This window comes from Caballeronia sp. RCC_10, assembly GCF_041360715.1.
GTDB lineage: Bacteria > Pseudomonadota > Gammaproteobacteria > Burkholderiales > Burkholderiaceae > Caballeronia > Caballeronia grimmiae.
Window position 1 is genome coordinate 814,003 of record NZ_JBFUPT010000001.1, and the last position, 168,478, is coordinate 982,480.

The following is a 168,478-nucleotide window of genomic DNA, read 5'->3' on the forward strand; positions in this document are numbered from 1 at the left end:
TGCCGTATTCGGACGCGATCATCACGCCGGCGAGCGCGGCGAGCGCGGAACCGATCATGAAGGTCGCGGAAATCACGAAGTTCGGATTCACGCCCATCAGCGATGCGACGCCGGGGTTCTCGGCGATCGCGCGCATGGCACGGCCGAGCTTGGTCTTGTGCACGAGCAGCAGCAGACCGGCCATCACGAGGAACGCGACCACGATGATGACGATTTCCGTCATCGAGATCACGGCGCCCGGGTTGTTCTCACCGGCGGTGATCACGTTGATCGGATCGGTCGGCAGAAGCTGCGGGAACGCGAGCGGATTGCGGCCCCAGATCATCATCGCGACGGTCTGCAACAGAATCGACACGCCGATGGCGGTGATCAGCGGCGCGAGACGCGGCGCCTTGCGCAGCGGCCGGTACGCGACTTTTTCGATCGTATAACCCACGACCGCGCAAACGACCGCGGCAATCACCAGCGCGATCGTCAGCATGATCGGCCCGGGCATCGATGGAAAGTGGTTCTGCATGACGCCTATCGCTGACAGGGCGACCATCGCGCCCACCATCAGCACGTCGCCGTGCGCGAAGTTGATGATGCCGAGAATCCCGTACACCATCGTATAGCCCAGAGCGATGATGGCGTAGACGCTGCCAAGCACCAGACCGTTGATGATCTGCTGGATGAAAATATCCATTAAAAGCTCCTTAGCCCCGTGCGACCAGATCACGCCTTTATCACCGGCCGATAAACCGGTGTGAAGCGAAATCTGGAGCAGCACTGCGCGTACTTTTGAAAAAAACCGGTAAGGGTTAATCGCCTGCCGTTCCGCCCGCCGCCGGATAGGTGCGGGCTTCCGGCAGACGGATACGAAACGGCGCTGTCGATAAGGCGCCGCAAGACTGCAAACGCCTGCTGCTACTGCTTGACGACGTCGAGCACTTCCTTCTTTTTGTCCTTGAAGTCGTAAAGCGTGATGGTGCCCGCCTTCAGATCGCCTTTATCGTCAAACGCGATATGCCCCGTCAGACCGTTGAAATCCGTCGTGGCCATCGCCGCGAGCACCTTGCCCGCTTCGATGGAATTGGCGCGCTTCATTGCATCGACGATCACGTACATCGCGTCATACGTGAACGGCGCGTAAATCTGCACCGGCGTGTGAAAACGTGCTTCGTACTTCTGCGCGAAGTCCGCCCCCTTGTCCATCTTCGAGAGCGCGGGCCCGGCTTCCGTGCAGACGACGTTTTGCACCGCATCGCCCGCCAGCTCCGGCAACTGCTGCGTGCAGACGCCGTCGCCCGCCAGAATCTTCGCCTTCACGCCGAGCGCCGCGGCTTCCTTCGCGAACGGGCCGCCCGTCACGTCCATGCCGCCGTACATCACCACGTCGGGCTGCACGCGCTTGATCTTCGTGATGATCGCCTTGAAATTGCGCGCCTTCTCGGTTGTCGACTCGCGCGCCGCAATCTTTATCCCGCCTGCCTGAACCGTCTTTGCGAACTCGTCTGCGAGGCCGCGGCCGTAGGCGCTGGCGTCATCGACGATCACGACTTTCTTCGCATGCAGCGTCTTCATCGCGTAGCCGGCCAGCACGGGGCCCTGCTGCGCGTCGGTGGCCACGACGCGGAACGTCGTCTTGTAGCCTTGCTTCGTGTACTGCGGGTTCGTCGTCGAGGGCGAGATCTGCGCGATGCCCGCATCGCTATAAATCTTCGACGCCGGAATCGACACGCCGGAATTCAAATGTCCGATCACGGCGACTACATGGTCATCGACGAGGCGCTGCGCGGCTTCCTCGCCGGTGCGCGGATCGGCGGCATCGTCCTGGCTGTCGAACTGGAGGCGGATGGCGCGGCCGTCGATCGTCAGACCCTGACTGCTGATTTCTTCCAGCGCGAGCCGCGCGCCGTTTTCATTGTCCTTGCCGAGATGCGCCTGAGTGCCGGTGAGCGGCGCGACATGACCAATCCTGACGACCGTCGCCTCGCTCGCGGGCGCCACGGCTGCCGCCGGCGCGACAGCGGCGCTGGCCGCCGACGCTGCTCCGCCCGCTCCGCCTTCGTCCTTCTTGCCGCATGCAGTTGCCATTGCAACCGCAGCCGCGATGGACACGGCGTGAGCAAACTTGAATCGCATCAAATAGGTCTCCTGCGGCTTTCAAATCGGTTACCAAAGCCCCTTGGGACTCAAGACGCGCGAATTGTAACGCCAAATATGAGACGAGCAATATTCTTGCGTGGCGGGGTTTTCCAGCATTGCAACCCGCATTTTCGGGCTATTTCGCAGCAATAGCGCAACCGGGTTGCGATCCGCGCTTGTGCAGCAGTTGCACCACTTCAGGAGTGGGCCTACAGCGAGCCTCAAAAACTTGAGTCGGATCGTGTTCCAGATTGGTGCATTCAGTCAGATGACGCCAGTCGCGGTACGAAGTTCAGGACGAAAAAAAAGCGCCCGGAGGCGCTTTTCGAGGAATTCGTCTAATTACTGCGGCAGGGACAAACCGCGCGGCAGCGGGAAAGAAATCGTTTCTTCGATGCCTTGGAGCGACCGCACGCTGCGCACGCCAAGCTCCCGCAGCCTTTCGATGACCGCCTGAGCCAGCACTTCCGGCGCGGATGCTCCCGCCGTCACGCCGATGCGCTTCTTCCCTTCCAGCCACGCCGGATCGATCTGCGCAGGCGAGTCCACCATATAGGCGGGAATACCGCTGCGCTCCGCCACTTCCCGCAGGCGGCTCGAATTCGAGCTGTTCGGGCTGCCGACGACGATCACCACATCGCACTGCGGCGCAAGAAACTTCACCGCGTCCTGCCGATTCTGCGTTGCGTAGCAGATGTCCTGCTTCTTCGGTTCCTTGACGCTCGGATACTTGCGCTTCAACGCATCGATGATGGCGGAGGCATCGTCGACGGAAAGCGTCGTCTGCGTGACATAAGCGATGCGGTTCGGATCGCGCAAGTCGAGCTTCTGCACGTCGTCGATATCTTCGACGAGATGCATGCCTTCGCCCGACTGCCCCATCGTGCCTTCGACTTCGGGATGGCCCTTGTGTCCGATCATCACGATATCGAAGCCTTCCTGGCGCATCTTCGCGACTTCCATGTGCACCTTGGTCACGAGCGGACACGTGGCGTCGAACACGCGCAGACCGCGCGCTTCGGCCTCGGCGCGCACTGCCTTCGATACCCCGTGCGCGCTGAAAATCAGCGTGCTGCCCTCGGGCACGTCCGTCAGTTCCTCGATGAAGATCGCGCCCTTCTTGCGCAAATCCGCGACGACATAGGCGTTATGGACGATTTCGTGCCGCACGTAGATCGGCGCGCCGAACAGCTTGATGGCCCGCTCGACGATCTCGATGGCGCGATCGACGCCCGCACAGAACCCGCGCGGCTGGGCGAGCAGGATTTCGAGGTCGGTCTCGATGTCGTTGAGGCTTTCGGTCAGGCTCATGGCTACAGAATTCCGATGATTTTCACTTCGAAGGCCAGCGCCTGGCCGGCGAGCGGGTGATTGAAGTCGAACAGCGCCGACGTCTCGCCCACTTCCTTGAGCACGCCGGCGTAGCGCCCGCCGTTGGGCGCGTTGAATTCGACGAGATCGCCCGGAGAAAAATCCTCGCCGATCATGCTGTTTTCGCGCAGCGTCGCAAGCGACACACGCTGCACCAGCTCCGGATTGCGCGGCCCGAACGCCTGCTCGGGCGTTAGCTGAAAGGTCGAATGGTGGCCGACCTTCAATCCCAGCAGAATTTCTTCGAGCGGCGGCGCGAGCTGGCCCGCGCCCAGGAGAAGCGTCGCGGGCTTTTCGGTGAAGGTATTCACGATGTCGGCACCATCGGCCAGTGCGAGCCGGTAATGAAGCGTGACGTGGGAACCGGGTTTCACCTCGGAGATATCGATGATGCTCATGAGTATTGGATGTGGCGGTTCAGTGAGAAGCGCGGCGTGCGCCGGGCGAGCGGCGGCTCTTCGGCACGAAGCTGCGAACCGCGGGGCGCATCGTCGGAACGAGCGCCAGAACCGCTATTGTAAGACAGAGTTGCGTAACGTCGTGACGGGCGCACGCGGCGTTCGTGCGGCGCACCTCGCAAGTTCGCTTGCACGGAGCGTGCGATGACAGCCGCCCTTCCGCTGCCCGCGCCCGTCGAAGCAATCGTGCAGGAGCGGTTGCGCTCACTGTCGATTCCCGAATGGGACGAGGCCGACCGGCCGCGCGAGCGTCTGCTCAAGGCCGGACCGGCCACGCTCTCCGATGCCGAACTGCTCGCGCTTTTCCTGCGGACGGGCGTGCCGGGCCTGACCGCCGTCGACGTGGCGCGCGCGCTGCTGCGACGATTTGGCTCACTGCGCGCAGTGCTGGATGCGTCCGCGTCCGATTTGCAGGGCGAGCGCGGCGTCGGCGAAGCGCGCGCCGCGACGCTGCTCGCCGTGTCCGAAATGTGCCGCCGGGCGCTGGCGGAGAAGGCGCGCGACCGCATGCTCCTCATTCTCCCGGCGCGGTGGAGGACTTCCTGCGCCTGAAAATCGGCACGCGGACGAACGAAGTGTTCATCTGCGTCTATCTGGACGCGCGTTATCAACTGCTGGATATCTGCGAGGAGGCGCAAGGGTCGCTGACGCGGGTGGCGGTTTATCCGCGCGAGATCGTCAAGCGCGCGCTTGCATTCAATGCGGCGGGGTTGATCGTCGCGCATAATCATCCGTCGGGCGGCGTCGAGCCGAGCGGCAGCGACCGCAAGCTCACGCGCACGCTGCAGGATGCGCTCGCACTCATCGACGTCAAGCTGCTCGATCATATGGTCGTCGCGTCCAATGACATTTTTTCGTTCGCGCGCGAGGGCTGGCTGTGACGCCCCACACACAGGCGCGCCCGGACCAGAAAATCTTGATAACGCACTGTTTTTCCTGCTAGAATCCTCGTTTGCTTTTTTCAACCCGCCTGTTCTGATCCACGCAGTCCTCATTGGCATAACCGTGCTGCCAAGTCCCCGATCGGCAAATTGGGCGATTAGAGGCATCGACGAAGGAATCCTCCTTCATTCGAGCGTTCGATTCAGACTCAACGTGTATTAGGAGTGTCACCATGGCACGCGTATGCCAAGTAACTGGGAAAGGCCCGATGTCGGGCAACAACGTTTCCCACGCAAACAACCGGACCAAGCGTCGTTTCCTGCCGAACCTGCAGAACCGCCGTTTCTTCGTTGAAAGCGAAAACCGCTGGGTGCGTCTGCGCGTCTCGAACGCCGGCCTGCGCCTGATCGACAAGAACGGTATTGACGCCGTGCTCGCAGACTTGCGCGCACGCGGTGAAATCTAAGGAGCACGCACATGGCCAAAGGCGCACGCGACAAGATCAAGCTGGAGTCGACCGCAGGCACGGGTCACTTCTACACGACGACCAAGAACAAGCGCAACATGCCGGAAAAGATGCTGATCAAGAAGTTCGATCCCGTCGCCCGCAAGCATGTTGACTACAAGGAAACCAAGATCAAGTAAATCTTGATCTCGAGTCCTTGACGAAGACACCGGAAAGCCCCGCCAATGCGGGGCTTTCTGCGTTTCGGCTCGATATTTCGCGTTTTCACACGCTTTTCACACGCCCGTGCGCGGGTTTTCGTTGTTCGCGCCGCGCGCCGCGCGTTATGCTTGCCGGCTAGGCAAGCACGGGAACGGAGACGCGGCAGCATGAATTTCGATGTAGCGATCGTAGGAAGCGGCCTCGCGGGACTGAGCGTCGCGCTGAACCTGGCCGAGACGCGGCGCGTCGCGATCGTCGCGAAACGGCCGGTGAGCGAGGGCGCAAGCGACTGGGCCCAGGGCGGCATCGCGGCGGTGCTGGATTCGGCCGACAGTATCGACAATCATGTCGCCGATACGCTCATCGCGGGCGGCGGCCTGTGCGACGAAGCCGCGACGCGCTTCATCGTCGAGAACGGGCGGGCGGCGATCGAATGGCTGATCAATGCGGGTGTCCCGTTCACCCGCGATAGCTCCGCCGAACTCGGGTTCCATCTGACGCGCGAAGGCGGTCACAGTCATCGCCGCATCATTCACGCCGCCGACGCGACGGGTCACGCCGTTGTCACGACGCTCAACGAGCGAGTGCGCAATCATCCGAACATCACCGTTCTCGAAGATCACTACGCGATCGACCTCATCACGTCCGACCGGCTCGGAATGCCCGGCCATCGTTGCCACGGTCTCTATGCGCTCGACCTGAAAAGCGGCCGGACCGTGACGATTCAGGCGCCGCATACGGTGCTGGCGACGGGCGGCGCGGGCAAGGTCTACCTCTACACGACCAATCCCGACACCGCCACCGGCGACGGCATCGCGATGGCGTGGCGCGCGGGCTGCCGTGTCGCGAACATGGAGTTCATCCAGTTCCATCCGACGTGCCTGTTCCATCCGTACGCGAAGTCGTTTCTCATCTCCGAAGCGGTGCGCGGCGAAGGCGGCATCCTGCGTCTGCCGGACGGCGCGCGCTTCATGCTCGAACACGACGAACGCGCCGAACTCGCGCCCCGCGATATCGTCGCGCGGGCAATCGACTTCGAGATCAAGAAGCGCGGGATCGACTGCGTGTATCTAGATATCAGCCACCAGCCGCGTGCGTTCCTCGAAGAACATTTCCCGACGATCCTCGCGCGCTGCCGTGAATTCGGCATCGATATCGCCAAGGAGCCGATTCCGGTCGTACCCGCCGCGCATTACACGTGCGGCGGCGTCGTCACCGATCTGGCCGGACGCACGGACCGGCCGGGGCTGTATGCGGTCGGTGAAACCGCCTGCACCGGCTTGCATGGCGCGAACCGGCTCGCGAGCAATTCGCTGCTCGAATGCATCGTGATCGGGCGCGCGGCGGCGAACGCCATCGAAGCCGACGGCTTTTCCTCCGGCTGCCACGCCGAGCTGCCCGACTGGGACGAGAGCCGCGTGTCGGATCCCGACGAGGAAGTCGTCGTCGCGCACAACTGGGACGAATTGCGGCGGCTGATGTGGAACTACGTCGGCATCGTGCGCACGGACAAGCGGCTCGCGCGCGCGCAGCACCGGATTGCGCTCCTGCGCGACGAGATCCACGAGTACTACGCGAACTTCAAAGTGAGCCGCGATCTGCTCGAACTGCGCAATCTGGTCGACGTGGCGTCGCTGATCGTCGAGAGCGCCTGCACGCGGCGTGAAAGCCGCGGCCTGCACTTCAGCCGCGACTGGCCCGGCACCTTGCCGAAGGCGCTGCCGACCGTGCTGATGCCGCCACCGAAGCGGCGGCGCGGCGTCTGACCGACGCTAGAGAATGCGCATCGAAAAGTCGGTGGCGCGCACGTCTTTCGTGAGCGCTCCGATCGAGATGCGGTCGACACCCGTTTCCGCGATCGCGCGCACGGTGTCGAAGTTCACGCCGCCCGACACTTCCAGCAACGCGCGGCCTGCCGTGATGCGCACGGCATCGCGCATGGCGTCGAGCGCGAAGTTATCGAGCAGAATGGATTCCGCGCGATGCGCCAGCGCCGTTTCGAGCTGCGCAAGCGTTTCGACTTCGATCTGAATCGGCACGCCGGCGTTCAGGGCGAGCGCCGCATCCATTGCCTCGCCGACGCCGCCCGCCGCCGCGATGTGATTTTCCTTGATGAGAATGCCGTCATACAGCGCGAGCCGCTGATTTGCTCCGCCGCCGACGCGCACGGCGTATTTCTGAGCGAGCCGCAAGCCCGGCAGCGTCTTGCGCGTATCGAGGATGCGTGCGCGCGTGCCTTCGATCGCATCGACATAACGGCGCGTCGCGCTCGCCACGCCCGAAAGCAGCTGCAGAAAGTTGAGGCCATTGCGCTCGGCGGTCAAGAGCGCACGCGCCGGACCGTGCAGAAGGACGACGGGCGTATCGGCCGCCATGCGCTGCCCTTCCTTGTAATGCCATTCCATCTCGATCGACGGATCGACCCGCCGCATCACTTCGATGAACCACGGCACGCCGCACAGCACCGCGTCTTCTCGCACGAGGATGCGCGCCGTGCGCCGCGCGTCGGCGGGCACGAGACGGCCGGTGACGTCGCCGCTGCCGATGTCTTCCGCGAGCGCGTCGGCGACATTGCGCGAAAGCGCCGCGTCGAATGCTTCGCCGTACTGGGCCCGGACTTCTTCGAATATCGACATCACGCGGCTCCGACGTTCGTGAACAGCGCGGCGTCCTTCGCCAGATCGCCGCTCGTCTGCACGCGCTTCTTGTGGCGTGCGGCGAAATCGAGCATCCGGTCGATCGGCACGCGCGCCCGTTCGCCGATGGCCGCATCGACGTGAATCTCGTTGTGGCCGCGTTCGAGCACGTCGGCAAGATTGGCGAGGCCGTTCATCGCCATCCACGGACAATGCGCGCAGCTCTTGCACGTCGCGCTGTTGCCGGCCGTGGGGGCCTCGATAAACGTCTTGCCGGGCGCGGCGAGCCGCATCTTGTGCAGGATGCCCAGGTCCGTCGCGACGATGAAGCGTTTTGCATCGAGCCGTACGGCCGCGTCGATCAGTTGCGTGGTCGAGCCGACGACATCCGCCAGCCGCACGACCGCTTCCGGCGATTCCGGATGCACGAGAATCTTCGCGTCCGGATACTCGGCGCGCAGCAAATCCAGTTCGACGCCCTTGAACTCGTCATGCACGAGGCACGAGCCCTGCCACAGCAGCATGTCCGCGCCGGTCTTCTTCTGAATGTAGCCGCCGAGATGCCGGTCCGGCGCCCAAAGAATCTTCTCCCCGCGCGCGTGCAAATCCGCGACGATTTCCAGCCCGATCGACGACGTCACCATCCAGTCGGCCCGCGCCTTCACCGCCGCGCTCGTGTTCGCGTAGACGACGACGGTGCGGTCCGGGTGGGCATCGCAGAAAGCGGAGAATTCATCGGCGGGGCAGCCGAGATCGAGCGAGCAAGTCGCGTCGAGGTCGGGCATCAGCACACGCTTGGCGGGGCTCAGAATCTTGGCCGTCTCGCCCATGAAGCGCACGCCCGCGACGACCAGCGTCTTCGCGGCATGGTCGCGGCCGAAGCGCGCCATTTCGAGCGAATCGGCGACGCAGCCGCCAGTTTCGTCGGCGAGCTCCTGAAGCTCGGCATCGACGTAATAGTGCGCCACCAGCACCGCCTCTTCGCGCTTCAGAAGCGCACGGATGCGCTCCTTCAAAGCCCGTTTCTCTTCCGGCGACGGCGCGTTCGGCACTCTCGCCCACGCCTCGCCCACTCCGCACGTCAGGCCTTGCGGCCGGTCGTACTCGACGCTCCTGATCGCTTCCATGTCCCCTGTCCCGCCCTTCGAGCAAAAAACAGCGCGAAATCCGCCGCACAAAAACAAAGACCCCGCCAGAGCGGGGTCTTGTGACGTCTTTAAATCTTAGCGGATATTGCTCACAAAGCGTAGCGACGCAGACGCAGCGCGAAATCCTGCAGCGCCTTGATGCCGCTCTGTTCCGCGCGGTGGCACCAGTCCTGCAACTGAGCCAGCAGTTGCTCGCGCGAGGCGTTGGAGCGGTCCCACATCGCCGCCAGGTCCTTGCGCAGTTCGATGTACGTGCGCAGCTTCTGATTGTCCGAGAACAGTTCCGGCAGTTGCTGGCGCTGCGGTTCGTTCAGGCCGTCTTCTTCCTTGTGGAACCACTTCCGCGCGCCGCGCATCAGCTGGTACTTCTCGCGTGCGCCGGCTTCCTTCAGCTTCGCCAGTTCCTGCGCGTAGGCGTGCTTGAGGGCCTTGCCGTAACGCGCCATCACTTCGTAGCGGTTCGCCAGCACGGCCTGCAGCGTGTCGTGATCCACCACTGCCTTGCTTTCCGACAGACGCGGCGTGGGCGCAAGCTTCTTCACCTTGGCGAGGCCGATCGCCGACAGAATGCGGATGTACATCCAGCCGATATCGAACTCGTACCACTTGCTCGACAGCTTCGCCGACGTCGCGTACGTGTGGTGGTTGTTATGCAGCTCTTCGCCGCCGATCAGGATGCCGAGCGGGAAAATGTTCGTGCTCGCGTCGGCCGAATTGAAGTTGCGATAGCCCCAGAAGTGCGCGAGACCGTTGACGACGCCCGCCGCCCAGAACGGAATCCAGATCATCTGCACGGCCCACACCGACAGCCCGACGATGCCGAACAGCGCGACGTCGATGACCATCATGATGCTGATGCCGAGAATCGGATAGCGCGTGTACACGTTGCGCTCCAGCCAGTCGTTCGGCGTGCCGTGACTAAAGCGGCGCAGCGTTTCTTCGTTTTTCGCTTCCGCGCGATACAGTTCCGCGCCTTCGAGCAGCACCTTCCAGATGCCGCGCGTCTGCGGGCTGTGCGGATCTTCTTCGGTCTCGCACTTCGCGTGGTGTTTACGGTGGATCGCCGCCCATTGGCCGGTCAGCATGCCCGTGGTCATCCACAGCCAGAACCGGAAAAAATGGCTTGCGACGGGATGCAGGTCCAGCGCGCGGTGCGCCTGGCAGCGATGCAAATAGATGGTGACGCCGGCGATGGTGACGTGCGTCATCGCGAGCGTGAACAGCAGAATCTGCCACCAAGAAAAGTCGAGCAATCCGTTGGCGAGAAATTCGAGGGAAGAATTCAGCAAGGCAGTTTACCTGTGTAGCTGTGAAATTCGGGAAAAATGGCCGGTTGAAACCGTTTCGAAGTGAATCCGAAACGCGAGGCGGCCGGCTTGTCGGGCACGTGAAAGGTGTGCGCGCGAGTTCGATCGCATTCTACTGCAGTCGTTCCAAGTCTTTGTCGTAAAGGTGAATTTTTTTGAATCCACGGCAAACGAGAAAAATCTCACGCCCACCTTCTCCGTTCGATTCCTTACGAAACCGGAAGGAATGACGCCCATGCATCGATCAGAGGGCGCTTCGCGGCGCTTGCGCGCCGTCAAGTTGCCGCGTATCGGTCATTCCGACCGATCGCCCGCCGCGCCTTGGACGATTCTGACTTCTCGCTGCGCATACGGAATCGAAATTCCGTTCTCCGAGAATAACCGCCAAACGCGCCGGTTGACTTGCGACTTAACGCCGCCGGTCCCTTTGGCTGCATCCTCGATCCAGAAACTCAGCTCCAGATTGATGCCGTCCGCGCCGAAGCTCGCGAGCAGCGCAGCGGGCGCCGGGTCCTGCAGCACGCGCTCGACGCCCTCCGTTGCTTCGACGAGCAGTTGCATCGCGCGTTCCACGTCGCACTGATAACTCACCTGCACGGCGATCTTCGCGTTCCCCCGCGTCAGATACGACGAGTGATTCTGTACGACATCGGTGATGAGCTTTTCGTTCGGAATCAATGTTTCGATGCCGTCCAGCCCGCGCACGACCGTGTACCGCGTGCGAATCTGCGTGACGGTGCCCTGCGAGCCGCTCACGCTGATCATGTCGCCGAGCCGCAACGACCGGTCGAGCAGAATGATGAATCCCGACACGTAATTGCTCGCGATCTTCTGCAAGCCGAAGCCGAGGCCCACGCCGAGCGCGCCGCCGAACACGCCCAGCACCGTCACGTCGATGCCGACGATCGACAGGCTCACGAGAACCGCCGCGAGAATCATCAGCGCCCGTGCGACGCGCGCCAGCACTACCTTGAGATTCGCATCGAGAGAGCGGGCGCGCATCAGGCGCTCGTCGATGAGCGCGCCGGCCCACATCGCCCCGATAAGCGTCACGCAGACCCACAGCACGCCCGAGGCGAGCGAGAGCAACGTCATGTGCGCGTTGGCGAAATTGAAGCGCACGCTCGCCATCCAGCGCACCACGTCGTCCTGAATGCCCATCACCGTGAGCAGCATGGCGAGCCAGACGAGCACCGTGACAAGCTTTTCGAACACGAAGAGCAACGCGTGCGCTTCGTGCCCGCTCTCGCCGCCGCTCGTTCGGAACACACGGCGCACGGCATAGAACATCATGTAGATGACGGTGATGCCGCACAGCGGCACCAGCGCGAGCCGCAACAGCGCCGTGTGGATGAACGGCGCCAGCGTCAGTTGCGCGATGGCCACGAAGACCATCCCGAGAAGCGGAAAGAGCGCCTTGTTGAGGCTTTCCGCGCCGAATCGCACCGCTTCGAAGCGCGACTGGCGGCGCGCGTCGAGCTTCTTGCGCAACACACGCGCGCACCACCACGCGATCACGAGCAAACCAAGCAGCGCCCCGACCTGCCAGAGCGCTTCCGGCTCGCCGAAATCGCGGAACAGGCGCTCGGACAGATGCGTCAGGAAGCGGCTCTGCATCGGCGCTTAAGCGCTTGGTTCCCCGACGTCGTCGCTCGTCGGCTTCTGCGCCTTCGCTTCGGGCACGCGCTCGAGCACGGCGGCGAAAAAGCCGTCCGTGCCGTGCTTGTGCGGCCACAGTGACAGATAATCGCCGGTGTCCAGATCGATGCGCTGCTCGGCGAGCACGTCGCGAGCGGGCACGACGCGGAAATTCGGATGCGTCGCAAGAAACTGCGCGACGACGCCTTCGTTTTCCGCTTCGAGCATGCTGCAGGTCGCATAGACGAGACGGCCGCCGGTCTTCACGAGGCGCGCGGCGCTCGTCAGAATCGACAACTGCTTCGGCGTCAGCTCGGCGACCGTGGCCGGCGACTGGCGCCACTTGAGGTCGGGATTGCGGCGCAGCGTACCGAGGCCGGAGCACGGCGCATCGACGAGCACGCGATCGATCTTGCCCGCGAGACGCTTGATCTTCGCGTCGTGCTCGCTGTCGATCAGCACCGGGTTCACGTTCGACAAGCCGCTGCGCGCAAGGCGCGGCTTCAGCTTCGCGAGCCGGCGGTCGGATACGTCGAACGCATACAGCCGCCCCGTGGAGCGCATCATCGCGCCGAGCGCCAGCGTCTTGCCGCCGGCGCCCGCGCAGAAATCGACGATCATCTCGCCGCGGCGCGGCGCCACTAGCGAGCAGAGCAACTGGCTGCCCTCGTCCTGCACTTCGATCCAGCCTTCCTGGAACGGCTGCAGCCGCGTGAGCGCCGGCTTGCCGTCCACGCGGATGCCGAACGGCGCGAACGGCATTTCGCCCGCGTCGATGCCCGCTTCGACGAGCGCCTTGATCGCGGCTTCACGCGTCGCCTTGATCGGGTTCGCGCGCAGATCGAGCGGTGCGGGATAGTTCAGCGCGGCGGCGAGTTGCGCGAGTTCTTCCGGCTCGAAGCGCTTCGCCATGGCGTCGTAAATCCACTGCGGCAAATTCGTGCGCACGCGCACCGGCAGGCTCGCCGGATCGATCTTCGATACCTGCGACAACCACTGGTACTCGTCAGCCGACACGTGCGGCTTCAGCGCGCTGAGACCGGCGGTCTGCATCAGCCCGAGCAGCGCAAGACGCCGCGCCTGGTTGCCGGCGCCGCTTTCCGCGAGATGCGAGAACTCCATTTTCCGGCGCAGCACCGCGAACACCGCCTCCGCGATCACGCCACGCTCGCCGTGACCCAGCTTCGGATGCGCGCGGAAAAAGCGGCTCGTCGCGGCATCGGCGGGACCGGCGAAGCGCAGCACGTCCGCCAGCAGCGTTTCAGTTTGACCAATCAGAAATCCATGCAGCCTCATACGCCCTCCCCGGCAATGTCGGCAAAGAGCCATTGCGGCTCAGACGGCGTGAGGGCGACACGTTCGCCCTCGATAGCAAGACGCCCTTCGATGAACCAGCGCACCGCGCGCGGGTAAATGATGTGTTCGACCGTGAGCACGCGTGCGGCGAGCGCGGCGGCATCGTCGCCGGCGATGACCGGCACCGCGGCCTGCGCGACGATCGGTCCGTGATCGAGCGTCGGCGTCACGAAATGGACGCTCGCGCCATGCACGCGCACGCCGGCGTCGAGCGCCTGCTGATGCGTGCGCAGACCCGGAAAACACGGCAGCAGCGACGGATGGACATTGAGCATGCGCCCGGCGTAGCGTTCGACGAAGGCATCGGTGAGCACGCGCATGAAGCCCGCCAGCACGACGAGATCCGGCTCGAAGCGGTCGATCTCGCGGGCGAGCGCGGCATCGAATGCGGCGCGGTCATCGAACTCGCGATGATCGACCACCGCCGTGTCGATGCCGTTCGCGGCTGCGAAGCCGAGTCCGGCGGCATCGGGCCGGTTGGAAATGACCGCCGCCACGCGAGCCGGCCAGCCTTCCCGCGCACACGCGCGCACGACGGCCTCCATGTTGCTCCCGCGTCCGGAAATCAGAATAACGATTTTTTTCATCCGCCGATTTTATCATTTGGCGACGGCGAAAATCGTGCCAAAGGACAGCGAACCGCCAGTGAACCCTTGCAAGCGCCGCCGCGCGGCCCGGGAACCGTCTCCGCGTGCGAGCGTTTATAATCGAATGCTTTGCGGCATCAGCCCTCCCACCGACCAAGCCTATCGTGAGAGTCTTCCGCGGCCTCCCCAACGCCGAGAGCCGGGCGCCCTGCGCACTGACCATCGGCAACTTCGACGGTGTCCATCGCGGCCACCAGGCGCTGCTTGCGCGCGTGCGTGCCGCCGCCGACGCGCGCGGGCTGCCGGTCTGCGTGATGACTTTCGAGCCGCATCCCCGCGAGTTCTTCAATCCGGCGGGCGCGCCGCCGCGCATCGCGATGTTGCGCGACAAGCTCGAAGCGCTGCGCACGAATGGCGTCGATCGCGTGGTGGTCGAGCATTTCAATCACACGTTCGCGAGCCAGTCGCCGGATACGTTCGTGAAGAACGTCATCGTCGATGGCCTTCACGCGCGCTGGGTCATGGTCGGCGACGACTTCTGCTATGGCGCGAAACGCGCCGGCAACTTCGCCTCGCTGAAGGCGGCCGGCGACCAGTACGGCTTCGAAGTCGAACAGATGGCCACCGTCGCGCATCCGAACGGCGCGCGCATTTCGTCGTCGTCGGTGCGGGCGTCGCTCGTCGCGGGCGATCTCGACGCCGCGCATCTCGCGCTCGGGCGTCCGTATGTCATCAGCGGTCACGTCGTGCATGGCGCGAAGCTCGGCCGCGATCTCGGGTTTCCCACGCTCAATCTGCCGATCGCGCACAAGCGCCCGGCCGCATCGGGCATCTTCGTCGTGCGCGTGCATGGCCTCGCCGACGAGCCGCTGCCAGCAGTGGCAAGTCTCGGCCTTCGCCCGACCGTCGACGATTCCGGCCGCGTTCTTCTCGAAGTCTTCGTGCTCGACTGGCACGGCGACGCGTACGGCAGGCTCGTGCGCGTCGAATTCCTCAAGAAGCTGCGCGACGAGGAAAAGTACATCGACCTCGAAACGCTGTCCGCCGCCATCGCGAAAGATGTCGACAACACGCGCGCCTATTTCGGCCTGCCGCCCGCGAGCAACGCCGGCAGCCGCGCCACGGGCTTCGCCATTTCGGCCACCGACCGAATTAGGTGAGCGCGCGATGCATGCCGCATCGCCCGCTGCCCCGTCTTCGAATCATCGCGCGCCGTTTGCAAGCGCCGTCTCACCGAATTCACTGAGTCACTCATGAGCGACAAGAAAGAGAAAGCCTCCTCGAAATATCCGGTCAACCTGCTCGATACGCCCTTCCCGATGCGCGGCGACCTGCCGAAGCGCGAGCCCGCGTGGGTGAAGGAATGGCAGGACAAGAAGATCTACGAGAAGATCCGCGCCGCCTCGAAGGGCCGCAAGAAGTTCATCCTGCACGACGGCCCGCCGTACGCGAACGGCGACATCCACCTCGGTCACGCCGTCAACAAGATCCTGAAAGACATGATCGTCAAGGCGCGCAATCTCGCGGGCTTCGACGCGGTCTACGTGCCGGGCTGGGACTGCCACGGCATGCCGATCGAAATCCAGATCGAAAAGCAGTTCGGCAAGTCGCTGCCCGCCGCCGAAGTGATGCAGAAGGCGCGCGCTTACGCAAGCGAGCAGATCGAGAAGCAGAAGATCGGCTTCCGTCGTCTCGGCGTGCTTGGCGACTGGGACAATCCGTACAAGACCATGAACTTCGTCAACGAGGCCGGTGAAATCCGCGCGCTCGCGAAGATCATGGAGAAGGGCTATGTGTTTCGCGGCCTGAAGCCGGTGAACTGGTGCTTCGATTGCGGCTCGGCGCTGGCCGAGGCGGAAGTCGAATACAAGGACAAGACCGATCCGACCATCGACGTGCTGTTCGCGTTCGCGGAGCCGGAAAAGACCGCGCGCGCGTTCGGCCTGCCGTCGCTGCCGAAGACCGAAGGCGGCATCGTCATCTGGACGACGACGCCCTGGACCATTCCCGCGAACCAGGCGTTGAACGTGCATCCGGAGATCGTGTATGCGCTCGTCGATACGCCGCGCGGCCTGCTGATCCTCGCGCAGGAACGCGTCGAGGCGTGCCTGCAGAACTACGGCCTGCCGGGCGACGTCATCGCGACGACGACCGGCGAGAAGCTCGCCAACCTGCGCTTCCATCATCCGCTCGCAGCGGCGCATCCGGGCTACAAGCGCACGTCGCCGGTCTATCTCGGCGACTACGTGACGACCGAAAGCGGCACGGGCATCGTGCACTCGTCGCCGGCGTATGGCGTGGAAGACTTCGTGTCGTGCAAGGCGCACGGCATGGCGGATTCGGACATCATCAATCCGGTGATGGGCGATGGCCGCTACATCGAATCGCTGCCGCTCTTCGGCGGGCTGTCGATCTGGAAGGCGAATCCGGAAATCGTCGGCGCGCTCGACAATGCCGGGTCCCTGCTCAAGACGGAAAAGTACACGCACAGCTATATGCATTGCTGGCGTCACAAGACGCCGATCATCTATCGCGCAACTTCGCAGTGGTTCGCCGGCATGGACGTGAAGCCGAAGGACGGCGGCCAGACGCTGCGCGAGACCGCGCTCGAAGGCGTCGAGAACACGGCGTTCTACCCGGCGTGGGGCAAGCAGCGTCTTTACAGCATGATCGCGAACCGCCCGGACTGGACGCTCTCGCGTCAGCGCCAATGGGGCGTGCCGATGGCGTTCTTCGTGCACAAGGAAACCGGCGAGCTGCATCCGCGCACGCTCGAATTGCTGGAAGAAGTAGCGAAGCGCGTGGAACAGGGCGGCATCGAGACGTGGCAATCGCTCGATCCGCGCGAGCTGATCGGCGACGACGCCAACATGTACGAGAAGAACCGCGATACGCTCGACGTGTGGTTCGACTCCGGCACGACGCACTGGCACGTGCTGCGCGGCTCGCACAAGGACGAACTGCAGTTCCCCGCCGATCTGTATTTGGAAGGCTCGGACCAGCATCGCGGCTGGTTCCATTCGTCGCTGCTCACCGCGTCGATGCTCGACGGCCGCCCGCCCTACGACGCGCTGCTGACGCACGGCTTCACCGTCGATGGCGAAGGCCGCAAGATGTCGAAGTCGCTCGGCAATGGCGTCGATCCGCATGAAGTGGCGAACCGCCTGGGCGCGGAAATCATCCGCCTGTGGATCGCATCGACGGACTATTCCGGCGAGCTCGCCATCTCCGAAGAAATTCTGAAACGCGTGACGGAGACGTATCGCCGTATCCGCAATACGTTGCGTTTCCTGCTCGCGAACCTGTCGGATTTCGACTTCGACCGTGATGCGGTGCCGGTGCAGGACTGGCTCGAGATCGACCGTTACGCGATCGCGCTCGCGCGCAATTTGCAGGACGACGCGCTCTCGCACTACGAAAAGTACGAATTCCACCCGGTCGTCGCGAAGCTCGCGACCTTCTGTTCCGAAGACCTGGGCGGCTTCTACCTCGACGTGCTGAAAGACCGTCTCTACACGATGAAGCCCGCCTCGCGCGAGCGCCGCAGCGCGCAGACCGCGCTGTATCACATCGCGCATGGCTTGCTGCGTCTCGTCGCGCCGTATCTGTCGTTCACGGCGGAAGAAGCGTACAAGGTGCTGAAGCCCGGTCAGGACACGATTTTCACCGAAGTCTTTCACGCGTATCCGGACATCGCGAATGCAGGCGAGCTGCTCGACAAGTGGACGCTGATCCGCTCCGCTCGCGGCGACGTGACGAAGGCGCTCGAAGAAGCGCGCACGGCGAACCTGATCGGCTCGTCGCTGCAGGCGGAAGTCGTCGTGCGGGCGAGCGGCGCGCGTTATGACGCGCTCGCCAGTCTCGGCGATGCGTTGCGCTTCGTGCTCATCACGTCCCAGGCGCAAGTCGCGCAAGTGGCGAGCGAAGCGGAAGAAGGCGTCGACGTGACGGCATCGAGCTACATGAAGTGCGAGCGCTGCTGGCACTACTGCGCGGACGTCGGCTCGCATGCGGAGCATCCGGGGCTGTGCGGCCGCTGCTTCTCGAACCTCTTCGGCGCTGGCGAAACGCGAGGCGCAGCATAATGGCAACGAGAACGATGGCGAAACAAACCTCTTCCAGCGGATCGCTCGCGCCGTGGCTCGGAATCGCGCTGATCGTGATCCTGTTCGACCAGTTGACGAAGATCGCAGTGCAGAAGGTGTTCGCCTACGGCGAGCCTCATGCGCTCGCGCCCTTCTTCAACCTGCTGCTCGTTTATAACCGCGGCGCGGCGTTCAGCTTCCTCGCGGCGGCGGGCGGCTGGCAACGCTGGGCGTTCACGGCGCTGGGCGTCGTGGCGGCGGCCGTAATCTGCTATCTGCTCAAGAAGAACGCCACACAACGGCTTTTCTGCACGGCGCTCGCGCTCATCATGGGCGGCGCGATCGGCAATGTGATCGATCGCCTCGCGTACGGTCACGTGATCGACTTTCTCGACTTCCACGTCAACGCGTGGCACTGGCCGGCGTTCAATCTCGCCGATACCGCGATCACCATCGGCGCCGTGCTGCTGATTTTCGACGAACTGCGGCGCGTGCGCGGATCGCGATGATGTTCCGGCGCGGCTTCATCCGTAAGCCGCGCCTCTTTGCGACGGAGGCAAGTTGGAACTCGCAGGCAAACATCTCGTATTGGGGCTGACGGGCGGCATCGCGTGCTACAAGATCGCCGAGCTCACGCGGCTGCTCGTCAAGGCTGGCGCGACGGTGCAGATCGTGATGACCGAAGCGGCGACGCAGTTCATCACGCCCGTCACGATGCAGGCGCTCTCGGGCCGTCCGGTGTACGTGTCGCAATGGGATGCGCGCATGCCGAACAACATGGCGCACATCGACCTGTCCCGCGAGGCCGATGCGATCGTCGTCGCGCCCGCTTCCACCGACTTCATCGCGAAGCTCGCGCACGGCATGTGCGACGACCTGCTTTCCACGCTGTGCGTCGCGCGTGATTGTCCGCTGCTCGTCGTCCCCGCGATGAATCGCCAGATGTGGCAGAACCCGGCAACGCAGCGCAACGTCGCGCAAGTGCGCGATGACGGCATCGAAGTGCTCGGTCCGGATTCCGGCTCGCAGGCGTGCGGCGAAGTGGGCGACGGACGCATGCTGGAACCGTCGGCGACGTTCGAAGCCATCTGCGCGTTTTTCCAGCCGAAAATTCTGCGCGGCCAGCGCGTGCTGATCACCGCCGGACCGACCTTCGAGCCGCTCGATCCGGTGCGCGGCATCACGAATCGTTCGTCGGGAAAGATGGGCTTCGCGCTGGCGCGCGCAGCGGCGCAGGCGGGCGCGGACGTGCATCTGGTCGCCGGTCCGGTGTCGCTGGCCACACCGTGGGGCGTGTATCGCGAGGACGTGCAGACCGCGCAGCAGATGTACGACGCCGTCATGGAAGCCACGGCCGACGCGGACATTTTCATCGCGGTGGCGGCCGTCGCGGACTGGCGCGTCGATCACGCGAGCGCGCACAAGATCAAGAAGGCGCCGGGGCAGCCGCTGCCGTCGTTCGACTTCGTCGAAAATCCGGACATTCTCGCGTCCGTGGCGAAGCTGCCAAACCCGCCCTTTTGCGTTGGATTTGCAGCGGAAAGCGCCGATCTCGACGTTCATGGCGAAGAGAAGCGCAAGCGCAAGAACGTGCCGCTTTTGATCGGCAATCTCGGCCCGCTCACCTTCGGCCGCGACGATAACGAAGTCGTGCTGTTCGAAGCATCGGGCGCCACGCCGCTGCCGCGCGCCGACAAGCAGCTTCTCGCGCGCACGCTGATCGGGGAAATCGCCAAACGTGCGCCGCGCGCCGGCACGCTCTTCTCCTGAGCCATGACGAAGCTATCGGTTCTCGATCAAACGCCGGTCATCCACGGCCACACGGCCGCGGATGCGATCGCGGCCACGCTAGATCTCGCGCAGCTCGCCGATGGTCTCGGCTACACGCGCTACTGGTGCGCGGAGCATCACGGTCTCTACGGCGTCTCGAACCCGTGCCCGGAAGTGATGCTCGCGCGCATCGGCAGTCTGACGAAGCGCATCCGCATCGGCTCGGGCGGCGTCATGCTGCCGTACTACAGCCCGTTCAAGGTGGCCGAGCAGTTTCTGATGCTCGAAGCGCTGTTCCCGAATCGCGTCGATCTGGGCGTCGGCCGCGCGCCGGGCGGCGACATGCGGACCGCGCAGGCCGTCGCTTCGGGTTCCTACAATCGCGGCGACATCTTCCCGCAGCAGGTCGCGGAACTGATTGCGCTTTTCAGCGGCAACATCCCCGACGATTCCCTCGCCAAAGGCGTGCTGCTGCAACCGCAGATCGACACGCGCCCCGAACTCTGGATGCTCGGCTCCAGCGACTTCGGCGGCCTGCTGGCCGCGCAACTCGGCATACGCTACGCGTTCGCGCATTTCATCAACGCGCAGTACGGGCATCGGGTGGCGCAGGCGTATCGCGAGCGTTTCACCGCCGGGCATGAGCAGACGCCGTATCTCGCGGCGGCCGTCTTCGTCATTTGCGCCGATACAGACAAGGAAGCCGAAGCGCTCGAACGCGCGGTCGATCTGCGCCGCGTGCAAATGGCTTACGGCCTGAATCAGCCGATACCGTCGATCGCGCAAGGCATCTCGCAGGTCTACGGCGAGCGCGAACTCGCCGTGATCGCGCAGGAGAAAGCACGCAGCATCATCGGCACGCCGGAGCGCGTGACCGACAAGCTGCATGCGCTGCAGGAACAATTCAACGCCGACGAGCTTATCGTCCTGACGGTCGCCGGCAGCTACGCCGCGCGCACCCGGTCCTATCAACTTCTAGCCGACGCGTTTGCGCTCGGCCGTTCAGCCTGACCATGAAACTCGACGTCAAAATTATCGACGCGCGCATGCGCGACTTCATGCCCGCCTACGCGACACCCGGCAGCGCGGGCCTCGACCTTCGCGCCTGTCTCGACGCGCCGCTCGTGATCGAACCGCATCAGACGGTGCTGGTTCCGACCGGTCTTGCCATCCATCTCGCCGATCCCGGCTATGCCGCGCTGATTCTTCCGCGCTCGGGCCTCGGTCACAAGCACGGCATCGTGCTGGGCAATCTCGTCGGTTTGATCGATTCGGATTACCAGGGCCAGTTGATGGTTTCGACGTGGAATCGCGGCGATACCGCGTTCACGCTGAATCCGATGGAGCGGCTTGCGCAACTCGTGATCGTGCCGGTGGTGCAGGCCGAGTTCAATATCGTCGACGATTTCGAAGCGAGCGAACGCGGCGCGGGCGGATTCGGGAGCACGGGCAAGCACTGAGCTTTACGTTGCTCAAGGCGAAAAAAAAACGGCGCGGTGGAAACCGCGCCGTTTTTGCTTCTGTCTGCCGCAATCAATCCACTTCGATCGCTTCAGGATTCGGATTACGCGGCGGCGCCGAGTTCTCGTCGAACGTGAGTTGCACCTTGTCTTCCGCGTCGACATCCACGGTCACGCGGCCGCCGTTGAGCAGCTTGCCGAACAGCAGTTCGTCGGCGAGTGCGCGGCGAATCGTGTCCTGGATCAGACGCTGCATCGGACGTGCTCCCATCAGCGGATCGAAACCGTGCTTCGCCAGATGCTTGCGCAACGCATCGGTGAAGACCGCATCAACCTTCTTCTCGTGCAACTGATCTTCCAGTTGCATGAGGAACTTGTCGACCACGCGCAGGATGATTTCCTCATCCAGCGAACGGAAGCTGATGATCGAGTCCAGACGGTTGCGGAACTCCGGCGTGAACATGCGCTTGATGTCGGCCATTTCATCGCCCGACTCGCGGCGCGACGTGAAGCCGATCACCGACTTGCCCATGGTCTCGGCGCCCGCGTTCGTCGTCATGATGATGATGACGTTGCGGAAATCCGCCTTGCGTCCGTTGTTGTCCGTCAGCGTGCCATGGTCCATCACCTGCAGCAGCACGTTGTAGATGTCCGGATGCGCCTTCTCGATTTCGTCCAGAAGCAGAACGCAATGCGGCTTCTTCGTGACGGCCTCGGTCAGCAACCCGCCCTGATCGAATCCGACATAGCCCGGCGGCGCGCCGATCAGGCGGCTCACCGCATGACGCTCCATGTACTCGGACATGTCGAAGCGCAGCAACTCGATGCCAAGCGTGAACGCCAGTTGCTTCGCCACTTCCGTCTTGCCGACGCCGGTCGGCCCTGAGAAGAGGAACGCGCCGATCGGCTTGTCCAGCTTGCCGAGACCCGCACGCGCCATCTTGATCGATGCCGACAGCGCATCGATTGCCGGGTCCTGGCCGAACACGACAGCCTTCAGATCGCGATCGAGCGTCTGCAGCTTGCTGCGGTCGTCCTGCGACACGCTCTGCGGCGGCACGCGCGCGATCTTCGAGATGATCTCTTCGATCTCGCTCTTGCCGATGGTCTTCTTCTGCTTCGACTTCGGCAGAATGCGCTGGGCCGCGCCCGCTTCGTCGATCACGTCGATTGCCTTGTCCGGCAAATGACGATCCGTGATGAAGCGCGCCGACAACTCAGCCGCCGCCGACAACGCACCCGACGAGTACTTCACGCCGTGATGCTCTTCGAAGCGCGACTTGAGACCGCGCAGGATAGCGACCGTCTGCTCCACCGACGGCTCGGTGACGTCCACCTTCTGGAAACGCCGCGACAAGGCCGCGTCTTTCTCGAAGATGCCGCGATATTCGGTGAACGTGGTCGCCCCGATGCACTTCAACTGACCCGACGACAGCGCCGGCTTCAGCAGGTTCGATGCGTCGAGCGTTCCGCCCGATGCCGCACCCGCGCCAATCAGCGTGTGAATCTCGTCGATGAACAGAATGGCGTGCGGACGCTCCTTCAGTTCCTTCAGCACCGTCTTCAGGCGCTGCTCGAAATCGCCGCGATACTTCGTGCCCGCGAGCAACGCGCCCATGTCGAGCGAGTAGACCTGCGCATCCGCGAGGATGTCCGGCACTTCGCCGCGCGTGATGCGCCAGGCGAGGCCTTCGGCGATCGCCGTCTTGCCGACGCCCGCTTCACCCACGAGCAGCGGATTGTTCTTGCGGCGGCGGCAGAGCACCTGCACGACGCGCTCGACTTCCAGCTCGCGGCCGATCAGCGGATCGATCTTGCCGTCCTTCGCCTGCTGATTCAGGTTTTGCGTGAACTGCGCGAGCGGCGTTTCCTTCTGAGCGGCGGCGTCTTCCGATTCCGGATTCGCTTCGCTGTTCGCCTTCGCGGCGTCGCCGCTGTTCGTCTTCGCGATGCCGTGCGAAATGAAATTCACGACATCGAGACGCGTCACGCCCTGCTGCTGCAGGTAGTAGACCGCGTGCGAGTCCTTCTCGCCGAAGATCGCGACGAGCACGTTCGCGCCGGTCACTTCCTTCTTGCCGTTCGAGGTCGATTGCACATGCATGATCGCGCGCTGAATCACGCGCTGGAAACCAAGCGTCGGCTGAGTATCGACGTCGTCCGTGCCGGGCACGGTCGGCGTGTTGTCATGAATGAAATTGCGCAGGTTCTGACGCAAATCTTCGATGTTTGCTGCGCAGGCGCGCAACACCTCAGCGGCGGTCGGATTGTCCAACAAGGCCAGTAAAAGATGCTCGACCGTAATGAACTCGTGCCGCGCCTGACGTGCTTCCATAAACGCCATGTGCAGACTGACTTCCAGTTCCTGGGCAATCATGCTTCCTCCATCACGCACTGCAGCGGATGCCCCGCCTGCCGTGCATGGCTAACGACTTGCTCAACTTTGGTCGACGCAATGTCCCGCGTGTAGACCCCACAAACTCCCCTGCCCTCGCGATGAACCTTCAGCATGATCTGCGTCGCAGTCTCACGATCTTTACTAAAGTATTCCTGCACGATCATCACGACGAATTCCATCGGCGTGAAGTCGTCATTCAGCAGCACCACTTTGTACATCGCCGGCTTCTTGAGCTTCTGCTCCTGCCGCTCGAGTACCGTGCCATCCTGCTTGTTGGGATTAATCGCCATACACCCATTCTAAACAACACGGGCGCTCTCGCAATTGCCGCTCCAGCACCGGCCTAAAACCGGAAAGGGTTACTGAAACGCGCCTTGCGCAGCTACCGTCCATCGAATCCCGCCGGCGCCCAGGAATCTCGGCGCGGCCCGCTTGCATCTCGTTGAAACCAGTATCGCACAGCTTCAAAAAAAACAATCGAAGACACCGTGGCGGGCCGCCGGGCGTATCACACAAGTGAGTCGATTATGCGACTTTTCAAGATGGCTTGCTTGGACGGAGGCCCACACGCGGAGCAGGAATTACCCTACGAATGCGTTCTCTGCAACGAGCATAAGCTCTATCCTAAAAAAATCTTGACACTCGATTTAAGAGATTCAACAATCAAACTGGCACTTTTTTCCGGGGGCCTCCGGGCAAAAAAGGCCGAGGTGAGCTAGTGAGGAGGGGCGGTTGGCTTGTGGGGTGGGCCGTCGAGCTTTTCAAACGTGCTCGGGTTGCGACGAGAGTTAGAGGGGAAGTACGAATGTCTACTGGTACGGTCAAGTGGTTCAACGACGCGAAAGGCTACGGATTCATCACGCCCGATGAAGGCGGCGAGGATCTGTTCGCACATTTCTCGGCGATTCAAATGAACGGTTTCAAGACGCTCAAGGAAGGCCAGAAGGTTTCTTTCGAGATCGTCCAGGGACCGAAGGGCAAACAGGCATCGAATATTCAGGACGCTGCCTGACCGTTCGGATGCATTTGCCTCGTGAAACCCGGCCTCCGTGCCGGGTTTTTTTCATCCGTTGCCAGATGCCGGCACTCGGGCAATGCGGGCCGACAAAAACCCCGAAAGGCCTTAACCGCTCGGGGTTATTCGGGAATTGAGCCGTGCCGCTTACATATTCTCGATCATCACCTCGCCGAACGCCGAACACGACACTTGCGTCGCGCCTTCCATCAGCCGCGCAAAGTCGTAGGTCACGCGTTTCGACAAAATCGACCGCTCCATCGACGCAATGATGCGATCCGCCGCCTCGGTCCAGCCCATATGGCGCAGCATCATTTCAGCGGAGAGAATTTCGGAACCGGGGTTCACGTAATCCTTGCCGGCATACTTCGGCGCGGTGCCGTGCGTCGCTTCGAACATCGCAACGGAATCCGACATGTTCGCGCCCGGCGCAATGCCGATGCCGCCCACTTGCGCAGCGAGCGCATCCGAGATGTAGTCGCCGTTCAGGTTGAGCGTGGCGATGACGTCGTATTCGGCGGGACGCAGCAGAATTTGCTGCAGGAAAGCGTCGGCGATGACGTCCTTCACCACCACTTCCGCGCCCGTCTTCGGATCTTTCACCTTCATCCACGGGCCGCCGTCGATCAGTTCCGCGCCGAACTCCTTCTGGGCGAGCGCGTAGCCGTAGTCGCGGAACGCGCCTTCGGTGTACTTCATGATGTTGCCCTTGTGCACGAGCGTCACCGAGCGCCGGTTGTTGTCGAGCGCGTACTGGATCGCCTTGCGCACGAGCCGCTCCGTGCCCTCGCGCGACACCGGCTTGATGCCGAGCCCCGACGACTCCGGAAAGCGAATTTTCGTCACGCCCATTTCGTCGCGCAGGAAGGCGATAACCTTTTTCGCCTCGGCGGACTCCGCCGGCCATTCGATCCCCGCATAGATGTCTTCCGAGTTCTCGCGGAAGATCACCATGTTCACCTTGTCCGGCTCGCGCAGCGGCGAAGGCACGCCCTTGAAGTACCGCACCGGGCGCAGGCAGACATATAAATCAAGTTGCTGACGAAGGGCAACATTCAGCGACCGGATGCCGCCGCCGACCGGCGTGGTCAGCGGTCCCTTGATCGACACGATGTATTCCTTCACGACATCGAGCGTTTCGTCGGGCAGCCAGACGTCCGGCCCGTAGACGCGCGTCGCCTTCTCGCCCGCGTAGATCTCCATCCAGTGAATCTTGCGCTTGCCGCCATAGGCTTTCTCGACTGCCGCATCGACCACCTTGATCATGACGGGCGTGATGTCGACGCCCGTGCCATCGCCTTCGATATAAGGGATGATCGGCTGATCCGGCACGTTGAGCGAGAAATCCGCGTTGACGGTGATCTTTTCACCGTCCGCCGGCACGTTGATGTGCTGATACGGCATGGTCGACTCCAGAGAAGGTCGGGCTCTAATGGGAAGCTGGCGGGATAGAGCGAAACGGCCGGGCGCCGTCCGCAGCGATGGCCAGAACATCATTCTAACCATGCCGTACATGCCGGCAATCACGCGCTACCGAAGCGAAGGCGGTTCGCGGATCATTATGCATTAAGATGCCGCTCCGACCGTCCTTGCGCCTGCCCTGCCCTCCGATGCCGCTCATCGCTCTCAACAAACCCTTCGGCACGATCTGCCAGTTCTCGGCGCATGAGACGCGGCCGTCGCTCGGCGACTGGGTGATGACGCCGGGCGTCTACCCCGCGGGCCGCCTCGACGCGGACAGCGAAGGGCTGCTCCTTCTTACCGACGACGGCGCTTTGCAGGCGCGTATCGCGGAGCCGCGTCACAAGCTCGTGAAGCGCTATTGGGCGCAAGTCGAAGGCGCGCCCGGCGACGACGCCCTCGCGCATCTCGCGAAAGGCGTCGATCTCGGCGATTACGTGACGCGCCCGTGCCGCACCGCATTCGTCGCCGACGCGCGCATCGAAGCGCTATGGCCGCGCAATCCGCCGATCCGGTATCGCGCCGCCATCCCGACGACATGGATCGAGCTTGCCATCACCGAAGGCAAGAACCGGCAGGTCAGGCGCATGACGGCCGCGGTCGGTTATCCGACGCTGCGGCTCGTGCGCGTCGCGATCGGCGCACTCGATGTCTTCGCACTCGGACTTGCGCCCGGCGAAACCGTCGAAGTGCAGGCACGATCGCCGTGGCAGCGCACCGGTTGAATCACTATCGCGAGCGCCGTTTCTATCGGCGTTTTTCACGGCGATGACATCGAACAATGACAAGCCGCTTGCAGTGCGAACTTTTTTTTCATTCTCCGCGCGATTCTCGTGAAAAAGACGTCAACCGACCTTTTGCACCACGCGTTAAGCGCCACAGATGCCGTGCAAAGCTATCCGGCATGAACGAATCAAGCTTTCGATTACCTGTGTGCTCCAGGCTATTTGAAAGAAAAGGCGTTCACAGCCGTATCGAGTTTCTTTTGTCGATACGACTGTCAACCGAAAGGTGGATGGCTCGTTTACCGACATGACTCAATGACCGGGTCGTTTGGTTAATCAAACTCAAGCTGAGGATTCACAAATGAACAAACTGATCGCTGCTCTCGTCGCTGGCCTGTTCGCAACGGCTGCATTCGCACAAGCTTCGGCTCCGGAAGCTGCTGCTCCGGCAGCTGCTTCGGCTGCTGCTCCGGCAAAGGCTCACAAGTCGACGAAGAAGCACGCACACAAGGCTTCGCACAAGAAGTCGCACAAGGCTGCCGCTTCGGCGCCGGAAGCTGCTTCCGCAGCACAGTAAGTTTGTTGTAAGAGGCGGTAAAGCGAAGTCAACAACGAGCATTACCGCCGCTTGCGGCGTTAAAGGGCAGATCGTCGAAAGGCATCTGCCCTTTTGTTTTGCGTTGGTTTTGTATCCTCGTCCTTGCTTCAAGTAACATGCGCGGGCCTGCTGGTTATCCGGCGCGACGACTGATTTCAAAGGAGCATCGTGAATTCGCTATTGCTTTTGCTGCGTGCCTTGCGCTTTTCATTCACATCGGCCAAGGCTGCGCGGCGCTTGACGATTGTCAACGCAACACGCGCCTTTCTCATCGCGATGCTGCTGCCGCTCGCATCGATCACGCTCGCTGAAGCGCAGACCCTGCCGCCCGGCGCGAAACAGCCGTCCGACTTTCCTCGCGCGAAGCTCACCGCCGGAATGTACGTGATCGACGCCGCGGTCGCCGCGAACGACGCCGACCGCGAGCAAGGACTCATGTACCGCACGAAGCTCGGCGCGAACGAAGGCATGCTCTTCGTGTTCAACGAGAACGCCGTGCACTGCTTCTGGATGAAGAACACGCTGATTCCGCTGTCGATCGCGTTTATCCGCGCGGACGGCACGATCACCGACATCGACGAGATGCAGGCGGAGACCGAGAACAATCATTGCCCGCGCAACAACGGCGTTTATGCGCTCGAAATGCCGAAGGGCTGGTTTGCGGCCAAGGGCATCAAGCCGGGCGTGAAGATCAAGGGATTGCCGGGCGCTCAGTGAGTCTGGCCTGAACGGTCGGCCAATGTCCCAAAGCGCGTCTCCCGACGCGCTTTTTTTTCGCCTGCACGCCCCGCCGCCCGAAGTGGGCCGCCCTTTGCGTCGAGCCGGCAAGATTCCTGCAAAGAGATTGTCGACGCGCTATCCTAAAAAGGTTAGCGCGATGCCGCCGCCACTGTTCGGCGGCCGCCGCGTGGCGCGGCGCACGACCTGCGCCGCGCCGCCATGACATCTTCCACAGGAGGTTCACGTGCCCCGCAAGACCCCCATCGAGCGCTATCGGAACATTGGAATTAGCGCTCACATCGATGCCGGCAAAACGACGACGACCGAGCGCATCCTTTTCTACACCGGCGTGACCCACAAGATCGGCGAGGTTCACGACGGCGCGGCCACGATGGACTGGATGGAGCAGGAGCAGGAGCGCGGCATCACGATCACGTCGGCCGCCACGACCGCCTTCTGGAAAGGCATGGCCGGCAATTACCCCGAGCATCGCATCAACATCATCGATACGCCGGGACACGTCGACTTCACCATCGAAGTCGAGCGCTCCATGCGCGTGCTCGACGGCGCGTGCATGGTCTACGACTCGGTCGGCGGCGTGCAGCCGCAGTCCGAAACCGTGTGGCGTCAGGCGAACAAGTACAAGGTGCCGCGCATTGCGTTCGTCAACAAGATGGACCGCGTCGGCGCGGATTTCTTCCGCGTCCAACGGCAGATCGGCGAGCGTCTGAAGGGCGTCGCCGTGCCGATCCAGATTCCGATCGGCGCGGAAGAGCATTTTCAGGGCGTCGTCGACCTGGTGAAGATGAAGGCCATCCTCTGGGACGATGAAAGCCAGGGCATCAAGTTCGCCTACGAGGAGATTCCCGACAATCTCAAGGAAATCGCTCACGAGTGGCGCGAAAAGATGGTCGAGGCCGCGGCCGAATCGAGCGAGGAGCTGCTCGAGAAGTATCTGACCGACCACGAAAGCCTGACCGAGGAAGAGATCAAGGGCGCCTTGCGCAAGCGCACGATCGCCAACGAAATCGTGCCGATGCTGTGCGGCAGCGCGTTCAAGAACAAGGGCGTGCAGGCGATGCTCGACGCGGTGATCGACTACCTGCCCTCGCCCGTCGACGTGCCCGCGATTCTCGGCCACACGGAGGACGATCAGCAAGCCGAGCGTCATCCGAGCGATGACGAGCCGTTCTCCGCGCTCGCGTTCAAGATCATGACCGACCCGTTCGTCGGCCAGCTCATCTTCTTCCGCGTGTATTCGGGGGTCGTGAATTCAGGCGATACCGTCTACAACCCGGTGAAGTCGAAGAAGGAACGCCTCGGGCGCATCCTGCAGATGCACGCTAACGAGCGCAAGGAAATCAAGGAAGTGCGCGCGGGCGACATCGCGGCGGCGGTCGGTCTGAAGGAAGCCACGACCGGCGACACGCTCTGCGATCCCGACAAGATCATCATTCTCGAACGGATGATCTTCCCGGAGCCGGTGATTTCGCAGGCCGTCGAGCCGAAGACGAAGGCCGACCAGGAAAAGATGGGCATCGCGCTGAACCGTCTCGCGCAGGAAGATCCGTCGTTCCGCGTGGCGACCGACGAAGAATCCGGCCAGACGATCATCTCCGGCATGGGCGAGCTGCACCTCGAAATTCTCGTCGACCGGATGAAGCGCGAGTTCGGCGTCGAGGCGACGGTCGGCAAGCCGCAGGTCGCGTATCGCGAGACGGTGCGCAACAAGGTGACCGATGTCGAAGGCAAGTTCGTCAAGCAGTCGGGCGGGCGCGGCCAGTACGGGCACGCGGTCATCACGCTCGAGCCGGATCCGGGCAAGGGCTACGAATTCGTCGACGCCATCAAGGGCGGCGTGATTCCGCGCGAGTTCATCCCGGCGGTCGACAAGGGCATCCAGGAAACGCTGAAGGCGGGCGTGCTCGCGGGCTATCCGGTCGTCGATACGAAAGTGACGCTGACGTTCGGCTCCTATCACGATGTCGATTCGAACGAAAACGCGTTCCGCATGGCCGGTTCGATCGCCTTCAAGGAAGCGATGCGCCGCGCGAAGCCGGTGCTGCTCGAACCGACGATGGCTGTCGAAGTGGAAACGCCCGAGGAATTCATGGGCAACGTGATGGGCGATCTGTCGAGCCGGCGTGGCATCGTGCAGGGCATGGAGGACATCGCGGGCGGCGGCGGGAAGCTCGTGCGCGCCGAGGTGCCGCTGGCCGAGATGTTCGGTTACTCCACGTCCCTGCGCTCGCTGACGCAAGGCCGCGCGACCTACACGATGGAGTTCAAGCATTACGCGGAGACGCCGAACAACGTGTCGGAGGCGATCATCAATTCCAAAGGGAAATGATCGCGGCTCGCCGTTGTGACATTCGCGTGTAATATCGGAAGTCCGTTGCTCGCTCGTGTTGGTGGCGGCAACGGACTTTTTTTGTCCACGGACGCAAAGACCATGAGCGACGCACATCACATCGATTGGCGCGAAAACGGCGTCAAGGTCATCAAGGGCGATCAGCTCGACACCAACACCGCGCAGACGCCGGGCATGCACCGCGCGGCGGCCATCAACGCGGCGCGCGTCGGCGCGCAGAAAATCTGGGCGGGAACGGTCACGATCCATCCGAACGCGAAGACCGGCGCGCACCATCACGGCGCGCTGGAAAGCGTGATCTACATCGTCCACGGACAGGCACGCATGCGCTGGGGCGAGCACCTCGAATTCACCGCCGAGGCCGGACCCGGCGATTTCATCTTCGTGCCGCCTTACGTGCCGCATCAGGAAATCAACGCGAGCACCGATGAGCCGCTGCAGTGCGTGCTCGTGCGCAGCGACAACGAAGCGGTCGTCGTCAATCTGAACATCGACGCTGTCGAGCAGCCCGAAGAAGTCTATTGGGTCGATCCTATTCACAAAGATCCGCACGCCCACTAAAGCCGCATCGCGCCTGGAAACGCATCGGCGCGTTCCTTGCTCCCGCGCCCTGACCCGCGACGCGGGTCCTTGCCTGACGAAAACGCCGGACAACAATCACACGGAACGACACGGATGAAGAAAAACCCGACCGACGCGCATCACATCGAACTCGCACGCGCGCAAGCCGGCGAACTCGGCAATCACGCGATCGACGAATTCAGGGCCGGCCGCCTTACGCGGCGCGAACTGCTGCGGCATGCGAGCGTTCTCGGCATCGCGCTGACGGCGGGCGGGCTGTTCGGCATGCCGATGGCGCGCGCCCAGGGCGCGGGCAAGCCCGGCGGCACGATCCGCGTCGCGCACATGACGCCGGCCGGCGCGGTCGATCCGCTGACGGTCACGGATGCAGCCGGTCTCGTGCTCATCAATCAGACAGGCGAATTCCTGATCGACGACGACAGCGAGACGCTCACGCTGCGCCCGGCGCTCGCGCTGTCATGGTCGTCGAACGCGACGGGCGATGTCTGGACCTTCAAGCTGCGCCCCAACGTGAAGTTCCACGACGGCCAGCCGATGACCGCGAAGGATGTCGCCGCGACCTTCAACCGCCTGGCCGATCCGGGCGCGGGGTCTGCGGCGCTGTCGGTGCTGAAGGGCGTGTTGTCGAAGAACTCGGCGAAAGCCATCGACGATCACACCGTCGAGTTCCATCTCGATGCGCCGAACGGCAATTTTCCGTACTACGTTTCGTCGGACAACTACAACGCGGTGATCCTCCCGGCGAACTTCAGCGGATCGTACGAGAAGTCGTTCGTCGGCACGGGCGCGTTCAAGCTGGAGAAGTACACGCCGAAGGTCGGCGCGTCCTTCGTGCGCAATCCCGACTACTGGGGCGACAAGGCGCTGCCCGATCGCGTCAATTTCTCGTTCTACGCGGACCATCAGGCGCAGCTTCTCGCAATGCAGGGCCGCCAGGCCGACGTGATGGGCGACTTCACCGTACAGGGCGGCGTCTCGCTGCTGACGAACCCGCAATACAAGGTGCTCGGCGCGAAGTCGAGTTCGCATCGGCAGATTCATATGCGATGCGACACCGGCGCGTTCAAGGACAAGCGCGTGCGTCAGGCGCTCGCGCTGGCGATCAATCGCGAAGTCATCGTGAAGGGGCTGTTTCGCGGACGCGCGGTCGTCGGCAACGACAGTCCGTTTGCGCCCGTCTTCCCGTCGAGCGATCTCACCGTGCCGCAGCGCAAGCTCGATATCGCCCAAGCGAAGAAGCTGATGAGCGAAGCCGGCGTCGCGAACGGCTTCGACATTACGCTCACGACCGAGAAGTACATGGAGATTCCCGATCTCGCGGTCGTCGTGCAGAACGCGGCGAAGGCGATCGGCATTCGCATCACGCTGAAGGTCGAGAGCCAGGACCTGTATTACGGCTCGGGCACGTTCGGCAAGTCGGACTGGCTCGATTCGCCGCTCGGCATCACCGATTACGGGCATCGCGGCGTGCCGAACGTATTTCTCAACGCGCCGCTCACGAGCGGCGGAACGTGGAATGCGGCGCACTTCAAGAACGCCGATTACGACAAGCTCGTCGCGCAGTTCGTCGCGGCGCTCGATGTCGCGTCGCAGAAGAAAGTGTCCGGGCAAATCCAGCGTCTGCTGCTCGATGAAACGCCTGTCATCATTCCGTATTTCTACGACCAGTTGATCGTCACGCGCGCCAGCGTGAGCGGCGTGCGCTTCAACGCGATCTCGCAGATGTGGTTCGACCGCGCGACGGTATCGGCATAAACGAGGCGTCCATGAGCACGATCACGCCAACGGCGCACGGTGCCGACTTCGCCAGAATGAAACGCATCGTGCGCTTCGTCGGCGTGCGCGTGCTGCTTGCGCTCGTCACGCTGTGGCTGTTGTCGATGATCGTCTTCGCGGGCGGCCAGCTCTTGCCCGGCGACGTGGGCCGCGCGATCCTCGGCCCGCTCGCCGACGCCCGCGCCGTCGCGGCGCTCAATCATCAACTAGGCGTCGACAGGCCGCTCGTCACGCAATACATCGACTGGATCACGCATTTCGTGCGCGGCGACATGGGCGAGTCGTATGCGTTTCGCGCGCCGGTTGCGCCGTTCATCGGCGCGGCGCTCGTGAAGTCGGCCAAGCTCGGCGCGCTTGCTTTCGTGGTCGTCGTGCCGCTGGGCATCGCGGGCGGCGTGTATGCGGCGCTCCACGCGGGGCGCTTCATCGATCGCGTGATCAGTATCGGCGGGCTGACGGCGACGGTCGTGCCGGAGTTCGTGTCGTCGATCGTGCTGATCCTGATCTTCGGCGTGTGGCTGCAATGGCTGCCGATCGAAGCGACCGCGCCCGCCGACGCGAGCGTTCTGCTGCAATTGAAGCATCTGATTCTGCCCGTGCTGCCGCTCGTCTTCGTGTTCTTCGGCTATATCGCGCGGATGGCGCGTGCGGGCACGGTCGAGGCGCTCGATGCGGACTACACGCGCACCGCGATTCTCAAGGGCCTGCCGCGCCGCATCGTGATCTTCCGGCACGTGCTGCGCAATGCGCTGCTGCCGACAGTGACGGTCGCTGCGACGCAGTTCGGCTACATGATCGGCGGGCTGGTCGTGGTGGAGACGCTGTTTCATTATCAGGGCATCGGTTCGCTGATCTACGGCGCCGCGAAGGCCAAGGACTTTCCGATGCTCGAAGCGGGCGTGCTCACCATCGGCGTGATTTATACGGCGGCGAATCTGATTGCCGACGCGCTTTACGTCGTGCTGAATCCGCGCCTGCGCACCGGAGGCGCGCGATGAGCACCGCCACCGCTTCCGCACCTGAACCGCGCCGCTTCGAAGCGCTTGGCGCGCTGCTGCGTTCCGGCACGTTCGACTTCGGCGCGCTCATCCTGCTGTTCTGGGTCACGTGCGCGTTGTTCGGTCACTGGCTCGTGCCGCTCGATCCCTACGCATCCGATCCGCTCAACTCACTCGCGCCGCCGTCGCCCGAGCACTGGTTCGGCACCGACCAGCTGGGCCGCGATGTCTTCGCGCGCGTGATCATCGGTTCGCGCGACATCCTCACCATCGCGCCGCTTGCGACGCTCATCGGCACGGCGGCGGGCACGGCCATCGGGCTGATCGTCGGCTATTTCGGCGGATGGGTCGATGCGCTCATCGGCCGTATCACCGATGCGCTGCTCGCGCTGCCGCTCGTGATCGTCGCGCTGCTCGCGCTCGCGGCGGTCGGCGCAAGCGACGCGACCGTGATTCTCGTGATCGGCCTGACCTTCGCGCCGATCACCGCGCGCACCGTACGCGCTGCCGTGCTCGGCGAGCGCCATCTGGACTACGTGCTCGCGGCGCAACTGCGCGGCGAGAACGCGTTTTACATCATGTTCGCGGAGATCCTGCCGAACGTGCTGCCGCCGATCGTCGTCGAGGCGACGGTCCGGCTCGGCTACGCGATCTTCGCGGTCGCGACGCTCTCGTTCCTCGGCTTCGGCATCCAGCCGCCTTCCGCCGACTGGGGCCTCGCGCTTTCCGAAAGTTACACGCTGATGGCGGGCGGCGCATGGTGGACCGTCGTCTTCGACGCCGCTGCGATCGCGTCACTGGTGGTCGCCGTCAATCTCGTCGCCGATGCCGTGCAAGGAGTGCTCGACCGATGAACGGACCGCCGCCATCGGCATTCCCCGCGTTCGGCGCGGCCAAGGGCGATCAGGCCGATGCGCTGACAGTCGTCGGACTGACCGTCGCGTATCGCGCGCGCGGGCACGAGCGCGAAGTGTTGCAGGACGTGACGCTGCGCGTGCGGCGCGGCGAAGCGTACGGGCTCGTCGGCGAATCGGGCTGCGGCAAATCGACGGCCGCCCTCGCGATACTGCGCTATCTGCCGCGCAACGGCCGCGTCAAGGCGGGACGCATCACCATCGGCAGCCGCGATGTCGCCACGCTTCATGCCGATGCGCTGCGCGGTCTGCGGGCGAACGCGGTATCGATGGTCTATCAGGACCCTGGCCGCGCGCTGAATCCGTCGCTGACGATCGCGCGGCAAGTGTCCGAAGCGTTCGAAGCGGCGGGCGCATCCGCCGACGAAGCGCGCTCCCGCACCGCCGACATGCTGCGTCGCGTGCGGATCGCATCGCCCGAGCGGGTGATGGAGAGTTATCCGCATCAGTTGTCGGGCGGCATGCAGCAGCGCGTGGTCATCGCGATGGCGCTCGCATGCAATCCCGAACTGCTGATCCTCGACGAACCGACGACCGGCCTCGACGCCACGGTCGAAGCCGAAGTGCTCGATCTCATCGCGCAATTGCGGGCGGAACTGGGCACGGCCGTGCTGTTCATCAGCCATAACCTTGCGGTGATCGGGCGCATGTGCGACCGCGTCGGCGTGCTGTATGCGGGCAAGCTCGTCGAAGAAGGCGTGACTGCCGATGTCTTCGCGAAGCCGCGTCACCCTTACACGGTCGGCCTGTTGCGATGCCTGCCGACGCGCGGCCGCAGCAAGGAAAGCGGCCGTCTCGATACGATCCCCGGTTCGCTGCCGCTGCCGGGCGCGATTGCGCAAGGCTGCGTGTTCGCGCCGCGCTGCAAGCTCGCCGATGACCGATGTGTGAGAGACGCGCCGCCGCCCTACCGCATGGCGGCGCTGCACGGCGATCAGATGGCGCGCTGTCATTATCATGAGCGCGCGCAGGACTTGCCGCGATCGACTGCGGAAGCGCCCGTGCCCGTCGCTGCCGCCGGCGATGAACCGGCGCTCGCGTTGTCCGCGCGCCATCTCTCGAAGACCTTCCGCGTCGGCGATGAGGACGTCCGCGCCGTGCAGGATGTCTCGCTCGATCTCGTGCAGGGCGAAACGCTCGGGCTCGTCGGCGAATCGGGCAGCGGCAAGACGACGCTCGCGAAACTGCTGCTCGGCCTCGTCGCTCCGGACAAGGGCGCAACCCTCGAACTCGATGGCGAACCGTTGCCCGAACGCGTCACGCGCCGCAGCGGCGAGCAGGTCAAGTCGCTGCAGATCGTGTTCCAGAACCCCGATTCGGCGCTGAATCGCGCACATTCGGTGCGGCGGCTCATTGCACGGTCGCTGTCGAAGCTCGCGGCGCTGCGCGGCGAAGCAAGAGAAACGCGCCTGCGCGCGCTGACCGAAGCGGTGCGTTTGCCGGAGCGTTATCTCGGCTCGCGCACGCGGCAGTTGTCGGGTGGATTGAAGCAGCGTGTGGCCATCGCGCGGGCGTTCGCGGGCGATCCGCGCGTCGTCGTCTGCGACGAACCGACTTCCGCGCTCGATGTCTCCGTGCAGGCCGCGATCCTCAATCTGCTTGCGGACTTGCAGCGCGAGCGGCGCGTGAGCTACGTGTTCATCTCGCACGATCTGAACGTCGTGCGCTATCTGTCGGATCGCATCGCGGTGCTCTATCTCGGACGCATCATGGAGATCGGCCGCGCCGCCGATGTCTTCGATGGTCCGCAGCATCCGTACACCGAAGCGTTGCTGTCGTCGGCGCCGTCGCTCGACGAAGCGGATGCGGGCAGTGGGCGCATCCGTTTGTCGGGCGACTTGCCGAGCGCGGCGAATCCGCCTTCCGGCTGCGTGTTTCATACGCGATGCCCGCGCAAGATCGGCGACATTTGCGAGCGCGAGACGCCGCCTTGCCGCGATGCGGGCAACGGCCACGCGATCGACTGCCACATTCCCGTCGACGCGTTGCGTGCGCTGCAATCGCAGGAAAAGGTCATCTGAAACGACGCACGCCGGAACCAAAGCGCGTTGCGGGCCTCTCATCGACATCACAACAACGAGGATGTCCATGAAAAAGTACGCTCTCTCGCTCGCAGCTTCCCTGGCGCTTGGCGCCGCCGTTTCGGCTCACGCACAGCCGGCGCCCGCGCCCGGCGCATCCGATCCGTCCTTCTCGGCGTGGTCGCTCGCGCAGCAATGCGGCCAGAAAGGCGACAACGCCGCGCAAGGCCAGTGCGTCGGCGCGGTGCGCGGCATCGTGCGGGGCTATCAGTACGGCGTGCTGTTCTTGTCGCAACGCGCATCGCTCGCGGATACCGATACGAAGCGCGTGTCGCTGTGTCTCACGAACACGTCGGTGTCGTCGATCGTCGATGACTTCATCGCCGACGCGAAGCAGGTCAGCGAAGCCGATTTGCGGCGCACGCCGGCTGAAGTCGCGGTGCTAGGGTCGGTGCACGCGCACCATGCTTGTTCCTGAGCGGTTGAAGGCTAAAGCATCTCCAGCCCCCGCTTGACCTTCGGCGGCTTGAACTGCTGATCGATATCCGCGAGTTCGTCGGTGGACAAGTGGATATCGAGTGCGGCGCGGTTCTCGCGGACATGCGCAACATCGGCGGCTTTCGGGATCGCGATTACGCCCGGCTGCTGCAACACCCACGCAAGCGCCACCTGAAACGCCGACACGCCACGCGACGCGGCGATCTTCTCCAGCACTCCGCCGCGCGGCAGCCGCGCATGATCGACGGGGCTATAGGCCATCGCCGGCAGCCGGTGTTCCCGCAGCCACGGCAGCAGATCGAACTCCGGCCCGCGTCGCGCGACGTTATACAGAATCTGATCCGTCGCGCACGCATCACCGCCATCGAGCGCGAAGAGCTCGTCCATATCGTCGGTGTCGAAGTTGCTCACGCCCCAATGGCGAATCTTGCCGTCGCGCTTCAGCTTCCCGAAGCCCGCGGCCACGCCCGGCAGATCCTCGCCGCCGCGCCAGTGCAGCAAGTACAGGTCGATGCGATCCGTCGCCAGCCGCTTCAGGCTCCGTTCGCACGCGGCCTGCACGCCGCGCTCCGTGCCGTTATGCGGATACACCTTGCTGACGATGAAAAGATCGTCGCGCCTGTCCGACAACGCCTCCGCGATGAGCCTCTCGCTTTCGCCGTCGCCATACATCTCGGCCGTATCGATGAGCGTCATGCCCAGTTCGACGCCCTCGCGCAATGCGGCGATCTCCGCCTTGCGCGCGTTCGGTCGCTCGCCCATTTCCCAGGTGCCCTGCCCGAGTTTCGGAATCGCTTCGCCGTCCGGCAGTTCGACGGCAGGAAATGCGTTCGCCATGAGGAGCCTCCTTGTGTCCCGCCGATTATGGCGCAAGGCGGCATCTCATGCCGTCACACGAGCCCGACGATCAGCGGCCCGAGCAGCGTCAGCAACACGTTCGCGAGCGCATAGGTGACGGCGAAGGCCGCCGTCGGCGCCGGGCTTTCCGCCTTGTCGAGCACGCCGCCAAACGCGGGATTCGCACTGCGCGCTCCGGACAGCGCACCCGCGAACACCGCCGCATTGTCATAGCGCAGCACGTAACGCCCGAAGAGCATCGTGAGCAGCAGGGGAAACAGCGTGACGAACACGCCGAGCAGAAAAATCGTGAGGCCGCTCTGCTTCACCGTGACGACCGCCTGCAAGCCCGAGTTCAGCCCGACGACCGCCACGAACGCGGCGAGCCCGAAGTCCTTCAGCAATTGCGATGCAGCCGGCGGCATCACGCCGTACATCGGATGCCTGCCACGCATCCAGCCGAATACGAGCCCCGCCAGCAGACAGCCGCCGCCCGAACCGAGCGTGATGGGTATGCCGCCCACGCGCACGACGATCAGCCCGATCAGCAGACCGACGACGATGCCCACGCCCATGTAGATGAAATCGGTCTTGTCGGAGTACGGCAGTTCGTAGCCCGCCACTTCGACCGCGCGCTTCGTGTCCTGCGGCGAGCCATAGAACGTGATGACATCGCCATGTTCCAGGCGCGTTTCGGGTAGCACGGGCAGCGGCATCCCGGCGCGCGTGACGGCCTGCACGTAGACGCCGTGGCGCATGTTGCGATCGACGGTGGCGCGCACGGCTCGCATCGTCCAGTGATTCACGCCGCGCATCGCGAAGACGCCCTGGCGCTTCTGCATGACGACGCTGACGCCGTCCGTGTCCGCGACTTCCTCGCCGAGTTGCGCCGCCGCGCCCGCCATCACCTCGCGCCGCCCGACGACGAGCACGATATCGCCCGGATCCAGCGTCATGTCGGGCTGCGGTTCGATCGCGTGGCCCGCGCGCCGGATGCGCTCGATGGTGATCGCGTCCTGTTCGTCCATCTCGATATCCGCGACCGTGCGCCCTGCCGCGCCCGCGCCGCCCGCACTGTCCAGCATCACGCGATACGTCCGCCCGACCAGGGGTGGCAGCGCCGAAATCTGCCCCGGCGCGGGACCGCCGAGGCCGCCCGCAAGCGACTTCTCCGCTTCGATCGACGCTTCCTTCAGGCTCTGTCCCATGAACTTCGGCAGGATGTTCACGCATACGATGATGGCGCCGAGCGAGCCGAACACGTAGGTGACCGCATAGGCGATGGCGACATCCGCCTGCAGCGCCTTCGTCTCCTGCGCCGGCAAGCCGAGCCGCGCGATGGCGTCGCCCGCGGTGCCGATGATCGCCGATTGCGTGAGCGCCCCGCCCGCCAGCCCCGCCGCGAGACCCTTGTTCAGGCCAAAGACCTTCGCGCACACGATCACCGTGACGAGCGCGGTGACGGCGAGAAAGACAGCCATCGCGATCTCGCGCAGCGTCCGGCGATTCAGCGAGTTGAAGAACTGCGGCCCCGAGTCGTAGCCGACCGCGTAGATGAACACGGCGAACATCACGGACTTCACGCCGTTGTCAATCTGCACGCCTGCCTGACTCACGACGACCGCCGCGAGCAGCGAACCGCCGACGCCGCCGAGCTGGAACTTGCCGAAGTTGATCTGGCCGATCAGATACCCGGCCGCCAGCGACAGGAACAGCGCGGTTTCCGGCGCCTTCTGGAAAACATGATGAAGCCAGTCCACTGCGCCCTCCGGGTAGCGGCCGAATCGTTCAGCCGAGCTTGCTCACGAGTCCGACGACGAGCGGGCCGAGCAACGGCAACAGCACGTTCGAGATCGCGTAGGTGATCGTGTAGCCGATCACCGGCGTCGAATTTCCCGTCACGCCGACGAGCGCGCTGATCGCCGGCGTGCTGCATTGCTGACCGGCGATCGCGCCGAGCAGCATCGGCACTTCGAGCTTGAGGAGCAGGCGGCCGATGAGAAGCGAGGCGATCGCCGGCCCGAGCGTGATGGCGATGCCCGCGATCGGCAGCGCAATGCCGAACTCGCGGATCAGCCGCAACGCATCAGCCCCCGCCGACAGCCCCACCGCCGCGATGAAGGTGCACAAACCGAAGTCTTTCAAAATCTGCGCCGCCGCCGACGGCAACGAGCCGATCAGCGGATACCGCGAGCGAATCCAGCCGAACACGAGCCCCGCGAGCAGACAGCCGCCGCCCGTGCCCAGAGACAGGTCGATGCCGCCCACATGCGCCGACAGCCGCCCGATAGCGATGCCGATCAGCACGCCGATACCGAGAAAGACGAAATCGGTCTTCTGCGTCGCGCGGATGATGTAGCCGAGCTTTGCCGCGCCGCGCGCGATATCCGCCTTTGCGCCGACGAGCGTCAGCACGTCGCCGCGCTGCACCTGGGTGCCCGGCAACGCCGGGATCGTGCTGTCGAGGCGCGTCACGGCGGCGACGTACACGCCGCGCCCTTCCGCCGGATTCGCGCGGGCGCGCGCCTGCGCGAGCGTCAGTCCGTGCATCGCGCGGTTCGTGAGCATCACGTCGACTTTCTCGACGAATACATCCGGTCCGCCGTTGGTGAACACTTCCTCGCCGATCAGCGGAATCGCGTCGAGAAGCGCGCCGCGCCGCCCCGCGATCACGATGCGATCGCCCGCTTTCAGCAAGACGGACGGCTGCGCCTTGACGACGGAACGCTCGCGCATCACGCGCTGCACGCTGATGTCGTGCCCGAAGCGCTTCTCCAGGTCGCCGATAGCAAGCCCCGCGGCCGTCGTCACCTTCAGCTCCCGCGCGGCGAGCGGCGACACGGCGGGCGTCTGCCCTTCGGCGAGCGCGCCGTCGCCGCCGAGTTGCCGCCACACGCGCTCCGCTTCATCGCGCAAATTCACACGGACGATGAGCGGCGCAATCTGGCTGACGAACAGCACGATGGCGACGAGCCCGAACAGATAGCTCACGCTGTACGCGGTCACGATGTTCGCCTGAAGCCGCGCGAGTTCCGCCGCAGGCAGGTTGAGCCGCGCCACGGCCTCGGATGCGGTGCCGATCACCGCGGATTCCGTCGCGCCGCCGGCGAGCAATCCGGCCGCTGTCCCGGCATCGAGCTTGAGCGCCGCCGCGATGCCGAGCACGAGCGCGACCACGGAAATGACCTCGACAAACGACAGCGCCCCGTAGCGCCATCCGCGCCCGATGTTCGCGAAAAATTGCGGACCGCCGGTAAAGCCGAGTGCGAAGATAAAAAGCGCAAACGCGATGTTTTTCAGATCCGGCGATATGCGCGCACCGCTTTGGCCGAGTATCAGCGCGACGATCAGCGTGCCGCAAACGCCGCCCAGCTGAATCGGCCCGAATTTCAACGACCCAATGAAAAAGCCTATCGCCAGGCTGGCGAACAGTGCGATTTCCGGTTGTCTCGCGAGTAGTTGCCAAAGCATGGCGCTTAATCCTTATCGGTCCCGACGTATCGCATTATTTTTAGATATGACTGAAATGCCAGTTGGCCGACGCAAAAACCTGGTGGTTTGACTATCGAGAAGCTGTTCTCGGTAAAAAAATATCATGCGCACTGCACAATAAGAGAGCACGGCATAAGCATTGATAAGGCACGAACCAATATCTCCGTCAATTAAGCACATTCACCATTTAATGAGCGAGCATATGCAGCAGAAAGCACCAAACAATAAAGCCTATTATTACGAACGCCTTTCGAAAAAGCAGGATAGTTATCTAATAGGGGGTCACTAATATGATTTTTAATTTCCTAAGGGCGCGGTTCTTCACAAAATAATTTCAAATGGCCAGGCGTTTCGAAGAACTGAAGAATTGTTATTCTGATATTGCAATATCTTGTTTTTGTCAATATTATGCGTACAAGCATCTTAAAAAGTGGGTGACTCGCGAGGCGTTTGCGTGACGCTCACATTCAACGCGGCACAACTGAGAGAGGGCCAAACGATGAATCAGATCCATGCTATGCGTGTGTTTGTTCGCGTGGCGGACACGGAAAGTTTTCGGCGTGCCGCGCAGCAGCTCGATGTATCGAATGCGTTAGTCACTCGCGCGATTGCAATGCTGGAAGCGCACCTCCGAACCCGCCTTATTAACCGCACCACTCGAAATCTTTCATTGACCGAGGCAGGCACACGTTATCTGGAAGGGTGCCGCGCATTACTGGAAGAACTCGATCATCTCGAATCCGCCGTCACGCATACCGAAGGCGAGCCGAGCGGCACGCTGCGCGTCGTCGCATCCAGTGCGCTTTCATTACTCACGTTGACGCCGCTCATCGACGGCTTCCGCAAGCTGTATCCGAAGGTGAATGTCCGCCTTACACTCGCCGAGCGGCACGTCGATCTTGTCGAAGACGGTTATGACGTCGGCATCGTCGCGGCGTTCATGGTCACGAGCACCGCGCTGGTCGAGCGGCCCATCGGCGTGAATGCGCTGGTGCCGGTCGCGACGCCCGAGTTCGTGGCCGAGCACGGCCTGCCCGCCGCGCCCTCCGACCTTCAAACGATGCCGTCGGTCGGTCTGCCTAACGACATGCGCAGTTCGTCATGGCACTTCCGGCATCGGCTGGGTACATCGGAACAGGTGACGCTCGCGCCGGTCTACTCGGTCAACAGCGCGCTGATGGTGCGGCTCGCGACGCTGCGCGGCATGGGCTTCTCGGTGCTGCCCGAAGGCATCGTGGCCGGCGACATCAGCGACGGATCGCTCGTGCGGCTCTTGCCCGACTATTCGGTCGAGGACCCCGAAATGAAGTTGTCGATCGTCTATCCGGGCCGTCAGTATTTGCCCGCCAAGACGCGCTTTTTCATCGACTATGCGCTGGAAAGGCTGACCAAGGAGATCAACTCCGGCAACACCCGGCCGGACGAGATGTTCCGTCAGCCGCCGGCTGGTTACCCGGCTTCCGTTGGGACCGGCGCCGCCGGCGTGACGACAACGCATTGACGCTCGCGTCCGCCTGAGTTCGGGCCGGCGCGAGTCCCATGACGAACCCGCTGCCGGCCGGAACGATGCCAGACACCTCTGCGAACACAGACACGAACCCGAAGCTCATTCTTTTCAGCGCCCGCCAATACGACGCCGATACCTTCCGCCAGGCGAACGAAGCCTTCGGCGTCGCGCTGGACTTTCAGGAAGCGCATCTCGATGCGCAAACCGCCATCCTCGCGCAGGGTTTCACGGCGGTTTGCCCCTTCGTCAACGACAGCCTCGACGAAACCGTCCTCGCAAAGCTGCATGCGGGCGGCACGCGGCTCATCGCGCTGCGCTCGGCGGGCTTCAATCACGTCGATCTGAACGCCGCGAAGCGGCTGGGCATCATCGTGACGCGCGTGCCTGCTTATTCACCGCACGCGGTCGCGGAACATGCCGTCGGGATGATCCTCACACTGAATCGCCGGTTTCATCGCGCGGTGGCCCGCACGCGCGAAGGCGACTTCTCGCTGAACGGCCTGCTCGGCTTCGACCTCTACGGCAAAACGGTCGGCGTGATCGGCACGGGCATCATCGGCCGCGTGTTCGGCAACATCATGGCGGGCTTCGGCATGCGCATCCTCGCCTACGATCCCGGCGCGCCCGCGCAAGACCTGCTCGATCGCGGCGCGCGTTACGTCGAACTCGACGAACTGCTCGCCAGTTCGAACATCGTGTCGCTGCACTGCCCGCTTTTGCCGTCGACGTATCACCTGATCGACGAACGCGCGCTCGCCCGCATGAAGCGCGGCGCGATGCTCATCAACACGGGGCGCGGCGGGCTAGTCGAAAGCAATGCGCTGATCGGCGCGCTCAAGAGCGGCCAGTTGGGACATCTCGGCCTCGACGTGTACGAGGAAGAAGGCGGCCTCTTCTTCGAGGACCATTCGGATCGCCTGCTCCAGGACGACGTCCTCGCGCGGCTGCTCACGTTTCCGAACGTGATCATCACCGCGCATCAGGCGTTTTTCACGCGCGAGGCGCTGATGGAGATTGCGCAGACGACGCTCGGCAACGTGAAGGCATGGGCCGAAGGCGCGCCGCGCAACGTGGTCGAAGCCTGACGCACGCAAATCAAGCCCGGCTCACACCTCGCCGTATTCCGCGCTCGTTTCGCCGGGCGCGGCGCACATCGCGCGCAGCAGATCGGCTTCGCGCTCGTGCACCTCCACCGGCATGCACAGCGCGCCCGCATGCGCGAGATAACGCGCGCGATGCTGCCCGTTGCGAAAGGCGACGACGCCCTCGCGATGCACGCCCAGCAGCCCGAGCAGCCCGCCCGTGCGCCGCGCGGTGATGGTCACGTAGGGCATCTCCGGCACGCGCGGGTTGTCGGGATCGAGGAACTCGCGAATGCCGCGCACCTTGCCCGCGTGCCAGTCATCGACGGCCTTGAGCACGTAGTCGGTGTCGTCCCGGTCGGCGCATTGCAGCAGTCTTCTCACGTCCACGAGCACGACCTGATGGCGCGAACCGGCATCGGCGAAGACCCGCTTCAGGCGCACGAAGTCGTACTGCGGGTGGCTTCTCAGCCTGACGATATACACCGCTTCCGCGGCGGTCGGCGCAACCATCGTGTCCATTTCGGCTTCACCAGAAAAATCGCAATGCGGCGCGAGCACTGTCGCGCGAAAACACCGCGCTTCGACGAGACAACAACTGAACAATACTTTTACACCGTAGCCGGTCTTCGTGAAAGCGGCATGACGGGCACGTGGCGTGCTTTGTTGCGTGAACTGAACACTCGAGGGCCAACGTGCAGGCAACGCAGCACACACGACGACCCGTGGACACCTCATCCGACCTCATCGTCGCGCGTCCCGAAGGCTTGTACTGTCCGCCAGGCGGTTTCTATATCGATCCGTGGCGGCCCGTCGAGCGCGCAATCATCACGCATGCCCACGCGGATCACGCCCGCTTCGGCCATGCGCGCTATCTCGCGGCCGAAGCCGGCGTGAGCGTGCTGCTGTCGCGGCTGCCGGGCATCGACGTGCAAGGGCTTCCCTATGGCGAACCTATCGACGTGAACGGCGTGCGCGTCTCGCTACATCCGGCGGGACATGTGCTCGGCTCGGCGCAAGTGCGGGTCGAGCACGGCGGGCGCGTATGGGTCGCGTCCGGCGATTACAAGGTCGAGCCCGATCCGACCTGCGCGCCATTCGAGCCGGTGCGTTGCGATACGTTCATCACCGAATCGACCTTCGGCCTGCCGATCTATCGCTGGGAGCCGTCGCAGGCCGTGTTCGACGGCATCGACTCATGGTGGCGCCACAACGCGAGCCAGGGCCGCGCGTCGGTGCTCTTCTGCTATTCGTTCGGCAAGGCGCAGCGGCTGCTCGCGGGGATCGACGCGGCCATCGGCCCGATCTTCTGTCACGGCGCAGTGGAACCTCTCAATCGCGCGTATCGCGAGGCGGGCGTCGCGCTGCCGGAAACGCGGCTCGTCAGCGAAATCGCCGCACGCGACAAGGCCGCGTTCAAGGGCGCGCTGATCGTCGCGCCGCCGTCCGCGCAAGGCAGCACGTGGATGCGCCGGTTCGGCGACTGCAGCGACGCCTTCGCCTCCGGCTGGATGCGCCTGCGCGGTACACGGCGGCGCAAGGGCGTGGATCGCGGCTTCGTGCTGTCGGATCACGCGGACTGGCCCGGCCTGCAATTGGCGATCGGCGCGACCGGCGCGGAACGCGTGATCGTCACGCACGGCCAGATCGATCCGATGGTGCGATGGCTTTGCGAGCAAGGCCTCGACGCCGGCGCATTCAGGACCGAATACGGCGACGATGCGATCGAGGCCGACACCGCAACGAGCGACGCCACTGCGGAGACGCCACCGCAATGAGACGCTTCGCGACGCTCTACGCCGCGCTCGACGCGACCACCTCGACCAACGAAAAGCTCGAGGCGCTGATCGCGTATTTTTCCGGCGCCGAGCCTGAAGATGCGGCGTGGGCGTCGTATTTTCTGGCGGGCGGCAAGCCGCGCCAGTCGGTGCCGACGCGCCTGATGATCGAATTCGCCCGCGAGCGCGCGGGGCTGCCCGAATGGCTCTTCGAAGAGTCGTATCAGTCGGTCGGCGATCTGGCCGAGACCATCGCGCATGTGCTGCCGCCGCCCGAACGCGAGTCCGAACTCGGGCTTGCGCAGTGGATCGAGGATCGCGTGCTGACGCTGCGCGGCGCGAATCCCGACGAACTGCGCGAGCGGCTCGTCGGCTACTGGAACGAGCTGAATTGGAGCGAGCGTTTTCTGCTGACGAAGCTGATCGGCGGCGGCTTTCGCGTGGGCGTCGCGCGGCAACTGGTGGTGCGGGCGCTCGCGGAAGTGGCGGGCGTCGATCACAAGCGCATCGCGCAACGCATGGTCGGCTGGACCGATTCACGGCAAGCGCCCAGCGCCGCGCGTTATCTGCGGCTGATTGCACCGGCCGCCGAGGGCGATGACGTCGATACCCCGCACGAAAGCGATCTCGGCCTGCCCTATCCGTTCTTTCTCGCGCATCAGTTGCAGGCCGAACCGGCGACGCTCGGTTCACCGGCCGACTGGATCGTCGAATGGAAGTGGGACGGGATTCGCGCGCAACTCGTCAAGCGCGGCGGCCGCGTGTGGATCTGGTCGCGCGGCGAAGACTTGCTGACCGAACGCTTTCCGGAGCTTGCCTCGCTCGGCGCGGCGCTGCCGGACGGCACCGTGATCGATGGCGAAATCCTCGCATGGGAGCCGGGAGCGACCATGCCGCTGCCCTTCGCACGGCTTCAGCCGCGCATCACGCGCAAGTCGCTGACGAAGAAGGTGCTCGCCGATTCCCCCGCCGCGCTGCTCGCCTACGACCTGCTCGAAGCCGATGGCCGCGATCTGCGCACGGAGCCGCTGCATGCGCGCCGCGCAAAGCTCGATGCGCTCGCGCGGGAACTGTCGGTCGATCTGCTGCGCGTGTCACCGGTCGTCGAGGAATCCGACTGGTCCGCGCTCGCGGCCTTGCGCGAGGAAAGCCGCGCGCGCGGCGTCGAGGGGCTGATGCTCAAGGAGCGTGCGTCGATGTACGGCGTCGGCCGCACGAAGGCGTCCGGCACGTGGTGGAAATGGAAAATCGACCCGTACACCGTCGATGCCGTCCTGCTCTACGCGCAACCCGGCCACGGACGGCGCGCGAGCCTGTACACCGATTTCACGTTCGCCGTCTGGGACGAAGCCGACGGCGTGCGCACCCTCGTCCCGTTCGCGAAAGCGTATTCCGGCCTGACCGACGAAGAGATGCGCCAGGTCGATGCGATCGTGCGCAAGACGACCGTCGAGAAGTTCGGCCCGGTGCGCAGCCTGACGCCGACGCTCGTGTTCGAGATCGGCTTCGAAGGCATACAGGCAAGCCCGCGCCACAAATCGGGCATCGCGGTGCGATTCCCGCGCATGCTGCGCTGGCGCACGGACAAGTCCATCGAAGATGCCGATACGCTCGATCTGCTGAAGGGCTTCCTCAACGAGGCGGCGGCATGAAGCGGCAGGCTTCATCGCAGCGAGACGAAGCTGACGCCATGACCACTCCCGACGAACACGACGACACCGCGCCGCCCGACGTCGCCAGCCGCGCTCGCCGCCGCGCGCCGCGTCCCCGGCGCGTGCCGCGCACGCAGGCTGCGCAGGCCAAACTCGATGCCGCCGTCGAAGCGTTCAGGCCCGCGCCTTTCGTCTTCGACCCGATCGAAGCCGCGAAACCGATGGACGAGCGCATCGCGCGATGGTTTGGCGAGCGCGGCTGGCAGCCGTTTCCGTTCCAGAGCGAAGTCTGGCGCGAAGTCCGGCGCGGCGCGAGCGGCCTGCTGCACGCGACGACCGGCGCAGGCAAGACCTGGGCGATCTGGCTCGGTGCGCTCGCTGCGTTCGCGAGCCCGCCGAAGACGCGGCGCAACGCGAAGCCAGTCAAGGACGCCGTCGACAAAGCCCCGCTTCCCGCGCCGCTCACCGTGCTCTGGATCACGCCGATGCGCGCGCTCGCCGCCGATACCGCCCGCGCGCTGCAAACCGCCGTCACGGCGCTCTCGGTGCCGTGGACCGTCGGCTTGCGCACGGGCGATACCGCGTCCACCGAACGCGCGAGGCAGAATCGCCGCATGCCGTCCGCGCTCGTGACGACGCCCGAAAGCCTCACGCTGATGCTCACGCGCGCCAACGCCCGCGACGAGCTATCGCATGTGCGGCTCGTCGTCATCGACGAATGGCACGAATTGCTCGGCAACAAGCGCGGCACGCAGACTCAGCTCGCGCTCGCACGCCTTGCGCGCTGGCGGCCGGATCTGCAAGTCTGGGGCTTGTCCGCGACGCTCGGCAATCTCGCGCTCGCGCACGATGCGCTGCTGCATGCCGTGACGACGCCGCGCGTCGTCGTGCGCGGCGCGCAGCCGAAAACGCTCGTCGTCGATACGCTGATTCCGGACACCATCGAACGCTTTCCGTGGGGCGGGCATCTGGGCGTGCGTCAGGTCGGCCCCGTCGCCGATGAAATCGAGCACGCGCAAAGCTCGCTCGTTTTCACCAACACGCGCTCGCAATCGGAAATCTGGTATCGCGCGCTGCTCGATCTGCGGCCGGAGTGGGCCGGGCTGATCGCGCTGCATCACGGCTCGCTCGACAAGGAAGTGCGCGACTGGGTCGAACTCGGGCTGAAGAACGGGCAACTGAAGGCGGTCGTGTGCACGTCGAGTCTCGATCTCGGCGTCGATTTTCTCCCGGTGGACCGCGTGTTCCAGATCGGTTCGCCAAAGGGCGTCGCGCGGCTGATGCAGCGCGCCGGACGATCCGGCCATGCGCCGGGCCGCGTATCGCGCGTGACGATCGTGCCGACGCACGCGCTCGAACTCGTCGAAGCGGCGGCGGCGCGCTGGGCGATCGAGGAACGTCGCATCGAAGGGCGCGACATGCCGATGAAACCGCTCGACGTGCTTGTGCAGCATCTCGTGACGGTGGCGATCGGCGGCGGCTTCCATCCCGCCGGGATGCTCGATGAAGTCCGCACCGCCTATGCGTACCGCGATCTGACGCAGGCGGAATTCGACTGGGCGCTCGCGTTCGTCGAGCGCGGCGGCGCGTCGCTGGCGGCGTATCCGGACTATCACCGCGTCGTCGCGGGCGATGACGGCGTGTATCGCGTGCCGCGCGAAGATCTCGTGCGGCGGCATCGGAACAACGTCGGGACGATCGTCGCCAATGCGACCATCAACGTCGCCTATATGACGGGCGGGCGCATCGGCGCGATGGAGGAATCGTTCATCTCGCGCTTGAAGCCCGGCGATGTCTTCACGTTCGGCGGCCGCGCGCTCGAACTGATCCGCGTGCGCGACATGACCGCCTATGTGAAGCGCGCAACATCTTCACGCGGCGCGATGCCGCAATGGGCGGGCAGCAAGATGCCGCTGTCGTCGGAGCTGGCCGAGGCGGCGCTCGTGATGCTCGCCCGCGCGAACGACGGCATCTACGACGAGCCTGAAATGCTGGCCGTCAAGCCGCTGCTCGATCTTCAGGCGAAGTGGTCGGCGCTGCCGGGGCCGGGCGTGCTGGTCGTCGAGGCGGTGCGATCGCGCGAGGGGCATCACTTTTTCTGCTATCCGTTCGCCGGGCGGATGGCGCATATCGGCCTCGGGTCGCTGATCGGCTGGCGCGTCGCGCGGGATCAGCCGAGCACGTTCTCCATTTCGATGAACGATTACGGCTTCGAGCTGCTGTCGGCCAAGCCGTTCGACTGGGAAACGCTGATCGCCGACGGCCTCTTCTCGCCCGACAATCTGGAGCACGATATCCTCGCGAGCCTGAACGCGTCGGAATTGTCGGCGCGGCGATTTCGCGAGATCGCCCGCGTGTCGGGGCTGATCTATCAGGGGCATCCGGGGCAGCAGAAAAGCGCGCGGCAGTTGCAGGCGTCGAGCGGCCTCTTCTACGAAGTGTTCCGCAAGCACGACCGCGGCAACCTGCTGCTCGCGCAGGCCGATCAGGAAGTGATGCTGCAGGAGCTGGAAATGCGCCGCCTTCGCGACGCCCTCGTCCGCATGAGCGAAAGCCGCCTCGCGTTCACGCATCCGAAGAAGCCGACGCCGTTCGCGTTTCCGCTGATCGTGGCGCGGCTGCGGGAAAAGGTGAGCACGGAGAAGCTGTCGGATCGCGTGGAGCGGATGCTCGCCGATCTGGAAAAAGCGGCGCAAGCTTGAGCAACTTATGGCAATAGAAGCACTGACAATCGACGTAAATGGCCGCGCGCTGCTGCTTTCGGCGGAGCGCGCGGCGTTCGATCCGCTGGAGAAGGCGCTCTTTATCGCCGATGCGCACTTCGGCAAGGACGCCGTGTTCCGCGCGCGCGGCATTCCGGTGCCGGCGGGCGCGACCGCCGAGAATCTCGCGCGGCTCGATGCGCTGATCGCGACGCATCGGCCGGAGTCGATCGTCTTTCTCGGCGACTTGCTGCATGCCCGCGAATCCCACGCCGATGAAACCCTCGCCGCTCTCGATGCCTGGCGCGCGAAGCATCGCGCGTTACGGCTCGTGCTTGTCGAAGGCAATCACGATCGTCACGCGGGCGAGTTGCCGTCGCGCTTCGGCGTCGAGCTGGTGAAGGAGCCGTATCGGCTGGGGCCGTGGGCGCTTTGCCATCATCCGCAGACCGTCGCCGATGCCTACTCGCTCGCCGGCCATGAGCATCCGGTGTATCGGCTGTCGACGCGCATCGAAAGCGTTCGGCTGGCGTGCTTTCGCTTCGGCGCGCGCGCGGGCGTGCTGCCCGCGTTCGGCGCATTCACCGGCGGCTTCGAAGTCAACGACAGCGTGCGCCGCGAGCGCGAAACCGTGTACGTGGTAGCGGGCGAGCGCGTGTTCGGCGTGCGCGTCTGATCAGTGATAGACCTTCGTCGATGCCTGCAGCTTCGACAGCGCGCCGCGTTCGAGCTTGTACCAGCCGAGCGACGTCTGCATCACCACTTCATCGCCTTGCCAGAACACGCGCTGCACCGTCATGCGCTTGCCCGAGCGTTGCACGAGCGGCGGATTGCGGCGGAAGTCGTAGAGGACCGGGCCGACATCGGTCTGCATCAGCGAGCGCGTGAGGGCGCCGCTGGCGTCGGTTTCATCGAAATGGGCGATGCGGCGGGCGTCGAAGCGATCGAACGCCTGCGTGCCGAGCATCGCGGCGAAGCCGGATTCATCGCGCAGGAAGTACACCGTGCCCGCCTTCGTCGCGATGGGGCCGGAAGTGTCGCTTTGCGCGTACGCATGAGTGGCGAGAAGCACGGCGCACGCGACGGCGGCGCGCAGACGGCTGGTAATCGATGACATAGGTTGTCTGCTGGTTGCTGTGTATTTCCAACACTTCACGATGCGCAATGATTCGCGCGCACGGAAGCTCGTTGCGAAACGTTCGCCGCATCGTGCGCCCGCCACGAACACTTTCATGCCCGGCGCCTGTCGATGCGGTAAAAGTCCGCTCATCATCCGGCATTGTCCGGACGCGTGCGCGTCAGGGTTTCTACCAGCATCAAAATTGACCTTTCGGTAGAATTCCTCCCTTCTCCGCGCCGATCGCGCCACTTCTGCCCGCCTCCGACATGCCCTTGCCTCTCCTAGCTCTTGCCATTGCTGCGTTCGGCATCGGCACGACCGAATTCGTCATCATGGGCCTGTTGCCCAACGTTGCCCGCGATCTCGCCGTGTCGATCCCCGCCGCCGGCATGCTCGTGTCGGGCTATGCGCTCGGCGTGACCATCGGTGCGCCGATTCTTGCCATCGTCACCGCGAAGATGCCGCGCAAGAAGGCGCTGATGGGGCTGATCGGCGTGTTCATCGTCGGCAATCTGTTGTGCGCGCTGGCGCCGAACTACTGGGTGCTGATGGGCGCGCGCATCGTCACGGCGTTCTGCCACGGTGCGTTCTTCGGCATCGGCTCGGTGGTCGCCGCCGACCTCGTCGCACCGAACCGCCGAGCGCAGGCCATTGCGCTGATGTTCACGGGGCTCACGCTCGCGAACGTGCTCGGCGTGCCGCTCGGCACGGCGCTCGGACAGGCGGCCGGATGGCGCGCGACGTTCTGGGTCGTCACGCTGATCGGCGTGGCGGCGGCGGGCGCGCTCGCCGTTTGCCTGCCGAGGCACATCGAGATGCGTGAGACCAGCATCCTCCGTGAATTCGACGTGCTCAAGAACCCGCAAGTGCTGATGGTGCTGGGCATCAGCGTGCTGGCATCGGCGAGTCTGTTTTCGGTGTTCACGTATATCACGCCGATCCTCGAAGACGTCACGGGCTTTTCGCCGCACGCGGTCACGTATGTGCTGTTGCTGTTCGGTCTTGGCCTGACGGTGGGAAGCACGCTCGGCGGCAAGCTCGCGGACTGGAAGCTGTTGCGGTCGCTGCTGTCGTTCCTGGCGTCCATCGTCGTCATTCTCGTCATCTTCGCCGGGACGATGCATGAATCCGTCTCCGCGATGATCACGATCTTTCTGTGGGGCGTGCTCGCGTTCGCGATCGTGCCGCCGCTGCAGATTCTCATCGTGAATCGCGCGAGCGATGCGCCCAATCTCGCTTCGACGCTCAATCAGGGCGCGTTCAATCTCGGCAACGCGACGGGTGCCTGGCTTGGCGGATGCGCGATCAGCGCGGGCGCGCCGCTGACGTCGTTGCCCTGGGTCGGGGTCGCGATGGCTTGCGGGGCCCTTGGGCTGACTTTGCTGTCGGCTACGCTGGATAAGCGGGCGCGGCGCGGGGCGGTGGGGCAGGCTGCTTGATGGAGGGTGCGGTCGCGCCCTGACGATGCTCGAAGAAGCGGCCGGCAAGCAGCCACTCCTTCCCGATTCACCGCGCCGGCAGAATGCTCCCGACGCACTCGCCAAATCCCACGCGATACCCTTCGCCCTGACACCAGCCGCGCAGCGTGATATCATCGCCGTCGAGCAGGAAAGCGCGTTCCCCGCCGTCTTCGAGCTTGAGGGGCCGCTGCCCGTTCCACGTGCTCTCGAGCAAGCTCCCGCACGAGTCCGCCGTCGGTCCGCTGATCGTCCCGGAGCCCATAAGATCGCCGACGCGGGTGTTGCATCCGGACACCGTATGATGCGCAAGCTGCTGCGCCATCGACCAGTACATCAGCTTGAAATTGGTCCGCGAGATGATGGTCGCCCTCGACGCGCCTTCCGCCCGCAACGCCACTTCCAGCTCGATATCGAATGCATGATTGCCTGCATGCCGCAGGTACGGCAGCGGCTCCGGCTGCTGCTCGGGCGTCGCGGTGCGGAAGAGTTCGAGCGCATCGAGCGTGACGATCCACGGTGAAATCGTCGTCGCGAAGCCTTTCGAATTGAACGGTCCGAGCGGCACATATTCCCATTGCTGGATATCCCGCGCGCTCCAGTCGTTCAGCAGCACCATGCCGAAGATATGCGCCTCCGCCTCGTCACACGCGATCGGCTCGCCGAGCGCATTGCCGCGCCCGACGATAAAGCCCGTCTCCAGTTCGATATCCAGCTTGCGGCACGCGCCGAAGATCGGCCGTTCCTCGTCCGGCAACTTGATCTGACCGTTCGGACGACGCACCGGCGTGCCGCTCACCACGACCGACGACGCGCGCCCGTTGTATCCCACCGGCAATTCCGACCAGTTGGGCAAAAGCGCATTCTTCGGATCGCGAAACATCGAGCCGACGTTCGTCGCATGCTCTTTCGACGAATAGAAATCCGTATAGCCGGGAATATCGACCGGCAAGTGCATCGTCGCGTCCTTGCGCGGCACGAGCACCCGGCGGCGCAACGCGGCATCGTCCCGCAGCGTCGGCGTGTCCTGCGCGAGCAGCCCGCTCAATGCGATCCGCACCGCGCGCCACGTATCGCGTCCGAGCGCGATGAACGGGTTCAGACGCGGCGCGGCGAAAGCGCCCTGCGCGTCGATCAGACGTTCGCCTTCCAGCGCGGCCAGATCGACGATCCATTCGCCGATCGCCACGCCCGCACGCGGCCGCTCGTCGACGGCATCGCTGAAAATGCCGAACGGCAGGTTCTGAATCGGAAAGTCGCTCGCCGGATCGTTCGCGGACTCGATCCAGCTTTTGAGCGTGGGCGCGAGTGTCGCCTTCAGCGCGTCGTTCATCGTTGCTCCGGATTGAAGTGTTTCGTGAGGCCTTGCCAGCATTCGTAGTAATTCGCCTGCAATTGCGCGGTTTCCAGCGCGAACTGCGTCGGCTTGATGAGCGTGCGCGTTTCGAACATGAACGCGAGCGTGTCGCCGACCTTCGCGGGCTTCGACGTATCGCTCTTCGATGCCTTCTCGAACGTTTCCGCGTCCGGCCCGTGGCCCGACATGCAGTTGTGCAGGCTCGCGCCGCCGGGCAGGAAGCCTTCGGCCTTCGCGTCATATACGCCGTGCACGAGGCCCATGAACTCGCTCGCGACATTGCGATGGAACCACGGCGGCCGGAACGTATCCTCGGCGGCGAGCCAGCGCGGCGGGAAGATCACGAAGTCGATGGAATCGACGCCGGGCGTATCGCTCGGAGACTGCAGCACGAGGAAAATCGACGGATCGGGGTGGTCGAAGCTGATCGAACCGATCGTGTTGAAGTGCCGGAGATCGTACTTGTACGGCGCATAGTTGCCGTGCCACGCGACGACATCGAGCGGCGAATGGCCGATGTCCGCGCGCCACAACGCGCCGTTCAGCTTCGTCACGAGTTCGAAATCGCCCTCGCGATCTTCATACGCGGCATGAGGCGTGAGGAAATCGCGCGGGTTCGCCAGGCCGTTAGAGCCGATCGGCCCGAGATCGGGCAATTGCAGCAGCGCGCCGAAGTTTTCGCAGACGTAACCGCGCGCCTCGCCGTCGGGCAGCGCCACGGAAAAGCGCACGCCGCGCGGAATCACCGCGATTTCGAACGGCGCGACATCGAGCGTGCCGAGTTCCGTCGCAATCGACAGCCGCCCTTGCTGCGGCACGATCAGCAATTCGCCGTCGGAATCGTAGAAGAAGCGGTCCTGCATCGACCGGTTCGCGGCATAGAGATGAATCGCGCAGCCCGACATGGATTCCGCCGCGCCGTTGCCGGCCATCGTCACCCAGCCGTCGATGAAATCGGTGGGTTCGGCGGGCATCGGCAGCGGGTCCCATCGCAACTGGTTCGGCGGCGTGGGCGGCACATCGGCGAAATTCGCGACGAGCTTCGCGCGCAGCCGGTCGCCCGTGACGCGCGTGAACGGCTTGTGCACCGCCCCCGGCCGGATGCGATACAGCCACGAGCGCCGGTTGTGCGCACGCGGCGCGGTGAACGCGGTGCCGGATAGCTGCTCGGCATACAGGCCGTATGCGGCGCGCTGCGGCGAGTTGCGGCCGAGCGGCAACGCACCGGGCAACGCTTCGGTGGCGAAATCGTTGGCGAAGCCGGATTGATACTGCCGGCTCGCGTCGGTGTGTGTTTCGAAAGCGGACATCGCGGAAGTCCTCAAGGGTTCGACATTCACCGATAGTAAACCGATTACGATTAGTGAAATAGCTGGTATACCCTGATTCGACGCCGCGCGCCGTGCATATCAATATGTCGATTTGGTGCAAGGCGATCGGTTGCGCGCTGGTAGCATCGATACGAGAACTTCAAAACGCCTCCACGACCCCTCATGATCGCCCCTTCCTTGCCAGAACTCGTCGCCCGGGCTGCGGAACATCGGTTCCTCGGCGCGCATATCGTTCTCGGCGAGGGCGAACATGCGCGGGAGGCGATCGCGCATTACGGTGAAATGACGGTGGCGAGCGCCTACGAGCCGATCTTCGATGTCGGCACGCACAGCTTTCCGCAGACGCTGTCCGCATCGCACGAAAGCGCGGAGCGGTTCGGCGATGAACTCGGCTTGCAGGCACTGACGCTGATCGAAGGCGACGTCCCGCGCGATCCCTTCGCCCGCTTCGACGATGACCGCGAGCTTGTCGCGCTCGACCGCCTGTCGCGGACGCTGCATGCGTTCAACTTTTTCGGGCGGCAGCGCACGGGCTTGCTCTTTCTGCGCGTGCACGAGCGCCTGCTAAAAAGCGTGAAGTACGATCACGGGCTGCACTTTTCGTCGGTGCTGCTGGAGTTCGGGATCAACCCGGCGCGCGTGGTGATCGAACTGCCGGCGGCGGCGGTCGCGCACAAGACCTTTCTCGGCTATCTGACCAAGAGCTATCAGCACTACGGCTTCAGGGTGGCGGGAAATCTGCCCAACGCGGGGCAGATCATGGCGGTGTCGGAAATGGCGCGGCTCGACTTCATCAAGATGGATGCCGGGGCCGCGCTGCGCGATTCCGTCGTGAAGCATCTCGTGGCTTACGCCCATCGGCTGAAGATTCCGCTGATCTTCTCGAATGTCTCCGACGAAGCGCAGTTCAACGCGCTTCAGCAGTTCGACGTGCACTTCGTGCAGGGGCCGGTGTTCGACGCGCACGCGGGCGCTGCCCGCTAGCCGTTGCGCTATTCGGCGCGCAGCCGGTGCATCGCGTCCTTGAGCGCCGGATAGAGATCGACGTACACGCCGAACCGCTCCTGATACACGCGCTGCCGCCCGGCGTCGGGCGTCGCGCGCTCGACGAGCGTGACCCATCCCCCTTCGGCGGTTTCGCGTGAGATGAGTCCCGCGCCGAGCGCCGCAAGCAGGGCCGCGCCCATCGCGGCTTCGACTTCCTGTTCGATCGACACGACCGGATAGCCGGTCACATCCGCGATGATCTGCATCCACAAGTCCGAATGCGCCGCGCCGCCGACGACGATCAGCCGGTCATCCAGCGATTGCGCTCCGCGCCGCCCCGCCTCCATGTTGTGCTTCAGTGCGAACGCGACGCCTTCGAGCACCGCGCGATACAGCGTCGCCCGCGTGTGAAAGAGATTGAGGCCGACGAACGTGCCGCTCGCATGGGCGTCCCAGACCGGGCTGCGCTCGCCCATCAGATACGGCAGAAACACGACGCCATCCGATCCCGCCGCGACCTTCGACGCCGCCTCTTCCAGCAGCCGATGCGCGTCGCCGCGCGGCGACTGCTTCGCGGCTTCGATCTCGGCCTGGCAGAACTGATCGCGATACCACGCGACGCACGCGCCCGCCGTGCTCGCGCCGCCGAACACGTAGAGATCGCGCTTGCCGTTGTAGACGTGCGGCATCGACACGAGGCCGTGCCGCGCATCGACGCTCTGGTTGATGTAGCCCCAGCACATGCTCGTGCCGATCATCGCGACGTGGTGCCCCGCCTGCGTCACGCCGGCGGCGAAGGTCGCGACGGCCGCATCGACGCCGCCCGCGACGACCGGCGTGCCGGCGGCGAGCCCGAGTTGGTCGGCCCATTGCGGCAGGAGTCCGCCCACCACGTCCGACGATTCGACGAGCCGCTCGGGCATCATCGACGCGGGAATGCCGAGCATGTCGAGCGCTTCGTGCGACCACGCGCGGGCGTTCACGTCGTACACGCCGCCGATGTTGCCGGCCGAGCTATGGTCCACCGCCAGTTCGCCGGTCAGCCGCTGGATCACGAACGCGTTCGGCGGCAACAGCCAGCGCGTCCTGCTCCAGACATCCGGCCGATGATTACGCAGCCACAGCATCTTCGTGAAACCGTAGTAACTGTCGACGCCATTGCCCGTGATCGCCGCGAGCCGCGTGACATCGACGTGCTCGCGCACCCAGTCCACTTCGGCCGTCGCGCGCCGGTCCATCCAGATGAGGCACGGATGGAGCGGCTCGATGTGTTCATCGACGGGAACGCCCGAGCCGCCATAAAGGCTGCTGACGCATAGCGATTTGATCTGCCGCGCGTCGACGCCCTGCTCCTTCGCCTTCGCGACGCACGCCGCGATGCACGCGGTCACGGCATCGAACCAGACTTGCGGCCATTGCTCGGCCCAGAGCGGCTTCGGCGTGTCGGGATGGTAGGCGCTCGAATGCTGCGCGACGATCGCGCCTTGCGTATCGACGAGCAGCGCCTTCGTGCTCTGCGTCCCGATGTCGATGCCGATCACATAGTCCATTCGCGTCTCCTATCTTTCTATCGTTATGGTGCGCCTGTCGTTTCGAACGGAAGCCGCATGCACCTTCCGCCAATCGAGGCCGCGTTGACTATCCGGGTAATTCCCGATCAGCGACGACGCGCGTTCTGGTGCGGTGCAGCGTCGAAGGCCAGACGCCAGTCCTAAGGCATCACGCCGGGCCGCATCGGCGAATCACGCCGCATCGCAACGACGATGCAGCCGCGCCGCGCCTTGACTTTCGGGATAGCGGATACGATCATTCGACCACCTATCGAGCAAATGTTCAGTCAGCCGTCCACGCAGAACGGGCGCATAGCCAAAGGGAAGAGAAGACATGAGTAGCGAAGCCAGCGTTGCAAAGGCGAGTGCGAACGTGATCCTGCACATCGGGGCGGGATCGTTTCATCGCGCGCATCAGGCGTGGTATCTGCACCGGCTGATCGAATCCGGCGATGCGAGCTGGTCGCTTGCCGTCGGCAACATTCGCGGCGACATGAACGCCGTGCTCGACGCACTCGCCGCGCAAAACGGCGAGTACACGCTCGAGACCGTGACGCCGCAGGGCGAGCGCGAATACGAAAGGGTGAAATCGATCAAACAGGTCGTACCGTGGTCCGCCGATCTCGCGCAACTGATCGCGACGGGCGCCGCGCCCGAATGCAGGATCGTGTCGTTCACCGTGACCGAGGGCGGCTATTACCTCGACGAGCACGACCGGCTCGACACGGCCAACGCCGACCTCGCTGCCGATCTGAAAGGCGCGAGAACGACGATCTATGGCGCGCTGGCCGCCATCCTCGATGCGCGCATGAAAAACGGCGCGGGCAAGGTATCGCTGCAGAACTGCGACAACCTGCGCAGCAACGGCGATCGCTTCAAGGCGGGCATGCTCGAGTTTCTGCAATTGCGCGGCGAAACCGCGCTGCGCGACTGGATGATCGCGAATACGTCGTGTCCGAACTCGATGGTCGATCGCATCACGCCGCGCCCGACGCCCGATGTCGCCGAGCGCGTGAAGGCCGCGACCGGATTCGACGATCGCGCGCCGGTGATGGGCGAGAAGTTCATCCAGTGGGTGATCGAGGACGAGTTCTGCGCGGGCCGTCCCGCGTGGGAAAAGGTCGGCGCGGAGATGGTCGAATCGGTGCTGCCGTATGAAGAGGCGAAAATCCGCATTCTCAACGCGAGCCATAGCTGCATTGCGTGGGCGGGTACGCTCGTCGGCCTGCAATATATCCACGAAGGCACGCAGGACCTGGAGATTCGCGCGCTGGCGGAAGCCTATGTCACCGAGGACGTGATTCCCTGCCTCACGCCAAGCCCCATCGACCTCGCGAAGTATCGCGACGTGGTGCTCGACCGCTTCAGCAATCCGTATATCAAGGACACGAACCAGCGCGTCGCGGCGGACGGGTTCTCGAAGCTGCCGGGCTTCATCGCGCCGACGCTGTCGGAATGCTTCGCGCGCAACGTCGATCCGGACGCGACGGCGGTTCTCCCCGCGCTCTTCTTCCGCTTCCTCGAACGGTGGCACGAGAACAAGCTGCCGTATGCGTATCAGGACGGCGTGATGGACCCGGCCGTCGCGCATGGCTACTTCACGGCGAGCGATCCGGTCAAGGCGTTCGTCGCCGACAAGCTCCTGTGGGGCAGCATGGCGCAGAGCGAGAATCTCGAGCGCGTGATGCGCAAGGCGATCGCACGGGTGGATGCGTGGCTCGCGAATCGTCCGTAGGCGTGCTGGCTATGCGCCGCTCCGGTATTGTGCTCATGGCGCGGCGTCGCGCACGGCGTTAAATTCCCTGTTTCTGCCGGATGAGTCCCGGCCTCGACCAAGGCATCGTTCATGTACTTAGGCATCGACCTCGGCACCTCCGAAGTGAAAGTGCTGCTGCTTGCGGGCGACGGCAGCGTCGTCGGCACGGCGGGCACGCCGTTCACCGTATCGCGCCCCAAGCCGCGCTGGTCGGAACAGAATCCGCTCGACTGGTGGGACGGCACGCGCGCCGCGCTTTTCCGGCTGCGCGAGAAGTATCCGGCGGAGTTCGCGCAGGTTCGCGGCATCGGGCTGTCCGGACAGATGCACGGCGCGGTGCTGCTCGATTCCACCGATCGCGTGCTGCGTCCCGCGATTCTCTGGAACGACATGCGCAGCGACAAGGAGTGCGCCGAGTTGTACGAGCGTGCGCCGCATCTGCACGAGATCGCCGGCAATCTGGCGATGCCGGGCTTTACTGCGCCGAAGCTGCTGTGGGTGAGGCACAACGAGCCGGACATCTTTGCGCAGACCGCGTGCGTGCTGCTGCCGAAGGATTATTTGCGCATGCATTTGACGGGCACGAAGGTGTCCGATCCATCGGATGCAGCGGGGACATTGTGGCTCGACGTGGCGCGCCGCGACTGGTCCGACGAACTGCTTGCCGCGTGCGGGATGTCGCGGCAGCAGATGCCGTCGCTGGCCGAGGGCAGCGAGCCTTCGGGCACCTTGCTGCCGGAGCTGGCGGCGGAGCTTGGCTTGCGTGATGACGTGATCGTGGCGGCTGGCGGCGGAGACAATGCGGCGAGCGCGGTGGGCATCGGTGCGACTGAACCGGGGGATGGTTTCCTGTCGCTGGGCACATCGGGCGTGCTGTGCGTGGTGGGCGACCGATTCCGGCCGAATCCGACGTCGGCGGTGCATGCGTTTTGCCATGCGATTCCGGATCGGTGGCATCAGATGAGCGTGGTGTTATCGGCGGCGAGCTGTCTGCGCTGGGTATGCAAGCTGACGTCCACGGACGAGCCCACTTTGCTCGCTGAAGTGGAGGCCTTGCCGGCGGAGGTTTTGACCACTGCGCCGTTGTTCCTGCCTTATCTGAGCGGCGAGCGGACGCCGCATAACGATCCTTATGCGCAAGGCGTGTTTTTCGGCATGACGCATGCGACGGATCGTGCTTTGCTCGGGTATTCGGTGCTCGAAGGCGTGACGCTCGCGTTGACCGATGGGCTGGATGCTTTGCAGTCCGCCGGAACGCAGACGCGGGCATTGTCGATGTTGGGCGGCGGCGCCCGCAGCGCGTACTGGGGGCAGATGTTCGCCGATGCGTTCAATACGCCTACGCGGACGCACGGCGGCGGGGAAACCGGGGCTGCGCTCGGGGCCGCACGGTTGGGGTGGCTTGCAGCCGGGGGCGATCCTGCAGTCGTGCTTGCGAAGCCTTCGGTTAAGCAGGAGTTCTCGCCGGATGGCGAACGGCATCTCGTCTTGCGGCAGCGGCTTAAAGGGTTTCGTGAGCTTTATCAGCATGTGCGGCCTTTGTTTGATGTTTCTCGGCCTCGGTTGATTTGATTTCTTTCTTTGCTCGTGGCACGGGGGTGGTCGGTCTTCGCTTTCGTGGAGCTTGTATTCGTGTCGGTCTATTGGCTCGCCCCTCCCCGGGGCGGGGGTCACTTTCTTGGCTGTCGACCGGAGTTGGCGCTTTAGCGCCTTACTCTGGTCCCATGCAAAGAAAGTAACCAAAGAAAGCAGCTTTTTCTCGAACCGCCCAATCCACTAACTTGCGTGGCCACTCCGTAGAACATCAGTGGCACTCAGCTTGATAGAGCCTTGAATCACCTTCCGCGCCCGCCGACTACTAACGTCCTCCGAGCCCCTTGGCTCGTTAACACCAACGCAGATCTGAACACAATGCGCCATCAAGCGCGAACGCTAGCCGCCAAGCGGCGACGACGCTACTCCATTCCCCTGCGAGACGTTAGGCAGTTACATTGAACGTCAATCAAGAAAGAAGCTCCTGTGCTTGCTGTCTTTGCTGTCTTTGCTGTCTTTGCTGTCTTTGCTGTCTTTGCTGTCTTTGCTGTCTTTGCTGTCTTTGCTGTCTTGCGCCGCATATGTCGCGCTTGCTGTGTTTGCTAGTTTTGCTGTGTTTGCGGTGCGTGCTGTCTTTGCTGTAGTGTTAGGAGTGGTTGGAGTTTGCGGTTGGTTGTGTGCGAGTGAGGTTTTGTCGAGCCAAGGGGCTCGGAGGACGTTAGTTGTCAGCGGGCGCGGAAGGTGATTCAAGGCTCTTTCAAGCTGAGTGCCACCGATGTTCTACGAAGTGAGCACACGAGTTAGTGCTTCGGGCGGTTCAGAAAAAAGCTGCTTTCTTTGGTTACTTTCTTTGCAGCAGCAAAGAAAGTGACCCCCGCCCCGGGGAGGGGCGCGCTAATAGACCGACACGAATAACCGAAGAAAAACCTCCGCCCCGCAAAGGGGCACCCCACCAGACCGACACGAATAAAAGCTCAACACCAAAAGAAAAGAACGGCGAACCCCAAAGTGCCAAAATCCAACGAAAAGCTCGACCTGGCAACCCGCGCAGCGTGGCTGTACTACGTCGCCGGCAACACGCAGAACGAGATCGCCGAGAAGCTACAAATCTCGCGCCCGGTCGCGCAACGCCTCGTGGCCTTCGCCGTCGAAAAAAACCTCATCCGCGTGCGCGTCGATCACCGGATCGCCGATTGCCTGTCGCTCGCGCAACAGCTCTGCGACCGCTACGGCCTCGCGCTGTGCGAAGTGGTGCCCATCGACGGCGACAACACCGAACAGGTCGACCGCAAGCTCGCCGTCGCCGGAGCGCAAGTCATGGAGCGCTATCTCACCGACGAAAAACCCATCGTCGTCTCCATCGGCAGCGGACGCACGCTCAAAGCAGTCGTCGCGCAAATCGGACAGATCGACCGGCCACAGCATCGCTTCGTGTCGATGGTCGGCGCCATCGCGCAAGACGGATCGTTCAATCGCTACGACGTCGCCCAGCAACTCTCGGAAAAAACCGGCGGCAAGCACTTCATGCTGCCCGCGCCGCTCATGGCCGACAGCGAAGCCGAACGCGCGCAGTGGGTCAATCACCGGCTATACCGCATCGTCGACGAACTCGCGCAACAGGCCGATGTGGCCTTCGTCGGCATCGGCAACATCGGCATCAACTGTCCGCTGCACGAAGACGGTTTCATCACGCGCGGCGAAGTCGAAGAAATGATGCAAGGCGGCGCGGTCGCCGAATGGCTCGGGCTGCCCATCGACGCCGAAGGCAAGCGCGTCACGTCGACGACAGGCGCACGCGTCACGAGCCTCAAGCTCGATTCGCCGCCCAGGCGTCCGACCATCGGCTTCGCAGGCGGCGAGCGCAAACGCAACGCGCTGATCGCCGCGCTCAAAGGTCAGTGGCTCTCCGGGCTCGTCACCGACGAACTGTGCGCCCGCGCCGCGTTGGACGCTTGACCCCTAGACTCTGAAGCTCAGAACGCGATCTCGGCTTCGACTGCCTGCCCCGCTTCGAGCGCGATGCCCTCGCCATCGACGACAATCGCGTTCTTCCCGAACGTCAGCTTGCCGCCATGTTGCGCGCTCGCGCGACACGTGCTCATCGTGTCGAGCGGCTCGTGCGGCCACGCGGGATTCGGCGCGCCGGTAAGCTGATCGATCGTCGGCACCGGGCAGCGCGTGCAGAGCTTGACGAGCCGCAGACGCACGTCGCCGCTCGCCGCACGAACCCGCATGTCGCCGACATAGTCTTCCTCGAACGCATCCAGCCCGCCGACGACCACGTTTGGCCGGAACCGATCCGCCGATATCGCCGGCGCGCCCTTCTGCATGAGACGCGCGTTGAGATCGTCGAGCGATGCCTGACCGAGCACGAGCAGCGGGAAACCATCGGCGAAGCGCGTTTGGGTGTCGATAGGCGCGGTCCATTTCTCATCGACCGCGCGGCGAGCGCCCGGCCCGAAGCGCGCGAGTTTCGCCGATACGCCAAGAAAATCACCGAGCCATTGCGACGTTTCAGAGCCCGTGTCGAGCGCATCGACCGTGTCGCCCCATACCGTCGCCTGCATGCGGTCCGTGCCGTTCAGCGCGCGGACATCGAGCGGCGTGCGCAAGGTCGGCATGCCGGCCGCGCTGAGCGTCAGATGATCGCCATCGAATGCGGTCCGGATCAGCGCCATGCGCGGGTGGGTGCGCTGCGTGATCATGCCGCCCGATGCGTCGGTGACCATCCAGTTGCGGTCGTATTCGAGGCCTGTTTCGAGCAGCGTCGCGCGTTGCAGGGTGATGCCCGCACAAGACTTGACCGGATAGACGAAGAGTTCGTTGATGACGGGCATGGTGGTCGATGGATGAGCGAATCCGAACCGGCATTATCGCCCGTCCATCGACGAAACAACGCGGCTTACGCCGATGCGCGCATCGGCCTCACTTCCGGATGCTCCTTCAGATAAGCCTCGACCACGTTGCGCCGGAACGCCTGCCCTTCCGCGTCGAACATATGGCAGTGATCCGGCTCGGCGCCGAGCCTCAGCTTCTCGCCGCGCGCATGCTTTTCCAGCGGCGGAATGCGCGAGATGAGGCCATCGGGCGCGACCTGCGTCTCGGCGTAGAGATACGCGGCGTCGCCGAGCGTTTCGACCGTCATCGTCGATGCGGACACGCCAAACTCGCTCGATGCCGTCACCGGCTGCAAATGCTCCGGCCGGATGCCGACCGTCACCGCATCGCCCGCCTTTGCATTGCCCGGCAGCACGCCGGCGAGTTGCGTTTCGCCGGTCGCGTACTTCACGAGCACGCCGCCGTCGCGCACCTGCACCACGGTGCCCGACAGAAAGTTCATCTTCGGGGAGCCGATGAAACCCGCCACGAACTTGTTCGCCGGCGCGTGATACAGCGTGTTCGGCGTGCCGACCTGTTCGACATTGCCCGCCGACAGCACGACGATCTTGTCCGCGAGCGTCATCGCTTCCACCTGATCGTGCGTCACGTAGATCATCGTCGTCTTGAGATCGTCGTGAAGGCGCGCGAACTCGAGGCGCATCTTCACGCGCAACGCGGCGTCGAGATTCGAGAGCGGCTCGTCGAACAGAAAGACTTTCGGCTTGCGCGTGATCGCGCGGCCGATCGCGACGCGCTGGCGCTGGCCGCCCGACAATTGTTTAGGCTTCCTGTCCAGCAGATGATCGATGTGCAGAATCTTCGCGGCCTGTTTCACCGCCGCGTCGATGGCCGGCTTCTTCTCGCCCGCGAGCTTGAGGCCGAAGGCCATGTTGTCGTAGAGCGTCATATGCGGATACAGCGCGTACGACTGAAACACCATCGCAATGCCGCGCTTCGCGGGCGGCAGGTCGTTCACGCGCGTGCCGTCGATCATCAGTTCGCCGCCGCTGATGTCTTCGAGACCCGCGATCATGCGCATCAGCGTGGACTTGCCGCAGCCCGATGGGCCGACGAACACGACGAACTCGCCGTCATCGATATCGAGGTTGACGCTCTTCATCACCTCGGTGTCTTCGTATCGCTTGTTGATATTGCGCAGGGTCAGGCTAGCCATGATGTTGTCTCTCCGTGCATTCTTGGGTCACGCGCGCTACTTCGCCTCGAACGTCGCGTGCTTGAGCCATTGATCGACCAGCGCGGGCAGGCGCGCCATATCGTCGAACACGATTTCAGCGCCCGCGCGCTCGAGCGCGCCGATCTGCCCTTCGGTCGCATGTCCGCCGCCGATGAAGCCGAGCACCGGCATGCCCGCCGCCTTCGCCGCCGTCACGCCCGTCACGCTGTCCTCGACGACGAGACAGCGCAGCGGATCGACGCCCATCGCGCGAGCCGCCGCGAGATACACGTCGGGCGCGGGCTTCGGATTCGCCACCATGTCCGCGCAGAAACGCCGCTCGCCGAAGAAGCGCACGAGGCCGGTGCGTTGCAGCACGGTATCGACATATGAAGAAAAGCTATTGCTTGCACAGGCCTTGTTGAGCGGCACCGCAGCGAGCGCCGCTTCGATGCCTTCCACGGGCGGCGCCTGCACCGCTGCCGCTTCGACGGACCGCCGGATCGCGACGACCTGCTCCGGCGTGAGCGTGCGATTCACCGTATCGGCCGCGCTCGCGAGCACCGCTTCGATGCGCAAGCCGAGCAGCGGCATCACCACCGGTTCGACATCGACGCCCGGCCATAACGCCTCCAGCTCGGTCACGAGCATGCGCGCCGCCACGGCTTCACTGTCGATCAACACGCCGTCGCAATCGCAGATCATCAGGCGATCTTCGAGGTTGGCCGCTTCGAATGAACTTGATGTCACGAGCCCGCCCTCACTTGACCGCGCCGAACGTCAGGCCGCGCACCAGCTGCTTCTGCGACAGCCAGCCGACAATCAGAATCGGCGCGACCGCGAGCAACGAAGCCGCCGAGAGCTTGGCCCAGAACAAGCCTTCCGGACTCGAGTACGACGCAATGAACACCGTCAGCGGCGCAGCGTTCGAACTCGACAAGTTGATGCTCCAGAATGCTTCGTTCCACGACAGGATAATGAGCAGCAGCCCCGTCGATGCGAGCCCCGGCAGCGCCATCGGCATGAGGAGATAGATGATCTCCTGCCACGTCGTCGCGCCGTCGATGCGCCCCGCTTCCAGGATGTCCTTCGGCACTTCGTTGAAGTACGTGAAGGCCATCCACACCGCGATCGGCAGATTGATCAGCGTGTACACGATGATGAGACCGCTGACCGTATCGAGCAGGCCCGCGTTCTTCCACATCAGATAGATCGGCACCAGCACGCCGACCGACGGCATCATCTTCGTGGAGAGCATCCACAACAGCAGCTTTTGCGTCTTTCTCGTGGGAAAGAACGCCATCGCGTACGCGCACGGCACCGCCAGAATCAGGCAGATGACCGTGACGCCCACGGAGATCATCACCGAGTTCAGCGCGAAGCCGAAGTAGTTGCTGCGCGCGAACACTTCGCGGAAGCTGTCGAGCGTCGGCGAGAAGATCAGCGACGACGCATACGCCTGCTGCTCGGTCTTGAACGCGGTGATCGTCATCCAGAAGATCGGGAAGAACAGCAGGATGGAGACGATCCACGCGACGACGCCGGGCACGATGCGCTTCACATGCTCCAGCACGGGCACGGAAGTCGTAGTGGTAACGGGATGCGTGCTCATGACTCGTACTCCCCTTTGAGGTTCTTCGCGAGCATGCGAACGAGGAAGAACGCAACGATGTTCGCCAGAATGACCGCCAGAATGCCGCCCGCCGATGCGAGACCCACGTCGAATTGCTGGAGACCCAGCGCGTAGATGAGATACGAAAGGTTCGTCGTTGCGGTGCCAGGGCCGCCGCCGGTCGTCGTATAGATTTCAGCGAAGATCGAGAGCAGGAAGATGGTTTCCATCATCACGACGACCGCGATCGCGCGCTTCAGATGCGGCAACGTGATGAAGAAGAACATCGAGAACGGGCCGGCGCCGTCGATGCGCGCCGCTTCCTTCTGCTCCTGATCGAGCGATTGAATCGCGGTGAAGAGGATAAGGAACGCGAACGGCAGCCACTGCCACGCGACGATCACGATCACCGCGAAGAGCGGATAGTCCGCGAACCAGTCGATCGGCTGAAGCCCGAGCGATCGCATCAGCGAGGCGACGAGGCCATACACCGGATGCAGGATCATGTTCTTCCAGATCAGCGCCGAGACCGTGGGCATCACGAAGAACGGCGCGATCACGAGCAGCCGCGCAATGCCCTGCCCCACGAACTTGCGGTCGAACAGCACGGCGAGCAGCACGCCGCCGATAACCGTGATCGCCAGCACTGAAATGATCAGCGTCAGCGTATGACCGATGGACGGCCCGAACGCCGGATCGGTGACGAGGAACTCGAAGTTGTCGAAGCCCGCGAATCCTTTGACATCGGGATTGAGCAGGTTGTAGCGCGAGAACGAAAACCAGATCGTCATCGCGAGCGGAATGGCCATCCACAGGAACAGCAATCCGGACGATGGCGTGATGAGCCAGCGGACCGACTTCGCGCGCTTCTTGTCGCGCTCGGCGGCGGACTCCTCGAAGTGATCGGTGATGGCGGGATTCAGTTGACGCATGATCGTGTCACCTCTCGATGATGCCAGCGGGCCGCGCCGCATCGTGCGGCCCGCACACTGCGTGGATTTACTTCTGATACCCGGCTTGCTTGACTGCGCGATCGGCTGCCGCGTTGGCCGCCTTCAGCGCATTGTCGACGCTCGTCTGCCCGGCGACGACGCCGGCAATCGACTGTCCGACGACGGTGCCGAACGACTGGAACTCGGGGATGCCGACGAACTGGATGCCGCTATACGGCACCTTCTTCAGCGACGAATCGTTCGGGTCCGCGGTTTCGATCGCCTTCAGCACGAAGTCGCCGAACGGCGCGGCCTGCTTGTACTCGGGCCGCGCATAGGTGGACTTGCGCGTGCCCGGCGGCACCGACGCCCAGCCTTCGTCCTTGCCGACCATCTCGATGTATTCCTTCGACGTGGCCCACGCGGCGAACTTCTTCGCGGCATCCTGCTGCTTCGACGTCTTCGGCACCGCGAGCGACCACGACCACAGCCAGTGCGAACCCTTCGGCGTGACCTGCGTCGGCGCGGCGGCGAATCCGATCTTGTCCGCGACTTGCGATTGCGACTTGTTGTAGAGCATGCCGGCCGCGACAGTGGCGTCGATCCACATCGCGCACTTGCCGGACGACATCAGCGTGAGGTTTTCGTTGAAGCCATTCGAGCTGGCTCCCGGGGGGCCGTCGTTCTTCAGCAGGTCGGCGTAGAAGGAAACTGCCTTGTGCCACTCTGGGGAATCGAGCTGCGCCTTCCATTGCTCGTCGAACCAGCGGCCGCCGAAGGTATTCACCACCGTCGAGACGAAAGCCATGTTCTCGCCCCAGCCCGCCTTGCCGCGCAGACAGATGCCGTACTGGCCCTTCGACTTGTCGGTGAGCTTGTCGGCGAACTGCTTGATCTGGTCGTACGTCGGCTGGTCCGGCATTTTCAGGCCGGCGGCCTGGAAAAGATCCTTGCGGTAATACGTCATCGAGCTTTCGACGTAGAACGGCAGCGCGTAAAGCTGGCCGTTGTACGAGAGGCCGTCGCGGGCGGTCTTCACGACATCGTCGAGATCGTAGTTGGCGGGCAGGCCCGTCATCGGCGAAAGCCAGCCGCGCTTGCCCCACTGCGGCGCTTCATACGTGCCGATGGTCAGTACGTCGAACTGGCCGCTGTTGGTGGTGATGTCGGTCGTTGCGCGCTGGCGCAGCACGTTTTCTTCGAGGATCACCCACTTGAGCTGAATGTCGGGATTCGCTTTCTCGAATGCCGGCGAGAGCTTCTTCAGCTCGATCATGTCCGGATTGTTGAGCGTCGCGATGGTGATGGTCGTCGCGGCTTGTGCGGAAAGCGGCACGAGAGCCGCGGTCGCGAGCGCGGCCGACATCGCCGACAGGGTCAGGAATGCGGTGGTGGCCCGCCGCGCGCGCGGCTGTGCTGGAACGATGCGTTGGGTGCGGTTCATTCGGTTCGTCTCCTTTTTCGTTAGCACGGGCGCAGGGACGGTCATCGAGGGCCGTCTGTCTGCCTTGTGTCGATGCGCGATGCACGCGTGAGTTGAGTGCTTTCGCGCGGTTTCATCGTCCGCGACGCCGTTTCAATATAGACGGTGCGCCCGATGCTGCAAGGCGCATGCGCGGATCAACTCATCCAGTTGCCGCCGTCCACGTTCAGGGTCTGGGCGGTGATGTAATCGGAATCGGCCGATGCAAGGAACAGCGCGGCGCCGGTCAGATCGGCGGGCACGCCCATGCGCCCGAGCGGCACTTCCTCGCCGACGATGCGTTTCTTCTCGCCGAGCGGCCGGTTTTCGTAGCGTGCGAAGAGCGCATCGACCTGTTCCCACATCGGGGTATCGACGACGCCCGGCGCGATGCCGTTCACGTTGATGCGTTCTTTCGCGAGCGCGAGCGCCGCTGATTGCGTGTAGCTGATGACCGCCGCCTTCGTGGCGCAATAGTGGGCGACGAGCGCCTCGCCGCGCCGCCCCGCCTGCGACGACATGTTGATGATCTTGCCGCCCCGTCCCTGCTCGACCATGCGTGCGGCGACGGCCTGCATCAGGAAGAACATGCCTTTCACGTTGACCGCGAACAGGCGGTCGTACACGTCCCAGGATTCGTCGAGGATCGGGCGCATGTCGAAGAGCGCCGCGTTATTGAACAGAATGTCGATGCCGCCGAAGCGCTCGACGGCGCTCGCCACGATGCGCTCGATGTCTTCCCGGCGCGTGACGTCCGCTCTGAGCGCAAGGACCCGGTCCGATGCGTCGGCGAAGCGCTGCGAAAGCGCCTGCTCGTCCTTGACGTCGACGATGACGAGCTTCGCGCCTTCGTTGAGATAACGCCGCGCGACCGCCTCACCGATTCCGCTCGCCGCGCCTGTGATGACCGCGATCTTGTCTTTCAGTCTCACCGATGTCTCCGGGTCTTCGTTCGGCGCAATGGTGAGCGAACGCTCTGCGGCCGAACAATTGCTCGTTGTGTGATCGAATGATCGGTGCTGGACGAGGCGATGTCAAGGTGGGAAAACGAGGCATCGATGGTGCAGTGCGCCAACTTGCGGGTTGCTGCCGCTGCGCTCGTCACGGTCTATCGGCCAATGCGCGGTTCTAGGATTGGTCTCGTTGACGAGCCGCGCGGCGCTCCGCAATGTTCCTCGTTTCCGCGAACGAGGTCATTAGCTCTGCGTGGCAGGCGACCACGGTATCGAAGACGTCAAGTTTGCGATGGGAACGCGATGCACGCCGGGCGGTGCGGACCTTTCGCGTTGACCGAAGCACTGCCGGCCCATTTGACAGCACACGTCAGACTTCCCGAAAGCCTGCCGCTCACGACCGAACGAACCGATACGAATGAACACCCGCTTCAAGACGTTACTGTGCGCGATTGCGATACTGCTCCCCACCTTCACAGCGAACGCTTCTGCGTCATCTCGGGACACGATTCCCGTTAGGACCGTGGAGTCGTCCCATCCGCCCTATGTCGCGAAACTCGCGGGCGGACGACTCATATCCATCGCATTGCAGCCTCGGCAACTGCCTCTGGACATGAGTGCGGCGAACTCCATCAAGTCGGAGACCGGAGACTTCAAGCCGGCGCGTTATTCGTTTCCCGACGCGGCCGTGCCGCAATCCGTGTTGTCCCATATGCCGGCGATCTATCGCTACGATCGCCGTCGCGACGTTCCGATCGTGTCCTCAGGCGGCGACTGGGTCATCGCAGAATACTTCCGGGCGGGCTCGCACGTGCCGGTGTCTCGATTCCAGTTGCTCGGCAAACAAGTGCAACGTCAGGAGCTTCTCGACGGAAGCGGCAAGGCGGCGGAAGTCATCGTGGTTGGATGGGCGCCGCGCACGGCGAACGACGACGAGGAAGCCACCGACCCGTCCGCGCTAGGCGACCATCCGGCATGGATACGCGTGTTCAAGATCGCGCCGTCCGGAAAGAAGACGCTCGTCGCGCTGGCTTCGCGAAAGACGCGCTTCTCGGTCGCGCCTGATACCTACGATGCGCCGAGGGACGATGAACTCGTGTTCGGTTCGCCGAACGGTCAGTCCAAATGGCGGACGAAAGCGGAGTTTTTCGAAGCCTGTCGTATCGATCTCGACGCCCGCAGCCTGGCTGGAGCTTCGCGTCCGGCGAAAGGGCTGCGCACGCCATGAATCGCTGGCGTGGCCATCTCGCGGTCTGTATTGCGTCGGCGGTCTTGCTCATCGGTCAAGAATCGATTGCCACGAGCCAAGCGACCGTTCCAGAGCGTGCGAATCCGAACGCGCCGACGACTGAGCCCGACCACTTCTATGTCGGAAGACGCGGCGATGCATTCGAGTACGCGAAGATTCCCATCAATGGTGTCGACGCGGAATCGCGAGTTCTCGTCTGGTTTCTGGGCGCCCGCAAGGGTGGGCCCGCCGTTCGTTACCAGGACGGTCTGAGCACCGGAACGCTGACGTGCTATGACGACTGCCAGTTCGTGCTGGGCGCGACTACAGTGCACGGAAAAGTCACGCATATCGGTCGAATCCGCGTGACGAACGACCCTCTCATCTACGCGATCATGCGAGACGCGCAGGCTGGCCGCCTGTCTCGCCGCTAATTACGCCTCCGCAGTACCGGTGCCGACGGTCGAACGCGTGCACATCCCGTTGATACGTTATATCATCGCGACAATTCAATCGAAACGCCGCAATCCACGGCGATCACGACATGACCGCGTCCATCGAAACCATGCTCGCCCGCGCCGAAGCGCTCGCCGATGAGCGCGGCCTCGCGCTGACGCCGCTGCGTCGCCACGTCTACGAACTCGTGCTGAAGGCGCACAAGCCGATCGGCGCCTACGACCTCATCGACGCGATGGAGCCCAAACGCGGCGCGCGCGTGCCGCCGACGACCGTCTATCGCGCGCTGGACTTTCTCGTCGAAAACGGCCTCGTGCATCGCATCGAGTCGAAGAACGCTTTCGTCGCGTGCTGCGATGCCGGCAAGCCCCACGAAAGCCAGTTCCTCATCTGCGACGAATGCGGCGCGACGCTCGAAATCCAGGGCCGGGAACTCGCTTCGTCGCTGTCCGCGAATCCGACCGCGCACGGCTTTCAGGTGCGTCATCAGGTCGTCGAACTGAGCGGCCTGTGCAGCGACTGTCAGTTCAAACACCGCGCGCAGCACGGCGCATGACATTCCGCATCCCCACAAGGAAAACGATGAAACTCGCGCATGTCCTGACCTGCATCGCCGTTGCGTTCAGCCTCTGCCACACCGCCGCCGCGCAAACGCCGGCGCAAAACGCACGCGTCGCGATCGTCGCGGCGGAGAATTTTTATGGCGATGTCATCCGCCAGTTGGGCGGCGACCGCGTGGACGTGACAAGCATCCTCAGCAACCCGGACCAGGACCCGCATCTGTTCGAAGCCAGCCCCAAAACTGCGCGCGCGCTTCAGCATGCCGCGCTCGTCGTCTATAACGGCGCGGACTACGACCCGTGGATGGACAAGCTGCTCGGCGCATCGAAGGGCAACGGCAAGCGCACGGTGATCGTCGCGGCGCAACTCACCGGCAAGAAGCCCGGCGACAATCCGCATCTCTGGTACGACCCGCCGACGATGCCCGCCGTCGCGAGAGCGGTGAGCGCGTATTTGTCGAGCGCGGACCCGGCGCACAAGAGCGATTACGACGCACGCCTCGCCGCTTTCCTCGATTCGCTGAAGCCCGTCGACGCGCGCATCGCGGTGATGAAGTCGCACTTCAAGGGCGTGCCCGTGACCGCGACCGAACCGGTATTCGGCTATATGGCCGATGCGATCGGCTTCGAGATGCGCAACCAGCGCTTCCAGGCCGCCGAGATGAACGAGACCGAGCCGAGCCCCGCCGACATCGCCGCGTTCGAGAAAGACCTGCGCGAGCGGCGCGTGCACGTGCTGATCTACAACAGCCAGGCGACGGGCGCGCTCACGCGGCGGCTGCTCGATGTCGCGAAGGACGCGCACGTGCCGAGCATCAGCGTGACGGAGACGCTGCCCGCCGGCAAGACCTATCAGCAATGGATGCAGACGCAACTCGACGCCCTCGCGGGCGCGCTGCAAGGATGGCAACGATGACCCACGAGCCACAGGCCGCGCTCGAAGTCGATCGCGTGACGCTCGAACTCGGCGGGCGCGCGATTCTCAACGACGCGAGCTTCACCGTGAACACCGGCGAATTCATCGGCGTGCTCGGGCCGAACGGCGCGGGCAAAACCACGCTGATGCGCGCCCTGCTCGGCCTCGTGCCGGTCGCCTCGGGCGCGATCCGCGTGAACGGCGAAGCGGTGATGCGCGGCAACGCATCCATCGGCTATATGCCGCAGATTCGCAGCGGACTCGCGGGCCGCCGCGTGCTGGGCCGCGATTTCGTCGCGATGGCGGCGGACGGGCATCGCTGGGGCTTGCCGCATCGCAATGCCCGCATTCGCGCCGATGTCGAGCGCGTGCTCGATCTCGTCGGCGCGCGGCAACTGGCGGCCCGGCCGCTGTCGGAGCTATCGGGCGGCGAGCGCCAGCGGCTGTTGCTCGCGCAATGTCTGCTCGGCAATCCGCGTCTGCTGCTGCTCGACGAGCCGCTCATCAGCCTCGATCCGCGTCATCAGACCGGCGTCGTCGAACTGGTGCGGCGCGTGCAGCGCGAGCTGAACATCACCGTGCTGTTTTCGGCGCATGAACTGAATCCGCTTCTAAATTCGCTGGATCGCGTGCTGTACCTCGGCAACGGGCGCGCGGCGCTCGGCACCGTCGAAGAGGTCATCACCAGGCCCGTGCTGTCGCGTCTTTACGGCTCGCCCATCGAGGTGATGCGCGTGAACGGCCGCATTTTCGTGATGTCCGGCGATGTCGAAATCGACAAGCTCGACCACGCGCACGAGGGAGGCGATGGGCACGAGCATGAACACGATCACGATCACGATCACGCGCACGGCTCCGCGCACGGTCACGGCAAGAAGGGAAAGCACACGCACAATGTTTGAATACGACTTCATGGTGAATGCATTCGCGGCGTCGGGGATCGTCGCGGTGCTGTCGGGGATCGTCGGCTACTTTCTGGTGATGCGCGGACAGACCTTCGCGGGTCACGCGCTATCGCACGTCGGCTTCACCGGCGCGACAGGCGCGGTGCTGCTCGGCATGCCGCCGATCTGGGGCATGGTCGGCTTCACGCTCGCGGCGGGCGTCGGCATGGGCGCGCTCGGCGAGAAACTGTCGGGCCGCGATGTGGCCATCGGCGTGATTCTTTCGTTATCGCTCGGCTTCGGCCTGCTGTTTCTGCATTTCTTCACCGCGTACGCGACGCAAGCGACCGCACTGCTGTTCGGCAACGTGCTCGGCGTGAATCACGCGACGCTCGTCTTGCTGGCGGGACTCGCGGCGGTGAGCCTGCTCGCGCTCGGCGTCATCATGCGGCCGCTGCTGTTTGCGTCGCTGCAGCCGGAGCTGGCGGAGGCGAAAGGCGTATCGCTGCGGCTCGTGTCGGTGCTGTTTCTCGCGATCACGGCGCTCGCGGTCGCGGCGTGCACGCAGATCGTCGGCGTGCTGCTCGTGTTCGCGCTGATGGTCGGGCCGGCCGCTGCCGCGCAGAACGTGACGACGCGCTTGTCGGCCGGACTGGCGCTCGCGGCGCTGTTTGCGCTGGGCCAGGCGTGGATCGGATTGACGCTCGCCTATTACACCGACTGGCCGACGAGCTTCTGGATCACGATGCTCGCGGCGGTGGTCTATGGAGGGAGCTTGCTGGGGCGGCGCGGTCATTGACCGCCGGGAAAACGGTCGTGCCGCGACGGACACGACCGGCGTTTCAGTGCTTCAGCGGCACAACACCCGCGCATGATGCGCGATATGCTCGCCGACGAACGTCGAGATGAAGAAGTACCCGTGGTCATAGCCTTCGTGCCGTCGCACGGTCACGCTATGTCCTGCCTCGCGCGCATTGCGCTCGAACACATCCGGATGAAGCTGCTCGGCGAGGAACTGATCCGCCAGTCCCTGATCGATCAGAATCCCGCCTTCGAAGCGCGAAGCGGCATCGCCTTTGACGAGCTCGCTCGCATCGTATTGCTTCCATGCTTCGCGGTCGTCGCCGAGATAGCCGGTGAACGCCTTCACGCCCCACGGACATTGCGACGGCGCCGCGATCGGCGCGAACGCCGACACGCTGCGATAGATGTCCGGATTGCGCAGCGCAAGCACGAGCGCGCCATGCCCGCCCATCGAATGCCCGAAGATGCCTAGCCGGTCCTCGCGAACGGGCAATTCAGCCAGCACCGCGCGGCGCAAATCCTGCGTCACGTACGAGTACATGCGATACCGCCTGCTCCACGGCTCTTGCGTCGCATCGACGTAGAAGCCCGCGCCCGCGCCGAAGTCCCACGCATCCTTCTCGCCGGGAATGTCCGCGCCGCGCGGACTCGTATCCGGCGCGATCAGCGCGATGCCATGTTCCGCCGCGTAACGCTGTGCGCCCGCCTTGATCGCAAACGTCTCCTCGGTGCACGTCAGGCCGGCGAGGTAGAACAGCGCCGGCACCTTCGCCGAAGCGGCCTGTGCAGGGAGAAAGACGGAAAAGCGCATCGGCAGGCCGATCGCTTCCGACTCATGGCGATAGATGCGCTGCACGCCATCGAAACAACGGTGCTCCTCGATGAGTTCGAGCATGGCGGTCTCCTTCGCTCAATAGATGACGACGGAACGGATCGACTCGCCCTTCTTCATCAGGTCGAAGCCGTCGTTGATCTGATCGAGCTTCAGATGATGCGTGATGAGGTCGTCGATATTGATCTTCCCTTCCATGTACCAGTCGACGATCTTCGGCACATCCGTGCGGCCGCGTGCGCCGCCGAACGCCGAACCCTTCCACTCACGGCCCGTGACGAGCTGGAATGGACGCGTGCTGATTTCTTCGCCCGCCGCCGCCACGCCGATGATGAACGACTGTCCCCAGCCCTTGTGCGTGCATTCGAGCGCCTGACGCATCAGCTTCACGTTGCCGACGCATTCGAACGAATAGTCCGCGCCGCCATCGGTCAGTTGCACGATGTGATCGACGACGTTCTCCACCTCGTTCGGATTGATGAAGTGCGTCATGCCGAACTTCTTCGCCAGTTCGACGCGGCCGGGATTGATATCGACGCCGATGATCTTGTCCGCGCCGACCATCTTCGCGCCCTGAATCACGTTCAGGCCGATGCCGCCCAGCCCGAACACGACGACGTTCGCGCCCGCTTCCACCTTCGCCGAATACACGACCGCGCCGACGCCCGTCGTCACGCCGCAGCCGATGTAGCAGATCTTGTCGAAAGGCGCATCTTCACGCACCTTCGCCACGGCGATTTCAGGCACCACGATGTAGTTCGAGAACGTCGATGTGCCCATGTAGTGAAAGAGCGGCTTGCCGTCGAGCGAGAAGCGCGAGGTCGCATCGGGCATGAGGCCCTTGCCTTGCGTCGCGCGAATCTTCTGGCAGAGATTCGTCTTGCGCGACAAGCAGAACTTGCACTCGCGGCATTCCGGCGTGTAGAGCGGAATCACGTGATCGCCCTTCTTCAGCGTGCCGACGCCCGGCCCGACGTCGACGATCACGCCCGCGCCTTCATGGCCGAGAATCGCCGGAAAAATGCCTTCCGGGTCCGCGCCCGACAGCGTGTAGTAGTCGGTGTGGCAGATGCCCGTCGCTTTCACTTCGATCAGCACTTCGCCCGCACGCGGGCCTTCAAGATCGACTTCCTCGATGGTGAGCGGCTGGCCTGCTTTCCATGCGATGGCGGCTTTTGTCTTCATCGTTCAGTTTCCTCGGTTGCTTGCGTTTGATTGATTCATCGGATGACGTTCAGGACTTCGTAGCACGCACCCATCGTGTGATAGTCGGTCTTGCCGGCGGGGCTTTTCTCGTCGCTGTACTGGCGATTGTCGCGGCTCAGGATGCGATACCACGCGCCGTACCGATGATCGACGAAATGCGTCCAGCTATAGGCCCACAGACGGTCGTACTCGCGCCAGTAATGCGCGGCGGCATCGGCGTCGCCTTCGCGCTGCATGCGGTCCGCGAGCAAGGCCGCCGCCGCGAGCGACTCCGCCTGCACCCAGAAGTACTTGTCCTCGTCGTAGAACCTGCCTTCGGTGTCGAAGCCGTAGACCATGCCGCCGTGCTCGGCGTCCCACGACGATGCCAGCGCGCGGTCGAACAGTTCGCGTGCGCGTTGCAGATGCCACGCTTCGGGCCGATGCCGGTCGAGAATCAGCAGCAGCTTCGCCCATTCGGTCTGATGCCCCGGCTGAAAGCCCCACGGCCTGAAGATATTGCTGCGATCACCCTTGTTGTAGTCCCAGTCGATCGACCAGTCCGGCTTGTAATGCTCCCACACGAGGCCGCCCGCGAGCGCCGCCTGGCGGTTCACCATGTTGTCCGCGAGCAGCGCGGCGCGATCGAGATAACGCGTCTCGCCGGTCGCCTCGAACGCGGCGAGAAACGCCTCGCACGCATGCATGTTCGCGTTCTGCCCGCGATACTCCGACACCTTCCACTCCGCGCTCGCCTCGTCCTTGTAGAGACCGTGGGCGGCGTCCCAGAAGCGCGTTTCCATCAGTTGCCAGGTTTCGTCGAGATAGGCGCGCGCCTCGTCGAAGCCCGCTTCGACCGCCTTTGCATACGCGAGCACGACGAACGCGAGGCCATAGCAATGATTGGTCGCATCGGTGACTTCGCGGCCGTTCAGCGTCCACGCATAGCCGCCCGTTTGCGGGTTGCGATGGAACTCGCGCAAATAGTCGATACCATGCCGCACGCCGCCGCGATACTCGTCGAGACCGTAATGCTTGTACGCCATCGCGTAGTTGAACACGAAGCGCGTGCTCGACACGAGATGACGCGTCTTGCGGTCATAGACCGTGCCGTCGTTCTTGTAGAAATGATAGAAGCCGCCTGCGGGATCCATGCAGTGCGGGTGATAGAAGATCATCGTGCGCAGCGCGTGATCGAGCAGGAACTGGCGCGAGCGGAAGTCGGGTTGCGACGGTGCGGATGCGGACATAGCGAAAGATCGATGTTGTCTTGATGCGCCGGATGGCGCTGCCGTGCTCGATGAGACTCGAGGGACGTGAAGCCGAGGCCAAAGTGTAAGGGCTAACGCGCGCGCCGTCAGAACCAGCTTTCGACGCGCCCGTACAGATCCATGAAACGCGCGTGCCTGTCCTGGAGCGCGGCGTCGGCTCGCGGGGAAGCGACGCGCGTCGCTGTGGGCGCAAGCGCTGCGAGTTCCGTCGCGCGCCAATGCCCCGCCGCGATGCCGCCAAGCATCGCCGCACCGCGCGCCGCCGCGTTCGGGCAATCGACGGCGTGCAGTTCGACGTCGAGCGCATCGGCGAGAAGCTGACGCCAGCGTGCATCGATGGAACCGCCGCCCGCAAGACGCATCGCCATCAACGGCGTGCCGCTGCGTCGAATCGCATCGAGGCCCGCGCGCAATGCGAATGCGACGCCTTCGAACGCGGCGCGCATCAGCGAGCCGCGGGTATCGTCGAGACCGAGGCCCAGCCAGCCGCCGCGCGCCGCCGGGTTCATCCACGGCGAGCGTTCTCCGCTCAAGTACGGCAGGAAGCTGACGGAAGCGCTGGCGTCGGCGGCGAAGGCCTCGTCGTAGGCGGCGGGCCAATTTGCGTAACCGAGCCAGGCGCGCACCGCTTCCAGCGCGACGCCGACGTTCTGCATCGCGGCCATGCGATACCACGTCCCGGTCGCCCCGCGATACGTATGCAAGCCGCGCATCGACGCCGGCGCTTCCTCGCACATCACGACGATCTGCCCGCCGCTGCCCGTGGTCAGCAGCGCATCGCCATCGCCGATGAGGCCACTGCCGAGCGCGGCGCAAGGCGTATCGCCCGCGCCGACCGCCATCGGAATACCGGCGCGCAAGCCCAGTTTCGCCGCCGCTTGCGCTGACAGCACGCCGCCCTGCGCATGCGATGCCGCCAGCGGCGCGAACCACTCGCGCGGCAAGCCGGCCCGGTCGATGAGCGCCTCGTCCCATTCGCCGGAAGGCGCGGCAAGGGCCGTCGCGCAGGCGTCGGAGGGATCGGTGACGAACGCGCCGCCGAGCCGCACGCGCAGCCAGTCCTTCGGCTGCAACGCCCATCGCATGCTGGCGGCGACTTCGCGTTCGTTGATCGCAAGCCAGCGCAGCAACGGTCCCGCCATGCCGGGCGCGACGGGATTGGGCTGCGGCTCGGGCCACGCGTCGAGCAGGCTGCGTGCGCGCGTGTCGGGCCAGAGCATCGCGGGGCGCAGCGCGCGGCCATCGGATGCCGTCGGGACGACGCCGTGCATCTGCCCGGAAAAGCCGATCGCGCTCACCGCATCGCGTTCGGTCGACGGCAAACGCGCGGCGGCATCGACGAGCGCGGCATGCCACGCATCGGCGGACGTTTCGGCCCAGCCGGGATGCGCGCTCGATACCGCATACGCCGCACTCGATGATGCGACCTCGCGCGCCGCCTCATCCACGATCGCGAGTTTGATCGAACCGGTGCCCAGATCAATGCCAAGAAAACGCATGGAATGACTTCTCCGGTGGTGCTCGAAAAGAGTTAGGGAAAACGAGTGAATCGCGGGTTAACCCCGCCGAAACGCGCCAAGCGCGAAAAATCCACTATACGAACGCCGTGATGAACATCATAACGACGCTCGCGAATTTGCAGCCTTTCGTCACACGACAGGAATCCCCGCGTGCGCGTCAATCCCCTTGCAGCAAGGGCTGCGACGTCATCTTGCCGTCTGCCGCGCGTGTTTTCCATATCGGCTTGCGAACGCGGCGTATAGAGGCGCGTGGTCTTGTTAGGGCTTTTTGACGCACTTACCTTGGAGGCCATTCAAGTGAAAAGGCAATCAAGGAGACGTCATGGCATCGAGTTTCAGCGACGCGAACGCGCAAGCGAAGGTCCATCCGTGCGACGAGCGGCTGCCGACGGGTCAGCTTCTGACACTGGGCATACAGCACGTCCTCGTGATGTACGCAGGCGCCGTCGCCGTGCCGCTGATCCTCGGCGCAGCGATGCATCTCACGAAGGACCAGGTGGCATTCCTGATCAGCGCCGACCTCTTCTCATGCGGCGTCGCGACGCTCATTCAGACGCTCGGCCTGTGGATCTTCGGCATCCGCCTGCCGGTCATCATGGGTTGCACGTTCGCCGCCGTCGGCCCGATGGTCGCGATCGGCACGAACCCGTCGCTCGGCATTCTCGATGTCTTCGGCGCAACGATCGCCGCGGGCGTCATCGGCATCTTTCTCGCGCCGATGATCGGCAAGCTTCTGCGCTTCTTCCCGCCGGTCGTGGTCGGCACGGTGATCGCGGTGATCGGGCTGTCGCTGATGGGCGTCGGCATCAACTGGGCGGCGGGCGGCGTCGGCAATCCGGACTACGGCAATCCGGTCTATCTGCTGCTGTCGTTCATCGTGTTGTCGCTGATCCTGCTCATCAACAAGTTCGCACGCGGGTTCATCGCGAATATCTCGGTGCTGCTCGGGATCGTCGCGGGCTTCGTGATCGCCGCGATGCTCGGCCGCGTCAGCATGGATGGCGTCGCGCATGCGCCGTGGGTCGGCATCGTGATGCCGTTCCACTTCGGCCTGCCGCACTTCGATGCGCTCTCCGTCGCGACGATGGTCATCGTCATGTTCGTGACCTTCATCGAATCGACCGGCATGTTCCTCGCGGTCGGCGATCTGGTCGAGCGTCCGGTCGATCAGAAGGCGCTCGTGCGCGGCCTGCGTGTCGACGGTCTCGGCACGCTGATCGGCGGCGTGTTCAACTCGTTCCCGCATACGTCGTTTTCGCAGAACGTCGGGCTGATCGGCGTGACCGGCGTGAAGAGCCGCTTCGTGTGCGCGACGGGCGGCGTCATTCTCGTGCTGCTCGGCCTCTTCCCGAAGATGGCGCAAGTGGTCGCATCGGTGCCGCCGTTCGTGCTCGGCGGCGCGGGCATCGTCATGTTCGGGATGGTGGCGGCGAACGGCATCAAGGTGCTGTCGAAAGTGGACTTCGCGAAGAATCACCACAACCTGTTCATCGTCGCGGTGAGCGTGGGGCTGGGACTCGTGCCGGTGGTCGCGCCGAAGTTCTTCTCGCAACTGCCGCACGCGCTGGAGCCGATCCTTCACAGCGGCATTCTGCTGGCTTCGGTGTCGGCGGTGGTGCTGAACATCGTGTTCAACGGCGTGCGCAAGGAGCGCGATGCGCGCTGCGAGATTCGTCACGCCGGGCATGAGTTCGATGGAACCGCGCGGGCACCGGAAGCGCAGTAAGGGGAAGTGCTGGCGGGTTGTGGTGTTGAGCGCCGCGGTGATGAGCCACGGCGCTTTTTTCTTTTATGCCGGTGCGTCGGCTGCGCGCGGCGCGTCGCCGGTGCGCTCGATCCACCCGCCGCCCAGCGCACGATATAACGCGACGAGATTCGCCAGCCGCTGCGTGCGCGCGACGATCAACGACTGCTGCGCCGAATACAAGTCCTGCTGCGCGGTCAGCACGCCGAGATAGCTGTCGACGCCCTGCCGGTAACGCATCGTCGACAAGTCCAGACGACGCTGTTGCGCAGCGGTGTCGCGCTCCAGCGCCTGGATTTGCTGATCGTAGGTGCCGCGTGCGGCGAGGCCATCGGCGACATCGCGGAAGGCGGACTGAATCGCCTTCTCGTACTGCGCAATCTGAATGTTCCTCTGGATGTTCGCCAGATCCAGATTCGCCTGATTCTCGCCGCCTTCGAAGATCGGAATCGTGATCGTCGGGGCGAAGCTCCATGCAGCCGAGCCCGCCTTGAACAGACCGCCGAGCGTCGGACTCAGCGTGCCGAAGCTGCCCGTCAGCGAGATGCGCGGGAAGAACGCCGCACGCGCCGCGCCGATGTTCGCGTTCGCCGCCAGCAGGTTCTGCTCCGCTTCCATGATGTCCGGACGATTCGCGAGCAGATCGGACGGTAAGCCTGCCGGGATATCGGTCAGCAGGTCTTGTTCGTTCAGCGGCATGCCGGGCGGAAGATCGTCCGGAAGGGGTTCGCCGAGCAACAGCACGAGCGCGTTCACCGCTTGCGCCCGCGCGCGTTGCTGCGCCTGATAGTTCGCGCTCGCCGTTTCGACGACCGTCTGCGACTGGCTCACGTCGAGCTCCGAAGCAGCGCCGTTATCGAACTGCAGCTTCACGATGCCGTAGGACTCGCGCGCCGTCTTCAGCGTCTGCTCGGTGACTCGCAGCAGATCATCGGCTTGCAGCACTTGCAGATATTGCGACGCGACTTGCGACACCAGCGAAATCTCGAACGCCTTGCGCGCATAGGCCGTCGCGAAGTACTGCGCGAGCGCCTGGTCCTTCAGGCTTTGCACGCGTCCGAACAGGTCCAGTTCCCACGACGCGTTCAAACCGACGGAATACGTGTTCGAGATGGTTTGATCGAGAAACGAGAGATTGCGCGGCGTGCGCTGCCTCGACTGATCCGCTTGCGCGTTGATCGCCGGGAACAGCTCCGAACGCACGATCCGATACTGCGCCTGTGCCGCCTGCACGTTCAGCACCGACGCGCGCAGGTCGCGATTGTTCTTCAGCGCGATATCGATGAGCCGCTGCAGGCGCGCATCGACGAAAAACGCGCGCCAGCCGATGTTCACCGCCGCGGCATCGTTCGCACTACGCGCGCCCTGAGCCGCGCCGGGCTGCGTCGCATACACGCCGCCGTTCGGAAAGGCCGGGGAAACCGGCGCGGTGGGACGCTCGTAGGTCGGCGCCAGCGTGCAACCCGTCGCCAGAATCGAGACGGCCGCTGCAATGAAAGTCACTCTACGCATGTCAATGCCCCTCCTTGCCCGGGACGCCCCGAGCATCCGAACGCTGCCGCTCGTAGTTCGCGATAGCCGCGTTCGTGTCTTCACGGTCGCCGCCGAAACGCGCGCGCACCACGACGAAGAACATCGGCACCATGAAGATGGCGAAGAACGTCGCGGTCAGCATGCCGCCGATCACGCCGGTGCCGATTGCGTGCTGGCTTGCCGAACCCGCGCCGTTGCTGATCGCGAGCGGCAGCGTGCCGAGAATGAACGCCAGCGATGTCATCAGGATCGGACGCAGGCGCAAGCGCGCCGCTTCGAGCGCGGCCGCGACCGGCCCCATGTTGTGATTGAGCTGCAGTTCGCGCGCGAACTCGACGATCAGAATCGCGTTCTTCGCCGACAAACCGACTGTGGTCAGCAATCCGACCTGGAAAAACACATCGTTCTCCAGGCCGCGCAACGTGACCGCGAGCAGTGCGCCGATCACGCCGAGCGGCACGACCATGATCACCGAGAACGGAATCGACCAGCTCTCGTACAACGCCGCAAGACAAAGGAACACGACGAGAATCGAAATTCCGTAGAGAACGGGCGCTTGCGAGCCGGATTGCATCTGCTGAAGCGACAAGCCCGTCCATTCATAACCGATGCCCGCCGGCAGCTTCGCGGCGAGCGCTTCCATCGCGGCCATCGCCTGGCCGGTCGATTTGCCGGGCGCCGCCGTGCCCTGAACTTCCACCGCAGACATGCCGTTGTAGCGCTCGAGCTTCGGCGAGCCGTTGCGCCACTCGCCGGTCGCGAACGCGGAGAACGGCACCATGCCGCCCGATGCGTTGCGCACGTACCAGCCGTCGATGTTGTCGGGCGACATGCGGAACGGCGCATCGCCTTGCAGATAGACCTTCTTGATGCGGTTGTCGGTATCGAGGAAGTTGTTCACATACATCGACGCCCACGCCGCCGAGAACGTCTGATCGATCGCGGATGCCGGCACGCCCAGCGCCAGCGCCTTTTCGCGGTCGATGTTCACCTTGAACTGCGGCGTGTCGTTGAGGCCGTTCGGACGCACGCCCGCGAGCGACGCTTCCTTCGCCGCCATGCCGAGCAGTTGATTGCGCGCGGCCATCAGCGCATCGTGGCCCACGCCCGCGCGATCCTGCAACTCGAAGTCGAAGCCCGCCGCCGTGCCGAGTTCGGGGATCGACGGCGGATTGACGGGGAACACCATTGCGTTGCGATAGCCCGCGAAGCGCCCGAACGTGCGGCCGACGAGCGCCTGCACCTTCGCGTCCGCGTGTTGCCGCTGCGCATAGTCCTTCAGCCTCACGAACACGAGACCGGAGTTCTGCCCGCGTCCCGCGAAGCTGAAGCCGTTCACCGTGAATACCGATTCGACGACCGCCTTTTCTTCCTTCAACAGATAAGCGGCGACGTCGTCGAGCGCGCGTTGCGTCGTTTCCTGCGTCGATCCGGCCGGACCGGCGACGAGGATGAACATCGTGCCCTGATCTTCGTCGGGCAGGAACGCCTTGGGCAGCTTCGTGAACAGCAGCCCGACCACCGCGATGATCGCCAGATAGATGACGAGCCAGCGCCCCGAGCGGCGAATCACGTGCGTCACGCCCGCGTGATACTTGTCGCGGCTCTTGTCGAAGACGCGATTGAACCAGCCGAAGAAGCCCGTCGATGCCTGCGCGTGGCCCTTAGGCAGCGGCTTCAGGATGGTCGCGCACAGCCCGGCGTGAGGATCATCGCGGTGAGCACGGACAACACCATCGCGGAGACGATGGTCAGCGAGAACTGGCGATAGATCGCACCGACCGAACCGCCCGAGAACGCCACCGGCACGAACACCGCCGACAGCACGAGCGCCACGCCGATCAGCGCGCCGGTGATCTGCCCCATCGCCTTGCGCGTGGCTTCGCGCGGCGGCAAGCCTTCCTCGCTCATCACGCGCTCGACGTTTTCGACGACGACGATCGCATCGTCCACCAGCAGGCCGATTGCGAGCACGATGCCGAACATCGACAGCGTGTTGATGGAGAAGCCGAGCGCGCCCATGATCGCGAACGTGCCGAGCAGAACGACCGGCACGGCGATGGTCGGAATTAGCGTCGCACGGATGTTCTGCAGGAACAGATACATCACCAGGAACACCAGCACGATGGCTTCGCACAGCGTCTTGATCACGTCCGAGATGGACTGCCGCACGAACGGAGTCGTGTCATACGGATACGTGACGACGAGCCCGTGCGGGAAGTACTTCGACAGTTGATCGACCTTCTTGCGCACGCGCTCCGCCGTGGCGAGCGCGTTCGCGCCGGTCGCGAGACTGATGCCGAAGCCCGCCGCCGGATGCCCGTTGTATTGCGTCTCGAAGTTGTAGTTCTCGCCGCCGAGTTCCACGCGCGCGACATCCTTCACGCGCACCTGCGATCCGTCCGCATTCGACTTCAGCAGCACGTTGCCGAACTGCTCGGGCGTGCGCAGCAGCGTCGCTTCGGTGATGGTGGCCTGCATCGCCTGGCCGGGCACCGCAGGCGTTCCGCCTAGCGAGCCGCCTGCAACCTGAACGTTCTGCGCCTGCAACGCCTGTTGAACGTCGGTCGGCATCAGGCTGTACTTCGTCAGCTTGTACGGATCGAGCCAGATACGCATCGCGTATTGCGTGCCGAAGAGATTCACCGTGCCGACGCCGTCGATACGGCTGATCTGTTCCTGAACGTGCGACGCGACGTAGTTCGCGAGGTCGTTGCGGTCCATGCTGCCGTCCTGGGACACGAACGCGAGCACGAGCAGGAAGCTGTTGCTCGCCTTCGACACGCTCAGGCCGAGTTGCTGCACCACTTGCGGCAGGCTCGGCGTGGCGAGTTGCAGCTTGTTCTGCACCTGAACCTGCGCGATGTCCGGGTTCGTGCCCGCCGCGAAGGTCAGCGTGATGGTCGCAGCGCCCGAATCGTCGGAAGTGGACGACAGATACAGCAAGTGGTCGAGCCCGTTCATCTGCTGCTCGATCACCTGCGTCACGGTGTTCTCGACCGTTTGCGCGGATGCGCCGGGGAACATCGCGTTGATCTGGATGGACGGCGGCGCGACCGTCGGATACTGCGCGACCGGCAGCGTCGATACCGACGCCAAGCCCGCGAGCATGAGAATGATGGCGATCACCCACGCGAAAATCGGGCGATCGATGAAGAATCTGGCCATGACGTGACTCCCCGTTCAGACCTTCGGCGTGGAAGAAGCCGGCGCGGCCTTCACTTCCATCCCCGGCTGAACCTTGTCGACGCCTTCGACGATCACGCGATCCCCCGCCACGACGCCGCTCTCGACGATCCAGTTCTGGCCATGCATGCCCGACGTCACGAGCGGACGCGGCGCGACCTTGTTGTCCTTGCCGACCACCATTGCGATAGGCGTGCCCTTCTGGTCATGCGTGACGCCGGCCACCGGCACCAGCAGCGCATTCGCATTCACGCCCTCTTCGATGCGCGCCCGCACGAACATCCCCGGCAACAGCACGCGGTCCTTGTTCGGAAACACCGCGCGCACGGTGACGGAGCCGGTCGAGCGATCGACGGTCACGTCGCTGAACTGGAGCCGCCCCTTCTCGGGAAAGACGCGGCCATCTTCGAGAATCAGCGTGACTTCGGCCGCATTCGGGCCCGCGTTCGTGAGCCGCCCTTCCTGCATCTGACGCCGCAGCTTCAGGCCGTCGAGGCTCGATTGCGTGAGATCGACATACATCGGATCGAGCTGCTGAACGGTTGCCATCAGCGTGGCCTGGCTCGCCTGCACGTAAGCGCCGGGCGTGACCTGCGAGATACCGGTCTGCCCGCTCGCGGGCGAGGTCACATCGGTATAGCCGACATTGATCTGCGCAGTCCGCACCGATGCCTTCGCCGCCGCGACTTCCGCTGCTGCCTGACCCAGCGCCGCGACGGCGTTGTCGTAGTCCTGCTTGCTGACGGCGTTCGCGGCGACGAGCACCTTGTATCGCTCGGCCTGAGCCGTCGTCGCGACGAGGTTGGCCTCCGCCTTCGCCAGCGACGCCTTCGCGCTGTCCAGTTGCGCGAGATAGGGCGCGGGATCGATCTTGTAGAGGCGCTGGCCCGCCTTGACGAAACTGCCTTCGGTGAACTCACGCCGCAGCACGATGCCATCGACACGCGCGCGCACCTGCGCATCGACGAAGGCGCTCGTGCGTCCCGGCAATTCGCTCGTCACCGGCACGGCGGCGGGCGCGAGGGTGACGACGCCGACTTCGGGCGTGGGCGGCGTCATCGGAGCGTGTTTGTCCCCGCATGCAGCGACGAGCATCACGGCCGCCATGACACAGATGAGGCGGTGGGGAATCGTTTCGAAGCGCATGAAGCGGCGACCTCTTTGGTGACGTGGAAGAAGGAAGTGCGTGCGCTCACCGTTGCGAGCGCAAATGACGCGAATGCCCGGCCTGTGCGGGGATCGATCGATGCACCTGTTGCGTGCTGAATGTGGACGGCGCGTGTTGCCGTCGGCCGGCTCGAGCGCCCCGTATGGCGTGCGAGCCGGATGCATTCGCTGTGACGGCTGCCTGCCGCGCCGGCAGGCGAAGAGGCGCGGCCTCTTATGACATCCTGATTACCTGAACCTTTCAGGCGACGCGATTATAGATAGCGGCTTTCATCAGGATCGCTAATGGATGGGCATATTCGATGAAATTTGACGACGGCAAACCAAATGTATCGAAGCGCAGGCGAGCGGCGGGGGACAGACGAAAAAAAAGCCCGGCGCGATGGCCGGGCTCCGACTTACTGATGAGGCGCAGGAATGTGGATCATCCCGCTGCCGCAGGCGACGATGCCGTCTGCGATGCGCTTGCCGATCCGACATCGGCGGGCGCGTCCGCGGGGCGCGGCTGATCGCCTGTATGCTCGATCCACCCGCCGCCGAGCGCCTGATACAGCGTCACCAGATTGGCGAGCCGTTCGGTGCGCGCGGTGATGAGCGTCTGCTGCACGGAGTACAAGTCCTGCTGCGCGGTCAGCACGCCGAGATAGCTGTCGACGCCTTGCCGGTAACGCATCGTCGACAAGTCCAGACGACGCTGTTGCGCGGCGGTATCGCGTTCCAGCGCCTGGATTTGTTGATCGTAGGTGCCCCGTGCGGCGAGGCCATCGGCGACATCGCGGAATGCGGACTGAATCGCCTTCTCGTACTGCGCGATCTGGATGTTCTTCTGGATGTTCGCCAGATCGAGATTCGCCTGATTCTGGCCGCCCTGGAAGATCGGCAGCGTGATCGTCGGCGCGAAGCTCCATGCAGCGGAACCCGGCTTGAAGAGACCGCCGAGCGTCGGGCTGAGCGTGCCGAAGCTGCCCGTCAGCGAAATGCTCGGGAAGAACGCCGCACGCGCCGCACCGATGTTCGCGTTCGCCGCCAGCAGGTTCTGCTCCGCCTCCATGATGTCCGGACGGCGCGTCAGCAGATCGGACGGCAAGCCGGCCGGAATATCGGTCAGCAAGTCCTGCTCGTTCAGCGGCATGCCGGCCGGCAGATCGTCCGGAAGCGGTTCGCCGAGCAACAGCACGAGCGCGTTCACCGCCTGCGCCCGCGCACGCTGCTGCGCCTGATAGTTCGCCGTTGCCGTTTCGACCACCGTCTGCGACTGGCTCAGGTCGAGTTCCGACGCCGTGCCGTTGTCGAACTGCAGCTTGACGATGCTGTACGACTCCTGCGCCGTCTTCAGCGTCTGCTCGGTGACCTGCAGCAGATCATCCGCTTGCAGCACTTGCAGATACTGCGCCGCAACTTGCGAGATCAGCGAAATCTCGAACGCCTTGCGGGCATACGCCGTCGAGAAATACTGCGCGAGCGCCTGATCCCGCAGGCTCTGCACGCGGCCGAACAGATCGATCTCCCACGACGCATTCAGGCCGACGGAATACGTGTTCGAGATGGTCCGGTCGAAGAACGAGAGATTGCGCGGCGTGCGCTGCTTCGACTGATCGGCCTGCGCGTTGATCGCCGGGAACAGCTCCGAACGCACGATCCGATACTGCGCCTGCGCCGCCTGAATATTCAGCACCGACGCGCGCAGGTCGCGGTTGTTCTTCAGCGCGATATCGATGAGCCGCTGCAGCCGCGCATCGACGAAAAAGTCGCGCCAGCCGATCTCCGCGCCCGCGACGCCCTGCGCAGTGCGCGCACCCTGGCCCGCGCCCGGCTGCGTCGCGTAGACGCCGCCGGTCGGAAACGTCGTCGACACGGGCGCGGCGGGGCGCTCGTACTTCGGCTCCATCGTGCAGCCGGTCGCCAGAATCGCGACGGCCGCCGCCATCAAAGAAAGTCTACGCATGTCAGTGTCCTTCGTTGCCATCGCGCGGATGCTGCTCGTCGGGATGGTGCTGCTGGTAATGCTCCAGCGCGACTTCCGGGTTTTCCTTGTCGCCGCTGAACTGCGCGCGGATCACGACGAAGAACATCGGCACCATGAAGATCGCGAGGAAGGTCGCCGTCAGCATCCCGCCGATCACGCCCGTACCAATCGCGTGCTGGCTTGCCGAGCCCGCGCCGTTGCTGATCGCAAGCGGCATCACGCCGAGAATGAACGCGAGCGACGTCATCAGAATCGGACGCAAGCGCAGGCGGGCTGCTTCCATCGCTGCTTCGATCGGACCCATCTTTTCCGATATCTGCAACTCCCGCGCAAACTCGACGATCAGAATCGCGTTCTTCGCCGACAAGCCGACGGTGGTCAGCAGGCCGACCTGGAAGAACACGTCGTTCTCCAGCCCGCGCAGCGTCACGGCAAGCAGCGCGCCGATCACGCCGAGCGGCACCACCATGATGACCGAGAACGGAATCGACCAGCTTTCATACAGCGCCGCGAGACACAGGAACACGACGAGGATCGAGATGCCGTACAGAATCGGCGCCTGCGAACCGGACTGGATTTCCTGATACGACAAGCCCGTCCATTCGAAGCCGATGCCTGCCGGCAGCTTCGCCGCGAGCGCTTCCATCGCCTGCATCGCCTGGCCGGTGGACTTGCCGGGAGCCGCCGCGCCCTGGATTTCGACCGACGAGATGCCGTTGTAGCGCTCGAGCTTCGGTGAGCCGTAAGTCCAGTTGCCGGTGGCGAACGCGGAGAACGGCACCATGCCGCCCGATCCGTTGCGTACGTACCAGTCGTTGAGATTTTCCGGCGTCATGCGGAATGGCGCGTCGCCCTGCAGATACACCTTCTTGATCCGGCTATCCGTATCGAGGAAGTTGTTCACGTACGCCGATGCCCACGCGATCGAGAACGTCTGGTCGATCGCTACAGCCGTCACGCCGAGCGCCAGCGCCTTCTCGCGATCGATGTTCACCTTGAACTGCGGCGTATCGTTCAGGCCGTTCGGACGCACCTGCGCGAGCGACGGATCCTTCGCGGCCATGCCCAGCAACTGGTTACGCGCGTTCATCAGCGCATCGTGGCCCACGCCCGCACGATCCTGCAGCTCGAAGTCGAAGCCCGCTGCCGTGCCGAGTTCGGGAATCGACGGCGGATTGACCGGGAACACCACCGCGTTCTTGTAGCCGGAGAAGCGCCCGAACAGCCGGCCGACCAGCGCCTGCACCTTCTGGTCGCCCTTCTGGCGCTGCGCGTAGTCCTTCATCCGCACGAACACGAGACCCGCGTTCTGGCCACGGCCCGCGAAACTGAAACCGTTGACCGTGAACGTCGATTCGACGATCGATTTTTCGTCGTTCAACAGGTAGTCCGACACGTCCTTCAACGCGCGCGCCGTAGTTTCCTGCGTCGAGCCGGCCGGCGTCTGCACGAGCACGAACATCGTGCCCTGGTCTTCATCCGGCAGGAACGACTTGGGCAGCTTCACGAACAGCAAGCCCACCGCGACGATCACGACCAGATAGATCAGCAGCCACCGTCCCGAACGCCTGATGACGTGATAGACGCCCGAATGGTATTTGTCGCGGCTCTTGTCGAAGGTGCGGTTGAACCAGCCGAAGAAGCCCTTCTTCTGTTCGTGATGGCCCTGCGGAATCGGCTTCAGGATCGTCGCACAAAGCGCCGGCGTCAGAATCAGCGCGGTCAGCACGGAGAGCACCATCGCGGAGACGATCGTCAGCGAGAACTGCCGATAGATCGCGCCGACCGAGCCGCCCGACAGCGCCACCGGCACGAACACCGCCGACAGCACGAGCGCCACGCCCACCAGCGCGCCGGTGATCTGCCCCATCGCCTTGCGAGTCGCCTCGCGTGGCGGCAGGCCCTCTTCCGCCATCACCCGCTCGACGTTCTCCACGACCACGATGGCATCGTCCACCAAGAGGCCGATCGCGAGCACGAGACCGAACATCGACAGCGTATTGATCGAGAAGCCCACCGCCCCCATGATCGCGAACGTGCCGAGCAGAACGACCGGCACCGCGATGGTCGGGATCAGCGTCGCGCGCAGGTTCTGCAGGAACAGATACATCACGAGGAACACCAGCACGATGCCTTCGATCAGCGTCTTGACCACGTCCTCGATCGACAGCCGCACGAACGGCGTGGTGTCATACGGGTACTTCACGACGAGCCCGTGCGGGAAGTACTTCGACAACTCGTCGATCTTCTGGCGCACGGCCTTCGCGGTCGCGAGCGCGTTCGCGCCGGTTGCGAGCTGAATGCCGAAGCCCGCCGCGGGCTGGCCGCTGTACTTCGTGTCGAAGTTGTAGTTTTCGCCGCCCAGCTCGATGCGCGCCACGTCCTTCAGACGCACTTGCGAGCCGTCCTGATTCACCTTCAGCAACACATTGCCGAATTGCTCGGGCGTGGAAAGCAGCGTCGCTTCGGTGATGGTGGCCTGCAGCATCTGCCCCGGCACCGACGGCGTGCCGCCCAGCGAACCGCCCGCGACCTGAACGTTCTGCGCCTGCAGCGCGGCCTGGACATCGACCGGCGTGAGGCCGTAATTGTTGAGCTTGTTGGCGTTGAGCCAGATTCGCATCGCGTATTGCGAGCCGAACAGCGTGACCGTGCCGACGCCGTCGAGACGGCTGACCGGATCCTGGATGTGCGACGCCACGTAGTTCGCGAGGTCGTACTTGGACATGCTGCCGTCTTCCGACACGAACGCGAGCACCAGCAGGAAGCTGTTGCTCGACTTCGTGACCTTGGTGCCGAGCTGCTGCACGACTTGCGGCAGAAGCGGCGTCGCGAGTTGCAGCTTGTTCTGCACCTGCACCTGCGCGATGTCCGGATTCGTGCCCGGCGCGAACGTCAGCGTGATGGTCGCGGTGCCGGAGTCATCCGAAGTCGACGACAGGTACAGCAAGTGGTCGAGACCGCTCATCTGCTGCTCGATCACCTGCGTCACGGTGTTTTCGACCGTTTTCGCCGATGCGCCCGGATAAGTCGCGCTGATCTGCACGCCCGGCGGCGCGATGGTCGGATACTGCGCGACCGGCAATGTGAAGATGGACGCGACACCCGCGAGCATCAGAACGATGGCGATCACCCACGCGAAAATCGGGCGATCGATGAAGAACTTTGCCATGAGGCGGGCTCCTGGTTGTTACGCGCCCGAGGCAGCAGATGCGGGTTGAGCGGACGACGCGGCTTGTGCGGCTTGCGCATCGCTCGCCTGCGAGGCTCCCCCGGCCGTTGCCGGCAGTTGCGCGGGCACTACCTTCACTTCCGCACCCGGACGGACCTTGTCGACGCCCTGCACGATCACGCGGTCACCCGCCTTGAGGCCGCTTTCGACGACCCAGTTCTGCCCATAGGTGCCGGACGTGACGAGCTGGCGCAGCGCGACCTTGTTGTCGTCGCCGACGACGAGCGCGGTCGGCGTGCCCTTCTGGTCATGCGTGATGCCAATCTGCGGCACGACGAGCGCGCTCGGGTTCACACCCTCTTCGATGCGCGCGCGTACGAACATGCCCGGCAACAGCACGCGGTCCTTGTTCTGAAAGATCGCGCGGACCGTGACGGAGCCGGTGGTCGGATCGACGGTGACATCGGTGAATTGCAGCTTGCCCTTCTCCGAATAGATGCGGCCGTCTTCCAGCACGAGCGACACCTTCGCCGCGTTCGGGCCGCTCGTCGTCAGACGCCCTTCCTGGATCTGGCGACGCAGCTTGAGGCCATCGAGACTCGACTGCGTGAGATCGACGTAAGTGGGATCGAGCTGCTGCACGGTCACCATCAGCGTCGCCTGGCTCGCCTGCACGTAAGCGCCCGGCGTGACCTGCGAGATACCGACCTGACCCGTCACCGGCGAGACGACATCGGTATAGCCGAGGTTGATCTGCGCGGTATCGACGGCGGCCTTGCCCGCTGCCACGTCCGCTGCGGCCTGGCCTTGTGAGGCGACGGCGTTGTCGTAGTCCTGCTTGCTGACGGCGTTCGCGGCGACGAGCACCTTGTAGCGATTCGCCTGCGCGGTCGTCGACGCGAGATTCGCCTGCGCCTTCGCAAGCGACGCCTTCGCGTTGTTCAACTGGGCGATGTACGGCGCCGGATCGATCTTGTAGAGCCGCTGACCCGCCTTGACGATGCTGCCTTCGGTGAATTCACGGCGCAGCACGACGCCGTCGACGCGCGCCCGCACCTGGGCGACGAGATACGCGCTCGTGCGGCCCGGCAGTTCGGCCGTGACCGGCACGGCGGTCGGCTGGACCGTCACGACGCCGACTTCGGGCGTCTGCGGCGGCGGGGCCGATTGTTTTTGCCCACATGCCGCCAGCAGCATGGCAGCCGTTGCGGCACTGACGAGGTGATAGGGAACCCTTTCGAAGCGCATGGAGCGACCTCTTTGTAACTGGTAGCGAAAAAAAACGCGTGCTTCTCAACAACAAGAAGCAACTCGTCGCCTCAATGCCGACGCGCGCATCTGTGAGCCCTCGGACCGCGACCTTGGCTGAAGCCGCTGGCGCCGCTGGCGGATCTGAACATCGGTGGTGACGAAAGTTGACCGGTAAGCAGTTGCATCGGTCCTGTCGTCGTGTGGGGTGGTATTATAAATACATTCACGAATGAATGTAAAAATCCGCTACTGGGCGGATTACTGCCGTAACAATCATCCGCTGCATCGGGCTTGACGAGCCCAAATGCTTCCTGTCAATCCTTTCGCACTATCCGCCGGCGCGCTGCCGCCAGCGGCTGCTGTCACTACGAACATGGTCAGACGAACCAAGGAAGAAGCGCAGGAGACGCGCAACCGCATTCTGGACGCCGCCGAACGCGTTTTTTATGAAAAAGGCGTATCGCGGACGTCGCTTGCGGACATTGCGCAGGCGGCGGGCGTGACGCGTGGCGCGATCTACTGGCACTTCGCGAACAAGGGCGACCTCTTCAACGCGATGTTCGACCGCAGCCTGCTGCCGCTCGACGAGCTGGTCGAAGCGACGCTCGACGGCAAGGAGCCGGACCCGCTCGCACACATCCGCGAGATTTTCGTCTGGTGCATGCGCAACATCACCGCCGACGAGCACCGCCGCCGCGTGTTCGACATCCTGTTTCTGAAATGCGAGTTCGTCGAAGAGATGGGGCCGGTCCGCGAGCGTCACCAGAACAACATGCGCGACGGACGGGAACGCATCGAGCGGGCGCTGCGCAACGCCATCGACAAACAGCAGTTGCCTGCCGCGCTCGACACGCGCCGCGCCACCACGCTGCTGCATGCGCTGTTCACCGGCATCCTGCACGACTCGCTGATGCTGCCGGAAAGCGTCGATCCCGCGCAGGATTCGGAAGCGCTGATCGACGCGTGCTTCGACGCGCTGCGTTCGAGTCCCGCTCTATTGATGCCCGCGAGCGCGTGACACTGCGAGCCTTCGATCAGCGCTCGCCAAAACGCGCGCGCTGGTTCGACGCATAGATGTTGTCGCGTGCGGGCGGCTCGCCGGTTTCGAGTGCGGCGATCCATTCGTCCGTGGTCAGCACAGCGGCGAATCGCGATTGCATCACCACCGTGAACACGCGATGAATCTCGTCTGCGCTCGCGCGGCCCGCCCGGTTCTCATACGGCACGGCGCCGGTCGCATCGACGAGAAATTCCACCGACAAACCCGCGTGGACGGCATGGCGGACGGTGGAATCGTCGCAATTGTGGGTCATGTAGCCGGCGATCACGATGGTGTCGATGTCGTGCGCAGCGAGCCATTCGGCGAGATCGGTGCCCGCAAATGCGCTCGGCAGCGACTTTTCGACGTAGTGCGCGCGCGGGCGTCCGGCCACCGATTCATGCAGCTCCGCCATCGCTGAACCGCGAGCGAAAATCGGCGCGGCGGCGGGCGCGAAATTCTGCACGACGACGATCGGCACGCCGTGGGCGTCGGCGGCATCCATCGCGCGGCCGATATTGGCGAGCGACACGTTCACATCGGGATATTCGATCGGCAGATTGCCGGTGACGTATTCGTTCTGCACGTCGATGACGATCAGGGCGCGGCGGGGCATGAGTGGTCCTTTAGCGGTGAAAGGGAGACTGTAGCGTCGATTCAAAATCAGCGCCGGTTCGACGGTGGAGTCCCGGTTGTGCCGGCGCAGCGCGCGTCGGTCGGGCGCAAGGGTGCTGCAGCAAGACCGTAATAAATGGCTGCGCGCCTCGACGATAAGTCATGCCGCGCGGTCTCATCTTGCCTCTTCCGCCGCTGGGGATTTCGGCCCTTCTCGAACTCAAATATGCCCTCTCGCTGGCCAGGCGGCTTCGCGCCACTTATGGCGACGGTTCTTCTCTTCGGCGCGCTCTTGGCCGAGCTTTGGTCCGAGTTGGCAAAGCAAAGGGACAGCGCGCGGCACATATCGACGTTCGCCAGAATCCTAGTCGGGCTTTTTCTGCTCCTGGCATCAACGAATAGTGCGTGGAAGCATTATGAGAAAGCCGAGCGCCGAAGGGAGAATGTATCGTTCATCTCCGGGACGTCTAAAGCCGACAGCGGTTTCTGCACAGCCAGATAAAGAATGCGGCTACGCCTTTACCGCACCTCCGATATGAAACTGCTCGCGGAACGCACTTATTTCGCTGCCGGAAAAGTAGCGCTTTACTGGACGCCCGACTTCCTGATCGATGATTCATCGCAAAACGACGGCATGATCGCGCTGCCGCCGACGCGACTCAATCCGCTCACGATGCTGTTTCAATAAGAACCGCAGCCGCTTCGAACGAACCGCGCGAACTCGAAGCTGATCGCGTTCCCTTATTGCAGCCCCGCCCGCGGCGCAAAGAACACCAGCGCGGCGATACAAACCAGCATCGCTGCCCACGCCCAGCCCGGCAATCCCAACGGATGCGAATCATGCCGATGCTCCCGCTCATGCGCCCCCAACGCATGCGCGCCCAGCCGATGCCGCAGCACACCGCTCGCGGCGGCATCGCCGGATGCGAGATGCATCGCGCGCGCCGTCGCTCCGGTGCGACGCGAGAACGCCGCCGACATCCCGCCCGGCCGCAAGAACACATGACGGCGCGTGCGCTCGCCTGCCGCGCGCATCGACGGCAAGCCATGCTTCGCGCGCACGACTTCGCAGAATTCCGCGAAGAAGTCGTCGGCGCATTCGCGCAGCGCATTTTCGATCTGGCGCGGCGGCAAGCCGGCGAGCGGCCCAGTGACCGTCGCCCAAACGGTGTACTCGATCCACGTGGCGCGGCCGTCGTCCTCTGCATTCAGCGCGACGGCAATCTGCCCGCGCAACGAACCGACGCCCTCGCTGCGCGCCTTGAAGCTGAGCGTGCGGGCGCAGCCTTCTTCCTCCGCGCGGTCGTGCGAGTGCGAGTGCGGCTCGACGCTGCCGCCCTGCCGCGTGCGCCCCGCCGGATGCGCCCGCACCTCGTACCGCGCCCGCAGCGCGCCGAGCGGTACGACGAGCGTCAGCGCGTATTCGCCGGCCGGCGTGCGTGCAAAGGACTCACAGTTTTCGAGGCTCGCCCGCAGTAATGCGAGGTCGCAGAGCGCCTCCCGGACGTGCGCCGGGTCGAGCGGCACGCGCAACGCTTCCGTGACTTCCATCCGACCCTCCGGGGACGAAAAACGCCTGACGCTGGCTTTCGTTCGCTTTCAATTTCTTTCGCTTGTTTTGGCACGCCGGCGAACGCGCGTCTGTGCGGCGGCTCGCTAAGAAGTCACATCGATGCGATCGACCCGCGACGGATAAAACGCCAGATAGCCCTTGATGACCGCCACGGCGTCGAGCGGGTTTTCGTAACTCCAGACGGCGTTTTCGACCGGACCGTCCTCGGTGAGCAGATGGTAGTAGGTGGCATCGCCCTTGAACGGGCAGTGCGACGTGTGAATCGAGCGTTCGAGCCGCGCCATGTTGACGTCGGCGCGCGGAAAATAGTAAACGTTCTCGTGCCCCGTTTCGCTCAGCGTGAGGGCTGCATGCGTGTCGGCGAAGGTGACGCCCTGGTGGATCACGCGGCAGCGCCGGGCGTTCGGCAAAATCTCGATGCGGTGCGTCGCGTGCCCGTCGTTCAGATCCGTGCTCATCGTGCTGTCCTCCGCGCTGCGGTTCAGAGAGTCGCGAGGCGCGCCGTGCGCCCCGTCACAGGTCACAAAAAAGTCACGAGCCAGCCGAAGCCGGCTCGTGACTTGATTATGAGACAAACTCCTGCCGCGAGGGAGGGGCAGTCCTGATGCGCGGCTCACCGCATCATTGAATGTTCCAGTGGAACGCTGCCTTGGCCTTGCCCGGCCCGGACACGCTGACAGACTGCTTCTTTTCCTGGTCCTTGTACTTGGCGTAGACGGTGTAATTGCCCGCCGGCAGCTTGACGAGCATATACGGGCCCATCGATTCCGTACTGAGCACTTCGCCGCCCTTCCCGCCGACGATCCGCACGTGCACGCCCGACAGATAGTCGGCGGTCGGGCCCGTGAAGCGCAGCGACAGCGGCCAGTGCGCCTGTTCGCGCAACAATGCGCGCGATTCGTCGAGACCGACGCCGCCCGACGTGTACGACACCTCCCCTTGTTGTTCGATTTGCGGCAAGCCACCGCCGTTGGCGTTGCCCGCGCTGCCGGTTTCGGCCGTGCCGGCGCTCGCGGCATTCACGCCGCTCGCCGCTTGCGCCCATGCGCCGCTCGTGAATCCCGCGCACAGCGCCGTGGCCAGCAGCGTCGCGGCCAGCTTTCCTGTTTTGCTCGTCATCGTCATCGTTATTGGCTCCTTTTCCGATGCCGCCGCACGCCAGAGCGCCAGCGACGTCACGCCCCGATGCGCACCTCCAGCGCGATAGGGCACCGCAGCCAGAAAAGCACGCTGCGTGCCCGCCGCGCCCGGCCGTTTAGCCCAGATCCACCGGCACGAAGATCTGAGCGTCATCCCGCTGGATCAGCAGCGCGATGCTGTCGCCCGCATGCGAGACCATCGCCTTCAACTGCTGCACGCTGGTGACCGGCTGGCCGTTGACCGCGAGGATCACGTCGCCGGCCTGAATGCCTGCGCTTGCCGCCGCGCCGTTCGCCTGCTGCACGACCAGGCCGCGCGACAGCGACCCTTCCTGCTTCTCTTCCGGCGTGAGCGGCCGCACGGCGACGCCGAGCCGCGCATCCTGCGACGCACCACCCGCGCCGTCATCGTTCGTGTCGACGCTGGCGATCTTGGCATCCTTCAGCGCGCCGATCTTCACGTCGATATCCTTCGTGCCCTTGTCGCGCCAGACCTGCACCTTCGCCGACGTGCCCGGCGGCAGCCCCGCGACCTGCGACGGCAGCGACGTCGAGTCCGTCACCGGCACGCCGTTGAGCGCGACGATCACATCGCCCGGCTGGAGGCCCGCCTTCGCAGCCGGCCCGCCCGGCTCCACCGAACTCACGAGCGCGCCCTGCGGCGCCTTCATGCCGAACGAATTGGCGAGCGTCTGGTTCATCGCCTGCACCGTGACGCCGAGGCGCCCGCGATCCACATGGCCCGTTTTGATGAGCGCGTCCTTGACCTTGATTGCTTCATTGATCGGGATAGCGAACGAAAGCCCCTGAAAGCCGCCGGTCTGAGAGTAGATCATCGAGTTGATGCCGATGACTTCGCCTTGCAGATTGAAGAGCGGCCCGCCCGAGTTGCCCGGATTGACCGGCACGTCGGTCTGGATGAACGGCGTGTAGTTCTCGTTCGGCAGCGTGCGCGACTTCGCGCTGATGATGCCCGACGTCACGGTGTTGTCGAAACCATAGGGCGAGCCGATCGCCACGACCCACTGGCCGACCTTGCTGCCGTTGGGATCGCCGATCTTGACGGTCGGCAAGCTTTTCGCGTCGATCTTCAGCACCGCGACATCGGACTGCTTGTCGGCCCCGACGACCTTCGCGCGAAACTCGCGCTTGTCCGTCAGCTTGACGGTCACGACGTTCGCGTTATCGACGACATGCGCGTTCGTGAGGATGTAGCCATCGCTGCTCACGATGAAGCCCGAGCCGAGGCCTTCGCTCGGACGATCCGCGCGTCCGCCGCCGTCGCCGCCGCCCAGGCCCGGGACGTTGCCGTAGAAGCGCTTGAAGAACTGATAGAACGGATCGTCGGGGTCCATCGGCAACTGGTTCGCGCCGCCGCGTCGCGCGGACGTCTGCTTCACCACGTGCTTCGCGCTGATGTTTACGACGGCGGGGCCATAGGTCTCGACGAGGCCCGAGAAATCGGGGACGCCCGTTTTCGCGGCGGCCTCGGCCGGCATCATCGCGGCGGCCTGCGCGGGCGCGATGACCTGCGGCGCGGCAACGTTGTTGTGACCGGCGACATAGCCCGCCGACAAGGCAACGGCGACGGCGGCAGCGACGGCGCTGCGGGTGACGATCTTCGCTTTCATCGTGTGCTCCAGATAACAGGTGCGCTGGGGTAGAGCGGACTCTACGGATGACGGAAGGTTACGGGGCGTCGCTTAAACCGTTCTTAAAGCCGCGCAGCGCTGATCGCGATAGCACGAAAAAGGGCGGCTGCCCTTTTGGACAGCCGCCCTTTTCTTCGCGCGAAGTCGCTAGTGAGTACGATTAGAACTCGTAGCCGACCTGACCGCGCACGCCTGTGTCACCGTGCGGCGTGAACGATGCCGCCGCGTTCACGAGCCAGTGATTGTTCTCGGAACGATAGGTGCCGCCAAGACCGACTGCCGTATAGCCCTTGTAGTTGGCGACGCCGGCGGCGATGAGCGTATTGCCCGGCTTGTTCGGCGTGAGATTCGGCATGGCCATCGCCGCGGCGACGCCCGCGAACGCTTCGCGCGCGACCGCGTTGACGTTGCTCTGCAGCGCGTTCAACTGGTTCATGTTGGCCGCGTCGGTGCCCCGCACGCCCGCCGCTACGTTCGTCACGCGACGCTCGTTGCCTGCCGAACCGACCGACACCGTGTTGTCCTCGGATGCGACCGAACGGTCGCCGAGCGCGACGGAGTTCGCCGCAGTGGCCTGCGCGCCGTTGCCGATCGCCGTTGCGTTGGCACCGGTTGCGGACGCGGGCGAATCGGTGGCCTGCGAGGCCACGACCGAGCTGCCGCCGATGGAAATGTTCTGCACGCGCTGGTTCAGCGCGTTGACCTCCACGTTGGTCTGATACAGCTGCGAGCCAATGACGGCGTCGGTGCTGTCCGCGGTGAGCGCGCCTGCGCCGACGTTCGTCACGCGACGCTCGTTGCCTGCCGAACCGACCGACACCGTGTTGTCCTCGGATGCAACCGAATGGTCGCCCAGCGCGACGGAGTTCGCCGCCGTAGCCTGCGCGCCGTTGCCGATCGCCGTTGCGTTGGCACCGGTTGCGGACGCGGGCGAATCGTTGGCCTGCGACGCCACCAGCGAGCTGCCGTTGAGCGAAATGTTCTGCACGCGCTGGTTCAGCGCGTCGACCTGCACGTTGGTCTGGTAGAGCTGCGAGCCGTTGACCGCGTCGGTGCTATACGCGGCAAGCGCGCCTGCCCCGACACCCGTCACCTGACGTGCGCCTTGCGTGCCGGTCACATCGACGACGGTGCCGTCGGTGTCCTTTGCCACGGTAATGTTGTGCGTCGCCGGGTCCTGCTTAACTAGCGCTGCGCCGCTGCTCTGCACGATGCGGCTATCGAGGTTCGACAGCGCGTCGCCGACGTTATGGAACTGCTGGCCGCCGATGTTATAGGTCGGAGATGACCAGGTGCCGTTGCTGTTGACGGCTGCCCCGCCGCCGAGCGCGTTCGCTGTCGAGCTTGCGAGCGAAAAGAGTTGTGAGCCGTTGATGGCTTCCTTGCTGGCTGACGAGACAGCACCGTCTGCCAGATTCATGATGCCGCTGCCGTTCATGTCCACGCGCGTCAGCATCGAGATTCGGTCTGCCGCCATGATCTCGACAGTGCCGCTGCCGAGCTTTATGTAATCCGGCGCGGTTCCATTGTCGTCCGAAATTAGCGCGAAGTCCCTGCCGTCATTGGTGCACCCGTTTGCCGGAGCAACACCGGGATTAAGACCGCCATTCTGAACAACGGTACTCAGTCCCGAGGCCCCGTTGCAGAGGACCAGTTGCCCCGCAGCCATCGCCGCCGTGCTCCCCATCATCATCGCGACCGCCGCGGCCACCACTTTCATGCGATACGCCACCATCGTTCCAACATTCTTCCGGCAAACATCGCCGTGTCCATGCCCTGCACGCTTCATTGCACCGTCTCCTCACAGAGTTAACAAAAGAACGGTGCAGACTAATCAGTAATGCTCATCGAGCGAAGTAGAGATTTCCTAATTTCATTAGCGAAACGAGGTTTTTGTTTTGTTCTGAACGAGAATAGAGGATCAGCATCATTAATCGGCGAGCTAAAAAAGCTTTTCAGCAGCAACAAGTCGATCAAGCTGCGCTTTGCCAAGCATTCCAAACTATTTCGTGGCAAGCGATCAAAGCCGCACGATGACCTTCAACCCGCCCGCCGCCGACTCCGCCAACTCGACGCTCGCCCGATGTTGATCCGCGATGCGCCTGACGATCGCGAGCCCGAGCCCGCTTCCCGCGACATCCGTACGCGCCCGATTCGCACTTTGCCCCACGCGATAAAACCGGTCGAACACGCGCTCGCGTTCATCGGCGGGAATGCCCGGCCCCGTATCGGCGATTTCGACGATGGGCCGACCGTCGCGCACTTTGAGGCAGACATCCACGCGCCCGCCCCTCGGCGTGTATTTGGTCGCGTTGTCGATCAGGTTGTTGAACATCACGCGCAGCGAGTCCGGATCGCCGACGACCGTCGCCGGCTCGCTCGCCTCGATGCCCAGATCGACGCCGCGCTCCTCGGCGACCAGCACGTACGCACGGACGCAGTCGTCGAGCAGCGCGCGCAAATCGACGGCCTTCGCGACGGCCTTGCCATCGGGCTCGGAACGCGCCAGCGCGAGCAGTTGCTCCGCAAGCCGCGTCGCGCGCGCGATGCCTTCGTTCAGGTCCGCGAGCGCTTCGCGCCGCGTCGCGTCGTCCTCGGCGCGCGCGACGAGCTGCGCCTGAATCTTCACCGCGGCGAGCGGCGTGCGCAGTTCATGCGCGGCATCGGCGACGAAGGCTTTCTGGGTATCGAGCGCAGTCGACAGCCGCGACAGCAGCGCATTGAGCGCCCGCACGAGCGGCCGCACTTCCTGCGGCAAGCGTTGATCCGAGAGCGGATCGAGCGCCTCGGGATGACGCGTGTCGAGCGCGCGCGTCACGCGCTGCAACGGCGCGAGCCCTTGCCCGACGATGATCCATATCGCGAGGCCGAGCAGCGGCAACAGCAGCACGAGCGGCCACAGCGTGCGCCACGCGACGCCGGCCGCGACGCGATTGCGTATCGACAGCGGCTGCGCGAGCTGCACGACGTTATCGCCGACGATCGCGCTATACACGCGCCATTCGCCGCGTGCGGTCATTTCGGTGGAGAAGCCAAGCTCGGCATGCGGCGCGAGCGGCACGCGCGGATGCGAGTAGTACATCAGCACGCCGTTGCGATTCCATATCTGGATGACGACGCCTTCATCACTTTCGCTGCGCGATGTCAGCACCGACGAGAACGGCTCCGACGGCAGCGCCGCCGCGATCTGCTGAAGCTGGTAATCGAAAAGCTCGTTGGCTTCGGCGAGCGCCTGCCGGTAGATCAGCCATCCGGCGAACCCGACGCCGACGATCACGAGCGCAAGCAGCCAGATGAGCAGTTGGCGGCGAATCGACCGCATCAGGCGTCCTTCGCGACCATGTAGCCGAGACCGCGCACGTTGCGGATCAGATCGGCGCCGAGCTTCTTTCTGAGCGAATGGATATACACCTCGACCGTGTTGCTGCCGATCTCCTCGCCCCAGCCGTAAATCTTCTCTTCGAGCTGGCTCTTCGAGAGCACCGCGCCGGGCCGCGCCATCAGCGCTTCGAGCAACGCGAACTCGCGCGCCGACAAGGCAACGGGCGCGCCTGCGAGCGTCACTTGATGACCGACCGGATCGAGCGTGAGATTGCCGTGCCGCACGAGCGATTCGCCGCGTCCCGCATGCCGGCGAATCAGCGCGCGCATGCGGGCGCCGAGTTCGTCGAGATCGAAGGGCTTGACGAGGTAATCGTCCGCGCCGGCATCGAGACCCTTCACGCGATCCGCGATCGCATCGCGCGCAGTGACGACCAGCACCGGCAAAGAATTCGCGCGGGCGCGCAGCGTCTTCAGCACGTCGAGGCCGTCGCGCTTCGGCAGGCCAAGGTCGAGCAGCATCAGATCGTAGGCCTCGCCGGCGACGGCCGTGAGCGCCGCCTCGCCGTCCTGCACCCAGTCGACCGCGAAGCCGTCCGCCCGCAGCGCCTTGCGCACGCCCTCGGCGATCATCCGGTCATCTTCGACTAGCAGGATACGCATGACATCGTCTGTAAGTAGGGATTCGGTCCATTCTAGCCGCGCGGCCCGGCGGCAGGCTTAAGCGTGACTTAACCGCCGCTCACGCACGGCGGCACGTCCGTACGAATTCCGCAAGCCGGCTTGTCTACAATACCCGCTTCGCCCGGGCGGGCCCCGGCACTTCGATCGCGGCGCCGTCCCCATAACACTCCAAGAACGCAAGCTCGTATGCCGTTTTTTTATCCGCTTTTCGGTTCGTTTTCCGCGCGTCTGTCGACGTTCGCGCTCGCCACGGCGCTCGCCTGCGCAGCGTTGTCCCATTCACCCGATGTCGAGGCGCGCGGCGGCACGAAGTCCGAATCGCAAAGGCATGCGCCGGAGCGCGCAGCGATCGGCGGAGCGAAGGCCAAGGGCGCGAAGAAAGCCGCTCGCATCGCGGCGCCCGCCGGTCCGCTGCCCGCATCCGTGATGAGCGCGCTCGCGCGGGCGCACGTGCCGCTTTCGTCGATGAGCGTGGTCGTGCAGCGCATCGGCGGGGCTACGCCGCTCGTCGCCATCAACGCCGACAGGCCGATGCTCCCCGCATCGACGATGAAGCTCGTCACGACGTACTCGGCGCTCTCGATGCTCGGCCCGGACTATCGGTGGAAGACCACCGCCTACGCGGACGGCGACGTCGATACACAAGGCGTCCTGCACGGCAATCTCTATATCCAGGGCACCGGCGACCCGAAGCTCGTGCCCGAAGAACTGATCGACCTCGTCAGCCAGATTCGCAAGAGCGGCATTACCGGCATCGACGGCGCGCTCGTGCTCGACAAGCGCTACTTCGACGCCTCCACGCGCGATCTCCCCGCCTTCGACAACGACGATGCCGCGCCCTACAACGTCGGCCCCGATCCGCTGCTTTACGCGTTCAAGTCGCTGTCGTTCACGCTGACGCCGAATGCCGACGGCCAGGTCTCCATCGACGTGCTGCCGCAACTCGCGCAACTGCAAATCGACAACGAACTGCGCGTGACGCGCGGCGCGTGCGCGGGAACGCTGCCTGCGGCGTCGCCGAGCGTGGCGCAGACGCAGGGCGGCTTCGTGCAGGCATCGTTCATCGGCGACTATCCGTTGCGCTGCGGCTCGCGCACGATCAACGTCGCGGCCCTCGATCACTCGACGTTCTTCGCCGGCGGCTTTCTCGCGTTGTGGAAGCAGGCGGGCGGCACGTTCCAGGGCGCGACGCGCGAGGGCCCGACGCCTTCGAGCGCGCGGCTCGTCGGCACGCATCGCAGCCCGGTGCTGTCGGACATCGTTCGCGACATCAACAAGTACAGCAACAACGTGATGGCGCGCAATCTCTTCCTCACGGTCGGCGCGGCGCAACTGAAGCCGCCCGCGACGACCGCGAAATCCGCGCAGGCCATTCAGACGTTCCTGCGCCGCAGCGCCCTGCCGACGAACGGCCTCGCGCTCGACAACGGCTCGGGCCTGTCGCGCGACGAGACCATCGCGGCCTCATCGCTCGCGGACCTCTTGCAGGCGGCGAACGCGAGTCCGGTCGCGCAGGTGTTCGTCGAATCGCTGCCTATCGCGGGCGTCGACGGAACCATGCGCAACCGGCTCGCGAACGCGGGCGCAGGCGGCAACGCGCACATCAAGACCGGCACGTTGCGCGACGTGCGCGCGATCGCCGGCTATGTCGGCGCGGCGGATGGGCAAAGCTACGTGGTCGTCAGCTTCATCAACGATCCCCGCGCGGAAGCGGCCCGCGCCGCCCACGACGCGCTGCTGGAATGGGTCTACGAAGGCCCGGGCAAGGCGGCCGCCGACGAGTAATGCGCGCGATGGACCTCGGCGCGGGCGGGCTGTCAGTCGGGTGAAACCCGCGTGGTCCGCTCACTCGCGGACCGGCGACCGAAGAATTGTTCTACGAAGTCACGCGCGATGAGGCGCGCGCGGCGTGTACGCTCTAAGACGCGGCGGGGCGAGATGAATGGCATCGCTCGACATCCGCCCTGCTTGCGGCACAATCCGATGCAGCAGCACGAGCGGCACATGCAAGCGCCGCGAGACAAGTACAAAACCGAAGAACGGAGACGAGGTCCATGAAGAAGCATCGTTCCACGCGCGCCGCCCTGGCGCGCTACGCCCGCATCGCCACCGCGAGCGCGGCACTCGCCCTGCTCGCCTCGTGCGGCGGCGGTTCAGACGACAACAACTCGACGCCGGCCGGCGGGATCAAGCTGCAGGTCGTATCGTTCGGCGACAGCCTGTCGGACGTCGGCACCTACACGCCGGTCGCGGCGGCGAACTTCGGCGGCGGACGCTTCACGACGAACCCTGGCCAGGTGTGGGTGCAGGACGTCGCCCAGTATTACGGCGACACCCTCACGCCGGCGATGACCGGCGGCTTCGGCACGCCGCCGGCGACGCAGGCGGGCTTCGGCTACGCGCAGGGCGGCTCGCGCGTGACGAATCCGGTGGGCATCGGCCATCGCGGCACGGACCCGGCGAACTACGCGGGCGCGCTGACGGTGCCGGTCGCGACGCAGGTCACGAACTATCTGACGTCGCATGGCAGCTTCAATGCCGGGCAACTGGTCATCGTCAACGGCGGCGCGAACGACATCCTGTACAACCTGACCGCGGTTCAGGCGGGACAGATGACGCCGGCGCAGGCGACGGCGGCGATCGGGCAGGCGGCGATCGATCTGGCGGGTATCGTCGGCAAGATCGTGCAGGGCGGCGCGACGCACGTGCTCGTGTCGAATGTGCCGGACATCGGCGCGACGCCGCAGGGCATGATGAGCAACGCGACGACGCGGGCGCTGCTGTCGCAGGCATCGCTCGGTTTCAATCAGGCGCTCGCCGCCGCGCTGACGAAGACGGGGCTGATGTCGAAGGTGATCTTCCTGGATATCGTCGGACCGCTTGCCAACATCACGGCGAACTATCAGCAATACGGTTTCGCGGTGTCGAACACGGGCACGGGCTGCAATCTGCAGGCGATGGCCGCGGCGGCGAAGGCTTACGGCGAGCCGAATCCGAGCGATTTCGCGACGTCGCTTTTCTGCTCGCCGCAGACGCGCACGACGCCGGACGCAGACCAGACGTATATGTACGCGGATACCGTGCATCCGACGACGCATCTGCATGCGCTTTATGCGCAGACGGCGGAGCAGAAGATCGCGGCGGCGGGGTTGGGCAAATAAGGTTTTCGGTGGCCCCGCGTTATGCGGGGCTTTACCGTTTATGCATGACTCGCGCTATGAGCGGGGCAAGACTGCATTTCCTGGCGTCGTCCATAGCGCGACGCCATTTGCAATATCGAAGAGGTCGCGATTCGGGCGGCTAATGCGGTTGAGCTCGTCGGCCCGACCACCATTCACTCCCCCTCGAACGCCGCCGCCGCCCTTCCCAACCGGTCGTTCACCGCGATCCACTCGATCGACTCCGGCAACTTCTCCACGAAGATGCGCTCGACATCCGCCCGATCCAGCGCGCGCAGCAAGCCATACAGCGCCCGCGCATAACTTTGCGGATCTTCCGGCGCGGCGATGAAATGCACGTGCGGCGCGCGCGCCCACGCGCCCGCGCTCGACGCCCGCGCCACCAGCGCAACCTTCCTTCCATCCGCCGGCTGAAACGCCGCCAGCATCGGCTCGATCGACGCAAACGGCAGCAGCGCGAGCGGCGTCCTCGGCGCGTAATGCGCCTTCAGCGTACCCGATGCACGCGGCGCGGTCGCATCGCTGCCATCGGGCAGACGCGGCGCTTCGCCAATCACATCGGCGATCGCTTGCGGACTCACATGCCCCGGCCTCAGCAATGCCGGAAAGCCGCGCGACAGATCCAGAATCGTCGATTCGATACCCACGTCCGCCGCCCCGCCATCGAGCACATGAACCGCGCCGCCGAATTCATCGCGGACATGTTGCGCGGTCGTCGGACTGACGTGCCCGAACCGGTTCGCCGATGGCCCCGCCACGCCGCCCTGCCTGCCCGTGCCAGCACGCCGCGCGTGAAACGCCGACAGCAAACGCTGCGCAACCGGATGCGAAGGACACCGAATGCCCACCGAATCCTGCCCGCCGCTCACCGCCGCCGGAATATGCGATGCGCGCTTCAGGATGAGCGTGAGCGGCCCCGGCCAGAACGCGTCGATGAGTTTCTGCGCATCGGCGGGCAGCTCGCGGACCCAGTAGCCCGGATCGGCCTCCGGCGCGAGGTGCACGATCACCGGATGATTCGCCGGCCGTCCCTTCGCCGCATAGATACGCGCGATGGCTTCGGGATTCTCGGCGTCGCCGCCGAGACCGTAGACCGTCTCGGTCGGGAACGCGACGAGTTCGCCCGCATCGAGCAAGGCCGCGGCCTCGTCGATCTGCGCGGCGCTCGGATAGATGATGGTCATTGCTTGTGCTGCTTCAAAACTCAGTCCAGCGGAATATGCAGCATTCGCGCACAGTCGCGCGCCGCCGTGCGGGCTTCTTCCAGCGTCGCCGCCGTGAAATTGATGTGCCCCATCTTGCGGCCCGGACGCGCTTCCTCCTTGCCATACAGATGCAGCCGCGCCGCCGGCATCGCCGCGACGTCGATCCACGCCGGTGCGCGCGCCTTGTCCTTCTTCTCGCCGTCGAACCAGATATCGCCGAGCAGGTTCAGCATCGCGGCCGGCGAATGCTGGCGCGTGTCGCCGAGCGGCATGCCGGTCATCGTGCGGACTTGCTGCTCGAACTGGCTGGTGGCGCAGGCATCGACCGTATAGTGGCCGGAATTGTGCGGACGCGGCGCCATTTCATTGGCGATCAGCGAGCCGTCTTCCAGCACGAAAAACTCGACGCACAGCACGCCGACATAGCCGAGCTTCGCGGCAATCGTCAGCGCCGCATCCTGTGCCTGCGCGACCAGCGCGGCGGACGCGTCCGGCGCGGGAACGATCGTCTTCGCCAGAATGCCGTTGACGTGCGTGTTCTGCGCAAGCGGGAACACGGCCGACTTGCCGTCGCCGCCGCGCGCGATCAGCACCGACACTTCGTACTTGAGCGGCATGCGCTTTTCGAGTACGCACGGCACGCCCGACAGCGACGCATACGCGGTGCGGACTTCCTGCGCGTTGCGCACGCTCATCTGGCCTTTGCCGTCGTAGCCGAGCCGCGCGGTCTTGAGGATGCCCGGCAGCACGGCGGCGATGTCCTCGTCGGCGAGGGCGTCGAGCGCCTCGGGCGATTCGATCACCACATGCGGCGCGACCGGCACGCCTGCCTGCGCGATGAAGCGCTTCTCCGCGACGCGATCCTGCGCAATCGCCACGCAACTCGCTGCGGGACTGACGAACGTGTAGCTCGCAAGCGTTTCGAGGCTCGCGGCCGGGACGTTCTCGAATTCCGTCGACACCGCCGCGCACAGGCGGCCGAGTTCGGTCAGCGCGGCGCGGTCGTCGTAGGCGGCGCGGATGTGGCGATCCGCGACCGCGCCCGCCGGACTCGTCTCGTCGGGATCCAGCACGGCGACGCGATAGCCCATCGATTGCGCGGCGAAGCAGAACATGCGGCCAAGCTGGCCGCCGCCGACCATGCCTAGCCAGGCGCCCGGCAGAATCGGAGAGTTGGGGGAGGATTGTGGGTTCATGTCAGGGCAAAAGATCAGAGCGGCGGCAGCGCCATGTCCCGCGCGGCCTGGTTCTGCTTCACGCGAAAAGCGGCGAGCGCTTCGGCATAACGGGAATCGGTGACGCTCAGAATCGATACCGCGAACAGCGCCGCGTTGGCCGCGCCCGCCTCGCCGATTGCGAATGTCGCGACGGGCACGCCCTTCGGCATCTGCACGATCGAATGCAGCGAATCGACGCCCTTCAGGTACTTGCTCGCCACCGGCACGCCGAGCACGGGCACCGTGGTCTTCGCCGCGAGCATGCCCGGCAGATGCGCCGCGCCGCCCGCACCGGCGATGATCGCCCGCACGCCGCGTTCACGGGCGCGCTCGGCGTAGTCGAACATCTCGTCGGGCATGCGGTGCGCGGACACGACCTTCGCCTCATACGGCACGCCGAATTCCTGGAGAATCGCCACCGCGTTCTTCATCACGTCCCAGTCGGAACTGGAACCCATCAGCACGCCGACGAGCGGCGCGTCGTGCGCATGCGCTCCGGTCTGCACTTCACTCATATCGCTACGTTCCTTGGCTCTTGATCGAATGACGCTTACGCGAGCGTCTGCCCCGTGAGGCGTTGCAGCGCTTCCTGATACTTCTCCGATGTCTTCGCGATCACATCGTCAGGCAGCTTCGGCGCGGGCGGCTCCTTCTTCCACGGCTGCGTTTCCAGCCAGTCGCGCACGAACTGCTTGTCGAAGGACGGCGGATTGGTGCCGACCTGATAGCCATCAGCGGGCCAGAAACGCGACGAATCGGCGGTGAGCACTTCGTCCATCAGATACAGCTCGCCCTTGTTGTCGAGACCGAACTCGAACTTCGTATCCGCGATGATGATGCCGCGCGTCGCCGCGTACTCGGCCGCTTCCTTGTACAACTGGATGGAGATGCGCTTGATCGTCGCCGACAGCTCGGTGCCGATGCGGCGCTCCATGTCATCGTAGGTGATGTTTTCGTCGTGATGCCCCATTTCGGCCTTGGCCGCCGGCGTGAAAATCGGCTCGGGGAGCTTTTCAGCGTTCTGAAGGCCCGGCGGAAGCTGCACGCCGCACACCGCGCCCGTCGCCTGATAGTCCTTCCAGCCGCTGCCCGCGAGATAACCGCGCACCACGGCTTCCACGAGAATCGGTTCCAGGCGCTTCACGACGACCGCGCGGCCCTTCACCTGCTCCACTTCGTCTTCAGCGACGACGCTCGCGGGATCGATGCCCGTATTGTGGTTCGGCACGATGTGGCCGAGCTTCTCGAACCAGAAATCGGCCATCTGGTTCAGCACGCGGCCCTTGTTCGGGATCGGCTCGCCCATGACGACGTCGAATGCAGAAAGGCGGTCGGTCGTCACGATGAGGAGCTTGTCCTGACCGACGGCGTAGTTGTCGCGGACCTTGCCACGGCCGAGCAGCGGCAGCGATTTGATCGTGGATTCGTAGAGCGTGGACATCGTCATGTACCGAAGAGGCGTAAAAAAAGTGAGTCGCCGCTTGCTGTGCGAGCGGCGACTGATGGGGCAAACGGGAAATGCGAACGGGTCCCGTCGCCGGAACCCGTTGATTTTACTTTACAAACAGCGCGAGGCTTCGACCCGCTGTCACTTCACGATCTGCGCAAGCTCGCCGGACTTGTACTTCTCGGCGATCTTGTCGAGCGAAATCGGCTTGATCTTGCCCGCCTGGCCTTCGCAGCCGAACTGCATGTAACGCTGACGGCAGATTTCCTTCGCGGCTTCGCGCGCGGGCTTCAGATAGTCGCGCGGATCGAACTTCGACGGATTTTCGAACAGATAGCGGCGGATCGCGCCGGTAATCGCGAGACGCAGATCGGTGTCGATGTTCACCTTGCGCACGCCGTGCTTGATGCCTTCCTGAATCTCTTCGACCGGCACGCCGTAGGTTTCCTTCATGTCGCCGCCGAATTCGCGGATTTCCGCCAGCAACTCCTGCGGCACCGACGACGAACCGTGCATCACGAGGTGCGTGTTCGGAATGCGCTGGTGGATTTCCTTGATGCGGTCGATCGCGAGGATATCGCCGGTCGGCTTCTTCGAGAACTTGTACGCACCGTGCGACGTGCCGATGGCGATCGCGAGCGCGTCACATTGCGTGAGCTTGACGAAGTCGGCGGCCTGCTCCACGTCCGTCAGCAACTGTTCGCGCGTCATCGTGCCTTCGGCGCCGTGGCCGTCTTCCTTGTCGCCCTTCATCGTCTCGAGCGAGCCGAGCACGCCCAGCTCAGCTTCGACGGTCACGCCGATCGAATGCGAGAACTCGACCACCTTGCGCGACACCTCGACGTTGTACTCGTAGGACGCGACGGTCTTGCCGTCGGCTTCGAGCGAGCCGTCCATCATCACGCTGGTGAAGCCCGAGCGGATCGCGGCCATGCACACCGCCGGCGACTGGCCGTGATCCTGATGCATCACGACCGGAATATGCGGATACGACTCGACCGCCGCTTCGATCAGATGCCGCAGGAACGCTTCGCCTGCGTACTTACGGGCGCCAGCCGACGCCTGCATGATCACCGGCGCGTTGACTTCGTTCGCGGCCGACATGATCGCCTGCACCTGTTCGAGGTTGTTCACGTTGAATGCCGGGAGGCCGTAGCCGTGTTCGGCCGCGTGATCCAGCAATTGACGCATTGATACGAGAGGCATTGTGGAACTCCATGATGTGAAACGAAAATCCGGCGCGCACGATTCTGCTCTGGGGCAGTTTTTCGGCCTATGGCTGGCAGCGACGGACGCAGGCGGGGCGAGCCGCCATGCGTCGTCTTGCGCGCTTTGCAATACAGGTGAAACCGCGCGGCGCTTGACCGCGCATCGTTCCCGAAATTACGCGGGGCCGTCAGAAATGATCGCCGACGCGCACGATCTTCAGCGTGTTCGTGCCGCCCGCCTGCCCCATCGGTTCGCCGACGGTGAGCACGACCATATCGCCGCGCGCCGCATAGCCTTTCGACACGACCACTTCGAGCGCCTGATTGAGCGCGGTGTCGCGGTCCATGTTGGTGTCGAGATGCAGCGGCGTGACGTTCCGATACAGCGACATCGTGCGTTCGCTGCCCACGCGCGGCGTCAGCGCGAAGATCGGAACGTGCGACCAGTGGCGCGACATCCACAGCGCGGTCGAGCCGGACTCGGTCAGCGCCACGACGGCCTTCGCGCCGAGGTGATACGCCGTGAACAGCGCGCCCATCGCAATGGACTGGTCGATGCGCGTGAACGTCCGGTCGAGGAAGTCGCGGTCCAGTTGCGACTCTTCGGACTTCTCCGCTTCGACGCACACGGCGGCCATCGTCTCGATGGTCGTGACCGGATATTTGCCCGCGGCCGTCTCGGCGGAGAGCATCACGGCGTCGGTGCCGTCGAGCACGGCGTTCGCGACGTCCGATACTTCCGCGCGCGTCGGCACGGGCGCGTGGATCATCGATTCCATCATCTGCGTCGCGGTGATCACGAGCTTGTTCGACTCGCGCGCCATGCGGATCATGCGTTTTTGCAGCGCCGGCACCGCCGCGTTGCCGACTTCCACCGCGAGATCGCCGCGCGCGACCATGATGCCGTCGGACGCGTCGAGGATGCCTTGCAGCGCCGGAATGGCTTCGGCACGCTCGATCTTCGCGATCATCTTCGGCTTGATGCCGTAAGGCGCGCCCGCGATGTTCGCGAGTTGCCGCGCCATTTCCATGTCCGTCGCGTTCTTCGGGAAGGAAACCGCGACGAAATCCGCGCCGAGCGACATCGCCGTCTTGATGTCCTCCATGTCCTTCTCGGTCAGCGCGGGCGCGGTCAGCCCGCCGCCCTGCCGGTTGATGCCCTTGTTGTTCGACAGTTCGCCGCCGACCTTCACGGTCGTATGAATCTCCTCGCCAATCACGCGCGTCACGTCGAGGACGATGAGGCCGTCGTTGAGCAGCAGCGTGTCGCCCGCGCGCAGGTCGCGCGGCAGATCCTTGTAATCGAGGCCGACGCGCTCGTTGTTGCCGAGCTCGCAATTGGCATCGAGGACGAACGGATTGCCCGCAACGAGCATCGTCTTGTTGTTTTCGAACTTGCCGACGCGGATCTTCGGACCTTGCAGGTCCGCCATGATCGCGACCTCGCGGCCCACCTGACGCGCCGCCTCCCGCACCCACTCGGCGCGCTGGCGATGATCGTCGGCGGTGCCGTGCGAGAAGTTGAAGCGAACGACGTCGAGCCCCGCCTGCATCATCTGAAGCAGGATGCCGGGGTTGCTCGAAGCCGGGCCGATGGTGGCAACAATCTTGGTGGCGCGATGCATGGAATTCCTCGTCTCAGTGGGATCGCCCGTGACAACGCTGCGAGCACGTTGCGCCAACGGTGACGTGTTGCTCACCGCTTGCGCGCGCGCGCCGGTCAGTGCCGGCGTCGCTTTATCGATTTCTTTCTCGGCCTGCGTGGCCACGCCGCCGATGATGACGACAGGCGGCGCCGGCAATGCGGCCTCGCCTTCGCCTTCGTCCTGACGCTCGTTCTGTTGCTGGCCCTGGCTTTCGTCGGCGGACGGCCCGTCCGTCCGGGCCGCCTCCGCGATGACCAGCGCCGCTTCGGCCGCGGCATCGAGCGCATCGCCCGATGCGCCGCCCGCGATCACGTCCCTGACTTCATCTGCTTGCGCGCCGCCGGCTGCTTGCGCGCCCTGCTTGCCTGCTTTCGCCGGATCGTTTCGGGCGGCCAACGCCTCAAGCCCCGGCGCGGGACTGAAGCACTTCCACCGCGGGCAGCGTCTTGCCTTCGAGGAATTCGAGGAACGCGCCGCCGCCGGTCGAGATGTAGCTGACCTTGTCGTGAATGTCGTACTTAGCGATGGCCGCGAGCGTGTCGCCGCCGCCCGCGATCGAGAACGCCGACGAATTCGCGATTGCCTGCGCAAGCGTCTTCGTGCCGTTGCCGAACTGGTCGAACTCGAACACGCCGACCGGGCCGTTCCATACGATGGTGCCGGCAGTCGCCAGTTGCGCGGCGAGCGCGTTGGCGGTGTCCGGGCCGATGTCGAGGATCAGGTCGTCGTCGGCGACATCGGCGACGGGCTTCGTTTCCGCCTTCGCGGTCGCGGCGAATTCCTTCGCGGTCACCACATCGCTCGGGATCGGCACGGAAGCGCCACGCGCGCGCGCCTGCTCGATGATTTCCTTCGCCTCGCCGACGAGGTCCGCTTCCGCCAGCGACTTGCCGATCTTCAGGCCCGACGCGAGCATGAACGTGTTGGCAATTCCGCCGCCGACGATCAGTTGATCCACCTTCTCCGCCAGCGATTTCAGAATGGTCAGCTTGGTCGACACCTTCGACCCGGCGACGATCGCGACGAGCGGACGCTTCGGGTTGCCGAGCGCCTTGCCGAGCGCGTCGAGTTCGGCGGCGAGCAGCGGCCCGGCGCACGCGACGCTCGCGTACTTCGCGATGCCGTGCGTGGTCGCCTCGGCGCGATGCGCGGTGCCGAACGCGTCGTTCACGTAGATGTCGCACAGCTTCGCGAGCTTTTGCGCGAGGCCGTCGTCGTTCTTCTTCTCGCCCTTGTTGCAACGGCAGTTTTCGAGCAGCACGACATTGCCCGGCTGCACCTCGACGCCATCGACCCAGTTCGCGACGAGCGGAACATCGCGGCCCAGCAGTTCCGAGAGGCGCTTCGCGACCGGGGCGAGCGAATCTTCCGGCTTGAACTGGCCTTCGGTCGGGCGGCCCAGATGGGAAGTAACCATCACGGCGGCGCCCGCTTCGAGCGCGGCCTTGATCGCCGGGACGGAGGCGCGCACGCGCGTGTCTTCGGTGATGTTGCCGGCGTCGTCCTGCGGCACGTTGAGGTCCGCGCGGATGAATACACGCTTGCCAGAGACTTTGCCTTCGGCGATCAGATCGGTGAAACGCAGTACTTTCGTCATGGGAGTCAACGTTAGTCAGAAAAGCGGTTCGGGCGAAGAAGCGGCTGGATGCGGCTGCTTCGGGGACATGCGGCGGGGGACTGGAAAGGTGCGCCCCGCGCGTGGATCAATCTGGGGGCGAAGGCCGCGCAAGTGATATGAGCGCGCGGCTGGAATGCGGAGGGAACGAGTCGGACGGCGGACCGCAACGCGTGTGCGCCGGGTTGGCGCGGACGCACGGCTGCGGCGATTCTGCCGGAGGCGGCGAGCTGCACAACCGTTGCGCGGTGACTGCCGGACTCACTTTCGACCTCGCTCTGCGACAGGAAAGACCGTCATTTTAACTGAATGGCCCGTCTGCTCTAGCCGCAATGCTTGATGATGCGTATTTGGCGCATCCGTCGATGGCAGGCAGCGGTTCTCGGCGGCTCATGCGACGAGCCTCAGCAGCGTGAAAGCGATCATGCCGACGGCGATCGTGCCCATCATGCCGCGCCGCCACAAGTAATACGCGAGTCCGGCGAGCGAGGCCCACATCGCGTGATTCGACAGCGCGACGGAAAGGCCAGCGGGCGTTTCCAGCACGCCCGGCACGACGACGGCCGCGAGCGCGGCCGCTGGCGCGTATCGCAGCACGCGCTGGACGCGCGGCGGCAGCACCGTGCGCTCGCCACCGAACAAAAAGAATGCGCGCGTCGCCGCCGTGACGAGGCCCATGCCGAGAATCGCCAGCCAGGTCTGCAGCGGGGTCATTGCGCGCGCCTCATGGTGTCGGATTCAGCGTCGGATGCGGGTGGCGCTTCGGCGGCCGCCGCGGGCAACGCCGCCGGCCTCGAGCGGTCCGCGATGACATCGGCGAGCGTGCCGGCCAGCAGCGCGGCGAGCACCGCGAGCGGCAGGCTCAGGCGATACGGCAGATCGAACGCGAGCAGCGCCACGACGCTCGCGACGGCCACGGCGGCGAGCGTGGAGCGCGTCGCGATGGCCGAAACGATCAGCGGAATCAGCGCGAGCGTGCCCGCCAGCTCCAGTCCCCAGTTGGCCGGTATCAGGCTCGCGAGCAGGATGCCGATGACCGACGAGACCTGCCACCACAACCAGCACACGAGCGCGAGTCCCCAGAAGAACGCTTCCTTCCCGGCCCGGTCGGCCGGCGCGAAGTTCCGCTTCGAAAACATCAGATAGATGATGTCGCCGTTGAAGTAACCGATCAGCACGCGGCGCCACATCGGCAGATGCGAGAAGTGCGGCGCGAGCCCGGCGCTGAAAATGACGAAGCGCAGGTTCACCATCGCGGCGGTCAGCAGCAGCGTCCAGAGCGGCAGCTTCGCGGCGAAAAGCGGCAGCGCCGCGAGCTGGGACGATCCCGCGTAGACCGCGAAGGACATGCCGAGCGCCTGCGGCAGCGTGAGCACCGACTTGCTCATCGCGACGCCGGTGACGAGGCCCCACGAAAACGTGGCGAGAATGGCGGGAGAGAAGGTGCGGACACCTTCGAGAAATGCACGGCGATTCGTGTGGGACAGGCGGTCGAGCATGGACGGATGCGAGGCCAGATTATTGCGATGCCGATGCGCGCAGATGCACGGCGAGGCGCCGCCCGATGCGGCTGCAACACAAAGCGCGCGGAAAACGTAAAGCGAGGTGAAGCGGATACAGCGAGCCACCGCCTGTCCCCGATGAGCTGCGCGACGATCCGAAAGAAGAAGCGAAAAGATCGAAGCTGCAATTCACGTTCGCGGTGAAAGGCAAAGTATAGCGGCGCGAAAGGCGCTTTTAGCTCGGTCCAATTGTCAAAAGACGCTAAAATGGCGGTCTTTCACCGCCTTTGCGCCGAGCCTGCGTCTTGCATGCTTCTACAGACAAACAGCAGGCAATCAGCAGTCGACCGGCTAATAACCGGCGCTTGAGCGGCGGACACGGTTCCATCGAAATCACTGAACGAGACAGCTAGGAGAAGCGTATGTCAATGGCCGACCGCGACGGCAAGATCTGGATGGATGGCAAGCTCATCGACTGGCGAGACGCCAACATCCACGTTCTGACCCACACGCTGCACTACGGCATGGGCGTGTTCGAGGGCGTCCGCGCATACAAAACCGCGAGCGGCACGGCCATCTTCCGCCTGCAGGAGCACACCAAGCGTCTGCTCAACTCGGCGAAGATCTTCCAGATGGACGTTCCGTTCGATCACGCCACGCTCGAAGCCGCGCAGCTCGAAGTCGTGCGCGAGAACAAGCTGGAATCGTGCTACATCCGCCCGATTATCTGGGTCGGCTCGGAGAAGCTCGGCGTGTCCGCGAAGGGCAACACCATCCACGTGGCGATCGCCGCGTGGCCGTGGGGCGCGTACCTCGGCGAAGACGGCCTGGCGAAGGGCATCCGCGTGAAGACGTCGTCGTTCACGCGCCATCACGTGAACGTGTCGATGGTCCGCGCGAAGGCGTCGGGCTGGTACGTGAACTCGATCCTCGCGAACCAGGAAGCCGTGACCGACGGCTACGACGAAGCCCTGCTGCTCGACGTCGACGGCTACGTGTCCGAAGGCTCCGGCGAGAACTTCTTCCTGGTGAACAACGGCAAGCTGTACACGCCGGACCTGTCGTCGTGCCTCGATGGCATCACGCGCGACACGGTGCTCACGCTGGCGCGCGACTTCGGCATTCCGGTGATCGAGAAACGCATCACGCGCGACGAGGTCTATACCTGCGACGAAGCGTTCTTCACCGGCACGGCCGCCGAAGTGACGCCGATCCGCGAGCTCGACAACCGCACCATCGGCTCGGGCAAGCGCGGTCCCATCACGGAAAAGCTACAAAGCGCATTCTTCGACGTGGTCGGCGGGAAGAACGAGAAATACGCGAGCTGGCTTGCGAAAGTCTGATGCAGCGGCGGGCCGCGCGGCCCGCTTGCCGCGAGCAACGAACGACATTGAAAAGAGAGTGCAATGAGCGACCTGAAGGAAATGCCGCTGGTGGAGTTGTCGGCGAAGGACATCCCCGCGTTCTGCCCGAATCCGAAGATGCAACGCTGGAGCACGCATCCGCGCGTGTTTCTGGACGTGTCGCACGGCGAGGCGCGCTGCCCGTATTGCGGCACGCGCTACAAGCTGAAGGACGGCGAAGTCATCAAGGGCCATTGACCGGCCGCTGACGTGCGTCGTCACGAGCGCGGTCCGTCGCGGCGGGCCGCGCGCTCGTGTCTGGATGCGCCGCCTGGCCGTGCGATGCCGGCCGCCCCACATATTAACAAGACTTGCGCGCCTCCCGCATCATCGTGGAGAGCCGCCACTATTTTGAGATCGGATAACGAACGATGCGCCGTGCGCTGGTTATAGCACCGAACTGGATCGGTGACGCATTGATGGCGCAGCCGCTCTTTACGCTTCTGAAGAAGCTGCATCCGCGCATCGTGATCGATGCCGTCGCGCCCTCGTGGGTCGCGCCCGTGCTCGAGCGCATGCCGGAAATTCACGCCGTCTACGCCACCGACCTCGCCCACGGCAAGCTGCAGCTGCTGCGCCGCTGGCAGCTCGCGAGCGATTTGCGCGATGTCGGTTACGACGCCGCCTACGTCTTGCCGAACTCGATGAAATCCGCGCTGCTGCCGTGGATGGCGGGCATCCGGCTGCGCATCGGCTACAAGGGCGAGAGCCGCTACGGGCTGCTGAACGTGCGCCACCCGAATCCGCCGAAGACCGATCGTCCGCCGATGACCGTGCACTACGCCGCCCTCGCCTATGCGCCGGGCGCGAAGCTGCCGTTCGTCGACAAGTACGCGCAGCCCCGCGAAGCGCAGACGGGCGACGCGCAGATCTTGCCCGTGCCGCGCCTCGAAGCGGACCCGAACGAAGCCGTGCGCGTTTCGGCGCGCTTCAATCTCGATACCCGCGCGCCGCTCGTCGTGTTCTGTCCTGGCGCGGAATATGGTCCCGCGAAACGCTGGCCGCCGGAGCACTTCGCGTCGCTGGCGCAGTTCGTCGCGCAGTCGTTCCCGTATGCGCGCATCGTCGCGCTGGGGTCGAACAAGGATTCGGCCGCCGCGCAGGCCATCGCGGAACGCGCGCAGAACGTGCGCAACCTGTGCGGGCAGACATCGCTCGGGGAAGCGTGCGCGCTGATCGCGCGGGCGAGCGCGGTCGTCACCAACGACTCTGGGCTCATGCACGTCGCGGCGGCGCTCAAGCGGCCGCTCGTCGCGGTTTACGGCTCGACCGATCCGCGCCATACGCCGCCCTTGTCCGACCTCGCAAAGGTACAATGGCTGCATCTTGATTGCAGTCCATGCTTTGCCCGCGAGTGTCCGCTCGGCCATCTGAACTGCCTTCGCGAACTGTCCGCGGAACAGGTTTTCGCCGATTTGCGCGGCATGCTGCTCGCGCATCGTTGACGCGTCGCGCCGCCCTTTCGCGGGCACGGACACGCGATGTCCCCGAACGGGGACATGCCTTGAACCATGACCGATGCGGCGCGCCACCGTTCGATGGCGTCCCGCACCGATACCCAGAGACTCACGCGCCATGCCACGTTTCGCCCGCCTGTTCGAAGCCGCCGCCGACACGCTCAACGCCTACTATCAGGCCGTCGCGGACAACAGCATCGATGCCGTGATGTCGCTCTGGATCGACGAGGAATTCGCCACCTGCATCTGCGCGGACGGCACGCATCTGCATGGCCTCGAAAACATACGCGCGGGCCTCGGCAAGCAACTCGAAGCGCAGCCCGTCACGATCGAGCCGCTTGATATCCGCGTGTACGACAGCCTCGGCACCGTCGTGTATGCGATTGCGGAAGCGCATCAGCCCGCGGGCACCGCCGCGCCGCACATGATCTTCACGACCTACGTGATGGTCCACGAGCGCGGCGAATGGCGCATCGCGCACATCCACGCGAGCACGATGCCGATGGAAACCGCCGGCCAGTTCGCCGTGAAGCTGCGTCACGGGAAGGGATCGCTGCACTGAAACACGAAGTATTGAAGAAGGCGTTTGCCGGGGAGGACCATGAAGCGCGATCCGTTGTTGCAACACGATTCGTCGTTCGTGGATAGTGCTCCCGCCGTGGCTGCGAGCGTCCTCGATCCTATTGAAGAATGGCTATACAGCGCGCCCCGCTGGCTGCCGACTGCGCATGCGCAGACCATCGTCCCGGCGCTCTTTGGCCGCAAGCCAGCGGTCAGCTATCGGCGCGAGCGATGGGACACGCCCGACGGCGATTTCATCGATCTCGACTGGCTCGCGCACGCATCGCGCGACGTCGTGTCCACCGCCCCGCTCTTCGTGCTCTTTCACGGTCTCGAAGGCAGTTCCGATTCTCACTACGCCCGCTCGATGATGGCCGCCGCCGAGGCGCGCGGCTGGCATGGCGTCGTGCCGCACTTCCGCAGTTGCAGCGGGCCGCTCAACCTGCTGCCGCGCTTCTATCACCTGGCCGACAGCGCTGAAGCCGACTGGATCCTGCGCCGCTTGCGCGAGCGGCACGCGGGACCGATCGTCGCGGCGGGCGTCTCGCTCGGCGGCAACGTGCTGTTGCGCTGGCTATGCGAGCGCGGCACGGATGCCGCGATCATCAGCGCGGCTGCCGCGATCTCCGCTCCGCTCGATGTCCACGCGGGCGGACACGCGATCTCGCAAGGCTTCGGCATGGTCTACACGCGCAGCTTCCTGAAGTCGCTGAAGAAGAAGGCGCTCGCGAAACTGGCGCAGCATCCCGGCCTTTACGATCGCCACGCCGTGCTCGCCGCGCGCACGCTTCATGAATTCGACAATGTCGTCACCGCGCCGCTGCACGGCTTCCGGGACACCGATCACTACTGGTCGAGTGCGACGACCCGCGCGCATCTGAAGCACATCGAAGTGCCGGCGCTGGTGCTGAATGCGCGCAACGATCCGTTCCTGCCCGAGTCGGCGCTGCCGTCGCAGGCGGAAGTGTCGACATGCGTGACGCTCGATCAGCCAAACCACGGCGGGCACGTCGGCTTCATGACGGGGCCGTTTCCCGGACGCATCGACTGGCTCTCGCAGCGCGTGTTCGGATATCTCGAGCACTTCCTTCCTCGCGGATGAATCATGGATGAAATCGTCAAGCAGGCGCTCGCCAAGTGGCCCAACGTTCCGCACTGCACGGGCTGGCTCATGCTCGACAGACGTGGCCAGTGGCGCATGCGCGACGATGCGGCGCAGGCCGCCGGCGCGCTCGGCGACGTGATCCGGCATGAGGCGCTGATCGGGTTCATCAATCGCAATTACGAGCGCGACGCCGAGGGCCAGTGGTTTTTTCAGAACGGCCCGCAGCGCGTGTATGTGGAACTGGCTTATACGCCGTGGATCGTGCGGCTTTCGCTTGCGGATGACGCGCTTCGCCTGACCGATCAGACCGGCGCGCCGTTCGAGCCGGCGCACGCATGGCTCGACGATGCAGGCGGCCTGCTCTTTTCCGACGGTGCTTCGCCGGCGCGCATCGCCGCGCTGCACGACCACGATCTCGACTTGTTCGCGAGCCACGCATCCGTCGATGATGCCTTGCACGGCGGCGTGTTCCACTGGCGCGGTGCCGTCGACTTGCCCTTGCAGGCGATCGCACGCGCGGACGTCGAGCGGCGCTTCGGCTTCATCGCGAGCCCGGCTGCGCGTGCGGCGTCGAAACCCTGATGCGTCAGCTTTTCTGATCCTGATCGCGCTCCTCCTTGTAGCGCGTCTCGAAGTCGCGCAGTCGTGCGGAGATCGTGGATAGATCGTAGAAACTCGCGCTTTTCACATCGCGTGCTTCCTTTAGCTGGCGGATCGCGGAAGGCCAGGCGCCGTCGAGCGCGAACTTCTCGGCCATCGCTTCGTGCTGGCGCAACGGATCGTTGAGACCCGCACTCGCCTGCGCGAGATACAGCCACCAATCGGCGCGGGCGGGCTCGGCTTGCGTCTGCCGGCGCGCGAGCGACTGCGCTTGCGCATAGCGATGTGCGCTGATCAACGCCTGCAGATGAATGTCGATGGCCGCGTGCGAGGCGGGCCAGCGCGTTTGCGCGATCTCCGCGAGCCGGATCGCGTCGTCATACCGGCCCGCGCGACGCGCGATATCGGCGGCGAGCACGTCGAGGCTTGGCGTGCTGCGGGCAGTTTGCCGCGACGTTTGCGCCGTGACGTGCACGGCCGGAAGCGTGGCGTTCCTGTCCGGCGATGCGGGCGTGTCGGCGGGCAATGCGGACGATGCGCTCAGGGCACCGTGCGCGCTGCTGCTGAACAGCGGGCTGGGGAACGTCGCGGGTTGTGCCGTTCCGCCGATGGCCGACGCCGGGCGGTCGGCTTTCGCAGCGTCAAGGCTGAAAAGACGTGGCGCAACGTCGCCCCGCGCAGTGTTCGCCGCCGTTGATGCTCGCGCACCGTCGACGCCCGCAGTCCGCGACGTCGCTCCGGCTACGCTTTTCGCCGTCAAGCGCTCGCGCTGCTGCGGGATCGCATCGCTGGCAGCGGCGCCCGCACTCGCCGGCGGCGCCGGTTCCCGACGCGCTTCAATCGCCACGGCCGCCTCGCTCGCCTGCTCGCCCTCGAACAGCCGCCGCGCTTTCGCGAGCGCATCGTTGGCGGCGTCGTAATCGCTCATCAGCGAACGCGCGAGCGCGATGCCATACCAGTTGGCCGCTGGATTGAACGCCGTCTGATCGTCGATTTCGTACTTCAGGCGGCTCGCGACTTCGCGATAGTCGCTTGCGTAGCTGACCTGCAGCACCCGGGCGCGGGCGCGCACGAACGCGTATTCCGGCGACTGACGCGGCTGGCGATACGGCACGCGGCGCGCACGGTCCTCCATGTCGGCGATGCGCTCGATCGTCAGCGGATGCGTGCGCGCGTAGGCCGGCACGCCGTTATCGGCCATCGCCGCGCGGTCGAGCCGGCCGAAGAACCCGGTCATCGCGTAGGGATCGTAGCCGGCTGCGGCGAGCATCTGGAAGCCGACGCGATCCGCCTCGTGCTCGGCGGCGCGCGAGAAGCGCAGTTGATTGTCGACGGCGAACGCCTGCCCGCCCATCGCGATGCCCATGCCGAGGTCGCCGCTGCGCGTCATCACTCCGGCGAGCAGGCCGGCGAGCATCGCGGCAAGCGCCGCATAGCTGCTTTTCTCTTGCGTGCCGAGCATGCGCGCGATGTGGCGCTGAAGCACGTGTCCCATTTCGTGCCCGACGACCGACGCCAGTTCGGACTCGGTCTGCGTCGCGGACACGAGCCCCGTGTTCACGCCGATGAAACCGCCGGGCATCGAGAACGCGTTGATCTGCGGATCGCGGACGGCGAACAGTTCGAAGTCGGGCCGATAGCCGCCGAGATACTGCGTGGCTGCGGCGGCGGACAGTTTGGACGCGATCGAATCGAGGTAATCGCGCATCAGCCAGTCGTCGAGGTAGTCCGGATCGGAGCGCACTTCGCGCATCATTCGCTCGCCGACGCGGCGCTCGGCTTGCGGCGAAAGCGTGCCGCCGGAGCCGTCGCCGAGGTCCGGAAGTTGCACCGAAGAAAGCGGCGCGCGCAGGCCGGCCATCGCGCCGGGCCGGTTGGCGAAGCGGCTTTCCGCGCCGCCATAGACGCCGAAGACGCCGTCCGCGACCTGCGGCTCGCCGGGTGCGCTCGTTTCCCCTCGCGGCTGCGCGGCGCTCGCGCCGGCAGGCGAAGCCGCCGTCTGCGCGAGGGCGACGGACGGCACGGCCTGACTCAGGCACAACGCGAGGATGAGCGCACGGCTCGGACGGTTCAGGTGCATGACCGGCTGAATGACGGGAACACGCTTATCGTATCAAGTGCGCCATGACCGGCGAACCGCAGACTTCGGCGAAAAACGCGCCGGATCACGCTGGTATGATAGGCGCCCGCTCAAAGGAGGACGCGATGTCCGGACTCACACATTTCGATGCCGCCGGCGAGGCGCACATGGTCGATGTCGGCGACAAGGGCGAGACGCGGCGCATTGCAGTGGCGCGCGGCTCGATCGCGATGCTCGACGGCACGCTCGCGCTGATCCGCGAAGGCCGCGCGAAAAAAGGCGACGTGCTCGGCGTGGCGCGCATCGCGGCGATCCAGGGTGCGAAGCGCACCGCAGATCTGATTCCGCTGTGTCATCCGCTTGCGCTGACGCGCGTTGCAGTGGACTTTTCCATCGACGAGAGCTTGCCCGGCGTTCACTGCGAAGTGCGGGTCGAGACCGTCGGACGCACGGGCGTAGAGATGGAAGCGCTCACCGCCGTGCAAGTCGGGCTGCTCACCATCTACGACATGTGCAAGGCGGTGGATCGCGGGATGACCATCACCAATGTGAAGGTCATGGAGAAGCACGGTGGGAAGTCGGGGGATTGGGTGGCGAGCGCCTAGCCCGCGCTCAGTCGTCCTCGTCTTCCTCCGGGTCCTGAACCGCCCCCGCCGGCTTGCCATATAGCTTCCCCAACTCCGCCTTGAACGGAGCGAGCGGCGCGCCGATCTCATCGATCGACCGGTACACCGCTTCCAGTTGCGTCGGCCAGTCCTTGAGCTGCGTCGCGAAAATCTTGAGGCGCGCCATCGTATCGAGCGCTTCCTCGCGCTGACCGGCCAGCGCCTGCAGCACCGCGTAACGCCGCAGCACCGTCTCCCCCGGCAGCAGCGCGAGCGCCTGCCGATGCGCGGCCAGCTTCGCTTCGATGTTCTGCGCGTTCATCGGCAGCAGCGTCGCGGCGCCGTATTGCCCCCACGCGCCGAACAGGAACGACGGATCTTCCCGATACTGCTCCGCCGGCCGCGAGCCGTAATAGAGCACTTCGGCGCGGTGATAATCCTGCATCGTCGGATATAGCGCGACCAGGCCGCCCGCGACGAGCGTCACATACACGCCATACGACAGCGGACGCGCGACCAGCCGCAACGGCCGCGTTTCGAGCAAGCCGATGACGAGCATCGCCGGCATCAGAAAGAACATGTACTGCTGCGGGTACTCGACGAGCGCATGCATCATCAGCACGCCCAACAGCGAGAGCCCGAAAATGCGCGCGGGCGTATGCGGCGCGCGCAGCACGCGGATCAGCCACAGCACGATGCCGGCGACCAGCACGCCCATGCCCAGCAGACCCGTCTTCGCCAGCAAGTCGATGAAGATGTCGTGCGCGTTGTTCGCGATTTCGACGCCGCCCAGATCGCGCACGAGATCGAACTGATAGCGCGGAAACTCGCCCCAGCCGACGCCCAGGAGCGGATGCGTCGTGAACATCGTCCAGCCGTACTTCCATAGCGCGAGGCGCGGCGCGATCTGGTTCGCGTCCTGCATGCGCTCCGCCGCCGATTGCGCCAGATCCAGTTGGAACCTCACGTTGGCCCAGCGCACGCCCGCGTTCACCAAGAGGAACAGCACACCAAGGGCGATCGGGATGATCCACGCGCGCATGTCGCGTCGATTGCGGCGTGCGGGCGCGTCGAGGTCTTCGGCTGCGGCCGAGCGACCCTGCGCGAACGCCATCCACAATCCCGCCACGACGATCACCGCCGTTTGCAGCCACGGCCCGCGCGACACCGTCAGCGCAAGCCCGAACGAAAACACCGCCGACAGCGCAAGCCACACCGCGACCGGCATGCGCCGCGTCTGCACGAAGTAAAGCGCGCCGGCAAGCGCGAACGCGATGACGGTCGCGAGGTGATTCGCCTGCGCCATGTTGCCGAACATGCGCCGCTCGGTCATCACGTTGTACGCGACGATCAGAGGCGAGAACTTCGCTTCCGCATGGAACATCTGCACGGTCTGGCAGAACACCGCGAACAGGCCGCCGACGATCAACGCCGCCGCGCCGACCCGCAACGCCTTCTCCGACAGCCCCGCCCGCGCCAGCCCAAAGCCCGTATGCACCGCGACGAACGACGCCAGCAAATACGCGCCGCCGAGCCAGTTCATCGAAGGCTGCGCGACAGGCAGCAGCACCGTCTGCGCGACGAGCACCAGGCCGAACAGCAGCGGCATCAGCGCCACGACCGGCGACGCGAACGGCACGCGCGGCTCGGACACGGTCACGAGCACGGCGACCGCCGCGCCGAGCGCCAGATAAAGTGCGAGCGCGCTGTACTCGGCGTAGAAGGTCGGAATCGGATACGTGTGGCTGACGACGGCGAACGGGAACGTCAGCGCGGCACACAGAACGGCGAAGCAGAGATAGCGCGCGTACGAGGTGGTTTGGGAAGGCATGAGGGGCTGGGAACGTCGGGAACCGGCGCACTATACAAAACTTTGCCGTCCCTGTGCGCCGCCTGCCCGGAAATGCCACGAAATCACCCGCTTTTGCGCGAACTCGCTGTGAAGCGCGGCGGCGAAACCTTCTACGCCGCCGCGCTCGCCGTTCGGCTCGCTCACTCGCGTGCTCAGGCGCGGCATTCAGGCGGCGCGAGCTTGCCTTGCAGCGTCGGCGCTTCCACCGGCGACGGCCCCGCGCTCGGCGCCGGCAGCGACGACGCCGCCTTGCCGCCCGCGAAACACTCCCACGTGATCGTGCCCGCCTGCACCGTCCCTCGCGCGAGGGCGACGCGGGCCGTCGGCGTATCGGCGTTATCGGGCGCGGAAGGCACGAGCACCAGCGTGTTCGATCCCGCCGGCGCAACGCGCGTCGTATAGGCGATGGTGATCTGCCCGGTATTGCTGTCGACGTGAATGGACTCCACGTTGCGCGTCGCGGGCGGCGATGCATGGCCGCTCGCCAGATCCGCCCCGCTCGCCGCGTTCTCTGCGACCGCGAGACGCGCCGATGCCGCGAGCGACAATCCTTCGCCCACGCGACTGCGCGCCAGATAGTCCTGATACGCGGGAATCGCGTAAGCCGCGACGACGCCCACGATCGCCAGCACGATCATCAACTCGATCAGCGTGAAACCATGCGCCGACGATGCCGCCCGCCTGATCCACTCGTTCCATCCGCGCCGTTCGCGCGGGCTCTTCACGTCCAAAACCATGCTCGTCATTGCTGCTCCCAAAAAGACAAAAAGCGCCGGCTGCGTGAGCAGACCGGACGCTTTCATCCTATTGAGACAGTCAGTGCGGCGACAGTCGGCCATTCGGCCAACGTTACGCGATCAGGTATCGGCCACGACGCCCTTTCCCTGCGCCAGCGTGCGGCGCTTCATCAGCCAGCCCGCCGCGATGACGACGAGCGCGCCGCCAAGCCGCGCCGCGTAGCCGACCGCGTCCGTATTCAGTGCCGGCCAGCGGTCGATAAACGGATCGTCGATGATGAGCCCGCCCGCGATCCACCCGAGCAGCCCCGCGCCCAGCAACACGACGACGGGAAAGCGGTCCAGCAGCTTGAGCACCAGCGTGCTGCCCCACACGATGAGCGGAATGCTCACGACCAGCCCGAAAATCACGAGCGTCAGGCGATGCTGCGGATCGGCCGCCTCCGCCGCGCCAGCAATCGCGATCACGTTGTCGAGGCTCATCACGGCATCGGCGACGATGATCGTCTTCACCGCCGCCCAGAGCTTGTCGGACGAGCTGATGTGATGCTTGTCGTGGCCCGGCTGCATCAGCTTGACGCCGATCCACAGCAGCAACAGTCCGCCGACGAACTTGAGAAACGGCACGTCGAGGAGGACGACGGCAAACGCAATCAGCGCGACGCGCAGCAGGATCGCGCCGAGCGTGCCGAGCACGATGCCCCGCTTGCGCTGCATGACGGGCAAATCGCGGCACGCGAGCGCGATGACGACGGCGTTATCGCCACCGAGAAGAATATCGATGACGATGATCTGAACGACAGCGCCCCAATGAAGCGTGGAGAAAAATTCGAGCATGGCAAGGCGAAACGGTGATCGAAAAAAAAACGGGGAAGCCGACGCTCCCCCGCTTTCTATCCGGCGATGACGAAAGGATTCAGTAAGAGTACCAAACCCTGACGGCTTTTGCCGATCTTCCCTTAGATCACCGACTTCAACAGACGGCCCATTTCCGACGGGTTCTTCGTGACCTTGATGCCGCACGCGTCCATGATTTCGAGCTTGGCGTCCGCCGTGTCCGCACCGCCCGAGATCAGCGCGCCTGCGTGGCCCATGCGCTTGCCCGGAGGCGCCGTCACGCCCGCGATGAAGCCGACGACCGGCTTCTTCATGTTGTCCTTGATCCAGTGAGCGGCGTTCGCTTCGTCCGGACCGCCGATCTCGCCGATCATGATGACGGCGTCCGTTTCCGGATCGTCGTTGAACATCTTCATCACGTCGATGTGCTTCAGGCCGTTGATCGGATCGCCGCCGATACCCACCGCCGACGACTGGCCGAGGCCGAGCGCCGTCAGTTGGCCGACCGCTTCATACGTCAGCGTGCCCGAACGCGACACGACGCCGATGCGGCCCTTCCTGTGGATGTGACCCGGCATGATGCCGATCTTCAGCTCATCCGGCGTGATCGTGCCGGGGCAGTTCGGTCCGAGCAGCAGCGTCTTGCGGTTCTCGCGGCGCATGCGGTCCTTGATTTCGAGCATGTCGCGGACCGGAATGCCTTCCGTGATGCAGATGGCGAGATCCAGATCGGCTTCGACCGCTTCCCAGATCGCCGCGGCAGCGCCCGCGGGCGGCACGTAGATCACCGAAACCGTTGCGCCGGTTTCGGACTTCGCTTCCTTGACGGACGCGTAGATGGGGATGCCTTCGAAGTCTTCGCCGGCGCGCTTGGGGTTCACGCCCGCGACGAACGCTTCGCGCCCGTTCGCGTATTCGCGGCAAGCGCGCGTATGGAACTGGCCGGTCTTGCCGGTGATGCCCTGCGTGATGACCTTCGTGTCTTTGTTGATCAGAATCGACATGTAGTGACCTCTGTTCGTCTGGCGTCGCTCAGGCTCGAGGCCGGCGCCGCCATTCGTATCTGGTGGAACGCTCTTTTAGGCAGGCACGCAGATGCGCTTACTTGCCTTCGGCTGCAGCGACGACCTTCTGCGCAGCTTCTTCCATGCTGTCGGCGGAGATGATCGGCAGGCCGGAGTCCGCCAGCATCTTCTTGCCGAGGTCTTCGTTCGTGCCCTTCATGCGCACGACGAGCGGCACCTTCAGGTCCACCGCCTTCGACGCCACGATCACGCCTTCCGCGATCACGTCGCAACGCATGATGCCGCCGAAGATGTTGACGAGGATCGCCTTCAGGTTCGGGTTCTTCAGCATCAGCTTGAAGGCTTCCGTGACCTTCTCGGTCGTCGCACCGCCGCCGACGTCCAGGAAGTTCGCCGGCTCGCCGCCGAAGAGCTTGATGGTGTCCATCGTCGCCATTGCGAGGCCCGCGCCGTTCACGAGACAGCCGATATTGCCGTCCAGCGAGATGTACGCGAGGTCGAACTTCGATGCTTCCACTTCAGCCGGATCTTCTTCGTCCAGATCGCGATACGCGACGATTTCCGGATGACGGAAGAGCGCGTTCGAATCGAAGTTGAACTTGGCGTCGAGCGCGATCACCTTGCCGTCGCCGGTCACGATCAGCGGGTTGATTTCCGCGAGCGATGCGTCGGTTTCGTAGAACGCCTTGTAGAGGCCTTGCAGGATCGCGCGCGCTTGCGGGATCGATGCGTCGGGGATGCCGATCTTGCGTGCGAGGTCATCGGCGTCTGCGTCTTGCAGGCCGGTCGACGGCTCGACGGCGAACTTGTGCAGCAGTTCCGGCGTCTTTTCCGCGACTTCTTCGATGTCCATGCCGCCTTCGCTCGACGCCATCACGACAATCTTCTGCGAAACGCGATCCAGCACGAGGCCGACATACAGTTCCTTCTTGATGTCCGCGCCTTCTTCAATCAGCAGGCGGTTCACCTTCTGGCCTTCGGGGCCGGTCTGGTGCGTGACGAGCTGCATGCCGAGGATCTGGTTCGCGTACTCGCGGACCTGCTCGATCGACTTCGCGACCTTCACGCCGCCGCCCTTACCGCGGCCGCCGGCGTGGATCTGCGCCTTAACGACCCAAACCGGGCCGCCCAGCTCTTCCGCGGCCTTGACCGCATCGTCCACCGAGAACACGGGTTTGCCGCGCGGGACCGCGACGCCGAACTTCCGCAGGATTTCCTTACCCTGGTACTCGTGAATCTTCATGCGTGATTCCTTCAGTCTGAGAGTTGGATTGAACTTCGATTTCGAATTGCCTGAATCGCAATTGTCTGGATGGTTGTTTGATTACCGGCCGCTCGGATTCGCAATGACGAGCGCGCTACGTTTGCGGACTTTCCTGTTCCGTGTCGGATGCGTTGCCTTGGCGGGACGGCTCGTAGCCGAACCATTGCGGATAGTATTCGCGCACGGCGGGGCCGTCGAAGCGCAGCGCGTGGCAGCCGCCGAGTTCGAACGGCGGCCGTTTCCGTTGCGCGCCCGCGCGAGCGTCTTCCGGGGCGAAGGGATCGGACATGTCGTCGGACCAGACATCGCCGAAGAACGCCTGCATGGCTGCGGTCGGCAAGACGGCGCACAGCTCGCTGAGATGCGTGCAGCCGGCCGTGCCACCCAGGCGGGCGCGGACTTCGCGACGGAAATTACGCAACAGATTGAGCCCGATGAGCGAGCGATAAGCCGAGTTGGATTCGGCGCAGAGACCGGCATAGGGCGCCCAGTCGGACGACGCCTGGGCGTCGACGATGGTGAGCTTGCGGTCGATGGTGATGCGCAGCCAGAGTTCATGGATCGGCAGGCCTTTCGGCCGGACGCCCGCCGCGACCTGGACGTCGCGGGGCTTCTCATCGGTTAGGCAGGCTTCGATGTCCCATAGCTTGTCATCCCGCTCGAACGCTTCCAGCCGAATCGCGCGACGATGGCGCAACTGTCGGGAAACGGGCGGAGAAAGAGGCATGGGGCGAAAGCCGGAACGGGGAAACCGTTGAATTTTAGCATAGCGAGTATTTGGGGCTGCGGATGGCCTGAGGAATCGCTGCGGGCGGTCAGACGGCCTTCTGCGTGGGTCACCGCGCCGTGTCGCGGCGTTGTATCGCCGCGTTGTTAGTCGTCGATGAACTCGTCGGCGCAGTCTTCGTCCCCGCCTTTCAGGATTTTGCCGATGGTGCTGCCGGAAAAGCCGCGCGCCGCGAGGAAGCGCGCCTGCTTGGCGCGCTCGGCGGGCGTCTCGGGCAACACGCCGTACTTTCTTTCCCAGACCGCCTGGGCGCGGGCGGTTTCGGTTACCGCGAGCTTTCCCGCTGTTTCGCCGATGAGCGCGTCGCCGACCGCGTGACGCTTGAGTTCATTGATGATGCGGCTGCCGCCCATGCGCGCCGCCCGGCGATGCACGACGCTTTCGACGAAGCGCTCGTTGGACAGCCAGCCGTCGCGTTCGAGGCTGTCGAGCAGCGTTTCGAGGGAATCGGCTTCTTCGACATACGGCCGTAGTTTGCGCGACAGCTCTGCGCGGCTATATTCGCGGCGCGAGAGGTAGCCTAGCGCGCGCCCTTTGAGCGAGCGTTGCGGCTGACGGGGATTATTGGCGTTGGGCACCTTGCGCTGGCGTTCGCTGGAGCGGCTGTACGCGGACTCCAGTTCCACTTCTGCTTGCGGCGCACATTGTTCGAACGGCTCGGAGTCTTCGAATGCGTCGCCGGCGGGGAAGCGTTGCGGTGACGGTCGATTAGTTGCGCTGCGTGCCTTACGTGGACGCCGAATCGGACGCTCACTAACGGAACCCGTCTCAACTGCGGGCGCACGAGACGGCGCGCACTGCTCGAATGGTTCGAAGGGGTCGGCCTCTTCGAAGGAATCGTCGAAGTGGCCGGTGCTGACCGCCGTCGGCTGACCGCGAGGCGGAAGGCTGACCGCCTGTGCGGTGGCTTGCTGCAATAGCGAGCGCGCTTGCTGAAGGCGGGCAGCGCGATCGGGCTGCGTGGGTTGCGCCGAGGCGTGATCGTTATGACCGCCTCGATCGTCTTGTTCGCGGGTCGCCGATGCCGCGCTTTGACCGTAAAACTCGTCACGGTTGATCGAACCGGACTGCTTGCGCTGGTCAATCGCGCCTGCGCTTGGACCCGCAACGTGCTCGTCCGCAGCCTCAGAAACGCGACGCGCCGACGCGAATGACTTCGCGCCGGCGCGTGCTTTCTTGCCTGACATGAAGCCGCCGCGCTTTGACGATGCCCCGCCGCGCTCGCTGCTTCGTTCGTAGCGATCGACGGCTTCGGCGCTGTCCTCCGGCTGATCGACACCGCCTGCGGCGTATGCAGAGCGATCGCTCTTCAGATCACCGCTTGCTTCATCGTTCTCGCCAGCGCGATTCGAACTTCCAGCACCACCCCGCCCGATCTGAGCGTTGCCAGCCTTCGATCCAAACCGGCGCTTGAGCATCGGCGGCAGGTCGGACGCTTATTCGTCGCCCGACACGGCTGCGCCCGTGGCGACGGCATCAGCCAGCGCAGCCACGCCCAGCGATTCGCGGATCTTGTTTTCGATCTCGCGCGCGATGTCAGGATTCTCGCGCAGGAATTCGCGCGCGTTGTCCTTGCCCTGTCCGATGCGATCGCCCTTGTAGCTGTACCAAGCACCCGCCTTGTCGACCAGCTTGGCCTGCACGCCCAGGTCGATGATCTCGCCCTGACGCGAAATGCCTTCGCCGTACAGAATGTCGAAGATGGCTTCGCGGAACGGCGGCGAAACCTTGTTCTTCACCACCTTCACGCGGGTTTCGTTGCCGATCACTTCGTCGTTCTTCTTGATGGAACCGATACGGCGAATGTCGAGGCGCACCGACGAATAGAACTTCAGCGCGTTACCGCCCGTGGTGGTTTCGGGGTTGCCGAACATCACGCCGATCTTCATGCGGATCTGGTTGATGAAGATCACGAGGCAGTTCGTGCGCTTGATGGTGCCGGTAAGCTTACGCAGCGCCTGCGACATCAGACGCGCTTGCAGGCCGGGCAGCGAATCGCCCATTTCGCCTTCGATTTCCGCCTTCGGCACGAGCGCCGCGACCGAGTCGATGACGATCATGTCGATGGAGCCGGAGCGCACGAGCGCATCCGCGATTTCCAGCGCTTGCTCGCCCGTATCCGGCTGCGAGATCAGCAGTTCCTGAATGTTCACGCCGAGCTTCTGCGCGTATTGCACGTCGAGCGCGTGTTCCGCGTCGATGAACGCGGCCGTGCCGCCGACCTTCTGCATCTCGGCGATCACTTGCAGCGTGAGCGTGGTCTTGCCCGACGATTCCGGACCGTAGATTTCCACCACGCGGCCACGCGGCAAGCCGCCGACGCCGAGCGCGATGTCCAGTCCGAGCGAGCCGGTGGAGACCACCTGAATGTCTTCGACCGCCTCGCCTGCGCCGAGCCGCATGATCGACCCTTTGCCGAATTGCTTTTCGATCTGCGACAGCGCGGCGGCCAGCGCCTTGCTCTTTTCCGCAGTCATTCCAGCCGGGCCTTTCTTGCTTTCTTCCATGAATCGTCCTTTGCTATGATGAACGGCGTCTGAGACGCGTGCGCGCAGGCTCGTAGCGATACTTCGCCCCGCTTTTGCACTAACGCAGACACTGTATAAAAAAACAGTAGTTTTTGCAAGCCCGATCGTGCGGCGTGGTGTTTTTCCACGTCGAGCGAACCGTGCAAAAACCGCATAACACCCTGGAGACCGCCGCGCCGGGCGAAATGCGGTGCCGGCAATGCGATGCGCCCCGCGCATCAGGCCCCGACGATGCGAATCCTCATTGCCGAAGACGACAGCATACTCGCGGACGGGCTCGTCCGATCACTCCGCCAATCGGGATACGCCGTTGACCATGTGAAGCATGGCGTCGAGGCGGACACCGCGCTTTCCCTGCAATCTTTCGACCTGCTCATCCTCGATCTGGGCCTGCCGCTGATGCCCGGTCTCGAAGTGCTGCGCCGCCTGCGCGCGCGCAATTCGCAGATGCCGGTCCTGATCCTGACCGCCGCCGACAGCGTCGACGAGCGCGTGAAGGGCCTCGATCTCGGCGCGGACGACTATATGGCGAAGCCCTTCGCGCTCAACGAACTGGAAGCGCGCGTGCGGGCGCTCACGCGGCGCGGCGCGGGCGGCGGACCGACGGTCGTCAGGCACGGATCGCTGTCGTTCGATCAGGTCGGACGCATCGCGCATATCGCGGATCAGGTGATCGATCTGTCGGCGCGCGAGCTCGGCGTGCTCGAAGTGCTGCTCCAGCGCATCGGCCGGCTCGTGTCGAAGGAGCAGCTCGTCAATCATCTTTGCGAGTGGGGCGAAGAAGTCAGCAACAACGCGATCGAGGTCTACGTGCATCGCCTGCGCAAAAAGATCGAGCCGAGCGGCGCGCGGATCATCACGGTGCGCGGACTCGGCTACACGCTCGAAAAAGCCGCGAGCGCGCCCGATGCAAAGGCGGCGGCCGATCCGGCTGCTGCCAGCCAACACTATAAGTAAGCCGCGCATGGCGTCGCCCGCCTCCACCGAACGCGCAGGCGAAGCGCCGCGCCAGCCTTCGCCGGCGGCTATCGACGCGACCGCCGCCGATTCCGACGCCCTGCGCGACGCGCGCTACGCCAATCCGTTCGCCCCGCCCGACGAGCTCGAGCCCGGCAACGAGGCGCACCCGCGCTCGCTCTTCGGCGAGATTCTCGACTGGATGCTCGCACCGCTTCTGCTTCTCTGGCCGATGAGCATCGCGGTGACGTATCTGGTCGCGAAGTCGATCGCCAACGGTCCGTTCGACCGCGCGCTCGAAGCCGATGCCTATGTGCTCGCCCGCCAGATCCAGCCGGTCAACGGCGTCGCGGAATTGCGGCTGCCCGACGCCACGCGCGATTTCCTGCGCGCCGACAACGTCGACAGCGTGTTCTTTCAGGTGCTCGGCACGCGCGGTGAACTCGTCGGCGGCGACCGCGACATGCCGCTGCCGCACGAGGACGACCGGCCGCAGCCGGGCATCGTCGAATTTCGCGACGACGTGCTGCGCGGCAACGACATCCGCGTCGCGTACACGACCGTCGATCTGCCCGGCCTCGCGTCGGGACGCGATCCGGAAAGCCGGCAGCCGGTGCTCGTGCAGGTCGCCGAGACGCTCGACAAGCGCAGCCAGCTCGCCAACGACATCATCAAGGGCGTGATTCTTCCGCAGTTCGTGATCCTTCCGCTCGCGATCGTGCTCGTGTGGTTCGGGCTCTCGCGCGGACTGGCGCCGCTGCACGCGCTGCAGTCCAACATGCGCACGCGCCGCCCCGACGATCTCTCGCCGCTCGAAGCGGGCCGCGCGCCCCCGGAGATTGCGCCGCTCGTCGCGTCGTTCAACGACCTGCTGACGCGGCTCGAGCAGAACATGGAGTTTCAGAAGCGCTTTATCGCCGATGCCGCCCATCAGATGAAAACGCCGCTGGCCGGGTTGCGCATGCAGGCGGAATTTGCGCTGCGGCAGGATGTATCGACGGAAGTGCAGCGCTCGCTCGAACAGATCGCGACGAGTTCGGAGCACGCGGCGCGGCTCGTCACGCAATTGCTGGCGCTCGCGCGCGCGGAGAATCGCGCGACGGGGCAAATCTTCTCGCGCGTCGAACTGACCGCGCTCGCCCGCGCCGCGGTGCGCGACTGGGTGCAGGCGGCGCTCGCGAGGCGCATGGATATCGGATTCGAGGAACCGCCGTTTCCGGTCGATGTGCAAGGCAACGTCGTGATGCTGCGGGAGATGCTGTCGAATCTCATCGACAACGCGATCCGCTACACGCCGCCGGGCGGACGCATCACCGTGCGCGTTCGGACCGACGATCACGAACTGGATCTCGTGCATCTCGAAGTGGAAGACACGGGGCTCGGCATTCCGCCCGCTGAACGCGAGCGCGTCTTCGAGCGCTTTTATCGCATTCTCGGACGCGAGGGCGACGGCAGTGGACTGGGTCTTGCGATCGTCAAGGAGATCGCGACGATGCACGGCGGCACGCTGGCTATCGAGGATCACGTGTATCAGGAAGCGCCGCGGCTCGCCGGCACGCTCATCCGCGTGAGCCTACAGCGGGTTTTTCCTGCCAGGGACAAACCCTGAGCGCAACGGTCGTGCGATTTCGCTTTTCGCGCGTGAAGTCAGGTGCTTGACAGAAGATCGCCGCCGCTTGCACGCGGATCAGAGCGAATTGACTGTTTCCTCGCCTCTCCGGGCGCCGCCTCTCCGCGTCAGAACGCCGTAAGTTTTGGTTCCAATAATCTTTGCACGGCGCTGCCCGTGCGCTTCGGATGGAATCGAATACACACGCAAACAACAGGAGACGATTCATGGCTACGATCGAAGGGCGTGTTTCGCACGCACCGATGACGGCGGAGGAGAAGAAGGTCATCTTCGCCTCGTCGCTCGGGACCGTGTTCGAGTGGTACGACTTCTATCTCGCCGGGTCGCTGGCGATCTACATCAGCAAGACGTTCTTCTCGGGCGTCAATCCGACAGCCGGCTTCATCTTCACGCTGCTCGGCTTCGCGGCCGGGTTCGCGGTGCGCCCGTTCGGCGCGATCGTGTTCGGGCGGCTCGGCGACATGGTTGGCCGCAAGTACACGTTCCTCGTGACGATCGTCATCATGGGTCTGTCGACGTTCCTGATCGGCTTCCTGCCCGGTTACGCGACGATAGGCATCGCGGCTCCTATCATCTTCATCGCGATGCGGCTGCTGCAGGGTCTCGCGCTCGGCGGCGAGTACGGCGGCGCGGCGACTTACGTGGCGGAGCACGCGCCATCGAACAAGCGCGGCGCGTGGACGGCGTGGATTCAGACGACCGCGACGCTCGGCCTCTTCATCTCGCTCGTGGTCATTCTGGCGGTGCGCACGATCACCGGCGAAGAGCAGTTCGGCGCGTGGGCGTGGCGCATTCCGTTCCTCGTGTCGATTCTGCTGCTCGCGGTGTCGGTGTGGATTCGCATGAAGCTGCACGAATCGCCGGTGTTCGAGCGCATCAAGGCGGAAGGCAAGACGTCGAAGGCGCCGCTCAAGGAAGCGTTCGGCGAGTGGAAGAACCTGAAGATCGTGTTGCTCGCGCTGTTCGGTCTGACGGCGGGTCAGGCGGTCGTCTGGTATACGGGCCAGTTCTATTCGCTGTTTTTCCTCACGCAGACGCTCAAGGTCGACGGCACCAGCGCGAACATCATGGTGGCCGTGGCGCTTCTGATCGGCACGCCGTTCTTCGTGTTCTTCGGGTCGCTGTCGGATCGCATCGGGCGCAAGCCGATCATCATGGCCGGGTGTCTCATCGCCGCGCTGTCCTTCTTCCCGCTGTTCAAGGCGCTTGCCCATTACACGAACCCCACGCTCGAAACTGCGACGCAGAAGTCGCCGATCGTCGTGATCGCGAATCCGGACGAGTGCTCGTTCCAGTTCAATCCGGTGGGCACCACGAAGTTCACGAGTTCGTGCGATATCGCGAAGGGCGCGCTTTCCAAGGCCGGTCTCAACTATCAGAACGTGGCTGCGCCGGCGGGGACGCTTGCGCAGATCAAGGTCGGCGAGACGGTGGTGAATACGTACGACGGCCGGGCAGCCGACGCGAAGGCGCAAGGCGCCACGTTCGACAAGACGCTGGCGGGCACGCTGAAGAGCGCGGGCTATCCGGCGAAGGCCGATCCGGCGCTCATCAACTGGCCGATGGCGATCGTCATCCTCACGATCCTCGTGATCTTCGTGACGATGGTCTACGGTCCGATTGCCGCGATGCTCGTGGAGATGTTCCCGGCGCGGATTCGCTATACGTCGATGTCGCTGCCGTATCACATCGGCAATGGCTGGTTCGGCGGCTTTCTGCCGGCCACCGCGTTCGCGATAGTCGCGGCCAAGGGCGATATCTATTCGGGGCTGTGGTATCCCATCGTGATCGCGCTCGGGACGTTCGTGATCGGCATGCTGTTCGTGAAGGACACGCGCAAGTCGAATGTCTATCACGAGGACTGAGCTTCGCCTCCCCTCCCCCTTGCGCGTGCGAGTTAAGAAATTACGTGCAAGGGGGTTGACAGACGTTTCGTGCCCCACCATAATCTCGTCTCTTTCGGCGAATTAGCTCAGTTGGTTAGAGCGACGGAATCATAATCCGCAGGTCCGGGGTTCGAGTCCCTGATTCGCCACCAGTTGCAAGAAAAAGCCGCTGCTCCCCCAAGGACAGCGGCTTTTTTGTCGTCGAATGCCGGAAATGCGCCAGAAATGGTGCGTTACGCGCCTAAATTTTAGATGCGGCCGGTTTTCGCAAGTCAGGTGCTACACGCCACTGTTACCTTCTCAAGTGGAGCACACCCCAATGAAGCACCCTTACCTCACCACCCGCGCCGACTCGTCGAACTATTACTTCCGTCGCAAGATTCCCGTTCCGCTTCGTTCGCATCTGAAGCGAAGCGACTTCTGGCTGAGTCTCGAAACGCCTATCAAGGAACTGGCCGTCTCCCGGCTTGCGGCAGCGGCGCTTGAATACGAGTGCCTGGTGGCGCCGGCCCGTGCTGCCGCCGTCGCGGCAGCGCAAGTAAAGACGTGGCTGCCGCATGGCCTGCGCGCCGCCACCGAAGACGAGCCGCATCCGTACCACCCGACTATCCAGCCGCCTGGCACGACCCGCCTCGTCGCGTTGCACATTCCGCGCCTGGTTGAGCGCTTCAAAGCGAATGCGTTGAGCAACGACGATGAGTTCCGCCCGACGCTGTTTGACGATGCACCCGCCGTTGAACCCGATGGGACCCGCTATGACGACGAGGCCCATGAGACTGTTCTCCAAGCGGCGCGCAAACAACTGCGGCGCGCCCGGGCGGCCAACGACCTGTCGTCGGTGCGCGAATCGGTCGAGGAGCACCTCACGTGGGAGCGGGCCTGGGCGCCGGCCGGCTCCCCTGTCTTCACCGAACTGCTGATGGCGATTGCCGACGCGCAGCTCGCAGTCGTCGACGAAGAACTGCGGCGTCTCAAGGGCGCGGTCAAGCCGACGCCGGAGCTCATTCCACTCGTCGACCAGGACGACACCTGGGAAGCCGCACTGGTCGGCTGGAAGGCTGCTCGGCAACCGGCGCAGAAGACCGTCGACGACGTCGAACGACAAATTGAGCGCTTCAAAGCTCATGTGGGCGACGTACCCTTGTCTGTCCTGACCGCCGACCATATCGAGAACTTCAAAGTGCTCTGCCTGACGAGCGACAAGCTCGAGCACAGCCGCGTCAACACGATTCTGTCGCTGCTCTCCCCACTTGTCAGTCACGCCATTGCCAAGAAGCTGACTGCCCTGGTGGTGAATCCCTTCAAAGGGATGAAATACGCCGACAAGGTCGTGCAGGTGCACCGGAAAACCGTGCGCACGGCGTTCACCGTGGACGAGCTCCAGAAGATTTTTAGCTCGCCGGTGTACACGCGCGGCCACCGCCCCAAAAAAGGCGGCGGCGATGCCGCCTACTGGGTGCCGCTGATTGGGCTGCATGCTGGCGCGCGCGTCGAGGACGTGTGCCGACTCACCGCCGCTGATGTCGTGCAACGGGATGGCGTGTGGTGTTTTCACTTGCATGACAGTAAGCGCGAGAATCGCACCGGCACGCGTGCTGTGATGCGCTACGTCCCGATTCACCGCAACCTGCTCGGACTGGGCTGGCTCGACTACGTTGACGGTTGCCGCGCGGCCGGTCACGCGGAATGGCTCTTCCCTGACCTGGCGGTCAACCAGTACGACAAACGCGGCGCGGTGTTTTCGAATTGGTTCAATGAATATCTCCGGACCATCGTCGGCATCATGGACCCCGCCCTGGTTTTTCACAGCTTCCGCCATACGTTTCAAGCCTTTGGCGAGCTGTCCGGCATCAGCGCTCAGGTCATCGAAGAGCTCATCGGGCATGCGCCTGACAGCCGCTATGGACGAAAGGAAGCCGGTATCAAACGCCTGCCGTTCGAGTTGCTCGTTCCCGCGATGGAACGGCTCGACTTCCCGAACCTGACACTGGGCCACCTGCCTTACGCGGCTCGTGTCTAATTCCATTCCGAAGCTCGACAATGTCGATTCGTTGCTTGCGGAGGCCGGCCGCCCACGCGGCCGGAACTAATCTCGTGCGAACTCGCAATTTGGTATAAACCGTCTCGCTAAAGGTTTTAAAAAGAGTTTTCTGAATTTAAGCAAGTTCCTTCGAAACCTTCAAAAAAAGCCTCTTTAGAGGTAGGCGCCCCACTTACAGCCCGAATACGCATTCGTTTAGAAGCGGCCCTGCTGCGGCACAATTAGTCACACCTGACAAGGTAACAATCTGTTACATTCATACTAAGAAAAGGCGCTCGGCAAAGCCCGGACGAGCGCAAACCAAGGCATAGAGATTAAAAGGGTCACAAGGTGCTTGCTCCAGCAGCGAGTCCGTTATTGGCGGCTGACCAGCTCCGCGTCGAAGCCGCTCTCACAGCGCACTATCTCCGCTCCGACGGACCGTTCGGCGCTGGCACGCTGAGTTACATCGATGCCTCGACAGCTCAATTGCGCAAAGCCCTAGGCATTGCGCAAGACGAGGACCCGCTCCGGCTCTTGGCGGGTGCCTGCGGCGGCCACGCTGCGATGAATGACGCGCTCGTCTATGGCGTTGTGCCGTTCAAGCCTGCACCCGGATTGCCGGGTTTCTTGCGATACCTCGTGATGACATGCGCCATCGTCGCAACGGCCGACAGCAATGACATCACGAGGGAGTTCGGCGAGAATCTCGCTCGGGTGTTCGGGACTCAGAGTCCATTCAACAACCGTTCCGCGTTGCCTGGGCTCTGGCACCGCTTGGCGAACTGGTGTAACGAGGCTCATGCCGCTGGTTTGCCGATTCGCAAGGTGACACTTCCGCCACCCGGTACTGGCAAACACCTGGGCATCACCAATGCCATTGCTTTTCCGAGTTGGCGCGATTTGCGGCGACTGCGGCAACTGTTGGACCGCCGAGCCGAACACCGGTCAATCGACGGGCCCGCCGACGCGGCCAGACTGCTCTGCCCCATCGTCGAAAACGACGTCAGCTTTTCACCTGCGATTCGCCGGGCAAGTGCAGAATACCAGCAACTCTATTTGAAAAAAGCTTCATTGCTGGGTTTGCATCGTTTCTGGATGGCCCTGACCGGTTTGTTGAAAGAACATCGCTCACCGCCATCCGAGCGGGGTCTCGTCCCACGCCTCGAACTCACCTTTGGGGCAACACTAGACGACGCGGAACTTCGCTGCGTCGTGACTGACCGGAAAGGCAACAGCGAGCAGCTTGGTGTTCTCGAAGGTTTCCCGGACCAGGTGCTCGCGCAAGCTCCCGAGTGGGCCATCGCCAAGAGCGGAAACCATGCAAGCGAAGCGCTCGTCTTGGCGATTGAACGGGGTTGTATCCCGTTCGTCGAAGCCCGGTTTGGCGTATGGCAAACGGCCCTGCTCCAGCCACCCGACCCCGTCCGTTGTCTTCTGCTTTTGTCGAAGCAAAATCGGGATGTCGCACGTCATTGGGGGGTCGACGCCGAGCCGGTCGGAGAGAACTGGCTACTGACGGCACCCATTCCTGCCCGAGACTGTCGCTCCCTGTACCAATACATGGGCTTGGGCATCGGAACACCAGGTCCAACCTCGGCGGCCATCGCGCTTGTCGGCGGACACAGGAGTGGTTCTGGATATCTCGGCCGTGAATCGCTACTTCCTCACATTGGGATTTTGGGACCCGGCGTTTTGACGGTGCGACCAGCGGAGGACGACGGCTCGAGATGCGAGCTCAATCGAGAAACCGCCAGCCTTTTTTCAATGGTAGCGCCCACACCGCTCAAGGGCGCGTACAAGTTCCGTCTGGACGAAGACATTATTCCGGCAACGGAGCCCCTCGCCATCGAGCGGTCGGTCACCTTCTTCCCCGACGCGCTGGAGCACGCGAGACTCGGCGACATCGACGAGACCACCTGGTACAGCCACGAGGAGGCTGGCGTTCATTCCGCGTCCCGGTCACCTCTACTCACGGACGTCATCGATGAGCACCGTGTCATCGACAGCGAGCGGTCAGCACGATTCCAGGACTTGATGGAAGCCATTTATGCGGGCGGACGTACTGGCTGGTCCGAACAGGACCTCGTGCTCACGATGCGCGCTGTGCTCGGCGAGGATGGCCCCTCCGTCTGGGACGTTTTGCGCGGACTCATGGAGTGTGGCTGGCTCCGCACAACGTCCAACCTTCGATGGCGGGCTCGCCGGTGGTGGTTGACCCCGCCCTCTCTCGTCGTCGTCCGAAATGCAAGCGGGGTAGCAGGACTCCTCCTTGTCGGCAGCGCTTCTGCGAACATCCGGCGCCGGTTCCAGGAAACCGCTCGAGCAGCCGGCTGCACCGTGACGGAGCGGCCCGGTCCCAGCGAGTACACCGCGAGCATGCAGCTCGCGACGGGACGAGGGCTGCGCGAAATGGCGCGGGAGCTCGGATGGTCGGTTGACGAACGACGCATCTGCGTTCCCGCAGCCGCACCCCACTGCTGGTCGCAGGAGCATGTCGACGAGTCCCGCCATAAACGAGTCGCGAAATGGAACTGGAAAGCGGGTGGATTCAGAAACCCGGATATCCCACAGACGGGCTTGGTCAGCCTTGAACGCTTCCGCCGCGAACGAGGTGACCGAGATGACCTTTACGTCGTCGTCGGGGCCGACCCGAACCGATACGTGACCACGTCGAGGGCGTCGGCCATTAGTGAAGCGCATCGACGTGCACGAATCGCGATGTTCAGCTGGGATGGTTCGCGCCTCTTTCGCAATAGCGCAGACGGCCACCTCGTTGAGCCGTTAGCGAAACTCGCCATGCTGTCGGCATGCCGAAGCCCGGGTCCCGCATGGCTGGATGGGCGCTGGACGTATGTGTACGAGACGACGTCTGACTGCGTCACGTTGATACGTACGGTATTCGGCCATGGGTTCGTTCAGCAAACCTCCACTCTGGAGCCGACAGCGAGCCGCCTTTCTGCCGAGTCAATCGGATGGCTACGGAACCGGAACTTGTTTCGTGCCGAGAACCTGACGTTGCCCACCGCCGGGCAGCGATGAAAAATAACGAGAGTCATGAGGTTGCAATGGACGATGAGCTGTTTTTAGGAAAAGTCATCCGAAACGAAGCGAGTTGGGCGCGGATGGAGCCTCTCGCCGTGCGAATCGCGGGGCAGTGGAAAAAAATCGAGAATCCGCTCGAGCTGTTTCCTACGCAAGGGCGAGTGTTTTCGACACGCCCCTTGCTCAACGCGCCCATGGATAGCTTGTGGACGTTCACACAGCGTCCGAACGAACGGCGTGACATGAACGGCCCCGACCTCTTGCTCGCTGAGGACATTGTACGGGCAACCCCTATCGTCGACTTGTCCTCCATTTCACTAGAAACGGCGCGACGCAGGCTCTTCAATCAAGGGGTGGACCTCGCCGTCGAATTCAGTACCGTGACGACCGTCATCCTCTTACCCGGTGACCTTTTCTGTGATATCGCGCTTACCCGGAATCCGGACGGTCTTTGGAGGAGCGGCAGCCTCACCCGGCCCGTGCAGTTGAAAGAGATGCCCAAGGGCTGGAAATCGTCGCTGGAGTTTTATGGATTGCGCGTGATGCCGGCGCAAGACGTTCCGCATGGGCCTGTCGTGAGAACGGTGAACTGGTGTAGTGACCAGGACTTTGTCGAGCGCGTCATCGAGCGCTTCCGCAAATTCATGCAGAACGTTGGTGACACCCCTTACGCACGTCCATCGAAAGATGCGGTCAAGTACATCTCGCGCGCGCTTCGACAGGCCGACCTGATGCCAGGGCAAGACAATGACATCCTGCTCGACATGGAGCGGCTGCAAGCAGACTGGCCAATACTCGAAACGCGGCTGGCAGCATCGGAACAACTAAGCTCACTGATTTTGGGCCTCAAGGGCACCAAAGAAAAGGTCGAGGCCGAGGTCGAACTGGCGCGCCGTCGCGCTGCCGACGAGGCACGCCCGGTCATCGAACGTCAGGTGAGACTGGAAGCGGAGGCGTCCCTTGCCGCGTCGCAGCGTCAGCTCGACGCACTGCAGGAAGAAGTACTGAAGCTGGAGGAGCGTCGCGCTCACGCTTCGACAGACCTCGACGACCTTGAGAAACGACGAGTCGACATCCAGACGCAACAGAGCGCGATTTCAGACGGTTTGCGCTCGGTTGCCGCGGAATTGCGAACTAGCCTCGCTCAAAGCCCTTTTCAAACCCGCCCCGCGTTGTCCTTCGTCGCCGAACGACTCGAAGACATGCTGACGGAGCATGGTTACCATGGTCCGTCGCTTCTCCCATCCGCACTACCGCCTTGGGCAAACAGCGTAGCGAGCGACGGTCCTGCCGAAATCGGATATGACGCGCTGACCATGCGCATCAGCCAGGAGTCCAAGCGTCATGGGGTCGAGGAAGAAGCGCTCCGACTGATTGACATCTTCGCGCGGTCTGGCGAGCTGGTTTTGCTGTGCGGTCCGCAGTCTGAACTTGCCCTTCAGGCATACGCGAGTTGCGTCTCAGGGGGAAGTTATCGGACGATGCCTCTGGACCCCAGTACGATTGGCCTCGACGACCTCTGGCGTGCCCCGGGCACCCAGGCGCCGACCGCGTTCGCGCATGCGTGGCAGGCCGCCTTGGGCGCTCCAGATAGCCCTCACATCCTCTGCATTCGCGATATCGATGCTGCACCGTATCGACTATGGCTCGCGTCGTTTAGGACCGTCCTGCAGGGTGCGGCACGCCCGCCGAACCTTCTGGTATTCGCGATGAGCACCGGGCGAAATGAAGGGCAGTCAGTCGCGCCTGCGGGCGACGATAATCGGTCCGACTACTTGGTTCCAGTCTGCCCTGAAATACATCGGGAGGGCGCCGTCTGCGCGCTCGCGAGCGCCGTCGCACCGTTGACATCATCCAGCCGCTTGACGATTGACCCGAATGCCGTGCCATCTGACCTAGAAGCCAACGACTGGATGAGGCGGGTTGTCACACTTGACCTGCCGCCGAGCGCGCTAATCCGCCTCGCCCGATTTAGAAACCGCTTCATGAGCGACGCGGAGCAACTGATGGCAGCGGTGCAAGGATGGGGACAATTCCTCGGCTCGAAGGATATGACGCATCTCCCCTCGTGCATCAGCGACGGCCTCACCGCGATGACGAACTGAAGACACATACAACTACGGTATTACGACATGCTCGACCCAATAGGCGCCACACATAGAATCCGCGAATTCTTCCTGTCTTACTTGGAAACCGCGTTTCGGATTCGAGACGATTCGGTGTCGGCCGCACGACGTGCATTGCTTACCCGGCATGGTACTTTGACGACCGAGCCCTTTCTCGAGCCTGTGCCGCGCTATGAGCAGGTGGCGTATTTCCTCCAAGACCTCGTCCAACTCGAAGCCGGCAGCCCCGTACGTGCCTTTTCCCATGAGGCGAGGCGCGCCTTTGTCGAACTCGCGTTGTCCGGATTGTTCCCCGGCCAATCGTCCGGCAAAGAGGATGTGCGGCGAACGAGTGCGGTGCGCCCCTATCTGCATCAATGGCAAATGCTCGAGCGCGGCGCGCGTCCAGGTGCACCGGGAATCGTGACGTCCGGGACCGGCTCGGGAAAGACCGAGTCCTTCATGCTGCCCATCTTCGCGACCATCGCTCAGGAAGCCATACGATGGCCCGCACCACGGGCGAAACTCTCAAACGAATGGTACAGGGACACCGGAAAGGAATTCGTCGCGCAGCGGTCCACGGAAAGTCCGGGCCGTCCCAAAGCCGTCCGCGCCTTGCTCATCTATCCAATGAACGCGCTGGTCGAGGACCAGATGACGCGGCTTCGCCGCGCGCTCGATTCCGATGACGCTGCGGCCGTCATGGATGAACGATTTGGCGGAAATCGCATTTTCTTTGGCCGATACACTGGCGCCGCGCCGGTTACTGGCCACCTCAACCATCCGCGCAGGGCAAACACCGCCAAGGAAAAGCGCAAGCGCGCGGACCGCATGGACACCATGCGCAGCCGGATGAGCGAAATTGCAACGACGCAAGCGCTCGCTCGCGAACACGATGCGCGCGAACTCACCGATGCGCTCAGGGCTGGCCAAACGGCTCCCGAGTCCACCCGCTTCCTTTTCCCCTCACTCGACGGGGCGGAGATGGTCACGCGTTGGGACATGCAGGCAACCCCGCCGGACATCCTCATTACGAACACGTCGATGCTCGCGACAATGCTGATACGCGAGGTCGATGAGCCCATCTTCACGTCGACCCGCAGATGGCTCGAAGCAAACGACGATGCCTACTTCTTTCTGGTCATGGATGAGCTCCACCTGGTTCGAGGCTCAGCCGGGATGGAAGTCGTTGGACTGCTGAGGAGCCTCTTCGCGAAGCTGGGTCTGGATAGACCGGAACATCGTCACAAGGTCAGAATCCTCGCCTCGAGTGCATCCTTGCCCGATGAGGGCCCTGACGCGGAAGTCAGTCTCCAATATCTGTTTGACTTCTTCGGCAGCTTTGGCACTGCGCGCGCACCGGGTGATTCCGGGTTTGGTACATCCACGGATTGGCGGACTGCAATCGTTCGCGGCAGGCAACTGACACAGCGCTTTGAAGGCGCCTTGCCACTCGCTACACGACCGTTCGTGGACCTCGCCAGGGTGTTGGACGTCAACGGGTCCGATTTCGCCGCTCAAGTGACCGAGCGAACGTCTGACCTCGACGCCGCCATCGTGAGTGTCGCAAGGTCGTTGGGAATAGACACACGTCCAACGGATGTCGCAGCGTCTCTGCCCCAGGTGATTGCTGCTGCATCATCCGCAATCGTCCACGCCTGCACGACTGATGACGAACATTCAACGGCGCTTCGTGCTACTTCGGTCAGCGAAATTGCCCGACGCTTGTTTGGAAGCGATGACGCCGAAGGCGAACAAGCCGTTCGAGGTTTGTGCATCTTGCGCGGCCTCGCTGACACTGTATCGAAACCTGAGCTTTACGGCATCACAGTTCCAGATGGACTTCCAAGCGTCCGCCTCCATTCCTTTTTCCGAAGTATTGAGGGCATGTTCGCCGCACCCTATCGAGACAGCAACGGCAAGCTTCACTTCGATGGGCTCTCGGTCGAGCGTGGCCACACTCACGCTCAGTGCGATGATGGTTTGACGAGGCGACTATTTGAGCTCGTCTACTGCGAGGCCTGCGGAGAACTGTTTGTCGGTGGCCGTCGAAATGCCGACGACAACTCGCGGTCGACAGAACTGTTGACGACTGCACCAAATTTGGAACAGCTACCTGAAGCAGCTGCGATTACCAACTACGAGAATCTCAGCTACAACGAATACGCCATTTTCTGGCCCCAGAGCACTCAGCCCAAAGACGGAGAAACCAAGCACGAACAATGGGACGAAGCGTCTCTCGATACGCGCAACGCGATGGTGACACCTGTTCCTTCTTCCGACAATTCGCGTCTTGCCGGTCGGCTCTTCCACATAAATCAATCGGACCGTGTGACCAAGGCGCCTGGGTCGGCCTCACCACGCTGTTGCCCTGCGTGCGGAACCGACTACAGCAGACGCAGGCCGGGGATGGGGGCAATGTCACCCCTGCGAAGTTTTCGTACCGGCTTCGCGAAAACTTCGCAGTTGCTGGCGACCGAACTGTTTTCAGCGCTAAAGGTGAGTGGTCGCACGCCCAAGTCCGTGGTCTTTTCCGACAGCCGCCAGGACGCGGCCCGAGCCGCACTGGACATCGAGCGCCGGCACCATCAGGACACCCGCCGGCAGATGCTCATTGAAGCGCTGAAGTCGGCCGTCGCTGAGCGACCCTCCGGTGAAGCGCGCAAGGAGAAGGAGAAGCAGGCTAGCGAGGCACTGGCCAAGGGGGATTTCGTCGAACTGAAGAGACTCTCCGATGAGCTCGCGAAGCTGCAGCTTGTAATCGACCCGTCACGGGTCGCGCTCGCCGAAGTCATCGAGCCAGTATTGCTGAGCTCAAGTCAGCTCGGCTCCTATCTTCGACGACATGTCGAGCTAGGCATTCACCCGACGGACGCCGCGGGAATCGGGCTAATCCGGAAACAGCCATGGAACCGGTGGGTCGTACCTGCCGGCGCAAGTGGAAAGCCAGAATGGCCAGCACACAGCGACAGTGGTGAAGCTGGCGAAGCTCGAGCCGAGATTCGTGAGGACCAACGTCCACTGACGTACGAAGTGCTGTTCTCGAAGACCTACTTCGCGCTCGAGGAAACGGGCATCGGCTATCCGTCAATGACCGCTAGCCAGACTGCCGATTCGAACCGGCTTGACGCCTATTTGCGCGTATTCGCAGACGCGTATCGTGTCGCGGGAAACCGTTGGTCGGACGAAGCGGCCCATGTCGACGACGCGCGTGAGTTTGGCGCAAGACATCGCATTTCTAAGTTCGCACGCGCCAGCGCACCCGTAGCGCCTGTCGTGGAGCTCGACGACGTGCTCCAGAAATTTAGAACGCTCGACCATGCACACGGTATCGTGGAGCTCAGCAAACTTTACGTCAGACTCAGCCAACGAGGAGACCCCTTCTATCGTTGCAAGAACTGCGGCCGGGTTCACCTTCATCGCGGCACAGGCATGTGCACCCGTTGCCTTGAGCCCTTGCCGGCGGACCGAGACGGCAATGTCGAACAACTTTGGGAATCAAACTTCCTCGCACGGCGAACGACGCGTTCGGAACGTAGCGACGAATCAGCCTTCCGGTTACATTGCGAGGAGCTGACGGGGCAAACCGGCTCCCCCGCCGCCCGGCTGAGAGCCTTCAAGGGAATTTTTGTCGGGGAAAAGAAGACGCCCGACTTTGAACTCTTCAAGCGTGTCAACGAAATTGACCTTCTGTCGGTGACAACGACGATGGAGGTTGGTATTGATATCGGTGCATTGCAGGCGGTCTATCAGGCGAACATGCCGCCGCAACGATTTAACTATCAGCAGAGAGTTGGCCGTGCAGGTCGGCGTGGTCAGGCATTCTCGATGGTTGTCACGCTCTGCCGAAGCCGAAGTCATGACCTCCATTACTTCCGCAATCCAAAGCGGATTACCGGTGATGTTCCGCCTCCACCGTTCCTGACTACCGGGCACATCGTGATTGTCGAACGGATTGTGCGGAAAGCCTGGCTTGCTGCCGCGTTTTCGCGCCTGCGGGACGAGGACGGTCCTGCGTATCCCGGCGATGACCTGTCCGACACCCATGGTGAGTTTCCACCGGCTTCCGTCTTCTATGCGGCCGCTGGCAACTGGCGCAAGCGTCTTGAGGGAGCACTGTTGGCCACAATTGCAACCAGGGACCGGGTCATTGATGCCCTTTCGGATTTGGACAAAGTGCAAGCCAAGGCCATGAAAGATGCAATGACGCTCCGACGCTTCGGGGACCACGTCTGGTCATTCGCCGGAGAAGGGTCAGGAAGTTCACTCCCGCTTGCACAATTTCTTGCCGAGCAGGGTCTGCTCCCGATGTACGGCATGCCAACAAGGGTGCGCGACTTGTACGTCGGCATCGAGAACAATGAGGAGAACAATCCTGAATTTGCAACCGTTGACCGAGACCTCGATATCGCGGTCTATGAATTTGCACCGGGTCGTTCTCTGGTCCGCGACAAACGGAAGCATGAATCCATTGGGTTCTCGCCTGCGCTACGAGAGCCCGACGGCCAGTCGAATCGGGCGACATCGTTCGGCTCATGGAGGGCAGAGGTCCGTTACATCGCCTTTTGCGAGTCGTGCGGCGCAGTGTCAAGTTTTGCCGACCTTCCAGTCGAAAGCGTTCAATGTGTGGATTGCAAAGGCGACATTCCGGTCGAACGATTCGCGAGATATACCAGTCCTGTTGCTTTTACCACCGACCTCCGTCCGAAGTCCGTCGAGGAAGGCGAGCTGGCTCCGGTGTTCCGGCGTGTCACGACGACAGAGGCCTCAAACGTGACGCTGGACGACGTACCCGGTTCAAACATGTCCGTAGGCACGACGTCGGACGCACGCGTGCTTCGGCTCAACCAGGGTGAGCTCGATGATTCCGGTATCGCCCAGCCGTTCGCCATGGTCCCGACTATCGACCACCGAGTGCCCGCACCGGGGAACCGAAAATGGCTGGTGGGTGGCCAACTAATCACCGAAGAGCGGTTTGCCGAACTTGATGCGCGCGGCGCAGTGAGTCGTAACACGGACTTGGTCGATGAATCGGTCCGACTGATGGCTCGCAAAAAAACGGACGCCGTGTATCTCACGCCCACCCGGGTCCCGGAAGGGCTGGATATTGGCCGAGTCGGTCGCGATTTCGCAGACACCTCGGTTCGTGCAGCGCTGATTAGCGCCACCCATCTTTTGATGCAGCGGGCCTCACTCGAACTGGACATCGCGCCCGACGAATTCGAGGCGCTGGAGCCGCGGCTGCGCAACGGCAAGCCGTTGCTGCAAATTGCTGATTTTCTCGTGAACGGCGCCGGATTCTCTAATCGCCTCGCCAGTGGCAATCCCGCGCTCATCGTGAGGCTGACGAAGTCGATAGTCCAAACGCCGCTATCGGATAGCCTCGTCGCGCCCTATTTTCATGCGACGCATCGAGGGACTTGCTCTCAGGCTTGCTACGAGTGCATGCAGCGGTATGGCAACCGGGCCTATCACGGTTTGCTCGACTGGCGACTCGGACTGTCAATGCTCCGCGTATTTCTCGACGCGTCGTCGACGGCGGGCCTTGACGGCAAGTGGACCGCTTCGCCCGAACTTGCCGACTGGCCGGATTTGGCCCGACGCTCGGCAGAAGAGATTGCGGGCCTGAGTCCGGACCTTTACGACCTGACTCCCGTTGGCCCCCTTCGGTTACCGACGATAAGGGAACGCAAGGCTTCGCGTCGATATGTTCTCGTCCATCCGTTCTGGTCGCGACAGGCCGCCTTGGAAAAATGTGCGGACGGATTCCCCGGAACGACATTGCTCATTGACAGCTTTCAAGCGGCGAGACGTCCACAGCGCGTCCTCTTCGCGGCACGTGACCACGCGCACAAACATGGGCTGATATAGACCACGGAGCGTACACGCGCTCCCGCTTTGGATTGGCCGAGCGGGAGCGTATGAGCCAAGTTCTACATTTGGCCGAGATTCTCTCGTCTCATGCTGATGCCGCGACGCGTCGGCTGGACGGTAATGCAGGTTACGAACCCCACCAAAAAGTCTTAGGCCTGTGCGCAAACTCGAGTATCCTTCCGGATGGCGCCGGGTGACCCGGTATCTGGGCGAACGTGTCCACAAACGCGGCATGGTTCCGGTATGACCGTTAACCTCGACCGGAAATAGCGACAAACGAAGAAATGAGATTTGCAGGACTCTTTGCCGGGATTGGCGGGTTTGAGGTTGGTATGGCGAACGCCGGGCACCGCACCGAGCTGCTCTGCGACGTTAATGCCGGCGCCGAAGCAGTGCTGAAGCGCCAATTCACCGATGTGCCATACCATTCCGACATAACCACGTTAAAGTCCTTGCCGTCCGGTATAGACGCAATCTGTGCTGGCTTCCCATGCCAGGACCTGAGCCAAGCCGGTCGTGGGGCTGGCCTTGACGGTCAGAAGTCACGGCTCATAGCGGAAGTATTCCGTCTGCTGTCGCGACGACGGGTCGCGACCGTCGTAATCGAGAACGTGCCGTTCATGCTGCAGTTGAACGGAGGCGCAGCGATGCGGGCAATCACCGACGAATTCGAGCGGCGCGGATATCGCTGGGCGTATCGCGTCGTCGATACCTTTGCATTTGGGCTACCGCAGCGAAGGGAACGGGTCTTCATGGTGGCTTCACGCGACATCGACCCTGCAGAGGTGCTCCTTGTCGACGAAAACACGCTGATTCGTCCAAGGACCGACGTGGGTCGGCTTGCACATGGCTTCTATTGGACGGAAGGACTGACGGGGCTTGGATGGGCCGTAGACAGCATCCCGACGCTTAAGAACGGCTCGACGATTGGCATTCCATCGCCACCTGCGGTGCTACTGCCAGATGGAAAAATCGTCAAACCGAGTATTCGCGACGCGGAAAGATTGCAGGGATTTACAGCGGGGTGGACTGAGCCCGCCGAGAAAGCCGTCCGACGGTCCTTTCGCTGGAGTCTCGTCGGAAGCGCGGTCAGCGTCCCGGTTGCCCAATGGTTGGGCCAACGGTTGGCTAATCCCGGCGTCTATGACGGGCGAATGGACGGTGAGTTTCCGGCGTCAGGTCGAATTCCACGCGCCGCGCGCTTTGATGGCAAGCGGAGGTATCAAGTATCCATTGGTGTCGACCCATTGGGACATCGACCGCCTTCCCTCTCTGAATTCTTGAAGGATGAGGGCGACCCGCTTTCCCTGCGAGCGACACTCGGCTTCTTGACCAGAACGCGGCGCGCGAAACTCCGATTCGACGACGCGTTTATCGCTGCCGTGGAACGCCATGTTGAACTGCTAGGCGGCGAGATACCGCCACGGGCGGAATGGCAGCTACAGCTGCTTGGGGACTAACGTCGATGCTCGCACGTAAGTATGAGGCACCGAATATTTCGAAACTATTTGACATGGCAACCACGGCACGAAACCAGCTTCGCATAATCACGGAAGAAGACAAAACGTCCGCCGAAGCGCAGGTCCGAGAGCTTCAAACCGACGTCGACTACGAAACGAAGGAATACACGGTAGAACTCATTGTGCAGAAGTACCTCGAAGGAGAGCCCGAGGACGCCAACGAGCTCTTTGTTCCGACCTACCAGCGTGACTTTGTATGGAACTCGGACCGTCAAAGCAAGTTCATCGAGTCGGTGATGCTTGGTCTCCCGATACCCTATGTGTTCACGGCGTCGTTGGCAAAAGACATTCATTCGGACGAAGGTCGCGTGGAAATCGTCGACGGTTCCCAGCGCATCCGCACCCTTGCGGCGTTTCTGAACAACGACCTGATTCTCGACGGCTTGGAGAAGCTCTCAAAACTGAATGGTTTCCGATTTTCGGATATCGAACTCTCACGTCAGAGAAAGTTCAAGCGACGGCCCATTCGCGTGATTGAGCTGTCTGAAAAAGCGACCGAGACCGTCAGACGAGACATATTTGAAAGAATCAATACGGGCAGCGACGAACTCAAGGCCATGGAGAAGCGCAAGGGCATCTTTACGGGACCATTCTATGACTTCATTGCGGAATGCGCCGCGCTCCCGCTTTTCAACGAAGTCTGCCCGATTTCCTTCCGCAAGCAACGAAGGGAAGAAGCAGAAGAAATGGTGCTTCGCTATTTTGCATACGCCGACCGCTATGAACAATTCAATCACAGCGTACGAAGCTTTCTGGATAGCTACCTGAAGGACCATCAGAACCAGTTTGACAGGGACAAGTTGCTTGCACGTTTCACTTCCATGCTTGAGTTTGTTCGCGACAATTTCCCCTTCGGCTTTCGAAAGTCACCAGCCAACTCATCGGTCCCACGAGTCCGTTTCGAAGCCATATCAGTCGGCGTGACGCTAGCTCAGCAGACAAATCCGAGACTCAAGTCGTCTAAGCAGGAAGTTACCGAATGGTTGGCTTCAGACGACTTTTCAAAACATACCGTTTCTGATGCGAGCAATTCACGGCCCAAGGTCAAAGCTCGCATCGAATTCGTTCGGGACCAACTTCTGCGCGTATAAAAATGCTTTCTGTTCGTGCCGATTTCGATAAGCGATGTATCGAAATCAAAAGCTATCTCGACTGGCTCGAAGGCGCCGAGGCGAAGGACAACATCGTCCCGAAGGGACTGCCGCCCACAATGAAGGCCGCCGCAATGTTGTTGCTCTACAACCTGGTTGAATCGACCATGACCAACGTGGTAGAGGCCATATTCGACGAGTTGCAAGTGCGGAATGTCGCGTTTGACTCACTGACCACTTGCCTAAAGGTAGCGGTACTCGCGAACGTCAAGAATGTGGCTGCAGAAAAGCTGACTGATAGGCTGGTAGTAATTACCACCGACATCATTGGCTGCACTTTCGACAAGGCAAAAGTGTTCAACGGTAACGTAGATGCCAAAAAGATACGTGAAAAACTAACGGAGTTCGGGATTAAAACAAGCAACGCGTACAAAGAGGAGCGACTGAACGCCATCATGGTGGCCCGAAACCGTCTCGCCCACGGCGCGGAATCCTTCGGCGAGTACGGCAAAGACCTGACTGCGAGCGAACTTATTCGCGACTACGAGCGCGTAAGTAGCTTGCTAGCATTCGTGCTCGACGATGTAGAAGGATTCCTCAATCAGCGCGCCTATCTAACCGCGGTTTGAAGCACCTCTTGTATCCTTTTCACGCACCCATCAAGGTTCTTCTTTACCTCGTGTTCCCACAATCGGATGATGCGCCAACCGGCTGCCATTAACTTGTCATCGACCTGTCGGTCTCGCTGTTGGTTTCGTTCGATTTTCCGAGCCCAGAAAGTCGCATTAGTGGCAGGTCTCGTGCCATGAAGCGGACATCCATGCCAAAAACACCCGTCAACGAAGATTGCCACCTTGGCGGAGACAAATACAATATCGGGCCTGCCAGGTAGGAAAGCAGCAGCTTTGACGCGATATCGAAGGCCGGTCGCCCAAAGTGCGTGCCGAAGTCGAAGTTCGATATCAGTCCCCGTCTGGCGTACGCGACCCATTCGGGCGCTACGCTGTTCGGGTGTGAGAATATCAACCATAAATTTGTTGAAGGTCATTAGGCACGTTGGCCAGCTTACCAGCGCCCTCCAGTGCAAGCCGATAAGCCCGCTGAGAGCGAAACGGCACAGGGGGACGAAGCACAAGCGAGCTATCGCTTCGCTCCGGAAACTGTGAAAGCCGAAATGCCGAACAACAGCGCCACGTCGGGAGGGGAAGGTCCCGAGCTTACCGGCAAAAACTCTAGCCCGTCCAAACGTTAGCTGACTGAGTTCACTTACAGGCAAGCGAAATTGGCGATGCAATTCCCACGACTCGTTTCTAAGAAGGAAACAGCCTACAGCCGAGCGGCGTACCAGCGCAGGAGGGACTTGAGCGCGGCTTCGTCCGCTACCAGGCAAGACGATTGATTGGGTGCGGCGAGATTGGAGTCGCTCTGCTTCACCCGGCTCCCGTTGTATGGTTCACCCGACCTCGACTCGACACCCGGTATGTCTGGGATGGCACATCGCTCAAGTAGGATTCGCGTTCTTTGCCTGTCATGACGCTTCTTCTCAGCATCGTACTCGCCGACTACGATAGCAAATTGTTTTCCCGCGGGACCGCCGATAGCGAATAGATGCGCTTTCGTTCGCTCAGGCTCATCGAACACATGCAGCGCCAGTTCGACCTTCATCGAACCGTGAATGACTGACCACGCTTGATGCGCGGGATATTTCGGAAACTTCTCCATCGCTCCTTCCCTTGTTCTCGGATAATGTCACCCGCTTTCTGCTTCTATTTGGACACAGCTTGTCCTTGCTCGCGATTGCAATAGAGTCCAAAGGTGCCGCTTCACTTTGAGCTAGTCCATTGGACGCGCGAACGCGAGCTTGAGGCAGGATACGTCCTAATCATGACCAACTGCAGGATATCTACCTATGGACCAAGTTTTACGACTGTGCCGCTGAAAATGACAGTGTGCTACTTACCGCGAACTGCCATCGTATGCGTCGAGTCCTGCTTATGAAGCGGAAGTCGCGGCACTCGTTTCGCTCGAGCTGACCTGTGGCGACGTCGCTGGGTCCGGAGCCGCCTCTACCGCCACTTTGCTACCAACCCTCTTCGCCGCGACCTTCTTGGTTGCAGCCTTCTTGCTCCCAGCCAGCGGTCCCTTCTTCGCCGCGGACGTCGACTTCTTGGCAGCAGCGCCCTTGCGCACAGTCGTCTTTGCAGACGTCGCCGACGCCTTCTTCGCCGCGCCCTTCTTTGCGGACACGGTGGCAGTCGCCTTCTTCGCCGCCGCTTTCTTTGCCGTCACAGCCGTGGGCGCACCTTCCTTGGCATCAGCAGCCTTGGGCGCAGCGCCGTCAATCAGGAACTTCGTCCGGTCCTTTGCGCCAGCAAGCCAGCTCGGCGCCTTGCCGCGACCGCTCCACTCTGCTCCACTCTTCGGGTCACGATACAGCGCCGGCTGCGGACCGCGCCGATAGTTGCCTGGCTTCGCCGTCTTTCTGCCGCCAATCGGCGCGCTCCCTGCGCTGTTTTCAATCAAAAACCTATCGCGGTTCTTCGCGCTTGCTATCCATCCCGGCGCTCGGCCATGGCCGCTCCAAGTCGCCCCAGACTTCGGGTCTCTATATTTCGCCACAGCGCCCGACTTTCGCGACGGCACTTTCGTCGACGCATTGGAGACAGCTTTCTTGCTGCCAAGATTGGCGGCCAAATCCTCCACTGAAATGCCATGCTTGTTCATGAGCGAGTGAATTTGCGCGATGATTGCTGTTGATTGCCTCTTAGCAATCGCTTGGGCCTGAGCTTGTAGCTTCGCAATTTTGGCTTGCAAGCTGTCGAGTGTTGCCATCGTGTTTCTCCGGTCGGTATCCATTTCAGCACTATGCCACCGGTTTCGTCGAAACGCGAATTAGTTCGTATTCTTCGTGACTCTCTGCCGGGCAACATTCACATATATCTGTGACGTAGCGACGTTCTTTGTCACCGAACAACATAACGCTCGTTGGCCGTAGCGTCATGTCTGTCATGGAGCCGCTCGGCGCCCATTCTTCTGTCGATGAAAGCACCTAGCGCCGCCGTTGATTTTGTACCCACCCGTGGTTGGGAGTGGTCTATCTGCCGATTCTGTGGCGGTCGCTGCCGACTGCCTCGAGGTTCCACTCGACTTTCAAAATGGTGAATAGCATTGAATCAATACCTCAAAACGGCGGGCGGCCATACCGAGTAGCGTGAGCCAGTTCGACTACCGTGTAGTGGCGATGCCCGCCCGCGCTTTCTAGTGCTGGTGCTTTGTAGCTAAGACGCGTTAGGCGCACTGCTACCGTTACGAAAGATAAGGTTGTCAATGAAACGTACTCCATGCTGGTTTCGACCCTGCAGATTCGTGAATCGATAAGTACCCGGCTGAAGCGCAAGGAACTGCGGCGTAGTATTTACGCATGTTGTCGCTCCATTGCCGGCGACGAGCGTAGCGCTGGTAGCCGCACCGGTAACGCTGGCTGTTCCGATGACACCGGCGGAATTCGACTGCGTATAAAGGCCAACGCCAAACAATGGAGGAGCATAACGGTTGCGTTCCCAAGTCAGTGTCGCTTGGCCGATTGCGGGAGCCCCCGGAGCTAGGAGGTCGTTGGAAGTCGCCGTGTGCCACTCCACCTGCGTTCCCAAGTTCGCGGTTACAGCGGGATTCGGGTTTGTAGCTTGAAACTGGTCGAGCATATTCCCAACTGCATCGAACAGCGTGAATGTGTAAGTCGCATAGAAAGGCACGTTGGTCAGGTCGACTTGCGACGTGCTCCAGAAGTACCTTGCTGGCGGCGTAAAGGCCGATGCCTGCGCCGGGTCGAAGACCTGCCATGACCATCTGTAGAGGGGCGTCGTTGAGCTCGTCGTCACATTACCCGCCGGTCCGGGCGCTGGTGGCAGCGGCGTCGGTGCGACTCCCGGAATTTCCAGGCTCTGCTCGCCGCAAGCGGTCGATGTCAGAAGGAAGATTCCGGTGCTAGGTAACCCGGGGCCAGTGACGAGTGCAGACCCGACGTTCGTTGCATTCGGCCCGGCAAGGTTGAAGTTGAATGTGACGCCCGCATCGTAGTGTCCGATGTCGCCCGCTTCGTTGTCGAGGAAGGTGCGGCGGGTAATCCGCGATTCAACCGAAGCGTCGTATTCCCGTTGGTTGCCGTAGATAGTCCACGAGACCTTGGTGCCGTCCGCCAAGCTGATGGGATTGGCTACCTGCCTTACTGTCGTCAGCAAAGAATTTTGGCTTCCATCACTGGGTGCATACGGAATGCGTACGAGCGCCGATTGCGTCCCGTTTGAGTCCTTGAAAAACATCAGCGTTTCGGGCGCTCCCACGGTCGCACCGACCGTAGCTGCATTCGCGAGGCTGCCTGGAGTTCCCGAAACTGATGGATATCCGTTTTGCTTGTAGTTGGCGTCGACAGCGGCAGTACAGGCAGCGTTGGACGCTCGCGTCGCAACTGGCGCTGCTAGACATTGCTGCAGAAGGCTTTGCATAAAAGCCAAATAGTTTGCGGCCGCGGGCGGAGCGACTAGCGGTGCAGCCGACGGGACGGTCGCATTGCTCAGCCGCAAACCGCTAACAGCATTGCCGCTCGACACAAGATAGGCACCGGCGCCGTTCTGGATTATCTGTACCGATTCGATGACCGCATCGGCTCCAGACTGGTTAGCAGCGAACGGTGTTGTCACAGCATTGAAGCTGCTTGGGTCGAGACCGTTCACCTTAAGAATGTCTGCTAGCGCGGCATTCAAAGTGGACGATGCTTTGGAGACAGTTGCTGGCGACGTGGCGGCTGCTAGAGTGGCGGGACTCCGCAGGTCCAGTGCGTTTCCGGTTGACGTCAGGAGTGCACCGATTGCCGTAGTCAGCGTCGTAATGTTTGCGGTCGTGGACTTCCCCTTGTCCGGTGCCGAAGTGACAACCGAGACGAGCGGGTCGTGTTGACCAGTCGGGTCTATCGCTGTCAACAGCACTGGGCCAGAGAAGTCCGCTATCGTCAGCGCGTAGGCACCGTTGGCATCAGCGGTCCCGCTCGCCGTTTTTCCGTGGCTATCCATAGCCGTTACTTGCGCATCAGCGATTGGGGCGCCCGTAGCTACCGTTCCTCCAACGGTGGACTGGGAGTTACTGCTCCCGCCTCCACCCCCGCCGCATCCCCACAAGAGGGCCGCGGCGGCGACTGCCGAAAACTGAAAGTGAACCCTGCTACGCTTTGCGTTCATGTTGTTTCCCCTTACGCTACGAGAACTAAAAGCGGGAATGGCAGTCGAGTCTTTCGAACTGCAACATTCCATCAACCGCGCGACACCGCTTCATCCGCCTCAGTCACCGTTTTCCAATGTTGATGAGGGTCGCGAGGACGATGATTCAATTCGCGCTTGAATATGTAGTCCTGCTAACGACGGCGACGTATATTCGTTGCGGCGCTTTCTTTCGCTTACAAATCAGAGCACTTTGCTCGTCGACGGCCCTCTTGATGGAGATGCGGTGGAGCGTTTCCGGCCGACGCGCAAGTCTGTAAACGGCGTTTGCGCGCAGAGCGAACGCGGGCGTAGGCGTGGGAGAAGGCGTACAAAACAGCGGCCGTGAAAGGTGCGACCAACGGTCCGCCCCGGACGACGGGGTCTGACTGCACACAAAATCCAGCGGCTACACTCACGCGTACGGCGAACATTCAGCGGCCTTTTCTCGTTGGGTCCGCTCGATAGGACGATGTGTCCGCGCGCAAATTGAAAGTTTTAGAGGAAAGCTCGCGTTGGTACAGGGTTCGTGACATTTCCATCAGTGAGCGCGCCTATGTACTGTGTCAACGCCGTTCGACCGCACGGAGCGGCGAGGAGCGACACCTCGACCGCATGACGGATTAGAGGTTCCCCGCACCCGTCATCGGTGCTGGCATAGACAAAAATTGTCCTTCGACACGCCGGCCAGACAGGCTGGTTTAATCAATCAGGACGAGTTCCGTAGCCGTGCCGCCCGCCGACATCGAACGGTCGTAGGCCTAGAGCGATACAGATGCTTGCACCTTCAATATTGGCGCCCTACCGTCTCTCGATGGCCGTTGAATGCACCGCACCACATCGTCCATCGCATCTCGCGTCAGCGCAAACCCTCATTGCTTCGTGGAACAGATGCGATAAATGTGGTTGTGGATGGTCTTCGGAACGCTATCGACAGACCAATATCGGAGTTGCCATGCAATATTCGTTTTCGACGTCAGTCGTTCCTGCGCCACAACGCTTCGATTATTGGCGCGACGTTGTCTGCAGCCATTGCATTCCGGCGGGCAGCGATTCGCCGCACCGAGCCCGGTTCGACGCGGAACTGACCGGAAGGTCAATCGGCGTGCTCGACGTCGCGAGAATGACCGGGCCTGAGCATAACTGGGTCCGTGACTTCACTGATATCCGCCGGGGTCCCGAGGACAACCTTTGGCTCTCATTTCTCGAGCGCGGAGAGGGGCATCTCGAGCAGAATGGCAGCAGAGTCGTCCAGCGTGCCGGTGACATCGTCCTATATGACGCTTCGCGCCCCTTTAGTTACACAATCGCCCCTGCATCCTTTTTTATCGTGCGACTTCCGCGTGACCTTCTGCTTCGCCGAACGGGCAGCGCAGAGCGCTTGGTCGCGACGTCCCTGGGCCCCGGCACCGGGTTTCGTGCTTTGCTCGGCGCAATGATTAAGGAAGCTTGCGAATCGTCGGAAGTGGGTCAGTCTTCACATGCAGAACCTCGGATAGCGGCAGCCATATTGGACCTCGTGGCAGCCGTCGTCGAACTGCATGAGGGCGACTCGCCCGCTCCGTCTGCGCAGGCGGCGTTGTACAACAGAGCCCTCTCCTTCATCCAAGACAACGTCGAAAATCCGGGGCTCGACGTGGATTGCATTGCATCGTTGATGCATGTTTCTACGCGGACGCTGGCTCGCGCTTTTGCCGGACAAGGAACAACGCCGATGAAAGCGATTTGGCAGCAGCGACTCAAGGCCAGCTACTGCGCTTTGCGAGAGCGGTCGGTCAAGAACGTAACTCAAGCGGCGATGACCTTCGGGTTCTGCGACGTTTCACACTTCAGCAGGTCATTCAAGAAACATTTTGGCGTAACCCCGCAGAGCGTATTGCTTGACGCTAAGACGGCCGTACGTTGCGGGGTGGAACTAGACTGACTGTACTTGACTGTGAACGGAACCGCGCCTCCCGTTCTGAGAGGCACGAACTGGGTCAAGGAATGGCGTTCACATCCGGTCGCCGGGTGTGGAAGTCCGTCACTGATTGGAAAGCGTGACCGACGGAGAAAAGCCGAGACTCCGCAAACGGGGCTCCGATAATTTGCATTCCGACGGGAAGGCCGTCTGAGTCAAAACCGCATGGAACGTTCAGCGAAGGCAGGCCTGTGAGGCTTGCTACTCCTGTGAACTGCATAATCGCCGACAGCATGTCCTCTTCTACATTGTTCTCGATGATTACCGTGGTCGCGCCAAGCTCCGTGGCGGTGAACGGCAGCGTCGGGCAAATGAAGACATCGACGCGCTTAAAGGCTTCTATGAACTCGTTTCTTAGCAATGTCCGGTAGCGCTGAGCCTGCAGATAGTGTGTCGCAAGCAGCATCTCCCCTACCTCAAGCAAGGTCCTGACATCTTCACCGTAGTCACTCGGTCTATCCCGCAACGACTTCTGATGGTACGTGCTCGGTTCCGCAGACTCTATCGTCAACTGCGCGGAGATGTTGCCCTCGATGTGCTGGATGTCGACTTCGACAATATGAGCACCCAGCTGCTCGAACGTCTTCAGAGCTCCCTCGACCGCACGCTTAACGTCCGGCTGTATGTGCGTAAAAAAATAGCGAGGCACAATTCCAATCCGCAGCCCTTGCACTCCGACAGACAGCCTGGATAGATAGTCGTCAATCGGCACAGGCGCCGTTGCCGGGTCTGCGCTGTCCGGACCAGCTATCGCATTGAACATCAACGCGCAATCTTCGACGGTCCGGGTCATCGGGCCCGCGGTGTCCATCGACCAAGCAAGCGGAATGATGCCTGCATTACTCACTCGACCGTACGTTGGTCGAATTCCTACCACGCCGTTGACCGCGGAAGGTAGTCGAATCGAGCCCCCAGTGTCGGTACCGAGTGCTCCGTAACAAAGGCCAGCGGCTACTGCGGCTCCCGAGCCTCCACTTGAGCCGGCTGGAAATTTCTTCGTATTCCACGGGTTACGCACGTGTCCGTAGTGCGGATTGGCAGATGTTCCGCCCCATGCATACTCATGCATATTCGTCTTTCCAACAAAGACCGAGCCGGCTCGCTTCAGCTTTGAGATTACGGTAGCGTCCTTATCTGGGTGCCAGTCTTGCAGAATTTTGCTACCAGCGGTTGTCTGTTGCCCGCTGATGCTAATGTTGTCTTTGATGCCAAGCGGTATTCCGTGCAGGGGCCCAAGGTCATATCCCGCCGACAGCATCAGTTCTGCCGCTTTCGCGGCTTTCCTTGCTGCGTCTTCCGACACGGAGATGAAGGCGCGGAGTGTGTCGTTGCAGCGCTCAATCTCTCGTAGCGACGCATGCAGCAACTCCGTCGGCCTCACCTCGCCTTTACGTATCAGCCTCGCTGCTTGAGCAATCGAGTAGTTTACCAATTCATTCGGCATTCGACACCTCGCCGAAGTTCGTCGTTTGGAGAATTCCGGTGATGGGGCTCAGGTTCGCGAACTCTGGCGCGCTCATCTTGAGCGACAGCTGGTTCGCAGCCTTCAGCCAAACGTCCAGAATCTGTGTCACTGCCGTCACCCGGTCGTCCGCGAGAGGCAATTCCGACGCCTTCGCAATTCCTTTCACGAGCTCGCTGACATCTGATGTGGTCACGTCCGCCTCCCAAGGGTTTTTCAGTGCACAGGTTAACGTTGCCAATCGGCGACCGCTTGTGCGAGACAGCCATGTGTGTGGAACGAAAGGGCCAACTGTAGGTGCGCCCCCCAACTCATCAGCGAAGTCGCATGTCGGTACGCAGGAGCCGCAGCCTGAAAAGGAAGCACTCGGCCAGCCGGCAAGCTCTTTGGGCGTTCAAAACAAAGTCTTCCCGTATGATGCGGCCCCCTTCTCTGCTTGACGCGGCATCCGCAATAACCCTCACTTGGCGTCGACGGACTATGTCCTTGTCTCTGGCAGGCAAGCGGACCGGCGAGCCCACTGCTACCTTCCAAGGTATCGCGTCGCGGCTGTTTGCCGCGTCATTCCCTTCTGGCTTTCCTCAGACTCGCGGAGCGGTCATGACACGGACCTTTGTATGGGCAGCAGTATTGTCACTCCTTTGCTTGCAGGCGCCCGCATCTGCTGCTGACAAGGAGCCAATCCTGGTAGGAAGCGTCTTGGACGAAACCGGGGGGCTCAATATCTACGGGAAAGCGATGGTCGACGCCACGAAGCTTGCCATCAAGTCCATCAACGATGCGGGCGGAGTTCTGGGTCGTCCGCTCAAACTCATCTCGTACGACGCGCAGTCCGACAACGCGAAATACACAACTTACGCTAATCAACTGGCGTTGCGCGACCGCGTTGCCGTCATCATGGGCGGTATCACGAGCGCCTCGCGTGAAGCGATTCGCCCAATCGCGGACCGCAATAAGACTCTCTACTTCTATAACGAGCAATACGAGGGCGGGGTTTGCGATAAGAACGTGTTCCTTACCGGGATAGTGCCTTCTCAACAGATTGCGCCGCTGGTCGACTGGGCTATCAAGAACGGCAAGAAAAAGTTCTACGTGCTGGCCGCTGACTACAATTATGGGCACATATCTGCCGACTGGGTCAGGGAATACGTAGCAAAGGCTGGGGGGAACGTCGCCGGCGTCGACTTCATCCCATTGAACGTCAGTGAGTTCGGCTCGGTCGTTTCCAAGCTGCAAGAGGCGAAGCCGGACGTTGTAGTGTCGCTGCTGGTTGGTGGTAACCACATCGCGTTCTACCGTCAATTCGCCTCTGCTGGATTGTCCAACCGAATGCAGATTGTTTCGGCGACGTTCGGGCTCGGAAACGAACAGGTTGTCCTAAGTCCGAATGAGGCAAACGGCATCGTTGTTGCCTTCCCATACTTCCAGGAGCTCAAGGGCAGTGCGAACGACAAATTCCGTGACGCTTGGAGTAAGGCGTATGGCGCGAACTATCCTTACATTACCGACAGTGCCGTTGCAGTGTGGAACGGGTGGCATCTGTGGGCGTCGGCCGTCGCGAAAGCGGGCAGCACTGACCGTGAGAAAGTCATCGCCGCGCTCGAAACCCAACCCGCCTTCGACAGTCCATCAGGCAAGGTTTCCGTGGATGCCGGCACTCATCACGTCATTCAGAGTGTCCACATCGCAAAGGCCAACGACGCCCACGGTTTCACAATAATCGGGGAGCAGGAAGCGGTCGCTCCCAGCTACGAGCGTTCAGTCTGTGACCTGAAGGCACGCCCGAATACAGCCAAGCAGTTCACCCCATCGACCAGCACTAAGTAGCGCATCTAAACATCAGCGAGGTTGAAGATGCAAGCTATCACAGTTGGCTGGCTTACGAATATGGCGGTCTCGATAGGCTTGAGCATCGCCATTCTCATATTGGTCTCCCTGGGGCTCTCTGTCCTTTTCGGGATGATGGGAATTATCAATCTCGCTCACGGCGAGTTCTTGATGTTTGGTGCCTTTGCGACGCTTGCGGGAATGAGGGTCGGTCTGCCTCTTCCGATAGCAATGGTCATTGCCACACTCGCCGTCGCCGCATTCGGTTGGATAGTAGAACGCGTCCTCATTCGTCACTTGTATGGACGTCTTGCCGACAGCATGCTTGCCACGTGGGGCCTTAGCCTCATTATGTCGCAGGTAGCGGTCTACGCCTTTGGTCCCACGACCCAAGGCATCGCAACACCGGGAGGCAGTTTTCGGCTCGGCGACTATTCGATATCGGTCTACTCCCTCGTTCTAATTGCGGCCGCGCTCGGCCTGTTGGCGTTCGTCTATGCCGTCTTCACCCGTACCAAATACGGAGTGATGGCTCGAGCGGCCGTTCAGCGCCCGCAGATGGCGGCGGCTGTTGGCATCGACCCTCGACGCGTTAATGCCCTCACCTTCATGTTTGGTGCGGCACTTGCCGGTGCAGCGGGTGCCCTCTTGGCGCCAATGGTAGGCGTGATGCCGACGATGGGCGAAGCGTACATAGCGAGGGCATTCATGACCGTGGTGGTGGGGGGCCCCGGCGTTCTCACCGGCGCAGCTGCCGCATCAACCCTGCTTGGCGGCCTTGAGAACATCGTTTCCTACCTGTCCAGTCCCTTTCTTGGCCAAGCCGCATTGCTCGTACTCGCCATCTGCCTCGTGCGAGTAATGCCAACAGGAATTTCGGGTCGCTTACGACGCAAGCTTTGACGAGGCCTCGTAATGAACTACGCAAAAGTTAGTCTGAGGCACCGGCTTCTCGCTTGCACTGCTGTAACAATAATTCTTCTAGTCCTCGGCGTCGCGATGCCAGAATTCGCTACCTTGCAGGCGACTAGCTGGGCCCTCTTCGGGCTGCTCGCAGTGAGCCTAACCTTGGTTTGGGGGCATGGCGGGATTTTCAGCTTCGGGCAAGGCGCTTTTTTTGGCGTCGGCGCGTATGTGTATAGCTTGACCGCTATTAACCTCTTGCCTGTAACGCACGAGACGCTGAGCGCGGTCATTCTCGGGACGCTCGCCGCGGCCGCCTTAGCCGTTGTCGTCGGCTACTTCATCTTCTATGGAAACGTCGGCGATGTGTACGTGGGCATTATCACGCTAGCGATGACGCTGGTGCTTTTCACAGTCTTGTCGAGCACGGCTGACCCAAAATATCACGTCGGCGAAGCGCAGCTTGGGGGATATAACGGGATTTCGTCGGTTCCTCCGGTGACGATGCCAATAGGTGAAGACGGGACTGCACTGACAGTCGTTCAGCTATACGCGTTGGTTATCGTGATTTGTGCTGTAGTTGTCGCAGGCCTGTACACGCTGCTGAATCGACCGTTCGGTCGAGTGCTCACTGCCCTGCGTCAGAACGAACTGCGTGCTCAGTTGCTTAGCTACGATGTCCGGCTTCGAAAGCTCGCCGTGTTCTGCGTTGGCGGTGCTGTCGCCGGTCTCGCCGGCGCACTGTATGCGTCCTGGGCCATGTTCATAAGCCCGGTCGTTTTCGGACTTTCGCTAGCTGCGCAAGTGGTGATATGGGTGCTGGTAGGTGGTCGGGTATCGTTCTTGGGTGCTTTCATTGGAGCAACTGCCGTACAGTCAGTCTCCTTTGCACTAGGGGGCGGCGCCGGAGACGCGACACCAATAGTGCTAGGCACCGTGCTCATAGCCGTCGTACTCTTTCTGCCTGACGGAGTGGTGCCTACCGTTACGAGGCTGCTGTTCTCGAGGTTCGTCGGCCGCAGCAGCCCAGAGGTGCGTGCCCCTCTGCGCGACGCCGCTACCCCTACGTTTGAGCATCTACCGTTTGTCACCGAGTCAAAAGGCTCTGCACTCGGTGCGACGGCGCTCGAGAAGCGCTTCGGCGGAGTCAAGGCCGTCCAGAAGGCAACCGTCAAATTTGAGCCAAGAGGCGTCCATTGCCTCATTGGCCCTATCGGCGCCGGTAAGAGCACTTTCTTCAACTTGCTTGTCGGTCGGTTCCCGCCAACCCGCGGCGCAATCGAACTCGACGGCCGCTCAATCACCACGATGAGAGCCCATGCCCGAGTCAAGCAAGGGCTCGGAATCAAGCTGCAAGTCGCCAGTATCTTCGACGAGCTATCAGTGCGAGAAAATCTGTGGCTTGCAGCGTTCGGGCGACTCCGGGATAGGGCGTCCGCTGACATCAGGGCCGACCAGCTCCTTCGCTGGCTAGCACTGGATGCACGAGCCGATGAGATTGCGACTTCTTTGTCGCACGGCCAGAAGCAGTGGCTAGAGATTGCGATGGTGGCTGCGACAGAACCGTCCGTCGTTCTGCTCGACGAGCCGACTGCCGGCATGACCCGTGATGAGACAGCCAGAATGGCGGCTCTCATCAAATTGCTCGGACAGTCTGTTTCCGTCATTGTCGTCGAACATGATATGGAGTTCGTCAGAGCGCTCGACGTTCCTGTCACCGTCTTCCATCAGGGAAATGTCTTTGCGTCTGGCTCCTTAGATGAGCTGCGCCGGGACGAACGGATTCTTGACATCTATCTGGGTCGACATGGGCAACATGCTGCTTGAGATTCGTGGTCTCCGTGCCGGCTACGGGGGAACGAGCGTACTTCACGGGTTAGACCTCACCGTACGAAACGGGGAGATGGTTTCCATCCTCGGTCGAAACGGCGTTGGGAAGACGACGTTGCTGCGTGCAATCGCCGGCACCATCGGTATCCAGCACGGTGATATCCTGTTCGACGGCAGGTCCATTATCGGTGAGCCAATGCACCAACGGGCGCGGAGAGGCATCGCCTATGTGCCACAAGGGCGCGATATCTTTCCCTCTCTTTCGGTCGCTGATAATCTGAAAGCCGCTGCATTCGGCACGAAGCGGTCGGACTGGAGACAAGCGATGGAATCGCTCTACGCGGGCTTCCCAATGCTGCGTGAGAAGGCTGATGAGCGCGGGGACTCCCTGAGCGGCGGCCAGCAACAAATTCTTGCGCTCGCGCGCGCCCTTATTACTCGCCCATCGCTCTTGCTGCTCGACGAACCGTCCGAGGGGATACAGCCTTCAATCGTCGACCAAATCGCGGACACGGTGAAATCCATCAACCAACAAGACGGAATTGCGGTCGTAGTCGTTGAGCAGAACCTTGAGTTTGTTGCGCGGATGGGCGCGCATTGCCGGCTTGTAGACAGAGGACAAGTTGTCTTCGAATGCCAGCCCGACCGGATAATTCAGCCTCTTTTGAATTCTCAGTGGGTGGTTTGGCGGGTCAAGGGCGAGCGTAAGGTCCGCGCAGCGAACCCTTGAGGCGCACTGATTCGATAAGCTGAGTCATGGCTGGTTGCGGCAGAATGCTGCAACCAACCATGCAAGACGAAACGAACAATGACGAACCAACTGTTTGAAGCCGCTCTG

At 63.3% G+C, this 168,478-nt stretch carries 133 protein-coding genes, 1 tRNA gene and 3 pseudogenes (1 of these 137 cut by a window edge); 66 read left to right on the top strand and 71 right to left on the bottom strand.

What is annotated here, in order from left to right:
- The 4 genes from AB6804_RS03885 to AB6804_RS03900 form a co-directional block, all read right to left on the bottom strand.
- On the bottom strand, positions 1 to 685 hold the 5' portion of the coding sequence (locus tag AB6804_RS03885) for a branched-chain amino acid ABC transporter permease (protein ID WP_370885286.1). Its footprint begins 266 nt before the window's first position; 685 of the gene's 951 nt are visible here — the first part of the coding sequence; the start codon lies at positions 683 to 685; its stop codon lies beyond the left edge, outside the window.
- Positions 686 to 906: 221 nt separating this feature from the next.
- On the bottom strand, positions 907 to 2,124 hold the full coding sequence (locus tag AB6804_RS03890; RefSeq protein WP_370885287.1) for a branched-chain amino acid ABC transporter substrate-binding protein: 1,218 nt from the start codon (positions 2,122 to 2,124) through the stop codon (positions 907 to 909).
- 345 nt (positions 2,125 to 2,469) lie between these two features.
- The gene (gene ispH, locus AB6804_RS03895) at positions 2,470 to 3,438 is read right to left on the bottom strand and encodes a 4-hydroxy-3-methylbut-2-enyl diphosphate reductase (protein WP_370885288.1); all 969 of its coding nucleotides are present in this window, start codon (positions 3,436 to 3,438) and stop codon (positions 2,470 to 2,472) included.
- 2 nt (positions 3,439 to 3,440) lie between these two features.
- A complete protein-coding gene (locus AB6804_RS03900) occupies positions 3,441 to 3,896 on the bottom strand; it encodes a peptidylprolyl isomerase (protein ID WP_035968092.1) in 456 nt (151 codons plus the stop codon).
- 204 nt (positions 3,897 to 4,100) lie between these two features.
- On the opposite strand from AB6804_RS03900, the pseudogene radC reads away from it, so the two are divergent.
- The 4 genes and pseudogenes from radC (at position 4,101) to nadB (ending at position 7,271) form a co-directional block, all read left to right on the top strand.
- Positions 4,101 to 4,837, top strand: a pseudogene (gene radC / locus AB6804_RS03905) (DNA repair protein RadC).
- 233 nt (positions 4,838 to 5,070) lie between these two features.
- A complete protein-coding gene (gene rpmB / locus AB6804_RS03910; RefSeq protein WP_035968094.1) occupies positions 5,071 to 5,304 on the top strand; it encodes a 50S ribosomal protein L28 in 234 nt (77 codons plus the stop codon).
- Positions 5,305 to 5,315: 11 nt separating this feature from the next.
- The gene (rpmG, locus tag AB6804_RS03915) at positions 5,316 to 5,483 is read left to right on the top strand and encodes a 50S ribosomal protein L33 (RefSeq protein WP_014190626.1); all 168 of its coding nucleotides are present in this window, start codon (positions 5,316 to 5,318) and stop codon (positions 5,481 to 5,483) included.
- A gap of 189 nt (positions 5,484 to 5,672) precedes the next feature.
- On the top strand, positions 5,673 to 7,271 hold the full coding sequence (gene nadB / locus AB6804_RS03920; protein ID WP_370885289.1) for an L-aspartate oxidase: 1,599 nt from the start codon (positions 5,673 to 5,675) through the stop codon (positions 7,269 to 7,271).
- Positions 7,272 to 7,277: 6 nt separating this feature from the next.
- On the opposite strand, the gene nadC is transcribed toward nadB, so the two are convergent.
- From nadC to purN, 6 genes are all read right to left on the bottom strand, one after another.
- A complete protein-coding gene (nadC, locus tag AB6804_RS03925) occupies positions 7,278 to 8,141 on the bottom strand; it encodes a carboxylating nicotinate-nucleotide diphosphorylase (RefSeq protein ID WP_370885290.1) in 864 nt (287 codons plus the stop codon).
- Positions 8,141 to 9,268: a quinolinate synthase NadA gene (nadA, locus tag AB6804_RS03930; protein WP_035968103.1), complete on the bottom strand. Its 1,128-nt coding sequence runs from the start codon at positions 9,266 to 9,268 to the stop codon at positions 8,141 to 8,143. The genes nadC and nadA overlap by 1 nt, the downstream gene beginning before the upstream one ends.
- Positions 9,269 to 9,378: 110 nt before the next feature.
- Positions 9,379 to 10,578, bottom strand: coding sequence for an acyl-CoA desaturase (locus AB6804_RS03935; RefSeq protein ID WP_035968105.1), 1,200 nt, complete (start codon positions 10,576 to 10,578; stop codon positions 9,379 to 9,381).
- 312 nt (positions 10,579 to 10,890) lie between these two features.
- Entirely contained in the window at positions 10,891 to 12,213 is a 1,323-nt protein-coding gene (locus tag AB6804_RS03940; RefSeq protein WP_370885291.1) for a mechanosensitive ion channel family protein, read from the bottom strand.
- Between the two features lie 6 nt (positions 12,214 to 12,219).
- The gene (locus AB6804_RS03945; RefSeq protein ID WP_370885292.1) at positions 12,220 to 13,530 is read right to left on the bottom strand and encodes an RsmB/NOP family class I SAM-dependent RNA methyltransferase; all 1,311 of its coding nucleotides are present in this window, start codon (positions 13,528 to 13,530) and stop codon (positions 12,220 to 12,222) included.
- Positions 13,527 to 14,177, bottom strand: coding sequence for a phosphoribosylglycinamide formyltransferase (purN, locus tag AB6804_RS03950; RefSeq protein WP_370885293.1), 651 nt, complete (start codon positions 14,175 to 14,177; stop codon positions 13,527 to 13,529). Before purN ends, AB6804_RS03945 begins: the two co-directional genes overlap by 4 nt.
- A 164-nt stretch (positions 14,178 to 14,341) precedes the next feature.
- On the opposite strand from purN, the gene AB6804_RS03955 reads away from it, so the two are divergent.
- The 6 genes from AB6804_RS03955 to dut all read left to right on the top strand — a co-directional run bounded on the left by AB6804_RS03955 (position 14,342) and on the right by dut (position 21,492).
- Complete coding sequence (locus tag AB6804_RS03955) at positions 14,342 to 15,337, top strand: bifunctional riboflavin kinase/FAD synthetase (protein WP_370885294.1); 996 nt, start codon at positions 14,342 to 14,344, stop codon at positions 15,335 to 15,337.
- Positions 15,338 to 15,430: 93 nt separating this feature from the next.
- Entirely contained in the window at positions 15,431 to 18,262 is a 2,832-nt protein-coding gene (ileS, locus tag AB6804_RS03960) for an isoleucine--tRNA ligase (protein WP_370885295.1), read from the top strand.
- A gap of 14 nt (positions 18,263 to 18,276) precedes the next feature.
- Entirely contained in the window at positions 18,277 to 18,771 is a 495-nt protein-coding gene (gene lspA / locus AB6804_RS03965) for a signal peptidase II (protein WP_370885296.1), read from the top strand.
- A gap of 52 nt (positions 18,772 to 18,823) precedes the next feature.
- The gene (gene coaBC, locus AB6804_RS03970; RefSeq protein WP_035968121.1) at positions 18,824 to 20,032 is read left to right on the top strand and encodes a bifunctional phosphopantothenoylcysteine decarboxylase/phosphopantothenate--cysteine ligase CoaBC; all 1,209 of its coding nucleotides are present in this window, start codon (positions 18,824 to 18,826) and stop codon (positions 20,030 to 20,032) included.
- A gap of 3 nt (positions 20,033 to 20,035) precedes the next feature.
- Positions 20,036 to 21,043, top strand: a complete 1,008-nt coding sequence (locus tag AB6804_RS03975) for an LLM class flavin-dependent oxidoreductase (RefSeq protein ID WP_370885297.1) — start codon at positions 20,036 to 20,038, stop codon at positions 21,041 to 21,043.
- A gap of 2 nt (positions 21,044 to 21,045) precedes the next feature.
- Positions 21,046 to 21,492: a dUTP diphosphatase gene (gene dut, locus AB6804_RS03980; RefSeq protein WP_370885298.1), complete on the top strand. Its 447-nt coding sequence runs from the start codon at positions 21,046 to 21,048 to the stop codon at positions 21,490 to 21,492.
- A 73-nt stretch (positions 21,493 to 21,565) separates the two neighbouring features.
- Here the strand turns inward: dut and clpA are convergent, their stop codons facing one another.
- Together clpA and clpS are read right to left on the bottom strand one after the other, a co-directional pair.
- Positions 21,566 to 23,869: an ATP-dependent Clp protease ATP-binding subunit ClpA gene (gene clpA, locus AB6804_RS03985; protein WP_370885299.1), complete on the bottom strand. Its 2,304-nt coding sequence runs from the start codon at positions 23,867 to 23,869 to the stop codon at positions 21,566 to 21,568.
- Complete coding sequence (gene clpS, locus AB6804_RS03990; RefSeq protein WP_370885300.1) at positions 23,866 to 24,180, bottom strand: ATP-dependent Clp protease adapter ClpS; 315 nt, start codon at positions 24,178 to 24,180, stop codon at positions 23,866 to 23,868. Before clpS ends, clpA begins: the two co-directional genes overlap by 4 nt.
- A 515-nt stretch (positions 24,181 to 24,695) precedes the next feature.
- Here clpS and cspD point away from each other — a divergent pair.
- A complete protein-coding gene (gene cspD / locus AB6804_RS03995) occupies positions 24,696 to 24,902 on the top strand; it encodes a cold shock domain-containing protein CspD (protein WP_008351201.1) in 207 nt (68 codons plus the stop codon).
- Between the two features lie 150 nt (positions 24,903 to 25,052).
- Here cspD and icd read toward each other — a convergent pair whose 3' ends face one another.
- The gene (gene icd, locus AB6804_RS04000) at positions 25,053 to 26,309 is read right to left on the bottom strand and encodes an NADP-dependent isocitrate dehydrogenase (protein ID WP_370885301.1); all 1,257 of its coding nucleotides are present in this window, start codon (positions 26,307 to 26,309) and stop codon (positions 25,053 to 25,055) included.
- Positions 26,310 to 26,515: 206 nt separating this feature from the next.
- On the opposite strand from icd, the gene AB6804_RS04005 reads away from it, so the two are divergent.
- From AB6804_RS04005 to AB6804_RS04050, 10 genes are all read left to right on the top strand, one after another.
- The gene (locus AB6804_RS04005) at positions 26,516 to 27,091 is read left to right on the top strand and encodes a pseudouridine synthase (RefSeq protein WP_370885302.1); all 576 of its coding nucleotides are present in this window, start codon (positions 26,516 to 26,518) and stop codon (positions 27,089 to 27,091) included.
- A gap of 361 nt (positions 27,092 to 27,452) precedes the next feature.
- On the top strand, positions 27,453 to 27,668 hold the full coding sequence (locus AB6804_RS04010) for a hypothetical protein (RefSeq protein WP_244793367.1): 216 nt from the start codon (positions 27,453 to 27,455) through the stop codon (positions 27,666 to 27,668).
- Positions 27,669 to 27,965: 297 nt separating this feature from the next.
- A complete protein-coding gene (locus tag AB6804_RS04015) occupies positions 27,966 to 28,406 on the top strand; it encodes a DUF192 domain-containing protein (RefSeq protein ID WP_052005942.1) in 441 nt (146 codons plus the stop codon).
- Positions 28,407 to 28,653: 247 nt separating this feature from the next.
- Positions 28,654 to 30,759: an elongation factor G gene (fusA, locus tag AB6804_RS04020; RefSeq protein ID WP_035968140.1), complete on the top strand. Its 2,106-nt coding sequence runs from the start codon at positions 28,654 to 28,656 to the stop codon at positions 30,757 to 30,759.
- Between the two features lie 102 nt (positions 30,760 to 30,861).
- Positions 30,862 to 31,341, top strand: a complete 480-nt coding sequence (locus tag AB6804_RS04025; protein ID WP_035968141.1) for a cupin domain-containing protein — start codon at positions 30,862 to 30,864, stop codon at positions 31,339 to 31,341.
- A gap of 114 nt (positions 31,342 to 31,455) precedes the next feature.
- Complete coding sequence (locus AB6804_RS04030; RefSeq protein WP_370885303.1) at positions 31,456 to 33,117, top strand: ABC transporter substrate-binding protein; 1,662 nt, start codon at positions 31,456 to 31,458, stop codon at positions 33,115 to 33,117.
- An 11-nt stretch (positions 33,118 to 33,128) separates the two neighbouring features.
- Positions 33,129 to 34,136 (top strand): ABC transporter permease, encoded by a 1,008-nt coding sequence (locus tag AB6804_RS04035; RefSeq protein ID WP_370885304.1) that lies wholly within the window; start codon positions 33,129 to 33,131, stop codon positions 34,134 to 34,136.
- Positions 34,133 to 34,990 (top strand): ABC transporter permease, encoded by an 858-nt coding sequence (locus AB6804_RS04040; protein WP_370885305.1) that lies wholly within the window; start codon positions 34,133 to 34,135, stop codon positions 34,988 to 34,990. The genes AB6804_RS04035 and AB6804_RS04040 overlap by 4 nt, the downstream gene beginning before the upstream one ends.
- Complete coding sequence (locus tag AB6804_RS04045) at positions 34,987 to 37,071, top strand: ABC transporter ATP-binding protein (RefSeq protein ID WP_370885306.1); 2,085 nt, start codon at positions 34,987 to 34,989, stop codon at positions 37,069 to 37,071. The genes AB6804_RS04040 and AB6804_RS04045 overlap by 4 nt, the downstream gene beginning before the upstream one ends.
- Positions 37,072 to 37,132: 61 nt before the next feature.
- Positions 37,133 to 37,549: a hypothetical protein gene (locus AB6804_RS04050; protein ID WP_370885307.1), complete on the top strand. Its 417-nt coding sequence runs from the start codon at positions 37,133 to 37,135 to the stop codon at positions 37,547 to 37,549.
- Between the two features lie 11 nt (positions 37,550 to 37,560).
- Here the strand turns inward: AB6804_RS04050 and AB6804_RS04055 are convergent, their stop codons facing one another.
- Genes AB6804_RS04055 through aspT (AB6804_RS04065) form a run of 3 tightly spaced genes read right to left on the bottom strand, consistent with a single transcriptional unit; the run spans position 37,561 to position 41,877 of the window.
- Complete coding sequence (locus tag AB6804_RS04055) at positions 37,561 to 38,406, bottom strand: aldo/keto reductase (RefSeq protein WP_370885308.1); 846 nt, start codon at positions 38,404 to 38,406, stop codon at positions 37,561 to 37,563.
- Between the two features lie 53 nt (positions 38,407 to 38,459).
- A complete protein-coding gene (aspT, locus tag AB6804_RS04060) occupies positions 38,460 to 40,166 on the bottom strand; it encodes an aspartate-alanine antiporter (protein ID WP_370885309.1) in 1,707 nt (568 codons plus the stop codon).
- Positions 40,167 to 40,194: 28 nt separating this feature from the next.
- A complete protein-coding gene (gene aspT, locus AB6804_RS04065; protein ID WP_370885310.1) occupies positions 40,195 to 41,877 on the bottom strand; it encodes an aspartate-alanine antiporter in 1,683 nt (560 codons plus the stop codon).
- Positions 41,878 to 42,415: 538 nt separating this feature from the next.
- On the opposite strand from aspT (AB6804_RS04065), the gene AB6804_RS04070 reads away from it, so the two are divergent.
- Both AB6804_RS04070 and AB6804_RS04075 read left to right on the top strand, forming a co-directional pair.
- A complete protein-coding gene (locus tag AB6804_RS04070; RefSeq protein WP_370885417.1) occupies positions 42,416 to 43,399 on the top strand; it encodes a LysR family transcriptional regulator in 984 nt (327 codons plus the stop codon).
- Positions 43,400 to 43,464: 65 nt separating this feature from the next.
- Positions 43,465 to 44,490, top strand: a complete 1,026-nt coding sequence (locus tag AB6804_RS04075; protein ID WP_370885311.1) for a 2-hydroxyacid dehydrogenase — start codon at positions 43,465 to 43,467, stop codon at positions 44,488 to 44,490.
- A 21-nt stretch (positions 44,491 to 44,511) separates the two neighbouring features.
- Here the strand turns inward: AB6804_RS04075 and AB6804_RS04080 are convergent, their stop codons facing one another.
- Entirely contained in the window at positions 44,512 to 45,009 is a 498-nt protein-coding gene (locus AB6804_RS04080) for a hypothetical protein (RefSeq protein WP_035968163.1), read from the bottom strand.
- Positions 45,010 to 45,212: 203 nt separating this feature from the next.
- Between AB6804_RS04080 and AB6804_RS04085 the strand changes: the two genes are divergently transcribed.
- The 4 genes from AB6804_RS04085 to pdeM are packed head-to-tail and all read left to right on the top strand — an operon-like array spanning position 45,213 to position 51,295.
- Positions 45,213 to 46,265: a ligase-associated DNA damage response exonuclease gene (locus AB6804_RS04085; RefSeq protein ID WP_370885312.1), complete on the top strand. Its 1,053-nt coding sequence runs from the start codon at positions 45,213 to 45,215 to the stop codon at positions 46,263 to 46,265.
- On the top strand, positions 46,262 to 47,917 hold the full coding sequence (locus tag AB6804_RS04090; RefSeq protein ID WP_370885313.1) for an ATP-dependent DNA ligase: 1,656 nt from the start codon (positions 46,262 to 46,264) through the stop codon (positions 47,915 to 47,917). The genes AB6804_RS04085 and AB6804_RS04090 overlap by 4 nt, the downstream gene beginning before the upstream one ends.
- A 38-nt stretch (positions 47,918 to 47,955) precedes the next feature.
- Entirely contained in the window at positions 47,956 to 50,619 is a 2,664-nt protein-coding gene (locus AB6804_RS04095) for a ligase-associated DNA damage response DEXH box helicase (RefSeq protein ID WP_370885314.1), read from the top strand.
- Positions 50,620 to 50,626: 7 nt separating this feature from the next.
- Positions 50,627 to 51,295 carry a ligase-associated DNA damage response endonuclease PdeM gene (pdeM, locus tag AB6804_RS04100; protein WP_370885315.1) on the top strand — a complete coding sequence of 223 codons (669 nt, stop codon included), beginning with the start codon at positions 50,627 to 50,629 and terminating at the stop codon, positions 51,293 to 51,295.
- Here the strand turns inward: pdeM and AB6804_RS04105 are convergent, their stop codons facing one another.
- Complete coding sequence (locus AB6804_RS04105; protein WP_370885316.1) at positions 51,296 to 51,736, bottom strand: hypothetical protein; 441 nt, start codon at positions 51,734 to 51,736, stop codon at positions 51,296 to 51,298.
- A gap of 269 nt (positions 51,737 to 52,005) precedes the next feature.
- Here AB6804_RS04105 and AB6804_RS04110 point away from each other — a divergent pair, with 269 nt between their 5' ends.
- Complete coding sequence (locus AB6804_RS04110) at positions 52,006 to 53,178, top strand: MFS transporter (protein WP_370885317.1); 1,173 nt, start codon at positions 52,006 to 52,008, stop codon at positions 53,176 to 53,178.
- Positions 53,179 to 53,245: 67 nt separating this feature from the next.
- Here AB6804_RS04110 and fahA read toward each other — a convergent pair whose 3' ends face one another.
- Both fahA and hmgA read right to left on the bottom strand, forming a co-directional pair.
- Positions 53,246 to 54,529, bottom strand: coding sequence for a fumarylacetoacetase (fahA, locus tag AB6804_RS04115; RefSeq protein ID WP_370885318.1), 1,284 nt, complete (start codon positions 54,527 to 54,529; stop codon positions 53,246 to 53,248).
- Positions 54,526 to 55,863, bottom strand: a complete 1,338-nt coding sequence (gene hmgA / locus AB6804_RS04120) for a homogentisate 1,2-dioxygenase (protein WP_370885319.1) — start codon at positions 55,861 to 55,863, stop codon at positions 54,526 to 54,528. The genes fahA and hmgA overlap by 4 nt, the downstream gene beginning before the upstream one ends.
- A 183-nt stretch (positions 55,864 to 56,046) precedes the next feature.
- Here hmgA and AB6804_RS04125 point away from each other — a divergent pair, with 183 nt between their 5' ends.
- Entirely contained in the window at positions 56,047 to 56,868 is an 822-nt protein-coding gene (locus AB6804_RS04125; RefSeq protein ID WP_370885320.1) for an EAL domain-containing protein, read from the top strand.
- An 8-nt stretch (positions 56,869 to 56,876) separates the two neighbouring features.
- Here AB6804_RS04125 and AB6804_RS04130 read toward each other — a convergent pair whose 3' ends face one another.
- Entirely contained in the window at positions 56,877 to 58,421 is a 1,545-nt protein-coding gene (locus AB6804_RS04130) for an FGGY-family carbohydrate kinase (protein WP_370885321.1), read from the bottom strand.
- Between the two features lie 334 nt (positions 58,422 to 58,755).
- Between AB6804_RS04130 and dalD the strand changes: the two genes are divergently transcribed.
- Both dalD and xylB read left to right on the top strand, forming a co-directional pair.
- Positions 58,756 to 60,156, top strand: a complete 1,401-nt coding sequence (gene dalD / locus AB6804_RS04135) for a D-arabinitol 4-dehydrogenase (protein ID WP_370885322.1) — start codon at positions 58,756 to 58,758, stop codon at positions 60,154 to 60,156.
- A gap of 111 nt (positions 60,157 to 60,267) precedes the next feature.
- Positions 60,268 to 61,749, top strand: a complete 1,482-nt coding sequence (gene xylB, locus AB6804_RS04140) for a xylulokinase (RefSeq protein ID WP_035968188.1) — start codon at positions 60,268 to 60,270, stop codon at positions 61,747 to 61,749.
- A gap of 426 nt (positions 61,750 to 62,175) precedes the next feature.
- Here the strand turns inward: xylB and AB6804_RS04145 are convergent, their stop codons facing one another.
- Positions 62,176 to 62,460: a hypothetical protein gene (locus AB6804_RS04145; RefSeq protein WP_370885323.1), complete on the bottom strand. Its 285-nt coding sequence runs from the start codon at positions 62,458 to 62,460 to the stop codon at positions 62,176 to 62,178.
- Between the two features lie 258 nt (positions 62,461 to 62,718).
- Between AB6804_RS04145 and AB6804_RS04150 the strand changes: the two genes are divergently transcribed.
- Positions 62,719 to 63,666 carry a sugar-binding transcriptional regulator gene (locus AB6804_RS04150; protein ID WP_370885324.1) on the top strand — a complete coding sequence of 316 codons (948 nt, stop codon included), beginning with the start codon at positions 62,719 to 62,721 and terminating at the stop codon, positions 63,664 to 63,666.
- Positions 63,667 to 63,683: 17 nt separating this feature from the next.
- Here AB6804_RS04150 and AB6804_RS04155 read toward each other — a convergent pair whose 3' ends face one another.
- The 7 genes from AB6804_RS04155 to AB6804_RS04185 all read right to left on the bottom strand — a co-directional run bounded on the left by AB6804_RS04155 (position 63,684) and on the right by AB6804_RS04185 (position 70,702).
- Positions 63,684 to 64,547: an MOSC domain-containing protein gene (locus AB6804_RS04155; protein WP_370885325.1), complete on the bottom strand. Its 864-nt coding sequence runs from the start codon at positions 64,545 to 64,547 to the stop codon at positions 63,684 to 63,686.
- 65 nt (positions 64,548 to 64,612) lie between these two features.
- Positions 64,613 to 65,764: an ABC transporter ATP-binding protein gene (locus tag AB6804_RS04160; RefSeq protein ID WP_370885326.1), complete on the bottom strand. Its 1,152-nt coding sequence runs from the start codon at positions 65,762 to 65,764 to the stop codon at positions 64,613 to 64,615.
- Positions 65,765 to 65,800: 36 nt separating this feature from the next.
- Positions 65,801 to 66,469 carry an HAD family phosphatase gene (locus AB6804_RS04165; protein ID WP_035968195.1) on the bottom strand — a complete coding sequence of 223 codons (669 nt, stop codon included), beginning with the start codon at positions 66,467 to 66,469 and terminating at the stop codon, positions 65,801 to 65,803.
- Positions 66,470 to 66,524: 55 nt separating this feature from the next.
- Positions 66,525 to 67,376 carry a carbohydrate ABC transporter permease gene (locus tag AB6804_RS04170; protein ID WP_370885327.1) on the bottom strand — a complete coding sequence of 284 codons (852 nt, stop codon included), beginning with the start codon at positions 67,374 to 67,376 and terminating at the stop codon, positions 66,525 to 66,527.
- Positions 67,373 to 68,308, bottom strand: a complete 936-nt coding sequence (locus AB6804_RS04175; RefSeq protein ID WP_035968198.1) for a carbohydrate ABC transporter permease — start codon at positions 68,306 to 68,308, stop codon at positions 67,373 to 67,375. Before AB6804_RS04175 ends, AB6804_RS04170 begins: the two co-directional genes overlap by 4 nt.
- Positions 68,309 to 68,375: 67 nt before the next feature.
- A complete protein-coding gene (locus AB6804_RS04180; RefSeq protein WP_370885418.1) occupies positions 68,376 to 69,674 on the bottom strand; it encodes a sugar ABC transporter substrate-binding protein in 1,299 nt (432 codons plus the stop codon).
- A 254-nt stretch (positions 69,675 to 69,928) separates the two neighbouring features.
- Complete coding sequence (locus AB6804_RS04185; RefSeq protein WP_370885328.1) at positions 69,929 to 70,702, bottom strand: L-iditol 2-dehydrogenase; 774 nt, start codon at positions 70,700 to 70,702, stop codon at positions 69,929 to 69,931.
- Between the two features lie 544 nt (positions 70,703 to 71,246).
- On the opposite strand from AB6804_RS04185, the gene AB6804_RS04190 reads away from it, so the two are divergent.
- The 6 genes from AB6804_RS04190 to AB6804_RS04215 all read left to right on the top strand — a co-directional run bounded on the left by AB6804_RS04190 (position 71,247) and on the right by AB6804_RS04215 (position 75,566).
- The gene (locus AB6804_RS04190; protein ID WP_370885329.1) at positions 71,247 to 71,951 is read left to right on the top strand and encodes a hypothetical protein; all 705 of its coding nucleotides are present in this window, start codon (positions 71,247 to 71,249) and stop codon (positions 71,949 to 71,951) included.
- Entirely contained in the window at positions 71,948 to 72,385 is a 438-nt protein-coding gene (locus AB6804_RS04195) for a hypothetical protein (RefSeq protein ID WP_370885330.1), read from the top strand. The genes AB6804_RS04190 and AB6804_RS04195 overlap by 4 nt, the downstream gene beginning before the upstream one ends.
- A gap of 110 nt (positions 72,386 to 72,495) precedes the next feature.
- Positions 72,496 to 72,963, top strand: coding sequence for a Fur family transcriptional regulator (locus tag AB6804_RS04200; RefSeq protein ID WP_035968211.1), 468 nt, complete (start codon positions 72,496 to 72,498; stop codon positions 72,961 to 72,963).
- Positions 72,960 to 73,883, top strand: a complete 924-nt coding sequence (locus AB6804_RS04205; RefSeq protein WP_370885331.1) for a metal ABC transporter solute-binding protein — start codon at positions 72,960 to 72,962, stop codon at positions 73,881 to 73,883. The genes AB6804_RS04200 and AB6804_RS04205 overlap by 4 nt, the downstream gene beginning before the upstream one ends.
- Positions 73,871 to 74,785 carry a metal ABC transporter ATP-binding protein gene (locus tag AB6804_RS04210; protein WP_370885332.1) on the top strand — a complete coding sequence of 305 codons (915 nt, stop codon included), beginning with the start codon at positions 73,871 to 73,873 and terminating at the stop codon, positions 74,783 to 74,785. The genes AB6804_RS04205 and AB6804_RS04210 overlap by 13 nt, the downstream gene beginning before the upstream one ends.
- Positions 74,778 to 75,566 carry a metal ABC transporter permease gene (locus AB6804_RS04215; RefSeq protein WP_035961246.1) on the top strand — a complete coding sequence of 263 codons (789 nt, stop codon included), beginning with the start codon at positions 74,778 to 74,780 and terminating at the stop codon, positions 75,564 to 75,566. Before AB6804_RS04210 ends, AB6804_RS04215 begins: the two co-directional genes overlap by 8 nt.
- A 51-nt stretch (positions 75,567 to 75,617) precedes the next feature.
- Here AB6804_RS04215 and fghA read toward each other — a convergent pair whose 3' ends face one another.
- From fghA to AB6804_RS04235, 4 genes are all read right to left on the bottom strand, one after another.
- Positions 75,618 to 76,466 (bottom strand): S-formylglutathione hydrolase, encoded by an 849-nt coding sequence (gene fghA, locus AB6804_RS04220; RefSeq protein WP_370885333.1) that lies wholly within the window; start codon positions 76,464 to 76,466, stop codon positions 75,618 to 75,620.
- 15 nt (positions 76,467 to 76,481) lie between these two features.
- The gene (locus tag AB6804_RS04225) at positions 76,482 to 77,588 is read right to left on the bottom strand and encodes an S-(hydroxymethyl)glutathione dehydrogenase/class III alcohol dehydrogenase (RefSeq protein ID WP_035961252.1); all 1,107 of its coding nucleotides are present in this window, start codon (positions 77,586 to 77,588) and stop codon (positions 76,482 to 76,484) included.
- A 35-nt stretch (positions 77,589 to 77,623) separates the two neighbouring features.
- Positions 77,624 to 78,838, bottom strand: coding sequence for an AGE family epimerase/isomerase (locus AB6804_RS04230; RefSeq protein ID WP_370885334.1), 1,215 nt, complete (start codon positions 78,836 to 78,838; stop codon positions 77,624 to 77,626).
- A 107-nt stretch (positions 78,839 to 78,945) separates the two neighbouring features.
- Positions 78,946 to 80,358: a xylulokinase gene (locus AB6804_RS04235; RefSeq protein WP_370885335.1), complete on the bottom strand. Its 1,413-nt coding sequence runs from the start codon at positions 80,356 to 80,358 to the stop codon at positions 78,946 to 78,948.
- Positions 80,359 to 80,701: 343 nt separating this feature from the next.
- Between AB6804_RS04235 and AB6804_RS04240 the strand changes: the two genes are divergently transcribed.
- Complete coding sequence (locus tag AB6804_RS04240) at positions 80,702 to 82,105, top strand: nucleobase:cation symporter-2 family protein (protein ID WP_370885336.1); 1,404 nt, start codon at positions 80,702 to 80,704, stop codon at positions 82,103 to 82,105.
- Between the two features lie 63 nt (positions 82,106 to 82,168).
- On the opposite strand, the gene AB6804_RS04245 is transcribed toward AB6804_RS04240, so the two are convergent.
- The 6 genes and pseudogenes from AB6804_RS04245 to AB6804_RS04270 all read right to left on the bottom strand — a co-directional run bounded on the left by AB6804_RS04245 (position 82,169) and on the right by AB6804_RS04270 (position 94,395).
- Positions 82,169 to 83,635, bottom strand: coding sequence for an efflux transporter outer membrane subunit (locus AB6804_RS04245; RefSeq protein ID WP_370885337.1), 1,467 nt, complete (start codon positions 83,633 to 83,635; stop codon positions 82,169 to 82,171).
- A gap of 1 nt (position 83,636) precedes the next feature.
- Positions 83,637 to 86,824: pseudogene (locus AB6804_RS04250) on the bottom strand (efflux RND transporter permease subunit).
- 36 nt (positions 86,825 to 86,860) lie between these two features.
- A pseudogene (locus AB6804_RS04255) lies at positions 86,861 to 87,988 on the bottom strand (efflux RND transporter periplasmic adaptor subunit); the annotation flags it as partial.
- A gap of 445 nt (positions 87,989 to 88,433) precedes the next feature.
- Complete coding sequence (locus AB6804_RS04260; protein WP_370885338.1) at positions 88,434 to 89,954, bottom strand: efflux transporter outer membrane subunit; 1,521 nt, start codon at positions 89,952 to 89,954, stop codon at positions 88,434 to 88,436.
- A 1-nt stretch (position 89,955) separates the two neighbouring features.
- Positions 89,956 to 93,147 carry an efflux RND transporter permease subunit gene (locus AB6804_RS04265; RefSeq protein WP_370885339.1) on the bottom strand — a complete coding sequence of 1,064 codons (3,192 nt, stop codon included), beginning with the start codon at positions 93,145 to 93,147 and terminating at the stop codon, positions 89,956 to 89,958.
- 18 nt (positions 93,148 to 93,165) lie between these two features.
- Positions 93,166 to 94,395 carry an efflux RND transporter periplasmic adaptor subunit gene (locus AB6804_RS04270; protein WP_370885340.1) on the bottom strand — a complete coding sequence of 410 codons (1,230 nt, stop codon included), beginning with the start codon at positions 94,393 to 94,395 and terminating at the stop codon, positions 93,166 to 93,168.
- Positions 94,396 to 94,771: 376 nt separating this feature from the next.
- On the opposite strand from AB6804_RS04270, the gene AB6804_RS04275 reads away from it, so the two are divergent.
- Positions 94,772 to 95,416, top strand: coding sequence for a TetR family transcriptional regulator (locus AB6804_RS04275; RefSeq protein WP_370885419.1), 645 nt, complete (start codon positions 94,772 to 94,774; stop codon positions 95,414 to 95,416).
- 16 nt (positions 95,417 to 95,432) lie between these two features.
- Here the strand turns inward: AB6804_RS04275 and AB6804_RS04280 are convergent, their stop codons facing one another.
- Entirely contained in the window at positions 95,433 to 96,053 is a 621-nt protein-coding gene (locus AB6804_RS04280) for a cysteine hydrolase family protein (RefSeq protein WP_370885341.1), read from the bottom strand.
- A 534-nt stretch (positions 96,054 to 96,587) separates the two neighbouring features.
- On the opposite strand from AB6804_RS04280, the gene AB6804_RS04285 reads away from it, so the two are divergent.
- On the top strand, positions 96,588 to 96,740 hold the full coding sequence (locus tag AB6804_RS04285; protein ID WP_370885342.1) for a hypothetical protein: 153 nt from the start codon (positions 96,588 to 96,590) through the stop codon (positions 96,738 to 96,740).
- 53 nt (positions 96,741 to 96,793) lie between these two features.
- On the opposite strand, the gene AB6804_RS04290 is transcribed toward AB6804_RS04285, so the two are convergent.
- The 7 genes from AB6804_RS04290 to AB6804_RS04320 all read right to left on the bottom strand — a co-directional run bounded on the left by AB6804_RS04290 (position 96,794) and on the right by AB6804_RS04320 (position 104,400).
- Complete coding sequence (locus AB6804_RS04290) at positions 96,794 to 97,603, bottom strand: CoxG family protein (RefSeq protein ID WP_370885343.1); 810 nt, start codon at positions 97,601 to 97,603, stop codon at positions 96,794 to 96,796.
- Positions 97,604 to 97,708: 105 nt separating this feature from the next.
- Entirely contained in the window at positions 97,709 to 98,083 is a 375-nt protein-coding gene (locus tag AB6804_RS04295) for a DUF427 domain-containing protein (RefSeq protein ID WP_370885344.1), read from the bottom strand.
- A gap of 163 nt (positions 98,084 to 98,246) precedes the next feature.
- Positions 98,247 to 98,744: a carboxypeptidase regulatory-like domain-containing protein gene (locus tag AB6804_RS04300; protein ID WP_244794829.1), complete on the bottom strand. Its 498-nt coding sequence runs from the start codon at positions 98,742 to 98,744 to the stop codon at positions 98,247 to 98,249.
- 136 nt (positions 98,745 to 98,880) lie between these two features.
- A complete protein-coding gene (locus AB6804_RS04305) occupies positions 98,881 to 100,395 on the bottom strand; it encodes a DegQ family serine endoprotease (protein ID WP_370885345.1) in 1,515 nt (504 codons plus the stop codon).
- Between the two features lie 181 nt (positions 100,396 to 100,576).
- A complete protein-coding gene (locus AB6804_RS04310; RefSeq protein WP_370885346.1) occupies positions 100,577 to 102,136 on the bottom strand; it encodes a YadA family autotransporter adhesin in 1,560 nt (519 codons plus the stop codon).
- Between the two features lie 300 nt (positions 102,137 to 102,436).
- Positions 102,437 to 103,738 (bottom strand): ATP-binding protein, encoded by a 1,302-nt coding sequence (locus tag AB6804_RS04315; protein WP_370885347.1) that lies wholly within the window; start codon positions 103,736 to 103,738, stop codon positions 102,437 to 102,439.
- Entirely contained in the window at positions 103,738 to 104,400 is a 663-nt protein-coding gene (locus tag AB6804_RS04320; RefSeq protein ID WP_035961288.1) for a response regulator, read from the bottom strand. The genes AB6804_RS04315 and AB6804_RS04320 overlap by 1 nt, the downstream gene beginning before the upstream one ends.
- 207 nt (positions 104,401 to 104,607) lie before the next feature.
- On the opposite strand from AB6804_RS04320, the gene dacB reads away from it, so the two are divergent.
- On the top strand, positions 104,608 to 106,206 hold the full coding sequence (dacB, locus tag AB6804_RS04325; RefSeq protein WP_370885348.1) for a D-alanyl-D-alanine carboxypeptidase/D-alanyl-D-alanine-endopeptidase: 1,599 nt from the start codon (positions 104,608 to 104,610) through the stop codon (positions 106,204 to 106,206).
- Positions 106,207 to 106,475: 269 nt separating this feature from the next.
- On the top strand, positions 106,476 to 107,582 hold the full coding sequence (locus tag AB6804_RS04330; protein ID WP_370885349.1) for an SGNH/GDSL hydrolase family protein: 1,107 nt from the start codon (positions 106,476 to 106,478) through the stop codon (positions 107,580 to 107,582).
- Positions 107,583 to 107,755: 173 nt separating this feature from the next.
- Here AB6804_RS04330 and AB6804_RS04335 read toward each other — a convergent pair whose 3' ends face one another.
- The 9 genes from AB6804_RS04335 to AB6804_RS04375 form a co-directional block, all read right to left on the bottom strand.
- Positions 107,756 to 108,784 (bottom strand): L-threonylcarbamoyladenylate synthase, encoded by a 1,029-nt coding sequence (locus tag AB6804_RS04335; RefSeq protein ID WP_370885350.1) that lies wholly within the window; start codon positions 108,782 to 108,784, stop codon positions 107,756 to 107,758.
- A 20-nt stretch (positions 108,785 to 108,804) separates the two neighbouring features.
- The gene (locus AB6804_RS04340) at positions 108,805 to 110,001 is read right to left on the bottom strand and encodes a 5-(carboxyamino)imidazole ribonucleotide synthase (RefSeq protein ID WP_370885351.1); all 1,197 of its coding nucleotides are present in this window, start codon (positions 109,999 to 110,001) and stop codon (positions 108,805 to 108,807) included.
- 14 nt (positions 110,002 to 110,015) lie between these two features.
- Positions 110,016 to 110,537: a 5-(carboxyamino)imidazole ribonucleotide mutase gene (gene purE, locus AB6804_RS04345; protein WP_035961309.1), complete on the bottom strand. Its 522-nt coding sequence runs from the start codon at positions 110,535 to 110,537 to the stop codon at positions 110,016 to 110,018.
- Positions 110,538 to 110,572: 35 nt separating this feature from the next.
- Entirely contained in the window at positions 110,573 to 111,463 is an 891-nt protein-coding gene (locus AB6804_RS04350) for a phosphoribosylaminoimidazolesuccinocarboxamide synthase (RefSeq protein WP_035961891.1), read from the bottom strand.
- Positions 111,464 to 111,610: 147 nt separating this feature from the next.
- Positions 111,611 to 112,675 (bottom strand): class II fructose-bisphosphate aldolase, encoded by a 1,065-nt coding sequence (gene fba, locus AB6804_RS04355; protein WP_244793423.1) that lies wholly within the window; start codon positions 112,673 to 112,675, stop codon positions 111,611 to 111,613.
- A 190-nt stretch (positions 112,676 to 112,865) separates the two neighbouring features.
- Positions 112,866 to 114,302, bottom strand: coding sequence for a pyruvate kinase (gene pyk / locus AB6804_RS04360; RefSeq protein WP_244794831.1), 1,437 nt, complete (start codon positions 114,300 to 114,302; stop codon positions 112,866 to 112,868).
- 421 nt (positions 114,303 to 114,723) lie between these two features.
- Positions 114,724 to 115,920, bottom strand: coding sequence for a phosphoglycerate kinase (locus AB6804_RS04365; RefSeq protein ID WP_370885352.1), 1,197 nt, complete (start codon positions 115,918 to 115,920; stop codon positions 114,724 to 114,726).
- A gap of 408 nt (positions 115,921 to 116,328) precedes the next feature.
- On the bottom strand, positions 116,329 to 116,652 hold the full coding sequence (locus tag AB6804_RS04370) for an AzlD domain-containing protein (RefSeq protein WP_370885353.1): 324 nt from the start codon (positions 116,650 to 116,652) through the stop codon (positions 116,329 to 116,331).
- Entirely contained in the window at positions 116,649 to 117,437 is a 789-nt protein-coding gene (locus AB6804_RS04375; RefSeq protein WP_370885420.1) for an AzlC family ABC transporter permease, read from the bottom strand. Before AB6804_RS04375 ends, AB6804_RS04370 begins: the two co-directional genes overlap by 4 nt.
- 425 nt (positions 117,438 to 117,862) lie before the next feature.
- Between AB6804_RS04375 and AB6804_RS04380 the strand changes: the two genes are divergently transcribed.
- From AB6804_RS04380 to AB6804_RS04405, 6 genes are all read left to right on the top strand, one after another.
- The gene (locus AB6804_RS04380) at positions 117,863 to 118,783 is read left to right on the top strand and encodes a branched-chain amino acid transaminase (protein ID WP_035961319.1); all 921 of its coding nucleotides are present in this window, start codon (positions 117,863 to 117,865) and stop codon (positions 118,781 to 118,783) included.
- A gap of 63 nt (positions 118,784 to 118,846) precedes the next feature.
- Positions 118,847 to 119,041 (top strand): zinc-finger domain-containing protein, encoded by a 195-nt coding sequence (locus tag AB6804_RS04385; RefSeq protein WP_035961321.1) that lies wholly within the window; start codon positions 118,847 to 118,849, stop codon positions 119,039 to 119,041.
- Positions 119,042 to 119,214: 173 nt separating this feature from the next.
- Complete coding sequence (gene waaF / locus AB6804_RS04390) at positions 119,215 to 120,288, top strand: lipopolysaccharide heptosyltransferase II (protein WP_035961322.1); 1,074 nt, start codon at positions 119,215 to 119,217, stop codon at positions 120,286 to 120,288.
- Between the two features lie 130 nt (positions 120,289 to 120,418).
- Positions 120,419 to 120,862 (top strand): nuclear transport factor 2 family protein, encoded by a 444-nt coding sequence (locus AB6804_RS04395; protein ID WP_370885354.1) that lies wholly within the window; start codon positions 120,419 to 120,421, stop codon positions 120,860 to 120,862.
- A gap of 39 nt (positions 120,863 to 120,901) precedes the next feature.
- On the top strand, positions 120,902 to 121,963 hold the full coding sequence (locus AB6804_RS04400) for a hydrolase (protein WP_370885355.1): 1,062 nt from the start codon (positions 120,902 to 120,904) through the stop codon (positions 121,961 to 121,963).
- A 3-nt stretch (positions 121,964 to 121,966) separates the two neighbouring features.
- A complete protein-coding gene (locus tag AB6804_RS04405; RefSeq protein ID WP_370885356.1) occupies positions 121,967 to 122,548 on the top strand; it encodes a DUF2946 family protein in 582 nt (193 codons plus the stop codon).
- A gap of 4 nt (positions 122,549 to 122,552) precedes the next feature.
- Here AB6804_RS04405 and AB6804_RS04410 read toward each other — a convergent pair whose 3' ends face one another.
- Positions 122,553 to 124,646 carry a M48 family metalloprotease gene (locus AB6804_RS04410; protein WP_370885357.1) on the bottom strand — a complete coding sequence of 698 codons (2,094 nt, stop codon included), beginning with the start codon at positions 124,644 to 124,646 and terminating at the stop codon, positions 122,553 to 122,555.
- Between the two features lie 125 nt (positions 124,647 to 124,771).
- On the opposite strand from AB6804_RS04410, the gene moaC reads away from it, so the two are divergent.
- On the top strand, positions 124,772 to 125,251 hold the full coding sequence (gene moaC / locus AB6804_RS04415; protein WP_370885358.1) for a cyclic pyranopterin monophosphate synthase MoaC: 480 nt from the start codon (positions 124,772 to 124,774) through the stop codon (positions 125,249 to 125,251).
- Between the two features lie 7 nt (positions 125,252 to 125,258).
- Here moaC and AB6804_RS04420 read toward each other — a convergent pair whose 3' ends face one another.
- The 8 genes from AB6804_RS04420 to recA form a co-directional block, all read right to left on the bottom strand.
- Entirely contained in the window at positions 125,259 to 127,082 is a 1,824-nt protein-coding gene (locus tag AB6804_RS04420; RefSeq protein ID WP_370885359.1) for a PglL family O-oligosaccharyltransferase, read from the bottom strand.
- Between the two features lie 173 nt (positions 127,083 to 127,255).
- Positions 127,256 to 127,849: a pilin gene (locus tag AB6804_RS04425; RefSeq protein ID WP_370885360.1), complete on the bottom strand. Its 594-nt coding sequence runs from the start codon at positions 127,847 to 127,849 to the stop codon at positions 127,256 to 127,258.
- 111 nt (positions 127,850 to 127,960) lie between these two features.
- Positions 127,961 to 128,677, bottom strand: a complete 717-nt coding sequence (locus tag AB6804_RS04430; protein ID WP_370885361.1) for a TerC family protein — start codon at positions 128,675 to 128,677, stop codon at positions 127,961 to 127,963.
- A gap of 122 nt (positions 128,678 to 128,799) precedes the next feature.
- Positions 128,800 to 129,681, bottom strand: coding sequence for a succinate--CoA ligase subunit alpha (gene sucD, locus AB6804_RS04435; protein WP_035961345.1), 882 nt, complete (start codon positions 129,679 to 129,681; stop codon positions 128,800 to 128,802).
- Positions 129,682 to 129,778: 97 nt separating this feature from the next.
- Complete coding sequence (gene sucC / locus AB6804_RS04440) at positions 129,779 to 130,960, bottom strand: ADP-forming succinate--CoA ligase subunit beta (RefSeq protein ID WP_370885421.1); 1,182 nt, start codon at positions 130,958 to 130,960, stop codon at positions 129,779 to 129,781.
- Positions 130,961 to 131,060: 100 nt separating this feature from the next.
- Complete coding sequence (locus tag AB6804_RS04445) at positions 131,061 to 131,693, bottom strand: DUF2889 domain-containing protein (protein WP_370885362.1); 633 nt, start codon at positions 131,691 to 131,693, stop codon at positions 131,061 to 131,063.
- A 146-nt stretch (positions 131,694 to 131,839) separates the two neighbouring features.
- Positions 131,840 to 133,171 carry a recombination regulator RecX gene (gene recX, locus AB6804_RS04450; protein WP_370885363.1) on the bottom strand — a complete coding sequence of 444 codons (1,332 nt, stop codon included), beginning with the start codon at positions 133,169 to 133,171 and terminating at the stop codon, positions 131,840 to 131,842.
- 18 nt (positions 133,172 to 133,189) lie between these two features.
- Positions 133,190 to 134,260, bottom strand: coding sequence for a recombinase RecA (gene recA / locus AB6804_RS04455; RefSeq protein WP_280519408.1), 1,071 nt, complete (start codon positions 134,258 to 134,260; stop codon positions 133,190 to 133,192).
- A gap of 252 nt (positions 134,261 to 134,512) precedes the next feature.
- Here recA and AB6804_RS04460 point away from each other — a divergent pair, with 252 nt between their 5' ends.
- The 11 genes from AB6804_RS04460 to AB6804_RS04510 all read left to right on the top strand — a co-directional run bounded on the left by AB6804_RS04460 (position 134,513) and on the right by AB6804_RS04510 (position 155,038).
- Positions 134,513 to 135,238, top strand: a complete 726-nt coding sequence (locus tag AB6804_RS04460; protein ID WP_035961360.1) for a response regulator transcription factor — start codon at positions 134,513 to 134,515, stop codon at positions 135,236 to 135,238.
- Between the two features lie 7 nt (positions 135,239 to 135,245).
- Positions 135,246 to 136,847 (top strand): sensor histidine kinase, encoded by a 1,602-nt coding sequence (locus tag AB6804_RS04465; protein WP_244793434.1) that lies wholly within the window; start codon positions 135,246 to 135,248, stop codon positions 136,845 to 136,847.
- 227 nt (positions 136,848 to 137,074) lie between these two features.
- The gene (locus AB6804_RS04470) at positions 137,075 to 138,733 is read left to right on the top strand and encodes an MFS transporter (RefSeq protein WP_035961362.1); all 1,659 of its coding nucleotides are present in this window, start codon (positions 137,075 to 137,077) and stop codon (positions 138,731 to 138,733) included.
- A 96-nt stretch (positions 138,734 to 138,829) separates the two neighbouring features.
- Positions 138,830 to 138,906, top strand: a tRNA-Met gene (locus AB6804_RS04475).
- 167 nt (positions 138,907 to 139,073) lie between these two features.
- Positions 139,074 to 140,774, top strand: coding sequence for a DUF6538 domain-containing protein (locus AB6804_RS04480; protein WP_370885364.1), 1,701 nt, complete (start codon positions 139,074 to 139,076; stop codon positions 140,772 to 140,774).
- A gap of 567 nt (positions 140,775 to 141,341) precedes the next feature.
- Positions 141,342 to 143,816, top strand: coding sequence for a hypothetical protein (locus tag AB6804_RS04485; RefSeq protein ID WP_370885365.1), 2,475 nt, complete (start codon positions 141,342 to 141,344; stop codon positions 143,814 to 143,816).
- A 26-nt stretch (positions 143,817 to 143,842) separates the two neighbouring features.
- Positions 143,843 to 145,924, top strand: a complete 2,082-nt coding sequence (locus tag AB6804_RS04490; protein ID WP_370885366.1) for a hypothetical protein — start codon at positions 143,843 to 143,845, stop codon at positions 145,922 to 145,924.
- Between the two features lie 27 nt (positions 145,925 to 145,951).
- Positions 145,952 to 151,795, top strand: coding sequence for a DEAD/DEAH box helicase (locus AB6804_RS04495; RefSeq protein ID WP_370885367.1), 5,844 nt, complete (start codon positions 145,952 to 145,954; stop codon positions 151,793 to 151,795).
- 287 nt (positions 151,796 to 152,082) lie between these two features.
- Positions 152,083 to 153,258: a DNA cytosine methyltransferase gene (locus AB6804_RS04500; protein ID WP_370885368.1), complete on the top strand. Its 1,176-nt coding sequence runs from the start codon at positions 152,083 to 152,085 to the stop codon at positions 153,256 to 153,258.
- A 53-nt stretch (positions 153,259 to 153,311) separates the two neighbouring features.
- On the top strand, positions 153,312 to 154,409 hold the full coding sequence (locus tag AB6804_RS04505) for a DUF262 domain-containing protein (protein WP_370885369.1): 1,098 nt from the start codon (positions 153,312 to 153,314) through the stop codon (positions 154,407 to 154,409).
- A 2-nt stretch (positions 154,410 to 154,411) separates the two neighbouring features.
- On the top strand, positions 154,412 to 155,038 hold the full coding sequence (locus tag AB6804_RS04510; protein WP_370885370.1) for an MAE_28990/MAE_18760 family HEPN-like nuclease: 627 nt from the start codon (positions 154,412 to 154,414) through the stop codon (positions 155,036 to 155,038).
- Here the strand turns inward: AB6804_RS04510 and AB6804_RS04515 are convergent.
- From AB6804_RS04515 to AB6804_RS04530, 4 genes are all read right to left on the bottom strand, one after another.
- Positions 155,020 to 155,457, bottom strand: coding sequence for a very short patch repair endonuclease (locus tag AB6804_RS04515; protein ID WP_370885371.1), 438 nt, complete (start codon positions 155,455 to 155,457; stop codon positions 155,020 to 155,022). The two genes, AB6804_RS04510 and AB6804_RS04515, sit on opposite strands and share 19 nt — an antisense overlap.
- A gap of 278 nt (positions 155,458 to 155,735) precedes the next feature.
- The gene (locus tag AB6804_RS04520; RefSeq protein ID WP_370885372.1) at positions 155,736 to 156,131 is read right to left on the bottom strand and encodes a hypothetical protein; all 396 of its coding nucleotides are present in this window, start codon (positions 156,129 to 156,131) and stop codon (positions 155,736 to 155,738) included.
- A 270-nt stretch (positions 156,132 to 156,401) separates the two neighbouring features.
- On the bottom strand, positions 156,402 to 157,241 hold the full coding sequence (locus tag AB6804_RS04525; RefSeq protein ID WP_370885373.1) for an H-NS histone family protein: 840 nt from the start codon (positions 157,239 to 157,241) through the stop codon (positions 156,402 to 156,404).
- 446 nt (positions 157,242 to 157,687) lie between these two features.
- Entirely contained in the window at positions 157,688 to 159,475 is a 1,788-nt protein-coding gene (locus tag AB6804_RS04530) for a hypothetical protein (protein WP_370885374.1), read from the bottom strand.
- Positions 159,476 to 160,613: 1,138 nt separating this feature from the next.
- Here AB6804_RS04530 and AB6804_RS04535 point away from each other — a divergent pair.
- Positions 160,614 to 161,582: a helix-turn-helix domain-containing protein gene (locus AB6804_RS04535; protein WP_370885375.1), complete on the top strand. Its 969-nt coding sequence runs from the start codon at positions 160,614 to 160,616 to the stop codon at positions 161,580 to 161,582.
- A 55-nt stretch (positions 161,583 to 161,637) separates the two neighbouring features.
- Here AB6804_RS04535 and AB6804_RS04540 read toward each other — a convergent pair whose 3' ends face one another.
- Together AB6804_RS04540 and AB6804_RS04545 are read right to left on the bottom strand one after the other, a co-directional pair.
- Complete coding sequence (locus tag AB6804_RS04540; protein WP_370885376.1) at positions 161,638 to 163,062, bottom strand: amidase; 1,425 nt, start codon at positions 163,060 to 163,062, stop codon at positions 161,638 to 161,640.
- Positions 163,052 to 163,321, bottom strand: coding sequence for a hypothetical protein (locus AB6804_RS04545; RefSeq protein WP_370885377.1), 270 nt, complete (start codon positions 163,319 to 163,321; stop codon positions 163,052 to 163,054). The genes AB6804_RS04540 and AB6804_RS04545 overlap by 11 nt, the downstream gene beginning before the upstream one ends.
- Positions 163,322 to 163,680: 359 nt before the next feature.
- On the opposite strand from AB6804_RS04545, the gene AB6804_RS04550 reads away from it, so the two are divergent.
- Genes AB6804_RS04550 through AB6804_RS04565 form a run of 4 tightly spaced genes read left to right on the top strand, consistent with a single transcriptional unit; the run spans position 163,681 to position 168,370 of the window.
- Positions 163,681 to 164,907 (top strand): ABC transporter substrate-binding protein, encoded by a 1,227-nt coding sequence (locus AB6804_RS04550; RefSeq protein WP_370885378.1) that lies wholly within the window; start codon positions 163,681 to 163,683, stop codon positions 164,905 to 164,907.
- 27 nt (positions 164,908 to 164,934) lie between these two features.
- Positions 164,935 to 165,810 carry a branched-chain amino acid ABC transporter permease gene (locus AB6804_RS04555; protein WP_370885379.1) on the top strand — a complete coding sequence of 292 codons (876 nt, stop codon included), beginning with the start codon at positions 164,935 to 164,937 and terminating at the stop codon, positions 165,808 to 165,810.
- 12 nt (positions 165,811 to 165,822) lie between these two features.
- Positions 165,823 to 167,637, top strand: a complete 1,815-nt coding sequence (locus AB6804_RS04560) for an ATP-binding cassette domain-containing protein (RefSeq protein WP_370885380.1) — start codon at positions 165,823 to 165,825, stop codon at positions 167,635 to 167,637.
- Positions 167,627 to 168,370 (top strand): ABC transporter ATP-binding protein, encoded by a 744-nt coding sequence (locus tag AB6804_RS04565; protein WP_370885422.1) that lies wholly within the window; start codon positions 167,627 to 167,629, stop codon positions 168,368 to 168,370. The genes AB6804_RS04560 and AB6804_RS04565 overlap by 11 nt, the downstream gene beginning before the upstream one ends.
- The last annotated feature ends 108 nt before the right edge of the window (positions 168,371 to 168,478 follow it).

What these genes read in the sequence shown, in the direction of transcription:
- AB6804_RS03890 (WP_370885287.1), bottom strand. Translation starts at nt 2,124, where the DNA reads ATGCGATTCAAGTTTGCTCACGCCGTGTCCATCGCGGCTGCGGTTGCA.
- ispH (WP_370885288.1), bottom strand. Translation starts at nt 3,438, where the DNA reads ATGAGCCTGACCGAAAGCCTCAACGACATCGAGACCGACCTCGAAATC.
- AB6804_RS03900 (WP_035968092.1), bottom strand. Translation starts at nt 3,896, where the DNA reads ATGAGCATCATCGATATCTCCGAGGTGAAACCCGGTTCCCACGTCACG.
- rpmB (WP_035968094.1), top strand. Translation starts at nt 5,071, where the DNA reads ATGGCACGCGTATGCCAAGTAACTGGGAAAGGCCCGATGTCGGGCAAC.
- rpmG (WP_014190626.1), top strand. Translation starts at nt 5,316, where the DNA reads ATGGCCAAAGGCGCACGCGACAAGATCAAGCTGGAGTCGACCGCAGGC.
- nadB (WP_370885289.1), top strand. Translation starts at nt 5,673, where the DNA reads ATGAATTTCGATGTAGCGATCGTAGGAAGCGGCCTCGCGGGACTGAGC.
- nadC (WP_370885290.1), bottom strand. Translation starts at nt 8,141, where the DNA reads ATGTCGATATTCGAAGAAGTCCGGGCCCAGTACGGCGAAGCATTCGAC.
- nadA (WP_035968103.1), bottom strand. Translation starts at nt 9,268, where the DNA reads ATGGAAGCGATCAGGAGCGTCGAGTACGACCGGCCGCAAGGCCTGACG.
- AB6804_RS03940 (WP_370885291.1), bottom strand. Translation starts at nt 12,213, where the DNA reads ATGCAGAGCCGCTTCCTGACGCATCTGTCCGAGCGCCTGTTCCGCGAT.
- AB6804_RS03945 (WP_370885292.1), bottom strand. Translation starts at nt 13,530, where the DNA reads ATGAGGCTGCATGGATTTCTGATTGGTCAAACTGAAACGCTGCTGGCG.
- purN (WP_370885293.1), bottom strand. Translation starts at nt 14,177, where the DNA reads ATGAAAAAAATCGTTATTCTGATTTCCGGACGCGGGAGCAACATGGAG.
- ileS (WP_370885295.1), top strand. Translation starts at nt 15,431, where the DNA reads ATGAGCGACAAGAAAGAGAAAGCCTCCTCGAAATATCCGGTCAACCTG.
- lspA (WP_370885296.1), top strand. Translation starts at nt 18,277, where the DNA reads ATGGCGAAACAAACCTCTTCCAGCGGATCGCTCGCGCCGTGGCTCGGA.
- AB6804_RS03975 (WP_370885297.1), top strand. Translation starts at nt 20,036, where the DNA reads ATGACGAAGCTATCGGTTCTCGATCAAACGCCGGTCATCCACGGCCAC.
- dut (WP_370885298.1), top strand. Translation starts at nt 21,046, where the DNA reads ATGAAACTCGACGTCAAAATTATCGACGCGCGCATGCGCGACTTCATG.
- clpA (WP_370885299.1), bottom strand. Translation starts at nt 23,869, where the DNA reads ATGATTGCCCAGGAACTGGAAGTCAGTCTGCACATGGCGTTTATGGAA.
- clpS (WP_370885300.1), bottom strand. Translation starts at nt 24,180, where the DNA reads ATGGCGATTAATCCCAACAAGCAGGATGGCACGGTACTCGAGCGGCAG.
- cspD (WP_008351201.1), top strand. Translation starts at nt 24,696, where the DNA reads ATGTCTACTGGTACGGTCAAGTGGTTCAACGACGCGAAAGGCTACGGA.
- icd (WP_370885301.1), bottom strand. Translation starts at nt 26,309, where the DNA reads ATGCCGTATCAGCACATCAACGTGCCGGCGGACGGTGAAAAGATCACC.
- AB6804_RS04005 (WP_370885302.1), top strand. Translation starts at nt 26,516, where the DNA reads ATGCCGCTCATCGCTCTCAACAAACCCTTCGGCACGATCTGCCAGTTC.
- AB6804_RS04010 (WP_244793367.1), top strand. Translation starts at nt 27,453, where the DNA reads ATGAACAAACTGATCGCTGCTCTCGTCGCTGGCCTGTTCGCAACGGCT.
- AB6804_RS04015 (WP_052005942.1), top strand. Translation starts at nt 27,966, where the DNA reads ATGCTGCTGCCGCTCGCATCGATCACGCTCGCTGAAGCGCAGACCCTG.
- AB6804_RS04025 (WP_035968141.1), top strand. Translation starts at nt 30,862, where the DNA reads ATGAGCGACGCACATCACATCGATTGGCGCGAAAACGGCGTCAAGGTC.
- AB6804_RS04030 (WP_370885303.1), top strand. Translation starts at nt 31,456, where the DNA reads ATGAAGAAAAACCCGACCGACGCGCATCACATCGAACTCGCACGCGCG.
- AB6804_RS04035 (WP_370885304.1), top strand. Translation starts at nt 33,129, where the DNA reads ATGAGCACGATCACGCCAACGGCGCACGGTGCCGACTTCGCCAGAATG.
- AB6804_RS04040 (WP_370885305.1), top strand. Translation starts at nt 34,133, where the DNA reads ATGAGCACCGCCACCGCTTCCGCACCTGAACCGCGCCGCTTCGAAGCG.
- AB6804_RS04045 (WP_370885306.1), top strand. Translation starts at nt 34,987, where the DNA reads ATGAACGGACCGCCGCCATCGGCATTCCCCGCGTTCGGCGCGGCCAAG.
- AB6804_RS04050 (WP_370885307.1), top strand. Translation starts at nt 37,133, where the DNA reads ATGTCCATGAAAAAGTACGCTCTCTCGCTCGCAGCTTCCCTGGCGCTT.
- AB6804_RS04055 (WP_370885308.1), bottom strand. Translation starts at nt 38,406, where the DNA reads ATGGCGAACGCATTTCCTGCCGTCGAACTGCCGGACGGCGAAGCGATT.
- aspT (WP_370885310.1), bottom strand. Translation starts at nt 41,877, where the DNA reads ATGCTTTGGCAACTACTCGCGAGACAACCGGAAATCGCACTGTTCGCC.
- AB6804_RS04070 (WP_370885417.1), top strand. Translation starts at nt 42,416, where the DNA reads ATGCGTGTGTTTGTTCGCGTGGCGGACACGGAAAGTTTTCGGCGTGCC.
- AB6804_RS04075 (WP_370885311.1), top strand. Translation starts at nt 43,465, where the DNA reads ATGCCAGACACCTCTGCGAACACAGACACGAACCCGAAGCTCATTCTT.
- AB6804_RS04080 (WP_035968163.1), bottom strand. Translation starts at nt 45,009, where the DNA reads ATGGACACGATGGTTGCGCCGACCGCCGCGGAAGCGGTGTATATCGTC.
- AB6804_RS04090 (WP_370885313.1), top strand. Translation starts at nt 46,262, where the DNA reads ATGAGACGCTTCGCGACGCTCTACGCCGCGCTCGACGCGACCACCTCG.
- AB6804_RS04095 (WP_370885314.1), top strand. Translation starts at nt 47,956, where the DNA reads ATGACCACTCCCGACGAACACGACGACACCGCGCCGCCCGACGTCGCC.
- pdeM (WP_370885315.1), top strand. Translation starts at nt 50,627, where the DNA reads ATGGCAATAGAAGCACTGACAATCGACGTAAATGGCCGCGCGCTGCTG.
- AB6804_RS04105 (WP_370885316.1), bottom strand. Translation starts at nt 51,736, where the DNA reads ATGTCATCGATTACCAGCCGTCTGCGCGCCGCCGTCGCGTGCGCCGTG.
- AB6804_RS04110 (WP_370885317.1), top strand. Translation starts at nt 52,006, where the DNA reads ATGCCCTTGCCTCTCCTAGCTCTTGCCATTGCTGCGTTCGGCATCGGC.
- fahA (WP_370885318.1), bottom strand. Translation starts at nt 54,529, where the DNA reads ATGAACGACGCGCTGAAGGCGACACTCGCGCCCACGCTCAAAAGCTGG.
- hmgA (WP_370885319.1), bottom strand. Translation starts at nt 55,863, where the DNA reads ATGTCCGCTTTCGAAACACACACCGACGCGAGCCGGCAGTATCAATCC.
- AB6804_RS04125 (WP_370885320.1), top strand. Translation starts at nt 56,047, where the DNA reads ATGATCGCCCCTTCCTTGCCAGAACTCGTCGCCCGGGCTGCGGAACAT.
- AB6804_RS04130 (WP_370885321.1), bottom strand. Translation starts at nt 58,421, where the DNA reads ATGGACTATGTGATCGGCATCGACATCGGGACGCAGAGCACGAAGGCG.
- dalD (WP_370885322.1), top strand. Translation starts at nt 58,756, where the DNA reads ATGAGTAGCGAAGCCAGCGTTGCAAAGGCGAGTGCGAACGTGATCCTG.
- xylB (WP_035968188.1), top strand. Translation starts at nt 60,268, where the DNA reads ATGTACTTAGGCATCGACCTCGGCACCTCCGAAGTGAAAGTGCTGCTG.
- AB6804_RS04155 (WP_370885325.1), bottom strand. Translation starts at nt 64,547, where the DNA reads ATGCCCGTCATCAACGAACTCTTCGTCTATCCGGTCAAGTCTTGTGCG.
- AB6804_RS04160 (WP_370885326.1), bottom strand. Translation starts at nt 65,764, where the DNA reads ATGGCTAGCCTGACCCTGCGCAATATCAACAAGCGATACGAAGACACC.
- AB6804_RS04165 (WP_035968195.1), bottom strand. Translation starts at nt 66,469, where the DNA reads ATGATCTGCGATTGCGACGGCGTGTTGATCGACAGTGAAGCCGTGGCG.
- AB6804_RS04170 (WP_370885327.1), bottom strand. Translation starts at nt 67,376, where the DNA reads ATGAGCACGCATCCCGTTACCACTACGACTTCCGTGCCCGTGCTGGAG.
- AB6804_RS04175 (WP_035968198.1), bottom strand. Translation starts at nt 68,308, where the DNA reads ATGCGTCAACTGAATCCCGCCATCACCGATCACTTCGAGGAGTCCGCC.
- AB6804_RS04180 (WP_370885418.1), bottom strand. Translation starts at nt 69,674, where the DNA reads ATGTCGGCCGCGCTCGCGACCGCGGCTCTCGTGCCGCTTTCCGCACAA.
- AB6804_RS04195 (WP_370885330.1), top strand. Translation starts at nt 71,948, where the DNA reads ATGAATCGCTGGCGTGGCCATCTCGCGGTCTGTATTGCGTCGGCGGTC.
- AB6804_RS04200 (WP_035968211.1), top strand. Translation starts at nt 72,496, where the DNA reads ATGACCGCGTCCATCGAAACCATGCTCGCCCGCGCCGAAGCGCTCGCC.
- AB6804_RS04205 (WP_370885331.1), top strand. Translation starts at nt 72,960, where the DNA reads ATGACATTCCGCATCCCCACAAGGAAAACGATGAAACTCGCGCATGTC.
- AB6804_RS04210 (WP_370885332.1), top strand. Translation starts at nt 73,871, where the DNA reads ATGGCAACGATGACCCACGAGCCACAGGCCGCGCTCGAAGTCGATCGC.
- AB6804_RS04215 (WP_035961246.1), top strand. Translation starts at nt 74,778, where the DNA reads ATGTTTGAATACGACTTCATGGTGAATGCATTCGCGGCGTCGGGGATC.
- fghA (WP_370885333.1), bottom strand. Translation starts at nt 76,466, where the DNA reads ATGCTCGAACTCATCGAGGAGCACCGTTGTTTCGATGGCGTGCAGCGC.
- AB6804_RS04225 (WP_035961252.1), bottom strand. Translation starts at nt 77,588, where the DNA reads ATGAAGACAAAAGCCGCCATCGCATGGAAAGCAGGCCAGCCGCTCACC.
- AB6804_RS04230 (WP_370885334.1), bottom strand. Translation starts at nt 78,838, where the DNA reads ATGTCCGCATCCGCACCGTCGCAACCCGACTTCCGCTCGCGCCAGTTC.
- AB6804_RS04235 (WP_370885335.1), bottom strand. Translation starts at nt 80,358, where the DNA reads ATGCGTTTTCTTGGCATTGATCTGGGCACCGGTTCGATCAAACTCGCG.
- AB6804_RS04240 (WP_370885336.1), top strand. Translation starts at nt 80,702, where the DNA reads ATGGCATCGAGTTTCAGCGACGCGAACGCGCAAGCGAAGGTCCATCCG.
- AB6804_RS04245 (WP_370885337.1), bottom strand. Translation starts at nt 83,635, where the DNA reads ATGCGTAGAGTGACTTTCATTGCAGCGGCCGTCTCGATTCTGGCGACG.
- AB6804_RS04260 (WP_370885338.1), bottom strand. Translation starts at nt 89,954, where the DNA reads ATGCGTAGACTTTCTTTGATGGCGGCGGCCGTCGCGATTCTGGCGACC.
- AB6804_RS04265 (WP_370885339.1), bottom strand. Translation starts at nt 93,147, where the DNA reads ATGGCAAAGTTCTTCATCGATCGCCCGATTTTCGCGTGGGTGATCGCC.
- AB6804_RS04270 (WP_370885340.1), bottom strand. Translation starts at nt 94,395, where the DNA reads ATGCGCTTCGAAAGGGTTCCCTATCACCTCGTCAGTGCCGCAACGGCT.
- AB6804_RS04275 (WP_370885419.1), top strand. Translation starts at nt 94,772, where the DNA reads ATGGTCAGACGAACCAAGGAAGAAGCGCAGGAGACGCGCAACCGCATT.
- AB6804_RS04280 (WP_370885341.1), bottom strand. Translation starts at nt 96,053, where the DNA reads ATGCCCCGCCGCGCCCTGATCGTCATCGACGTGCAGAACGAATACGTC.
- AB6804_RS04285 (WP_370885342.1), top strand. Translation starts at nt 96,588, where the DNA reads ATGAAACTGCTCGCGGAACGCACTTATTTCGCTGCCGGAAAAGTAGCG.
- AB6804_RS04290 (WP_370885343.1), bottom strand. Translation starts at nt 97,603, where the DNA reads ATGGAAGTCACGGAAGCGTTGCGCGTGCCGCTCGACCCGGCGCACGTC.
- AB6804_RS04295 (WP_370885344.1), bottom strand. Translation starts at nt 98,083, where the DNA reads ATGAGCACGGATCTGAACGACGGGCACGCGACGCACCGCATCGAGATT.
- AB6804_RS04300 (WP_244794829.1), bottom strand. Translation starts at nt 98,744, where the DNA reads ATGACGAGCAAAACAGGAAAGCTGGCCGCGACGCTGCTGGCCACGGCG.
- AB6804_RS04305 (WP_370885345.1), bottom strand. Translation starts at nt 100,395, where the DNA reads ATGAAAGCGAAGATCGTCACCCGCAGCGCCGTCGCTGCCGCCGTCGCC.
- AB6804_RS04310 (WP_370885346.1), bottom strand. Translation starts at nt 102,136, where the DNA reads ATGAAAGTGGTGGCCGCGGCGGTCGCGATGATGATGGGGAGCACGGCG.
- AB6804_RS04315 (WP_370885347.1), bottom strand. Translation starts at nt 103,738, where the DNA reads ATGCGGTCGATTCGCCGCCAACTGCTCATCTGGCTGCTTGCGCTCGTG.
- AB6804_RS04320 (WP_035961288.1), bottom strand. Translation starts at nt 104,400, where the DNA reads ATGCGTATCCTGCTAGTCGAAGATGACCGGATGATCGCCGAGGGCGTG.
- dacB (WP_370885348.1), top strand. Translation starts at nt 104,608, where the DNA reads ATGCCGTTTTTTTATCCGCTTTTCGGTTCGTTTTCCGCGCGTCTGTCG.
- AB6804_RS04330 (WP_370885349.1), top strand. Translation starts at nt 106,476, where the DNA reads ATGAAGAAGCATCGTTCCACGCGCGCCGCCCTGGCGCGCTACGCCCGC.
- AB6804_RS04335 (WP_370885350.1), bottom strand. Translation starts at nt 108,784, where the DNA reads ATGACCATCATCTATCCGAGCGCCGCGCAGATCGACGAGGCCGCGGCC.
- AB6804_RS04340 (WP_370885351.1), bottom strand. Translation starts at nt 110,001, where the DNA reads ATGAACCCACAATCCTCCCCCAACTCTCCGATTCTGCCGGGCGCCTGG.
- purE (WP_035961309.1), bottom strand. Translation starts at nt 110,537, where the DNA reads ATGAGTGAAGTGCAGACCGGAGCGCATGCGCACGACGCGCCGCTCGTC.
- AB6804_RS04350 (WP_035961891.1), bottom strand. Translation starts at nt 111,463, where the DNA reads ATGTCCACGCTCTACGAATCCACGATCAAATCGCTGCCGCTGCTCGGC.
- fba (WP_244793423.1), bottom strand. Translation starts at nt 112,675, where the DNA reads ATGCCTCTCGTATCAATGCGTCAATTGCTGGATCACGCGGCCGAACAC.
- pyk (WP_244794831.1), bottom strand. Translation starts at nt 114,302, where the DNA reads ATGCATCGCGCCACCAAGATTGTTGCCACCATCGGCCCGGCTTCGAGC.
- AB6804_RS04365 (WP_370885352.1), bottom strand. Translation starts at nt 115,920, where the DNA reads ATGACGAAAGTACTGCGTTTCACCGATCTGATCGCCGAAGGCAAAGTC.
- AB6804_RS04370 (WP_370885353.1), bottom strand. Translation starts at nt 116,652, where the DNA reads ATGACCCCGCTGCAGACCTGGCTGGCGATTCTCGGCATGGGCCTCGTC.
- AB6804_RS04375 (WP_370885420.1), bottom strand. Translation starts at nt 117,437, where the DNA reads ATGCTCGACCGCCTGTCCCACACGAATCGCCGTGCATTTCTCGAAGGT.
- AB6804_RS04380 (WP_035961319.1), top strand. Translation starts at nt 117,863, where the DNA reads ATGTCAATGGCCGACCGCGACGGCAAGATCTGGATGGATGGCAAGCTC.
- AB6804_RS04385 (WP_035961321.1), top strand. Translation starts at nt 118,847, where the DNA reads ATGAGCGACCTGAAGGAAATGCCGCTGGTGGAGTTGTCGGCGAAGGAC.
- waaF (WP_035961322.1), top strand. Translation starts at nt 119,215, where the DNA reads ATGCGCCGTGCGCTGGTTATAGCACCGAACTGGATCGGTGACGCATTG.
- AB6804_RS04395 (WP_370885354.1), top strand. Translation starts at nt 120,419, where the DNA reads ATGCCACGTTTCGCCCGCCTGTTCGAAGCCGCCGCCGACACGCTCAAC.
- AB6804_RS04400 (WP_370885355.1), top strand. Translation starts at nt 120,902, where the DNA reads ATGAAGCGCGATCCGTTGTTGCAACACGATTCGTCGTTCGTGGATAGT.
- AB6804_RS04405 (WP_370885356.1), top strand. Translation starts at nt 121,967, where the DNA reads ATGGATGAAATCGTCAAGCAGGCGCTCGCCAAGTGGCCCAACGTTCCG.
- AB6804_RS04410 (WP_370885357.1), bottom strand. Translation starts at nt 124,646, where the DNA reads ATGCACCTGAACCGTCCGAGCCGTGCGCTCATCCTCGCGTTGTGCCTG.
- moaC (WP_370885358.1), top strand. Translation starts at nt 124,772, where the DNA reads ATGTCCGGACTCACACATTTCGATGCCGCCGGCGAGGCGCACATGGTC.
- AB6804_RS04420 (WP_370885359.1), bottom strand. Translation starts at nt 127,082, where the DNA reads ATGCCTTCCCAAACCACCTCGTACGCGCGCTATCTCTGCTTCGCCGTT.
- AB6804_RS04425 (WP_370885360.1), bottom strand. Translation starts at nt 127,849, where the DNA reads ATGACGAGCATGGTTTTGGACGTGAAGAGCCCGCGCGAACGGCGCGGA.
- AB6804_RS04430 (WP_370885361.1), bottom strand. Translation starts at nt 128,677, where the DNA reads ATGCTCGAATTTTTCTCCACGCTTCATTGGGGCGCTGTCGTTCAGATC.
- sucD (WP_035961345.1), bottom strand. Translation starts at nt 129,681, where the DNA reads ATGTCGATTCTGATCAACAAAGACACGAAGGTCATCACGCAGGGCATC.
- AB6804_RS04445 (WP_370885362.1), bottom strand. Translation starts at nt 131,693, where the DNA reads ATGCCTCTTTCTCCGCCCGTTTCCCGACAGTTGCGCCATCGTCGCGCG.
- recX (WP_370885363.1), bottom strand. Translation starts at nt 133,171, where the DNA reads ATGCTCAAGCGCCGGTTTGGATCGAAGGCTGGCAACGCTCAGATCGGG.
- recA (WP_280519408.1), bottom strand. Translation starts at nt 134,260, where the DNA reads ATGGAAGAAAGCAAGAAAGGCCCGGCTGGAATGACTGCGGAAAAGAGC.
- AB6804_RS04460 (WP_035961360.1), top strand. Translation starts at nt 134,513, where the DNA reads ATGCGAATCCTCATTGCCGAAGACGACAGCATACTCGCGGACGGGCTC.
- AB6804_RS04465 (WP_244793434.1), top strand. Translation starts at nt 135,246, where the DNA reads ATGGCGTCGCCCGCCTCCACCGAACGCGCAGGCGAAGCGCCGCGCCAG.
- AB6804_RS04470 (WP_035961362.1), top strand. Translation starts at nt 137,075, where the DNA reads ATGGCTACGATCGAAGGGCGTGTTTCGCACGCACCGATGACGGCGGAG.
- AB6804_RS04480 (WP_370885364.1), top strand. Translation starts at nt 139,074, where the DNA reads ATGAAGCACCCTTACCTCACCACCCGCGCCGACTCGTCGAACTATTAC.
- AB6804_RS04485 (WP_370885365.1), top strand. Translation starts at nt 141,342, where the DNA reads ATGAATGACGCGCTCGTCTATGGCGTTGTGCCGTTCAAGCCTGCACCC.
- AB6804_RS04490 (WP_370885366.1), top strand. Translation starts at nt 143,843, where the DNA reads ATGGACGATGAGCTGTTTTTAGGAAAAGTCATCCGAAACGAAGCGAGT.
- AB6804_RS04495 (WP_370885367.1), top strand. Translation starts at nt 145,952, where the DNA reads ATGCTCGACCCAATAGGCGCCACACATAGAATCCGCGAATTCTTCCTG.
- AB6804_RS04500 (WP_370885368.1), top strand. Translation starts at nt 152,083, where the DNA reads ATGAGATTTGCAGGACTCTTTGCCGGGATTGGCGGGTTTGAGGTTGGT.
- AB6804_RS04505 (WP_370885369.1), top strand. Translation starts at nt 153,312, where the DNA reads ATGGCAACCACGGCACGAAACCAGCTTCGCATAATCACGGAAGAAGAC.
- AB6804_RS04510 (WP_370885370.1), top strand. Translation starts at nt 154,412, where the DNA reads ATGCTTTCTGTTCGTGCCGATTTCGATAAGCGATGTATCGAAATCAAA.
- AB6804_RS04515 (WP_370885371.1), bottom strand. Translation starts at nt 155,457, where the DNA reads ATGACCTTCAACAAATTTATGGTTGATATTCTCACACCCGAACAGCGT.
- AB6804_RS04520 (WP_370885372.1), bottom strand. Translation starts at nt 156,131, where the DNA reads ATGGAGAAGTTTCCGAAATATCCCGCGCATCAAGCGTGGTCAGTCATT.
- AB6804_RS04525 (WP_370885373.1), bottom strand. Translation starts at nt 157,241, where the DNA reads ATGGCAACACTCGACAGCTTGCAAGCCAAAATTGCGAAGCTACAAGCT.
- AB6804_RS04530 (WP_370885374.1), bottom strand. Translation starts at nt 159,475, where the DNA reads ATGGATAGCCACGGAAAAACGGCGAGCGGGACCGCTGATGCCAACGGT.
- AB6804_RS04535 (WP_370885375.1), top strand. Translation starts at nt 160,614, where the DNA reads ATGCAATATTCGTTTTCGACGTCAGTCGTTCCTGCGCCACAACGCTTC.
- AB6804_RS04540 (WP_370885376.1), bottom strand. Translation starts at nt 163,062, where the DNA reads ATGCCGAATGAATTGGTAAACTACTCGATTGCTCAAGCAGCGAGGCTG.
- AB6804_RS04550 (WP_370885378.1), top strand. Translation starts at nt 163,681, where the DNA reads ATGACACGGACCTTTGTATGGGCAGCAGTATTGTCACTCCTTTGCTTG.
- AB6804_RS04555 (WP_370885379.1), top strand. Translation starts at nt 164,935, where the DNA reads ATGCAAGCTATCACAGTTGGCTGGCTTACGAATATGGCGGTCTCGATA.
- AB6804_RS04560 (WP_370885380.1), top strand. Translation starts at nt 165,823, where the DNA reads ATGAACTACGCAAAAGTTAGTCTGAGGCACCGGCTTCTCGCTTGCACT.
- AB6804_RS04565 (WP_370885422.1), top strand. Translation starts at nt 167,627, where the DNA reads ATGCTGCTTGAGATTCGTGGTCTCCGTGCCGGCTACGGGGGAACGAGC.